This window comes from Bacteroides acidifaciens, from assembly GCF_903181435.1.
In the GTDB taxonomy this organism is placed as follows: Bacteria; Bacteroidota; Bacteroidia; order Bacteroidales; family Bacteroidaceae; genus Bacteroides.
The window spans coordinates 57,672-288,357 of sequence record NZ_CAEUHO010000005.1 but is presented as its reverse complement, the minus strand read 5'-3'; the positions used below and the strand labels follow the sequence as shown (position 1 = coordinate 288,357).

Annotated in this window: 155 protein-coding genes, 9 tRNA genes and 3 pseudogenes (2 of these 167 only partly in view); 57 read left to right on the top strand and 110 right to left on the bottom strand. The window is 42.9% G+C overall.

The genetic code is table 11. From position 1 onward, the window contains the following. From rplA to rpsU, 13 genes are all read right to left on the bottom strand, one after another. Positions 1-120 carry the beginning of a 50S ribosomal protein L1 gene (gene rplA / locus CLIN57ABFB40_RS18270; protein ID WP_175631403.1) on the bottom strand. Its footprint begins 579 nt before the window's first position, so 120 of the gene's 699 nt are visible here — the first part of the coding sequence; the start codon lies at positions 118-120; its stop codon lies off the left edge, out of view. Between the two features lie 15 nt (positions 121-135). Then, positions 136-579 carry a 50S ribosomal protein L11 gene (rplK, locus tag CLIN57ABFB40_RS18265; protein WP_175631402.1) on the bottom strand — a complete coding sequence of 148 codons (444 nt, stop codon included), beginning with the start codon at positions 577-579 and terminating at the stop codon, positions 136-138. A gap of 62 nt (positions 580-641) precedes the next feature. Continuing rightward, the gene (nusG, locus tag CLIN57ABFB40_RS18260; RefSeq protein WP_007755661.1) at positions 642-1,184 is read right to left on the bottom strand and encodes a transcription termination/antitermination protein NusG; all 543 of its coding nucleotides are present in this window, start codon (positions 1,182-1,184) and stop codon (positions 642-644) included. A gap of 16 nt (positions 1,185-1,200) precedes the next feature. After that, a complete protein-coding gene (gene secE / locus CLIN57ABFB40_RS18255) occupies positions 1,201-1,392 on the bottom strand; it encodes a preprotein translocase subunit SecE (RefSeq protein ID WP_175631401.1) in 192 nt (63 codons plus the stop codon). 14 nt (positions 1,393-1,406) lie between these two features. Beyond that, positions 1,407-1,479: transfer RNA gene (locus tag CLIN57ABFB40_RS18250), tRNA-Trp, on the bottom strand. 53 nt (positions 1,480-1,532) lie between these two features. After that, complete coding sequence (tuf, locus tag CLIN57ABFB40_RS18245) at positions 1,533-2,717, bottom strand: elongation factor Tu (RefSeq protein WP_175631400.1); 1,185 nt, start codon at positions 2,715-2,717, stop codon at positions 1,533-1,535. 49 nt (positions 2,718-2,766) lie between these two features. Then, a tRNA-Thr gene (locus tag CLIN57ABFB40_RS18240) sits at positions 2,767-2,838 on the bottom strand. Positions 2,839-2,849: 11 nt separating this feature from the next. Beyond that, positions 2,850-2,922, bottom strand: a tRNA-Gly gene (locus tag CLIN57ABFB40_RS18235). Positions 2,923-2,952: 30 nt separating this feature from the next. Continuing rightward, positions 2,953-3,035 (bottom strand) — tRNA-Tyr (locus CLIN57ABFB40_RS18230). An 80-nt stretch (positions 3,036-3,115) separates the two neighbouring features. Further along, a tRNA-Thr gene (locus CLIN57ABFB40_RS18225) sits at positions 3,116-3,189 on the bottom strand. Between the two features lie 97 nt (positions 3,190-3,286). Continuing rightward, entirely contained in the window at positions 3,287-3,586 is a 300-nt protein-coding gene (hpf, locus tag CLIN57ABFB40_RS18220; RefSeq protein ID WP_175631399.1) for a ribosome hibernation-promoting factor, HPF/YfiA family, read from the bottom strand. A gap of 17 nt (positions 3,587-3,603) precedes the next feature. Continuing rightward, entirely contained in the window at positions 3,604-4,485 is an 882-nt protein-coding gene (locus tag CLIN57ABFB40_RS18215; RefSeq protein WP_175631398.1) for a tyrosine recombinase XerC, read from the bottom strand. 73 nt (positions 4,486-4,558) lie between these two features. Continuing rightward, positions 4,559-4,750, bottom strand: a complete 192-nt coding sequence (gene rpsU / locus CLIN57ABFB40_RS18210; RefSeq protein ID WP_175631397.1) for a 30S ribosomal protein S21 — start codon at positions 4,748-4,750, stop codon at positions 4,559-4,561. Positions 4,751-4,937: 187 nt separating this feature from the next. On the opposite strand from rpsU, the gene CLIN57ABFB40_RS18205 reads away from it, so the two are divergent. Further along, positions 4,938-6,719, top strand: a complete 1,782-nt coding sequence (locus tag CLIN57ABFB40_RS18205) for an aminopeptidase P family protein (RefSeq protein WP_175631396.1) — start codon at positions 4,938-4,940, stop codon at positions 6,717-6,719. Positions 6,720-6,843: 124 nt separating this feature from the next. Further along, positions 6,844-7,356 (top strand): gamma carbonic anhydrase family protein, encoded by a 513-nt coding sequence (locus tag CLIN57ABFB40_RS18200; protein ID WP_167959847.1) that lies wholly within the window; start codon positions 6,844-6,846, stop codon positions 7,354-7,356. Positions 7,357-7,674: 318 nt separating this feature from the next. On the opposite strand, the gene CLIN57ABFB40_RS18195 is transcribed toward CLIN57ABFB40_RS18200, so the two are convergent. Together CLIN57ABFB40_RS18195 and gltX are read right to left on the bottom strand one after the other, a co-directional pair. Further along, positions 7,675-8,898, bottom strand: coding sequence for a 3-deoxy-D-manno-octulosonic acid transferase (locus tag CLIN57ABFB40_RS18195; RefSeq protein ID WP_175631395.1), 1,224 nt, complete (start codon positions 8,896-8,898; stop codon positions 7,675-7,677). A gap of 13 nt (positions 8,899-8,911) precedes the next feature. After that, positions 8,912-10,429, bottom strand: coding sequence for a glutamate--tRNA ligase (gene gltX / locus CLIN57ABFB40_RS18190; RefSeq protein ID WP_175631394.1), 1,518 nt, complete (start codon positions 10,427-10,429; stop codon positions 8,912-8,914). 94 nt (positions 10,430-10,523) lie between these two features. On the opposite strand from gltX, the gene CLIN57ABFB40_RS18185 reads away from it, so the two are divergent. Beyond that, the gene (locus tag CLIN57ABFB40_RS18185; protein WP_175631393.1) at positions 10,524-12,596 is read left to right on the top strand and encodes an HD family phosphohydrolase; all 2,073 of its coding nucleotides are present in this window, start codon (positions 10,524-10,526) and stop codon (positions 12,594-12,596) included. On the opposite strand, the gene CLIN57ABFB40_RS18180 is transcribed toward CLIN57ABFB40_RS18185, so the two are convergent. The 6 genes from CLIN57ABFB40_RS18180 to CLIN57ABFB40_RS18155 all read right to left on the bottom strand — a co-directional run bounded on the left by CLIN57ABFB40_RS18180 (position 12,571) and on the right by CLIN57ABFB40_RS18155 (position 21,190). Further along, positions 12,571-13,041 carry a low molecular weight protein-tyrosine-phosphatase gene (locus CLIN57ABFB40_RS18180; RefSeq protein ID WP_175631392.1) on the bottom strand — a complete coding sequence of 157 codons (471 nt, stop codon included), beginning with the start codon at positions 13,039-13,041 and terminating at the stop codon, positions 12,571-12,573. The two genes, CLIN57ABFB40_RS18185 and CLIN57ABFB40_RS18180, sit on opposite strands and share 26 nt — an antisense overlap. A 60-nt stretch (positions 13,042-13,101) precedes the next feature. Next, entirely contained in the window at positions 13,102-14,898 is a 1,797-nt protein-coding gene (locus CLIN57ABFB40_RS18175) for a DUF4091 domain-containing protein (protein WP_175631391.1), read from the bottom strand. Between the two features lie 57 nt (positions 14,899-14,955). Further along, positions 14,956-17,412: a primosomal protein N' gene (gene priA / locus CLIN57ABFB40_RS18170; RefSeq protein ID WP_175631390.1), complete on the bottom strand. Its 2,457-nt coding sequence runs from the start codon at positions 17,410-17,412 to the stop codon at positions 14,956-14,958. 79 nt (positions 17,413-17,491) lie between these two features. After that, positions 17,492-18,070, bottom strand: a complete 579-nt coding sequence (locus CLIN57ABFB40_RS18165) for a porin family protein (RefSeq protein WP_175631389.1) — start codon at positions 18,068-18,070, stop codon at positions 17,492-17,494. A gap of 488 nt (positions 18,071-18,558) precedes the next feature. Continuing rightward, positions 18,559-19,434: an NADAR family protein gene (locus tag CLIN57ABFB40_RS18160; RefSeq protein WP_175631388.1), complete on the bottom strand. Its 876-nt coding sequence runs from the start codon at positions 19,432-19,434 to the stop codon at positions 18,559-18,561. Between the two features lie 322 nt (positions 19,435-19,756). Continuing rightward, the gene (locus tag CLIN57ABFB40_RS18155; RefSeq protein ID WP_175631387.1) at positions 19,757-21,190 is read right to left on the bottom strand and encodes an aspartate ammonia-lyase; all 1,434 of its coding nucleotides are present in this window, start codon (positions 21,188-21,190) and stop codon (positions 19,757-19,759) included. A 181-nt stretch (positions 21,191-21,371) separates the two neighbouring features. Here CLIN57ABFB40_RS18155 and CLIN57ABFB40_RS18150 point away from each other — a divergent pair, with 181 nt between their 5' ends. From CLIN57ABFB40_RS18150 to CLIN57ABFB40_RS18140, 3 genes are read left to right on the top strand one after another with little or no spacing between them, the layout of a single operon-like run. Continuing rightward, positions 21,372-22,682 carry an anaerobic C4-dicarboxylate transporter family protein gene (locus tag CLIN57ABFB40_RS18150; protein WP_175631386.1) on the top strand — a complete coding sequence of 437 codons (1,311 nt, stop codon included), beginning with the start codon at positions 21,372-21,374 and terminating at the stop codon, positions 22,680-22,682. A gap of 32 nt (positions 22,683-22,714) precedes the next feature. After that, positions 22,715-23,773 (top strand): L-asparaginase 2, encoded by a 1,059-nt coding sequence (gene ansB / locus CLIN57ABFB40_RS18145; protein ID WP_175631385.1) that lies wholly within the window; start codon positions 22,715-22,717, stop codon positions 23,771-23,773. A 15-nt stretch (positions 23,774-23,788) separates the two neighbouring features. After that, positions 23,789-24,976 (top strand): porin, encoded by a 1,188-nt coding sequence (locus tag CLIN57ABFB40_RS18140; protein ID WP_175631384.1) that lies wholly within the window; start codon positions 23,789-23,791, stop codon positions 24,974-24,976. Between the two features lie 85 nt (positions 24,977-25,061). Here CLIN57ABFB40_RS18140 and CLIN57ABFB40_RS18135 read toward each other — a convergent pair whose 3' ends face one another. The 4 genes from CLIN57ABFB40_RS18135 to CLIN57ABFB40_RS18120 all read right to left on the bottom strand — a co-directional run bounded on the left by CLIN57ABFB40_RS18135 (position 25,062) and on the right by CLIN57ABFB40_RS18120 (position 27,445). Continuing rightward, entirely contained in the window at positions 25,062-25,283 is a 222-nt protein-coding gene (locus tag CLIN57ABFB40_RS18135) for a DUF2795 domain-containing protein (protein ID WP_002558131.1), read from the bottom strand. 73 nt (positions 25,284-25,356) lie between these two features. Next, complete coding sequence (locus CLIN57ABFB40_RS18130; RefSeq protein ID WP_175631383.1) at positions 25,357-25,920, bottom strand: cob(I)yrinic acid a,c-diamide adenosyltransferase; 564 nt, start codon at positions 25,918-25,920, stop codon at positions 25,357-25,359. A 47-nt stretch (positions 25,921-25,967) separates the two neighbouring features. After that, complete coding sequence (locus CLIN57ABFB40_RS18125) at positions 25,968-26,591, bottom strand: hypothetical protein (RefSeq protein ID WP_175631382.1); 624 nt, start codon at positions 26,589-26,591, stop codon at positions 25,968-25,970. A gap of 170 nt (positions 26,592-26,761) precedes the next feature. Next, entirely contained in the window at positions 26,762-27,445 is a 684-nt protein-coding gene (locus CLIN57ABFB40_RS18120) for an energy transducer TonB (RefSeq protein WP_175631381.1), read from the bottom strand. A gap of 866 nt (positions 27,446-28,311) precedes the next feature. Between CLIN57ABFB40_RS18120 and CLIN57ABFB40_RS18115 the strand changes: the two genes are divergently transcribed. Next, on the top strand, positions 28,312-29,421 hold the full coding sequence (locus CLIN57ABFB40_RS18115) for a BT4734/BF3469 family protein (protein WP_175631380.1): 1,110 nt from the start codon (positions 28,312-28,314) through the stop codon (positions 29,419-29,421). A 107-nt stretch (positions 29,422-29,528) separates the two neighbouring features. Here the strand turns inward: CLIN57ABFB40_RS18115 and istB are convergent, their stop codons facing one another. Together istB and istA are read right to left on the bottom strand one after the other, a co-directional pair. Continuing rightward, positions 29,529-30,302 carry an IS21-like element helper ATPase IstB gene (gene istB / locus CLIN57ABFB40_RS18110; protein ID WP_065539093.1) on the bottom strand — a complete coding sequence of 258 codons (774 nt, stop codon included), beginning with the start codon at positions 30,300-30,302 and terminating at the stop codon, positions 29,529-29,531. Continuing rightward, the gene (gene istA / locus CLIN57ABFB40_RS18105) at positions 30,292-31,857 is read right to left on the bottom strand and encodes an IS21 family transposase (protein WP_175628403.1); all 1,566 of its coding nucleotides are present in this window, start codon (positions 31,855-31,857) and stop codon (positions 30,292-30,294) included. Before istA ends, istB begins: the two co-directional genes overlap by 11 nt. Before the next feature lie 597 nt (positions 31,858-32,454). Between istA and CLIN57ABFB40_RS18100 the strand changes: the two genes are divergently transcribed. Further along, entirely contained in the window at positions 32,455-32,703 is a 249-nt protein-coding gene (locus CLIN57ABFB40_RS18100) for a hypothetical protein (RefSeq protein ID WP_175631379.1), read from the top strand. Positions 32,704-33,119: 416 nt separating this feature from the next. On the opposite strand, the gene CLIN57ABFB40_RS18095 is transcribed toward CLIN57ABFB40_RS18100, so the two are convergent. After that, positions 33,120-33,344, bottom strand: a complete 225-nt coding sequence (locus tag CLIN57ABFB40_RS18095) for a hypothetical protein (RefSeq protein ID WP_175631378.1) — start codon at positions 33,342-33,344, stop codon at positions 33,120-33,122. Positions 33,345-33,475: 131 nt separating this feature from the next. Between CLIN57ABFB40_RS18095 and CLIN57ABFB40_RS18090 the strand changes: the two genes are divergently transcribed. The 10 genes from CLIN57ABFB40_RS18090 to CLIN57ABFB40_RS18045 all read left to right on the top strand — a co-directional run bounded on the left by CLIN57ABFB40_RS18090 (position 33,476) and on the right by CLIN57ABFB40_RS18045 (position 44,577). Beyond that, positions 33,476-34,102, top strand: a complete 627-nt coding sequence (locus tag CLIN57ABFB40_RS18090) for a recombinase family protein (protein WP_175631377.1) — start codon at positions 33,476-33,478, stop codon at positions 34,100-34,102. A gap of 362 nt (positions 34,103-34,464) precedes the next feature. Then, positions 34,465-36,048, top strand: coding sequence for a recombinase family protein (locus CLIN57ABFB40_RS18085; RefSeq protein ID WP_175631376.1), 1,584 nt, complete (start codon positions 34,465-34,467; stop codon positions 36,046-36,048). 165 nt (positions 36,049-36,213) lie between these two features. Continuing rightward, complete coding sequence (locus CLIN57ABFB40_RS18080; protein WP_025017972.1) at positions 36,214-37,551, top strand: site-specific integrase; 1,338 nt, start codon at positions 36,214-36,216, stop codon at positions 37,549-37,551. Between the two features lie 14 nt (positions 37,552-37,565). Beyond that, a complete protein-coding gene (locus CLIN57ABFB40_RS18075; RefSeq protein WP_008772950.1) occupies positions 37,566-38,486 on the top strand; it encodes a DUF6043 family protein in 921 nt (306 codons plus the stop codon). A gap of 27 nt (positions 38,487-38,513) precedes the next feature. Beyond that, positions 38,514-39,539, top strand: coding sequence for an ORF6N domain-containing protein (locus CLIN57ABFB40_RS18070; protein ID WP_175631375.1), 1,026 nt, complete (start codon positions 38,514-38,516; stop codon positions 39,537-39,539). 207 nt (positions 39,540-39,746) lie between these two features. Continuing rightward, positions 39,747-40,076, top strand: coding sequence for a helix-turn-helix transcriptional regulator (locus tag CLIN57ABFB40_RS18065; RefSeq protein WP_025017970.1), 330 nt, complete (start codon positions 39,747-39,749; stop codon positions 40,074-40,076). Next, a complete protein-coding gene (locus CLIN57ABFB40_RS18060) occupies positions 40,063-41,310 on the top strand; it encodes a primase-helicase family protein (protein WP_175631374.1) in 1,248 nt (415 codons plus the stop codon). The genes CLIN57ABFB40_RS18065 and CLIN57ABFB40_RS18060 overlap by 14 nt, the downstream gene beginning before the upstream one ends. 227 nt (positions 41,311-41,537) lie before the next feature. After that, on the top strand, positions 41,538-41,885 hold the full coding sequence (locus CLIN57ABFB40_RS18055) for a hypothetical protein (RefSeq protein WP_175631373.1): 348 nt from the start codon (positions 41,538-41,540) through the stop codon (positions 41,883-41,885). Between the two features lie 32 nt (positions 41,886-41,917). Continuing rightward, positions 41,918-42,661, top strand: coding sequence for a hypothetical protein (locus CLIN57ABFB40_RS18050; protein ID WP_175631372.1), 744 nt, complete (start codon positions 41,918-41,920; stop codon positions 42,659-42,661). 365 nt (positions 42,662-43,026) lie between these two features. After that, positions 43,027-44,577, top strand: a complete 1,551-nt coding sequence (locus CLIN57ABFB40_RS18045; RefSeq protein ID WP_175631371.1) for a mobilization protein — start codon at positions 43,027-43,029, stop codon at positions 44,575-44,577. A gap of 102 nt (positions 44,578-44,679) precedes the next feature. On the opposite strand, the gene CLIN57ABFB40_RS18040 is transcribed toward CLIN57ABFB40_RS18045, so the two are convergent. After that, positions 44,680-45,243 (bottom strand): Crp/Fnr family transcriptional regulator, encoded by a 564-nt coding sequence (locus CLIN57ABFB40_RS18040; RefSeq protein ID WP_118295918.1) that lies wholly within the window; start codon positions 45,241-45,243, stop codon positions 44,680-44,682. 160 nt (positions 45,244-45,403) lie between these two features. Here CLIN57ABFB40_RS18040 and CLIN57ABFB40_RS18035 point away from each other — a divergent pair, with 160 nt between their 5' ends. The 3 genes from CLIN57ABFB40_RS18035 to CLIN57ABFB40_RS18025 are packed head-to-tail and all read left to right on the top strand — an operon-like array spanning position 45,404 to position 47,414. Next, positions 45,404-45,730 (top strand): DMT family transporter, encoded by a 327-nt coding sequence (locus tag CLIN57ABFB40_RS18035; RefSeq protein ID WP_118931237.1) that lies wholly within the window; start codon positions 45,404-45,406, stop codon positions 45,728-45,730. 13 nt (positions 45,731-45,743) lie between these two features. Then, on the top strand, positions 45,744-46,937 hold the full coding sequence (locus tag CLIN57ABFB40_RS18030) for an MFS transporter (RefSeq protein ID WP_175631370.1): 1,194 nt from the start codon (positions 45,744-45,746) through the stop codon (positions 46,935-46,937). Between the two features lie 30 nt (positions 46,938-46,967). Further along, positions 46,968-47,414 carry a hypothetical protein gene (locus CLIN57ABFB40_RS18025; protein WP_118931239.1) on the top strand — a complete coding sequence of 149 codons (447 nt, stop codon included), beginning with the start codon at positions 46,968-46,970 and terminating at the stop codon, positions 47,412-47,414. A 284-nt stretch (positions 47,415-47,698) separates the two neighbouring features. Here CLIN57ABFB40_RS18025 and CLIN57ABFB40_RS18020 read toward each other — a convergent pair. After that, positions 47,699-47,782: transfer RNA gene (locus tag CLIN57ABFB40_RS18020), tRNA-Leu, on the bottom strand. 163 nt (positions 47,783-47,945) lie between these two features. Between CLIN57ABFB40_RS18020 and CLIN57ABFB40_RS18015 the strand changes: the two genes are divergently transcribed. After that, complete coding sequence (locus CLIN57ABFB40_RS18015) at positions 47,946-49,028, top strand: mannose-1-phosphate guanylyltransferase (protein WP_175631369.1); 1,083 nt, start codon at positions 47,946-47,948, stop codon at positions 49,026-49,028. Positions 49,029-49,174: 146 nt separating this feature from the next. Here the strand turns inward: CLIN57ABFB40_RS18015 and CLIN57ABFB40_RS18010 are convergent, their stop codons facing one another. The 3 genes from CLIN57ABFB40_RS18010 to rpsO all read right to left on the bottom strand — a co-directional run bounded on the left by CLIN57ABFB40_RS18010 (position 49,175) and on the right by rpsO (position 51,891). Further along, the gene (locus CLIN57ABFB40_RS18010) at positions 49,175-50,824 is read right to left on the bottom strand and encodes an AMP-binding protein (RefSeq protein WP_175631368.1); all 1,650 of its coding nucleotides are present in this window, start codon (positions 50,822-50,824) and stop codon (positions 49,175-49,177) included. A gap of 36 nt (positions 50,825-50,860) precedes the next feature. After that, positions 50,861-51,436, bottom strand: coding sequence for a helix-turn-helix domain-containing protein (locus CLIN57ABFB40_RS18005; RefSeq protein WP_175631367.1), 576 nt, complete (start codon positions 51,434-51,436; stop codon positions 50,861-50,863). 185 nt (positions 51,437-51,621) lie between these two features. Continuing rightward, on the bottom strand, positions 51,622-51,891 hold the full coding sequence (gene rpsO / locus CLIN57ABFB40_RS18000) for a 30S ribosomal protein S15 (RefSeq protein ID WP_004296393.1): 270 nt from the start codon (positions 51,889-51,891) through the stop codon (positions 51,622-51,624). Positions 51,892-52,046: 155 nt separating this feature from the next. On the opposite strand from rpsO, the gene typA reads away from it, so the two are divergent. Beyond that, positions 52,047-53,846, top strand: coding sequence for a translational GTPase TypA (typA, locus tag CLIN57ABFB40_RS17995; RefSeq protein ID WP_175631366.1), 1,800 nt, complete (start codon positions 52,047-52,049; stop codon positions 53,844-53,846). Between the two features lie 90 nt (positions 53,847-53,936). Here the strand turns inward: typA and CLIN57ABFB40_RS17990 are convergent, their stop codons facing one another. The 4 genes from CLIN57ABFB40_RS17990 to pckA all read right to left on the bottom strand — a co-directional run bounded on the left by CLIN57ABFB40_RS17990 (position 53,937) and on the right by pckA (position 58,270). After that, a complete protein-coding gene (locus tag CLIN57ABFB40_RS17990; protein WP_175631365.1) occupies positions 53,937-54,461 on the bottom strand; it encodes a chromate transporter in 525 nt (174 codons plus the stop codon). Next, positions 54,458-55,015 carry a chromate transporter gene (locus CLIN57ABFB40_RS17985; protein ID WP_175631364.1) on the bottom strand — a complete coding sequence of 186 codons (558 nt, stop codon included), beginning with the start codon at positions 55,013-55,015 and terminating at the stop codon, positions 54,458-54,460. The genes CLIN57ABFB40_RS17990 and CLIN57ABFB40_RS17985 overlap by 4 nt, the downstream gene beginning before the upstream one ends. Before the next feature lie 191 nt (positions 55,016-55,206). Continuing rightward, positions 55,207-56,514, bottom strand: a complete 1,308-nt coding sequence (locus tag CLIN57ABFB40_RS17980) for a MutS-related protein (protein WP_175631363.1) — start codon at positions 56,512-56,514, stop codon at positions 55,207-55,209. 148 nt (positions 56,515-56,662) lie between these two features. Beyond that, positions 56,663-58,270, bottom strand: a complete 1,608-nt coding sequence (gene pckA / locus CLIN57ABFB40_RS17975) for a phosphoenolpyruvate carboxykinase (ATP) (protein ID WP_175631362.1) — start codon at positions 58,268-58,270, stop codon at positions 56,663-56,665. Between the two features lie 283 nt (positions 58,271-58,553). Between pckA and upp the strand changes: the two genes are divergently transcribed. Next, positions 58,554-59,207 (top strand): uracil phosphoribosyltransferase, encoded by a 654-nt coding sequence (gene upp / locus CLIN57ABFB40_RS17970; protein WP_175631361.1) that lies wholly within the window; start codon positions 58,554-58,556, stop codon positions 59,205-59,207. A gap of 4 nt (positions 59,208-59,211) precedes the next feature. Here upp and CLIN57ABFB40_RS17965 read toward each other — a convergent pair whose 3' ends face one another. The 8 genes from CLIN57ABFB40_RS17965 to CLIN57ABFB40_RS17930 all read right to left on the bottom strand — a co-directional run bounded on the left by CLIN57ABFB40_RS17965 (position 59,212) and on the right by CLIN57ABFB40_RS17930 (position 71,654). Beyond that, a complete protein-coding gene (locus CLIN57ABFB40_RS17965; RefSeq protein ID WP_175631566.1) occupies positions 59,212-60,087 on the bottom strand; it encodes a helix-turn-helix domain-containing protein in 876 nt (291 codons plus the stop codon). Positions 60,088-60,125: 38 nt separating this feature from the next. Then, a complete protein-coding gene (locus CLIN57ABFB40_RS17960) occupies positions 60,126-61,763 on the bottom strand; it encodes an MFS transporter (protein WP_175631360.1) in 1,638 nt (545 codons plus the stop codon). Positions 61,764-61,836: 73 nt separating this feature from the next. Continuing rightward, positions 61,837-62,928: an HlyD family secretion protein gene (locus CLIN57ABFB40_RS17955; RefSeq protein ID WP_175631359.1), complete on the bottom strand. Its 1,092-nt coding sequence runs from the start codon at positions 62,926-62,928 to the stop codon at positions 61,837-61,839. Between the two features lie 28 nt (positions 62,929-62,956). Then, positions 62,957-64,288: a TolC family protein gene (locus CLIN57ABFB40_RS17950; protein WP_175631358.1), complete on the bottom strand. Its 1,332-nt coding sequence runs from the start codon at positions 64,286-64,288 to the stop codon at positions 62,957-62,959. 207 nt (positions 64,289-64,495) lie between these two features. Beyond that, positions 64,496-67,018, bottom strand: a complete 2,523-nt coding sequence (locus CLIN57ABFB40_RS17945; protein WP_175631357.1) for a YfhO family protein — start codon at positions 67,016-67,018, stop codon at positions 64,496-64,498. Positions 67,019-67,124: 106 nt separating this feature from the next. Beyond that, the gene (gene ahcY / locus CLIN57ABFB40_RS17940; RefSeq protein WP_175631356.1) at positions 67,125-68,543 is read right to left on the bottom strand and encodes an adenosylhomocysteinase; all 1,419 of its coding nucleotides are present in this window, start codon (positions 68,541-68,543) and stop codon (positions 67,125-67,127) included. A 387-nt stretch (positions 68,544-68,930) separates the two neighbouring features. Beyond that, a complete protein-coding gene (locus tag CLIN57ABFB40_RS17935) occupies positions 68,931-70,619 on the bottom strand; it encodes a S41 family peptidase (protein ID WP_175631355.1) in 1,689 nt (562 codons plus the stop codon). A gap of 45 nt (positions 70,620-70,664) precedes the next feature. Further along, the gene (locus tag CLIN57ABFB40_RS17930; protein WP_175631354.1) at positions 70,665-71,654 is read right to left on the bottom strand and encodes an adenosine kinase; all 990 of its coding nucleotides are present in this window, start codon (positions 71,652-71,654) and stop codon (positions 70,665-70,667) included. Between the two features lie 77 nt (positions 71,655-71,731). Between CLIN57ABFB40_RS17930 and CLIN57ABFB40_RS17925 the strand changes: the two genes are divergently transcribed. From CLIN57ABFB40_RS17925 to CLIN57ABFB40_RS17915, 3 genes are all read left to right on the top strand, one after another. Further along, positions 71,732-71,805 (top strand) — tRNA-Asn (locus CLIN57ABFB40_RS17925). Between the two features lie 28 nt (positions 71,806-71,833). Continuing rightward, a tRNA-Asn gene (locus CLIN57ABFB40_RS17920) sits at positions 71,834-71,907 on the top strand. 142 nt (positions 71,908-72,049) lie between these two features. Then, positions 72,050-73,606: an ATP-binding protein gene (locus CLIN57ABFB40_RS17915; protein WP_175631353.1), complete on the top strand. Its 1,557-nt coding sequence runs from the start codon at positions 72,050-72,052 to the stop codon at positions 73,604-73,606. Positions 73,607-73,776: 170 nt separating this feature from the next. On the opposite strand, the gene CLIN57ABFB40_RS17910 is transcribed toward CLIN57ABFB40_RS17915, so the two are convergent. Genes CLIN57ABFB40_RS17910 through CLIN57ABFB40_RS17900 form a run of 3 tightly spaced genes read right to left on the bottom strand, consistent with a single transcriptional unit; the run spans position 73,777 to position 75,813 of the window. Next, positions 73,777-74,211: a DUF6078 family protein gene (locus CLIN57ABFB40_RS17910; protein ID WP_175631352.1), complete on the bottom strand. Its 435-nt coding sequence runs from the start codon at positions 74,209-74,211 to the stop codon at positions 73,777-73,779. Positions 74,212-74,266: 55 nt separating this feature from the next. Further along, complete coding sequence (locus CLIN57ABFB40_RS17905; protein WP_175631351.1) at positions 74,267-74,974, bottom strand: ComF family protein; 708 nt, start codon at positions 74,972-74,974, stop codon at positions 74,267-74,269. A gap of 35 nt (positions 74,975-75,009) precedes the next feature. After that, positions 75,010-75,813 (bottom strand): inositol monophosphatase family protein, encoded by an 804-nt coding sequence (locus CLIN57ABFB40_RS17900; RefSeq protein ID WP_167959996.1) that lies wholly within the window; start codon positions 75,811-75,813, stop codon positions 75,010-75,012. Positions 75,814-76,146: 333 nt separating this feature from the next. Here CLIN57ABFB40_RS17900 and CLIN57ABFB40_RS17895 point away from each other — a divergent pair, with 333 nt between their 5' ends. Together CLIN57ABFB40_RS17895 and CLIN57ABFB40_RS17890 are read left to right on the top strand one after the other, a co-directional pair. Continuing rightward, positions 76,147-77,706, top strand: coding sequence for an ATP-binding protein (locus CLIN57ABFB40_RS17895; protein ID WP_136013609.1), 1,560 nt, complete (start codon positions 76,147-76,149; stop codon positions 77,704-77,706). A gap of 214 nt (positions 77,707-77,920) precedes the next feature. After that, complete coding sequence (locus tag CLIN57ABFB40_RS17890) at positions 77,921-78,520, top strand: DNA-binding protein (protein ID WP_136013628.1); 600 nt, start codon at positions 77,921-77,923, stop codon at positions 78,518-78,520. 135 nt (positions 78,521-78,655) lie between these two features. Here the strand turns inward: CLIN57ABFB40_RS17890 and CLIN57ABFB40_RS17885 are convergent, their stop codons facing one another. The 13 genes and pseudogenes from CLIN57ABFB40_RS17885 to CLIN57ABFB40_RS17825 form a co-directional block, all read right to left on the bottom strand. Continuing rightward, entirely contained in the window at positions 78,656-80,728 is a 2,073-nt protein-coding gene (locus tag CLIN57ABFB40_RS17885; protein WP_175631350.1) for a MarR family transcriptional regulator, read from the bottom strand. A 13-nt stretch (positions 80,729-80,741) separates the two neighbouring features. Next, positions 80,742-80,960: a hypothetical protein gene (locus CLIN57ABFB40_RS17880; protein WP_175631349.1), complete on the bottom strand. Its 219-nt coding sequence runs from the start codon at positions 80,958-80,960 to the stop codon at positions 80,742-80,744. Positions 80,961-81,041: 81 nt separating this feature from the next. Then, complete coding sequence (locus tag CLIN57ABFB40_RS17875) at positions 81,042-83,654, bottom strand: glycoside hydrolase family 3 N-terminal domain-containing protein (protein WP_175631348.1); 2,613 nt, start codon at positions 83,652-83,654, stop codon at positions 81,042-81,044. Between the two features lie 2,401 nt (positions 83,655-86,055). Beyond that, positions 86,056-87,066, bottom strand: a pseudogene (locus CLIN57ABFB40_RS20405) (glycoside hydrolase family 43 protein); the annotation flags it as partial. A gap of 23 nt (positions 87,067-87,089) precedes the next feature. Next, entirely contained in the window at positions 87,090-88,103 is a 1,014-nt protein-coding gene (locus CLIN57ABFB40_RS17865) for a FecR family protein (protein ID WP_175631347.1), read from the bottom strand. Continuing rightward, on the bottom strand, positions 88,100-88,699 hold the full coding sequence (locus CLIN57ABFB40_RS17860) for a sigma-70 family RNA polymerase sigma factor (protein ID WP_175631346.1): 600 nt from the start codon (positions 88,697-88,699) through the stop codon (positions 88,100-88,102). The genes CLIN57ABFB40_RS17865 and CLIN57ABFB40_RS17860 overlap by 4 nt, the downstream gene beginning before the upstream one ends. Before the next feature lie 48 nt (positions 88,700-88,747). Continuing rightward, positions 88,748-89,434 carry an alpha/beta hydrolase gene (locus CLIN57ABFB40_RS17855; RefSeq protein WP_308282030.1) on the bottom strand — a complete coding sequence of 229 codons (687 nt, stop codon included), beginning with the start codon at positions 89,432-89,434 and terminating at the stop codon, positions 88,748-88,750. Positions 89,435-89,535: 101 nt separating this feature from the next. Next, positions 89,536-91,497, bottom strand: a complete 1,962-nt coding sequence (locus CLIN57ABFB40_RS17850; protein ID WP_136013602.1) for a glycoside hydrolase family 97 protein — start codon at positions 91,495-91,497, stop codon at positions 89,536-89,538. A gap of 35 nt (positions 91,498-91,532) precedes the next feature. After that, positions 91,533-93,287, bottom strand: a complete 1,755-nt coding sequence (locus CLIN57ABFB40_RS17845) for a DUF4091 domain-containing protein (RefSeq protein WP_175631345.1) — start codon at positions 93,285-93,287, stop codon at positions 91,533-91,535. 102 nt (positions 93,288-93,389) lie between these two features. Continuing rightward, positions 93,390-94,805, bottom strand: a complete 1,416-nt coding sequence (locus tag CLIN57ABFB40_RS17840) for an alpha-galactosidase (protein WP_136013600.1) — start codon at positions 94,803-94,805, stop codon at positions 93,390-93,392. A 90-nt stretch (positions 94,806-94,895) separates the two neighbouring features. Next, entirely contained in the window at positions 94,896-96,788 is a 1,893-nt protein-coding gene (locus tag CLIN57ABFB40_RS17835; RefSeq protein WP_175631344.1) for a SusF/SusE family outer membrane protein, read from the bottom strand. Positions 96,789-96,801: 13 nt separating this feature from the next. Beyond that, the gene (locus CLIN57ABFB40_RS17830; RefSeq protein ID WP_136013598.1) at positions 96,802-98,526 is read right to left on the bottom strand and encodes a RagB/SusD family nutrient uptake outer membrane protein; all 1,725 of its coding nucleotides are present in this window, start codon (positions 98,524-98,526) and stop codon (positions 96,802-96,804) included. Positions 98,527-98,560: 34 nt separating this feature from the next. Continuing rightward, on the bottom strand, positions 98,561-101,830 hold the full coding sequence (locus tag CLIN57ABFB40_RS17825) for a SusC/RagA family TonB-linked outer membrane protein (protein ID WP_175631343.1): 3,270 nt from the start codon (positions 101,828-101,830) through the stop codon (positions 98,561-98,563). A gap of 338 nt (positions 101,831-102,168) precedes the next feature. Between CLIN57ABFB40_RS17825 and CLIN57ABFB40_RS17820 the strand changes: the two genes are divergently transcribed. The 11 genes from CLIN57ABFB40_RS17820 to CLIN57ABFB40_RS17765 all read left to right on the top strand — a co-directional run bounded on the left by CLIN57ABFB40_RS17820 (position 102,169) and on the right by CLIN57ABFB40_RS17765 (position 119,211). Further along, on the top strand, positions 102,169-102,642 hold the full coding sequence (locus CLIN57ABFB40_RS17820) for an HU family DNA-binding protein (protein WP_136013596.1): 474 nt from the start codon (positions 102,169-102,171) through the stop codon (positions 102,640-102,642). 136 nt (positions 102,643-102,778) lie between these two features. Beyond that, a complete protein-coding gene (locus CLIN57ABFB40_RS17815; RefSeq protein WP_175631342.1) occupies positions 102,779-104,320 on the top strand; it encodes a hypothetical protein in 1,542 nt (513 codons plus the stop codon). A gap of 227 nt (positions 104,321-104,547) precedes the next feature. Then, complete coding sequence (rbsK, locus tag CLIN57ABFB40_RS17810; RefSeq protein ID WP_167960000.1) at positions 104,548-105,471, top strand: ribokinase; 924 nt, start codon at positions 104,548-104,550, stop codon at positions 105,469-105,471. A gap of 41 nt (positions 105,472-105,512) precedes the next feature. Continuing rightward, positions 105,513-106,448, top strand: coding sequence for a ribokinase (gene rbsK, locus CLIN57ABFB40_RS17805; RefSeq protein ID WP_175631341.1), 936 nt, complete (start codon positions 105,513-105,515; stop codon positions 106,446-106,448). 12 nt (positions 106,449-106,460) lie between these two features. Beyond that, positions 106,461-107,636 (top strand): DUF1566 domain-containing protein, encoded by a 1,176-nt coding sequence (locus CLIN57ABFB40_RS17800; protein ID WP_175631340.1) that lies wholly within the window; start codon positions 106,461-106,463, stop codon positions 107,634-107,636. 25 nt (positions 107,637-107,661) lie between these two features. Further along, positions 107,662-110,607 carry a SusC/RagA family TonB-linked outer membrane protein gene (locus CLIN57ABFB40_RS17795; protein ID WP_175631339.1) on the top strand — a complete coding sequence of 982 codons (2,946 nt, stop codon included), beginning with the start codon at positions 107,662-107,664 and terminating at the stop codon, positions 110,605-110,607. A gap of 13 nt (positions 110,608-110,620) precedes the next feature. After that, the gene (locus CLIN57ABFB40_RS17790) at positions 110,621-112,036 is read left to right on the top strand and encodes a RagB/SusD family nutrient uptake outer membrane protein (RefSeq protein WP_175631338.1); all 1,416 of its coding nucleotides are present in this window, start codon (positions 110,621-110,623) and stop codon (positions 112,034-112,036) included. Between the two features lie 17 nt (positions 112,037-112,053). Beyond that, complete coding sequence (locus CLIN57ABFB40_RS17785) at positions 112,054-113,676, top strand: DUF4832 domain-containing protein (RefSeq protein WP_175631337.1); 1,623 nt, start codon at positions 112,054-112,056, stop codon at positions 113,674-113,676. 12 nt (positions 113,677-113,688) lie between these two features. Next, complete coding sequence (locus CLIN57ABFB40_RS20400) at positions 113,689-116,244, top strand: nucleoside hydrolase (protein ID WP_254871813.1); 2,556 nt, start codon at positions 113,689-113,691, stop codon at positions 116,242-116,244. 10 nt (positions 116,245-116,254) lie between these two features. Further along, positions 116,255-117,259 (top strand): GRP family sugar transporter, encoded by a 1,005-nt coding sequence (locus CLIN57ABFB40_RS17770; RefSeq protein ID WP_175631336.1) that lies wholly within the window; start codon positions 116,255-116,257, stop codon positions 117,257-117,259. Between the two features lie 2 nt (positions 117,260-117,261). Further along, positions 117,262-119,211, top strand: coding sequence for a glycoside hydrolase family 97 protein (locus tag CLIN57ABFB40_RS17765; RefSeq protein ID WP_175631335.1), 1,950 nt, complete (start codon positions 117,262-117,264; stop codon positions 119,209-119,211). 268 nt (positions 119,212-119,479) lie between these two features. On the opposite strand, the pseudogene CLIN57ABFB40_RS17760 reads toward CLIN57ABFB40_RS17765, so the two are convergent. The 3 genes and pseudogenes from CLIN57ABFB40_RS17760 to ahpC form a co-directional block, all read right to left on the bottom strand. Then, positions 119,480-120,217, bottom strand: a pseudogene (locus CLIN57ABFB40_RS17760) (endonuclease/exonuclease/phosphatase family protein); the annotation flags it as partial. A gap of 132 nt (positions 120,218-120,349) precedes the next feature. Continuing rightward, entirely contained in the window at positions 120,350-121,900 is a 1,551-nt protein-coding gene (gene ahpF, locus CLIN57ABFB40_RS17755) for an alkyl hydroperoxide reductase subunit F (protein WP_175631333.1), read from the bottom strand. 90 nt (positions 121,901-121,990) lie between these two features. Next, positions 121,991-122,557: an alkyl hydroperoxide reductase subunit C gene (gene ahpC / locus CLIN57ABFB40_RS17750; RefSeq protein WP_005675267.1), complete on the bottom strand. Its 567-nt coding sequence runs from the start codon at positions 122,555-122,557 to the stop codon at positions 121,991-121,993. 271 nt (positions 122,558-122,828) lie between these two features. On the opposite strand from ahpC, the gene CLIN57ABFB40_RS17745 reads away from it, so the two are divergent. Together CLIN57ABFB40_RS17745 and CLIN57ABFB40_RS17740 are read left to right on the top strand one after the other, a co-directional pair. Then, positions 122,829-123,353 carry an NUDIX hydrolase gene (locus CLIN57ABFB40_RS17745; RefSeq protein WP_175631332.1) on the top strand — a complete coding sequence of 175 codons (525 nt, stop codon included), beginning with the start codon at positions 122,829-122,831 and terminating at the stop codon, positions 123,351-123,353. 94 nt (positions 123,354-123,447) lie between these two features. After that, positions 123,448-124,995, top strand: a complete 1,548-nt coding sequence (locus tag CLIN57ABFB40_RS17740) for an ATP-binding protein (RefSeq protein ID WP_175631331.1) — start codon at positions 123,448-123,450, stop codon at positions 124,993-124,995. A gap of 533 nt (positions 124,996-125,528) precedes the next feature. On the opposite strand, the gene CLIN57ABFB40_RS17735 is transcribed toward CLIN57ABFB40_RS17740, so the two are convergent. The 6 genes from CLIN57ABFB40_RS17735 to CLIN57ABFB40_RS17710 form a co-directional block, all read right to left on the bottom strand. Beyond that, a complete protein-coding gene (locus CLIN57ABFB40_RS17735) occupies positions 125,529-126,386 on the bottom strand; it encodes a helix-turn-helix transcriptional regulator (RefSeq protein ID WP_175631330.1) in 858 nt (285 codons plus the stop codon). A gap of 265 nt (positions 126,387-126,651) precedes the next feature. Then, the gene (locus CLIN57ABFB40_RS17730) at positions 126,652-127,794 is read right to left on the bottom strand and encodes an OmpA family protein (protein WP_175631564.1); all 1,143 of its coding nucleotides are present in this window, start codon (positions 127,792-127,794) and stop codon (positions 126,652-126,654) included. A 533-nt stretch (positions 127,795-128,327) separates the two neighbouring features. Continuing rightward, positions 128,328-129,170 (bottom strand): glycoside hydrolase family 16 protein, encoded by an 843-nt coding sequence (locus CLIN57ABFB40_RS17725; protein WP_175631329.1) that lies wholly within the window; start codon positions 129,168-129,170, stop codon positions 128,328-128,330. Between the two features lie 200 nt (positions 129,171-129,370). Continuing rightward, positions 129,371-130,195, bottom strand: coding sequence for a glycoside hydrolase family 16 protein (locus tag CLIN57ABFB40_RS17720; protein WP_175631328.1), 825 nt, complete (start codon positions 130,193-130,195; stop codon positions 129,371-129,373). Between the two features lie 120 nt (positions 130,196-130,315). Further along, on the bottom strand, positions 130,316-131,920 hold the full coding sequence (locus tag CLIN57ABFB40_RS17715) for a RagB/SusD family nutrient uptake outer membrane protein (RefSeq protein WP_175631327.1): 1,605 nt from the start codon (positions 131,918-131,920) through the stop codon (positions 130,316-130,318). Positions 131,921-131,934: 14 nt separating this feature from the next. After that, entirely contained in the window at positions 131,935-135,180 is a 3,246-nt protein-coding gene (locus CLIN57ABFB40_RS17710) for a SusC/RagA family TonB-linked outer membrane protein (protein ID WP_175631326.1), read from the bottom strand. Positions 135,181-135,498: 318 nt separating this feature from the next. Here CLIN57ABFB40_RS17710 and CLIN57ABFB40_RS17705 point away from each other — a divergent pair, with 318 nt between their 5' ends. The 4 genes from CLIN57ABFB40_RS17705 to CLIN57ABFB40_RS17690 all read left to right on the top strand — a co-directional run bounded on the left by CLIN57ABFB40_RS17705 (position 135,499) and on the right by CLIN57ABFB40_RS17690 (position 144,771). Then, positions 135,499-139,422, top strand: coding sequence for a response regulator (locus tag CLIN57ABFB40_RS17705; RefSeq protein WP_175631563.1), 3,924 nt, complete (start codon positions 135,499-135,501; stop codon positions 139,420-139,422). Between the two features lie 341 nt (positions 139,423-139,763). After that, on the top strand, positions 139,764-139,979 hold the full coding sequence (locus CLIN57ABFB40_RS17700; protein WP_254871812.1) for a hypothetical protein: 216 nt from the start codon (positions 139,764-139,766) through the stop codon (positions 139,977-139,979). Positions 139,980-140,002: 23 nt separating this feature from the next. Beyond that, on the top strand, positions 140,003-143,020 hold the full coding sequence (locus CLIN57ABFB40_RS17695; RefSeq protein WP_175631325.1) for a tetratricopeptide repeat protein: 3,018 nt from the start codon (positions 140,003-140,005) through the stop codon (positions 143,018-143,020). Positions 143,021-143,049: 29 nt separating this feature from the next. Beyond that, positions 143,050-144,771, top strand: a complete 1,722-nt coding sequence (locus CLIN57ABFB40_RS17690; protein WP_175631324.1) for a TonB-dependent receptor — start codon at positions 143,050-143,052, stop codon at positions 144,769-144,771. Between the two features lie 65 nt (positions 144,772-144,836). Here the strand turns inward: CLIN57ABFB40_RS17690 and CLIN57ABFB40_RS17685 are convergent, their stop codons facing one another. From CLIN57ABFB40_RS17685 to CLIN57ABFB40_RS17635, 11 genes are all read right to left on the bottom strand, one after another. Further along, positions 144,837-146,837: a glycoside hydrolase family 97 protein gene (locus CLIN57ABFB40_RS17685; RefSeq protein WP_175631323.1), complete on the bottom strand. Its 2,001-nt coding sequence runs from the start codon at positions 146,835-146,837 to the stop codon at positions 144,837-144,839. 156 nt (positions 146,838-146,993) lie between these two features. Next, positions 146,994-148,082: a hypothetical protein gene (locus CLIN57ABFB40_RS17680; RefSeq protein ID WP_175631322.1), complete on the bottom strand. Its 1,089-nt coding sequence runs from the start codon at positions 148,080-148,082 to the stop codon at positions 146,994-146,996. A gap of 9 nt (positions 148,083-148,091) precedes the next feature. Then, on the bottom strand, positions 148,092-150,290 hold the full coding sequence (locus tag CLIN57ABFB40_RS17675; protein WP_175631321.1) for a glycoside hydrolase family 3 N-terminal domain-containing protein: 2,199 nt from the start codon (positions 150,288-150,290) through the stop codon (positions 148,092-148,094). After that, positions 150,287-151,789 (bottom strand): MGH1-like glycoside hydrolase domain-containing protein, encoded by a 1,503-nt coding sequence (locus CLIN57ABFB40_RS17670; RefSeq protein ID WP_175631320.1) that lies wholly within the window; start codon positions 151,787-151,789, stop codon positions 150,287-150,289. The genes CLIN57ABFB40_RS17675 and CLIN57ABFB40_RS17670 overlap by 4 nt, the downstream gene beginning before the upstream one ends. Before the next feature lie 219 nt (positions 151,790-152,008). Continuing rightward, positions 152,009-154,855 carry a sugar-binding domain-containing protein gene (locus CLIN57ABFB40_RS17665; protein WP_175631319.1) on the bottom strand — a complete coding sequence of 949 codons (2,847 nt, stop codon included), beginning with the start codon at positions 154,853-154,855 and terminating at the stop codon, positions 152,009-152,011. A gap of 31 nt (positions 154,856-154,886) precedes the next feature. Next, positions 154,887-155,975, bottom strand: coding sequence for a hypothetical protein (locus CLIN57ABFB40_RS17660; protein WP_175631318.1), 1,089 nt, complete (start codon positions 155,973-155,975; stop codon positions 154,887-154,889). 10 nt (positions 155,976-155,985) lie between these two features. Next, positions 155,986-157,158 (bottom strand): DUF4198 domain-containing protein, encoded by a 1,173-nt coding sequence (locus CLIN57ABFB40_RS17655; protein ID WP_167960066.1) that lies wholly within the window; start codon positions 157,156-157,158, stop codon positions 155,986-155,988. A gap of 15 nt (positions 157,159-157,173) precedes the next feature. After that, on the bottom strand, positions 157,174-158,823 hold the full coding sequence (locus tag CLIN57ABFB40_RS17650) for a BACON domain-containing protein (protein ID WP_175631317.1): 1,650 nt from the start codon (positions 158,821-158,823) through the stop codon (positions 157,174-157,176). A 32-nt stretch (positions 158,824-158,855) separates the two neighbouring features. Further along, on the bottom strand, positions 158,856-160,592 hold the full coding sequence (locus CLIN57ABFB40_RS17645; protein ID WP_175631316.1) for a DUF1735 domain-containing protein: 1,737 nt from the start codon (positions 160,590-160,592) through the stop codon (positions 158,856-158,858). A 17-nt stretch (positions 160,593-160,609) separates the two neighbouring features. Further along, complete coding sequence (locus CLIN57ABFB40_RS17640) at positions 160,610-162,475, bottom strand: RagB/SusD family nutrient uptake outer membrane protein (protein WP_175631315.1); 1,866 nt, start codon at positions 162,473-162,475, stop codon at positions 160,610-160,612. A gap of 11 nt (positions 162,476-162,486) precedes the next feature. Further along, a complete protein-coding gene (locus CLIN57ABFB40_RS17635) occupies positions 162,487-165,627 on the bottom strand; it encodes a SusC/RagA family TonB-linked outer membrane protein (RefSeq protein ID WP_175631314.1) in 3,141 nt (1,046 codons plus the stop codon). Between the two features lie 331 nt (positions 165,628-165,958). Between CLIN57ABFB40_RS17635 and CLIN57ABFB40_RS17630 the strand changes: the two genes are divergently transcribed. Together CLIN57ABFB40_RS17630 and topA are read left to right on the top strand one after the other, a co-directional pair. After that, entirely contained in the window at positions 165,959-170,026 is a 4,068-nt protein-coding gene (locus CLIN57ABFB40_RS17630; RefSeq protein WP_175631313.1) for a hybrid sensor histidine kinase/response regulator transcription factor, read from the top strand. 185 nt (positions 170,027-170,211) lie between these two features. After that, positions 170,212-172,563, top strand: a complete 2,352-nt coding sequence (gene topA, locus CLIN57ABFB40_RS17625) for a type I DNA topoisomerase (protein ID WP_175631312.1) — start codon at positions 170,212-170,214, stop codon at positions 172,561-172,563. Between the two features lie 64 nt (positions 172,564-172,627). Here the strand turns inward: topA and argS are convergent, their stop codons facing one another. Together argS and CLIN57ABFB40_RS17615 are read right to left on the bottom strand one after the other, a co-directional pair. After that, positions 172,628-174,445 (bottom strand): arginine--tRNA ligase, encoded by a 1,818-nt coding sequence (gene argS, locus CLIN57ABFB40_RS17620; RefSeq protein WP_175631311.1) that lies wholly within the window; start codon positions 174,443-174,445, stop codon positions 172,628-172,630. Positions 174,446-174,528: 83 nt separating this feature from the next. Next, a complete protein-coding gene (locus CLIN57ABFB40_RS17615; RefSeq protein WP_022136564.1) occupies positions 174,529-174,801 on the bottom strand; it encodes an HU family DNA-binding protein in 273 nt (90 codons plus the stop codon). Between the two features lie 221 nt (positions 174,802-175,022). On the opposite strand from CLIN57ABFB40_RS17615, the gene CLIN57ABFB40_RS17610 reads away from it, so the two are divergent. The 5 genes from CLIN57ABFB40_RS17610 (at position 175,023) to secDF (ending at position 182,969) form a co-directional block, all read left to right on the top strand. Continuing rightward, positions 175,023-175,697 (top strand): rhomboid family intramembrane serine protease, encoded by a 675-nt coding sequence (locus CLIN57ABFB40_RS17610; RefSeq protein ID WP_175631562.1) that lies wholly within the window; start codon positions 175,023-175,025, stop codon positions 175,695-175,697. Continuing rightward, a complete protein-coding gene (locus CLIN57ABFB40_RS17605) occupies positions 175,678-176,583 on the top strand; it encodes a rhomboid family protein (RefSeq protein WP_175631310.1) in 906 nt (301 codons plus the stop codon). Before CLIN57ABFB40_RS17610 ends, CLIN57ABFB40_RS17605 begins: the two co-directional genes overlap by 20 nt. A 4-nt stretch (positions 176,584-176,587) precedes the next feature. After that, positions 176,588-177,673, top strand: a complete 1,086-nt coding sequence (locus tag CLIN57ABFB40_RS17600; RefSeq protein ID WP_175631309.1) for an endonuclease/exonuclease/phosphatase family protein — start codon at positions 176,588-176,590, stop codon at positions 177,671-177,673. A 31-nt stretch (positions 177,674-177,704) separates the two neighbouring features. After that, a complete protein-coding gene (locus CLIN57ABFB40_RS17595; RefSeq protein WP_175631561.1) occupies positions 177,705-179,789 on the top strand; it encodes a M3 family metallopeptidase in 2,085 nt (694 codons plus the stop codon). Between the two features lie 165 nt (positions 179,790-179,954). Continuing rightward, positions 179,955-182,969 carry a protein translocase subunit SecDF gene (gene secDF / locus CLIN57ABFB40_RS17590; protein WP_175631308.1) on the top strand — a complete coding sequence of 1,005 codons (3,015 nt, stop codon included), beginning with the start codon at positions 179,955-179,957 and terminating at the stop codon, positions 182,967-182,969. Between the two features lie 175 nt (positions 182,970-183,144). On the opposite strand, the gene CLIN57ABFB40_RS17585 is transcribed toward secDF, so the two are convergent. After that, positions 183,145-183,216, bottom strand: a tRNA-Arg gene (locus CLIN57ABFB40_RS17585). A 203-nt stretch (positions 183,217-183,419) separates the two neighbouring features. Here CLIN57ABFB40_RS17585 and CLIN57ABFB40_RS17580 point away from each other — a divergent pair. From CLIN57ABFB40_RS17580 to CLIN57ABFB40_RS17565, 4 genes are all read left to right on the top strand, one after another. Next, the gene (locus CLIN57ABFB40_RS17580) at positions 183,420-185,270 is read left to right on the top strand and encodes a 2-oxoacid:acceptor oxidoreductase subunit alpha (RefSeq protein WP_175631307.1); all 1,851 of its coding nucleotides are present in this window, start codon (positions 183,420-183,422) and stop codon (positions 185,268-185,270) included. Positions 185,271-185,273: 3 nt separating this feature from the next. After that, positions 185,274-186,284, top strand: a complete 1,011-nt coding sequence (locus CLIN57ABFB40_RS17575) for a 2-oxoacid:ferredoxin oxidoreductase subunit beta (protein WP_175631306.1) — start codon at positions 185,274-185,276, stop codon at positions 186,282-186,284. A 256-nt stretch (positions 186,285-186,540) separates the two neighbouring features. Next, positions 186,541-187,770 (top strand): AAA family ATPase, encoded by a 1,230-nt coding sequence (locus CLIN57ABFB40_RS17570; RefSeq protein ID WP_175631305.1) that lies wholly within the window; start codon positions 186,541-186,543, stop codon positions 187,768-187,770. Between the two features lie 11 nt (positions 187,771-187,781). After that, complete coding sequence (locus tag CLIN57ABFB40_RS17565) at positions 187,782-188,501, top strand: RloB family protein (RefSeq protein WP_175631304.1); 720 nt, start codon at positions 187,782-187,784, stop codon at positions 188,499-188,501. Between the two features lie 505 nt (positions 188,502-189,006). Here CLIN57ABFB40_RS17565 and CLIN57ABFB40_RS17560 read toward each other — a convergent pair. The 26 genes and pseudogenes from CLIN57ABFB40_RS17560 to pyk all read right to left on the bottom strand — a co-directional run. Next, the gene (locus tag CLIN57ABFB40_RS17560; RefSeq protein ID WP_175631303.1) at positions 189,007-191,460 is read right to left on the bottom strand and encodes a beta-glucosidase; all 2,454 of its coding nucleotides are present in this window, start codon (positions 191,458-191,460) and stop codon (positions 189,007-189,009) included. Positions 191,461-191,560: 100 nt separating this feature from the next. Continuing rightward, positions 191,561-193,768, bottom strand: coding sequence for a glycoside hydrolase family 3 N-terminal domain-containing protein (locus CLIN57ABFB40_RS17555; protein WP_175631302.1), 2,208 nt, complete (start codon positions 193,766-193,768; stop codon positions 191,561-191,563). A gap of 15 nt (positions 193,769-193,783) precedes the next feature. After that, positions 193,784-194,638, bottom strand: a complete 855-nt coding sequence (locus tag CLIN57ABFB40_RS17550) for a DUF4886 domain-containing protein (RefSeq protein ID WP_175631301.1) — start codon at positions 194,636-194,638, stop codon at positions 193,784-193,786. 27 nt (positions 194,639-194,665) lie between these two features. Continuing rightward, entirely contained in the window at positions 194,666-196,489 is a 1,824-nt protein-coding gene (locus tag CLIN57ABFB40_RS17545) for a DUF4886 domain-containing protein (RefSeq protein ID WP_175631300.1), read from the bottom strand. 6 nt (positions 196,490-196,495) lie between these two features. Continuing rightward, positions 196,496-198,292 carry a glycoside hydrolase family 2 protein gene (locus CLIN57ABFB40_RS17540; protein ID WP_175631299.1) on the bottom strand — a complete coding sequence of 599 codons (1,797 nt, stop codon included), beginning with the start codon at positions 198,290-198,292 and terminating at the stop codon, positions 196,496-196,498. 28 nt (positions 198,293-198,320) lie between these two features. Then, complete coding sequence (locus CLIN57ABFB40_RS17535; RefSeq protein ID WP_175631298.1) at positions 198,321-199,625, bottom strand: acetylxylan esterase; 1,305 nt, start codon at positions 199,623-199,625, stop codon at positions 198,321-198,323. A gap of 256 nt (positions 199,626-199,881) precedes the next feature. Beyond that, the gene (locus tag CLIN57ABFB40_RS17530) at positions 199,882-201,948 is read right to left on the bottom strand and encodes an alpha-galactosidase (RefSeq protein WP_175631297.1); all 2,067 of its coding nucleotides are present in this window, start codon (positions 201,946-201,948) and stop codon (positions 199,882-199,884) included. A 7-nt stretch (positions 201,949-201,955) separates the two neighbouring features. Then, the gene (locus CLIN57ABFB40_RS17525) at positions 201,956-203,824 is read right to left on the bottom strand and encodes an FAD-dependent oxidoreductase (RefSeq protein WP_175631296.1); all 1,869 of its coding nucleotides are present in this window, start codon (positions 203,822-203,824) and stop codon (positions 201,956-201,958) included. A 21-nt stretch (positions 203,825-203,845) separates the two neighbouring features. Beyond that, the gene (locus CLIN57ABFB40_RS17520; RefSeq protein WP_175631295.1) at positions 203,846-205,447 is read right to left on the bottom strand and encodes a DUF4832 domain-containing protein; all 1,602 of its coding nucleotides are present in this window, start codon (positions 205,445-205,447) and stop codon (positions 203,846-203,848) included. 91 nt (positions 205,448-205,538) lie between these two features. Further along, positions 205,539-207,182, bottom strand: a pseudogene (locus CLIN57ABFB40_RS17515) (SusE domain-containing protein). Positions 207,183-207,202: 20 nt separating this feature from the next. Next, positions 207,203-208,927, bottom strand: a complete 1,725-nt coding sequence (locus tag CLIN57ABFB40_RS17510; RefSeq protein WP_175631294.1) for a RagB/SusD family nutrient uptake outer membrane protein — start codon at positions 208,925-208,927, stop codon at positions 207,203-207,205. Between the two features lie 17 nt (positions 208,928-208,944). Further along, positions 208,945-212,334 (bottom strand): SusC/RagA family TonB-linked outer membrane protein, encoded by a 3,390-nt coding sequence (locus CLIN57ABFB40_RS17505; protein WP_175631293.1) that lies wholly within the window; start codon positions 212,332-212,334, stop codon positions 208,945-208,947. 56 nt (positions 212,335-212,390) lie between these two features. Then, on the bottom strand, positions 212,391-213,947 hold the full coding sequence (locus CLIN57ABFB40_RS17500) for a DUF4832 domain-containing protein (protein WP_175631292.1): 1,557 nt from the start codon (positions 213,945-213,947) through the stop codon (positions 212,391-212,393). 146 nt (positions 213,948-214,093) lie between these two features. Next, on the bottom strand, positions 214,094-215,020 hold the full coding sequence (locus CLIN57ABFB40_RS17495) for a FecR family protein (RefSeq protein ID WP_175631291.1): 927 nt from the start codon (positions 215,018-215,020) through the stop codon (positions 214,094-214,096). A gap of 146 nt (positions 215,021-215,166) precedes the next feature. Then, on the bottom strand, positions 215,167-215,709 hold the full coding sequence (locus CLIN57ABFB40_RS17490; protein WP_175631290.1) for an RNA polymerase sigma factor: 543 nt from the start codon (positions 215,707-215,709) through the stop codon (positions 215,167-215,169). 218 nt (positions 215,710-215,927) lie between these two features. Beyond that, positions 215,928-216,989 carry a glycoside hydrolase family 105 protein gene (locus CLIN57ABFB40_RS17485; protein WP_175631560.1) on the bottom strand — a complete coding sequence of 354 codons (1,062 nt, stop codon included), beginning with the start codon at positions 216,987-216,989 and terminating at the stop codon, positions 215,928-215,930. Between the two features lie 117 nt (positions 216,990-217,106). After that, positions 217,107-218,699 carry a DUF4832 domain-containing protein gene (locus tag CLIN57ABFB40_RS17480; protein ID WP_254871808.1) on the bottom strand — a complete coding sequence of 531 codons (1,593 nt, stop codon included), beginning with the start codon at positions 218,697-218,699 and terminating at the stop codon, positions 217,107-217,109. Between the two features lie 117 nt (positions 218,700-218,816). Continuing rightward, a complete protein-coding gene (locus CLIN57ABFB40_RS17475; protein WP_175631289.1) occupies positions 218,817-220,052 on the bottom strand; it encodes a SusE domain-containing protein in 1,236 nt (411 codons plus the stop codon). 24 nt (positions 220,053-220,076) lie between these two features. Continuing rightward, entirely contained in the window at positions 220,077-222,011 is a 1,935-nt protein-coding gene (locus CLIN57ABFB40_RS17470; RefSeq protein WP_175631288.1) for a RagB/SusD family nutrient uptake outer membrane protein, read from the bottom strand. 12 nt (positions 222,012-222,023) lie between these two features. Continuing rightward, entirely contained in the window at positions 222,024-225,410 is a 3,387-nt protein-coding gene (locus tag CLIN57ABFB40_RS17465; protein WP_175631287.1) for a TonB-dependent receptor, read from the bottom strand. A 157-nt stretch (positions 225,411-225,567) separates the two neighbouring features. After that, the gene (locus CLIN57ABFB40_RS17460) at positions 225,568-226,686 is read right to left on the bottom strand and encodes a FecR family protein (RefSeq protein WP_175631286.1); all 1,119 of its coding nucleotides are present in this window, start codon (positions 226,684-226,686) and stop codon (positions 225,568-225,570) included. Between the two features lie 159 nt (positions 226,687-226,845). After that, positions 226,846-227,364 carry an RNA polymerase sigma factor gene (locus tag CLIN57ABFB40_RS17455; protein WP_410489616.1) on the bottom strand — a complete coding sequence of 173 codons (519 nt, stop codon included), beginning with the start codon at positions 227,362-227,364 and terminating at the stop codon, positions 226,846-226,848. 170 nt (positions 227,365-227,534) lie between these two features. Next, entirely contained in the window at positions 227,535-228,761 is a 1,227-nt protein-coding gene (locus CLIN57ABFB40_RS17450; RefSeq protein ID WP_175631284.1) for an FtsX-like permease family protein, read from the bottom strand. Between the two features lie 17 nt (positions 228,762-228,778). Further along, the gene (gene rbfA, locus CLIN57ABFB40_RS17445) at positions 228,779-229,111 is read right to left on the bottom strand and encodes a 30S ribosome-binding factor RbfA (protein ID WP_024987975.1); all 333 of its coding nucleotides are present in this window, start codon (positions 229,109-229,111) and stop codon (positions 228,779-228,781) included. A 12-nt stretch (positions 229,112-229,123) separates the two neighbouring features. Further along, positions 229,124-229,762, bottom strand: coding sequence for an O-methyltransferase (locus CLIN57ABFB40_RS17440; RefSeq protein WP_175631283.1), 639 nt, complete (start codon positions 229,760-229,762; stop codon positions 229,124-229,126). A gap of 12 nt (positions 229,763-229,774) precedes the next feature. Beyond that, on the bottom strand, positions 229,775-230,686 hold the 3' portion of the coding sequence (pyk, locus tag CLIN57ABFB40_RS17435; protein WP_175631282.1) for a pyruvate kinase. Its footprint extends 546 nt past the window's final position; 912 of the gene's 1,458 nt are visible here — the last part of the coding sequence; its start codon lies beyond the right edge, outside the window; it ends in the stop codon at positions 229,775-229,777.

Here is a 230,686-nt window from a genome sequence, read left to right as displayed (position 1 = left end):
AGCATCGAACTTGGTGAAAGTGATTTCCTTTACCAAAGATGCAGCTTCTTTCAGTGAGTATGCTTTCCCTGCTTCAATTTTTTCTGCAGCTAACTTTTGATTTTTTGTCAGTTTACCCATTACAATTGAAGTTTATTAGTTATTAACCGGGAACTCCCCTTTTACAGCGATACCCATACTTCTAGCTGTACCTGCAACCATTCTCATGGCAGCTTCCACAGTAAAACAGTTCAAGTCCACCAATTTGTCCTGAGCAATCGTACGAACCTGTTCCCAAGTAATCTCGGCAACTTTCTTACGGTTAGGCTCAGCAGAACCACTCTTTACCTTAGTCAATTCAAGCAATTGAATAGCAACGGGAGGAGTCTTGATTACAAAATCGAAAGACTTATCTGCGTAGTAAGTAATGATAACAGGCAAAATCTTACCTGCCTTGTCTTGGGTTCTGGCATTGAATTGCTTGCAAAATTCCATGATATTGATACCTTTGGAACCTAAAGCAGGTCCAACTGGGGGTGATGGATTTGCAGCGCCTCCTTTAATCTGTAATTTGATTAGTCCAGCAACTTCTTTAGCCATTTTTTTTATTGATTTATATATAAACATTAAACGAAGAACAACAACAGCGTAACAATTCCGCGTTATTCTTTTTCCACTTGCATAAAGCCCAATTCAAGCGGTGTTTTGCGCCCGAATATCTTTACCATGACCTTTAGTTTCTTTTTTTCACTATTCACTTCTTCAATGATACCACTGAATCCGCTGAAAGGACCAAAAGTAACTTTAACAGTTTCACCGACCACATACGGAATATTGAGTTCTTCACCCGTTTCCTGCAGTTCGTCAACTGTACCAAGTATACGATTCACTTCTGATTGTCTGAGAGGCACCGGTTTTTCAGAGCCGCCAAGAAAGCCTATCACATTCGGAGTGTTGCGCAAGTGATGAGAAACCTCACCAACCAAAGCAGCCTCCACCAAAACGTAACCAGGAAGATAACTTCTTTCCTTCACAATTTTTTTGCCATTGCGAACCTGGTAAACCTTTTCAGTAGGAATCAATACCTGAGATACATATTCACCAAGGTCGCTGTTTTTAATGTCAGCTTCAAGATATTCCTTTACCTTAGCTTCTTTTCCGCTAATAGCACGCAGAACGTACCATTTCTTCTCAATCTCAGCCATTTTTAATTCCTAATTTTTAATGTGGATAAACGATTTTTTCCATGAAGTTTTGGAAACAGAGATCCATACCCCATACTACCAATGCAATAAGCAGGGAAGCATATAAAACAACTACTGCACTGTTAGCAAGTTCGGAATACGTAGGCCACGATACTTTATGAACAAGTTCGTCGTAAGATTCTTTAATATAAGCTATTACCTTTTTCATTTCAATAATATTAGCACGGGAGGAGAGGCTCGAACTCCCGACACCCGGTTTTGGAGACCGGTGCTCTACCAACTGAGCTACTCCCGTGTGTACATAATCAGTTCCCGATACAAAACCGAGAACTGATTAATTATTGTGTATTAGTCAAGAATTTCTGTAATCTGACCAGCACCTACTGTACGTCCACCTTCGCGGATAGCGAAACGAAGACCTGGGTTCAATGCTACTGGGTAAATCAACTCAACTGTAATAGTTACGTTATCACCCGGCATTACCATTTCAGTTCCTTCCGGCAAAGTGATTTCACCTGTACAGTCCATAGTACGCAGATAGAACTGAGGACGATATTTATTGTGGAACGGAGTGTGACGACCACCTTCTTCTTTCTTCAGGATATAAACCTCAGCTTTGAATTTAGAGTGCGGTTTAATCTGACCTGGTTTACAAAGAACCATACCACGTTTGATTTCGTTCTTATCGATACCACGAAGCAACAAACCTACATTGTCACCAGCTTCACCTTGATCCAACAATTTACGGAACATTTCAACACCAGTTACAACTGATTTCTTATCTTCACCCAAACCAAGGATTTCAACTTCGTCACCTACATGGATAACACCAGTTTCGATACGACCTGTTGCAACAGTACCACGACCTGTGATAGAGAATACATCTTCAACCGGCATCAAGAAAGGTTTATCAACATCACGCGGAGGCAGCGGAATCCAGTTATCAACAGCATCCATCAATTCCATAACTTTGTCTTCCCACTTTTCAACGCCGTTCAATGCGCCAAGAGCAGAACCCTGAACAATAGGAGTATTGTCACCATCGAAGTCATAGAACGAAAGAAGTTCTCTCATTTCCATTTCAACGAGTTCCAACATTTCAGCATCGTCTACCATATCGCACTTGTTCAAGAACACAACCAAACGAGGAACGTTTACCTGACGAGCCAACAAGATATGTTCGCGAGTCTGAGGCATCGGACCATCAGTTGCAGCACAAACAATGATAGCACCATCCATCTGAGCAGCACCAGTTACCATGTTCTTTACGTAGTCAGCGTGTCCCGGGCAGTCAACGTGTGCGTAGTGACGGTTAGCTGTTTCGTACTCAACGTGTGAAGTATTAATAGTAATACCTCTTTCTTTTTCCTCAGGAGCGTTGTCGATAGAATCGAAAGAACGCAACTCAGAAAGACCTTTTTTTGCCAACACAGTAGTGATAGCAGCAGTCAACGTTGTCTTACCGTGGTCTACGTGACCGATTGTACCAATGTTTACGTGCGGTTTGGTACGTTCAAATTTCTCTTTAGCCATAGCTTTACTTGTTATTTATTTGATTAATAATCAGCATTTACATCTTATGAGCTGTTACCGGGACTTGAACCCGGGACCTCTTCCTTACCAAGGAAGTGCTCTACCGCTGAGCTATAACAGCAAGAAAAAAAGAGCGGAAGACGGGGCTCAAACCCGCGACCCTCAGCTTGGAAGGCTAATGCTCTATCAACTGAGCTACTTCCGCATTCTCGCCAAAGTTGTCACTTTGATTTTGTGGGCAAAGATGGATTCGAACCACCGAAGTCGAAAGACAGCAGATTTACAGTCTGCCCCATTTGGCCACTCTGGTATTTGCCCTTGCAATTCATTAAATAAAAGAACCAAAATCAAACAAAAAGACAAGTTCCGATGTTTTATCCTTGTTCTTCATTTTTTTGAGCCTCTTGTCGGATTCGAACCAACGACCCCGAGATTACAAATCACGTGCTCTGGCCAACTGAGCTAAAGAGGCATTCTAGCTAAAATTTGCAACCGCCACGTTCTAACGCGAGCGAAACGGCTGCAAATTTAGTTATTTATTTCTTTTTCGCAAAATATTTGCGCTTTTTTTATTTGCTACGCTGTTTTTCCTTGTATTTAACCAGCTGTTTACTGAGTGCTTCCACATCCAAATCAATCGATTCTTCATATGTATCACATACTTTACTTGCATAAAACTCCCCATTTGGAATAAGAATTTTAATGCCTGCTTCTTTATTTTCAGCAACCTCCGGTTTAACCACCTTTAATGACACCTCTACTTTCTTTATATCTTCGTAATATTTTTCCAACTTAGACACCTTCTTTTGAATAAATGCCTGCAATTGCTCTGACGCATCAAAGTGAATTGATTGAATTCTAATATCCATACTTACCTCCTTGTTTTTTAAGCTCTTGGATGAGCTTGTTTATACACTTTTTTAAGTTCTTCAAATGTAGCGTGCATATAAACCTCGGTAGTTGCTATACTCTCGTGGCCTAAAATTTCTTTCACCGCACCCAACTCTGCCTCATTATTCAGCATCGTGGTAGCAAAAGTATGCCTCAACACGTGAGGACTCTTTTTTTTCAGCGTCGCTACCTTTGACAGGTTCCGTTTCACCAAATTATAGACTAGATTCTTATAAAGCCGCCCGCCATCTTCTTTTATAAAAAAAGCTCCCGACCTCACCAAAATCGTTTCGTTTCTTATGCCAATATACCCAAGCATCAAATCCCGTAGCTCATCACCAAACGGAATCAACCGTTGCTTATTTCTTTTCCCAGTCACTTTAAGAAGAGAAGCCGAAAAATCCACATCCTTATCATCCAAACCTATCAATTCCGAAAGTCTCATACCAGTAGCATAAAACATTTCAATAATCAACCGGTCCCGACATCCTTTAAACCCTTTACCAAAATCCGTTTCATCCAACAGCCGATTCATTTCGCTTTCTTTCAAAAACACGGGCAACGGCTTTTTGTTCTTAGGCCCCTTTATTCTACATAAAGGATCTACAACCGCCTCCCCCTGTTTTAAAAGATACTTATAAAACGTCCGGAGCGAACTTAGCTTACGATTTACAGAAGTTGAGGTATATCCTCTATCCATCAATGAAACAATCCATTCACGAATCAGTCCAGCCTCAACCTCCAGCGGATCGAATTTCCCATACTCTTCCTGAGCAAACTCCCGTAGCTGCTTTATATCTTCACCGTATGCAAGAACGGTTTTTTCCGAATAGTTCCGCTCATACTGGAGATAATCAAGAAAAGATTCTATCAACATAATATCGCTACATCTAAAATCGTGCAACGAATGTATGAAAAGAATTCAATAATTCAAAGGAAATTACGAATTATTAATCTTCTACTTGCTGAAGTTTTTGTACGTAAACTGCACGTTCTCTCTTAAGTCTGTTAATTACAGACGGTTTGTCAAACTGCTGTCTGCTTCTCAGTTCTTTCACAATGCCAGTTTTCTCAAATTTTCTTTTAAACTTCTTCAGCGCTTTTTCAATGTTTTCGCCTTCTTTTACAGGTACTACAATCATTTTGTTACTATTAATATGTTATGATTAAAAATTTCCGCAGTCAAATTGCGCCGCAAAATTACACATACTTTCTTTATTCACAAAACTTTCGGCAAATATTTCTCAAAAACTATTCATAAACAAGGCATTAAACACAGAAAGTTAGTACCTTTGAGTCACTTATATACCAATTATAATATTATAAAGTATGAAACAGAGTATAAAAGAGAGATTGCATGCACTGCGCATGACATTCCACCCCAACCACATCAAGGCGTTTATCATCCCCAGCACTGATCCTCATCTAAGCGAATACGTAGCTCCCCATTGGATGTCACGTGAATGGATCTCCGGTTTTACCGGTTCCGCGGGCACTGTTGTCGTCTTAATGGATAAAGCCGGATTATGGACAGACTCCCGCTACTTTCTGCAAGCCGGGGAAGAGTTAGAAGGCAGCGGCATTACCTTATATAAAGAGATGTTGCCGGAAACCCCAAGTATCACAGAGTTTCTTTGCCAGAACTTAAAACCGGGTGAGTCAGTAAGCATAGACGGGAAAATGTTCTCCGTGCAACAGGTGGAACAGATGAAAGAAGAACTTGCAGCACATCAGTTACAGGTCGACATATTTGGCGATCCATTGCAAAATATATGGAAAGACCGCCCTTCTATACCCGATTCTACCGCTTTCATCTACGATATCAGCTATGCAGGAAAAAGTTGTGAAGAAAAGATTGCCGCTATCCGCACAGAGTTGAAAAGAAAAGGAGTTTATGCTTTATTCTTATCGGCTTTGGACGAAATAGCCTGGACGCTCAATTTGAGGGGGAGTGACGTACATTGCAATCCTGTCGTAATCAGCTATTTACTAATTACACAAGATGAAGTAACTTATTTCATTTCACCGGAGAAAGTCACTCAAGAGGTGGAATCTTATTTAAAAGAACAACATGTAAACCTGTATAATTACAACAAAGTAGAAAACTTCCTAAGCAGTTTTAGCGGTGAAAATATCCTTATCGACCCGAGGAAAACAAATTTCGCAATTTATTCCGCCATCAATCCTAAGTGTTCGATTACTCGTGGAGAATCTCCTGTGGCATTATTGAAAGCGATTCGCAATGAACAGGAAATTGCCGGCATACATGCCGCTATGCAACGGGATGGTATAGCGCTCGTCAAGTTTCTCAGATGGCTGGAAGAGTCTGTTCCTTCCGGTAAAGAAACGGAGTTGAGCGTGGACAAAAAGCTACGTAAATTCAGAGCTACCCAACCTCTTTATATGGGTGAAAGTTTCGACACAATCGCGGGATACAAAGAACACGGAGCAATCGTACATTATTCAGCGACACCAGAAAGCAATGCAACGCTCCAGCCAAAAGGATTTCTACTTTTAGATTCAGGAGCGCAGTATCTGGATGGAACAACCGACATCACACGAACGATTGCATTAGGCGAACTTACCGAAGAAGAAAAAACAGACTATACCTTAATATTAAAGGGACATATTGCATTAGCGATGGCAAAGTTTCCCGCCGGAACCCGCGGCGCCCAGCTAGATGTATTAGCACGTATGCCAATTTGGAGCCACGGAATGAATTTCCTTCATGGCACAGGACATGGGGTCGGTCATTTCCTCAGCGTACACGAAGGACCGCAAAGCATCCGCATGAACGAAAACCCCGTTGTATTACAACCGAGCATGGTTACTTCTAATGAACCGGGAGTTTATAAAGCCGGTAGCCACGGAATACGCACAGAAAACTTGACGCTAGTTTGCAAAGATAAAGAAGGTATGTTTGGAGATTATCTCAAGTTTGAAACAATTACCCTATGCCCTATCTGCAAGAAAGGGATAATCAAGGAGATGCTGACAAATGAAGAAATCGAATGGCTAAACAGTTATCATCAGACTGTTTACGAGAAACTATCTCCAAATCTCAGTGAAGAAGAAAAAGCCTGGTTACAAGAGGCGACTGCTTCCATTTAAACAGCACTTGTCCGACACCCGGATGACAGGCTATCCAAGCCACGAATCTCAGATATCATGCCCCCGAGTGTCAGCCAACATTCAATTACATTAAATTAAAAACCTCATTAGAAACAAATAGTTTATGGCTTTAATCAAATCAGTACGGGGATTCACTCCCGAAATCGGAGAGAACTGCTTCCTCGCAGATAACGCAACTATCATAGGAGACGTAAAAATAGGAAATGATTGTAGCATCTGGTTTAGTACCGTATTACGCGGTGATGTCAATTCCATACGAATAGGAAACGGAGTAAACATACAGGACGGAAGCGTGCTACATACATTATACCAGAAATCAATCATTGAAATCGGTGACCATGTTTCTGTGGGACACAATGTTACCATTCACGGAGCAACTATCAAAGATTATGCTTTAGTCGGAATGGGATCGACCATACTAGACCATGCTGTAGTTGGCGAAGGGGCAATTGTTGCTGCCGGCTCCCTGGTCCTAAGCAATACAGTAATCGAACCCGGAAGTATTTGGGGTGGAGTACCTGCCAAATTTATAAAAAAGGTAGACCCTGAACAGGCTAAAGAACTGAATCAAAAGATTGCACACAATTATCTGATGTATTCGCAATGGTATAAATAAAGGAGCAATTTTCCTGCGAGCACTATTGGCTGAACGAAAAGCAATGGGGCTATCTCTGGAAGCATTTTCAGATGTCAGGACTACCGATGTATCTGGTGATAGACAAGCAGGGAAATATAGCAAAACGGTTCATCCACGTGACACGGAAAGAACTGGAAGAAATATTAAAGCACGAAATCAATAAATAGCAGGCTAATAGCAAGACATGATGAAAAAATAAAATCTCCATAAGGTTTGTGCTCAAATCACTACTGACTCTTGGCACAACCTCATGGAGATAAATCCGATTTCCAACGCCTCATGAAAGGCGGTCTATATTTAGAAATTAATCATATGCATAATCTTCTCCGTAGCTCCGGCGTTGCTTGTCACATAATAACCCGCATTGGTACCGGTTTCACGCAAGAAAGCTTCATCTGTACGGAAACGTTCCAATAGACCTTTCAGTTCGTCATAATCCTTAATAGAGTAAGCACCTTTCGCTTCAAGCAATTGCATAGCTTCCATAAATTTCTGATACTTCGGTCCAAAAATTACGGGGATTCCATACACGGCAGCTTCCAGTGTATTATGGATACCTACGCCGAAACCACCACCAATATACGCAATCTCCCCATAGCGATAAATGGAAGAAAGCAATCCGAAGCAGTCTATAATCAGGCAGTCGGCTTTCAACACATTCTTTGCGTCAGCACGAGTATAGCGTACATATGGTCGTTTCAGTTTGCTGATTATTTCTACCAGGTGATTCTCATCTATCACGTGCGGAGCGATAATCAACTTCATTTCCGGGTGGTTATTGAAGTATTCGAGGAACAGGTCTTCGTCCGGTCCCCAAGAGCTTCCGGCAACAAAAGTAAAGGCATTGTCGCCCTTGAATTTTTTTACCAACGGAAGGTCTTTGGCTTCTTCGCGGATCTGCAACACCCTGTCGAAACGAGTATCACCCACTACCGTCACACGATTGATGCCAATCTTCGATAAATAGCGCTTTGAAGCCTCGTTCTGCACAAACAAATGATCGAAATCCTTCAAGACACTGCGATAAGTTCCACCGTACCATTTAAAAAATATCTGTTCGCGACGGAAGATAGACGATACACTATATACCGGAATACGGCGTTTGTGAAGTGCATCCAAATAATTCTTCCAGAACTCATACTTGATAAAGAACGCCATACAAGGATTCGCAATATCAAGGAACTTTTTCACGTTCCTCGGTTTGTCAAACGGCAGATAGCAGACAACATCCGCTCCCCGGTAGTGCTTGCGCACCTCATAGCCGGAAGGAGAAAAGAATGTCAGCAATATCTTGTAGTCCGGATATTTTGCCCGAATCATTTCAATCAAGGGACGCCCCTGTTCAAACTCACCTAATGAAGCAGCATGGAACCAGATATACCGCTCCCCTTTCTCCACTTGTTGGCGCAGAAGTTCATATACCACCCAATGCCCCTTCATCATCTTCCGGGGCTTGCGGCTAAACGGAGCGGCTAAATGGACTATAAAGTCATAAATGACTATTGCCAGGTCGTAAAGCATAGTACTGTGTCGATTACTTCAAAACCTCTATCGCCCGCTTCATACGAGCTATCGTCTCCTCTTTACCCAATACCCATGAAATATCGAACATATGCGGTCCTTTTCCTTCACCCACCAAAGTCAGTCGGAAAGCATTCATGATATTGCCTGTATGATAGCCTTTTTCGGCAATCCAGTCCATTACGACCTTTTCCTGTCCTTCGATACTAAAATCCTCGATGCCGGCAATCACTTCCGCCAATTCAGTCATACACTTTGCGGAATCTTCTTTCCAACGTTTCTTCACAGTCTTTTCATCATATTCGGCAGGAGCCACAAAGAAGAAGCCACATACATCCCACAGTTCTTTAACGAAACTAACGCGGTCTTTCATCATGCCAACCACTGTCACTACCTTTTCGAAAGGAGCTTCCACTCCATGTTCCTTCAACACAGGCAGGAACAACTCAGCTATTTCCTCATTCGGCTTCTGCTGGATATACTGATGATTGAACCATATCCCTTTCTTGTAGTCGAATTTAGCCCCCGACTTACTACAACGGCGCAGGTCGAACAACTTTATCAGTTCGTCCATCGACATCACTTCTTGGTCGTTGCCCGGATTCCATCCCAGCAAAGCAAGGAAATTGATTACCGCTTCGGGCAGATAGCCGGATTCACGATAACCAGAAGACACTTCCCCAGATTTCGGGTCATGCCATTCCAGCGGAAATACAGGGAATCCCAGACGGTCACCGTCACGCTTGCTCAGTTTTCCATTACCTTCCGGTTTCAGCAGCAAGGGCAAGTGGGCAAATTCAGGCATCGTATCTTCCCAACCGAAAGCACGATACAACAGCACATGCAAGGGTGCGGAAGGCAACCACTCTTCACCGCGAATCACGTGAGACACTTCCATCAAATGGTCGTCTACGATATTTGCCAGATGGTAAGTAGGCAGTTCATCAGCCGATTTATAAAGCACCTTGTCATCAAGGATAGATGAATTGATAATCACTTCACCACGAATCAGGTCGTTCACATGCACATCCTCATTCGGTTCTATTTTGAAACGGACTACATATTGTTTGCCTTCAGCAATCAGTGCATCCACTTCTTCTTTCGACATAGTCAGCGAATTGCGCATCATTCCACGTGTAGATGCGTCATATTGGAAGTTAGCAATTTCCGCGCGTTTAGCATCCAGTTCCTCCGGAGTATCAAAAGCGATGTATGCCTTTCCATTTTCCAGCAAAACCTGCACGTATTTCTTGTAGATTTCGCGGCGTTCGGACTGACGGTACGGGCCATGTTCGCCACCGAAACTCACACCTTCATCAAAATGGATACCCAACCACTTGAAAGATTCGAGTATGTACTCTTCCGCTCCCGGAACAAACCGGTGAGAGTCAGTATCTTCAATACGAAATATCAGGTCTCCGTCGTGTTGACGCGCAAATAGATAATTATACAAAGCTGTACGCACACCACCGATGTGCAATGCTCCAGTAGGACTCGGAGCAAAACGAACTCTTACTTTTCTTTCTGCCATAATTTGGGTTAGTATAGGTAAATCATGGCAAAATTAAACCTTTTTTTCCACACTATTGTTTTTTTTTGTACTTTTCGCAAAAATTTCAGTGGATATGGAACATTTGAAGAATAAAAAGAGTTTTTCATGGAGAGATTTGCTATATAAATCACTGCTGTTTGTGAGCACTGTGGCACTGATAGTCTATTTTCTGCCGCGTGACGGCAAGTTCAACTATCAGTTTGACATAAACAAGCCCTGGAAATACGGACAACTGATAGCCACTTTCGACTTTCCTATTTATAAGGACGATGCAGTGGTGAAGAAAGAGCAGGACAGCCTGTTAGCTCTTTTCCAGCCTTATTACGAGCTTGACAAGAAAATCGAAAAGGATGCGATAGCCAAACTGAAAGAGAACTATCACACGAATCTGAAAGGAATACTTCCTTCCATAGATTACCTGCGCTACATTGAACGCACCCTAAAAGCCATCTACCAAGCCGGGATTGTGTCTACGGAAAACATCCAGCAACTACAAAAAGACAGCACCACGTCTATCATGGTCATTGATGACAAACTTGCCAATTCACATCCGACAGACGATATTTATACTGTAAAAAAAGCATATGAATACCTGCTTTCGGCAGATTCCGTCCACTTCAACCGGGAGATTCTCAGGCAATGTTCGTTGAACGAATACATCACTCCTAACCTCACATTTGACGAGCAGAGAACCCAGACAGCCAAGGAAGAGATGCTGAACAGCTATTCCTGGGCAAAAGGGCTTGTAGTCAGCGGACAAAAGATTATCGACCGGGGCGAAATCATCAGCACTGAAACTTACAACATACTGGAGTCGCTACGTAAAGAATCCATCAAGCGCAATGAATCCATGGGACAAAGCCGGCTGATTCTTGGCGGGCAAATCCTGTTTGTCGGCATGCTGATACTCTGCTTCATGCTCTATCTTGACTTGTTCAGGAAAGATTATTACCAGCGGAAAGGCAGTTTATCGTTACTCTTTACATTGATTGTATTTTATAGCATCGTCACGGCTTTTATGGTGGCACATAATGTATTTAATGTGTATATTATTCCTTATGCGATGCTACCTATTATTATACGCGTGTTCCTCGATTCGAGGACAGCGTTCCTTACCCATGTCATCACAATATTGATTTGTTCTATATCCCTGCGTTTCCCGCATGAGTTTATCCTCACCCAGCTAGCAGCAGGGATGGTGGCAATATTCAGTTTAAGGGAACTCTCGCAGAGGTCACAGCTTTTCCGCACAGCCTTGTTAGTCATACTGACTTATGCCGCTGTTTATTTTGCTTTTGAGCTAATGACGGAGAACGGGCTTTCAAATGACTTCTCAAAGTTGAATATACGGATGTACACCTATTTCTTTATTAATGGAATCTTACTGTTATTCGCTTATCCGTTGCTATTCTTACTCGAAAAAATGTTCGGATTTACCTCGAATGTGACGTTGGTGGAACTTTCGAACATCAATAATGACCTGTTGAGACAAATGTCCGAGACAGTCCCCGGAACGTTCCAACATTCCATGCAAGTAGCCAACCTAGCGGCAGAGGCGGCTATCCGCATCGGCGCCAAAAGCCAGTTGGTACGTACAGGAGCGTTGTATCACGATATAGGGAAGATGGAAAATCCGGCATTCTTTACAGAGAACCAGTCAGGCGGAGTCAATCCGCACAAGAACCTGGGTTACGAACAAAGTGCGCAGGTGGTTATCAACCATGTCACAGACGGATTAAAGTTGGCTGATAAGCATAACCTGCCTAAAGCCGTCAAAGACTTTATCAGCACCCATCACGGACAGGGAAAAACCAAATATTTCTACATTTCATGGAAGAACGAGCATCCGGATGAGGAGCCGAACGAAGAATTGTTCACTTATCCCGGACCGAATCCATTCACCAAAGAACAGGCTATCCTGATGATGGCAGATGCTGTGGAAGCCGCGTCACGCAGCCTGCCGGAGTATACAGAAGAAAGCATCAGTAACCTGGTCGACAAGATTATCGACTCCCAGGTTACTGAAGGTTATTTCAAAGAATGTCCCATCACTTTCAAGGACATCGCAACAGTGAAAGCTGTATTCAAGGAAAAATTAAAGATTGCTTATCATACCCGAATCAGCTATCCTGAGTTAAAGAAGTAAGCAGCCCTGCACAGGCATCTTCAAGCACATCGAGCACATATTCAAATCCCTCGGCTCCTCCATAGTAGGGGTCGGGGACGTGATCCGCAGGAATACGGGTACAATATTCTGTCATGCGATGAATTTTCTTCCACTCTTCGGGAGAAGGAGATTTATCCTTCAAGTCATCTATATTCCGGTCGTCCATACCGATGATTAAATCAAAATTATAAAAATCTTCCGTACGGACAGGACGCGAACGATGCACCAGTTCATAGCCACGTCGTGCCGCATGGGCACGCATTCGGCTATCCGGCAATTCGCCCTGATGATAAGACAGGATTCCGGCAGAGTCTATCACAAACTCTTTTTCCAGTCCTGCTTCTTTTACCAAGTGAAGCATTACGCCCTCTGCCGTAGAGCTACGGCAGATATTTCCCAGGCAAACGAATAATATTTTCTTCATAATTAACTTTTAATACTTGACAATACGCCGCAAGGAAACCTTGCTCCGGCGCTACGCCGGTTACAATGAATTCAATATCTGATTAGCGCGGTTCACGGTGACTGCTGCCGGAATCTCCGGCATATCCCCCAGATTGAACGGAGCCAACATCTTTTCTATTTTCTTTAATCCGGCTTTGTCTCCTTTCTTCTCAAATTCCTGGCGAAGAATATTTATTTTCTCATGCGCCTGTACTCCTTCTATCAAACGTTCGAAGCGGATACAGCTACGTGCTCCGGGGTATACCAAATACGTATCTCCGGCAGCCCACGTACGGAAACGTGAATCGAGCAACGGTTCCAACGGCCAACTATTATATGCCCAACGCAGATAACCATCCAAATGTTTCTTTGAAGAATAGAAACTCATCCAGGCAGCTTCTGCCGGGTCAGAGAAAGTAAACGTATTAGGATGCGCTTCCGTGCAACAGGTATAATAGGTGGTGCGCTTATTCTCAGCTTTACGGCGGATACGTACATCTTCGGGGTAGTTCTGACCGATTACAATGCAATAATCATACAAATCCGGTTCAATCTCCGCATGATAATTTCCCGCCAACGAAACTTTAAAATCCGGGTCAGCCTTGCGAATCACTTTCAATGTTTTCTGCATCACATCCATCGGACGTTCGTCCATTGCGATAGTGCAAATATCAAACCAGCCTTTTTCTTTCAGATGCTTGGAGAAAGAATCAAGCATTGCCACCCACATTTCTTCATAAGCCTGTTCTCCCGGAGCAGTCTTCACCGATTTCAGAGAGTTCGTTGCCTGGTCGTAGTATTGGAAAGACAGCTTCCAGGGCACCATCGAGTAACAGTTAATCTGCTTGTCAATGCCAACGCTCATCATAAACTCTACCCAACGGTCGAAGATAGTATAGTCAAAAGCCCATGTACCATCCGCACGCTTCATCCAGGTCACCATTGTATCGAAATAATCTTCCGTCTGCCCGTTCCAAGGCTTATGCATCAAAGTAGCTGTGATAATCTTCTGTCCGGCATTTGCCAACATTTTCATCAAAGGACGCATGGCGTCGAGATGCTCCTGGCTCCACAGAGGAACCTGATAATAACGGGCTACGGCATATGGACTTTGCCACAAATCCAGATGAAAAGCCCATTCCGATGGTTGGGGAAGCTCGCGGGAAGAAACATTTATTTCAAGATTCAGACGTTGCAACAGGCGTGAACCGTCGTTGACCAATAATTCACCTTTATAAGCTCCGGGAGCAGCAGATTGTGGAATCCAACATTGCACCCAGATAGGTTGGACGGTGCGGACAGGCAATGTCATTGACTTCAGGTTCGGGTCAATCGGGTCGGCTACCAGCAGCGAATCGAAGTCCGCCGATTTGCGGTAACCGCAAGCCCCTCTCCCATCCTTGTTCAGTTCATCTGTCATCACATAACGTACAAATCCGGCAGTCAATGCTTCTTTTGGAAGCATGTTCCCTTTCTTATCTTTAAAGTCGGAAAAGCTGAAGTTCAAGTCTTGCAATTCTGTTCCTGTCCATACAACAGCCTGGGCATTTACACGTTCACCGCGCCAGCCCTTCAGAGAAATAGTCTTTTGATTTTTCAATGAGGGAAGTTGATGTTTCGCATAGCGGGTGTCTGTTGTACCCCAAGAGACTTGCGTCGTTGTAACTGCCGCCCATTCCTTCTCGGAAGGTATCGCAGGGTCAGGCAATTCCTGATAAGTCCCCAGAGGGAATTTCGGTTGTCCTGTCGGGGTTCCACACTGAGTAACTCCTTGCTGGGCAAACAGAGCACTCATACTAAATAGACTGGCTAAAGAAATAATAGTAAGTCGTTTCATGGTTAGTTAGTTAATTAAATGAATAAAGGTTATTTATAAGGGGAATAATTTCTTTCATCACATAGGATCCACATCATAATAGATAATCAAAGATTTGTAATGTTCGTCTTCAATCATCTCACGCTGGATGCGCAGCAATAGTTCCCGTGCACGTCCCATCGGTGCATTCTGCTCAATCTTCACCACTATCTTTTTAATAAATAATGTTTGGATACGGGCAACCGGCGGTTTATCCGGCCCCAACACACGGTTACCGAATACAGCTCTCAGTTTGTTTGCCATCACTGCCGCCATTTGGTCGAGCAAAGCTTCATTATGATTTTTAAGATAGACATATACCAGGCGGTAATAAGGCGGATAATGGAACATCTGACGTTCCGCCAGTTGTCCGTTCACCATATCCTCATAATCATTGGCGATGACCTGGTGAATAATCGGATGCTCGATGCTTTTGGTTTGCAGCACCACTCGTCCGCGCTTGTTCTTACGTCCGGCACGTCCCGCTACTTGCGCCATCAGTTGGAAGGCGCGCTCGTAAGAACGGAAATCGGGATAGTTCAGCATGGTATCCGCGTTCAATATTCCAACAACACTTACATGGTCGAAGTCCAGTCCTTTGGATACCATTTGCGTCCCGATGAGTATGTCCGTCTTTCCCTGCTCAAAGTCCGCGATAATCTTCTCGTAGGCGGAACGGGTACGGGTAGTATCCAAGTCCATTCGTGCTACGGCAGCTTCCGGAAAAAGGACTTTAATGTCATCTTCAATCTTTTCCGTACCAAAACCGCGGTTTACCAATTCCGTCCCTTCACAAGCAGGACAAGCCTTCGGAAGTTGGTAGGTATAGCCACAATAGTGGCAGGTCAGTTGATTGATACCTTTATGATAGGTAAGGCTTACATCACAGTTCTTACACTTCGGCACCCAACCGCAGGTACGACATTCTATCATCGGAGCAAAACCACGACGGTTCTGAAAAAGAATCACCTGCTCCTTCTGCTCCAAAGCCTCTTTCATATATTGTATCAGAAGTGGTGAGAACTGCCCCACCATCCTCTTCTTGCGATGCAATTCCTTTATATCGACCGGAATAATCTCCGGCAACTGGATTTCTTTATACCGTTCTTTCAGTTGTACAAAGCCGTATTTTCCATCCATCGCATTCTGCCATGACTCGATGGATGGCGTAGCTGTTCCCAACAGAGTCTTGGCTCCATACATGGCTGCCAACACTATCGCCGCACTACGGGCATGGTAACGCGGAGCAGGGTCTTGCTGCTTATAAGTATTTTCATGCTCTTCGTCCACAATCACCAGTCCCAGATTCCGGAAAGGCAGAAATACGGATGAACGGACACCCAAAATTATATCATATCCATTCTCTCCGAGTTGCTTCCGCCATATCTCAACCCGCTCGGCATCGGGAAATTTGGAATGATAAATACCCAGGCGCGAACCGAAGACACGCTGCAAGCGTTCCGTTATCTGAGTAGTCAGCGCAATTTCCGGCAACAAGTATAATACTTGCCTGCCCTGACGGATGGCTTCTTCTATCAGATGAATATATATTTCCGTCTTGCCGCTGGACGTTACCCCATGAAGCAAACAGACATTTTTCTCTCGAAAGGATTCTACTATCTCGTCATGTGCCCGTTGCTGAAACTCATTCAGAGCATTCAGTTCGACAACCTCTTTCTCCTGTTTGTTCAGCCGACCGATTTCATGATAGTAAATCTCGAAAATCTTCTTATCCACCAAGCCGTTCAATACGGCAGGAGCAACATTAGCCCGTTGCAGCAGTTCTTTCTTGGAGATTTCTTTCGGAGCACCGTCTCCCAAAATGCCCGAACACTCTACATATTTCATGAGAAGTGCCAGTTGCTTCGGAGCACGGGAGAGTATATCAAACAAAATATGAAGCCTCTTCTCGTCGGCTGCTCCGGCAAGACGCACCCGTGCTTCCGTCTTAGGCTTATAAGTACGCCGCAATTCTTCCTTTACGAAAATCGCTTCTTTATCAAGCAAGGATTTAATGGCAGTAAGGATATTCTTGACACCGCTATCCTTTTCCAGTTTAGTGACGCATTGCTGCGAATCGACAGCCAGCAAATCCAGAATGCGCTGTTCACGTTCCGGCAATGGCGCGTCCGCTTCAAAGTCGGGATTATATTCTACAATCGTTTCACTTTCAAGTTTCAGCCCCGAAGGCAATGCCGCCTTATATACATCTCCCTGCGTACAGAGGTAGTAATCGGCTATCCATTCCCAGAATTTGAACTGATTCGGCAATAAAATAGGAGAAGCATCCAGTAATGTCGATATGTCTTTCACTTCATATTCTGTCGGAGCACAATAATGAACGTTACGGACAATAGCTGTATAGAACTTCTTTCGCCCGAAAGGAACCACCACGCGGCAGCCTATCTTCACTTCTTCCGCATACTCGTCCGGCAAAGAGTAAGTAAAGCTCTTCGGAAGCGGAAGTGGTAATATGACATCTACATATCTTTTCATTGCAGGCACAAAGATATAAAAAAAGAGGCTTCCGACAGTCGAAAGCCTCCAGTTCTACTATGTTAAAGTAAATGTTTCGTCAAAAGATATAGGCAACGGATACTTGCCAGGTCTTAGTTTTGTATGAACCGTCTGTTCCTTCAATCTTGGCAGTGTCACCCAATGGGATGTTATAATTGGCACCCACCTGCAAGTGATTGAGCAGTTTCACACCTGCACCAACGTTAATACCGACTTCGGCTTTCTTCTTGTCAATTCCTGACTTCTTCTCAAAATCGAAATAAAAATCAGGACCGGCAGCAATATAAAGTCCCAACAGACTTCCCAAACCGATGTTATACTTCAAGTTTACCGGAATATCAAGACCGTTTTGCTTAACAGTATATTCATCAGCTCCTTCCGGAGTTACTTTCACACCTCTTTGGGCAAAAAGCAGAGAAGCATCTACCCCCAATCCTACGATTGGAATATTAAACTCAGCCATCGGCCCGATAAAGAAACCGGTAAAGTTATCCTTCTTAAAGTTGCCGGGGATATCGGAAAGACTTGCTTTTGACAAGTTCAAACCTCCCTTTACACCAAAATGTATTTGAGCCTGAGCAGGCATTGCCATACCAATACATACAGCAATCATTAAAGCACCAAAAATCTTTTTCATAAATTTACGTGTTTATAATTCGGGACAAAGATATATAATTAGAATAAATAAACACAATTTATCGGTTTTTTGTTCGCTCAAAGTAGCTGTTGTTCATCCAATCCTGCCCCGTATCCTTATAATGAGCTGAAAGCATATGATTATGATAAAGAAGTTTTCTGACTACTCTCTCATATAAAAAAATGAAAATCCTCTTTCAACCTATCACCCTCCTCTCCAATTCTCTTATTCATAGCACTTTCAGAGCGGTGATAGGTTGTTTGCAACCTATCACCACATCTATCACCTATCACCGCCTTATTTAGAGTAAGTCTACGGTAAACGAAATCAGCAACTAAGGGCAATTTCTGTTTCATGTAGTGAAACCAAGTGTTTCATGCTTTGAAACTAAGTGTTTCAAGTGTTTGAAACTAAATGTTTCAAGCGTTAGAAACCAAAGTGTCTAGCCGTAGAAACGAACGAGCAAATAAAGTTGCAGATACTTTATTTTAATCAATTATGTCTTCCAATTGCTCCCAATCAATCAAGTGCCATGACTTTAATACCCGCCTCAACTCATTTCTCACTTCCATCAAAGCGAAACCTAACAGATTCTCTCCTTTCCATAATAATGGATTATGTACCTGAGGGTCAGTCTCCTGCATACCAATCCCCCATATAGTATCGTATGGACTGGCTTCTACCAGGACCTTATCGCCAGTACCCAGTAAAAAGTCAAGCTGGTCCTGGTTTTGGATAAACTTAGCATAATTTCCATTGAGAACGATTGAATATTTGTATTTATCCCATACACTCTGCTCGAATCCCTCTACTTTTCGACCCAATGCCTTTATCATTTGGGGGTCTATTTCATCTAATATCTGCTTTCTTGTATCCCCATCTTCAAAAAGACGTGCTTTTTCAGCCATCATATACTGCTCCATACAGCAATATTCATTAATATCTATCCGAAAAGACGTCTGCCACCATTGGCTCAAACACGATTTACTGATTTCCGCCTTCTTATGATATCCCCAAAAGAAGAGATAATCAAACTCTTTCCCATTCGTTACTTCCGCCCTGAGTTGCTCCAATGAAAACTCAGGAACTCCGTCCGGCTGCCAAAAGTCGATATCTCCCAAAGAATAAATATCTTTCTTATCAAACGCATATTCATAATATCCCTGCCATGAGTAAGGGGTGGGAAACATCTCCCTATATTTCGCCTGTTCTTCCTCGGACAAATCAGTAAACCAATCATTAAATAACCATCTGTAATCCTCGCCATATCCCATTCGCCACCCTATACTATACTGAGGTATTTCAGGATATGCCAGCCACAATGGCGGTAACGGATTGTCTATTGTAAAACGGTCTGTCTTCATATATTCATAGTTGTTGTATTAAACAGTTCTCCTATTTGCAGTTATTCAAATAGGACGATAATCTATATATCGGCATAAAAGTACTGCTTTTCTTCACAAAAAGTTACTATTATGAGAATAAATCTTCACGGACAATCAGTTCGAGTCAGTTCCATGAGATTCTTCCCGCCTTTGCCGAAACCAATGATTATAACATCAAATACATTCATATTCCTATCTTTTTATAAGAACAAAAGTAAGTATAATTAAAATCGCCGGAGCAGATATTTATCCACTCCAGCGATTTCCCTATTGATTCTATTTCCACTTACTATAACATCAATCAACTATTCGGATGAATGTCCAACTTCACGGGTTTTATCATATTCTCCGGTTTCAAGATAGTATCCAAATCTTCTTTGGAAAGGATATTATGTTCCAATACAAGTTCATAAACGCCCTTTCCTGTCTCTAACGCTTCTTTGGCAATCTTCGTAGAGTTCTTATATCCGATTACCGGATTCAAGGCTGTCACTACTCCGATGCTGTCGTGTACGTCCCGACGGCATTTTTCTTCATTTGCCGTGATGCCGTCCACACACAGGGTACGCAAGGTATCAAAACCATTCATGAACAAGTCGGCAGATTCGAAACAGCATTGCGCCATCACCGGTTCCATTGCATTCAGTTCCATTTGGGCGGCTTCGCCACTCATCGCTACACAGAGGTCATTTCCTATCACCTTATAGGCTATCTGGTTCATGACTTCGGGAATCACCGGATTTACTTTTCCCGGCATGATGGAAGACCCCGGCTGCATTGCCGGCAAGTTAATCTCTCCCAATCCGCAACGGGGACCGGATGCCAACAACCGTAAATCATTGCATATCTTATTCATCTTGACAGCCACACGTCTCATGGCTGCCGAATAGCCTACCATGCAGGAAGTATCCGAAGTGGCTCCCACCAGGTCATCCGCCAGTTTTATATCCAGTCCGGTGATTTTGCGCAAAGCGGCGATACACTTTTCGGCATATCCGGGCTCGGCGGTGATGCCGGTTCCGATGGCGGTCGCCCCCATATTGACTGTCAGAAAATCCTGTGCGGCAAAGTCGAGGTTCTTCACTTCGTGTTCCAGGATGCTTGCAAATCCGTTGAATGTCTGTCCAAGGGTCATCGGCACAGCGTCTTCCAACTGGGTACGTCCCATCTTAATCACATGCGCAAACTCTTTTCCTTTCCTGCGGAAAGATGCTATCAACTCGGTGAAATGTTTCACCAGTTTCAGGTGGGTATAATATAAGCCTATGTGAATAGCGGTAGGATAAGCATCATTGGTGGATTGCGAACGGTTTACGTGGTCGTTTGGAGAACAATACTGGTATTCGCCGCGCTGGTGTCCCAGCAGTTCCAACGCGCGGTTGGCAATCACTTCATTGGCGTTCATATTCGTCGTGGTTCCGGCTCCGCCCTGAATCATGTCGACAGGAAATTGTTCGTGATGTTTCCCTTCGAGAATTTCCTTACAAGCTTTCAAAATAGCGTCTGTCTGTTCTTCGGTCAGCAAATCCAGTTCACGGTTGGCGACGGCAGCCCCCATTTTCGTGATGGCCAACGCCTGAATAAATAAAGGATACTCATTCAAATGAAACTTGCTGATGCGAAAGTTGTCAATACCACGGAGTGTCTGTACTCCATACAATGCGCTTTCGGGCACGTCACGACTTCCTATCAGGTCGCTCTCTGTACGAGTCTTTTTCGATAAATTCTGTTCCATATCGGTTGTTTTATAACAATAACATTTTAGTCAGTACTTATATAACCAACCAGCGAGGTTATTGTTTCTATAAATATGCAAAAACCATTCAATAAGTTTTTTGTTGTTAATAGAAGAAAAAGAAAATACAAAGAACGAAAATTGTTATCTTTGTGTTTAAACTAAAAATAAGCAACAACCTATGATATTACAATTAGCATTTGTTCTGACTGCCATTATTATCGGCGCTCGCCTGGGCGGCATCGGTCTTGGTGTTATGGGAGGCATTGGATTGGCGATACTCACGTTCGTTTTTGGTTTACAACCCACCGCTCCGCCTATCGACGTCATGCTGATGATTGCCGCCGTCATCTCGGCAGCCGCTTGTATGCAGGCAGCCGGCGGACTCGACTACATGGTAAAGTTGGCAGAACATTTGCTACGAAAAAATCCGTCACACGTCACTCTGTTAAGCCCGCTGGTGACTTACCTGTTTACTTTCGTGGCAGGAACCGGACATGTGGCTTATTCCGTATTGCCCGTGATAGCGGAAGTTGCTACCGAAACAAAAATCCGCCCGGAGCGTCCGCTCGGCATTGCAGTCATCGCTTCTCAACAGGCCATTACGGCAAGTCCTATCTCTGCCGCCACCGTTGCTTTGCTCGGACTGCTGGCGGGATTTGATATTACCCTCTTTGATATTCTTAAAATTACAATTCCTGCTACGATTGTCGGTGTTTTGGTAGGCGCTTTATTCTCCATGAGAGTGGGAAAAGACCTCGTAAACGACCCCGAATATCAGAAACGGTTGAAAGAAGGTCTTTTCAACGACAAGAAAGTAGAGATTAAAGATGTCAAGAACAAACGTTCGGCAATGCTTTCTGTCATCATCTTCATATTGGCAACCGCTTTTATCGTACTCTTCGGCTCTTTCGAAGGCATGCGTCCGTCTTTCCTTATTGATGGCGAAATCGTTACATTGGGAATGTCGTCCATCATCGAAATTGTCATGTTATCGGCTGCGGCCATCATCTTATTAGTGACAAAGACAGACGGAATCAAGGCAACGCAGGGCTCCGTATTCCCTGCTGGGATGCAGGCGGTTATCGCTATCTTCGGTATTGCCTGGATGGGTGATACGTTCCTTCAAGGAAATATGGCACAACTTACCTTCTCTATCGAAGGCATTGTCCGCGAGATGCCGTGGCTTTTCGGGATTGCGCTGTTCGTGATGTCTATCCTGCTTTACAGCCAGGCAGCCACTGTGCGGGCACTCGTGCCACTGGGTATCGCGCTGGGTATCTCCCCGTATATGCTGATTGCCTTGTTCCCTGCCGTTAACGGATATTTCTTTATCCCGAACTACCCCACCGTGGTGGCCGCCATCAATTTCGACCGGACAGGGACAACAAAAATCGGCAAATATGTGTTGAATCATTCGTTCATGATGCCCGGACTGGTGTCCACAGCCGTCGCTATTGCGTTGGGACTGCTTTTCATACAAATATTCTAATAATATATTATTAACCTAAACTTCATCCAGTTATGAAACAATTCAAAAGATTTGGTCTGGTAGTAACCGCCCTGCTACTTACCGTCACAATGGCTTTTGCCGCAAAACCGAATATTCACATTCTTGCCACCGGTGGAACTATCGCCGGTACGGGAAGTTCTGCCACCGGAACCAGTTACACGGCAGGACAGGTTGCCATCGGCGCATTGCTCGATGCCGTTCCCGAGATTAAGGACATCGCCAACGTGACAGGCGAACAGATTGTAAGAATCGGCTCGCAGGACATGAACGATGAAGTCTGGCTGACACTTGCCAAAAAAATCAATGAGCTGTTGAAACGCCCGGATATTGACGGCATCGTCATCACTCACGGAACGGATACGATGGAAGAAACCGCTTATTTTCTGAACCTGACTGTCAAAAGCGACAAACCTGTAGTATTGGTAGGCGCCATGCGTCCTTCCACTGCGTTAAGCGCTGACGGACCGCTGAATCTTTACAATGCCGTCGTTACCGCCTCTGCCAAAGAGTCTAAAAACAAAGGCGTATTGGTAGCCATGAACGGACTTATCCTGGGAGCAGAAAGTACAGTAAAGATGAACACTGTCGACGTACAGACTTTCCAAGCTCCTAACTCCGGCGCACTGGGCTATGTGCTGAACGGAAAAGTATTCTACAATCAAGTGACGCTCAAAAAACATACAACTCAGTCTGTATTCGATGTAACGCATCTCACCTCACTGCCTAAAGTCGGTATCGTATATAGCTACTCCAACATCGAAGCGGATATGATGACTCCCCTGCTCAACAACGGATATAAAGGTATCATCCATGCAGGAGTCGGCAACGGAAATATCCACAAGAACATCTTCCCGTCATTGATAGACGCCCGTAGAAAAGGAATCCTCGTAGTCCGTTCTTCCCGCGTACCGACCGGTCCTACCACTCTCGATGCCGAAGTAGATGATGCCAAGTATCAATTCGTGGCTTCACTGGAACTGAATCCGCAAAAGTCCCGCGTATTGTTAATGCTCGCATTAACCAAAACGACAGACTGGAGACAAATTCAGCAATACTTTAACGAATACTAAAAACCGGACTGACTTATGAAAAAATTAATCCTTATGCTGCTCCTGACGGGCAGCATACAGGGAGTATATGCTCAAAAAACGGAAAAGAAAGACAAATTCTCGCCCAATACTCCCTTATTTGAAGAACTGACAGACGTAAAAAAGAAGACGGACAAATTCAATCTTTATCTGAATATGCAAGGCAGCTTCGACGCTCATTTCCGGGACGGATTTCAAGAGGACGACTTCAATATGCACCAACTCCGTATCGAAGCGAAAGGAAATATCAACAACTGGCTCTCTTACCGTTACCGCCAGCGCCTCAACCGTTCGAACGACGCAAACGGCATGATTGACAATCTCCCGACTTCCATCGACTACGCCGGTATCGGCATCAAGTTGAACGACCAGTTTAATCTTTTTGCCGGAAAACAATGTACGGCTTATGGTGGTTTCGAGTTCGACCTGAACCCGATTGATGTTTACCAATACTGTGACATGATTGATTATATGAGCAACTTTATGACCGGATTGAATGTCGGCTATAATGTCACTCCCGACCAGCAACTTAACCTGCAAGTACTGAACAGCCGCAACGGTTCTTTCGACAGCACTTACGGAATCATGGAAGATGCGGAAGGGAATGTTCCCGATTTGAAATCCGGCAAAATGCCACTGGTTTATACATTGAACTGGAACGGTAATTTCAACAATGTATTCAAGACCCGTTGGTCGGCTTCCGTCATGAACGAAGCCAAGAGCCATAATATGTATTATTATGCTCTGGGAAACGAATTGAACCTGGGGAAATGGAACGCTTTTGTGGATTTCATGTATTCGAAAGAGGATATCGACCGGAAAGGTATCATAACCAATATCGTCGGTCGTCCAGGCGGACATAATGCTTTTGATGCCGGTTATCTTTCCGTAGTGGCCAAATGCAATTATCGTTTTCTGCCGAAATGGAACGCCTTTGTGAAAGGTATGTATGAGACGGCTTCCGTCACCAAGGCTTCTGAAGGAGTCGAAAAAGGGAACTACCGCACTTCCTGGGGCTATCTGGCAGGTATCGAGTTCTATCCGATGGAAACTAACCTGCACTTCTTCGTCACCTACGTAGGACGTTCGTACGATTTCACTTCCCGCGCCAAGGTGTTGGGACAGGAGAATTACAGTACCAACCGTATTTCAGTAGGATTCATTTGGCAGATGCCCGTATTCTAAGATACAAACAATAAGACATATAAAAATACCCGGTAGCTTTTGTACAGCTACCGGGTATTTTCATATGTTCAGTTCTCAGTTAAAATTAATACTCTTCCTCGTTAAAGAAAAAATCTTCCTTACTAGGATAATCCGGCCAAATATCTTCTATACTCTCATAGATTTCGCCCTCATCTTCCATCTCTTGGAGATTCTCGATAACTTCAAGAGGAGCACCCGAACGCATGGCATAATCAATCAATTCGTCCTTGGTTGCCGGCCAGGGAGCATCTTCCAGTTTTGATGCTAGTTCCAATGTCCAATACATAATTTTGAGTATTTAAAGTGAATACTTAATTTGTCTTGCTTTCTAATTTTCGGCAAAAGTATAATAAAATCTATCATTTCCAACTATTATCCCAAAATATTTCGTTGTTTTGTTCATCAAAATTAATTTTTCGGGATAAAACAAACAAATAATCTGATAATCTGTTGACAAAAGCTAATACTTCAGGCGAAATTGTACAAGTTTCGGATAAAGCCAAAATACGTCTTTCCGCTCTCCGGCAAACAGTGCGGCAGATGTGGCAAACGGATGCCCCCCGACTTCCGCCCGGGATAATAAACGCGCAAAGTTCCGGTAGTTGCTCGTCCAGTTTATCTATCTCCTGTTCGATACTTTCCACATCTTCCGAGGAGATTATACTGGCAGGTTTCAGTTGCGTCTTCTCCTGGTCGGTGGCTAGATGCGAGCCGATAGCGAATAGCTTATGCTGAATACTCAGGATAAAATCACGGTCTGATTCATCCAGCAGATAAGTATACAACCATCCTAAATGGGAATTCAGTTCATCCACTGTTCCATAGGCTTCCAGACGGATATGCGTTTTCGGTACACGGCTACCGCCGACCAGGCTGGTAGTCCCTTTATCACCGGTTTTTGTATATACAAGGCTCTTTTTCATAATGTTCTTTTTTTAGTCATCTATATAAGATAAACGTACAAAGGTTCTCAGAAGTTGACGATATAATGCTGTTTTATTTTTGTTTTATCAAAAAAGAGCAGACCGAGATCATATAAGTCAAAGGTAATCCCTACCCGTTCGTCCTCTTGCAGCCGCTTCCAGAGTGCTTTCATTTCTTTCGAGTAACAGATTCCGTGTACGACAAATACACTTCGCAAGGTAGTCCGCCGCGCACAGATATCAAACACTTCTTCCAATAACTCAGGATTCCGGTAATCATTCAGATAGAGGAAATCGACCGGAACGTCCGTATCCAGAAACAATTCCGACAAGTCGGAAGCAAAAAGATATTCAGCAGAACGTTTAGCAGATTGAAGGTAAAGTGAAGCCACTGAAGGACGTCCTACTTCGACAATAGTGGCAGGTTGCACCTTATTCACCAGCCGGAACAAGAAACGATTTACCTTTTGTGAACCTCTACTATACCCACGTTCTCTTACCAACTTTTTCTGTTCCTTTTCCAAAGAATCATAAGCATAATAAGGCATCTTTTCATATATCACATCTGTTATCAGACTGAAAGCAAAAGGGGAATGTACACCATATCCGCAACGATAACGGAAACGGGAAAGCCAAATAAAAGGTCTTTTTATACAGAGCAGAAAATTCATAAAACCATCATTCGTTTTTTATTCGTAACGCAAAGATATGTTTTTTTATTTCACAGAAGCAAACCGGGAAAGAAATGTTATAAATACTCGGTAATTTATGAGAGAGGATTTCATTAGAAAAGGGTTGGTTCGCCAGGAACCAACCCTCATTACTCATCTATTTCAAGTTACTACTGTAGTCTGAATACCACAGGCACAGTATATTTCACTCGAACTTTCTTGCCATTCTGTACTCCGGGCTTCCATTTCGGCATAGAACTTATCACACGGATAGCTTCTTTGTCCAAATAGGCATCCACCCCTCGTACCACTGCCGGATTCGTAATCGTTCCGTCTTTGTCAACGACAAACTGAACAATCACTTTTCCTGCTGAACCCATTTCTTGAGAAATAGTCGGATACTTGATATTTGTACCCAAATACTTCATCAAAGCAGCCATGCCACCGGGGAAGTCCGGCATGATTTCTACATGTTCATGTATTACATCTTCTTCTACCTCTTCTGCTTCCACAACTGGTGGTATCCAAACAATGTTAGGAGTCGCGTCCATGTCCTCTCCTACCGTAGAAACATCATCCGCCACCTCTATATCGTTTTTTACTATTTCTAATATATCCACGACCTTAGTTTCGGGAGGTGGAGGCGGTTCCAGTTTCTCTTCCGGGAATGTGATTGGAACTAACTCTGTAACATAGATGGATTCATCATCTGGTGATAATGCCGCAATCCTGACATCATGTTGTGTCCATTCGAACGAAACGAACATGAAGGCAAGCGCAACAACCAAACCCATCAACAACCAAGAACCTCGTTGATTCTCAATTGCAGCCTTTTTTGATTTCTTGGCTTCCATAAAAAATGTGTTTAAGTAATTAATAATAGAAAATATATAGTATATATACTACTTTTCGTTTTTCTTCTTAAAGCATTACTTAAAGTGCTCTCTAGCTGCAATAAATATAGTATTTTTATGGATAGGCCGTTACATTCGCTCTTGTTTATTTCATTCTTTTTCCTTCTTTTCGATAAAATTTATGAAAAGATCATCACTCGCCTCATTATGGCAAATCATTTCATATTTTTCTTCCACTTGCCCCACATCACGAGCACAAAGCATCATCTTTGTAATAACCAATGAAAAACAGCCCAGACTACATACATGCAAGTTGGATACAATCTTTCATCTTTCACCGATTTGTATAAAACCGTCTGTTTATCGCACTTTCCAAACGTTAATAGTTCATTTCCAATCTTTCACCACATCATTCATCTATCACTACTTGCCACACTCAAAACTACCGCTACTTTCCGCCCAAAGTATTAATAGATAAGTTCCGTTCTATTAGATGTAAAGTTGCTTTCCATTAATTATAAACTTCCGTTCTATTAGAAGTAAACTTCCTTTCTATTAATTACAAACTTTAAATGCAAGTTCCGTTTTTATAAATGCAAGCTTTGATTATAAAAATAAAGCTTGCAATTTTATAATCAAAGCCTTCATTTATAGTTTTTAATTAGTCAAGAACAACTTTGCTATTAATCAAAAGCAACTTTACATTTAATAGAACGGAACTTATCTATTAATAGACTGCGGGGAAAGTAGTATGTTCCAGGACCCTAAGTCAAGAATACAGGACATTTATTTGCAGAGCCCGATAATAAAACATACCTTTACTCGCCTTTTTAAGCAAAAGGCATCAACAAAAAAACATATTTATTATGAAGCTTACCTTAACACGAGACAACGGGGATATCTCAACCATGCGAACGCTGGACATAAACTTGCAAATGGAAGCGATGAAACATGAGACAAAAGCCCAACCTGTCAGCAATCTACGAACAAGCATTCGTTACGCGTCACCATGCTACCGGCTGGAGGAAGCCAAGAAACTGACAAAAGTCATCCCCGCCGCAACCTTCCGCAAAACAGTCAACGGCATACAGATGACCGGATACAACGGAATCATACAAATAGAAGTGAATCACCTGGCAAACCATATGGAAGTGAACCGTGTAAAACAGGAAGCTACCGAACTTTCGCAAACATTCGCAGCCTTCATGGGTTCCGGAGGACATTCCGTAAAGATATGGATACGATTTACACGACCGGACGAGTCACTTCCCCAAAAACGGGAAGAAGCGGAAATCTTTCAGGCACATGCCTACAGGAAAGCAGTCAGCCTGTACCAACCCGTCCTTTCCTATCCCATCGAACTGAAAAATCCTACACTGGAACAGTTCTGCAGACAGACTTATGATCCGGAACTTTATTATAATCCTGAGTCTACCGTGTTTTATATGCGGCAGCCGTTGGAAATGCCTTCGGAAACAACCTACAAGGAAGTCGTACAGGCGGAATCATCTCCATTCAAACGGCTGATTCCGGGATACGACAGTTTCGACACATTGTCCACACTCTTCGAGGCAGCCTTGAACAATGCATACCAATCATTAAGCGAATTATCGCCGAGAATTCATGCACGTTCGGACGAAGACCTGAAACCTTTGTTGGTTCAGATGGCGAGAAATTGCTTTCAGGCGGGGATACCGGAAGAGGAAACCATCCGTTGGGCGACCGCTCATTTCTATACTAGAAAAAAAGAATTCCTTATCCGGCAAACAGTACAGAACGTATACACATGCGAAAAGGGCTTCGGAAAGAAATCTCCCTTGTCGGCAGAACAGGTACTGGAATTCCGAACGGAAGAGTTTATGCAACGAAGGTATGAATTCCGCTATAATACGATGACAACGGTCACGGAATTTCGCGAGCGAAATGCGTTTTGCTTTTATTTCCGCCCCTTAAGTGGAAAATTTAAAGTCGATTGACCCACTATTATACTCTAAATTGACCCATCAAAAAAATATTAGATTTAAATAAAGAAAAATGCATTTTAACCCGGGTCATTTTCAATTATAATAATCTACAATATATACTATTTCTTTTTAGCATTAATCTTTCTTACAGAATCCCCGGTAAGTTCAATCTTGTGTGCTGTATGTACAATTCTGTCCAGGATTGCGTCAGCTACTGTAGGATCACCAATTGCATCATACCAGCTTTCGACAGGAAGTTGTGATGTTATTATGATTGATTTTAATCCGTGTCTGTCTTCTATTATTTCCATAAGGATTGACCTTTCCCTGGCATCCAGTCCTATAAGAAACAGATCGTCAAGAATCAGCAGTTGACACTTTTCTATTTTTTTCATCTCAGATTCTATAGTGCCCTTGTTTTTGGCAATTTTAAGCTGTCCCATAAGCTTTGACGCATTTGAATACAAAGTCTTTATTCCATTCTTACATGCCTCATATCCTATGGCTGAAGCTATATAGCTTTTACCTGTACCGGAGCTTCCCGTGATGAAAACATTCTGTCCGTCTCTTATAAAATCAAGAGATGCAAGTCTCTCAAGCTGGTTACGGTCAAGGTTACGTTTTATGGTATAGTCTATTTTTTCCATATATGCCTTATATCTGAAGTTTGCAGACTTTATCAGTCTCTCAATGCTTACATTGCGTCTGTAATCATATTCGCTTTCAAGAAGCCATTTAAGAAACTCATCGTTTGTCATACCATCAGAGGATGTGGTCCTGCAGTCATTTCTATATGTTTCAAGCATGCCGTAAAAACGTAACTTGGAGAGTAGTTCCATTATTCTGTCCATATTTTTTCCGACAGTTCTGCTTGTTTTATTATTACTTGTCATTTTTATCCATGTTTTTAGAGTTAAAATAATCCTTGCCTCTGAGATTTCTGTGTTTGGGGGTAAGTTCGGGAGCCTGTCCCTCCATCTGTACATGATACTTCTCATCTTCCCTGTTTACCAGAATACTTTCAAGTTCGTTGTACCCGAACATACCGAATTCCATTGCCACCTGGCATGAAAGAACCACCCTGTCATGTCCGAAACGCTCCACAAGACTTAATATACCATCGGCTGAACGTACGGCCTGGACCGGATATTTCTTGGCAACGGCCACACGCTTTATGTACTCTTCCAATACCGGATCAATTTCACATGCCTTGCGGTATATATCATCCATTCTGATTCTGTATTCATGTAGCACTCCCGAAAGTTTGTGGGACGGTTTTTCTGAATAAGTGAAAGGTGTATCATCCCTGCGATGTGTCGTTATGTGTCTGAACTTATGATATATCTCCACTGTGTCCCCATCATACAGTAATTCTACAGTATCGCCGATATACTCTTTAGGAACACTGTAATAGTGATTGTTAAGCGATACATAACTGTTTCTCATGACAGTTGCCGTTTTCCGGCTTTTTGATATAAATTTTGTTGCCGGCAATGTATGCAGCCTGTCTTTCTCGACTTCGAGGAAACGTTCCCGACGGCTGTAGTTGCGATTGTACATCTTTCGGCTGTTCAACGCATCCGTATGCTTCATTATTTCTATGTTCAAGGCTTCAAGATCATTGAATTTCAATCCCGTCATCTTTGAATACACCTCCCTGTAGAGCAGTCTTACAGCATTCTCAACCAGAGCTTTGTCTTTAGGCTTTCGTACTCTTGCCGGGAAGACAACACATCCATAATGGTCTGCAAATGCAGCAAAGTCGTCATTGATTACAGGTTCAACACCTCCAGGCTTTGTTACGGCTGATTTCAGGTTGTCTGGAACTATGGCATTGGGGACACCTCCAAAATAATGGAAAGCATTTTCACATGCCTGGATAAGGTGTTCTTTCTTTTGTGATGGTACAGCCTCGTAATAAGTAATCTGGCTGCATGGAAGTATAGCGGCAAATACTTCTACGGGAACCTTATTGCCTGTTTTTTCGTATGAGAGATAAAGTTTGTCGCCGGCAAAATCCACATACATCTGATCACCGGCTATATGATCTATGCGTCCAACAGGAATCTTTACTTCCCTTTCTCGTCTGATATATAAACAAAAAGAACAGTAGCTGTAACCTTGTGGACGATTTTTAAGATATTCCTCATACAAAGACCTTCTTGTTGTCCCACGGACCTTAAGTCGTTTCATGTAATCAGGTATACGTTCTTGAAGATACTTATACTCTGCAGAGCCAGACGATTCTTTGTCAGTCTCCGTACCGAAAAGCTCATGCAGATGCTGCTCGTCCATTTTCAACAGACGCTCAAGTTCTATACCCATATCTTCGTATATACGGATATAACGTTTGACTGTATTACGTGAAACAAGGAGAGAAGAACTGATACCGCGGATACTCATTCCTGACTGATAACACCGCAGTATGTGCTTGATTCTTATTTTCATTCTTTAAAATTTTATTCAGTTAATAATACCGGGTTAAAATGCTTTGTAAAGTACGAAAACAAGACTGAAATATGGTAATTATACAGGGGCAATTTTTATTATAATCACAGCGGATCAGTTTCGGTTATAAAGGTGGGTCAGAAGACTTTTATAATAGTGGGTCAATCGACTTTAAATTTTCCATATTGCGCCACTTGTCTGAAATTTGCCGTTGCCGTCATATCTTCGCTGTTTTGATTTTTTTGTTTTTAATGCGGATTCAAGAGCTGAGGGAGTTGAGTTTCAAACTATCTTATCTGCCTCTCGTTTATCCGACATTTTTTTTAATGCGTCTTTCTGTCGCATCGGTCGTTTTCGTTTCGGGTGCTTGAAAAGGTAGGGATTAGGGAATGCAAGGTTTTTCGCGGAAATACTACCCGCAGGGCTGGAGATTTCCGCAGAAAACAGGAGGCTTGACCTTGCTTTCCCGTCCAATCCCGGAATTACCTTTGCGCCCAGAACGGAAATGACTGCCTGATGCGGCTCACTGAAAGGCGCGGAAATGGAGGTAAACGGAAGTGGAGGCAGATTAGACAGAAAATTTCAAAAGAGAAATCCGTGAAAAAAAGAAGTCCACAAAAGAAAAAGGGAAACAGCCGGAAGCGTGAAACCGGGCAAACCACCGTGTGGAAAGTATGGTTTTATATATCCGGCAGGACGTGTCCGGTCGGACATATAAAATCATTCTTTCAGGTTTGCCTGCCGTGCATGATGGCTTGTTCCATTTATGGATCGGGCGGTCAGACACGGCTTTCCGCTTCCGGCTCAAATGGACAGCGAAAAAGAAAAACCGTCAGAAATCCGTAAAAGCACCTCTCTGGCATAAGCGCAAAAGAAATGGGCCTTGCATCATCAGTCTAAACTTCTGTTTAGGCGTGAGGCAAAGCCCTTTTCTCCGCTTATGCGGTAGTCGGCATACGTTCGTCCAAAATTCTTTTGGGGGATGGTGTGCCGACGGACAAAACCGCTTTTACGGAAAAACTTATATGTGAGGATAAAAAATCAGGAGATTTATTTCTAAATCTCCCGTTTAATTTCTATTTTTGCATACGAAGAGTTCTTTGAAGGTTACGCAACGCGCAGAAGGATAATGCAGTAGATAACTAACTAATTCGTAACCTATTACTATCATGAGCAATTAACCTACGCTCATTTCCAATAAATTACACTCTTTTCGTAACTTCTGTGTGCAAAGATACTAAATTCCTATCAAACGATGATACTTAGCTAACAGATTTTTGTACTGTTACCAAAATCCCTTTTCGGATAATACATTTACTGTTTTGATACGGTTTATCACTTGTTACTCGGTAATTCCGTAATGTCCCTAATGCTACACCAAGTTGCTCTGAAGTGAATTTGGTATAAACGGCAGTTAAAGAGCCAAAGTAGAAATGAAGTCCAGATATTTCTACATGAATAACCGTCCTTTCTTGCTTATTTTTCATTTTATCTATTTTTTATCTGACAAAGAAATGATAAATATTTAATATTTACCATATTTCTAGCCTTATTTAACGCTATAAATGATTTATATTAAATATACATCACTATCTTTGCATCATAAACAAGTAACACCATGAAAAAAGTAGTAATCTTTGCACGAGTATCAAGTACCAACGGAACACAAGACTATGAACGTCAAATAAATGATTTGCAGACATTAGCCTCAGCAAACAATTGGACGGTTGAGGCTGTATTTGCGGAAAAAGTATCTGGAGCAAAAAAGAACACAGAACGCACAGAGTTAATGAATATGATAAACTATATCAACTCACATAATATAAATAAAGTATTAGTAACCGAACTATCCAGACTTGGACGTGATACCCTACAAGTACTACAAGCCATAGAAATATTAAATCAAAATAAAGTATCAGTATTCATCCAAAACTATAATATTGAAACGCTTACTCCAGAGGGAGAAATCAATCCTATGAGCCAGTTTCTTATCACTATACTTGCCGAAGTAGCACGTATGGAGCGCAAGACCATTCGAGAACGTGTAGCGAGCGGCTATCAGAATTTCCTCAATAATGGTGGTAAGGTAGGGCGAAAAATGGGATATACGAAAAGTGATGAGGCTATGAGGGAAGAGTATGGAGAAGAAATTAGACTCTTGAAAAGAGGGTATTCACTCCGAAATACCTCAAAACTGACGGGAACAAGTATCAACACCTTGCGAAAATTAACCAAATTAACATAATTTGCACATCAAAAGTGGTAATTGTATCTATAGGTCGTATATTTGCAATGTTGATACATCAATTCACTTTAAAAAATATCTTTTACTCCAAATAATGATACATGGGGCAAGAAGCACATTCATGCCTAGGCACTTCCTTGTCTTGTGAATTGATTGAATGTGTAAGAATAAGTTGCATCATACATTGCAACACAATAATACCAGTATCTAATGATACCATTGGAACAATGCGCAACGATACTCAATAAAGGTAAAGAGAAATACAATAATGAACAAGTAAAAATAGTGAGACAATATCTATACCTATTAGCAGAATTGCAGATAGAGAATGAAAAAATGGCATTAACTAAAAAACAAGAATTATGAATGCAAATGTGATAATATATTGTCGAGTAAGTTCGGATGAACAAACATTAGGAGCCAGCTTAGACGTACAAGAAGAACGCTTACGGAAGTTTTGTAACCAAATGGGATATAACATCATTGACAATATCCCATACAGAGAGGACGAGAGTGCTAAGACATTTGAGAAACGTCCTGTCATACAAGGAATAATGAATTATATACGTAAAAACAAAGGTAGAGTAAACAAGTTACTATTCTTACGCTGGGATAGATATTCACGAGACATTATCAGTGCCAGCGAGAACTTAAAAGAATTACTCAAATTGGGAGTTGAGCCAAATGCAATCGAAGCACCTTTAGACTTCAATTCTGACACCTGGCCCCTATTATTGGGAGTACACATAGGCTCGGCACAATGCGACAACATCAAGAGGTCAAAAGCCACAATGGACGGCATTCATGGAACATTGGCTAAAGGAAAATGTGCAAATAAAGCACCCAGAGGATATAAAAATGTACGCATTAGCAAACATGAAACCCATGTAGAAATAGATACCAATACAGCACCATCTATACAAGCCATGTTTAAAGAAGTGGCTAAAGGCATTGAAACACCTTGTTATATCCGTAGGAAATTTGCAAGAAAAGGATATAATGTACCTGAAAGTTCATTTCTTGAAATGTTGCGTAATAAATTCTACATTGGCAAAATACGTGTGCCAGCATACAAAGGAGAACCCGAATATTATGTAAACGGTGAACATGAAGCAATTATAGACGAAGAAACATTTTATAAAGTTCAAGAGATTTTGGACGGTAAAAGAAAGAAAACACCCAAACTATCCAAAGCCATAAATCCTGACTTATTTTTGCGGAAGTTTTTAATCTGCCCTGTATGTGGTTGTGCCTTAACTGGTGCTACAAGTTCGGGCAATGGCGGCAAATACACCTACTACTTTTGTTGTAACAATCAAAAACATATAAGAATGAGAGCAGAGAATGTAAACGAAGAGTTCGCTCGATACACAGCCCAATTGAAGCCCAACAAAACGGTATTGGACTTGTATAACGAAATTCTAAAGGATTTGCAAAACGAACGCAAAGGAGAAAGTAAAAAAGAAGTAACAGCACTGCAAAATGAACTTTCTATCGTCCAAAAACGCATCAACAGCATTGAAGATAAATATCTGGACGGAGATTTAACCAAAGAAGAATATAACAGAATGTTGGAAAGATACAACAAAGAAGCCTCAGCCATGCAACAACAGATTGAAATGCGTGAGAACCCTAACCGTAGTAATATCGAACCAAAACTAAACTACTCTATCAATCTGATAAACAATATAGATAGCTATATAAGAAATGCGTCTGTAGGGGTGAAAATTAAGCTGATAAGTTCGATGTTTCCCGAAAAAATCGAATTTGACGGAAAAACATATCGAACCAATTCTTATAACAAAGTGCTTGATTTAATATATCAGCAAACCAATGAGTTACGAGGGGTAGAAAAGAAAAGCGGAGAGAGTTTTTCAACTTTCTCCGCTTCAGTACCCGGACCCGCATTTGAAATATTAAATATCAACAAATGGGAACAACTCTAACTTAATAGCAATATAACCGCTATATCATTATATTTCAATGCTCTATAAATAGCAATAAACGAAATTAAATTTAATGAGATTGAAATTATTTCGGGATAAACGGGAACATTTTGGGAACAATTCGCTATCTTTGCAGTGTTCAATCCAGAAATAAAATCGAAGCCCATGAAAGTAACTGCATTCATACGGAAGACTGCCAAAAAGAACGACATAGATACGAAGGCTACCATCTATTTTCGTTTGCGTGATGGAAAGAAAGACATCAAGGCAGCAAGTGAACTTGTCATCAATCCCAATCATTGGAGTGTTGAACGACAAGGTTATAAAGACCGTGTAGCTTTGGTGTCGGAAAACGAAAAGATGGACTTGAACCATAAAGTGCAGGCATTAACCCGAATGATTGAGAAGGAATACAAGGAGGATGCCGGAAGTGAATGGCTCGGGGAAGTCATAGATAAATTTCATCATCCCGAAAAGTATAAAACAGAAGAAGAACTGGCAATAGAGAATCCGCCTACTTTTGCCGAACTTTTTGATGAGTTTTTGGAGAAGCATAGTCTTTCGGAAGTACGGAAGAAGAACTTTCGTGTAGTAAAAAGGGCACTCATGCGCTATGAATTATTTGTCAGAAAAACAAGACGTGGAATGAAGCACTTTTCCCTTGACATCCATACCATAACTAAAGAAACACTTGCCGATATGTGGGACTTTATGGAGAACGAATACGCTTATGCGGAAGAATACCCTGATATATACGAGACCATTCCCGAAAAGCGGACTCCTCAGCCGAGAGGCAAGAACACTCTTATAGATAGTTTCTCACGCATACGAACCTTTTTTATATGGTGCTATAATCAAGGAAAGACCACCAATCGTCCGTTTGACAAATTCCCCTTAGAAGAATGTCTTTATGGAACACCTATTTATATTACACTTCAAGAACGTGACAAATTGTTTGAGGCTGATTTGTCTGCTCGTCCACAACTTGCTATTCAACGAGACATCTTTGTGTTTCAGTCCGTTGTGGGTTGTCGTGTAGGCGACCTTTATAAGCTCACAAAGAAAAACATTGTGAATGGAGCATTAGAATACATACAAGAAAAGACGCGCAGTCATAATCCCAGGACAATAAGAGTGCCGCTGAATAGTGTTGCGAAAACCATACTTGAACGCTACAAAGATTATACAGGAACAACTCTCCTTCCCTTTATATCAGAGCAGAAATATAATCAAGCCATTAAAGAAGCGTTCCAGTTGGCAGGACTTGACAGGGTGGTCACAGTGCTTAACCCACTCACTCGCAATCCTGAGCAAAAGTACTTGTATGAAGTCGTAACCACGCATACTGCCCGAAAAACATTCATTGGCAATATGTATAAGAAAGTAAAAGACCCAGACCTCGTTTCTTCGGTATCGGGACACAAGGAAGGCAGCAAGGCATTCCGCCGATATAGGGAGATAGACGAGGAAATGAAACAAGAGCTTGTTCATCTGTTAGACTAATAAGGCGAAAGACTATGGCAAAGCAAGATTTCGAACAATTCAAACAGGATATTAAAGAATGGCTCAACAACCATCCGAAAGAATATGACAGATTCGTTGCCGAAGTGAACAACAAATCGGCAACAGGTTTACAAAAGATTTTCAAATTAGGATGGAAGCTCGCTCCTCAAATGATGCGTAAGTATCACGGTGAGTGTCATGGAGACCTTGCCAACGAATATCGTCTGCAAAGTTATTCGGCAGATGCCGATGCTGCAAGATTATTGGTTGAGGAGTTTCACAATCTGCAAAACGATTCAATAGTTCCTGCAATGTTGGCATGGCTTTATTACGGTAAGTGCTATGAAACTTTGGTCACCCAATTGGAAGCTGAAACACATAACCCTGCGAACAACTATTTTGAGAAGAGGATAGCCGCTTTAATGATTAAAGTAGTCATCAACAGTAGTATTCGTAATAAAATGCGGACAAGAGAAGATTGGCAGGATTTTCATCGGGAGAAACAGGCTATTGAGGATGATTGTGTGGTAGAAACAACTATTAAGGGGTTGTCCGTTAATGATAAACCAATAGAAGAAAAATCGCCAACAGGTGAGCAGGCATCACGCACATTGAAAGACTATCTTCATGGAAATCAAGAAATGATTTTGGAGAAGATAAAATTGAGAGTTTCAACGCAGCATACAGGCACTGATTTGGCACGATTATATTTTGCCCTCCAAGAGGAAGGCCTTCTGACAGGCTGTGATGTGACGACATTTCATAAACTGCTTGCCAATGAACTTCCTAATTGCGACTTGAAAACCGTGCGTAACCTTCAAATTTCTATCAAGAAGTTGAATGACAGTACGAGCAGAGGGAAAATAAAAGACAATGGTATTGAACGGTCGCTTATCAATGAGTGGAAGGCTTACCTCGCAGAAGTAAATAACTAAAAGTATGAACTCATTTAATTTAATGATATGGATAAAGATATCATCACCCAAGAAATCAATGCCGAATATCTGAAAGGCTATATATACAACATCAGAGGTGTCCGTGTAATGCTGGATATGGATTTAGCCAACATCTATGGCTATAGCACCAAAGATTTTAATCGCCAAGTGAAGAACAACATTGAAAAGTTTGAGCAAGACTTCATGTTTCAGTTGTCCGATGAAGAGTGTGAAATCTTGAGGTGCAAAAATTCCACCTCAAGTTGGGGCGGTCGTAGATACAACCCTTATGCTTTCACCGAACAAGGAATATATATGCTTATGACTGTGCTGAGAGGAGATTTAGCAACCAAACAAAGCAAAGCTTTGATTCGTATCTTCAAGCAGATGAAAGACTATATCGTAGATAATCAGCCATTATTAGGACAAAGGGAATATCTGCAACTGTCTTTGCAGACAACCCAAAACACACAAGACCTGCTTGACTTGCGTAAATCTCTATCTGCTGTTGATGACAAGGTTGCCAATATTATAGATACACTTGGTAATGTAGTGACAAAGTCGGAATTGGCAAATGTCATGCTTGATTTTGGCAATCCTTCAGTAAGGAGAGGTTGGATGATACTCAACGGTCAGCCAGTTGAATCGGATTTGGCTTACCAACATATTTATGCCACCGCCAAGAAAACGATTTTTGTGGTTGATAATTACATCGGATTGAAGACACTGGTACTTCTCAAAGATATTCCAGCTAATGTGAATGTTGTGGTATTCTCTGACAATATCGGTAATCGGTTGCACCAAACCGAGTTTAACGATTTCTGTCGGGAATATCCCAATGTCACCATTTCGTTGCAAACGTCTGGGGGTATATTCCACGACAGATATATAGTCATTGATTATCAAACTCCAGAAGAACAGATTTACCATTGCGGTGCTTCATCGAAGGATGGAGGTAATAAAGTCACGACAATCACAGCGGTTACAGATGGAGCTATTTACCATCCTGTTATAGACCAACTTATTCAAAATCCAGTGTTGACATTGAGATAAAACCATTTTCAGATGAACCCAATTAATTGCTTTACATTTCGTTTCTTTCGTTCTGTATTTCGGCGAAAATAGCGAAATGCAAATTACTAAATTATAGCGAATTACGTTTATACTTTTGTGCCATCGTTCCAATGTCGGAGCGGTGGCACAATCATTTATAATGCTGCCAAAGTGATTGTGTCGGACTATGGGCAGTACATATATGCTATGACAGATTTAATGCAAATCATCTCCAACAGCACGGCTAATATCAAATTGGAGATTACGAGTGAAGACTTACGTTACTTCTCTAATGAGCTTATTAACCGTGCGGTGAATGAGGTGGCAATTGCACTCAAAGCCACCAATGAAGATAAGCTACTGACACGTGAGGAAGTCAAGGAAATGTGTGGTGTATGCGACACCACCTTATGGCTTTGGAACAAGCGCAATTACCTTAAAGCAATCAAGGTAGGCAACAAAGTAAGATACCGCCTCTCAGACGTGAAGCGCATCTTGGGGGAAACTAATAGAATATCTGATTATGGAAAAGATTGACAATGTTCCTGTGGCTCCTACAAATGAAGAAGTTGAGAATATCGGAGAAGAGTATGTCCGTATAGGCACAACCTTGTTTCGTATTATCAATCAGCCAATGATGAATGGTTCTTTCCGCAAAATGCGGGTTGAATGGAAAATGAGCGTATTCCGATTAGACCACGGCAAGGATGAAGCGGCACTCATTCCGAAATATGACGGATTCTGCACGATACCCAGTCATACAGATTACCGTTTGAACGTGAATAACTTTTATAATCTCTATGAGCCAATAACCCATATTCCTAAAGAAGGTGAGTTTGGACATATACATTCATTGATTGAACACATCTTTAGTGAGCAATATGAATTGGGAATGGATTATCTTCAACTGTTGTACCTAAAACCAACACAGAAGTTACCAATACTTCTATTAGTGTCGGAAGAACGAAACACGGGTAAGAGTACATTCCTGAATTTTCTGAAAGCGTTATTTCAAGAGAATGTGACATTCAACACCAATGAGGACTTCCGTAGTCAGTTTAATGCTGACTGGGCAGGCAAACTGATGATTGTTGTGGATGAGGTGTTACTCAACCGCAGGGAAGATAGCGAGCGATTGAAGAACCTTAGTACGGCGCACTCGTACAAGATGGAGGCTAAGGGCAAAGATCGTTATGAAGTGCAGTTCTTCGCTAAATTCGTATTGTGTTCCAATAATGAAAATTTCCCTGTTTACATTGAGCCAGAAGAAACACGCTATTGGGTAAGAAAGATTAGTAGATTGGTAGCGGACGACACCTCCTTTCTTCAGAAATTGAAAGATGAGATACCCGCATTTCTGTACTATCTACAACATCGGAATCTGACTACCAAAGAAGAAAGCCGTATGTGGTTTGCTCCATCACTTATCCGCACGGAAGCATTGGAGAAAATCATCCGCTGTAACCGTAGCCGCATTGAGCTTGATATGGCAGAACTGTTACTTGACATCATGGACACAATGCAGGTGAATGTGGTGGATTTCTGTATCAACGACCTATTGGCATTGTTCAATTATTCCATGGTAAAGGTGGAACGCCATCAGGTGAGGAATGTTCTGCAGCAGTGCTGGAAATTGGGGCCTGCACCCAATGCACTGTCTTACTCCACCTATCAAATATCCGTGCTGCCAGGACAGAAGTATTCTGTATCGCACAAAAAGGTGGGACGCTTTTATACCGTTACCCGTGAAAAATTAAAAAACTACCGTTGAGATTGTTGAATATGATGAAATATAAGGGAAGGCATATAAATAAGGGGTTACCATTCAACAACACCATCAACAAAATTCAACAAAGAATTTTGCCTGCCAAAAAAGAAAAAGATTGTGTACAGCATCTCTATTTTTCTTTTTCCCTCTTTTTGAAATCATCTTCAACAAAGTCAACAAAATCAACTATGGAATGAATAATCGTAAAACCTGACTTAAATGATATTCGTATGAAAGAAATAGAGTTGATACAATCTATCACACAGCGAGACCCGATATTGGCTAATGCGGTCAGTCGGATGATTAACTACATCCAAGACAGATGGGCAGCACCTTATCCGTCCAAAGAACAGACGGAAGCGGTCAATGCCTACCTCCGTTCCGTTCATGCGGACGGTGACGGAGCAATGAACGAAACGAACATCGAACACCGCAGGATAGCCACACAGCGCATAACGATAAACGCCATCCGTGTGCTTGACAGTGAACAGCTCGACCGCCTGCAGGACGTGCTGAACCGCATAGCGGCAGACAGGGAGTATTATATGCCTGAGCGTGGATATGGCTTGGGAAGGTAGATGACCATAGTAACATCATAATATCATAGACCATGTGCAAAGAGAAACAGACCATACACTACTGCACCATTCTTTCGGCCGGGCAGTGGGATTTTCTTTTGGAAGGCAAATCTTCCGCTTTCAGGCAGAAGTGCCTGTATCGGCTGATGACCGGTGCGGTACGGGAAAGAACCGCTTATAAAATCAAAGGCGTTGAGATTGTTTTGGAGGTGGGACAGGTGGCAGCTTCCGATGTGGAGCTGGCAGAGTTTTTGGGCTGCAACCGCAAGACCATCGGCAAGCTAATCGACAGCCTTAACAGGCTCGGTATGCTGACCACCCGAACCAACAACCGTACTTCCGTCCATTCCCTGCATTTCCTCACAGGCTGGTATGCCGGAGGTGTCCTCATAACCAATCCCCATTATGTCAGACCTTCGGCAACCGCCAAAGGACAGACGGGCAATGTGCGGACACCTGTTTCCTATGGCTCACCGTCAGAAAACGGGCAGGATGCCGCACTGGATGAAAGTCAGTCCAGAGGGCAGGAAGCGGACAGCATGGCGGCAGGCGCAGCAGTCCTTTCTTCTTCCCTTTGTTCGTCTGAAATTTCCAACCCGTCAGCCGACAGACCGGATGATGACAGTCATTATCCACCGTCTGATATGTGGGAGGCTGACGAAGCCGGGAATCCCCCAATCATAGACAGTGGGGACGGAGCAACTGACGAAAACGGTACGGAAAGCCCCAAAGAGGCGCAGGACGGAACGATTGGCGGCGAGGATGCCCCGGAGTAAGATGCAGGGGACTGAAAGGCGCAGAACGCAGATTTGGACGTTGCTCCGCTTGCGGAGTGTGAGCTACCGGACTTGTCCCGGTATAGCCCACTATAACTACACGCTTCGCTTCCGTAGTTGTGGGCTCTCCCGAGGGGCTGGGCTTTGCCCCGTCCCACTTAGGACGCTGCCCTAAGAACCCGGTCGGAGACTGTCAGCCCCCAACACCCCTGACCAAAGAGTGACCCTCTCTTTGGAAACTCCGCTCAGAGGTCTCGACCCCTGAGAACCCCGAGCAGGAAGTGACCCTCTCCCTGCACCCTCCGATTAAGGCTCCGCCCTAATGACCCTTTTCCTATTGTAAATCTGTAAACATCATCATGCCTATGGCACAGAAGACATCAATCAACATCAAGCCCTGCAACATCGGAAGCAGCGAGGCGCACAACAGGCGGACAGCGGAATACCTCGCGCATATAGGCAAGGAAAAGTTCTATGTCCGCACCGACCTCATGGCGGCAAACGAGACATGGGTGGCACCTGATTTCGGCGGCACATCCCTGTCGGAACGCTACAATCAGATAGCCGCGATGGTAAAGGAAAAGACAGGTCGGGCGATGCAGACCAAAGACCGGGAGCGTGTGAACAAGAAGACCGGGAAGGTGACCGTCGTGCGCGGCAGTACTCCGCTCAAGGAGGGTGTCGTGGTAATCAAGGATGATACCACGCTGGAGCAGTTGCAGCATTTCTGCGAGGTGTGCAAGGGGCGGTGGGGAATCACAGCTTTGCAAATCTTCATCCACCGTGACGAGGGGCATTACGGCACTCCCGGAGATACCGCCACATGGAAGCCCAACCTTCACGCCCATATCGTATGGGACTGGATGAACCACGACACCGGGAAATCCTGCAAGCTGGACGAGAAAGCCATGAGCGACATGCAGACGCTCTTGGCTGAGTCTCTTGACATGGAAAGGGGCAGCTCAAAGGAGCAGACGGGAAAGGAGCATCTTGAACGCGCTGACTTCATTCTTGCCAAGCAGAAGCAGGAAGCCGAACAGGTAAAGGCGGAAAAGGAAGCAGCCGAAGCCGACAGGGATGCCGCGATCCGTGAAACGGACAATGCCAAATCCGAACATGAAAAACTCCAGATCGGGAACGAGGAGAAGCAGCGGCGCAGCGCGGAACTTGACAGCGAAATCGCCGAAAAGGAGGAACGCGCGAGAGAGGTTGACCGGGAGAACACGGACAGCATAAAGTCCGGCATCGCCAACCTTTTCGGCAAAGGCAAGTACGCAGCCATCGAGCAGGAGAACGAGAGACTGAAAGCCGAGAATGAGCATATCAAAGAATCTTTCCCCGATGCCGTCAGGAAAGAGGTGGCGAAACGGACGAAGGCACTGACCGAGGCGAAGCGTGCGGTCGAACTGGAGCGTGACAGTGCCATGGCAATCGCTGACACTTATGAATCCGAGAGGGACACGGCTCTGCGACAGCTTCAGGAGCAGAAGACCGGGGAGCAGCACCGCATCAGCATGGCGGTGAGCCGGGCAACGGCGGAGAAGGACAAGACCATAGAGCGGTTGCAGGGTGAACTGAAATCGAGCCGGGATATTCTGAATATCATCGCAGATATTCTCTACAAGGCAAGCGAGGTGTTCAGGCGAGCCGTTGAAGCGATTATCCATTTCGCCACGGAGCGGTACAAGTCTATCTTCTCTCCCTCTGAAGCCGCCGACATCAAGAGCGTGATGCAGAGCTACGGAGAGACCACGGAGCAGCAGAAAGCGGTCGGCGCATGGCTCTGTGACTATGCGGAACACCGACAGCCCTTTGATGAAATAAAACATCGCCATACACTCAACGAGGTTGGCGATGTCGCGGAAGGTCGGTATGATTGGAGGATTGATAGAGGACGAGGAGGAGTCAGCCTGTAATCCTTTTTTCACAATCCTCTTTTCAAAATAGTGCTTGAGAAGCATATATTTTGGCTTCTTTGTAGCACTTTTGATATTTATGCTTTGACTGTTTGCTCGAAGTTATCTTACTTTTGCCCTAATCCGGCTCAGACTTGCCTGCGTTACGCCTAAATAGGTGGCGATACTTCCCAACGGCAATCGCTGTAACAAATCTGGTTCTTTCTCCAATAGCTCCTTATACCGTTCCGAAGCGATAGCGGACAACATAGAAATCAGCCGTTCCTCAGTGGCAAGCAGCTCCATCTCCGCATAACGCCGTCCCCAATTGGCGATGTGCAAGTCTTCCGAAAACAACTCTTTCAGTTTTTTCCTTTTCAATACATATAAAACGGAATCTTCCATCAATTCCATTGTTTCATATCCCGGCTCGTCATTTACATAGCCTTTCATAGAAACAAGGGTCGCTCCCTCTTTGCCGACCCAAAAAGTAATTTCTTTTCCATCCACCGAAGTATAGGCACGGACAATGCCTTGTTTAATGAAAAAGATGTCTTTCTCTACCTTGCCGCATTCCAATACTCGGAATCCTTTGGGATATGAGACTTCCGTCAGGCATTGTCGCAACCTGTCCAAAGATGCGTCCGGCATGGCATATCTTTGGTTGATGATTTCCTTTATATCCATAGTTCATTGCTGTTGTTAGTGTGCAAAATTATAAAATAGCATACGGAAACGAGAATAAACAGATGTTTTTTGTCAAATGAAAAGTCTGTTTTTGCCAAATGCAAAAAGCTATTAGGGATTGCTTATTTATTTTTGCGCCCGAATTTAATAAATCATAGGTATGAATTGGATAATCTTATTATTGGCAGGATTGTTTGAGGTGAGCCTCACATTCTGTTTAGGGAAAACGAGAGCGGCATCAGGAGTTGAATTTTATTTGTGGGGAAGCGGTTTCCTTGCCTCTACCGTACTGAGCATGGCTTTGCTTGCCAAAGCAGTACAGACTTTGCCTTTGGGAACTGCGTACGCCATTTGGACGGGAATCGGAGCGGTTGGTACGGTTTTGATTGGGATATTCGTTTTCAAGGAACCTGCCACTCCCATACGGCTTTTCTTCCTCTTCACGCTCATTGCATCCTTGATAGGATTGAAAGTCGTGTCATACTGAAAGGAAGTGACAAATGAAGTATGAATTAAGGGAAAACCAAGGCATTCCGGTACCTCTGCTGGCTCTGATGGCAGTTGCTACCGGACTTTCCGTTGCCAACTGCTACTACAACCAACCTTTGTTGGGTAGCATGGCAAAAGATTTCACGGTAAACGACTTTTCTGCTAGCATGGTAGCGACACTGACACAGATAGGCTATGTGACCGGACTTGTGTTTGTCATCCCGCTTGGTGATTTGGTCTCACGAAAGAAGCTGATATTGACCAATTATATCATATCTTCGTGCGCCTTGCTTGCCATAGCCCTTGCCCCGAACATCTATTGGGTGTGGGGCGCATCATTGCTTGCCGGCGCATCTTCGGTTATGCCGCAATTTTTCATTCCGTTAGTATCTTACTATTCACCCCCTGCGCACAAGGTGCGTAACGTAGGGATTATACAATCTTGCCTGCTCATAGGCATTCTTGGTTCACGGGTATTCAGTGGCTTTCTGGCTGACGTATGTGGATGGCGTTCCGTCTATTTTGTGGCTTGCTTGTTTATGCTCGGATGCTTCCTGATGATTCACAGGATGCTACCCATGCTGTCTGCCAGTTCTCAAGAAAGTTATGCAAGGTTGATGAAATCTTTGTTGCGCCTGCTCTCCCAATACCCGTACTTGCGTATAGCATCGCTGAGGGCAGCATTGGCATATGGCTCGTTCTTCGCTTTGTGGAGTTGCCTTGCTTTTCGGATGAAACAGGAACCTTTTTTTGCTAGCGACGACATTATCGGAGCACTCGGTTTGTGTGGACTGGCAGGTGCATCCGCGGTGGTTTTCATCAGCGGCTACGTCCAAAAGTATGGTGCGAGGTTCTTCTCTATTGCCGGAGGATGTGTAGTGTTGGCTGCATGGATACTGGCATTTTGGGGGAATGACAGCTATTTGTGGATAATAATTGCTATCTTGCTGATTGATGCTGGTATGCAATGCATCCATTTGTCGAATCAAACCAGCGTAGTCGCCCTTGACGCATCTGCCATCAATCGTATCAATACCGTTTATATGACCATTTACTTTTTGGGTGGTTCTGCCGGTACATTCGTTTCCGGTCTGTCTTGGCAGCATTATGGGTGGACAGGTGTAGTATGCACGGGAATATTTTTCATAGTGGCTTCTCTCCTTGTCAATTGCTCAAAACAAAAAGTTGATCCGGCTGGAATGTAACATATTCATTTTATAAATAAATTCGCTCCAATGAAAATCGTATTTGTGTGTACCGGTAATGCAAGCCGCTCGGCAGTTGCCGAGGTCATTTTGAGAAAAATGATTCAAGAAAAGAATCTTGAGGACATTGAGGTGTCGTCATGTGGAACAGATGTTCCATACGGACAAGAACGTGAAGGAATCATGTGTCAAATAGCGGCGGAGCATGGATATTCGATGGGTGGTAAGGCTGTGATGATAACTGCGGAATTGGTTAATGCAGCAGACCGAATCATTGTTATGACAAGGCAACATAAGACCGAAGTGATACGGTTATTGGATCCATCACATTGGAATTGTATCGCATTATTTAACGACATCTGTTTCGGAGAATCTTCAGACCTCCCGGATCCTCACTATCAGTCAGCACAGGTATATTACACATGCTTCAATACCATCGAGAAAGGATGTAGGGAGATAGTCAGGAAATTGAAATAATCGAACCCTTGTCACCATCTTTAAGTTGTTTTCCGGGAGTTAATGTACCCGGCTTGTTTCTTGGACTGTATATAATATTGATTTTCAGTAGTAGTAAGAAATTCCTTGGCTAATACTTATCGCTTTCCATCTATTCAATATATTGCAAGGAGAATAATGTTTAAGCGTATTCAATTCCATTTAAAGAGTTGCCGAATAAGTCCGTGTGGGAACAAAACGGGAACAATAGACATAAAATAAAATCGACTAAGCATTGACTTTCAATTACTTAGTCGATTTGCTTGTACCCAGACCCGGGGTCGAACCGGGATGGAAGTGAATCCACTGGTGTTTGAGACCAGCGCGTCTACCGATTCCGCCATCTGGGCGCATACTTGATTTCTCAATTGCGGTGCAAAGATACAACATTATTTTGATTCCACAATAGTTTGACGAAAAAAAGGAGAAAAAAATAATAAAACATATCTTAAACACTTCTCTATTCAGAGAATAAACCGTACATTAGCAGAAACTTTAAATAGAGTCACTATCATGACAAATCAGGATAATTATTGCGTGATTATGGGTGGCGGCATTGGAAGCCGCTTCTGGCCGTTCAGCCGCAAAACATTGCCCAAACAATTTTTAGATTTCTTCGGAACGGGTCGTTCACTTTTGCAACAGACTTTTGATCGGTTCCAAAAGGTTATCCCATCAGAGAATATTTTCATCGTAACCAATGCAATGTATGCGGACTTAGTGAAGAAACAATTGCCCGAAGTCGACGAAAAACAAATTCTACTGGAACCCGCAAGACGAAATACCGCTCCGTGTATAGCATGGGCCGCTTACCACATCCGGGCACTGAACCCGAACGCCAATATCGTAGTCGCTCCTTCAGACCATTTAATTTTAAAAGAGGATGAGTTTCTTGCCGCTATCGAGAAAGGACTTGATTTTGTTTCACGCTCGGAAAAGCTACTGACATTAGGAATTAAACCCAATCGCCCGGAAACAGGGTACGGATATATACAAATAGACGAACCCGCTGGAGAAAACTTCTATAAAGTAAAAACATTCACAGAGAAACCGGAACTGGAATTAGCCAAAGTATTCGTAGAAAGCGGAGAATTTTACTGGAATTCCGGCCTGTTTATGTGGAATGTAAATACAATCATCAAAGCAAGTGAAGATTTACTGCCTGAATTAGCTTCCAAACTGGCACCGGGAAAAGATATTTATGCCACCGACAAGGAGAAAGCATTCATCGAAGAAAACTTCCCAGCATGTCCTAATGTATCCATCGACTTCGGCATTATGGAGAAAGCAGATAACGTGTATGTATCATTAGGAGATTTTGGCTGGTCCGATCTTGGAACTTGGGGATCACTTTATGATTTATCGGAAAGAGACCCGGAAGGCAATGTTACGCTGAAATGCCATTCTCTTATATATAATAGTAAAGATAATATGGTAGTACTCCCGAAAGGCAAACTGGCCGTTATCGATGGACTGGAAGGATTTCTGATAGCCGAATCGGACAATGTCCTTTTGATTTGCCGCAAAGATGAAGAACATGCCATCCGTAAATATGTAAACGATGCCCAAATGCAATTGGGAGATGATTTCATCTAATAACACGTTACTAACGCCGGAGCATAAATCGGACAAAAGCATACAAATAGCGAACGGTGAACAAACTGCAACCAATCATGCAGTTCGTTCACCGTTCACTGTTTATTATCGAAAAACCTTGTGTGTCTTTAAATAATCATAGGGCTCTAAATAATCTCTATTCCCTGCTCTTTGCAAAGTTGCAATCCCAAATCTTTCAGTCTGAACTTCTGAATCTTTCCACTGCCAGTCATCGGAAATTCATTCACAAAGAAGATATATTTCGGAATCTTATAACGAGATATCTTATTTCTACAGAAATCACGTACATCGGCTTCCTGCATTTTGACTCCTTCCTGCAAGATAATAAATGCTCCTACTGCCTCACCGTATTTTTTAGAAGGAATACCTGCTACCTGAACATCTTTCACTCCATCAAGTTTATAAAGAAACTCTTCTATTTCACGCGGATAAATATTCTCGCCACCCCGAATAATCATATCTTTGATACGCCCGGTAATCCGGTAATTTCCATCTTCATCCTTGATACCCAAGTCACCGGAATGCAAGAAGTTATTTTCATCAAGCACTTCTGCTGTTGCTTCCGGATTTTTATAATAGCCTTTCATGGTGTTATAACCACGGTTACACATTTCACCTTGCACACCTACCGGACATTCTTCACCTGTTTCCGGATCAATTACTTTTACCTCCGTAAATTCAAAATCACGTCCTACCGTATTACAACGTACATCAAACGGATCATCAATACGAGAAGCCGTCATACCTGGAGCAGCCTCTGTCAATCCATATACACTGGTCACCTTCATATACATCTTCTCTTCTACCTGCTTCATCAATTCGACAGGACAGAGAGAACCTGCCATAATACCCGTACGAAGACAAGACATATCAAAGAGGTCGAACATCGGATGATGCAACTCGGCAATAAACATAGTCGGTACACCATAAAGAGCTGTACAACGCTCTTTATGAATAGAAGCCAGCACAACCAACGGATCGAAACGCTCCACCATCACTTGCGTACAACCATGAGTCAGACAGTTCATGGTAGCCAACACTACTCCAAAACAATGAAATAATGGAACACAACAACAAAGCTTGTCATCTGCCGTAAACTTCATGTGTTCACCGGTCAGAAACCCATTATTGGTTATATTATAATGCGTCAGCATCACTCCCTTTGGAAAACCGGTAGTCCCCGATGTATATTGCATATTAACCACATCATGACAGTCAACCTTGTTTTTGAGCTCGCTCAAACGGTCATCTTCCACATTATTTCCCAACAAAAGAATCTCCGCCGTATTATACATACCACGATGCTTTTCCTGACCTACATATACTACATTGCGCATACATGGAAAACGCTCACTCTTCAAATGCCCGCGTTCACAGGTTTTCAACTCAGGAAGCATCGTATAAGTCATTTGTACAAAGTCGCTATCTTTTTCTCCATTCACTATACAAAGCGTATGCATATCCGAGTTTTGGCAAAGATACTCTAATTCCGATTGCTTGTAGTTCGTATTTACTGTAACATATACTGCACCAATTTTCGCGCAAGCATACAATAATGTCAGCCAATCAGGAACATTAGCAGCCCAAATACCCACATGGGTACCTCGTTCCACACCAATGGCGATCAGACCTTTCGCCATATCATCTACACGCTGGTTAAACTGGCTCCAGGTAAAACGGAGATTACGGTCGGAATATACAATATATTCCTTATCGGGAGTCTCTTCAGCCCAGTGTTCCAGCCACTGTCCCAAAGTACGATCAAATAATTGCATGTAATTATACTTAAATCTTGTTTCCTACTATTTCAATCAAATCGGTGTGTAAATTACTGCCAGAATTTTTGCAGCCTGTCCCTCATAAGCATGTACATGATGAGGTACAATGGAATCATAATAAATGCTATCACCTTCTTCCAACAGATAGGTATTTTTACCATAGCTGATTTCCATGATACCTTCCATAACCATGATAAACTCCTCTCCTTCATGAGAAGAAAGCACGAAGTCAGTATCTTCTGTCGGCATCACATCAATTATAAACGGTTCCATGTGACGGTCCGCCTTCGACTTGGACAGTGAATGATATTCCATGTGTTTGCGAGAATGAATCGCATTATTGGAAAAACTGATCGCATCCTTGGCTTCTTTCTTACGGCATACTACCGGTCCCACTTCATCCTGATCATCAAGGAAAGTACCCAAACGTACTCCCAACACACGCGCAATTTTAATCAGCGGTGCGAGAGAAGGAATATCAATGTTATTCTCAATACGCTCAATCTGTTCGATAGCCAATCCTGAACGTTGCGCCAACTCTTCTATGCTTATTGATTTATCTTCGCGGAGGGCTTTAATTTTTTCGCCAACAATCTTACTTGTATCCATTTTGAAAGCATTTTAGTTATCAAAGGTGATAAATTATAATAATTAAGCTGCAAAAATAGCAAAATCTTTAGATGAATACAATTATAACCGAAGAAAATACGATTGTCAGGAAGAAAAAGAAGAAACTAAAAAAAGCCGCTCCTCTATCATGAGGAACGGCTTTAAATCTTTTCGCGGCAAGTAGATTACTTACGCAAACCGAGCTCTTTAACAATAGCACGATATCTTTCGATATCTCTTGCTTTCAGGTAGTCGAGTAAGCGACGACGCTTACCTACCAACATTGTTAACGCTCTTTCAGTACTATAATCTTTTCTGTTGAGCTTCATGTGCTCAGTCAGGTGAGAAATACGGTAGGAAAACAATGCCACTTGGGCCTCAGCTGAGCCGGTGTCAGTGTTAGACTTTCCGTACTTTCCGAAGATTTCTTGCTTTTTAGCAGCGTCTAAATACATAATTCTTAGAATTTTAATTGATAAATTATTCTTTTGAGCGTGCAAAGATAGGCATTATCTTTATATCACACAACGATTTACAAGAAAAAATTGCTATCATTGCTTATATTTCTAATCCTATTTTCGTACCTTTGCAGCCAAATAATAGGTATTATATGCAAAATATTCGAAACATTGCAATCATTGCCCATGTTGACCATGGGAAAACAACGCTGGTTGACAAGATGCTATTGGCGGGAAATTTATTCCGCAGCAACCAAAATAGTGGTGAACTTATCCTGGATAACAACGATTTGGAACGCGAACGTGGTATAACGATTCTTTCCAAAAACGTATCCATCAATTACAACGGTACAAAAATTAATATTATTGATACTCCGGGACACAGCGACTTCGGTGGTGAAGTAGAACGTGTATTGAATATGGCCGATGGCTGTATTCTGTTGGTAGATGCCTTCGAAGGTCCGATGCCTCAAACTCGTTTCGTATTGCAAAAGGCACTCGAAATCGGTTTGAAGCCTATTGTGGTAGTTAATAAGGTAGATAAACCTAACTGCCGCCCGGAAGAAGTTTACGAAATGGTTTTCGACTTGATGTTCAGCTTGAACGCAACGGAAGATCAGCTGGACTTCCCCGTAATTTACGGTTCCGCCAAAAATAACTGGATGAGCACCGACTGGCAGCAACAAACTGACAACATCACTCCGTTACTGGATTGTATCGTTGAAAACATTCCAGCACCGCAACAGTTGGAAGGTACTCCCCAGATGTTGATTACTTCTTTGGATTATTCTTCTTATACCGGTCGTATCGCCGTAGGTCGCGTACATCGTGGTACCTTAAAAGAAGGTATGAATATAACGCTTGTGAAACGTAACGGCGATATGTTCAAGAGCAAAATTAAAGAACTCCATGTTTTCGAAGGTTTAGGCCGTGTGAAAACAAATGAGGTTTCTTCCGGTGACATCTGCGCGCTGGTAGGTATCGACGGATTCGAGATTGGAGATACAGTTTGTGATTTCGAAAGTCCGGAAGCACTGCCACCCATTGCAATTGACGAACCGACCATGAGTATGTTGTTTGCTATCAACGATTCTCCTTTCTTCGGTAAAGATGGTAAGTTTGTGACTTCACGCCACATCCACGACCGTTTGATGAAGGAACTCGACAAGAACCTGGCTCTCCGTGTAAGAAAGAGTGAAGAAGACGGTAAATGGATTGTTTCCGGCCGTGGTGTACTCCACCTTTCTGTATTGATTGAAACAATGCGCCGCGAGGGATATGAATTGCAGGTAGGTCAGCCACAGGTTATCTTCAGAGAAATCGACGGTGTGAAATGCGAACCGATTGAAGAGTTGACCATCAACGTACCGGAAGAATATTCCAGCAAGATTATTGATATGGTTACCCGCCGTAAAGGTGAAATGGTAAAGATGGAAAATACAGGCGAACGCATCAATCTTGAATTCAATATGCCTTCACGCGGTATCATCGGTCTGCGTACCAATGTACTGACGGCCTCTGCTGGTGAAGCCATTATGGCACACCGTTTCAAAGAATATCAGCCGCACAAAGGAGAAATTGAACGTCGTACCAATGGTTCTATGATTGCTATGGAAAGCGGAACAGCTTTTGCTTATGCCATCGACAAATTACAGGATCGCGGTAAGTTCTTTATTTTCCCGCAGGACGAAGTCTATGCAGGACAGGTAGTAGGCGAGCACTCTCACGACAATGACTTGGTAATCAACGTTACTAAGTCTAAGAAACTGACCAATATGCGTGCTTCCGGTTCGGACGACAAGGTTCGTCTGATTCCGCCCATCCAGTTCTCACTTGAAGAAGCATTGGAATATATTAAGGAAGATGAATACGTAGAAGTTACTCCAAAGGCAATGCGTATGCGTAAAGTGATTTTGGACGAAATCGAACGTAAACGTGCCAACAAGAACTAACCATTCTTTCATTACATTATAATAGAAATCCCGGTGAAACGCTGTGTTTTACCGGGATTTTATTTTTTTCTGCAAGTATTACAAGCATTACTAATACAACAACAATCCTACCACACCCGCTAGACAAATCAACAGGATAGGGTGAAGATTCCATTTCCATGTAACCAAAAAGGCTGCCGCAAAAATACCGATACTTTTATAGTCCATAAAATTTTCTCTATTCATCATAAGCAATGCAGCCGAAGCAATCAGAGCAACCGACATAGGTAGCAGTCCGGACATAGCCGCCTTAATATACTTGTTATCCTTGCACTTCGCAAAGAAATAAGAAATGAGCAACACCAGAATAAAAGAAGGTAAACAAACCGCTACCGTAGCCAGCGCCGCTCCCCACACACTTTGCGTTACCGCATACCCTACATAAGTAGCACTATTGATACCAATCGGCCCCGGAGTCATTTGCGAAATCGCCACCACATCCGTAAACTGCTGGGGAGTCAGCCAATGATGAATATCCACTATCTCATGTTGAATAAGGGAAAGCATCGCATATCCACCTCCAAAACCGAACATACCTATTTTAAGATACACCCAAAGTACTTGCAAATATATCATACCTGTTTATTCGTTATTTTTTCTTTCAACCACAACGTATATACCAATCCTCCCAGAATTCCTGCCAATACAATATAAATAGGAGACAGTCCAAACTGCCAAATCAAAAGAGTAGCTATGGCAGGAGCAACTAACTGAAGGTATTTCAGTTTCAGAGCTCTTACAGCAGAAATACAAGGAAACAAAATCAACGCTACCACGGCAGGACGTATTCCATTAAAGATGCGAATCATCACTTCATTATCTTGAAACCGTGCAAAAAACACGGCTATCAGCATCATGATAACAAAAGAGGGAAGAATCGTAGCCAATGCACATACCAGACTCCCACCCACTTTATACAACTTATATCCCACAAAAATAGAAATATTCACAGCAAACACACCCGGTAGTGATTGCGTCAAGGCAAACATCTCCATAAATTCCTCCTTACTCATCCACTGTTTGGCAACGATCTCCCGTTCAATTAACGGAATCATGGCATAGCCACCACCAATAGTAAACATTCCAATCTTCGCAAACGTCACAAACAATTTCAAATACTCTAATACCATATCCTACTTTCTAATTTTCCGATATTTTCTATTTACTGTCTAATAAATCCTTTAGTCACATCATATTCAATCCGGTAACTACGTCCCTTCACTGTTTTAAAAGAAGGAGTTTTATCTGCACATTTGACCCCACAGTTTCCTTCGGCATTGGAACAAAACTAGCGATTCCTCCAACTGGCTATCCTCTCAAACTATATCAAACCTGCCAGTAGTTTTTTCACGACCCAATATCCTACCCTAGCCTCCGAAATCCCCTGCAATAGCCGATGATGACAAACAAATGCATCGTCAATAATTTCCGCTTCCATATAATAAAAACAACAGGCAGGATCTTTTTCAAATGCTTTCGCATACTCCAGAATATGAGTTGATATAAGGAAATGGCAACAAGAGAATCTTTTCAATAATTCATTGACTGCAAGAGAAGCCTCAAAAGCATCCTTAGCATTAGTTCCGCGAAACATTTCATCCAAGACGACCAAACAACGTTTTCCTGTAAGCGCTTTTTGCATCACTTCTTTTATACGAAGCACCTCTGCCATGAAATGGCTTCGCCCGTCACGCAAAGAATCCGGCAAATTAATAGAAGTATAAATACCTTCGTAAAGAGGACAAACCATTGACTTCACCGGGACAGGCAGTCCGCAATGCGCCAGCCAGACAGCCAAAGTCAGTGCTTTCAAAGTGGTTGACTTTCCCGCCATGTTAGAACCCGTAAAAATACTGATATTTCCCCGGGACATCACCCAACTATTCTTCCGTACATTTTTCACAAAAGGATGAACTACATCCTCGACCGAAAAATCCATTGTTTCCACCACTTTCGGTGTACAACAGAAATTTTTCTCTTTCGCTACCCGATGAGCTGTCCGGCAAACATCCAATAAATACAAAACTGATAATAATTCTTTCAAAGACGACAAACGGGTACAGCGAAATAGATAATCGTATTTATCTATCGTATAATTAGATAGCCGCCTTTCTTCGCTAGAAGTCTGTTCCAAGACTTCACCTAATTCACTTCCGGACAAAATATCATTCACCATACGGGCTGACTCCTTCATCAATTGCGGGGCATCCTCATCCAATTCTTTCACCCACCTCTCCAAACAATGCAGCAAATGTATTACCAATTTCACTCCCCGACAAATAACATAACGGGTTGAATCATATCTCAACAGGCGATCTATGACAGTAGCACATGACAGTAAGACGTGCGCTTCCCTGATCTGGTCGCGATAAGCCAGATAATACTCAATAAAATCCAATTCTTCTTCATTCAAAAGAAGTTCAGGTAAAGCATCCCACGCAACAGCCTCCTGCCTTTTGCGGATCATTTCTAAATCACTTAACGGATACATAATCCAGTTCATCATCAGTGACTTTCCTTCTTTCGTCTCTGTTCTAGAAAACAAAGAGAAAAGAAACTGTTCATTATTTGCAGTCTCTGTTATGCTTAAATCCGCATAGGTCTGTTTGTCTGTATCCAAATACGTCATAGCTGTCATTAAAAGTAAATAGCCCCGTTTTGACAAATATACGAAAAAAATAAAAAGGTAGTATTCCTTTTCATAGAAAGACACAGTATAACAATAAAAAAGGCGGTTCGAAATCGAACCGCCTTCCAGATTATATCTGATTCTCCAATTAGAGTTTCGGACCAGCAGCAACCAAAGCCTTACCAGCTTCGTTACCAGTAAATTTAGCGAAGTTCTTGATGAAACGTCCAGCCAAATCTTTTGCTTTTTCTTCCCATTTGCAAGCACATTCGTAAGTGTCACGTGGGTCAAGGATCTTCGGATCAACACCTGGAAGTTCTGTCGGAACAACGAAGTCGAAGAAAGGAATAACCTTAGTAGGAGCTTTGTCGATAGAACCGTCAAGGATAGCGTCGATGATACCACGAGTATCTTTGATAGAGATACGTTTGCCTGTACCATTCCAACCTGTGTTCACCAAGTATGCTTTAGCACCAGTCATTTCCATCTTCTTAACCAGTTCTTCTGCATATTTAGTCGGGTGCAATGACAAGAAAGCAGCACCGAAGCAAGCAGAGAATGTCGGAGTCGGTTCAGTGATACCACGTTCTGTACCAGCCAATTTAGCTGTAAATCCAGACAAGAAGTAGTATTGAGCCTGTTCCGGGTTCAGGATAGATACTGGAGGCAATACACCGAATGCATCAGCAGACAAGAAGATAACTTGTTTTGCGTGAGGGCCTTTAGAAACCGGTTTAACGATGTTTTCGATGTGATAGATAGGATAAGAAACACGAGTGTTTTCAGTCACGCTCTTGTCAGTGAAATCAATCTTACCGTTAGCATCAACAGTTACGTTTTCAAGTAAAGCGTCACGTTTGATAGCATTGTAGATATCCGGTTCGCTATCTTTATCCAAGTTGATAACCTTAGCGTAGCAACCACCTTCGTAGTTGAATACACCTTCGTTATCCCATCCATGTTCGTCATCACCGATCAATTTACGTTTCGGGTCAGTAGACAAAGTAGTCTTACCTGTACCAGACAATCCGAAGAAGATAGCAGAGCTAGTTCCTTCCATATCCGTGTTAGCAGAGCAGTGCATAGAAGCGATACCACGAAGCGGGTTCATGTAGTTCATAATAGAGAACATACCTTTCTTCATTTCACCACCGTACCAAGTATTCAGGATTACTTGTTCTTTAGTCTTCAGGTTGAATACTGTAGCAGTTTCAGAGTTCAAGCCCAGTTCTTTGTAGTTGTCAACTTTTGCTTTAGAAGCGTTGAAACATACAAAATCAGGTTCTCCGTAGTTAGCAAGTTCTTCAGCAGTCGGGCGGATGAACATGTTAGTTACGAAGTGAGCCTGCCAAGCTACTTCCATGATGAAACGTACTTTCATACGAGTAGCTTCGTTAGCACCACAGAAAGTATCAACAACGAACAAACGTTTGCCAGAAAGTTGTTTTACAGCTTTAGATTTCAAATCAGCCCAAGCCTCTTCAGTACAAGGTTTGTTATCGTTTTTGTATTCGTCAGAAGTCCACCATACAGAATCAGCAGAAGCTTCATTTTTAACGAAGAATTTATCTTTAGGAGAACGACCGGTATAGATACCTGTCATTACATTAACAGCACCTAATTCAGTTACTTGACCTTTTTCAAAGCCTTCCAGACTCGGTTTTGTTTCTTCAGCGAACAAAACGTCATAAGACGGATTGTGCAAAATCTCGGTCACGCCTGTGATACCGTACTTGCTTAAATCTAAATTTGCCATTTTCTTTGAATTAATTAAATTGGTATTTTGTTTTATTATCTCTTTTCACCTTTGACTAAGAAGGGGATTGGAACACCCCTTGTAAATCCGGGTACAAAAGTAATACTTTCTTTGGAAAGGAAGAAGGTATTAGAGAAATTTTTCCCTAATTGAATCTCTTTTATAAATTCCTAACAATATCTGCTAACTGAACGTTGCAATTTGAAAGATTATCGCTTACTTTGCAAGTCAGTATGCTATTAGTAGTATGAAAATGAGATTAAAATCTAATTAAACAATAAATATGAAGGTAATTGATTTTAGCAAAACAAATTCGATTCTAAACCAGTACATATCCGAAATCAGAAATGTAGAAGTGCAAAATGACCGCCTGCGTTTCCGCCGTAATATCGAGCGTATCGGAGAAATCATGGCTTACGAAATGAGCAAGGAGTTTACATACTCAGTAAAGAACATCCGGACACCACTGGGCATCGCTCCGGTCAGCACGCCGGACAACCAATTAGTAATCAGCACTATTCTACGTGCCGGTCTTCCTTTCCACCAAGGTTTTCTGAGTTATTTCGACGGAGCGGAAAACGCATTCGTTTCCGCCTATCGCAAATACAAGGATACACTGAAATTTGATATACATATAGAATATATCGCTTCTCCTCGCATCGACGACAAAACGTTGATTATCACAGACCCTATGTTGGCAACGGGCAGCAGCATGGAATTGAGCTACCAGGCTATGCTGACCAAAGGTCATCCTGCCGAAATCCACGTAGCGTCCATCATTGCCAGCCAACAGGCCATCGACCATATTAAAAACATATTTCCTGAGGACAAAACTACTATTTGGTGCGCGGCCATCGACCCTGAAATCAATGAACATTCTTATATTGTTCCGGGGCTCGGCGATGCAGGCGACCTTGCTTATGGAGAAAAAGAATAAATCTTTAAAGACTCTTCCGATATTGCTGCGGCGACATCCCCACTTGCTTCTTAAAGAATGTACCGAAACAAGAAGCATTGGGGAAGCCGAAAGCGTTCGAAATCTCTTGGATATCCTGTTGGGTATTTTTCAGCAACGAGATACTCTTACGGATAATCGCTTTAAACACGAGCTCCTGTACCGTATATCCGCAAATGCTTTTGGAAACTGCAGAAAGGTATTTCGGAGACAAACAGAGTTTATCCGCGTAAAATTCCACTCCCCGTTCCTGCATATAATGTTTCTCAATCAACTGAATCAAACGGATAAAGACCTCATTCTTACGTCCCCCTATCTCCTCCCCGTCATTAACTAGTTTACGGTTATAAATAGAACAAACCCTGTAGGTCAATGCAAGCAGGAGCAATTTCTGCTCATAAAGTTTAAACGAATTGTCTTCTATCTGCAAAGCGCTGTCCAATAAGGACATATATTTTGTAATCTCCCCTTCCTCACCGGTGGTCCAAACGCAACAAGGTTCTTCGGGAGTAATCCGTGAATACATATACATGGTCACCACTGCATTGCCCATAATATCCCGTATAGGCTCTATTTGATAAATCAGGATCTGCACTTCCATATCTTCCGATTCCTGAAGCACCAGAAACTCGCCTTCCTCAGGAATAAACAGGCTCTCACCCGCTTTAGCGGAATGAATTTTCTGATTAAGAGAAAACTGAAAGTTACCCCGATGACATATTATCACACCCAGTCCTTTCATCTGGAAAAGACTTTTCAGAGAAGAGGGGAAAGTTATAAATATGCCTTGCGAACTACATATATTTTTTCCGCTCAACAAATCACGATCAAATTGTAATAAACGGTCTTGTTGGGTATCCATCATGCAAATATATTAACAAATCATTATCTAAAACGATGCTAAGTTACTAATTTTCGTTTAGGATAAGGAACAACAAGCACAAATATCATACAAATTAACCCGCCATACAATGTCCAGCCCGCCATTTCCTTGAGAGCCGAGAGTGTAGCTTGTACCTGAATCCGCCCTTTGGTAGATATAGCAGCCATATTGCGGGCTTCCGTTTCGCTTTTTCCCTGATATTTCATTCCTTGCACCGTACCGAGGAAGGAAGCGGAAGCATCAGGATTCAGTAAATCGACATTCTGCGCATAACGGGTGACATAATGTTGCTGCCGTTCCTGCAGCACATTCGAGTAAATTGCTCCCCCGATGCCGGGCCCTAGCACCATACGCACGGTAAGCATGATGCAAATCCAAGTGGAAAGGTATTTGAAAGGCATTCGCTGATTGGCATAAGCTGCTGTCAGAGCATACAAAATCATCATGCCGGTGGCACGAATAATCACTGCATACTTCAAACGTTCGTACATACCGGCTGTCTGTACTTCAAAATACATGAATACTGCCGACAAGGACAAAAAGAAAAATCCAAGGGCAAAAAGATACTTAAAGTGCAGTCCCTTACCGCCCAACACCATAGCCATCACAGCACCGATAGCATAACCTACCATACACCAGTTACCCAATGCAGCATTCTGCAAATTATCGAGACGCATCCCGACACCCGCAAATACATTGACAAACATGGCACTGGAATTAATAATCATCAACAACAGATAAAGCAAAGCGCCCATACGGATTGTACGCAGCTTGAACGCATCCAGCAAAACATAAGGCGACCGGCGAGTGACATCCATATAGAGAAAAATCCCCGCAAAAAGAATACAGGCAGCAGTTGCCCAACGTATAGATTCGTCATCGTACCAGTCGAGCACTTTGCCATAAACCAGCACATAAGTGAGGCACGTAAGTGAAATACAAAAAGCAGTGGTATTGCCGAACTTACGGAAGTTGATGGGAAAGCGCCCCGGGAATTTGTAATTGGGCATAGTGATAAATATGATTAAGATAGAAACCAGCAGAATCCCCATCATAAAATAATACACATATTTCCAATCATATTCAAAGGACAGCCAGGCGGTAAGTGCCGTGCCCGACTGTCCCAGAATCATAAAAAACAGATAAACCGCCGGCTGGCTCACACATCTCTCGATGTCTAGCTTATTCCAACCGGCAGCGTCCTTCGGTTCCAAACCGGGGGTTATGTTGCGGCTGGCTTCCATACCACCGGCATACCAAATTAGTGTAAACAAATTGACCATCATCAATACCATGCGCAAAAAGCCAGTCAACAGACTACAAAGCGCCAACAGAAAAACACTGTCGGTCTTGGCACAGATATAACTGAATACATACATCAACGCAAATCCGGCAATACACATCATCTTTTCCCGGCGCACACATACCAGTTCGTACAAGAACGGAGCAAATGCCGCCATACCGATAGAAGTCACGAAATTGGCAAACTGAATGTGTTCGGAAATAATGCCGAGCCCGCTCATCATTTCTGTACTATTCACCGAATATACCCCACCCACCGTAAGAATCGGCAGAAAGAAGAATAAGAGGATAATAATACCCAGCGGTTTGGGCATCCAGTTATAAAAAGGATAATTTTTAGGATATGAGGGCATTTGTTTAAATACAAGTTACTGTTTACAAATGGTTAATTACATATCACGGATAAGGCAGAAAAAGAAAGTTGCACTAAAGCCGGGCTTTAACCACCACCATCATGCCTGCCGCAAGCCGTTCGTTGTCTTCTTTGGATAAATCGGTAAAATCGATACGCACAGGAATCCGCTGTTGTATCTTCACAAAGTTTCCTGCCGAGTTATCCGTCGGAACCAATGAATATTTGGAGCCCGTTGCTCCCGAAATAGACGTCACCTTTCCCGTAAACTCTTTATCACTAATAGCGTCAACGGTAACAGATACTTCTTGTCCGATATGCAGATTCTCAATCTGTGTCTCCTTATAATTGGCAACAATCCATTTTTGAGTATTAGGAAGAATATACGTAATCGTCTGCCCTGCCGATATGAACTGCCCTTCTTCCAATGAACGACGACCGAGCTTACCGTCACAAGGAGCTATCACAACTGTATAAGAAAGGTTCAGGCGTGCCATCTCGAGTGCCGCCGTTGCCCGCTGAATGGCAGCTTCCGTACTCACACGCCGGTATGATACTTCATCCACGCCGGAGAGAGCGGCTTTTTTCTGTCTTTTCACTGCTTCCAACTTCTTGCGTGTAGCTTCATAATCCGTCACAATCTGTTCAAGCTGGATAGGAGTGGCAGCATTCCGCTTCACCAGATTTTCATACCGTTTCCGGTCTTTCTCCAGTTTAGCCAAACGTACTTCAATCTCGGCAATAGAGGCATCGTAAACAGATGCGGTCGTCTGCGTGGTGTTCAATGTAGCATTGATAACCGTAGCACCAGCTTGCGCATCTTTCAATGCAGCTTCGGCTTCCATTACCCTAATCTTATATTCACGGTCGTCAAGTACCATCAAGGTATCCCCCTTATGCACTTCCTGATGTTCGGTAAAATAAATCTTATCAATATATCCCGAGGCACGCAGGTTGATAGGTGATACATATTGCTCTATCTGCGCGTCGTTACTGGTTTCTGTCTGACTATAATTCAGAAAAAGACAGACCACCTCAACAACTCCCCACACAATAATAGCCACTCCTAAAAAGCTGACTGCAATCTGCCAACGGCGAAGTTTTTTCATCTTCTTCACTTTCTCCTGATGAGTAGCAGAAGGAATATTATTTTCCATTGTTTCCATATTATATGATTCGATTATTAATTGTGTATTATTTGACTAACGATTCTATCTGTCCGGTCAGTTTGAGCAACATCAAGTTAGTGACCCTATAATTATAATGCGCGCTGATATAGTTGTTCTGTGCTTCGCTCATCTGCATTTCATCCTGCAACACTTCGGTCATTGAAGCAATCCCCTCCCGATAGCGGTCGGACGTGACGGCATACACATCCTCGGCCAGCAAATAGTTGTCTTTCTGCTTTTTAAAATTGCGCTGGTTATTCATCAAGTCGTTTACCGCATTCAAATATTGGGTTTGTAGGTTCTTCCGGGCATCCTCCCATGCCAACCTGCGGTTCTCAATGTCAATTTTTGCTTTCCTTATTTTATAAGTCTTATCCAGTCCGTCGAAAATCGGGACACGCAAGGTCAGTCCCAGCCCGTAGGAGCGAAACCAGTGGTTGGACGGCCCGGAATGGAACCAATGGTAGCCTTTATCAGTGTAAGCGGCATACCTCCAACTGCCCGTCAGACTAAGAGAAGGGATATATCCGTTGCTGACCATCCGCTTTTGCCGCTCCGCCAATTCTACCTGCGACTGTGTAAGTTGCAGTTCGTAGAGATTTTCCGACAAGCCGGTCAGAGCCACCGTAGTAATACTGTCGGTATTCACCGGTGTCAATGCAAATTCCTTTTCGGCAGGATAATCCATTATATACTTCAGCATATTGAGTTGCTGCTTCATCATCGCCCGCGCATTGTCATATTGCACCTTCAGGTTTTCGAGATTGATATTTACCCTTTTCAAATCCACTTCCATAGACATTCCGTTATCAAAGAAAGCCCGGGTAATGTCCCGCAATTCTTCCAGACGGACAATATTCGCCTTTATCAATGCTATCTGCTCTGCTGTGACTTGCCCGAGATAATACATCTTGCTGATTTGAAGAATAATATCCTCCCTCGCTTTACCATAAGACAAACGACTGATTTCTTCCATGATTTTAGCAATAGACATGGAAGTATAAAGAGTCTGGTTGAAAAGCGGCATTTGCATTTCCAGTCCAGCATTGGCGGAATGTTGCAACGTCCGGGTTATATTATAGGGAACACCATAAGAGGAGCCGTCCGTTACAGATACCGGCGGATCAAAATTATTATTGTAGCCGGCGGCGGCATTAATCTGAGGTAACAATCTTGCCCGATTCTCAGACACGCCATATTTGCTTTTCTGTATTTCTTTGCGTTTGCTTTCCAACGACAGGTTGTTATCTATACCTATCCGAAGACAGTCTTCCAATGTCAGGGTTTCTACTTCTTGTGTTCTCCCATTTACGAAGAAGAAACCAAAAAAGGTAAAAATGAACAGTAGTCTTTTCATAATATGCGTTCTATAATTGGCTACAAATTTAGCGGGTTACGGCATATGAAGGCTACCCATAATCCGACTCTTTATATTCATATTTTCCTTTTTCAATAAAACAATTTTAGCTACAGGAGTAAGGAAACAACAAAACGGCCCTCTTCGTGAAGAAGAGAGCCGTCCTTATTTGAGAGAACCACCTATAATATTTAGGAGTAGTCCTACTTATTTCATTTCGGGTCTTTTAGCTATCTTGCGCCGTTCCATCCACACCAGAACCATGATTCCGATCAGCAATAGGGCCAATGCCGCGTAAGCAATGCTTTCGGTGACATGGATACTCCGCGGATCAAACCACATTTCAATGGTATGTTCACCGCCAGGCACATTCATCGCACGCAAGATATAGTCTGCACGGGCAATGTCTGCCGGCTGCCCGTCGATTGTCGCCTGCCATCCCGGATAGTATATTTCGGAAAACACCACTACTCCGTCCTTAGGTGAAGAGGTCTTATAAATCAAACGGTTCGGTTCATAGCTAACCAAACGGATAGTAGACAGAGAGTCTTTATAACCTTCCGTCACACCTTTCAGTTGTTCCTTGAATTTCGCATCCACTATGGCAGTTTCTGTCGGAAGGATATCATTCAAGGCATCAATTTCCTCATTCGCATTATTCACGTATTGCACCTTATCTACAAACCAGGCATTACCGTAAGCATACGGATTTTGAACAGGAACAGGTTGTCCTTGTTCTCCGGCAGGGAAGATAAAGTATTTCGTGTTCAGCATATTCAGTACACGGAATTTGGAAGCGTCCACGCTGTCCATCTCCCCCCCGGCAGTAGCCACAGCCTGATAAGTAGCTTGCATCTCAGGAGCGATATGATGGTCGATCATCTCCTGATAACGGCGCAGCTTGGCAGCATGATAGCCACCGACACTTTTATGCCAGTATGACGTATTGTTTTCATTAAATGTATTATTTGGGAAACCTACGAAGTTCAGCACACGGTAGTCCAACGTAGTATCCTGAAGGATTATTTCATCCGCCTGGGTTTTAACGAATGCCTCTGCCTTTTGAGACTTCGGAACAAACAGGTCGTCATGCAAATAACGCTTATTGACAGTCCACATATCTGCCAAACATAGAAGCGCAATACCTGCCAAAGCAAAAGTTGCTTTCAACTTCTTCTGTTGATACAGGAACAAAAGGAAACATCCTACAATGATAATGAAGAAACTGCGCCATGCGTCCGAAGCAATGATTGCTTCACGCATCTCCGTCAGGTTTGTTACAACTGGGGCAAGATGCTCTGCCGGAAGCCCTTGCTGCAAAGCAGCCATCTCTTGTGCCGTAACGAAACCGGAGAAGAAAGCACCCGGAGCAACAGCCAAAAGCAATGCAACACCGGCTGTAAGCACCAAAGTCACAATTACCCCCGTACGGTTCTCTTTCAATTTCAAGATTTCCGGTTTACAGAATATCTCCTTCAAAGCAAAAATAGCCAATAAAGGAATAGTAAATTCGGCAATCACCAGAATGGAAGATACGGCACGAAACTTATTATACATCGGAATATAATCTATGAAGAAATCCGTCAGCCCCATGAAGTTCTTTCCCCAAGAAAGCAGGATAGAGAAAATAGTGGCTCCCAACAACGCCCATTTGAGCGGTCCTTTTACCACAAAGCAGCCCAAAATAAACAGGAACATGACAAATGCCCCTACATATACGGGGCCGGCAGTCCACGGCTGGTCACCAAAATACTGCGGAAACTGCGAATAGATATTGCCATACATCGGGTTCGCCTTTGCCATAGCGGCTTCGCTCTGCGACAAAGTAGCCGATGATGCCCCGCCTTTTACATTCGGAACCAGTAAAGTCAATGTTTCGCCAATTCCGTAACTCCAGTTCGTAATATAATCACGGTCCAACCCGCCACTTGTCTGACTGGCAGCAGGCCCTTCCTGTTTTAACTCGCTTTTGCCGCGCATTGTCTCTTTGCTATACTCATACGTATGGTACAGGTTGGAAATATTGATGCACACTCCCACCACGGCAGCCAATGCCAAAACCGCGCTGGCTTTGAAGAAATGCGGCAATTCCTTCTTCTTATAAGCATCTTCAAAATAAGCCCCTACAATAAACAGGATAACAAACATGAAGTAATAGCTCATCTGTATGTGGTTGGACTGAATCTGAAGAGCGATGAACAAAGCTGTGACAATTCCACCCAACAGGTATTTCTTCCGATATGCCAGGACAACACCCGCAATCGTAGGCGGAATATAAGCCAATGTCACAAATTTCCAGATATGCCCCGCCGGTATAAGGATAAAGAAATAGGAAGAGAAAGCCCATATAATTCCGCCTAATCCGGCAAGCCATGCCGAAATGCCGAACGCCCGCAAGAGAATATAGAATCCGAACATCATGATAAAGGTCAGCACCACATAGTCAGGCAAGTAAAGCCGATACACTTTTTCGATCCAGCTCAGCGCTTTCGTCGAGTTGTAACTCGGAGCCATCTGATAGGTAGGCATACCGCCAAAGATAGCATTCGTCCAGCGTGTGCGCTCTCCGGTACGGTCTTGATACTCTTTCGATTCCTGTCCGGCACCTACTCCGGCTACAGAATCATGCTGGAACAAAATACGGCCCTCAATGTCAGCCGGAAAGAAATAAGCAAAAGAAAGAATTATAAAAGCCAGGATGGCGATTAAGTCGGGAAGGAGTTTCTTCATATAATTAAGAATTGAGAATTGAGAATTGATAACTGGAAATTGAGAACCATCACACTTCAAACCGCGCGGCTAATTCTCAACTCTCAATTTTCAATTCTCAATTTAATTAATATCTATAATGGTCGGCCTTATAAGGTCCGTCTACAGATACACCTATATAAGCAGCCTGTTCAGGAGTCAGTTTTGTCAGCTTTACACCTATCTTTTCAAGATGCAGGCGGGCCACTTCTTCGTCCAGGTGCTTCGGCAGACGATATACATCGACTTCATATTTCTTGTTGAACAACTCGATCTGAGCCAATGTCTGGTTCGTAAATGAGTTACTCATCACGAATGACGGGTGCCCCGTCGCACAGCCGAGGTTCACAAGACGACCGTCGGCAAGCAGAATGATACTATGCCCGTCAGGGAAATAATAGCGATCTACCTGCGGCTTGATGTTCACACATTTGATGCCCGGATAACGCTTCAAGGCATCCACCTGGATTTCATTATCGAAGTGACCGATATTGCAGACGATAACCTGGTCTTTCATTTTCTCCATATGGTCGATACGGATAATATCAATATTACCGGTAGTAGTCACGAAAATGTTGCCTTCAGTGCAAGCATCTTCCATCGTCACCACTTCAAAACCTTCCATAGCAGCCTGTAAAGCGCAAATCGGGTCAACCTCCGTCACCAGTACACGTGCTCCATAAGAACGCATGGAATGGGAACAACCTTTACCCACATCGCCATAGCCACATACCACAACGACTTTTCCGGCAATCATTACGTCTGTTGCGCGCTTAATGCCGTCAGCCAACGATTCACGGCAGCCATACAAGTTGTCGAACTTAGATTTTGTTACCGAGTCGTTCACATTAAATGCCGGGAACAGCAGTTTGCCTTCTTCCTGCATCTGATACAGACGGTGTACGCCTGTTGTCGTCTCTTCGGACACACCACGCATTTCTTCAGCTACACGATGCCAACGTGTTTTATCTTCCGCCAGCACCTTCTTCAGGATGGCATTCAATTCTATTTCGTCCTCGGCATGTACTTCTTTGTCCAATACTGCCGCATTATTCTCCGCATCATAACCTACGTGAATCATCATCGTAGCGTCACCACCGTCGTCCACAATCACATTCGGTCCTTTACCATCAGCAAAGCTCAATGCCTGCAAAGTGCACCACCAGTAATCGGCAAGTGTCTCACCCTTCCAGGCAAACACAGGCACGCCTGAAGCAGCAATAGCCGCAGCAGCATGGTCTTGCGTTGAATATATATTACAAGAGCACCAACGTACTTCAGCTCCCAGGGCTACCAGTGTTTCAATCAACACGGCTGTCTGAATAGTCATGTGCAACGAGCCCATGATACGGGCGCCTTTTAACGGTTTGGATTCTCCATACTTTTCGCGAAGAGCCATCAGGCCGGGCATTTCTTTTTCTGCCAAATCGATTTCCTTGCGTCCAAAATCAGCAAGCGTAATATCTGCCACTTTATAAGGCAGAGTAGAGAATAATTCTGTAGACATATTGTAAATCATTTAATATATAATTGGTACAAAGATAGAACATTCTGATTAGTAGGGCAAAAGCTATCCGTTTTTTTTATATTATAATAACTAGGAAGGTCATCCCGTTTGTCAAAATTATGTATTATATTTACAACAGATAAAACAGTTTATACAACATTTAGTAAATAGTAGTAAACCCTCTATGCGAAACTACGACAACAAAACAAGAGAAGAATTATTAAAAAAAATAGAACAATTAGAAAAGAAGATAGTCGGGCTCTCCAAATTACTCATTTATGCGGAATCAGCAGAGGATAAAAGCCAATACGCCGAGATTATAGAAAAGACAAACGGTGGATAGCTTTTACCATATAGCCATCCACCGTTAATTTTATCTATGCACTATCATTTCTTTGCAACCGGCGTACTCAGCATTTCTTTATATTTTGCCGGATCATTCAGAATCTTCACCGCTTCTTTCAGTCCATCGTCATCCTTCAACTGCTGTATGATATTGCCACGTTGATAGTAGTAACGTCTGATAATCTCAGAAGCAATCATTTTCTTTATATCCCCGGAGAAATAATCCAAGTCGCGATCCAAGTCATGATTCAGTTTCTTCTCGAGTGCCTTGAACTCTTCGGAAGCGTCTTTCATATAGCCTTCAAATTCAGCAGCTTCCTTCAAGGTTTTCAGAATCTTCTCGCTCTGCTGGTCGTATTTGAAGTCGGCTTTCTTCACCAATGCTTTAAAAGCATTATAATCTGCGTCCGTTACTTCAAACTTCTCAGGAGCCACGATGGTAGGATGATTCAGGCAATATTGAGTGGCATAATCGAAAATCAGGTTGTCACGTACCAAATAGAACAAAATGTTCGGCAACTTTTCCTGCTTGACAATAACATCCGGCATCACACCACCGCCATCGCGCACTTCACGCCCTGCCGCTGTATGGAACACCTTGGTCAAGCTGTCCGGAATAGCGCCTACACTTCCGTCTTCATTGCGATGCTTATAGTCGATAGCCTGCACGCAACGTCCGCTCGGAATGTAATATTTGGAAGTAGTCACCTTCATCATTCCGCCATAAGGCAAGGAACGGGGGACCTGTACCAATCCTTTTCCAAAAGTACGGTTGCCGACAATCACTGCACGGTCAAGATCCTGCAAAGAACCCGACAGAATTTCGGAAGCGGAAGCCGTACCGCTATTTACCAACACGGCAATCGGAATATCCAAATCCAACGGTTCACGTAAAGTCTTATAAGTATTACTAGCCTGTTTGATTTTACCTTTTGTCGTAACAATCACTTTTCCGCGTGGCAGGAAATAGTTGGCTATTTCCACAGCCTCATCCAGTAAACCACCACCATTATTCCGAAGGTCGATTACTAATGAAGTAGCTCCCTTTTTCTTCAAATCAAGAAATGCCTTCTTGAAATCTTTCGAGGGATTGCCGGAGAAAGTACTTAGATTAATATACCCTACATGATTATCCAATACATCAGCATAAGGAATCGCAGGCGTCTGGATAGATTCACGTACAATCGTGAATTCTATCGGCGTACGCTCGCCTTTAGCATTCGGACGTTCAACTTTCAGTTTAAAACTCGTACCTGCCTGTCCGCGCAACATTTGGCTGACTTCCCCATTATTCTTACCAGCAAGGTCCACACCGTCAATCTCCATCAAAACATCCCCGGCTTTCAATCCAGCCTTCGCTGCCGGCGTCCCTTCAAACGGTTCGGCAATCATGGAGCGTTTCAGCTTTGTATTATAAGTAATAAGGGAACCAATTCCGCCAAAGCTACCTTTCACCATCTGTTCCAACTCACTCTGGTCTTCTTCCGGATAATATTCAGTATAAGGGTCCAGCGAATAAAGCATATTGTCAATGCCTTCCCGGATTGTCTTGTTCGGGTCGATCGTGTCTACGTAGAACATATCCAGTTCCTTCACCATCGCATTGAATATATCCAGATTTTTGGCAATCTGGAAATTGCGGTCGTCGCCACTCTTGAAACTAAAGAAAGCTACGATAGCCGCAACAGCCACTACAACAAGAGCTACCCGCCCATTCAGCAATTTTTTCATACTTCTTTTCCTATAAATGAGTTGTAAAAGTAACTCAATCCCTGGTTATTCCGCCAGAATCCTGTTAATATTTAACTTAATTTCATCCCAACATTCCTCCGGCATTGTTGTTCCGATTACCTGGATAACATTTCCCGAGAGAATAGAACCTATTTTAGCACACTTCTCCAGCGAATATCCACACGTCAAACCATATAAAAAACCGGAAGCAAAATAGTCACCCGCACCGGTGGTATCCACCACTTTCCTAACCGGGATAGCGGAAACTTTAATTTCTTCCGTACCCTTGCGAATATAAGAGCCGCTTGCGCCCACCTTTACGATAGCAATGCTGCATTTCTTGGCAATGATTCCCAAAGCCTCTTCCGGTTCCTTGCCTGTAAACGCTTTCGCCTCTTCCTCATTCGCAAAAACAATATCTACATACTTATTTATTAATAAGGAGAAAAATTCCAGATCATTCGCCACAATATTATAGCTTGCCATGTCAAGGCAGATCTGCAAACCCGCTTCTTTCGCCAATTCAATGGCATGAAGAATCATTTCGTGGTCTTGAACCAAGTATCCTTCTATAAACAGGTATGCATACCCTTTAAACATCTCGAGAGTCAGGTCTTCCGCTTTCAAAGAAGCGGCCGCGCCCAGATAAGTTCCGAAAGTACGTTCCCCGTCCGGCGAAATAAAAGTGGACGCAACTCCGGAAGGCAACTGTTCCGAGAGTAATAATTTGTCTTCAATCTTATTTTTCTGCAGATTTTCACGAAAAAATTCTCCATAATTATCATTTCCCACTTTTCCGATAAATCCTGTTCCGGCACCCAAACAAGCCAGTCCGAGGATGGCATTTCCTGCCGATCCGCCTGTTGCCAAATGGGTTTTCATCTGTGAAAATTTTGCGTTAATCTGTTGTAGCTTAGCGTCATCGATGAGCTGCATGCTTCCTTTGGGTAAACCCATTTCATCCAAAAGAGTATCATCCTTCAGGGTTGCGAGTACGTCTACCAGGGCGTTGCCCAATCCTATTATTTTGTCCATTTCAAATATTTTTTTTGCAAAGATATTGCATATTTCAAAAAAACCTACTACTTTTGCATCGCAATTGAGAAAAACATTCTTCCTTAGCTCAGTCGGTTAGAGCATCTGACTGTTAATCAGAGGGTCCTTGGTTCAAGTCCAAGAGGAAGAGCAAAGTTCAAAATCTCAGTTGCAAACATTCTTCCTTAGCTCAGTCGGTTAGAGCATCTGACTGTTAATCAGAGGGTCCTTGGTTCAAGTCCAAGAGGAAGAGCAAAAAAAGAAGCCACCTAAGAGGGTGGCTTTTTTATTTGGTATCAATCGTATTCGTTGCAAGAAAATACAAGCTGATATATTCAGATTCTCATTTAATGCTTATCTTTGTCTATATTTCATTTACAAAACAGCCGTATATCATGGAAATGAATTTCAGAAGATACCCGATAGGAATACAGAATTTCGAACAGTTGCGCAATGGAAATTACGTATATGTGGATAAGACGTCCCTAGTTTATAAATTGGCGAACACCAATACAACTTATTTTCTGAGCCGTCCCCGACGTTTTGGGAAAAGTTTGCTGGTATCCACACTCGAAGCTTATTTCCAAGGAAAGAAAGAATTATTCAACGGACTGGCAATGGAAACTCTGGAGAAGGAATGGACAGTGTATCCGGTGCTGCATATAGATTTCAGTATAAGCAAATATACTACTTCCGATATGCTGACTGCTGTAATTAACCGCCAATTACTCCTTTGGGAGAAATTATACAGTCGGGAAGAAGGAGATACGACTTTCAGTTTACGCTTTGAAGGGATTATCCGCCGCGCTTATGAGCAGACGGGAAAGCAAGTAGTTATATTGATAGACGAATACGATTCGCCGATGCTGGACAGCAACAATAATGAAGAAGTTCAAGCGGAAATCCGCAATATAATGCGGGATTTTTTCAGTCCTCTCAAGGGAGCCGGGCAATATCTCCGTCTGTTGTTCCTGACAGGCATCAGCAAATTCAGCCAAATGAGTATTTTCAGCGAACTGAATAATCTGCAAAATATCAGTATGCGAGATGATTTCAGTGCGATTTGCGGCATCACAGAAGAAGAGTTGCGCTCCCAATTGCAATTTGATATCGAACAGATGGCTCAAGCCAACAACGAAACGTATGAAGAAGCTTGCGCACATTTAAAACTGCAATATGATGGTTATCATTTCAGTGAAAATAGTGAAGATATTTACAATCCCTTTAGTTTAATCAATGCATTTGCACAAAAGAAATATGCGAATTTCTGGTTTTCTACCGGCACTCCTACTTTCTTAATAGACCTTCTGCAAGAAAGCGACTTCGATATCCGGAATTTGGATGCCACTACTGCCACAGCGGAACAGTTCGACGCCCCCAGTAATAGAATTACCGACCCGCTTCCGGTACTCTATCAAAGCGGTTATCTTACTATAAAAGGCTACGATCCGGATTTTGAATCCTATACATTGGGGTATCCCAACAAAGAGGTGAGAAAAGGTTTTATAGAGTCTCTCATGCCTGCCTATGTACATTTGCCTGCACGCGAGAACACATTTTATGTAATATCGTTCATCAAAGACTTACGTGTCGGGAAATTGAATGAATGTCTGGAAAGAATGAAATCTTTCTTCGCTTCTATCCCCAATAAACTAAACAATAAAGAAGAAAAACATTATCAGACTATCTTCTATCTGTTTTTCCGTCTGATGGGGCAATATATAGATGTGGAAGTAGATACGGCCATCGGAAGAGCGGATGCAGTTGTGAAAATGCAAGATGCCGTTTACGTATTTGAATTCAAAGTGGATGGCACACCGGAAGAGGCATTAGCACAGATTAACAGTAAGGGTTATGCCATTCCTTATCAGGCAGGGAGTTTGAAAGTAATTAAAATCGGTGTCAACTTTGACAGTGCGACAAGAACCATAGGAGACTGGAAGATTGAATAACTAATACACTGATTACAAGACATTAGCCCTGCCCTTATTTTCTCAAACTTTTTTCAAAACTATGAGAAAAGTTTCTCACCACGATGAGAAAAAATACTCATCGCTATGAGAAAATATTCCCATGGTGATGAGAATTAATTCTCATCACCATGAGTATTTTCCGCACTTATCTACCAATCATATTTGTCTATATAATCATCAAATACAGGCTTGGACTTAATTCCGTGTTTGCAGAAAATAGCGGCTATTTGCTCCTGTTCAACCGGATGCAACAGCCGTTCTTTATTAAGGATACGATAATACATACTGCGTCCCATCAATGAATATATTTCTTTGTGTATAGCAATGGCCGTAGCGTGGGGAATGTCATCCAGCAAATGACTCATCCCGGCGGCAAAGTGTGTAGTCTCATTCAATTTAAAGAAGTCACAATTATTTTCATTCCCTGCTATATGTTGCGGATTGACTGTCGTATAGTAAGGAAGTTTTTGTGAAATATCGAGCGCAACCTGATACCGAAGACATTTGCCACGACGAGGACATTTATCGTGATTGCAATATAAGAAACTTTTAGGGACGTTACTGTAACCAATCTTGTTATTCATAAATACATTGTTTTTTAAACCTATTTAGATACTATCTTATCTATACTTGGCAAGATTATTCCGCCATCGCCAACGTCAGCACGCTAATCCGTATTCCTTCTATAGCAGTCAGACAAGACGCACATTCCACGGTAGTGGCCCCGGTAGTCAACACATCATCTACAATCAGAACATGCTTTCCGGTCAGAGATTCCGCATGATACAACTCAAAGATTCCTTCCACATTCTCCCAACGCTCCAGAGAGGACTTACGTGTCTGTGTCTCCGTATTCTTTCGGCGCACTACAGATTCCGTGTCTATAGAAATTCCTGTCACAGCGGAAATCCCCCGGGCTATCCATTCGCTTTGATTATAACCACGAATCTGCTGTTTCTTTTTGTGCAACGGCACGGGAAGTATTACATCCACCCCTTCAAAGAAACCGGACTCCAGCAATTCGGCTGCCATATAACGCCCCATGATTGCCCCGATGCCTTTTTGTCCGCCGTATTTGAGTTGGTGTAGAATTTGCCGGAAGTCACTTCCTTTCCGGTAAAAGAAGAAAGAAGTGGCTCGTTCCAAGGGAATTTTTCCCCAAAACTGTTTCTCTACGGGATTGTCTTTTCGAAGATGGTAATCTGTGCGTGGGAGATTGATATTGCACATTGTGCAAAGACATTCTTCACCTTTCGCCAACGGTCTGCCACAAACTATGCAGCAATGGGGAAAGAATAAGGATAAGAATGAACCAAGCCAGTCTTTTATAAGGAGTGTGTGTTTCATAATAACAGTAAGGAATTAATAAGGAGATATTTTTTCTACATATCTAATGGGGGAACTTCCGCCAAAAGTTTCTGAAATAAAGGATGCAGGTGTCCGTTCGTAGCTATGATATGGTGCCCTTCAATAAAATGCTCTTCACCATAGAAATTGGTTACGCGTCCGCCCGCTTCCTGCACAATCAAAGCTGCCGCGGAATAATCCCATTTACCTAGAAAGGCTTCCGCCCAGGCATCAAAACGTCCGATAGCTACATAGCAGATTGCGGCAGCGGCTGAACCATTCATACGGATACCGCCCACCACTCCATACAACTTATCTATCAGATGGAGAGCTGTCTGTTTATATTGCAGATGATTATAAGGCAATTCCGTGATAACGAACGCATCTTTTGCATCCTGAATAGCAGAGACATGAATTTGTTCACCATTCATAAAGGCTTTCCCACCTTTCCAGGCATAAAAACATTCATCCCGGCAAACTTCATAAACGACACCCAAAAGAAGTTCGGTGCGGTTACGCAAAGCAATACATACACAGTAGGGAGCCTCATCGTGGATATAGTTCGTGGTTCCATCCAACGGGTCAATCACCCAGCAATACGGTTCATCCCGATAGGTGGCAGAGCCTTCTTCAGTTATAAATCCCGCTTCGGGAAGCAAGGCAGAAAGAGCCTTCACCACTCGCACTTCGGATTCTTTGTCTACATAAGACACGTAATCATGCGCATGCTTCTCTTCAACACGTTCACGGCGGAAGTTCTTCCGTTCTTCTCTCAAAAAATGTCCGGCGTCAGTTGCAATGCGGCATACTTCGGCTGTAAGTTGTTTCAAATCTAACATTTCTATCTATTGTAATTTAGGCTACCCACAAATCCATGCCAAAATTATTACTTTTTTGATAGAAATAAGAGTTTTATCTGAAAAAGATAGGAATTTTCAACGGTTCATCCTTTTATTCACTTTTGCACTGCCGAGGTAATGATTCTTGGAGTTACTTTTCCAATCCTATGCCCGGCTATTTTTGAGGTATATTATAAAGCAAAGAACAAGGAATCGGGAAAGGAACTTCTGAATAAATCCATTCCATGTAAAAGAAAATACAGGCTGATATATTCATATTCTCATTTAATGCTTATCTTTGTCTATATTTCATTTACAAAACAGCCGTATATCATGGAAATGAATTTCAGAAGATACCCGATAGGAATACAAAATTTCGAACAATTGCGTACTGACAATTACGTATATGTAGATAAAACGCCCTTAGTTTATAAATTGGCGAATACCAATACAACTTATTTTCTGAGCCGCCCCCGACGTTTTGGAAAAAGTCTGTTGGTATCCACACTCGAGGCATATTTTCAGGGAAAGAAAGAATTGTTCACCGGGCTGGCAATGGAAACTCTGGAAAAGGAATGGACAGTGTATCCGGTGTTGCATATAGATTTCAGTATAAGCAAATATGTAGTTGCCAGCAGTTTATGTGCATATCTTCATTATCAATTGGCTCTTTGGGAAAAGGTATATGGAAAATCTGAAGATGAAGGAACATTCAGTCTTCGCTTCGGTGGCGTCATCCGCCGTGCTTATGAACAGACAGGAAAGCGGGTTGTGATATTGATTGACGAATACGATTCACCGATGCTGGACAGCAACAATAACGAAGAAGTTCAATCGGAAATCCGGAATATTATGCGGGACTTTTTCAGCCCTCTCAAAAGTCAAGGGCAATATTTACGCTTCCTATTCTTAACAGGTATCAGTAAATTCAGCCAGATGAGTATTTTCAGCGAACTGAATAATCTGCAAAATATCAGTATGTGGGATGAATATAGTGCGATTTGCGGCATCACAGAAGAAGAATTGCGTTCTCAAATGCAAATTGATATCGAACAGATAGCACAGGCTAACAGCGAAACATATGAAGAAGCCTGCGCGCATTTAAAACAACAATATGACGGTTATCATTTTAGTGAAAATAGTGAAGATATTTACAACCCCTTTAGTTTAATCAATGCATTTGCACAAAAGAAATATGCGAATTTCTGGTTCTCAACCGGAACCCCTACATTCCTGATAGACCTTCTGCAAGAAAGCGACTTTGATATACGCGATTTGGATGCCACTACTGCCACAGCGGAACAGTTTGACGCCCCCAGTAATAGAATTACCGACCCGCTTCCGGTGCTCTACCAGAGCGGTTATCTCACCATAAAAGGTTACGACCCGAATTTTCAAGCCTATACATTGGGATATCCCAACAAAGAGGTAAGGAAAGGGTTTATCGAATCTCTCATGCCTGCCTATGTACATTTGCCTGCACGCGAAAATACATTCTATGTCATATCGTTTATCAAAGACTTACGTGCCGGGAAATTGAACGAATGCCTGGAAAGGATGAAATCTTTCTTCGCTTCCATCCCTAACAAACTAAACAATAAAGAAGAGAAACATTATCAGACTATCTTCTATCTGTTTTTCCGCTTGATGGGGCAATATATAGATGTGGAAGTAGACACAGCTATCGGTAGAGCCGATGCAGTCGTCAAGATGCAAGATGCCATTTACGTCTTTGAATTCAAGGTGGACGGGACACCAGAAGAGGCGTTGGCACAGATTAACAGTAAGGGGTATGCCATTCCTTATCAGGCTGGGAGTTTGAAAGTAATTAAAATCGGTGTCAACTTTGACAGTGCTACAAGAACCATAGGCGACTGGAAGATTGAAGAATAATATTCTTGTTTGATGCACCAATCAGTTTCTTTCTCCGAAAAAAGTAATAACTTTGAGTGCATAAACTAATCCGTCCGGCTATAGGCGACCTTTCGTCCGCCTATAGGCAAACGCAAGATTACCTATAGGCGAATTTTCGTATGACTATAGGCGGACGAATTCGTCTATGAAGAAAGAAGAATTATTTATAGAACAAAAAAGAACAAATGTAGCTATGAGCGTCTATTACGATTTATACACAAGCGGAAATCCGCAAAAACACGATGAACAGCAACCACTTTACGCGCGGGTCATTCCCTCAGGAACCATCGACGCCAAGAAGTTTGTCGAAATGGTATCAAAAGCAAACGGGTTCAGCGAGGCAACCATAGAAGGCTGTCTGCAAGCAGTCACGAATGAACTGCAACATTGGCTCTCCCAAGGTTGGACAGTAGAAGTTGGTGAACTAGGACATTTCTCCTTATCACTGAAATGTGAACGTCCGGTAATGGAGAAAAAGGAAATCCGTTCTCCTTCTATCCATTTAAATAAGGTAAACTTACGTATCAACAAAAAGTTCCGCGAAAGTCTGGAGCCTTTACAACTGGAACGTATGGAATCACCTTATCGGTCTAATAATAATCTTACCGAAAATGAATGCCGTACACGATTGATACAACATATAAACGAACAAGGTTGCATCACCCGCTCCGATTTCATGAGATTAACAGGAATCAGCCGGAACAAGGCTATCGAATTACTCAAAGAGTATCAGGAAGAGGGAATTATCCGGAAATATGGCGGTGGCAAGACAGTGGTATATTTGAAAATATGAGAAAAAGGGATATTTATAAAATGCCATATTCATATGCTACAAGATATTAGACACCATGGTTTCCCCTCTTTTCAAAAAAGAGGGGAATTGAGCAACTCAAACTTCTATCGAACTGACGTTATATTGTTATCTGTATTACTCAAAATTCGGTCCATACTTTAACCAATGCACCATTGCCCAATCTTGGTCATTGGCAAACGGATCATAAAAGTGGGCTTTTTGCCCGTTTACTTTATTCGGATAAATAAAAGCACAACTTCCTCTTCCATCTTCGGAAAACAGGCAGAAATTATTTCGGAAAATATTTAAAGCCCGCTCTGCATATTCCTGTTTTCCTGTGGCTTTTGCATAAAGACGAAAAGCAATGCCTGACAAGGTACTCCAATAATGAGGGAAAGTATCTCCCCAAATCTGATCTTTCCCAAACCAATAACCATCCCAATGACGGATAGCGATATCATTAAGGTGGAAACTAGGCTGTTTTCCTCCAAATGATTCTAATAAAGGAAGTTGACTTTCGGCTCCTTTCAGATATCTTTTATTCCCAGTGAGCATATATACATTCAGCAAATGTATAATGGATGGTCCTACAATACTCTGCTCATAATTTACTTCGAAAGTCGGATAATTGGGACCATTCTCATAGAATACATCCGCCATCAATTTAAAATCATTCAGTAAGGTGTCTGCTTCGGCTGTAAAATTATTATCTTTCAGAAGAGTATATCCGTAAGTGGGGACACCAATACAATAAAAATCATGATTAAAATAACGGACTAATGCGCGCAATGTACCATATCCATCTTTCAGATACTGTCTGTCACCCGTCGCACGAAACATGGTAAACCAAAAATCGGCAACCCACGGATAGTTGTATCCACGATTATAGCTTTGGAAGTCCACGGTAGAATTAGTGGTATAATCCGCTCTTTGAATACGGCGAACAAATGATACATAGCTATTCAAAGCATCCTTCACTTTTTTGTCGGAAGTGTATTGATACTGCAAAGCTAGAAGAATCCCCATAGCCACTCTTTCTCTCGCCTCATCACAATCAGCTCGCTCCTGACCACTCTCTCCATTGATATAAAGAGACTCGGTATCATTATCATAAACAATGAAAGCACCGTTTCTAGGATCACCCGACTTAATGAATTGCTGATGTTCAGCAATAAAGCGACAACGACGGTTTATTAAACTATCAAAATTGCTAACAGTAAGACATTCTACCGAAGTCTTTTTCCCATCATCATACGACAATGTAAAAATCTGCTCTCCGGGGGCATTTAACGTGGTAGTGTAATTTATATTGTCACCATTCACTTCTGCCACTTCTTTGTTATTAAGCAACAGTTTACCTTTCAATGAAGGGAAATTACTTTTAAATGAAACAGTCACTTCTTCACCTTCTTCGACTACATAGCGATTTGCTGTAGCTATAATCAGACCATTTCCAATAGCTTTTGTCTGAAAATCATTCCAATTATCAGCAGACAGAAGCAGCCATTGTATAGTATAGCATTCTCCTGGTTTCAGAATCTTGTTTTCCGGATTAAGCTGAAAAACACCGCGAAAGTTGGAACCGCCGGTTTTCTCTGACCGTTCGCTTATTTCATAGCCTTCAACAGCTCCTTTCTGCAAAATCAGGCCTAGTCCACCCGGTGCTCCACTCATCCGTGTGCAATAGACATATGCATCATTTCCACCTGTCCATATATGAGCATTGCAACGAGCGTTATAACAAGTTCTGGCATCCGGATAATTATCATTAAAAGGTGTATTGATAGCTATCTCCTGCAAGCTTGCATTTTCCTTTCCTGTATTGGCAAATTCATAAGATTCGACTAAATTCCCGTCTTCGTTCCATGTTCGGACTACGGTTATTTCAATGTTCTCTACTTGATATTTCACAGTCATCCGATTAGCCGTACTATCTTTTTCCTTCGGAGTACTCCAAAAATATTTGGTACCATTTATCCAGAAATGCCCCAATCCCCATCCGCATCGAGAGTCCACCCATTCATATTGAGTCCCATCAGCACAAAGGATCCAGTTTATTGAGGTATCATTTGCCATATAAAGTCCGTTCAACGCCCCTGTTTGAGTATCGGCTCTGAAAATTATGTTTTTAGAATGACTGCAACTACCTAATGCAATTAATATCAAAGATGATGCAGTGTACAAAAGATGTTTCATGATATTTCTCATATTTAGTTCCTGTTTAAAAATGATTGAAATAAAAGATTAAGAAGGTTTCTGTGCAATAAATCCAGTTGTTTTGTGGAACGGCACACCATAGGCCCATTCCGTGTTTTATCTTGTCCGAAGCAAATACCAGCTTTCTATAATCGGCAAATTCTTTCAACCGGACGGCATCCGCTTCACTGATAAGCCCCCGTTTATCCGACAGGATAGCATGAAAGCTGTCAGATCTATTCATTGCGGACACTTCTAATGACAACACGCAAAGTACCGCCACTAAGCAGCTATTTAATAAAAGTTTTCTCATCTTTATTCGATATTACATATTATTCTCACCATAAGTCATTTTCACGTTCAGGGAAGTATGGTTATTCACGGGTACTTCCAGTTTCAGGTATCCTTTCTTTTCAAAGACCAGAATGTCGCTTGCGGATACACGTACCTTGTATCTCCCTTTTGAATCGGTTCGTCCCAATTCACGTCCGGAAGTTTTTGAATGAATGGAAACACCGTCTATCAATGTAGCCTGCACATCTCTGACAGTGCCGCTTACGGTTATCTCTTTTCCGGCTGACGCGGATTTGGTTATGGAAGATGCCGGAAGATTGTCCGCGACGGAAACGGGTTGTCCGTCTACTCCAACAAGCTGTCCGTTCGCTCCGATATGAATAGTCTGCTTTAGCAAGATGCGGTCGGAAGCGGTTCCCAATTGCAGTTCAAACGCACCGGGTTCTATCAGTCTCCTACCGTCTTCCAAGGTAAGGGAAAGTTCGGCAACCGGGAAGCTGAGAACGACTTCCCTAGTCTCTCCCGGTTGCAATTCAACTTTCATAAATGCGCGCAGTTGTTTTATGGGGGTCACAACCGAACTTACTTGGTCGCGCACATAAAGTTGAATAACTTCTTTCCCTGTTCTTTTTCCTGTATTCCGGATTTGTGCCTTTACGCGGATGGAATCATGTTCCAAAGCGGCCGTCATCTTCTCCAAAGCAAAAGTGGTATAACTCAATCCATGTCCGAACGTCCACAAAGATGCGGGAGACGAAAAGACATAATCCCTGCCGGGGGCTTCATAACTGCCCGGCTTCTTATAAAAGCCTTTGTCGGAAGGCAAATGGTTGTAATAAGCCGGCAGATGCCCTACGCTCTGGGGAAAGGAGAAAACCAGTTTTCCCGACGGATTCACTTTCCCGAAAAGAATATCGGCTATGGAGTTGCCCGCCTGTTCTCCTGCATACCATTGTGCAAGAATGGCTGGAATATGTTCTTTTTCCCAGGGGATACAAAAGGGTTTGCCGGCTACAAGTACCAACACTACCGGTTTTCCTGTTTCGTAGACCGCACGGATAAGCTCGCTCTGCGCTCCCGTCAGTTGAAGGTCGTGCAGGTCAAAGCCTTCTCCACAGTTCACCTGGTTATAATCACGCGCCAACGATGCACTGGAACTGCCGCAGAAGAGCAGGGCTACATCACTTCGAGAAGCAATCTCCACCGCTTCGGAAATAGCCGAAGTATCTTTGGACATCATACTGCATCCACGGGCATAACGGACGGTAGCCTTGTCGCCCACCAGCCGCTTTATCCCTTCCAACGGGGTGACGCCATCCTTATTGTCCCGGCTCCATGTGTAATCACCGAACTGCACCTGTGCGGCATTCGGCCCGATGACTGCAATCGAACGAATCCGGTCGAGATTCAACGGCAATAATCCGTTTTCGTTTTTCAGCAATACGGTAGACTCATCCGCTATCTTACGGGACAAGGCGACGCTTTCCGCATCATGCATTTCCTGTTTGCCGAACTTCTCTCCATACGGGTCTTCAAACAAGCCTGCCGCAAACTTGGCAGTAAGCACCCGGCGTACTGCCTCATCAATCACCTTTATATCCATCTGCCCCTTTTCAACCAGTTCTTTCAGATAGGGATAACATTCGCTGGAAGCCTCTACGTCCAGTCCCGCACTGATGGACTGCACAGCGCACTCTGCCGGACTGTCGGCTGTATGATGAAAGTTCTGCAACATCTCAATCGCGCCCCAGTCGGAATAGACATATCCCTTAAAGCCCCATTGCTTCCGCAGAATATCGGTCAGCAGATAGCGAGAAGCGGAGTTGGGGACACGGTTCCAGGAGTTGTAAGTGGACATCACAGCCATGACAGGCAACCGGGTAACTACCATTTCAAACGGTTTCAGATATACATCGTGCAAGTCTCTCACCCCACATTCTACGGACGCGAGGTTCAGCCCGCCCAACGGATTGCCATGAGGGCCGAAATGCTTCAGCATCGGAGAAATGCCATTATCCAAATAACCGCTTGTCTCCGCACAAGCGAATACCCCGCAAAGGAAAGGGTCTTCCCCATAGGATTCTTCCACCCGTCCCCAACGCAAATCGCGGACTACATCAATGCAGGGAGCCAATACCTGACGCATCCCCTGCGCATGAAGGTCACGCGATGTAGAGGCTGCCTTCTGATAAGCCAGCGTCGGGTTGAAGGTACTTCCCAACGCTATATTCTGAGGATATATAGTGGAACCTTCGTGGGCGGAACCATGCAGGGACTCCGCTACGGTAAATACAGGAATTCCCAGCCGGGTGTGCTCTATCATATACTTCTGTATGAGCCGCATATTCTTGCTGCAATTCTCCCCTGTCAACGGGAAACCTTCTACAAATCCCCAGCCGATATTCCCAGCAAAGGCGGAGAGCTTCTTTTCGTCCAACGTCTGTCCGTCGAATATATTCCAAGAATGTATATGGCGGATTTGGGCTATTTTCTCTTCGAGCGTCATCCGGCGCAACAGGTCTTCCACTCTTTCGCCAGTGGGCAGAGAGGCATTCTTATAAGGATATGCCTGTCCCCTTGCAACCGAGAAAGGAAATAAGAACAATAATAATGCTAACAACGGGTATTTGATGTAGTGTTTCATCTGTTTTCTATTACAGGTTAATGTCAGTTTTTCAATGGTTTCAATGAGATAATATCAATGTATAAATTAACATAATTAAGACTTACGCAACAAAAATCAGATTAGGACCTGACGAGAGCTCTCTCATATGAGTATTGTTCAGAGAAGCTTTAAGAGGAATATTGGTTTGAATGTGTATCCTTTTAATGTGCCTGTCTGTTTCAATCTGTAATTTATTACTTTTAAGTTTAACCTTACAATTAACAGCCGTGATTTTATTATTGTCATCAATCCGAATATAAGCTGTGGATATTGCTGTTTCTTCGAGGGCTTTAAAAATTTCGTAAACAGTGTGATCACCGGCACCGCCCGTCTCACCGAAATCGTGCAACCGATACTCGTCGTCAGAACGCATCCATGGACTTATCATATCAAGGTATTGCTCGCCGATAATTGAGTCAGTATATTCAAAATTACCCTTAGCACCGGAAGCTGGCATACATACACGGCCATTGATATACGGGTCAGGAATGAATCCCCAACGAAGATGTCCGTCGGGAGACATCAGCTGCACACATGCCCCTAAAGTATCATTAAGTTCTCTCATGTATTTCATATTACCTGTAAGCAGATACATATAATAGACAGCATATATTTTCCAGGCAGTCCATCCATGAGGTGAATTCATTGCTTGATTGGGAGTAAAATAAATGTCGAGTGCCTCCCAATAACGCAATGTAGCACCTCGCATACGAGCATCGGGTATGAGGTTCTGCTCAAGACAGCAGTGTCGCTCAAGCATGTATTCTGCTGCGTTGAAATACTTCTCGCGAGTAGATTTATGATCTGAATAGAGTGCCCCCAAAGCCAACTGCAATGCCGAACAACTTATCATACCGTCTTCGAATGTCATATCGCCCTCGGTCTCTATGTTGTCTCGTCGTTCGGCCAAATCATCAATAGCTTTCATGGCAGAAGTACGATGTCGTATGGCCTTTGAAAGCCAAACCGAATCGGCTGTTACAACGAATCGGTTCTTTTCAGCATCGGCAAGTTCAAGCATTGATTTAGCAGGATAGATGACGGCCGTGTAATGAATTCCATGCGAACGATAAGAGCCATCGGCAGCTTGAACTTTATCACCAGCCAAATAGTCCCCCACACGTGATGCGATAGTAAGATAATGTTCACGCCCTGTAGCTTCATAAAGATCGACCAATATCCCCATAACCGATGAAAAATTCTGCACCCTGTCAGGATTGGCACATCTCGCCGGAAAACCGGTTACGGTATCCACAAGCAGGCTGACAGCTTTGGCAAAACGGTTTTCAAGGATGGAATCACTTAACATGGGGTAATGATGTGATGCCAAAAAAGCAGGATAGTATCCATAGAACATTTCACATGAGTTTCCCATCAGAGGCGGGTGTCGGGACACCATATCACGTGCTTGACAAAGATAACGCGACCAATCGTCACGAATATAAAAAATACCTTCAGATTGCTTACCCAAAGCATTGACCGCTTCTATTTTATACTGCCCTTGCTTACGGAAAACAGGAAGTGTTGTTTTGTAAACTCCCGATGTATCGTACTTGAATTTCAGTTTTCGCGACTGACCATCTCCATCTGTACAGACAATACTGACCAAAGGTTGGTCGGAATATACCCACATCCTATTAGGCTCAGTATTTGTAACTGTATATTTATCAAGTTCTATTAATGGCGATGACAACCAGCGTGCAAGAGCAGGTTTGACCTCATCAATCTTATCCACGCTCCCGATATGCATTGTCCATTTTTTATATTCGCCCGGAAGCAATCGATCCTCATCAACGGGATGTCTGGCCGGGAGCGGGCCGCAATGAAGCATGTCCCAACTTGCAGTGAAAATCTGATGTCCCCACACCCATTCTTTCACATCACGGTAAATATAATTCAAAGAGTATGATGCCACCGGTTCTTCGACACCTACCGCCACGATTCTTCCAAGGGGGGACATAAAATACCCCCAAGCGAAGTCTCGTTCGCACCGCAATAGCGTAGGAAAATATCGGTCGTTCCACTGGGGAAACGAATGCATCTCGGAATCAATGCCAATAACAAGACTTGCCCTCTCAGGAGCAAAAACCGTATCGGTTGCATTCACCATACCACACTCTATTGCCAAATGGTCGGTATACGGTATATATTTCATCGTATACATAATACCATCTTTCTGACCGTAAAAAGAAAGTGAATCCATATCCGACGGCATCATATCCACTCCTTCCCACGCAGGTCCTCTCAAAGAGTCGTTACGAAATGGCACAGTGTCACCCTGTGTATATGCTCTAAGAAAACCACCTCGTTTATCAATGACTGCCTGCCAACCGTCACCGGAAATATCTATAACGTCTTCGTACGGATACGAAACAATGTCTTCATACTCGTCAATATCCCATTTTTTACGCCAAGGTATAGTGACTTTACCGTTATCAAATGAAATCGGCAACCACACATAACGCGAATCACCCAAATCAGTTTTATTCCAACGATCGAACATGGCTATATAAAGGTCTTTTTTCCCATAGACTGGCTGTACATAAGTACTCTGTGCATAAAATGTCTTATCAGCCTCCGGACCTGTACATGGATTGCCTATGATTTTCCACGGTCCCATAATGGAATCAGCCATTGCAAGTTCCGCCTCATTAGGGTTCCAACCTGTACAACCCGACGTAAGCATATAATACTTTGAACCATGTCTGAAAACAGCCGGGGCCTCACGCAGTTTATCAATAAAGTTACGTGTATACCTCCCCGTAGGACGCAAGTAATCATCGGTAAGTTCATTGATATAAAGTGTACGGTTGTCTTCCGACGAAGCAAACTGATAAGCGCGTCCGTCTTCGTCAACAAACAGTGTTTGATCCCGGCTCATCGCATTGTTGGGTCTCAATGCCCCAAGATACTTAAAAGGCCCTGTAGGCGAATCACTCACAGCAATACCTGCCGCAGCCATACTGTAATCATCACTGTCGACATGAAACCACATCACGTATTTACCAGTTCGGGCGTTATGTACAACTTTCGGACGTTCCAGCACTTTGCTTGGGTGTAAATCGTGAGAAGAATCACAAGAAACGGCATTCAGAACTATCCCTTCAAATGTCCAATCGACCATATCGGGCGAAGAATAACATGACACCCCGATCACATCAGTACGATAACCGTCCCACGATCCTTTGGGTAAATAAGTAGGTCCATTCTTGTATTCTCCATACCAGTAATATCTGCCACCATGATACAGAATCCCCCCACCATGAGCATTGATCGGATTACCGGATGTGTCAAGCCACCGGGCATACTGCACAATCTCACGAGAAGCGACACTATTGGAAATAAACAATCCGACAAACAAAAAAAGTATCATTAATGTATTTTTCATCATTTAATTATTTAGTTAGTTCCCCATTATTTATGGGCAGAATATACGTCAATTACAGTGCGAGAACTCGAATCAATGCCTTGTCTACGGACACAACGCATCGGAATAGCGATTTCAAGTAAATGCAGTATATCATAAAGCCCTTCACTGGTAAAAGTAGCATGATAACGCGTATTGAAGAGTGTAGAATCTGCGATAACAAAGTCGACAGGATAAATCTGCGACAATCTTGCCAATACCGTAGACAGGTTGTCATTATCGAACAATATCCGACCGTCTTTCCAACCACAACATTTCTCAATATCGGCATGATGAGTGATACTGATTCCCGAACTATTAATACACAGATTATCATTAGGCAACAGCGTAACACGATCTTCCCCGCCTGTCATGACATCAACATGTCCCGAAATAAGCATCACATTCACCGAATCGTTCGTATATGCATTAATATTAAATGCTGTACCGGTAGCATGAACATCTGTTTCACCAACTGTGACTATAAAAGGATGCTCCTTATCGGCATGAACCTCAAAATATCCTTCACCAACAAGCGTCACATGCCGCTTATCATCATCAAACACTGCCGGATATTCCAACCTACTATTAGAATTAAGCCATACACGAGAGCCATCAGGCAGTTGCGACTCGATCTTAGCACCATAAGGTGTGGTCAGACATATCATATGCTCGGAAGCAGTATCCGTCCCGGCCACCACAGCCCAGACAGCCGCTACACATAGAGGAAGCACTAATACCGCAACTTTAGCCAATGACATGCGTCTGATATTGCGCAACTTCATCTTCCAGTGTACATGCCTAAGAGCTCTTTCCGTATCAACATCAACAGCATCGAACGGGGGATCAATCACTTCGTGTATGGCACGTTTTTGTTCAAAAAAACGGCGGTTAGCATCATCAGCCCCCATCCACTCTTCAACCAGTGAAACTTCGCAGATGTTGGCATCTCCACTAAGAACCTTCTCAATCAGACTATCCATTTGTGACGATAGTTCTGCATTTTTCCGGGTATTATTCATGTCTGTAAAAAAGTTAGAAATAATGTTGCAATAGCCCAATATTGGTCTAATATTTTAAGAAAATGCCGTTTGGCACGTTGCATGCGATCTTCTACAGCACGCACTGATATGCCTAAAATGGCGGCAATTTCAGAATATTTAAGTCCCTCATGCCGACTCAGACGCCAGACATCCCATTCTTTTTTGTTCAGACTTGCTTCGGCTGAAGCTATGAGTTTCTTCAGTTCACTGTAAAACAGCATCTTATTTATATCTTCGCCCAAGACATAAGGCTGTATCCTCACGAGCTGTTCCGAACTATATCGACGCTCTTTTTCACGACGATGCAACTCATTGATACACATATTCTGAGCACTCTTCAGCAAGTATGATTTGAAGTTAGTTATGACTGGCAATACCTCACGCATATCCCATATATGCAGAAATATAGACTGTGCGATATCCTCACTGTCCTCAATTCTATTCATAAACCGACCACAAAACATTACCACATCGACATAATATTTACGGAAAATACAGTCGAAAGCCTCACGATCACCTTTGCAAAGCGCCGACAATAAGTATTTATCATTATGTGCATACTTTTCGTCTCTCATTATTATGCCATCAAATTCGTTCTTACCGTAGAATAACAAGTCCTCTCATTAAAATGATTTAAGCCATGCAACTATCAAACCAAGAAGCTCATCATGATGAGGGAACCAACCTCTATATCCCCAACCATGGCGTCCGTCGGGAAACATTACCAACGTTGCAGGTACCCCATGGCGTTGCAGAGCCGAATAATAACGTATAGAATTCTGAGGATGTACAACATCGTCATCACCACAATGTACGATAAAAGCGCGGGGAGTGTCTGCCTTCACCTTATTCTCGGCCGAATATTCAGCTGCGAGTTCATCACTGTCACAAGAGCCTAAAAACTCATTACGAGTACCTGCATGAGTTATACATTTATCAAGTGACACTACGGGATAAAACAGCAGTTGGAATGACGGACGACACGCGGCAGTTGGATGTGTTGCCACAACCGAAGCCAAATGTCCTCCAGCTGATGAGCCCATCACGCCTATCTGTTCGGGATCAATGCCCCACACCGCTGCACTATCAGTAAGCACTTTAAAAGCTTTCTCTACATCACCGAGCGGTTTGGTGAGATCACCGGCAGGCAAATGATATTGTAGAACCACGAAAGTCAATCCAAGATTGTTAAAAAACGGAGCCCAGTCGTAGCCTTCGTGACCGATAGCCACATCGCTATAGCCACCGCCAGGACAACACACAATAGCTCTACCCGTAGACAAATCTCCAGGTGGTAAAAAGACTTTCATAAACGGACTGTCTATATCAATCACCCGAGGAACTGAACCCCACGCACTAAATGCGCTTGCAACTGTCACCAATAGTATAATAAAGATTCTCATATCACAGATTATTTTTTAGTGATTCTTACAGCAAAACCACCACCGGGAGCAAGATGTATGGTCTTTTTAGCCGTGATGTCTTCCTTCACGCGTTTATAATCGGTAGCATTACGATGAGCATTACATCCATCAATATACCAGTCGCCCACGTAATCTTCCACATGCAAGAACGACAAATCGATTGTAATGTCGCGCGGTGTCCAATTAGTAATTCCGCCTATAAACCAGTCATCACCCTTACGCCGTGCAGTGACAATATATTCGCCCAATTCACCATCAAGAACAACAGTTTCATCCCATACGGTGGGAATGGCAGCGATATAGTCCGTACATTCCTGTTCACGCTCATAATTTATCGGTGTGTCACATAACATATTGAGAGGAGAATCGAAAATAGCATAAAGCGCAAGCTGGTGGCAGCGAGTACCCTGACTACCGGCATGTCTTTCGACAGGTACAAAATCTTGATAGGTAGAATTACGCATGGCACCTTGAGTATAATCCATGGGACCACCTGCCTGACGGATAAAAGGAATAAGGACATCATACCGCATCTGATCGCGTTCACGCGTGACTGCCCGCATCACTTCCTGTCCCGACACGCCCTCTGTATTGAGAACGTTAGGCCACTTCCGGTTGATGCCTGCAGGCATGTAAGTACCGTGATAATCAAGTATAAGATGATAGCGTGCTGCTACCTCGGCGGCATGATCCAAAAATGCAGTCATTTTCTGATCATTGCGATCGAAAAAGTCAATTTTAAAGCCCTTGACTCCCATTCTTGAATAATGCCGGCACACCTTTTCAAGATCTTTTTCAAAGGGCAGATACATAGCCCAAAGAATAATGCCCACCCCTTTGCCTTCGGCATACCTGATAAGTTCGGGCAAGTCGAGTTCCGGAACGACGCTAAAAAGATCACCACAGTTGGGTACACTCCAACCATCGTCCAATATGACATATTCAATGCCATTTTTCGCAGCAAAATCAATGTAATATTTATATGTATTCTGATTTACACCAGCCTCGAAGTCAACACCGGTCAAATCCCATGAGTTCCACCAGTCCCAGGCAGCTTTACCCGGTTTAATCCACGAAATGTCAGCAATCCGGGAAGGTGATGCAAGAAGATAGGTCAGCTGACTTGCAGCCAGTCCTTTATCATCAGGACTGATAATAGCCATTCGCCAAGGTAATCCACGTGCACCTGTTATGGCAGCAATATAATCTTCACGCTCGCTCACAACAGATTGCATTCCAAGATAACCTCCAGCATGTTCGCTTTTTGGACAACGGGGATGTACACCTTTGATCGTTGTACCTTTATCATGGAGAAGATAAAGTCCGGGATAGCCGGCAATATCACTTTCGGTAATCAGCATTTTCACATCACGAGCATCAACAGCTACCGGCAGGAAGGCCAAATGAGTGTCTGACAAATGTGATATGGGTAATTCCTGATAGATACTCTCAAACGAATTGTGAAACTGCTTTTCGAAATCACCATCCCAATAATCGCGTACATAAGGTGTGAAAGTATCGAAATCTTCGGCAAAAGTATATCTGACTGTTTCATCGACGATATTGACGGACTTACGTCCACCATATACCCAGTGGTAGGCAATGCCGTCATCATAGGCTCTGAACTCTACAGTCCAGTCCTTATCGACATGTAGTGTCATGCCATTATATTTATCAGCAACCGATGTATTGCGATAAAACGGCGACGACACCAATGTATCAACACTCTTCAATTTGGGTGAACGTGCCTTGGCAAGAGTCTTACCATTGTCAAGAGTTAACGCGGTTACGCCCGTATATATTTTTTTCCCACCATAGCTGACCGTGTATTCCAGTTCATCACTTATGACCACTCGTAGTGCTCCGTCGGGTGATAACAGGACATATTCACGTGAGAAGCCCGACAGACAGACTGTCAATAAGGCTAATAGAAAACAAGCTTTTTTCATTGAATAAAGTTACAAATTTGTATGATAAAAATAGATTATTCACGAGAAAGAGCCGCAACCCTTTCTGTTAATTCGTTAACGACAGTCGAAGTGGGACACCAAGCCGAAAAAGCACCGCTACGCAAAGGTATAAGCGCCTCTTCAAGACGCAAAAGCCCGCGAATATCATCAGCAGCCGTCATTTCCTGACGGAGCAAACGTATTTTTTCACTAAGCTGAATTCCTTCGACCAAACGTTCATAGCGAACCGATGAACGTCCGTCAGGATAGATGAAGAACGTATCGCCAGAACCGAACTTGAAGAAACGCGTATCGACCATCGGATTATTGTTCCAATTCTGAAAAGACCAATGTAAATAACCGTCAAACCCCGTCGCCGTGCAATAAACAGGAATATATGCCCCATCTGCCGGCGAATTGCTTGTAAACTGACTTGGCTCGGGGGTTGTGCAGCAGGTGTACATAAGAGTAACCAGCCCTTTCTGACGACGACGTTCAAGCTCTGAAGCAGAAAAGAAACAACGGTTGCCAAGGGTATAATTATACAATTCGTCAACCAACTCCTCATGATACTCTCCCGCAAGCCCCATCTTGAAATCGGGCGTAACCTCACGAAGCACAGCCACCGCATCACGCATCTGGTCAGCTCCCCGCTCATCCATGAATATAATTGATTTCTCAAACCACCCTTTTGCCTTGAGATGTTTTTCCAACGACTTCAGTGTTGCCTTCCACAACTCCTTGTATTGGGAAGACGACGAGGGTGCATCAAGAAAACGATATTCACTGGAAGCCTTATCAAAATATCGAAATTTCATTTCCCACGGTATCATGGTGAAACATTCGATATGTCGGTCTATACCGTTATCGGCCATAAATTCGACATACTTGTCGAAGATGGTATAGTCAAAGCTCCATGAGCCGTCGGGATTGCGCAGTGTTTCTACCATCGGCTCGAATTTGTCATTGCTCTGCTCGCCCCACGGTTCATAGAACAGCACAGTAGTCACCGTTTTCTGACCGCCCCGTGCCATATACTCGGCATAAGGTTTGAGCAATTCGATATGCCGGTCACTCCATGGTTTAACACCATAATAGCGAGATATGGCATACGGCTGTTGCCACAAATCAAGATAAAACGCATAATCCTTTGGCTTGGGCAGCGTACGGTCGAGCACATCTATGTTAAGTTTGATTTTCTCAACAGGTCTGTCTCCTTTTTCCGACTCAAGCGAAAGCGTAGCAACATATCTGCCGGGAGTGAGACTGCGCGGAACCTCAACGGTACACCATATAGGACGCACACTTTTGGCAGGGATTGCAACGGATGTACCCGGCAAATCAATCATATCAGGCAAAGTGAAAACCGGTGTTTCTTTTGATTGATATGAGCAATCACGGACATCATCAGCCAGCACATAGCGCATAAACATGGCTGACGAACCCGGCATAGCTACCTTACGTCCACGGGCATCAATGAAATCCGACAGACTGACACGCATCGGACCGGTTTCTTCACGGCACACGATTAACGCCTCTACTCCTAAACGCTCGCCTCGCCATGCTGTGACGGTAGTATCTGCCGACATACAGGTAGGCGGTGTTGCAAATTGGCGGTAATGAAAATCTTTCGACACCCACGTCAGTGTGAGAGGCTTACCGCTCAGCTGCCAGCCCGAAACATCAACCTTGGCTGTGTCGACCGGCTCAGTATATGATGGCATAACAGTTGTTCCGTTGACATTCAATGTAACCGAAAACGCAGCTATTATAAACAGATATTTAATCATTACTATATTTTTTAGAGAAACTGTATTTATATATACCCTATCGAAAACTAAAGGAAGGCGGCATCAACATTTCGTAATCTCTTGATGCCACCTTCCGAATATTTATTTTGTAAGTTTCACAACTTTGCATCCATGAGCAGGCACAACAGGATGAAGTTCGGAAGCAATGCCTTCGTCAATGTGACGCCATAGATCCCGCACATGATATTCTCCTTCAAAACCAATTTGTGACAAAACAAGATTAAAACTTTGCGGCTCATCATCACGATTGAAAAAACCTACAATATGGTCACCATTGCTCATAGTACCATACCATATATTACTACCGACACTGTTGACTGTGCAATCCAAAGGTTGACCGCGAAAACGGTCCTTGTTAAGTGCCAACATCTCTTCATTAGTATAAAAATGCAGATTGTCACCGATAGTCGATGGTTGATCGCTCACAGCAATAGGTCCGCCGGCAAGCAACTGAATTGAGATGGTAGATTCCTTCTCGGCATCAGTAGCATAGGTGTTAAGGCGCGTAAAATCGCCATCAGGAATAAGTTTGCTGCGGCTCATGGCACGATGCCAGTATGTAAATCCGTCAAATTGATTTTTACAATGAGGCCAATTATCCCAAACACTACCTTGCCAACAAGACGATGTAAAATACCACCCACCAGTATAAGTGTCGTCGACCACTCGCGCCATGTGTCCATAACGACCTTCAAGCTCGGCATCATTATACATATTCGGCATTACCAATGATAGAAAGATATTGTATTTTTTTGCAGCCTCAGCACAATAAGCCAAAAACCAAGCATAATTGACACGTCCAAAACCTGGACCGTAGAATATACGGTCAGTACGTGACCATCCCTCTTCATACAGACTTAAAAAATCCATGCGAATCATGTCCACTCCCAAATCATGATAGTATTTGAAAAAGCCATCAATCCACTCTTTACCACCAGGATGAGTGATAACCGCCAAAGGTTCGTCCGACGGACCGGGCTTATCGGGTTTAGTAGTTTCCGCATAGTCAGTCTCCGGATTATATCGCAGTGTACCGACGGGAATATCAGTACCTGGAATCAATATGTTGTCATCACAATGTATCCACATGGGATTGTCGTATATTCCCACACGCAACCCTCTATCATGAGCCTCCTTTACCAAATCTTTAAAAGCGACCGAGGTCTGATGTGTCATATAAGGGGAACCGTCAAGCGCTCTGAAAGAGCCCGAACCATCGGTGCACACCATGTCGTAGCCATAAGGCAACAGCTCTTCTTTCACCCAATCAAGCACCTCAATCCATTGGTCGAGCGTGAAAACGCAATCATCATGCTCTTTGCCTGCCCATTCCGACATTTTCATAAACTCATAGGTAGACCAATACAACGGCGCCTTATGAGTATGGATATCTCCCACATCCGGCAACCCCGGTGGAAGCGGAGTATAGCGCGCACGCGTCGGTGGCTTCATGTCATAGTAGTTGTTATCACTGCAACCATATAATGTTGTCAACATGGATATTAGCGCTGAACATGCTATAATATATTTATTTATCTTTTTCATTATCTCGTCCGTATAAAATGTTTATTTCACTATAAATGAGAATCAGTTCCTGCTATCACTTTCCCACACTGCACTGAATGTGCGTTTGGCAAGGTCAACGGTAAGTGTATAGATTCCCTCGTCATTCACGCTCCAATTGTTGTAACTTCCATAAGGATAATTGAAATTTTGGTCAATTACCGGGTCTTTGCCGATAGGCGATGCATCAACAAGCGGATGGAGAAGATGATCCCAATCGTTTTCGGACAAGCTAAGCTGCATCCATCCCCAAGTTAACCATCCGCGCCAAGTGAAGACACTGCTATTTTCCGAGGAGCGACTCATTGCCGCTTTCGATCCTAACTCTTTTACCGGATCACCTAAAATATACACACCTTCCGTTTCAATCGGCGGTTCGGCACATTCCACCTCCAGCGCAGCGCTGAACGTACGTTTAGACAAATCGACAGTCAGCGTATAAACGCCTTGAGTCTCTACATTCCAATCATTATATTCTCCACTGGGGTAATTGAATTTTTGGTCAGCCACCGGTTCTTTGCCGATAGGCGATTTGTCGACAAGCGGGTGAAGAAGATGATCCCAGTCGTTTTCTGCCAAGCTGAGCTGCATCCATCCCCAATCTAACCATCCGCGCCAAGTGAAAATGTTTTTATTTTCCAGAGAGCGTATCATTGAAGTTTTACTTCCAAGATATTCCACCGGACTTCCGAAGATGTACATGCCTTCCGTTTCAATCTCTTCGGGACGTTCATCGCACTCCTCCTCCAGCACAGCGCTAAATGTGCGTTTAGACAAATCAATGGTTAATGTATAGATACCTTGAGTCTCTACGTTCCAATCATTATATTCTCCATAAGGATAATTGAAGTTCTGGTCAATTATGGGTTCTTTGCCGACAGGCGATTTGTCGACAAGCGGGTGAAGAAGATGATCCCAATCGTTTTCTGCCAAGCTGAGTTGCATCCATCCCCAACCTAACCATCCGCGCCAGGTAAATATGTTTTCATTTTCCTCTGAACGTATCATTGGGGCCTTATGGTCAAGATACTTCACCGGATCGCCAAAAATATACACGCCATCCGCCTGAATAGGTTTGTTCTCTATCTCATAATTGAATACGGTACTGATAGTCCAATCATGTAAATTGAGAGTAATGGTATAGTTTCCGTTATTAGTCACATTCCAGTTCGTATCGGGATTACCGTTGCGATATACAAACCTGCCGTTCTCAATCGGCTCCTTACCGATAGGTTCGTTGTCGGAGAAAGGACGTATCATAGGGGCTTCCCAATTGGTAGTCGAAATAGCAAACCGCAACGAACCGGTATAAAGATCGCCTGTCCAGCTGAAAACGTAAGAATCGTTGTCCGAACGTTCCATAGGTTCAGCACCCGACAAATTCCATTCGGTCGGACTTGCCGTTCCCAACAGGTACACATTAGAAGTCTCGATAGGCGTCACCTCCGAGCCTATCTCACCCTCATATACACTGCTATAAGTGCGTGCTCGCAGATTGAAACGGAGCGTATAAATGCCAGGTTTGACCACCAGCCATTTTTCATCATCACCACCCTGACGAGCCGGCTGGAAGGGTTTGTCGACAATCGGTGTTTCACCAATCTCTTCTAAAAATGTCATGGAGTGAAACATGGGCTGTTCCCAAGTTCCGGTTTTCACACAAAGTTTAAATTCTCCTTCAATAAGAGGACCAGCATATATCCAGATATAGGGATCGTCGTCTGACTTTGTCAGCGGTGTAGGGTGATCAATATCCCAGTTGTCGGGACTGGCAGATCCTACCATATACAGTTTTTGAAGTTTTGTAGGAATGTCATTACCCAAATTGACAAGTTCTTTTTCATCGTGGCAACCGACGGTGCAGCACAGACACACCAGTAAGAATGCCGTAAGTATGTTATTGAGTTTTATTTTCATATTCTGAACGATTTTAATAACCGGGATTCTGAACCAGTTTAGAATTAGTATCAAGTGTCTGCCGTATCAGCGGAAAAATTTGGCAATGATTGTCCGCATCGGGTATTTTGTCCCACCAGCGACCAGTTGAGAACTTGCCGAAACGTATCAGGTCAATGCGACGACGACCTTCGGCAAAAAACTCACGTCCCCATTCATCAAGCATCTCGTTCATGTTAAGCTGCACTTTACCCTCGGGAGCATAAAGTACCTCTTTGAGCTGTTCACTTGGATAGTTGCGGCGACGTACGCTATTGAGCAGTTCGGCTGCATCATCAACGGCACCGCGACGCAGTTTGCACTCGGCCAAGGAGTAGATCACTTCGGGCAAACGTATTTCGGCATAGTCACTCTCAAGCTGATGCGGATCATCATCGGCATAGAAAGGATATTTCACAAAATGATATCCTGAGTTGTGGTCACCGCTTGAAAGCGTACTTTCCTTATTTCTTGGCCAACTGTCAGGTGCAAGGTCGTGGAAAACACCCACGGCATCGCGTATATACAATTTGTATGGCTTTTCAGGAGCAATCATCTGATGCATTTTGCCATCATCCCCTTTGTACTCGATGTAGCCATATAAGAACATACCTTCACGACGTCCGTTTCCTAAGTTACGATACATTTTCATGCGTTCGTCGCCCGGATACTTACGGAATTTCTCTACAGGCATACCCAATTCATAATCATAGAGCTTGCCGTTCAGGTCATAGCTCGGCGAAGCTGCAAAGTGGCAGTTGTGGGCACCTTTCTTACATTTACGGTCGCCAAAATAGACCTCCGAATTCGCAGGCACGGTATTCCAAAAAGTATTATTTTCATAATGCCATGAGGTATAGCCTGCCGCTGCGGGGAAACCGAAAATCATTTCATCACATTGATCGTTGTCCCAATCGAAAGCTGCATCCCAACGGTCGGCTATTTCATAAGCGCCATATTTTCCGTCAACTAAATCCTGGGCATATCGCTCGCAGTCGCTATAACGGTCTTCGCCAATATATACTTTGGCATTAAGATACAGACGCACCAGTAAGGAGACAACAGCACCACGCGTCCACTGACCGGCACTGACTGACGGTCCCTTCTCATATACCAAGTCAATACACTCCTTCAGTTCATCTTCAATCAGTTTAAAAATCTTCGAAGGCTCCACCTGGGTCTCAGTATTTTTCGACTGGTCGTTAAAACTTACAACGTAGGGCACATTGCGAAAAGCATCGAGCAGGCGTATATAGAACCATGCACGCAATACACGACACTGGGCTGTAAGATTATCAAAGTCCGCTTGTGTGAAACCAAATTTTGCCGGATTGAGTTGTGCGAGTTCTTCAATCACAAAGTTACATTGACCGATACCTTGAAAACATCCCGACCATTCATATATGATTGAATCATCGGCACCGCGAGCATCGGTCCACTGATGGTAATGATACAAACGCCACACACCTCCATCGTCCCACCATCCGTCACGCACGGGTGTAATAATCTGATCGGCACTAAGTTCGTTAAGCACATGACGGCTGCTGATACTCCAGAAAGCATGCTCAAAAGGACGATAGGCAGCACGCAACACATCGTCTCGGGTATTGTAATAATTATTAGAACCGATGGAACTGTAAAGTGTCTCATCCAGATTATTGCATCCGGCGAGAACGCTTCCAATAAACACAACTGCTAATATATAGTTTATTAATTTCATATTTTCTCGGGTACTTATTTATTAAGATAGAGAGTTAAAAATCAACTTGCATTCCCAGAATGAATTGTCTGGAAGATGGATAATATCCCCGGCTGCCGATAGCCCCTGGTGTAAGGCCATTTACATTGTAGGTCGACGGATCGACACCGGAAAACCCAGTGAGTGTGAACACATTGTTCATCGAACCGTAGATGCGCAGGCCATCCATGAAGCGCCAATGAGGTGTTTTAAGCGTATAGCCCAAAGTGAGCTGTTCGAGCTTGAAGTAGTCGCCACGCTCCAAAAAATAATCGGTAGCGGCATGAGGTGACGTGGGATTGATGTCAAAATTCTTTCCATACGCCTTTTTAAGTAGATTGCCATTGAATTTACGAGTTCCATAATAGAAATCATGGATATTGAACAAGTCAAATCCGAATGCTCCCCGGAAGAAAAGCGACAAGTCAAAGTTGCGATAGCGAAAAGTGTGAGTAGTAGACAAATTGAACTTCGGCAGACCGTTACCTACAATAGCCCGGTCGTTTTCATCGGCAAGACCGAGTTCAATGATGTCGCCTTCCTTATCATAAACCATCCATTCACCTTTTTCGTTGATACCGGCATAACGCAACATATAAAAGTTGCCAACCGGCTGTCCCACCTCTATGCGTTGAAGCGTATAGCCGGCATAAGGAGCTTCCGTCCAACATTCATAGTAATAGTCCTGCCCCACATACTGTGAATTGGAAAAGTTGATGAACTTATTTTTTATAGTCGAGCCTACGACATTAAAATTATACGTAAAATTACGTGTCTGCACAGGAATGAAACTAAGTTCGAACTCGAATCCTTGATTCGACATACTCCCCACATTGACCACAGTTGTCTCGTGAAGATAAGGTGGGATAGACACGGTATATGTACCTAAAAGGTCGTTGGAACGGCGATTGAAATAGTTGAAAGAACCGGCAATGCGTCCCTTAAACATTGAGAAGTCAACGCCGATGTTCCAGTTTTTAGCTTTTTCCCAATGTAAATCAGGGTTGACATTACTCTCCGAACCCCACACCTGCATAAACTTACCGTTAATGAAATAATCGCCCCAGCCCTTCATTGCAGGTATCGACTGGTAGCTGTCAAAATCCTGATTACCGGTCTCACCATAATCACCACGTATCTTCAAATCGTCGAGCCATCCTTGGGTAGATTCCATAAACTTCTCCTGACTTACACGCCAGCCTGCCGACACAGCCGGGAAGTTACCCCATTTATGATTGGAACCAAACTTAGACGAACCCTCATGACGTATGGATGCCGTGACGAGATAGCGACCGTCCCAATCGTAGCTTACCCGACCGAAATATGCTATAAGTTTGCTATCTTTGCGATAACTGTCCATACCCAGCACACCTTCGTCTTTGGCATAATCGCCCGACCCGAGATTGTCCGATCCGAGACCATCATTAGGAAAGTTGCGGTTCTCGGCCGAATGCCCGGACTGGTGAGAATAGGTATAACTGTAACCGCCCATCAGTTTTACATTGTGTTGTCCGAATTTTGCAGAAAGATTAGTGATCCATTCTGTCATATACTGCCTATCTGTATCGGACACACGCTTGGCGCTTCCATCAAATCCGCTATTGATAGCCGTAGTACTTGTTGAGGGAATGAACTCGGAATTATCATACACATACTGCCGGTCGGCAAATGTAATCTGCGTGTTGAGCATCACAGGACACTCTTTCGACTTGGCCAAAAGCGGTAACAAGTTGAGGCGTGCTGTTGCATCCCAATCGAGCAACTTAGTGTCACAATGCTTTTTCTCAAGTTCCTGACGTTCTACAGGGTTGTATGTAGCCGTCTGTCCTATAAAGTTATAATATCTCGTAGGATTACGCAGATCCATCAGTGGTGTGGTAGGATTCACTTCAATAGCATTGGAGAAAACACCCCAATCGGCAAGATCGGAATAGATGATGCGCGGGGCCAAATTGGCTGTGAAATTGAACAGCCCACCTTTGGTGGTATGATTGATAGAAGCACGTCCACCATATTCCTCGCGCATAGAACGTCTGTCGATGCCGGAAGCATCGCGATAATCAACGCTTACCCGATAATTGGTACGTTCATTGCCTCCCGAAAGGCTAAGCGTATGCTTATGGGCGAAGCCCGTTTGGCTCACCCCATCAAGCCAATCGTAATTTCCGCCCAAATCATTTCCGAGGTCTCCCCAAGCAAGACGTATCCTGCGGTAATCATCGGCATCCATCATGTCGAGTTCGTTCTTCATCTTATCCCACGACAATGTAGTGGTATATGTGGTATGCACAGCACCGTCCTTGCTCCCCTTCTTCGTTGTAATCAGGATAACACCATTGGCTCCGCGTGTACCGTAGATGGCTGAAGCTGCACCGTCTTTAAGCACATCAAACGACGCAATATCATTAGGGTTCACATTGTTCATGCTACCTCCCGGCACACCGTCGATAACGATTAGTGGTCCCAGACCCGCTTGACGCGACGCCACACCACGAACCTGAATGTTAGAACTTGCGTTGGGGTCGGCAGCACTGACATTGACAATGGAGACACCCGACACCTTGCCTTGAATAAGGCGTGCCGGATCTGATGAACTAATATTAAGAAAGTCTTTTTCGCTGACATGGCTGATAGCCGAAGTCAGTTCTTTCTTGTCCATAGTGCCATAACCGATTACCACCACTTCATTAAGGAGCTTGACATCTTCAGTCATGATGATATCCAAATTCTTACTCTCAACAGCCTTTTGAGTCACAGTAGCATATCCTATATAAGAAAATGACAACTGCGCACCCTGTGTGACATTCATAGAATAGCCACCATCAATATCGGTGATGACTCCTGTAGCTCCGGATTTGACAGACACCCCAATAAGAGGCTCTCCAGCACTGTCAGTGACCCTGCCTCTTATAGTAATTGTTTGCGCACTTGGTTCCTTCTTGTTTTCATCAGTCACTTTCGAGACAGTACCTGACAAAATGATGTGACGTCCCTCAATTTTGTACGTTAAGTTTCGTTCAGGCAAGATACGCTGAAGCACGGATGACAATGGCTTATTGGCTACCTTAATAGTAACCAAGGCTACCCCGGCAACCAATTCATTGCTATAGAAAAATTTATAATTCGTCTGACGCTCAAGTTCTGACAAGACCTGAGCCAAGGGCTGTTTGTTGACGTTGATGCTTATTTTAGCATCTTGTGCTGACACCGCAAATACCCATACCATTCCAAACAACAAGAATAACCAACGGGGAAGCACTACATTTAAATGACTTCGTCTTTTCATGTATTAAAAGGTTCTTAGTAAATTGAATTAATAAAAAATTAAATAGTTGATTTCGCGAATTCATATAAAAGACAAAATTAAAGCGACAACCCACAGTTCAAACACATTTTTTCTTTAAAATAAAATTTTTAAGAGCCTGTAATGCTTTTCAAGAATAGAGCAATGTAAATATTGAGAAACGCATATCAATCTAACATTCAGTCTATTATCGAAAAATTAATTATTTTATTCACGCACACTTTCAAAATCACTTGGTCAATAAACTCAATTGCCATATCTTTGCGTCGTGATCACAAAATAAGAACTAGAATTACTAACGATTAAAACTATTAAAGATTATGGCACTGAAATATGTAGTCAAGAAAACAACCTTTGGCTTTGACGAGAATAAAGCCGAAAAATATGTAGCACGTCCATTTAATGTGGTTACTGTGGATTTTAAAATGTTATGCGACCAGGTAACCAAAGTCGGGTTCGTTCCCCGCGGTACAGTAAAGTCTGTACTCGACGGATTGATTGATTCATTGAAAACATACATGGAAATCGGAGCATCCGTCAGTCTTGGAGATTTCGGGACTTTCCGTCCTTCCTTTGGATGTAAAAGCCAAAATGATGCAAAAGGGGTAACTACGGAAACATTGAAAAACCGTAAAATCATTTTCACTCCGGGCAGTCTATTGAAAGGGATGATAAAAACTGTCAGTATTCAAAAACTGGAGTTGCCGGATACTGAGACTTCTACCCCGCCTAGTGGCGGCGGAAATGAAGGTGAGGGTGAGAATGGCGGTGAAACGCCAGACCCGGCAGCATAAACATTCTCTTGTTTATTAATATTTAAAAGAATCCGGTTTGGGAGTACTCAAGCCGGATTTTTTAATATACCTAATATTTGCTTATTTCACAGAAATTCCCGAATATTGCAGCATAAATACTAATCGAAAGGGCTTCATGAAAAGAGTCGACTCCGTTATTTCCCTGGTATACTCACTATCGAAATCAGAAAAGAAGCACTTCTCCTTACAGATCGTCAAAGACAAGGAAGAGAAGGACTATCTTGTGATTTACGACATTATCACGAAGAGCAAACAGCCTGACGGAAATGCGGTGAAAGAAGAGTTTTATAAGCGCAGGCCGAAAGGTTCTTTTGAAGTGTCCATCCAATACTTATATGAGAAACTGGTAGATACATTACTCACATTAAGAAAGAAGAAAGACATCTACTATGACTTGCTGAACGATTTATGCAAAGCCCGTATGCTATACGAGCGTTCCCTGTTCGAAGAATGTTTCGAGATACTGTCCAACACGATAGAACAGGCACAGTTCTATGAAAACAACGAGATTCTGATGATTGCACAGAAACAGGAATTGGAATATTTGCTACGGCTGAACTTCCCCAACATGACAGAGCAGGAACTTTTTCACAAACATTTTATCCAAAATGAATCGTTAAAGAAAATTCGAAAAATAACGGAGCAATCTTCTCTGCATAATTTATTAAAATACCGTCTCTCTCATATCGGAGCCATACGGACTGCAAAGCAAAAACAGGATATGAACGACCTTATGGTCAACGAGCTTTATATAGCCGCTTCTTCAGACGCGGAAGGGAATTTTGAATTGACACGAAATCATAAACTTTTTCAGGCAAACTATCTAATGGGAGCAGGAGATTACAGAGCTGCCCTCAACTCATACAAAGAACTGAATTCTCTATTTGAGCAGAACCAACAATTCTGGTCGAATCCACCTATTTATTATTTGTCAGTGCTCGAAGGGGTACTCGGCAGTTTACGTTCAGTGGGCAACTACAACGAAATGCCGTATTTCCTGGAGAAATTAAAGAAACTAATCGCAGAGGACTCTTCACTGGAGTTTAAAGTGAACGCCACCTGCCTGCTTTTCCAATACGAGCTGTTCCCGTATTTGGACAAAGGTGATTTTTCCAGTTGCACGGAGCTCATGAATCATTATCAGGAGTTACTATACGACAAAGAAGCATGGTTAAGTCCTATACGCAAAAGCGAGCTATTACTCTACACGACTCTTATACACATCGGCAATCAGAACTACAAGGCAGCGAAGAAATATATAAGCAATGCCATTATAGACCATAATATCAAATACTTGCCGCTAATGAGAACGATTCGTCTGGTTCGTCTCATTGCTTACTATGAAACACAAGAATTTGAACTGATAAAGCACGAATCACGCTCCATTACCCGCAGTTTGTCTTCTCCCAAAGAGCAGACGTTCAAGACAGAGCACACGGTTTTATGGTTCTTAAACAAAAGCAATCTGCCTATTCTACGAAAAGACCGGGAAGCTTTCTGGGAAAAGCTATATCCGGAAATTCATGAATTGTACAATGACAAATACGAAAACCAGTTATTACGCATTTTTGATTTTACTGCATGGATAGAATCAAAAATACGGAAAGAAAAGCTGTCTGAAGTTCTCAGACAACACACAAATGCTAAAGAAATCTAAAAAGGCAAAGCTGATAATCTAAATTCACAGCGCAAAAACACTTCTCTAATTTCCCATTTATCCATTTGTAATTATACAAATCCACACGACATCACAATCCCAAAAGCACCTTTAAAACATAATATTCTATATTAAATATATAATTTGAAATTATATAAATGAATTATTAATGTAAAAAACGATGCGTTATTATTCTTTTTATTTGCATCATCTTAATTATTAATATTATGGAAACTATATCTAGCAATCGACCCAAAATCGTAGTTATCGGAAGCTGTAATACCGATATGGTTGTGAAAGCCAACAGGCTACCTGTCCCCGGAGAAACCATTCTAGGTGGAACTTTCTATATGAACCCTGGGGGCAAAGGAGCCAATCAGGCTATCGCAGCAGCACGATTAGGAGCGGAAGTAACTTTTATCTCCAAAATTGGTTATGATCTATTTGGACTGCAAGCTTTAGAAATATACAAATCTGAGAAAATCAATACTGAATTTATATTCACCGATCAGAAAAGTCCGTCAGGAGTAGCTCTTATTTCTGTCGATTCTTTCGGAGAAAACAGCATCATCGTAGCACCGGGGGCCAGCCGTTCGCTTTCGATAGAAGATATCAATAAAGCTGAAGAAAAAATCAAGGAAGCTGATATTATACTCATGCAACTTGAAGTTCCGATAGAAACAGTGGAGTATGCAGCTACTATTGCCAACCAATATGGCAAGAAAGTAATACTCAACCCTGCGCCTGCCTCTACCTTGAGCAACTCCTTTTTAAATAATGTACATACTATATTGCCTAATCGTATAGAAGCAGAAATGCTATCAGGAATAAAGGTAATGGATGTTGAAAGTGCGCACCGGGCAGCTAAAGCCATCGGAGAAAAAGGTATAGAAAATGTCGTCATTACTTTGGGAAAAGATGGAGCCTACGTGAAAGAAAAGGACGAATATACCATGGTTCCTGCCAAAGAAGTAGAGACTATCGACACAACCGGAGCAGGAGATGTATTCTGTGGAGCATTCAGTGTTTATTTATCCAAAGGACATTCGTTGGCCGAATCCGTGAAGTTTGCAAATGCAGCGGCAGCTATTGCCGTCACACGCATCGGTGCCCAGAGCGCCATCCCATACAAAAGAGAAGTCAACTTATAAAATAGAGAAAAGCCTAGGTTAATCACATAAATCTGATTCAAATGAAAGTAGTAGTTATTGGAAGTTCAAACATCGACATGGTTGCACAAGTCAGCCATCTCCCGGCACCCGGCGAAACAGTCGGAGATGCAAATTTCATGCAGTCCCTCGGAGGCAAAGGAGCGAACCAGGCTGTGGCAGCAGCCAGGCTTGGCGGCTCTGTGACATTTGTCACCTCTTTGGGGAATGACATGTACGCGGATATTTTAAAAAAACACTTTAAGAAAGAAGGTATCACCACCGATTACATTATTGATGATGTCAATCATCCCACAGGAACCGCACTTATTTTTGTGGCTGACAGTGGTGAAAACTGCATTGCAGTAGCTCCCGGAGCTAACTATTCTTTATTACCCGGTTCAATCACCCATTTCTCAGAAGTAATCGACGAAGCCGATATCATCGTTATGCAAGCTGAGATTCCTTACGAAACAATAAAAAAAATAGCTCTATCGGCAAAACAAAAAGGTAAAAAGATATTGTTCAATCCCGCACCCGCCTGCCTGATCGACGAGGAACTGATGAAAGCCATTGATATACTAGTCGTCAATGAGCTGGAAGCTTCATTCATCTCAGGAATTGAGTATAGAGATAATAATCTCGAGGAAATTGCTGAAACATTGCTGAAAGCGGGTACAAGCAATGTCGTAATCACACTGGGAAGCCAAGGCGTGTATATGAAAAATGCAAAAGCAACCATGCAACTTCCCGGTTGTAAAGTAAATGCGATCGACACGATCGCCGCAGGTGACACTTTTTGCGGTGCATTGGCGGTCGTTTGTGCAAAGAAAGAAATAGATCAGGAAGCACTCAACTTTGCCAACACTGCGGCAGCCATCGCAGTCACACGTTCGGGTGCACAGCCGTCTATTCCCACTCTCGATGAAGTGAAACACTTCATGCTTGAAAAAGAATTAGCCTTATCATTCAACTTTTAAATTTAATGAACCATGAAAACCTATTTGAAACAACTACTCATCCCTATCTTATCGGGCCTGATAGTATGCAACTTTTATAGCTGCGATAGCGACGACGAACACACCGCTACCCCTATAGCTCCCATTCTAAAGGAAATAAAATTTCCTTCGGAAAATGACATCATCCCCGGTCAGGTGGCGCAAATCAACGGACTCGGTTTTGCAAAAGAAGATATAGTCTATTTAAGCAACGCTACCAACCAGAAAGAAAAGGTAGAAGTCACAGAAATCACAGATAGCTACTTAAAATTTATTGTTCCGGTGGAAGCAGGTGGCGACTATAGCATAACAATTGAAAGAGCCGGTAAACAAACCGTTTTAAACGGAACTTTGAAAGTACCGTTCATTGTTCCAATTACTGATGTTATTCTTCCTTCCGGCAATGTACAACCCAAGAGCAAAGTTGAAATTCAAGGAAAAGGATTTGAAGCAGGAGACGTTGCCGTATTATATGCTTCCTTCTACCCGACAGGCGTCGAATATAATTTACCATTAACTCTTAATGAAGAAGGAGTAGAATTTACACTTCCTGAAGGGTTATACGGAGTAAACTCTATCATGATTGTCAGAGGAGAACGGAAAAGTAATCTTGGAACTATCACTATCGAGACGAATGTTGGCGATAAGCTCGGAGGAGGTGTTGTATTCTGGGTGAATACTGCAAAGGCACACGGATATATCGTAAACATGAGTAACATCGGTACGGGAACAGAGCAATTCGGTCCGGAAGTAAATCCGTCGGATGCGGCCGGAACGAGTCAAAGTATGGGAAGCGGCTATACAAACACTCAAAATATAGTCAAGAAGTTTAATGCATTGCAGAGTGCGAACAACTGGCCCGAGTGGCAAGGAGTCAAAATTGCCGCCCAACTTTGTCTGGACAATAGTGTCACTGAAGGAAATGCCGTATATGCCGACTGGTTCCTCCCTTCCAGAGAAGAACTGATTGAAGTATTCAAGGTTAAAAGTTTATTAGCTGAGAAAGGAGTCAATATTCCGGCAAACAATTACTGGACTTCAAGCGAAGGCGACGGGGAAACCGGCTGGTCTGCCTATTATGTGAATTTCTACGAAGAGACTAACATCGTTTCTGAAATCTGCTCAAAAAGCGGTTGGAAAATTGGTGTTCTTCCTATCCGGGCCTATTAACTAACAATCCTATAAAATAAGCGTCATGAAAAAACACATTATACTATTTATAGCCATCTTTTTTGTCAGTGTATTACATGCACAGACAATCAACATTAGAGGAACCGTTACCGACACGAGTAATGAAACATTGCCAGGTGTATCTATAACCATAAAAGGGACTCAAACAGGAACAGTAAGTGATGCAAACGGAAACTACAACATCAAAGCCAAAAGAGGAAATGTCCTGGAGTTTACTTTCGTGGGCATGGTAAAACAGTCTGTTACCATAGGAAAACAAAATATCATTAATATACAAATGGCAGCAGACGCCATTAACTTGGATGAAGTAGTGGCAATCGGTTATGGTATTGCTAAAAAGAGTGATTTGACGGGTGCTGTTGCCTCTATCAAATCTGAAAATCTTACGAACTCCAAAGTAGGAACAGTGACAACTGCCCTGCAAGGACTTGCCGCCGGTGTGCAAGTAACTACCGGCTCCGTAAAACCCGGTGGAGATGCTTCTGTCGTTATTCGTGGAGTAGGATCGCTCCGGGCCGGCAGCGAGCCGCTATATATCGTCGACGGTATTCCCGTACAAGGAGGTTTGCAGGATTTATCTTCCGGTGATATTGAATCCATCGAAATTCTAAAAGATGCTTCGTCTGCATCCATCTATGGTTCAAGGGGTTCTAATGGCGTAGTACTCGTAACTACCAAAAAGGGTACAAGCGGAAAAGCCAAAATCTCCCTGAATGCCTCTTTCGGTACGCAACGAATGTTGAACAAACAAGATTTGATGAACGCACAGCAATATTATGAATTAGTATCCATTGCCCAACCTAATTATAAATGGACATCAGAGGAACTACGTTTACTCAGCCGTGGCGAGTCGACCGACTGGCAGGACGCAGTTACCCAGAACGGCCAATATCAAAATTATAACTTCTCGATTTCCGGTGGAAAGAATGATATGCAACATTTCCTGGGAGTAGATTGGTATGACCAAAAAGGTACGGTCAAGAACTCGTCTTTTAATAAGCTGACTGTTCGATATAATATGGATGCCAAACTAAACAAGTGGTTAAGATATGGTGTACGTTTCAACGTCATCGAATCTAAACTCATGAATATCAATGAAGAAGCAGATTCGGGATACGGAACCATGTTCAGTGCTATTAGTTCACAACCAACAGCTCCTATTTATACCGAAGACGGAGAATATTTCGACGGTTTCCTCAACACGAAAGCAAATCCGGTAGCCATTGTCGACTTGCTTGACAAAGCCACACTCAAATCCAGATTCGTAGGTTCCGCCTACATTGAGATAGAACCGATAAAGAACTTGAAATTACGTTCCGACAACGGTGGAGAACTTGTCTTTTACAAAGTAAATACTTACGAGGACGGACGTATGGGACAGCATTATACGGCTGGCGGCCATGCCAATGTAATGTCGAATAAAAAAAGATACTGGCAAACAGAGAACACTGCCACTTATTCATTTGATATCAACAAAGAACATCAATTTTCTGCAATGGCTGGTTTCTCAGCTTCCAGAACAGATTATGAAGAAGTTACCGCCGACTCTAAAAAGTTGTCATCCATTCTCAAGTATTACAATTTGCAAGGAGCGGAAGAACATGGACCAAACTCTTCGTATGCAGTCCCCTCTTCCCTAGTGTCATTCTACGGGCGATTCAATTATAATTTCAGCAACCGCTATCTGGCAACATTGACCATGCGCGGCGACGGTTCTTCTCGTTTTGCCCCGGGACACAGGTGGGGATTCTTCCCCTCACTGGCGCTTGCATGGCGTGTCTCTGAAGAAAGTTTCATCAAAGAAAACGCTCCGGTCATCAGCAACCTGAAGTTAAGAATCAGCGCCGGCAAACTGGGTAACCAGAATATCGGAGATTTCGCCTATGCTCCGACAATCGCCCTCGGAAGCGCTTCAGCCAATTACGTTTTAGGCAATAATCTGGTAACCGGCTCTGTACAAACTTCCATCTCGAACCCGGAACTAACTTGGGAAAAAGCCAACCAATTAGACTTAGGGATTGACTTCGGATTATTCAACAACCGGATAGCCGGTACGATTGAAGCTTATTATAAACGTACGACCGACCTACTATGGGAAGTCCCCCTTCCACTGGAATCCGGTTTCGGCACTTCACTCACCAATATCGGCAAAATTGACAACAAAGGTATTGAATTTACACTAAACACAGTCAACATCAGCACCAAAGACTTCTTATGGACAACAGCCTTCATGATTTCTTATAATAACAATAAGATCAAAGAACTTTATGACGGCAAACAAGACGTCAATAAAACATTGTTTGTGGGACGTCCTATCGGACAATTCTACTTATTAAAATCCGAAGGTATCTGGCAAACGAACGAAGCTGTCGAAGCTGCCAAATACAATGCCCAACCCGGTGACCGCAAGATTCTGGATTCTAAGAAAGACTATGTAATCAACGGAGAAGACCGTGATTTCTGCGGTGTTTCCACTCCCAAATATTACGGTAGCTTTACCAATACATTCTCATATAAAGGTATTGATCTTACCGCATTCTTTACTTTTGCAGGAGGACATAAAATCAATAATTCACTGAACCGTTACCTCAACTCTTTCAATGTATGGGGAAACATGAGCGAAAACTATTACAAATATTATTGGAGACAGGACCGACCGAACAACAAATATCCTGCCCCACGAGTTGGCAGCGCTTATGCTAACGGAGACGGTACTGACGCCAATCTCCAAAAAGGTGATTACCTGCGCCTCCGTAACCTGGAAATTGGTTATAGCTTGCCGAAAAGTGTCATCAGAAATATCAAAGCCTCAAATATCAGGGTTTATTTCTCTGTACAGAACCTATTCACAGCTACGGAATTTACAGGATTTGACGTAGAGTCCAGCGACAATACCAATCCTTATCCGAACGCCCGTAGCTTTATCGGTGGTATTTCTCTTAACTTCTAAAAACAGAAACATTATGAAAAAATATTTATCAATATTAGCTCTCAGTTGCCTGACATTATGCAGTTGCGACAACTTTCTTGACTTGACACCCCAAAGTGTACTAACCCCGGAAAATGCTTATGAAAAACCGGAAGATTGGCAGCAAACTCTTTATGCCGCTTATGGCACGCTCCAAGAAGTCTTTGTCGGAAAATACACCATTACCCTTACTGAATTCGGAACAGATGAAGTAATTCCGTTTGATATGGGTTGGGCGGCTTACTCCCAATTGCATTACTATACTTTTTCCGCTTCACACGAATTCCTGGATAATCACTACCGGCTCTGCTACGAAGGCATCAAACGTTGCAATGCAGTTATTGATATGCCTTCGGATGCAGTCAGTGCGGATCTCCATAGTTCCATGATTATGCAAGCCCGTTTTTTAAGAGCGATCTACTATTTCGACCTTGTGAGAATGTATGGCGGAGTTCCTTTATGGACAAAATCATCCATTGATAGAAGTGAAATCATGAAACCGCGCGCCACGGCTGACGAAGTATATACACTGATTACCCAGGACATGGAAGCTGCTCTCGGGCTCCCTACCTCTTGGCCGAATGCCCAAGATAAAGGAAGAGCTACGTCCTATGCTGCCCAAGCTCTGCTGGCACGCATTTATCTTCAGTGGGGAAAACCGGACGAAGCATTAAAATACTGCAGGATGCTCGAAGGCAAATTCAAGCTGTATGATAATCTAAAGGATATATTTGATCCCAAAAACAAGAATCAAGAATATGAAAACATATTTGAAATCCAGTTCAAGCATTCCGGTTCGTGGGGACTGGAAGGAAGTATCCAGCATTCTTATTGGGGACCCCGTAATGTAGGCGGCCCGACCAACTTTGGCGGCTGGGGTGGATTTGGTCCGACACAATATCTATATGATTCTTATGATAACGCCGATAAACGTAAAAAGGCATTCTTCATCACAGAATATGCAGGAGTTACCCAGACACCGCCCTCTTCCGGTAAATTTTGGGATGCGGAAACTGGCAATGTGATTGAAGATGATAATTTGAATTTTACTATGATTCGCTATGCAGACGTACTCTTGATGAAAGCCGAAGCACTGAACAGTATAGACGACACAAGTAATGAAAAATATAATGCTCTGAATGAAGTACGAAATAGGGCAGGCCTAACTTCCATAACGGCAGCCGATAACCTGAATAAAGAACAGTTTGCTGAAGTCGTACTGGAAGAAAGATTGCATGAATTATGTTGTGAACACCTGCGCCGCTGGGATTTAATTCGCTTCGGCAAACTAAGTGAATACATGAAAGACCACGCTGGGGTCACTATTCAGCCCTATCATGTTTTATACCCAATTCCGCAAGCCGCCATCGATGCCAATGACGCTATCACAGAAAACAACGAAGGATATTAACATAAATCATTTAACACATGAAAAAAATTATTTTTATCACAGGACTACTGATGAGTATCTTCTTTTATTCATGCAAAGAAGAAGACCATGGCATACTTCCTCCTATCGAAGGAGGAGGAACTGTAGAAGTAAAAGACGGAAGAGTTACAATCAATCCGGCGGAATATCTTCACGCAATCCGGAATCCGATGAAAGGATTACGCGAATTCTTCGGTCCGGGATATGATAAAGTAAGAGATGAATATCCATATCCTTACGGTTCTATTATAAAAGAATATATGCAATGGAATATGCTGGAAGACAATGAGAGTGACGGTGTCGACAAGATTATTGCTTATAGTAACCACAGGTGGAAAGGAGTGGAAGATATAAATGTCAAGGTTATCCCACGTATTTACATCGTATGGATGGAGCCCTGGCATGGCGGATATGCCAAGAATACTTATACCAACAATCCCGACGATTTGAACGGTTGGCATTGGCCCAGCGACATTCCGGGAGAGATATATGATAAAGACGATCTTAACGCCCCTATTATTGGGGGCTATTGTCACCCTACCTTTCAGGAAAGAGTGAAGAAATTGGTAGAGAAAGCCGGACAAGCATGGGATAATGACCCTAGAGTAGCCTATGTAGAAATGGGAATTATCGGCGAGTTCGGGGAACATCACGACCCGGATATCACCACAGTATGGGCACCTCATGACCAACCGAATCATGTAGAGAACCGTACCTGGCTGCCAGGCATTGAAAAAGTATTGGGAGATGCCTTTACCGCTGCCTTCAAAAACAAGAAAGTAATGGTTCGCTATGCTTATGAATTCAAAGATTATGAATTCGGGATTTATTGGGACTCATGGGCTATTGATGAAGAAATAAAGCGCGGCTACGAAGAAATGAAGAAGTTAGGCGATCGCTGGAAAACCCAGCCCATAGGCGGAGAAATTACCTGGAACTGGGGAAGCCTCTACAAATTCAAATCTTTTGAAGAAGTAGTAGCAGATGCCCAAACGCAAGACCTCGTCATTCAGCAAATACGCGATCTGCATTGTAACCACTTGGGAGGTATCACTTGGGCTAATTTCAATGACCCGACTTTCGAACCCAATGCAGAATTACTACAAAAGACAATGGGTTACCGCTTTCTTTTGTCCAATTTCAACTATCCGACAAATATCAAACCGGATGAATCATTTAAAATATCATTTGATGTGATTAACACAGGTTCGTCTCCTTTTTATTATGACTGGCCGGTAGAAATTGCCTTACTAAACTCCCAGACTCAAGAAGTTGTATGGAGCAAAACATTGAAAACTCCTAAAATATCACAATGGATGCCGGGAGACAACTGGAATAATTCAGCAAAAGTCTATACTCAACCGGCTGCTACGAATCATATTGAGGAAGAACTGACTTTAGACAAGAAACTAGATACAGGAGATTATATCATCTCAATTTCCATATTAGACCCGTCCGGCATGCTTCCTTCATTAAGATTTGCCATTCAAAATTACTTTGAAGGAGGACGCCACCCTATGGGACATATCGGTGTCAATACGGAGCCCGTATATTTTGAAATCCCAACCGAAGATTTCGATGACATGAGGCAGGATAAGACTCTGAAATATAAAATCCAATAATAAGCAAACTTAATGAAATCAATCATCAGAAACATATTACTCCTAATGCTATTCGGAACGATATCTGCTTGCAGTGAGAAAACTGTGACGGTTTCTTACCAGGAGTATCCGAATGCATTCAGGAATCCAATGAAAGGATTCAGGGAATTCTTCGCTCCCGGCATCGACCGGATTAGGGAAGAATATCCCTACCCTTACGGTTCACTGACAAAAGAATATATGCAGTGGAATATGATCGAAGACGACGCCAATGACGGAGTAGACAAGATTATCGCTTACAGCAATCATCGCTGGAAAGGAGTAGAAGATATAAACGTCAAAGTTATTCCCCGGGTTTTTCTTGTATGGCTGGAACCCTGGCATGGCGGAAAACCTAAAGACCCCACTAATCCGGATGACTTAACCGGTTGGCACTGGCCCAAAGGAATAACTCCGGAAAAAGGTCCTTATAAACAAAGACCGAACTCCGTGGCCGCCTATGTAGAAGAAAAAGACAAAAATACCCCCATTACCGGGGGATACTTTGACCCTTCTTTTCCTAAACGCGTAAAAAAACTTGTAGAGAAACTCGGACAGGCGTGGGATAACGACCCACGAGTAGCGTATGTAGAAATGGGAATTATCGGTGAATGGGGAGAACACCATGACCCGGATCTCTCAACTTACTGGGCTCCGCACGACGAACCGGAACACGTAGCTAACCGGACATGGATTCCAGGCATGGAAAAGATACTGGGAGATGCCTTTGCCAAAGCATTCAAAAACAAGAAAGTAATGGTCCGTTATGCTTATGAATTTAAAGATTACGAATTCGGGATTTATTGGGATTCATGGTCTCAACCCCAAGAGATTGTAAGAGGTTATGAGGAAATGAAGAAACTGGGTGATCGTTGGAAAACCCAGCCCATAGGTGGAGAAATTACTTGGAACTGGGGAGATTTGGCCCGGTTCAAATCTTTTGAAGAAGTGGTGGCGGATAAGGATACCCGGGAATATGTCATGGAACAGATCCGGAACTTGCACTGCAATCATTTAGGCGGAATCACTTGGGCAGACTTCAACGAACCGGAGTTCCGGAAAAATGCAGAGATACTGCAAAAAGCTATGGGGTATCGGTTCATTATCAATGAATTCTCTTACCCGAATGAAATTAAAGCGGGAGCACAATTCCCTATTTCTTTCAAAGTTGTCAACACCGGATCGTCTCCATTCTATTATAACTGGCCGGTAGAAGTAGCTTTGCTAGACCCTGAAAGTCATCAAAAAGTATGGGGGAAAATATTAGAAGGGGTAAACATCTCCGAATGGATGCCGGGAGATAATTGGTCGGTAGATGAGCATAAATACCAGACGGCTCCGGAGACTTACCACATCCGGAAGAATATTTCTATTGACGCCCCCATTGCCAAGGGAAAATATATCTTGGCTTTAACGGTGCTCGATCCGGCCGGTATGCAACCTTCGCTCCGATTTGCCAATGAGAATTATTTCGAAGGTGGTTATCACCCAATGGGCTATATCGGTATTGGTGAATCAGTTGCCGATACCCGTCTGAACCCAGATTTATTCTTCGACATTCGAAGTGACAAGTCTTTAAAATATCAACTCGAACAACCCGTTCCTGTGATATTCGACACGGATGTCGGCAATGACATTGACGACGTGCTGGCTATGCAAATGCTATTCAACTACGAGAAAGCCGGAAAAATAGATCTGCTAGGTATCACAATCAGCAAGTCCAATCCTTATTCAATCGAATATATTGACGGATATTGCCGCCTCAATGAGAGGGGAGACATTCCATTGGGATATGCATACAACGGAGCTACTCCCGAAGACGGAGGTTATCTCCGCCAAACTTTGGATACCATTATTGAAGGCAATAAGATACTGCATCCTCAAAGAAGCATAAAAGACAATCTGCCGGAAGGATATAAGTTGTTACGGAAATTACTGGCTTCACAACCAGATAATTCCGTCGTATTTATTGCCGTAGGACCGGAAACGAACCTTTCACGCCTGCTACGCTCGGAAGCCGATGAATACAGTCCTTTGGACGGCAAATCACTCGTTGCCCAAAAAGTGAAGCTGTTGTCCGTAATGGGAGGACTCTATGGGAACGAGTTCGATTTCCCCGAATGGAATCTAGTGCAGGATATAAGTGCAGCCCAAACCGTATTCAGCGAATGGCCCACTCCGGTCATTGCAAGCGGCTGGGAACTAGGCAACAAATTGTTGTATCCGCATCAGAGTATCTTGAATGATTTCCCGAACGCTTACAAACATCCTCTTTGTGTATCTTACCAGATATATGACAAAATGCCTTATGACAGGCAAACTTGGGATTTGACCTCTGTCATACAGGCCATAGAACCGGAGAAGGATTATTTTGAACTGTCAACAAAAGGAACGATTACAATAGACAGTGCAGGACACAGTCTTTTTAATGCGTCAGACAAAGGACAACATCAATATCTTATGATTCAAGGAAATGAGAATATTCAGAGAACATTAGATGCCATTGTCCGCCAGGTGACAGGGAAAGAAGAAAAGAATATAAACCAATAAAGAAAGAATCATGTTTATAGTCAATAGTTATACACTAGCCATTATCTTTTGCTTCATAACCATGATATGTTGGGGTTCTTGGGGTAACACCCAGAAACTGGCCAGCAAGAACTGGCGTTATGAGCTTTATTACTGGGATTATACGATCGGTATCTTATTATTTGCCTTACTTCTCGTTTTCACACTCGGAAGTTTCGGAGATTCGGGGAGAGGTTTTCTGGAAGATATCCGGCAAGTAGATGCCAGATACATAGTCAGTGCTTTGATCGGAGGAGTTATCTTCAATGCTTCCAACATCTTACTTTCAGCTTCAGTCTCCATCGCCGGAATGTCGGTTGCTTTTCCGTTGGGTGTAGGACTTGCCTTGGTCCTAGGTGTGTTTATCAATTATTTCAGCACCCCTAAAGGAGATCCGTTCTGGTTGTTTACAGGAGTAATCTTGATTGTTATCGCTATCATCTGCAATGGGATAGCGGCAGGCAGGCAACAGAAAGAGGGAAATAATAATAGTAAGAAAGGGATTATTCTTGCGGCTATTGCCGGCATACTTATGTCTTTCTTCTACCGCTTTGTAGCTGCCGCTATGGATCTTAATAATTTCGACTCTCCGACTCCGGGCATGGCTACTCCATATACTGCTTTCTTTATATTCTCAATCGGTATCTTCCTGAGCAACTTCCTATTCAATACAGTTATTATGAAACGCCCGTTTGTAGGAACTCCGGTAAGCTATAAAGAATATTTTGCGGGAAAAGCAGGCACACATCTGGTAGGTATCCTCGGAGGATGTATATGGGGATTGGGAACTGCTTTGAGCTATATAGCCGCAGGAAAAGCAGGAGCTGCCATCTCCTACGCGCTCGGTCAGGGAGCACCTATGATTGCCGCCTTATGGGGCGTATTTATCTGGAAAGAGTTCACCGGTAGTTCCAAATCAACCGACAGGCTTTTAGGAATCATGTTTATTCTGTTCATCACAGGATTATCATTCATCGTTTTATCCGGAGGAAACTAATTATGAAAATAAACCATATTCTTTTTCTACTGACGGCAGCCTTCTGTTTTCCTTCGATAACAGTTGCCAAAATAATTGAGGCCAGTTCGCCGGACAAGAAAAATGTGATAACCATCGAGACTAACAATCAGGTCAGTTACAGCTTATCCCGGAATGGAACAAAGATTCTTGATACTTGCCCGCTCTCACTTACAGTCGGAAACGACACTTGGGGAACAGACAAATGTAGAAAGATAGCTCGTAAAAGCGTTTCGGAGAAAGTGGAATTTATTGTACCACGTAAATATAAAGAGACAGTGGATAATTATAATCAGGTTGAGCTTATTTACAAAGACTATAAAATCGAATTCAGAATCTATAATGACGGAGTGGCCTATCGTTTCGTAAGTACTGCAAACAATAAACAGCCTGTAAAGAAAGAGTCGGTATCTTTCCGCTTCGGACAGGATCACACCTCGTACACTCTTTTAACCGACCAGCTACAAAACTGGTTTGAGCAGGATTATACAGTAAAGCCGATCAATGCATTACCCAAAGACAGTTTCTCCGTAGCTCCTGTAATGGTTGAAGTAGACAAATACAAAGTATTATTAGCAGAAGCCAATCTCTATAATTATCCGGGAATGTACTTACAACCCGCCCAAGAATCCTTCCATGGCATTTTTGCCAATTATCCGGATAAGGAAGTGCCATACGAAGGGTATAATAAAATTTATGCCTCCACACGCAAAAATTATCTTATTCCCACCTGCGGAAAACGGGTCTTTCCATGGCGGGTAATCGGTACTTTCGACAATGCCTCTTCCATATTACAAAGCGAGCTTATATATTTACTCTCCGAAGAGAAAGAACAAGCCGCCGACTATACATGGGTTAAACCCGGTAAAGTATTATGGGACTGGTGGAATGACCGTAATATCTATCATATAAATTTCAAAAGCGGCATTAACACCGATACATATCTATATCTGGTAGACTATGCAGCCAAACATCACATCGAATATGTCCTGATTGACGAAGGCTGGTCGGCACGTAACGATCTGTTAACCCTCAATCCCGATGTTGACATTCCGCGTATCTGTGAATATGCAACAGAAAAAGGAGTAGGTATCCAGTTATGGTCGAAATGGGTAAACATCATGCGACAAATGGATGAGGCTTTTGCACAATTCAGCAAATGGGGAGTGAAGGGAGTCAAAATAGATTTTATGGACCGTAATGATGCCAAAATGGTTAACTTCTACGAACAAGTAGCTATTAAAGCCACTCAATACAAATTATTAGTAGACTTTCATGGTTCTTACCCCAACGAAGGCATGAGACGCAAATATCCGAATCTGATGACACGCGAAGGAGTAATAGGACTGGAGTATAACAAATGGAGCAAAAGAGCCACAGTTACACATGATGTAATCATCCCTTATCTCCGTATGTGGGTAGGCCCAATGGACTATACTCCCGGAGCTATGCTTAACGCACATCCGGAAACATTCTATGAAAATCAACATGAACCGATGAGTCAGGGCACACGTAGCCACCAATTAGCAATGTATGTAGTCTACGAAAGCCCGTTGCAAATGATTTCGGACAGTCCGACTAAATATGACGAGAATCTCCAGAGCTTTGAATTTATCAAAAGTATTCCTACAACCTGGGATGAAACAGTTCCTTTAGAAGGAGAAGTGGGCGAATATATCGCTCTTGCACGCCGGCATGGCAATACATGGTACATCGGAGTAATAAACGGAAGTACTCCACGGCATATTGAAATTGATTTATCATTCATAGGAAATGGCCCGAAGAAGATAAAAGCGCATATAGACGGAGTAAATGCCAGTCAACAAGCAAAAGACTCACAAATAATAGAACAAATTATCAAGGATAATGAGAAACTACTCATAAATATGAGTAGAGGAGGAGGATATACAGGTATTATTCATATAGAGAAGTAACATTTTACAGTTACTCAACAAGGCAGGCTGTCTCTTTTTCTTGAGACAGCCTGCCTTTATCTTACTCCCAATCGTTTCAGACTGTAATATCCAGCAAAATCTCCCCTTTTACGTTCAGAACTTTCACTTTTAATTCATCTTTCTTCTTCTCCAGAATCATCACCGTAGCACTATCCATCTTATATCCTCCACCGATAACGACCGGATAATTATTGCCTAACTCGCCCTTCGGATGAAAAGCATATTTATGGGTATATGCATTCTAGGTAGTTCGGAGTTCTACTAATATAGGACGATGGTCGGAAGCCATAGACTCGTTCAATACTTGTGCGGATATAAGAGCAAAACCGTTTGCATTGGATTTTAATGTCGCAATATAGTCTATCGTTTCCTTAGGCTCTGGAGCCGGATAAGTATGCTGTTTGGGATTGGAAAGTAGCTGAAAATCCTTTTGCAGTTCTTTAATAAAGTCGGATTCCGGTTCTGCATTCATGTCTCCGGCTAAGAAAAGAGGCTTTTTATAAGGAGCAGTAAACGATTTCACAATCTTCAATGATTCCATTCGGTCTTCTTCTGTCAACGACATATGAGTGCAACAGTAAATGTAATCTTCAAACTCTGCGAGAATCAAGGCACGTGCTTCTTCCCTTCCCGGCAAAGGGATAGTTTGCAGGCGTACCGGAACTTGTCTGGTTAGTAATCCGATTCCGTATTTTCCACCATCAAAATCAATGGCAGGTGCAAAGTAGGCATGCATTTGTGTACGCTCGGCAATTTCTCCTAACACATACTTCTGCCCGCTCCGGTTCGTCATACTGTCCACTTCCTGTATAGCCACCACATCGGGAGAAGCGTTGTTTATCACATTCGCTATACGCTGGAAATTACAGACATCATCCATGCCGTTTGCATTCTTGATATTGTAGGTCATCAGCTTCAATGTGTTCTGAGCCTGTACCGAAAAGACAAATAGAGTAGCAATAACTAATAAAAGATTCTTTTTCATGTTTCTCATTTTGGGGGTTAATGTTAAGCGGCTCAAAGGTAGCGAAAAAACAAAAAGCCGCAAAGATATGTGTCCATACCTTTACAGCTTCTACCATGAATTGTTTGTGTGTGTCTATTATATCTGCATGTTTCAAATAACGCCCCGCACTCTGTCATCAAAAGCGGAAAGCGCGGCTTTCGCCCCTTCTCCCATAGAGATAATGATTTGCTTATATGGTACGGTCGAAACATCTCCGGCTGCGTAGATACCCGCCACTTTGGTTCGACAATGCGCATCAATCACAATCTCACCCGGACGGTTGGTTTCCACTACTTCTCGAAATACATTGCTATTTGCAGAAAGTCCGATTTGTACAAATACGCCATCCAGTTCAACGAGACGTTCTTCTTCTGTTTTACGGTCTTTAATACGCAGGGCAGTCAGTTTATCGCCGTTTCCTACCACCTCGGTAGTTTGTGAGCTGACAAATACCTCTACGTTCGGCAATGATTTAAGGCGTTCCTGAAGTACGTTATCTGCCTTCAGTTCATCCATAAATTCAAAGACAGTCACTTTAGAACAGATACCTGCCAAGTCGATAGCCGCTTCAATTCCGGAATTTCCACCGCCAACTACCGCTACGTGCTTTCCTTTATAGAACGGGCCGTCACAGTGAGGACAGAAAGCAACACCGCGACCGATATACTCCGCTTCTCCCGGAACATTCAGCCTACGCCAGCTTGCACCAGTCGCAATAATCAATGCAGGAGCCAGAAACTTCTCGCCGACAGAAGTAGTCACCTGTTTCTGCTTTCCCAGTATTTCCACTTTCTCTATCTTACGATGTTCCAACAAATCCACCGGATAACGCAGCAAGTGAGTTTTCAGGTTATCTGCCAGTTCGCTGCCTGTCGTTTCAGGAACAGAGATTAGGTTTTCGATGCCGACAGTCTCTTTCACTTGTCCGCCGACACGTTCGGCTACGATAGCTACACGCAATCCTTTACGGGCAGAATAGATAGCAGCCGACACTCCCGCAGGGCCTCCACCGGCAACAATCACATCATATTCTTTCACCTCAGCCACCGCTTTGGTTTCATCAATTCCATATTGCTCTTCCAATTTTGCAAGCAGTTCGCCGAATTCGCCACGGCCTACATGGAGCAATTTGCCGTCAGCAAACACGGAAGGCACTCCCTGTATCTTCAATGCATCTACTTCGTCCTGGTAGAGCGCACCGTCCACCATTTCATGCGTAATGGAAGAATTGAGTGTTGTCATCGCATTCAAAGCCTGTACAACATCGGGGCAGTTCGTACAAGTCAGCGCGACGTAGGTAACCAGATGTATCGGGCCTTTCAGTGCTTTCACCCGGTTACAGACAGCCTCATCGGGGAAATTCTTCCCTTTGCCGTCCAGATTCAAGATAGCCAACAATAGCGAAGTAAACTCGTGCCCGTTGGGGATTCCCCGGAAAGTGATTCCGGTACGGTCACCGTTCTTCAATAAAGTAAATTTCAGTCCGCTTCCTTCATTCACTACACAAGTGATATGGTCGGAGCAGTCCGCTACGTCTCCCAGCAGTTCAACCAGTTCAGTTCTGTTTTCGTGACTGGATGATACGGATATATCAAAAGTAAAATTCGCCTCCAGTCCGGCAAAGATACCCTTCAGTTGTTCTTTCAATGCAGATTCTAACATATACCTTTTTCTCCTTCTATTTCTTTGAAAAGAAAGACCGGCAGCGTCTCCCGTTACCGGCCCTTCATAATCATCATTATCAAAAAACTATCAAATCTTACCTACCAGGTCGATGCTCGGTTTCAGGGTAGATTCACCCTTCTTCCACTTGGCTGGACAAACCTCTCCGTCGTGAGTCGCTACAAACTGAGCAGCTTCCACCTTACGAAGCAATTCGCTCGCATCACGGCCTATGTTGTTATCATTCAGTTCCACCACTTTAATCTTTCCTTCCGGATTGACAACGAATGTACCGCGATATGCCATACCTTCTTCTTCGATATATACTCCGAGTGCACGGCACAGAGCACCTGTCGGGTCTGCCAACATCGGGTATTGAATCTTACGGATACTTTCAGAAGCATCATGCCAAGCTTTGTGTACGAAGTGCGAGTCAGTACTTACCGAGTAGATTTCAACGCCCATTGCTTTGAACTGGTCGTACTTTTCAGCCATATCCACCAATTCAGTAGGACATACGAAAGTAAAATCGGCAGGATAGAAGAACAGAATCGCCCATTTACCTTTCAGGTCATTGTTGGTTACAGTCTTGAAAGCTCCGTTTTGAAAAGCCTGAACACTGAATTCAGGAAGCTGAGAATTTAAAATTGGTTCCATAATCTTTATTGCTTTTATTGTTATTAATTGATTTGACTTATAACATCAGAAACTTCGTTTTGTTTCTTGTTTCTGATGCAAAGATAAAGGCGGAAGACCCGCCTTTGCAAAAAAAGTCCAATCGAATAATTCTATACGGCGATAGATGAAACTTATCAATCAACCTCCGGACAAATACAGAATGATTCGTAGATCGGGACAATGCCCCATCCGATATTTTTTATAATTTTGCGTGCGGAAACATACTAATTGAAACCATATATATACGATTATGAAGCATCCTCTCGACCAATTCCAATATTGCCCAAAATGTGGTTCCTCGCATTTCGAGGTCAACAATGAAAAATCCAAGAAATGTACCGATTGCGGCTTTGTCTATTATTTCAACCCGTCTGCCGCTACCGTGGCGCTGATTCTGAATGAGAAGAACGAGTTGCTAGTCTGCCGACGCGCCAAAGAGCCCGCCAAAGGTACGCTCGACCTTCCCGGCGGCTTTATTGATATGGACGAAACAGGGGAAGAAGGCGTAGCCCGTGAAGTATTGGAAGAAACCGGATTGAAAGTGAAGCAAGCCATTTACCAATTCTCACTTCCCAATATTTACATCTACTCCGGGTTTCCCGTGCACACGCTTGATATGTTCTTTCTTTGCACCGTAGAAGATATGAGCCATTTCTCGGCAATGGATGATGTAGCGGATTCCTTCTTCCTGCCTTTATCGGAGATACGTCCGGAAGATTTCGGGTTGGACTCTATACGGCGGGGACTTATACGGTTTCTGAGCCAACATAACTAACCGGAGGCTTCACTAAACTTTCGGTATGCAAATTGCGTTCTAAGCGAAAAAAAGTGTATCTTTGTACAATTAGAATTCTAAATCTATCCTAGTCATGAGCAAGATTTACCCCATCGGAATACAGAACTTTGAGAAGATTCGCAGAGACGGATATTTCTACATCGACAAAACTGCCTTAGTCTATCAAATGGTAAAGACAGGCAGCTACTTCTTCCTGAGCCGCCCGCGCCGTTTTGGGAAAAGTTTGTTAGTGTCTACGCTCGAAGCCTACTTTGAAGGTAAGCGCGAACTCTTTGAAGGACTTGCGATAGAGAAACTGGAAAAAGACTGGACAAAGCATCCTATATTGCACATAGACCTCAATACCGAAAAGTACGAGAACCTGGAAAGTCTGGAAAATATTCTGAACGATACTCTTTACAAATGGGAAAAGGTGTACGGCACTGAACCATCCGAAACCTCGTTGCCCCTCCGCTTCAAGGGCATCATCCGCCGTGCTTATGAACAGACCGGAAATCGTGTTGCCATTTTCGTAGATGAATATGACAAACCCATGCTGCAAGCTATCGGCAACGAAGAACTGCAAAAAGCTTTCCGCAACACTTTGCAAGCCTTTTACGGAGCTATAAAAACGATGGACGGCTACATAAAGTTCGCCTTTCTGACAGGCGTCACCAAGTTCGGCAAAGTAAGTGTATTCAGCGCATTGAACAATCTGATAGACTTATCTATGGACGAGCGTTATGCAGCAATATGTGGCATGACGGAAGAGGAAATCCATGATAATCTGGAAGAAGACCTGCTCGAACTCGCTGACAAACAGAAAATGAGTTATGAAGAAGTATGCCGTGAATTAAAGACGTGTTACGATGGGTATCATTTCGTAGAAAATTCTGTCGGCATATATAATCCGTTCAGCGTGCTTAATACATTCTTCAAAATGAAGTTCGGTAGTTACTGGTTTGAAACCGGAACACCTACTTATCTGGTGGAATTATTAAAAGCCCATCACTATGACCTGCACTGTATGGCGCATGTAGAAACCGATGCCGACATACTGAACAGTGTCGATTCGGCTTCGACCAATCCTATTCCCGTGATTTATCAAAGTGGATATCTCACTATAAAGAAATTTGATGAACGCTTTGGCATATACCGCCTAGGATTTCCCAATCGCGAAGTGGAGGAAGGTTTTATGAAGTTCCTGCTTCCATTCTATGCGAACACAAATAAGGTAGAATCACCTTTTCAAATTCTAAAGTTTGTCTGTGAGGTGGAGAGTGGCGATTATGAATCTTTCTTCCGCCGCTTGCAAAGTTTCTTTGCCGATACACCCTATGAGTTAATACGCGACCAGGAATTACATTATCAAAATGTACTGTTCATCGTTTTCAAGCTTATCGGTTTTTATGTAAAGGCAGAGTATCGTACATCACAAGGGCGTATTGACCTCGTGTTGCAAACCGATGAATTCATATATGTAATGGAATTTAAACTGGAAGGCAGTGCCGAAGAGGCCCTTAGACAAATAAACGAAAAGAATTATGCGCAGCCTTTTGCAGCCGACCCTCGTAAGTTATTCAAGATAGGGATTAACTTCAGTAGTCAGACAAGGAATATTGAGAGGTGGATTGTAGAATAATAGTACAAGAGTTGGGAAAATGAAGTACAAGAGCTGGTAAAGTAAAGTACAAGAACGAGACAGAAAAAGTACAAGACTTTAACAAATGAAGTAGACAACTCAGATAGAAGAAGTACTTAGATTGAAATCAGAGCAGGCTCTTTTGATACCTTTTATCCCACCCAACAAAAAGTAGGGAAAGTTGCTTTCAGCTTTCAGTTTCCTCTGCAACCCCCTATTCATCGGCATCCCGGCTGAAAGCGCTCATAAAAATAGCCTTTCAGCCTTCAGCTTCTCAAAAAACTGCAAAATCAATAAATAAATTACACACACATCTATCCTAATATATGTCTACATAACCAACATATTGGACATATAGATTCACCGTACTGTATATATATTGCCACCGTGGTGTACATATATAGCCACCACAATGGATATATATACCCACTAAACAGCTTGACGACTGCGCTGTGCATGTATATATTCTAGCCCCAGCCCATACCTCTTCTGAACACCGGGCATATCGACAAGAGCTATGAACACATTACAGTCTAAATTTCATTTCCCTTATTATAATTACTTCTCAGTTCAGTTGGAGTTATACCAAATAACTTTTTACAATAACAAGTCAGATGCGCAGGAGAGCTAAACCCAAAGTCCATAGCTATTTCCCGGAAAGCAATATCCGGATCACAAATTTTCTCACGAACCAATTCAGCCCTCCGCTCCTGCATCCATCGGTAAGGGCTCTGGCTAAAACTCTCTTGAAACTTACGATTAAAAGAGCGTTCCGAAACACAACACAAACTTGCAAATTCTTTCACCGTTTTCACATTCTTATAATTATCCAGTACAAAATCCTCGAACTTCCGTCTTACTCCAGTCGTTCTAGAAAAGAAGGCAGCAAGTTCTGATTTAGTATAAAATCCCCTCAATGCAAGAATGATTTCCTGCTGCTTAAGAATATGCATATGCCTACATAGCAATCCTGTATCCAGATAAAAAAGTAACTGCCTCAAAATATATAACAGAGGCTTTCGGATTGGTAAAATGCAATTATTACCGTTCTCCATTTTTACATGTGAAATTGATTCAAAATACATTTTGTCACAAGCCGTTATCTGCTTATTCCAAAACAACAACAAACATTCTGCCGACACAATACCTTCAACCCTATTTTCTTCATGCCGCGGTATAAGCAGCATGTTATGCTCTAAAAGGTGTATATTATGCTCCCTGCCTATATTAACAGATAATTCTCCTTTCAAAAGAAATAAAATACAAAAACAACAACTATTATCAATCTGTCCGGATTCTTGCGCAGACAATCTGTATTGGGTAAAACCACTGTCTATTTTAATTCCATAATTAAAACAGGAATGATGTTCCGACAAATAAAGCAATTTCATGTTATAATCTAAGTAGTTTAATTTCAATAAGTAGTTTAATTTTAAAATAACTCGCTTCGCTTACTATGTTTGTTTTTTAAAAACACATACTTTTAAACTACAAACAAAAACTGTAATTCTATAAACACTTACTTCATTTTACATATCTTCCTAAATACAAGAAACTCCCCCACCACATAAACTATTACGATAAATGGGGAAGTCTGATGATTATAAAGCAGAACTGCTTCTATTTAGGATACATCTTCTATTTTTCTATCACTTCTTATTTAGAATTAATAGTACAAATACTTACCCGGTTCCAATCCGGTTCCTCAAACATATAGCCAATTCCCTGTCCTTCAGCAACAATTCGATCCTTTGAAATCCCATACTTATTAACCAGCATCTTTTGAACTGCCTCGGCACGCTGTCGCGCAATACGCTCATTAAGTTCTTCACTACCCTCCGGAGAAGCGTAACCCTTGATTACAACTCCTGCCTCTTTATGATTTCTCAAGTAAACTGCAATCCGTTCAACATTAGGTAATTGAGAATTATCAATAGTTATTCTACCTTGACGAAAAGTAATCACAGACTCCAGTGTTTTTTTACTATTGTCAATCGTATCTTTCACAATTTTCGGTTCTCGATTCCTGTACTCTTCCAAAGCTGTTTCTAAATCTGTCACTTTTTGGTTAGCATCCTGCAATACATTATCATTGCGTTCAAGTTCTGAACGAAGTTGATTTATTTGAGCATTCAATGCATCAAATTCAGACTGGTCGTAAGGTCTTACTTTAGTAAAATGATGTTCACCATTGCTACATCTGAAATGATACACCAAACCAGCACTAATCTCCCACATGGCACGCCCCGAATGAAAATATACAGGTTTCGTACCCATAGAATTCATATCATATACAAGAGCCGGTTTGAGAGCTAGAGTCCACGCCTTACTTTCCCCTAAATTAAAATTAAAATTTAGTCCTAACTTAGTAGACATGCCATTTTGATCTTCCCCCATGTTTCTACCAACATAATAATGCATCCAGCCAATACCAGCCACAGCCTCAATCTCAAAACTTCTTGGAATACCGCTATAACCTCCAAAAAGATTATTTAAATTCACCAGTCCTAACAAACTTACATTTGATTCATCAAATGCTGTTTTACTTTTTGTTGTATTAAAATAACCCATTGCCTCAAAATCCAATCCAAAGGTAGGGGTTAAATGTTTGCTTACATGAACTCCAACTGTCGAACGCATGTTTTTAAAAAACGAGTGATGAGTCAATGGGGTCACGCCACCCACATTAATACCTATTGCCCAATTATCCGCAAATTTGTTTCCTTCCAAAGCAGTTTGTCCACTTACATGGCAAATGGCAATACCAGATAGCAATAAGCCTACAAAAATCTTTTTCATCATAATTCTTATTTAAATTTATTATTAGCAGAACTGGGGGCTGAAATATATATCATTCCCAACATTCTACCCTTAACTATATAGTTGACTAACTACTACTTTCATTTACAATACAAAATAAAATAACCCATTGTGAGTATCTATGTTTATGTACGTCTTTCTCAGCTGCAGTAATGGAACGTACCCACGACCACGATTCTACGGTCCTCTACGTAAAGTCATATTTTTCTGTTGTTTTCCAATATTCAACAAACACTAATCCGGCAAAGTGAACTAATTGTAATCAGCTATCTCACACCAGAATAAACGTTGTATAACATTTTACAAAAGAAGGCAATTCCTATCTCAATCCGTTATAAATAAACGACATTATATTTTATACATCAGACAACTATCATTTATATAGAGGCTTCATCATTTGGAGATTCATAGTTTTGGCTATAATTCAAGCGGGAAAAATAATTATATAACATAAAGAACCTATTTCAGCATATCCCCCTCCTTCTTAGAAACATGTTTTCCAGAAGTGATATTCATTCATTGATTTTATTATTATCCAACAACACAACACGCACCCAGTCAACCCACATTTCTCCCGGCAAATCTTCATCATGGATTTCTCCCGGCCATGTCATCATGCCATTCAATTCACCTCCCAATGAAAAATTTAGAATTATATTGAAGGGATATTCACAAAATGGATACTGTAGTTTCTCCTTATCCAAATGTTGGTTCTCATATTTCCAAGTCTCTTTGCCGTCGACATAAAATATTAATTCCTTTTCAGTCCGCTGCACTGCATATACATGATCTTTAGTTACATCAAAATTCTTATCAGGCTCCTTGTTCGTTACTCCTGCAGAACCATTTTCACCATTTATATAAAAAGTATGTACCGTTTGAAAGATCTGCTTAGGACTCCCTTGTACCCATTCCATAAGATCTATTTCTCCCCCTCTGGGCCATTTCGGCGCTCCTATAGGCATTTGCCAGATAGCAGGAAAACCTCCACGGACCAATTTCGTTAATCTGGCCTTAACTTCCAAACGTGTACCACAGGGAAAACCTATTTTGGAAAACACCCCGCCATTTTTATAAATCCCGTTGTCCTTCCAGGCCCGCAACTTCAAATAGCCATCCTCCACCTTTACATTTTCGTAGCCATCCACACCCCTGAAATACTGTGACCAGGCGTTGTTGCCATACGTACAAAGTTTCCAGATTGCTGTATCGGGCACAACACATTTCGCATCAAAATCATCAACAAACAAAATGTTTTCAAGTGTATCCACTCCGATTTGCTCCTTTTCTTCTGCGCATACATAAGTAACAGTCCCACCTATAGCAAATAATAAATAGCACAAAATTGATCTCATATGATTATAAATTAAAAAGATTAAAAACCCATTCTTTCTTCAAAAACAATATTACCTCATCGAAAGAAGAGTTGTCACCACAAGAGTGCTGACAACTCCCTTCGACAGGCACTATCACCTCAAAAACAAACTTTTACACCATAAATATTATTCTAAATCATAGAGTACATTCAGGACCCTATAAATCTATTTACAAAAAACTATTTCCACTGATATACCCGCACATAATCCACTTGCATGATAAAAGGCAAATGTTTCTCATTTATAGGACCAGCCATCCCCTTTCCACCTGCAACATTCAATATCAAGAAGAAAGGAATATCAAAGGGCCATTGTACTGCGCCCAAACCTTTGTTATAATAGGTTGCGCAAACTTCTCCATTTACCGTAAAATCAATTTTCTTATCGTTCCATTCTATTCCCCATATATTCCATTCACCCTGCTTGAATTTAGACCCTGAATGACCAAAAGGATATGTCTTTTGCTCCGTACCAGTAGTATGTACCGATTGTACAGCAACATCTAAATCTTTTATATGCTCCATTATATCTATTTCACCACTTGCAGGCCATCCTCCATGTTCCGAATTGGCAGGCATCATCCATATAGCCGGCCACGAACCATTCCCTGATGAAAACTTAGCTTTAATCTCTACTTTACCATAAGTAAAATCAAACTTTCCATTATCAGTGCGTATACTTCCAGATTTATATCCGCGGGGATCTGTTTCATCCTTCATAAACTTGAGATTCAACAAGCCATCTTCACACCAAGCAACGGATGTATCATTCGGCTTATAATAATAGGAATGAGCAACATTTCCCCTGGGAGTATAATTCCACTTCTTGGAATCAACGGCCCCATCAATATTAAATTCATCTGAAAAAATCAGAACCCACGATTTATCCACTCTTTCAACGGAATCTTCTTTCTCTGGTCGCAGCACATCAATGGAACTGTCAGAAAAGTCGTTTGAACATCCGAAAAATAAAACTGCTAATAAAGGTATTATACTTTTTTTCATAACTCAACTTCGTATTATTTTATATTATCTTTATATTACCATAAACAGATATAAAAGTATATCTAGCCGGAATACGAAACTCCTCCCTTCCAACCGGACATATTCTCGTCATATCTTCTTCTATTCATAACCAGGAGTCTGTTTCAATGCCGAATCATTATCAAGTATATTCTGATCCAACGGCCATAAAACTTTATATGCCTCAGTCTTCTGATCAAGAATAGCAACTTTATTATCAATATCACCTTCTATACAGAACACTAATGGAATACCGTCCTTTGCATTCTTCATACGGCACAAATCCCACCAACGTTGTCCTTCCTGTACAAACTCCTTATCCTTTTCATGTAAAATAGCTAATTCATTAGTTAGAAAATCAGATGCCTTATATATATGTGAACCTGCCTCAGACTTATACGCCCTATTTCTGACTAAATTTATATATTTCTCAACATTTGCATTATCACTCTCCATATTAGCGATCTCGGCTAATGCTAGATATACCCAGGATAAGCGGTAAAGAATAAGATCACCATCATAAACTCTATTTCCCTGAGCATTGAGAGAGCCCAAATTTTTACATACATGAGTGCCATATACATACAATTCTCCACTTTCCTTTTTCCGATATGAAGGCATAAATGTGGCGTCACAACGAGTATCACCTTTTTCAAAACTATTATAAAGCGAAAGTTTATACTCATATTTCTGTTGACCATTATTCTGTATATCAAGCGCATCATCCCATGGCGTTCCATCTTCTCTAAAACTATCTTTGTTAGTCGTTCCGGAAATAAGAGAATAGGTATATCCACGAGAAAGAGAGTTTTCTGCTTCACCCTCCATATAAGACACAGCCATTATCACCTCACTATTACCTTTGTTATCAGCACTGAATATACGTTTAAAATCTTGTTGCAATTGAAGTCCATAGTTACCCTCTACATCTTTCAAGAACTTCTTGGCCTTTGACAAATCCGATTCGGTGGCTTTATTATCACCGATAGTTACTTTGGAATTCCATAAATATACCTCTCCTGCCAAACATTCTGTGGCCGCCTTTGACCAATACACCTTGGCACCATGTCCATATGAATTAAAATCAGAATTCTCTCCAAAATATTGTAGGGAGGTTTCCAAATCCTTTTTAATCTGTGACATAACTTCACTTGGTTTAGCTCTCCCCAAAGTAAGTTTATTCGGATCAAGCACTCCATCAATAACTTCCACGCCAAGACGAATTGGTACCCCACCATAGACTCTATAAAGATCAAAATAGTAAAAGGCACGAAGACCATACGCCTGTCCAAGATAATAATTCTTTTTAGCTTCCGGAATGAAATTAGCATCAGTTACACGAGCTATAAAAAGATTGATATTGGTTATACAGCCATAAATATTTCCAAACTTGGTAACTCCGGGAGTCTCCTTAGACAGATTTTGTAAACGGATTTCCCCACTAGAGATAGACAGACCATCTGCACTTGCGCCATCCTTATAATGTCCGCCCCTTAATTCACCAAAAGTGATAATATGCTGTTCCGCCATATCTCGCAATTGTTTATGAAGACCGTCAATATATGCACTGACTTGGGATTCTGTTTTCCAATAGCTGGTGCTTCCATAATTATCTAACGGGGCGAGATCCAGCATATCCCCACATGATGTAGCCACTATAGCAGCTATGTTCAACATCATAATATGTATAAACTTTAAATTTCTCATCTCACTTCGAATTATTAAAATGTAACATTAACGCCAAATATAACGGTACGTGGCAAGGGATATCCTGACGAAATCTCCGGGCTTACCGTCCTGGCAGAAGTTAAATAGCCCAAATTCTGTCCCGTTATTGAAAATTGCAGTTTCTGCATATACAGTTTTTTAGACAATTCTTGAGGAAGAGTATATGACAAAGACAATTCTCTAATGCCTAAATAGTTACCCTTAGAAGCAAATAGAGTTGAGGTACGATAGTAATTGGCAGCTCCCACCTGATCAGCAAATACGTAACGGGGATATTTTGCGTTTGGATTGCTTTCACTCCATGTATTAAAAACATCCTTTGTCGTATTGTAAGTCCCCTGCATACATCCTAAAAACCAAGGAGTCTTATCATCATAAACCCAATAACCAAGCGCAAAGTCAAAACGGGCATACAAACTAAGTCCCTTCCAAGACATTGTGGTATTAAAACCACCATACCAACGAGGAGTAGTATTTCCTATTACAACCTGATCATACTGGTCAATCACCCCATCTCCATTTACATCCTTCCATTTCACATCTCCAGGTTTTAACGCTATGCCTTTTGCCCGCTCATTATCAGAAAGTTTATTCCAAGCTTCAGGGCCATATTGATATTTACCTTGAGCATTCCCCGAGGTCACAACCAAATTTCCCGGAATATCATCAACACTTCTGTAAATACCCTCGGCCTGGTAACCGACAAGTATCCCATACTCCATTCCCTCCTGAAAACCTCCGACATACACCTTCTCATCTTCCAACTTACCTGTACCCGGATTTACAACCTTCCGGCCGGTATACACTTGCTGTCCATTCTGTCTGTTTCGTATCTGCCCATTATCAGGAAGGGCTATAATCTTATTCTTATTATAAGTTATATTAAAAGATGCATCCCAAGTAAAATCACTGGCATCCAACACCTTACCTGAGAGTTGTAATTCGATTCCGCTATTACGCAATTTTCCATTATTGTTCTTAACAGAAGAGAATCCCGTGGTCGAAGGCAGGGTGAAGTCTGCATACTTGTCTGATGTCAGACGATTGTAGTAATCGATATCCAAATTCAAGCGTCCTCCCAAGAGTCCTACATTCAAGCCTATATCAAAACTAGCAGTTTTTTCCCAACGCAAAGAAGGATTAGGCAAAGTACCTATCAGAAAACCATTGTTGCCATGATATTTATTAGAATTATATGAACCTTGAAGAGTATATGGACCGATTCCGCTGGCATTACCGTTCAAACCGTAACTAGCCCTCAGCTTTCCATAATAGAGGAAAGGAAGTGATTCCTTGACAAAATCCTCTTTCGTAAAAACCCAGCCACCGGAAACTCCCGGAAAAAATCCCCACCGATTCTTACCCAGCAAAGAAGAATAACCGTCATAACGAAATACCCCGGAGAACAAATATTTACCCTCATAGTCGTAGTTCAAGCGTCCAAAATAAGAAAGAATACGGTAACGACTATGATTCGAATCTATCTGACGTTTACCCTCACCTGCATCGGTCAGACCTAAATCCTTAAAATCATCGGTAGCAGCACCAGAGCCGGATGCAGAGAAACCGTTATTATACTGATCATAAAATTCACTACCAAACATAATATTCAAATTATGAACAGCAGAAAATACAGTCGTATAATCTAGAACAGCATTATAGGTCTGAGAGAACTGACGAGAATAGCTTGCACTAGTTGAACGGGTTCGATTCCATTGCCCCGGAACCGTCTCATAGTCCTTGCGCATACTTTCTTCTACAGTATGAAAATAATACCAACTGGCAGAAGCCCTCAAGACTAATCCCTTGAATAAATTAGCTTCTAATGACTGTATAAGAGTAAACTTTGTCCGTTCATTATCCTGATCGTAACTCTTTGCAACATAATTCTGATTACCGTCTCCAGAACTAGGGCCCAATGTCGGATTACCGTCCTCGTCTTCAAAACGGACAGTAGGAGGAGTGCTCATCACCCGACCAAAATAATCACTTTCCTTCCCCCAGTCGTTGTTTAACCATACATAATTAGCCCGACTGAAAGTCGCATTGGAATTCGTTTTCAACCAATCTGCAATTTTGTACGAACCGTTGAATGTGAAATTATAACGTTTATATTCGGTAGTGATAGGAGCTCCGGGGGAGTCGTTATAACCCAAACTTGCATAATAAGTTCCTTTATCATTCCCCCCCGACATACTAACCGTATAATCCTGTGTCACTACCGGATTACGAAGATTATACTCCTCCGGTTTTGTCTCTTTATAAATGATTGTTTTAGAAGGGTCCAAAGGGTCCAGCATTTCTCGCCAGCCCATATTCAAAAGATAGGAATTTTCATCCGTTTTCCCCATAATATTCCACACCATATTCGCACCGAGCTTATTCCCCGTGCCAAAGGCGGTAGAACCTGTAAGATTTGCCGTAGCTGCCCACGGGGTATTTTTATAGGCTGTACGAAGGACTGTAATATAATCTTCCGCGCCCAAAAAGTCATAGGGATTATTAACATAACCGAGACCTATATTTGCTCTGAAATTAATTTCCCGATGTCCTGTCTGGCCAGATTTTGTTGTAATTAAAATTACACCATTACTTGCACGGGCACCGTATATGGCCGTAGCCCCGGCGTCCTTCAGAACATCCATAGATGCAATATCCTGAGGATTGATATCATCAAAATTATCACGAAGCTGTCCGTCCACTATCACCAGGGGACCTCCCGAACCATCAAATTCCGTTCCACCACGTAATATAACTTTAGGAGATGAAGTAGGATTTCCCGAAGTGAGAGAAACCTTTAAACCGGGAACAGAACCCGACAGTGCCTGAGAGGGATTTGTATATATACCCTTCTCTAATATCTGGGGACTGACAGTCGATATAGAATTCGTCAGTTTTGCCCGTGAAACTTTTCCGCCATAACCGGTTACAACAACTTCCTGCAAAAGCTCACTGTCTTCTTTTAAGATTATCTTAAAATTCATTTTTCCTTGCACACTCAAAGTCTGGGAGGAAAAACCTATGAATGAAACCTGTATACTGGCATTATCAGAAACCGAGAGTGTAAAATTACCATCAACGTCAGAAACAGTGCCATTTGTTGTTCCAACTTCCACAACACTGGCACCAATGACCGCCTCACCCGCAGTATCCGTTATTATGCCCGTAATACTTTTCTGCTGTGCCACAACTACAATCGAACACAGAAGACAAACAAATAAAATAAAACTCTTTTTCATACTCTTTTATGTTTTTCATGTTTAAAACGCCTATCAACAAGAGGCGTTCAACTACCATATATCCACTCCAAAAACATCACAAATTACGGAGGTATAAACAAAGGAATAAAGAAAATCATATTTAATAAATTAGGGGTTATTATTTACAAGCGCAAAGAAAGAGCTCATAAAACTAAACATAGTCAGAAAGCATTTAAAAAAAGTCATATATCATCCAATACTGCATTTTTTTATCAAAAACAGAATAATTAATAAACATTTTATGTATATACGTTGTTGAATAGAAAAATCTGTTTTAAACAACACGAAAATATAAAAATGTACAGGCTATTTGGTATATTCGCAATATTAACACTACTTTGCATATTATCTACATCAGGGCATGACATAAATTACCAGTTTACGTCTATTTCTGTAGCGGAGGGGTTGTCTCAATCTACCGTCCAATCCATACTTTTAGATAAGAAAGGGAAATTATGGATAGGAACAAAAAATGGTCTGAATTTTTATACGGGACAAAATCTGAAAATATTCAAAAGCTCCCCCAACGACAGATACTCATTACCAAGCAATCACATTATACATTTAACCCAAGATTCCCTTAATGACATATGGATATCTACCAGACAAGGTATGGTTAGATATGATGAGACACACGGGAATTTTATTCCCTTCAATCATGATATCATCTATTCTTCCTTATGCATAAATGGAGGAGTACTTTTCGGAAGTGAGAATCGAATATACAAATATGATTACCAAAAACGCTCTTTTAAAGCAATATGCATCAACCCCAAAGGTGCTACGGACAGTGACATTACCAAATATAGGGTACAAAGAATTATAGCAGTTTCTCCAAAGGAGGTGCTAATCGTCACTAGAAGGGATGGAATATATATATTGAATTACCCAAATATGCAATTAAAGCGTTTTTTCTCTTGTCCAAACAATATTTTGCAAGGAGCATGTCTGGCTTCAAACGGATACATATATTTATCTTTTTGGGGACAAGGCCTGTTTTGTTATGAGAAAACAGGAAAGCTTATAAAACAATATACGAGCAACAACTCCGGATTAACAAACAATTATGTATTGGATATAATAGAAAAGAAAGGATATCTATGGTTAGCAACTGATGGCGGAGGAATAAATCGTCTGGAACTACGCAATGAAAAATTCTCTAACCTCTATCATATTGCCGGAGATGAGAATTCACTTCCTGTCAATTCTATCACTGTATTATATAAGGATAGCAACGAATGTTTATGGGCGGGAAGTGTTAGAGGAGGAGTTTTCAATATCAAAGAAAGTTACATACATACTTATAAAGACTGTCCTTTAGGATATAATAATGGATTGAGCGAAAAATCTGTGACGAGTTTTTACGAGGAAGCTAATGGAAAGCTATGGATTGGTACAGACGGAGGCGGAATAAACTTGTATGATCCTCAAACGGGAAATTTCAAGCACTTCTCGTCTACCTATGGGGATAAAGTGATTTCCATAGCCCCGGTATCAGAAAAAGAACTAATGGTATCTGTTTATACAAAGGGACTTTTCCTGTTTGAAAAAAACACAGGCATTTATCGACCGTTTGTGATAATAAACGACAGTATTAACTTCAGACAGTGCTTTTACGGATATCTTCCACGCGCTCACCGAGTGACAGAAAACAAAATATATATATTTAGTAAGGACCTATGGGTATATAATATAAATAATAAAAAATTCTCTCCAATCAAAAACGATAACAATTATCAATTACAAGCCTCGGTCATAGCCTACTGCGACAAAAAGATATCCTTGGCAATGAATGGAAACAAAGTATTCCGAATCATTAATAAGAATGACAGCATTGATCTTCTTTTTCAATTGGACGAGAAAGAAGTTATCAGTGCGATTGATTACGACGGAATAAATAAGATATGGGTGGGAACAACAACAGGAATGGGATATTATGATATAAAAGAGAAAAGATATTTTAAAATCAGGTCACAGTTATTCAATGATATTACCGCCCTCCGTTATGAGCCTTCTTCAGAAAGGATATGGATCTGTGCACAAAACCAACTATTTTCTTACTGCATAAAAGAAAACAGATTTATTCAATGGAACAGAAGCGACGGATTTTATCCCAATGAAATAATATTTACTTATCAACAACGGGCTGAAAAAAACAGCCGATATCTTTACTTTGGTGGCATAGAAGGACTGGTCCGAATAAACACAGACATCCCAGAGCCTAATGAACCAGATCCGGAAATAGCACTTTACAGCATAGAACTCAACGGGCAACCGTATACATCCGGTATAGACACCCCCAATATAAAAGTTCCATGGGAACATAATGCACTCGCCCTACGGGTATATATTAAAAATAAAGATATTTTCCAGCGAGTTCCATTCCGATATATCATAAAAGGAAATGTTGATAAGATAATCGAATCATATAATCCGATATTGGATCTTTCCAACCTATCTACCGGTAAATACCGCATTGAAGTAGCATGTATGACAAAAGACGGAAATTATACCACTCCTATCTTTCTCACAAATGTCCATATTACCCCACCATGGTATAAAACAGACTGGTTTATAATATTATGTTGTATTAGCCTTATAGGAGGGGGTATTGCAGGAATATTCATTTTTAATATAAAAAAGGAAGCAAGAATACAAAAGAGACTAAAAGAATACAGACAATATCTGAACGAAAAGAGGATAGATTTCCTCATTCACATAAATCACGAATTACGTACTCCCTTAACATTGATTTATGCCCCACTAAAACGTCTCATGGACAAAAGTGAGATGCAAGGATTACCTCAGCATCTGATACCACAATTACAACTACTATTCAACCAAGCACAACACATGAGGGAAATAGTGGATATGGTGTTGGACTGGAGCAGTTTGGAGGCAGACTATAATAAATTGAAAATACAAAAAACTCAATTAAACGAATGGGTAACCGAGGTTATCAAAGACTATATGAATGAGGCAAAAGAAAAAGAGATATGCATACAATTACAAATAGATCCCAACATAGAGGAGGTATGGTTTGACAAACAAAAGTGTCAAACAGTAGTATCAAACTTACTGATGAATGCACTAAAATTCAGTAAGGCAAACAGCAATATAACAGTAAGCACGCAACGTCTTGAAAACACAGTCAGAATATCTGTTATAGACGAAGGAAGTGGTATAGAAGATTCGGATATGGCAAATCTCTTCACTAAATTTCACAAAGGTAATCACAAAGAGAGAGGAAGCGGATTCGGATTATATTATGCCAAAACAATAATGGAAATGCACGGGGGGCTTATAAGGGCCTATAATAATACAAACAAAGGAGCTACATTCTATTTGGAGCTGCCATTTCTCAATACAAATAAAAAAGAAGAGTCCACCCATTTACAGCAAAAAAGTTCTCCTCTCCCTTCCAGCATCCAAGATACACATTTCGATTGTACCGGAAAGACTGTGCTTATTGTAGAGGACGAAAAGGAGTTAAGGGAATATCTCATAAATTCTTTAACTGAGTTCTGTAAAAAAATTTATGCGGCAGACAATGCGGTCTCTGCCTTAGAAATCTGTCAGAAGAAACAGCCTTCTATTATTATTAGTGACGTAATGATGCCGCAAATGGATGGTTTTGAATTATGTCGTCAGATAAAAAACGACATCCAGACAAGCCATATCCCTATAATACTGTTAACAGCACGTTATGACCAGACAGCGATAACAACCGGATATAAATCCGGAGCTGATGCTTACATCCCCAAACCATTTGATCTAGACTCTCTAAAGATCGTCATCGGAAATATCTTAAAAAATAGAGAGAAAATACACAATCAATACATATCTATCAACCAGGCGACTTCTCTCCAGACTTTAACAAACAGTAAAGCTGACGAGGATTTCATGACAAAAATAAATACAATTATACATGAAAACCTATCTGACGAAGAATTTTCCGTCCAGCAATTGGCAGATGTCATGACAATTAGCCGTTCTTCCTTATACAACAAGATAAAAATTATAACAGGTTTGGGAGTCAATGACTATATAAACAGATTACGTATCGAAAAAGCGATCTCACTGCTTACCAATACAAATTTAAACATAAATGAAATAAGCAGTGAAGTGGGTTTTACTTATCCCCGATATTTTAGTTCAACATTCAAACAAATGAAAGGAATGACTCCCAAACAATTTAGAGAAGAGAATCGTATAAAATAAGTAGAAGTTCTTTGGAAACACAACTGGTATAAATTAGGTGGTCACAAAACTAGTTTTTTCAATTTCTATAATAGCCAGATAAACAGGCATTTTCAGTGCATCACCATTTGGATATATCGGGAAACTGAAAGCTGAAAGCGGAGAAGTTAATGAAAAGTTGGATTTAGCCCCAAACCTATAAAAAGACCATTTAAGACCAAGGCACACAATCAGCCCATAATCTTAAATAAGTATATTATACCACTCAAAATGAGAAGAATAGCATGACTTTCATTATCTTTGTAATCGTCATTAATTTAATGGTTATTCAATTAACCGCCATTAAGAATAAAGCCTGTAGTATGAAAATTTATGACCGAAAAAAAGAAATAGCGATAGCCCCGACAGCTCTCAACCGATTCAGCAAAACCGCCCTAATCAGAGAGGTAAAAAGAAACCCCAAAAAAATAAGCATCTCCGTGTTAGAAAACGTGTTGGAAAAGAAGAGCGAAACTTTACATAAAGAATTAAATGATTATAAAATAACTTTCAAAGGATTGTCTTTGAAAGATATGTAGTACTTTTGCATAAATACCCGATTATGAAAAAAGAAATTACTAGACTCATTTGTGCGGCTATCTGCTGCACACCCATTATAGGATTTGCCCAGACAGGTGACAAGTTCACTTCGACTGACAACCTTTATAAAGAAGGGAAAGAACTTTTCCAGGAAAAGAATTATGCCGCCGCCCTGCCGGCACTAAAGGCATTTGTAAAACAAAAGCCAACAGCCAGCCTGCTTCAGGATGCGGAATATATGCTGGCCAGTTCAGCATACGAATTGAACGACAAGAACCGTATCGAATTGCTCCGCAAATATCTCGACCGCTATCCCGATACGCCTTACGCCAATCGAATTTATTCACTGTTGGCTTCCTGTTATTTCTACGAAGGAAAGTACAATGAAGCGATGGCGCTCTTTAATTCTGCCGACCTCGACTTGCTCGGCAGCGAAGAACGTGACGACCGCACCTATCAATTGGCTACCTGCTATCTGAAAACGGATAACCTGAGAGAAGCAGTCATCTGGTTTGAGACTCTCCGCGCCAACAGTCCCAAATATGCAAAAGATTGCGATTATTACATTTCTTATATCCGATATACACAGAAACGCTATAACGAAGCATTGAAAGGTTTCCTTCCGCTGCAAGACAATCCGAAATACAAGGCGCTCGTTCCTTATTATATTGCCGAGATTTATGCACAGCTCAAAAACTACGACAAGGCACAGATTGTAGCACAGAATTATCTGTCGGCCTATCCGAACAATGAACATGCAGCGGAAATGTACCGTATCCTCGGAGATGCTTATTACCACTTCGGACAATATCACAAAGCGGTAGAATCATTCAGTGAATATTTGAATAAAGACCATTCGGCTCCCCGCCGGGATGCCCTTTATATGCTGGGACTTTCTTACTATCAGACGAAAGTCTATTCAAAAGCAGCCGAAACACTCGGTAAAGTGACAACTACCAATGACGCGCTCACACAGAATGCTTACCTGCACATGGGACTCTCCTATCTGCAACTAGCAGAAAAGAATAAAGCCCGCATGGCTTTCGAACAGGCGGCAGCGTCCAACGCCAATATGCAAATCAAAGAACAGGCGGCTTACAACTACGCTCTCTGCCTGCATGAGACTTCTTTCTCCGCTTTCGGTGAATCCGTTACTGCCTTCGAGAAGTTCCTGAACGAATTTCCGACTTCTCCTTATGCAGAGAAAGTCAGCAGTTATCTGGTGGAAGTTTACATGAATACCCGTAGTTACGATGCGGCTTTGAAATCAATAGACCGGATTGCCAAACCAAGCGCACAAATACTGGAAGCCAAGCAGAAGATACTGTTCCAATTAGGTACACAGTCCTTTGCGAACGCCGACTTCGAACAGGCTCTGAAATATCTGAACCAATCCATTGCCATCGGGCAATACAACCGTCAGACCAAAGCAGACGCTTACTACTGGTGTGGAGAATCTTATTATCGCCTCAACCGGATGATGGAAGCAGCGCGTGACTTCAACGCCTATCTGCAACTGACCACCCAGCCCAATAACGAAATGTATGCGCTTGCCAATTATAACCTGGGATATATCGCTTTCCACCGGAAAGACTATACGCAAGCAAGCAACTACTTCCAGAAATACGTCCAACTGGAGAAAGGTGAAAACGCAACGGCTTTAGCCGATGCATACAACCGTATCGGTGACTGCCACTTGCACGTGCGCAACTTCGAGGAAGCCAAACATTATTATTCGCAAGCCGAACAGATGAATACTCCTTCCGGCGATTATTCTTTCTATCAACTGGCTCTTGTATCCGGCCTGCAGAAAGACTATACTGGCAAGATAACTTTGCTGAATCGGCTGGTGGGAAAATATCCCACTTCTCCTTATGCCGTGAATGCTATTTACGAGAAAGGGCGGTCCTATGTATTGATGGACAATAACAATCAGGCAATCACTTCCTTCAAGGAACTGCTGAACAAATACCCCGAAAGCCCGGTCAGCCGGAAAGCTGCGGCAGAAATCGGACTGCTCTATTATCAGAAAGAGGATTACAATCAAGCTATCGAAGCCTACAAGCAGGTCATCAAGAAATATCCGGGTAGTGAAGAAGCCCGTCTGGCCATGCGTGATTTGAAGTCGATTTATGTAGATTTGAACCGTATAGACGAATTTGCGGCTTTGGCAAATGCCATGCCGGGACATATCCGCTTTGATGCCAACGAGCAGGATTCACTGACCTATGCCGCCGCAGAAAAGATTTATATGCGGGGACGGATGGAAGAAGCAAAGACGAGTCTCAACAAATACTTGCAGACTTTCCCGGAAGGGGCTTTCAGTCTGAATGCACATTATTATCTTTGCCTGATTGGGAACGAGCAGAAAAACTATGATATGATTCTTCTCCACTCCGGTAAATTACTGGAATATCCGAACAATCCGTTTGCGGAAGAAGCCCTTATCCTGCGTGCCGAAGTGCAGTTCAACCAACAACAGACAGCAGAAGCACTGGCTAGTTATAAGATACTGAAAGAGAAAGCAACCAACGTGGAACGCCGCCAGCTTGCTGAAACGGGAATACTCCGCTGCGCCTTCCTGTTGAGGGATGATATTGAAACCATCCATGCTGCTACCGACTTATTGGCTGAACCTAAACTCAGCCCTGAACTGAGAAATGAAGCTCTTTATTATCGCGCTAAGGCTTATGTTAAACAAAAGGCGGATAAAAAAGCGATGGACGACTTCCGCGAACTGGCAAAAGACACCCGTAATCCATACGGTGCCGAAGCTAAATATCTGGTTGCACAGTCGTTGTATGACGCGAAAGAATATGCTGCCGCGGAAAAGGAACTGCTCAACTACATAGAACAAAGCACACCGCACGCTTATTGGCTGGCACGTAGCTTCGTCCTTTTGTCCGATGTGTATGCCGCTATGGGCAAAGACCTTGACGCACGCCAGTATCTATTGAGCCTGCAACAGAATTACCAAGGCAACGATGATATAGCAAGTATGATTGAAAGCAGACTCGCTAAGTTGAAAGGTGAAAATTGAAAGTTGAAAATTAAAGAATAAAGAATAAGATGAAACAGTCTCTTTATATAATAGGCGGACTTGCATTGGCGATTTCCATGCCGTCCGGCCTTCAAGCCCAAACCACCCAGCCCAAAGATACGACCATGAATCGTACCGTTGTTGTGGAACAAGAATATAACCCGGATATTATGGACGCTTCGAAAGTAAACGTCCTGCCCAAAGTAGAAGAACCGACCGTGAGTAAGAAAGAGGTAGAGTATGCTACGACTTTCTTTCCGGCAACTTCTGTTCCTGCTGGTCTGATGAATCCTTATACCGGAAAAGAAGTCCAGCCGGGCAGCACTCCCGGATATGTACGTGCCAGATATGGTAATTTAGGCAATCTGGCTGTTCTTGCCAATTATTTATTCCGCCTCTCGGATAAAGACAAACTGAATGTACGTTTTCAGATGGATGGAATGGACGGAAAGTTGACAATCCCCTTTACCGACAACGAAAAATGGAATGCTTTCTATTACCGCACACGTACAAACGTGGATTACACACACCAATTCAACAAATTGGATTTGAATATTGCCGGAAACTTCGGCTTGAGCAACTTCAACCTCAAACCGGGAGGTGTAAACAGCAAGCAGAAATTCACTTCCGGTGACTTTCATGCCGGTATTCATTTTATCGACGAAACTGCACCGCTGCGTTTCAATGCCGAAACGAATCTGTTGATGTACGAACGTCAGCATAACATGCTCAATGAGAATGATGCCAATACAGCTCTTAAAGAAACAATCATACGTACCAAAGGAGATGTCACGGGAGCTATCGGTGACCAACAATCGGTGACTATCGCTTTGGAGATGAATAATCTTCTGTATAGCGGATATACAAAGAATACCGCTACCGGAGACGAGTTTTTCAAGAATTATACAACGCTTCTTCTGAATCCTTATTACGAACTGGATAACGATGACTGGAAATTACACATCGGAGCCAATGTAGACTTATCTTTCGGATTTGATAAATCTTTCCGCGTTTCACCGGATATCACTGCACAGTATATTTTCTCCGACAGCTATGTGCTTTACGCAAAAGCGACGGGCGGCAAGCTATTGAATGATTTCCGCAGATTGGAAAATGTCTGTCCTTACGGAGAACTGCCGGAAGCAAATACTTCTTCCGCATGGGGCTACGTGCAACGTCCTTACGACACTTACGAACAAATCAACGGTGCTGTCGGCTTTAAAGCCAGCCCTTATCCGGGAGTCTGGTTCAATGTATATGGCGGTTACCAAAACTTGAAGAATGATTTGTCTTATTTCAATTTCAACAGATTAAATGATGCCCACACTAAATACCTGAGCTTCGCTCAAGATAATACAAGCAACTTCTATCTCGGTGGTGAAGTCAGCTACGATTATAAAGATATTCTAGGAATATCAGCAAAATATACCTATCGTAATTGGGACAGCAAGAATGGAAAGGAATTATTGGCTGTAAAGCCTGTCAGTGAAATGTCTTTCAATGTACATGTTCATCCGATTTCCACCTTAAATATAAATCTCGGTTATGATTATGTGAACCGAAAAGAAGTGGAAGGATATTCAAAGATGACTGCCATCAACGATTTACATATCGGAGCCAGCTACAATGTGTTCAAAGGGGTATCTGTTTATGCACAGGTACACAATCTACTGAACAAAAAATATCAATATTATCTAGGCTATCCTGCCGAAGGATTCAATTTCTTGGGGGGATTGAGTTTCCGGTTCTAAAAAAATAAAGGGGCGTTTCCATTTTCGGATAACGCCCCTTTGTCAAACCAAAATTTAAACTTCAACTATTTTGTTATCTTCACCACAAAACCACCACCGGGCGCCATGTGTAGTTTCAGCTTCTTATCTGCCGATACACGAATCACTTCCCGCTTATAATCTTTTCCTACACGGTCGGCGTTGATGCCGTCTTTGAATATTTCAGCATTAAATTCACCTTTTCCCAAGAAAGACAAATCAACTTCAACATCACGTGCATTCCAGTCGGTCAGTCCACCTACATACCAGATGCCGTCTTTCTGGCGAGCCATGACAATATGCTCACCCACTTTGCCGCTTATAGGAAGCGTTTGATCCCATACGGTAGGAATAGAAGCGATAAATTTCGTACATTCTTCTTCTTTCATGTAGTTGGTAGGAGCATCACATAGCATATTAATAGGAGAATCGAAGATTGTGTAGAGTGCCAACTGACGGCAACGGGTTCCCTGGCTCATCGGTTCCGTATATACTGCATGGAAGTTTTTCATAATCACGTTGTTCATCGCTCCCTGTGTATAGTCCATCGGTCCGGCTACCATGCGGATGAAAGGTGCAGTTACATCATATACCACCTGATCCGTACCCGGTTCCGCCCATTTCAGTTCTTCCAGTCCATGAACCCCTTCAAAGTTGATAGTGTTGGGATAAGTACGTTGAAGACCGGTCGGTTTGAATGTACCGTGCAGGTCAATCAATAGTTTATATTTCGCTCCGGTTTCAGCCGCCTTACGATTGAACTCAACGACGTGCTGGTCGTCACGATCCATAAAGTCAATCTTAAAGCCCTTAATTCCCATAGCTGCATAATGTTTGCATACACGGTCCATATCCTTCTCAAAAGCGCGATAGCCCGCCCATAATATCAAATCCACATGCTTACTTTTCGCATAGCTGACTAATTCTTCCAAATCAATTTCCGGAATGATCTGAAACAAATCCGCTTTACCCGGAACTGCCCAACCTTCATCCAATATCACATATTCGATGCCGAACCTGGAAGCGAAATCAATGTAATATTTATAAGTCTCATTATTGATTCCTGCATGGAAGTCCACGTCATAGATATTCCAGTCGTTCCACCAATCCCAGGCAACCTTACCCGGTTTAATCCATGAAAAATCGGTGAATTGAGCCGGAGTAGCCAGTTTATAGACCATATCACTGCACAACAGTTCAGTGTCATCCTTTGATATGACCATTACACGCCAGGGAAAAGCGGTAGCTCCCTCTACCTTGGCAATATAAGGTTCACGGGATTTCACTACGCCTTTGAGCCCGCGTACTTCGTCCACCACTTTCTTAGGATAAGCGGCAAACGTGCCTTCCAAAGAGAAACCGGAATCCCCGTGCTTCACATACATACCCGGATAATCCAATAAATCGGCTTCGGTAATACAAACTTTCTTTTGATTCTTTCCCTCTACCAGAACCGGTAAGAAGGCAATCTGCTCCTTGTCCCACACAGACAAAGCTGTCTCTACATACGTATTTTGGAAAGAACTGTAAAAAGGATCTTTTTTACCCTCGTTCATTCTTCCTTTCGGAGAAGCCACGAATATTTTCGAGTCATTCGGGAAACAGAAAACTGCCTGTTCGCTTTCTACCATAAACGGCTTTTTCAAACTGGAAACAAAACGATAGGCGGCACCGTCTTCGTATGCTCTGAATACCAGACTATATCCACCTTTAAAATCAATCGTCAGTTCATTGAACCTGTCTTCGATTGATTTCTTTTTGTAGACAGGCGGGTAAATCGTTTCATTCACCGACCGCCTATTGACTTTCCTGACTTTCGGATTCACGCCGAAAGCTGTTCCGTCCGTCAGTTTCATGGAGACAGGAGAGTGGTCTATCATCACATCCCCTTCATGGAGAACAGAGTATTCAACATTCTTATCATTTACACTCACATTCACCTGCACCCTACCGGATGCATCCTTCAGTTCATACACTTTTTGCGCACAAACGGTCAAAGGCGCAACAGCCATTAGAACCGGCAAAAGTCTTCTCATCATACGTTTCATAAACTAATACTTTTTATATCTTACATTCTTTTTATTTACATCTTAATTGAGTTACGGCTTACGGATAAGGACAAAAGGCGAATATAACAGAAAGAAATTCCTGTTAAAAAAGTATTCAAAAAGCCTTCTTCTGTTTACCTCTGTTACACTGTCCGTTTAGAAATCAATTGTCACCTGATAGGTATCCTTATTCTCAAAGAAAGTTTGTTGCACTTCGTACTCGGGAAGCCAGACATATTTCTTCTCTCCTTTATATTCCGCCTCGAGCAGGAAGGTGAACCAGCGATTGTAAGGCAACTCGTCAGCGTGTAAAGGCGGAGCCGGTTTATCATATAAGCCAGGAACGCCGGTAATCAGATATTCTCCCTTTTTATCCATCTCATAAGTGCGATAGGGAGTTGCAATCAAGTCATTGAACTTTGCACGCGAACCGTACAAGTTCAATTTCACCCCCTTCTTCTTTTTGCCTTTCACGGTTACAGATACTTGGATATTTTCCGGAAACATCTGCTTGAAAAATCCGGGGAAGTCACGGCCCGGACGTTTGGACTTTGCCGTATAATTAATGATATTAACGGCATAGGGACTCCATTTATACGTCTTATAATGATTGTTCATAACGCAAGAGTCCGGTTCATACTGCAAATTATTCACCGGATTGTTTTTCGCCCGGATTCTGTCGGCATATAAATCCGTCACTCCACGATAGTGTCCGAACTCATGCGCCACTCCTCTATGGAAATAGTCGATTCCGAACAAATCCTCATGTTCCGTTTTACTACGGCCACGGCAAACGACCATACTCAGATTGTCCGCGCCACCGCTACAATACCACCCTTTCGCACTTTCTTCATCATCAAAATCGAGTATGGAATCAATAATCAACAGTACGTCATGGTCAGGAAAGCCTGCGCTCCTCTTATAGACATTCTCCAACTGCCGGGAAGAGCAATCATAGGTCACCTGCCAATCGGGAACATAACGGAAATAATACTTGAGACGTCCTTCTCCGGCCTTATTCCAGAAGTCATTCACTTGCCCGAAGAAAGCATCCAGTTTTTTCTGATAGGCCGCCTTTCCGCCCCAATGCTCTACTCCCGCTTTATCAACGGCAATAAATACCCGATATTCAATCGTATCCAACGGCTGTGGAGCTACCTCTCCCTGCATTGGTTTCGCATCCAGCCCCAAGAAAGAAGGCAGTAATGCAGTAATGAGCAACCATTTTCTCCAGTTGTTTTTCATATTTGTTATTTAGTTAAGTGTGTATTTTATTTCTTGCAGGTCACGGCTATTTCCACCGACCATAAAAGTAAAGTCCCCCTTCTCAACCACAAACTTCATCTGATTATTGTAGAAACCGAGCTGTTCGTCTTTCACATCAAACGTCACCGTCCTGCTTTCGCCCACTTTCAGCTTAATCTTATCAAATCCCTTCAACTCCTTGCTAGGACGGGTAATCGAAGCTACTTCATCACGGACATACAACTGGACAACTTCTTCACCTTCATACTTTCCCGTATTCTTCACAGTCACAGCTACACGAGCATAAGTATCTTTTCCATTACCCGGAAGCAGCTTCACATCCGAATAATCGAAAGTGGTATATGACAGACCATAGCCGAACGGATAAGCCGGTTCGGTCGGAATATCAATGTATTTCGCACACCATCCGCCCAATGCGGTAGGACGTCCGGTACTCTTATACTGATAGTACAGAGGAATCTGCCCGTTATGCTGCGGGAAAGTCATCGGGAGTTTCCCTGAAGGATTGTAATCCCCGAACAATACATTACAGATGGCATTACCGGCTTCGCTTCCCAACCACCAGGTACATAAGATAGCGGGAGCATCCCGGCGTACTTCATTGAAAATGACAGGACGGCCGCACATCATCAGTACAACCACAGGTTTGCCCGTCTTTACGAGTTCGGAAACCAGTTTCTGCTGTTCCGAAGAAATGGAGATATCCCCTTTTGAACGCATTTCTCCACTCTCCCATGCCTGTTCGCCCATCGCTATCACAACTACATCCGACTGGCGGGCAGCAGCCAATGTCTGTTCCAGATTCACGATCTGATTCTTTTTCAAGTCATATCCGTCATTATAATTGACAGTTACTCCCCGCTTTTCCATTGCTTCATACAAAGTGACTACCTTACTCACCTCAGCACAAGACCATGCGCCACACATATCTTTCTGTGATTTAGCCAATGCACCAACCAAAGCTACTTTCTTAACGGAAGGAGAAAGCGGAAGCACAGCGCCTTCATTCTTCAAAAGTACAACGGAACGTTCGGCCACATAACACGCTTCCTTGCGTGATTCTTCCGAACCGATCACCGTACGCTCTCTTTCCTCATCGCAATAGCGGAACGGATCATCAAATAATCCCAGCTTATATTTCTGTTCAAGAATACGTCTGACCGCATCATCCACCAGTTTCACTGATACTTTGCCTTCCTTTATCAGAGTAATCAGATTCTTGGAATAACATTCACTTACCATTTCCATATCCAGACCAGCTTTTATGCCTTTATAAGCAGCCTCTTTTTCGTCTTTCGCATAACGGTGGTTTATCATTTCGCCTACCGAACCCCAGTCGGAGACTACGAATCCTTTGAATCCCCATTGATTTTTCAGAAGTTCTCTCAACAAGAAGCTACTTCCGGTAGCCGGTTCATTATTAAAATCATTGAATGCACTCATAAATGTGGCGGCACCCGCCTCAGCCCCGGCCTTATAAGGCGGCATATAGAAATTGGCGAACTGTCCCATCGACATATCCACGCTATTGTAGTCTTTTCCCGCAGTAGAAGCTCCATATCCCGCAAAATGCTTGATACAAGAAAGAATCGTATTTTCTTTCGACAAATCATCTCCCTGCAAACCGCGTACACGTGCCTTAGCCACCAATGAGCCATAATAGGGGTCTTCTCCTGCCCCTTCCATAACACGTCCCCAACGGGCATCCCAACTGATATCCACCATCGGAGCAAACGTCCAGTGCAATCCGGCTGCCGACGCTTCCTTCGCCGCACACCTCGAACCTCTTTCTATGGCATCCAAGTCGAAACTTGCAGCCTCAGCCAAAGGCAACGGAAACCCTGTACGGAAACCGTGAATGACATCCAACCCGAAAATCAAAGGAATCCGCAGACGCGATTTCATCGCAGCCTCCTGATATTTGCGGGTATTGGCAGCACCGGATACGTTCAACAGGGAGCCTATCAAGCCTTTGCTTATGTCTTCCGTACGGCTGATGCGCGTATTATCGGGTCCTGTGGCAAAGCCGCCGGAACATTGGCTCAACTGTCCCACCTTCTCTTCCAGTGTCATCTTCTTCATCAGACCGGACACGAAACGGTTCATCTTACTCTCGTCTGTTTGACTTTGCGCCGCACTAGTCAGCACAAAAATCATCATACACAAATATGCTATCAGTTTCTTCATGGTTTTATAGTAATAATTTGTTCGCCTTCTTTTATCCTATATTTCTTGCCGTTAATCTTCAAGGTATAAGGTTTATTACTTTTCACCTGCACTTGCTGACCATTGGCTACAATATCAGTTATAGTACTTCCAAACCTAAGATTCCGCAATCCCTGCTCACCCTGACCTTTCTTATGCCATTCAATCAAATCCCGGGTAGCGTCAATATTATAAAAGCCCAATACATTTTCAATAAAAAGAGAAATCGGCCCCAATGCAGACCAGCCGCAAAAATCATGTCTCACCAACTCCCGTTTATCCTTATACTGCCGTTCGGACGGTCGGGGAGCCGAAGGAGAGTAACATTCCCAAACGGTTGCCGGCTTAAAAGTCCGATAAGTTTCGGACATCTGGGACAGCAGTTTATAAGAGTTCTCATAAGCAATATCATAATATCCGTAAGTCTCAAGCGCCTTGGTAGACATATAAGCAAGTGGAAGCCATACGGCGCCCCGCCAATAATCCCCAATCTCTTGATTATAGTCCTTGTCACTTCTGGCAACAGACGGCCAAGGATATTTTCCACCAAATTCGTCCGGAGCATCAGCATATTTCACCAGACGTTCCGCTTGTCCCTTATCAGGTATTTCGGCAAGCATCGACCAATACACCGCCGGAGTTCTGACTTTCACAAATGACGTATCTTTCTCTGAAAGGTCGTAATAAAATCCGTCCTTTTCATCCCAGTAGTATTTATTCAACAGGGTTTTATTTTCTTTATACAAGGCTGCAAACTCTTTAGCAATCCGCTTGTCTCCGAGTTCCTTTGCCAGGCGTTCGATATACAAAGCCGAAAGAGCCTGTTGTGATACCGCATCCATCCACAGCAATTCTCCTTTACGACCTCTGCCACGGGGAGTGTTGTCCATACCGCTCTGCACCCAGCCCCACCGATAACCGATGTCACTTTTCTCCAAAGCAATCCATGCGTGTCTGAAATGCAACTTAGTCCCGCGTTTCAAAGAGTCGAACCAATAATAGTGGCGTTGCAGGAACTGTTCATCTTGCAACACTTTCCTAATGCGTTCCTTATTCCCCGTCATCTTATAATATTCATATTCCACCCATGAATAGAAAGGCGGGTTATCCGGATGCTGTATTCTGAGTGAAGAAGATTTTTTATTCAAGATTGATTCATAAAAGTTATCCAAGCTCTCTATTCCGGGAAAAACAGCAGGAGCATACCGACAGAACAAAACCATAAATTCCGTATCCCAAATCCAAATCGTATCATCCCAAAGATTCTCGTCCATATAAGGAGACTGGAATACACCTTCCTGATATTTCACCCTTCCCCAAGCGAGTTCCCATGTTTTCCAATAAAGGTCGACAAAGTGAGGATTCTCCGGGAAAACAGGCTGAGGCAGCAATTCCCTCTTCAGTTCTCCTTTCATGAGTTCCTGCGCGTCCAGTTGAGTAGGAATGAATAATAATAAGATATATACTATTAGTTTGTTCATAACTGGTATTGATTTAAAAGTTGATGTTTACACAAAACCGAATCGTCTTTTCAGCTTTGCATCACAAAGATAGCCGCCCGGTAAATTCATCAAGGCGAATTGCGTACAAAAGGACAATAATATCGTAAACCACCCTCTTTTTTCGGTCTTCCAAACCTTGCAGAGAAGTATGCTTGTCTGTTTTTCGCCTGAACTTATACAATTTTAGCCTTCAAACATCTAGTCGTACGAGATATTATCCAGTACTTTAATTCCTTCCTTTTGTACACCTGCCACAAACAAATTCTTTAAAGACTCTGTTGAAACAGACATAGCCGGTTTAAATTCCGGAGAGTTCATATATTCCAGCAAACTGGCGTAGAATTGCAACCCTTCGGGAGTATTGCGTGCAGTCTCCAAATCAGCCATGCAGACTAACAGTTTACCGCCACCGACATTCAATTCGAATACCAAGCCCAGTTTATGATTACGCTCAACATTGTCAATCACTTGCACAATAGGACGGTATTCTTCTGGCATATTGTCCAAAATCAGCGGATAACTATTCTTGATTATCGGATACCACTGCCAGTTTGTATGGAAATCCGTTGGGAAGTCCTTGAACAAGGCATGTTCGGGATTAGTCAAGATTCCTAATGTACCCGGCGATGCAGGTTTCTTAATACGGTCACATATACTTTTGAACATACGATAATTCCAATAATCAGTTTGAAAGAGTCCGCCTACTGTTACTTCCTTACAATCCTCTTTGCCCAGCATCAGCAAAACTTTTCCACCTTGTTTCAGAGCACTCAACACCTCATCCGTTAATTGACGGGCAACGACTATACCCTCCGTATTCAACTGCTTCTTTGCCGGATATATCCATAAAGGATAAGTATTACGATACGAAGTTCCGGCAATCTTCAAGGATAATTCCGCTTTATATGCTTTTTCAAGATTGGGTAATGTGAGACGAATCGTACCGGCAGTTAGCAATCCCAAACCGGAAGGAACAGGCATTTTACCTTTATCGAGCAAACGTTTTCCTGTTTTCAACTCCCACGACACACATTTTCCTTTCAATGAATGTTCTCCATAATTAGCTATTTCAATATTAGCTTCAAAGATTTCCTGTCCGGTCCAGCAGAACTTAGCTGTTGTCAGTAAAGGAACAACCTCGCAACAAAACTCTCGCCATTTATTCGGGTCAATCAATCCTTTACTGTCCATGAACGCATCCAGGATTCCGACATAAGCCGAACCTTGCCCCGGATAATCCTGCAAATCGAGCAACTGGAAACCTGCCATTCGTTCAGAACGCAAGTTCATCTCAATATCTGCCCGATAAAGTTCCACAGACCATGCACCGGATGCTTTAAAGAAATCATCAGCCTGTTCCAGCATACCCGCTTTCTTCAATCGGTCACGAAAGACTTCAAAATTCCAAGGTGCCAATACGCCTGTATATTTTTTCATTTCTTCATAATCCGGATAAGTCTGAAACTGCCCCGTTTCATGTCCTATCACCGGAACGGGAGACTTCTCTAAAGCTGCGTCAAAATTCATCACCGAGTTAGGATAAGTATTATTCAGATAACCTCCCTCTGCCGCATCTGCAAAAGAAAAAGATGCACGGGCATGTGTTGAATATCCCTCACCGCTACCTACACGGCAGGTTACTAAGAAATCTTCTCCCGGGATATGTCCTTTCGACCCTAAAAAGATATTCGAGCCATAAGTATAAAGATGCCTCGGTTCTATCGAACGGAAGCGGTTCACGAAATCTTTCATCACATTAATATCTCCTCCCAACTCATTACCTAAAGCAAAAAGGACGAAGGAAGCATGATTGCTATATTCACGCATGATATTTTCACCGTCTTTCATCAGGAAGTCCATTAGTTCGTCTGATTCTTTCTTGAAACCGCCCCAAATAGGAAGTTCCGGTTGCAAATAAACTCCTTCCAAATCAGCAGCTTCAAAACAAGCGGCAGGCGGACACCATGAATGAAAACGACAGTGGTTCAAGCCATACTCTTTACAGATTCTGAAATAACGACGCCATTGTTCCAAGTCCATTGCCGTATATCCAGTCAATGGAAATACACAGGCGTCATGCTTTCCTCTAAGAAAAGTCTTTGCTCCATTGATGGTGAAATGAGTCTGCTCCGCCTTAAAATCACGCAATCCGAAACGGACAGTCCGTTCGTCAATGCCATTGATTTCTGCCTTTAGCTGATACAAAGCCGGTTGAAGATCGCTCCAAAGCAATGCTTTACTGCCCAGTTGATAAACAAACTCATATTCCTTACAGCCCTCTTTCAGAGCATATTCCGTAGCCTTTACTTTATGCTTTCTGGAAGAATTAAACGCAGCAGCCGACAGGCGGATTTGTTTTCCGTTGACACCATACTCTTTCGATAATGTGATTTTCACTTTTACAGAACGGTCTGCCACCGAAGGGAAAGTTTGAATGGATTCTATAAACAACGGATTCATTGCCTGCAACTCTATCCGTCCGACAATACCATTCCAATTGGTCTGTGTAGACTCCGTACAAGCATGTGAACTCGAACGAATCTGTTTAGGAATACTTTTTCCGTTATCAATGCGAATGGTCAGTTTATGTGAACCGGGAGTCAGGAAATGAGTCAAGTCATATTCCTGTGGGGTAGACAAATAATTATTCTTGCCCACTTCCTGACCGTCGATCCATACAGTTGACGGGCGGGTACGTTCCAAGAACAGCACGATATGCTTACCTTTCCAGTCGGCAGGAATCTCTATATTCCTGCTATACCATGCAGCACCCTCGTATTTATAATATCTGGATAAATAAGTTGTTTCCGATTTATTGGTATTGGCAATCCCTTTCTTATTAGAGTCAGTTGTGCCAGGCAAAATTACAGTTTCAGGCAATTGTTTTTTCCACCATTGTGCAAACTCTCCCTTTCCGTCCGGGTCAAGAGCAAATTCCCAGCTTCCACGCAAATCAACTACTTCGCGTAGTCTCTGAGAAGTATTCGCCCATAGTGTCAATCCCGACAACAATAAACAGTAACCAAGTAATGCCAATCTCTTCATAGTACAAGTGTTTTTTCTAGTTTATTTCCTGTTAAAAAGCTACATTCACCATATATGTATCGTTACCTGTTTCGAGATGTTCCCTTTGCAGTTCCACATCAGGAAGCCATACATATTTCTTTTGTCCCGCATCATCTATTATTTCCACCAAAAAGCTGAACCAGTAAGAATATGGAAATAAATCCTGCGGTTCTTTCGGGGGAATATTCGGGTCCGTCATATCCGGATGATATAACTTATACAAATCGGTTATTTCAACCATGCCACGTTTATTGGTAGTATAAGTTCTGTACACTTTCGGATATACATCCCGCTTGTTGTATTTGCCGCCGGCACGGGTTCCATAGAAATTCACCGTATAGCTGGATTTCGGTTTACCTTTCTTATCAACCTTAATCACCAGCTTGCGCGGGAAAACCTTGTCCGACAAATCCTTGTCCAATGGTTTCATTTTTGCCGTATAATTGAACAGAGCGGAACAATAATTACTCCAGACACGATATCCGGTTCCCATATTACACTTAGGCGGAGTCAATTTCTCATGGCTCACCGGATTGTTCTCTGCCGCAATCATATACTGATATAAGTCCGTCGCACCACGGACGTGCCCGTATTCATGTCCCAAATTGCTATATGTTCCCTGATTAGGATAAAGCGCATCCGTAAAAATATTGTGCGCTTCACGGACATAGCACATCACTACCGATTGTCCGCTGGCTCCACCACCTCCACAGGAAAGCCCTTCATTCTTCGCCCCTAATGCCAGAAACAACACAAAGTCGTATTTAGACAAATCAAGAGGCCCGAAAGCTTTTCTCTGAAACTCTTTGTATCTGTCCTTATCCCCTTGAATATCATATACACACAATTCATCGGCAGGAACAAAACGGAAATAATAATTAAATTTGTTGGGACTTTCATTCCAGAAACGGGTCGTATTATGAAACATCTTCTGCAAGTTCTTCTTAAAATCCGCTTCTCCGCCATAACGTTCCAGATCAGTTTTGTCCACCCATACTTGTGCACGATATTCAATCGTATCTTTCACATCCGCACTAAAAACATGAGCTGCCCAGACAAGGCAGCTACATGTTACTACTATATATCTTAAAATACCCATAGAAAACTCATTATATTTGTATTTCAAACACATAAGGCTCTTGTTGTCCTCCGTTCAAATATTCGGGAACGATGTCCAAGTCCGACAACCATACACACTTCGTCTGACCTCCGTCCAATTCCACTTCTACCACAAAACAATACCAACGGGAGAATGGAAACTCGTCAACAGGACTCTTGGGCGGCAGATTCGGAGTATTATTGTAATCGGGAATAAACATCCGGTATATGTCGTTAATCGTTAATTCACCGTTCGCATCAGTTTTTTTCTTCATGTAAGGCGAATTTCCAGGTGCTGCATATATATCCCTAAAAGACGCACGTGATCCCCAGAAATTTACCGTAGCGCGTTGTACCGGCTTACCATCTTTAGTCACCCGGACCAACATCTGCTTAGGATATGTACTTCTGGTCATATCAGAAGTAAGCTGCTTATATTGTGCATTGTGATTAAATACCGCCGAGCAGTAATCACTCCATTCCTGATAACCTGTCCCCATGTTACATTTAGGATAATCATATGCAACATGGCTGATCGGATTATTTTCAGCCGGGATCATGTACTGATATAAATCCTGTGCACCGCGAACATGACCATATTCATGCCCCAAATCGCTATATGTACCCTTTTCCGGCCATTTTTTGGCAAAAATATCATGGCTTCCTTCAAAATAAGACTGTACTACCGACTGTTTACTTGCTCCGCCACCGCCACAAGAAAGTCCGCCTTCACCCTTAGGACAATTCAAAGCCAAGAAAAGAACAAAGTCATACTTTTCGGTATTCAAAGTACCGTATGCTTTATTTTTATACACATTATATTGTTCCTTGGTTTTCACACCACTGCCTATTTCATAAATGACCAGATTATCGTCTCCTTCACCCACAACCCATTCAAAACGGTAATCAAACTTATTGGTACTTTCATTCCAGAAAGTAGTGGTATTACGGAATAGTGCCTCCAGATTCTGTCTGAACAGACGCTCACCACCATACAACTCTTCCATATCATTTTTCTCCACCCATACTTGCGCACGATAGGTAATCGTTTCTCCAACTTGAGGCTTATCCTGCGGTTTTTCAGTGATAAGTCCCGGATTGGTTATGTCGATTTCGAGATCACATGCAGCCAATGTAAACAGGCTGCACGCTATTAATGCATATTTCTTTAAATACTTTATCATAACTCAATAATTTTATTATTCTACATTTGACCGATCCGCAACAAAGACTTCATCCAGACAAAGAAAGCCACTCCAGAATGTTTCATACATTGATATACGGACATATCGCTTCTGAATTCTCTCATCAGCCAATTTAGACCAATGAACAATTCCCTCATAATGAGCATCATACCAATTACTATTATTGGATTGTTCAGGATTCAAATAATATATATCTTCTTTCTTGAAACCATTCCCTGTTACTTTTTCTATTACAGTCTCCCAACCACTTTCCAAATTATCACTAACCTCAATCATTATGGTTTGAGGAGCCGGAGCTGTCCATTGTAATCTCGGCATCAATCCAAAAGAGTCATATCCACGAGGATTCTCTCCCAGATCAAAAGTAAAGCTGACCGGATTACTATCCGTACCGGACTTCACCTCAATATGCGTATTCTTCGAACCTTGGTATGTAGCCCCTGCTTCAGCCTTATTCGCCGGCCAAAAATCATCAAACAGTTTAAAATAGCTGGCTACATTACTGGCACTACCTGTCCCCTCGCCACTATAGGCAGCCAAGCTCCACAAAGCCTTGCTTAATACAATACCATATCCCTGTATACACTGCTTAAAAGGAATTCTCACTTCCGCACCGGTTTTCTTGTTCTTTATAACCACATCAGAGCGACGCTCCTTGTTAGTACTCACATTTGCCAATACTTTCGCATATACTTTGCCTTCTTCCTGAGACAACTCCAACCACGTATTGCTGCCGTTTAACTCCAAATCCGCAGGATTAATATTTTCACAAGTGGCAACCCAAATTTTATCATTTGCATCTGCGGCTACAATGAATTCGCTCTCTTGTTGACAGAACTCCTCATTCCAAACAATTCTTTCTACTCCATACTGCACAATTTTAACACTCTTTCCGGATGTTATATCTCCGGCAGTAGCAGTAAAATTAACCAATGCTTCACGGTAGATATTCCCTGTATTTTCTTTGATTGTCAAAGCCAGAGTTTTAACTCCAGATTCCGACGACGGTGCTACCGAAGTCTCCGTAAATACAACCCAATCTACAACTTCTTCATCAGGATAAGTGATATCTATGCTTGGAGTAGCCGTTCCCTGATAAGTCAAGATATTGAGTTGTCGCTCGCCTTCTTCCGTAAAATCTTTAGGCAATGTCACATCAAAAGAGCCGTCGGACTTTTTTGTAACAAAGACATCATCCGGGAAACCTACCTCATCAATCGTACCGACAATCAAGAGTTCCTCCACATTTCCCTGAACCACCGTGATTGTTTTCTTCACCGGAATCTCTCCTTTGGTGGAAATCACTACAGAAGCCTTGCGGTCTTTAGCTGTCTTATTATCAGCAATAGCCAATGACAACGAAGCAGAGCCATTGCCCCCTTCTGCCGAAGGAGTTATCCATTCTTCGTCCTCAGTCGTCATATAAGAAACCTCCACTCCCCAAACCTTATCAGTCTGGATTTCCAACTTCACGGAACCTTTATATTCAGTAGGGAGAGTCACTTTCCAATGTCCGTCTCCTGCCTCTTCCAAAGTTTCGTTGCAAGATACAGTCAGCGCATCGGGTGTCCAGTCCACCTCTTTCTCATCATTACAAGCCTGCAAACAAAGCAGACACGATAGTAATAAAAATATGTTTCTCATAAATATTTTATTTTAATCGTTTTTATATTCCATTATTTCTCAGAGACAAAGATTTCATCGAAGCAATGTGTACTATACCATGAATCCCAGAAAGACAAACGTATATACCGATGATTCATATTCTCGCCAAGGTTATGCCATTTAATAAACTGTTTGATAGTGTACCAGTCATTCCAGTTACCGGCATCATGGGCATCCAGCTCACTTTTCGTAAATGCGTCTCTTTTCGCACTACCTACAAGAGTCCAGTCTGTAATATCCTCACTACGTGTCAGTACGGCATCACTGACCTCTATCTTCATATACTTGGGAGAATTGCCCACCCATTGCAGGCGTGGCACTAATCCGACCGAATTATACGCGTGAGGGTTCTCACCCAAATCAAATACAATCTGTACAGGATCATCTTCCGAGCCTTTACTGCCGATTTCTATGTATGACAACGTGCTTCCGGAACCTACCTCTGCCTTACTTGTCGGCCAGAAATTATCAAACAGCCTGCCCAAGACAGATTCTTTGCCTGAAACATGATCGCTGTAACCTACTACGCTCCACAGGGATTTATTCAAGATGATTCCACAACCTTCCATACCTTGTCTGACAACAATCTCTTTTTCAAGCCAAGTCTCCTCATCAACAAGCTTAATCGTAGCAACACGCTCTTGCCATGTGGAAGTGTTTTTGCCGGTTACAGTAATACAGATTTTACCGTTTGCACGGTTCACTTGCAGCCAGTCCGGATTATCACCATACTTGTCCTGAACAGAATATGATAAATCTCCAATCGCACTTACATCAGCAATCTCTTTATCAGACGGTATGTCGTCCGAAGCAAGGATAATATCGCCACCCTGCACATATTCTCCTTCCAAAATAACTTTACTGTCCAAAGAGCCTTTGATAACAGTCAGCTTCAGCCAGTTTTCGTTCCCATCAGAACCGACCTTGTCATTTGTCGTTCCCACACGTACCGGAAGTATCCATTTGCCGTCCCGCATTTCCGCAGGTTTCAGGGTCAGGTAATTTTCCGCATACTTCTCACCGACAGGAATCTTCACGCTTGGCGCATACGTAAATCCGGCAGTCAGCAAATGAGACTTCTCCTCTTCCGTAAGCAGGTTGTCTGCATCCTTATCATAACCATAAGTAACCACTAATTCCTCCATCGTGTTAATATCCAGTTTGGCTGTAATATCAATCTGACGTTCAGTAGTCGCCTTGGACAAGTCCAGGAATACATTTCCTCTTTGTTCCCCTTCCGTGCCGTCAATCACCAATACCGGCTTTCTTATATCCAGCACCAAAATAAAATGAGATTTATCCACATAGACATCTTCTTCCGGCGTCAGGCTGCTTACGGACAGGGGAACGTAATAAACCCCATATCCTTCATCCTGAAGAAGCTGCTCTATTTTCAAGCTCAACGGCACTGCCACTTCATCCGTCCCTGCCTCGATAACAAAGTTGCGGTCAAAGGAGTAATATTTCTGATCCAGCATTTCATAGTCCGTACCGTTTTCCGTGTTATATTGAACCAGATAATTATAGTCCAGTTCCACTTTTCCCGCAAACTTGTTCTGATAATAGCCTGCTTTATGAATCCATATATCATATACATGGTCATTGGCATTCATCACGTACAAGGTCTCTTTCTGCAAATCACTTTTCGGGAAATAAGCGGTATCCCCCATCATGTAGTCAGTTCTGGTATCGGTACAGGAAGTTCCCAATAAAAGAGCTGCAAACAAAAAGCTTATATATTTTTTCATCGTTATCATCTTCTTTCTTACCATTTATAGTTCTGTACTAAATCTTGGTTCTTGTTAATCGCACTCTGCGGAATCGGGAACAGATAGAAACTCGGTGTAAATACACGTTTCTCTATGACTGTACGCTGGAAGAAGGCATCCGGATACTCTTCCTTACCAGGAGTACCGGTAGCCTGGATATTCATGCCATGAATATTTCCCTTTTCTGTCGCTTCCGCTGTCAGCCAACGGCGGCAGTCATAGAAGTTGATACCCTCGAACGCAAATTCCACACGACGCTCACGATGAATCAGATCCCTTAATTTATCCTGGTCTTCCATAGCCTCAGGATAAGCTGCTTCTATATTCTTCAATCCTGCACGGTTGCGCACCGCATTCCAATATGTCAGCAGATTCGGGTCTTTCAAGTCACCTACCTCGATAGCAGCCTCCACATAGTTCAGCAGAATTTCAGCGTAACGGATATAAGGTAATTCCCGTTTCACATTCTTCGTAGGACTGGCTTCATATTCCGGCATAGCCAGTTTTGCCATATTATATCCCGTTGTAAAATGGTTGTGAGAAGCATCCGGCCCATTATTGCCGTTTTTATACATCTCCAGATAAATTCTTTCACCCGCTTTCTTTGGAATAAACCAAGACATACCGCCATACACTATCGACACATAAAAACGAGGTTCACGTCCCACAAACATATTATAAGTCTTCCTCTCCTTGTTCTCGCAGGGATTCGTAAACTGAGAATATCCGACTTCCTTATACCCCGCTTCCGGATCAATAATCGGTGTAGTACGGTCTTCGTCCGCATACCCTGTAATCGGGAAACGCCCGGTTTCCGACATTGCATACGCATCTACGATTTCCTGAGTCGGATTGTAGCCTCCCCCCCAGCCACCGTTGCTGTTAGGAGCAAGACGCTTGTCAATAGTACCGCCGTCTTCGAGGTAAGAGAAAATCATTTCCTTATTCTGTGAAGTGGTAAATACCGATTTATAAGAAGTATAAGGGTCAATCTCGCCCATATTGGCGCCACTTTCATACAGCACTTTGACAAGATCATAATTACCGTCCTTTATCAGGCTCAAAGCAGCCTGACGTGCCAGTTCCCATTTGTTTTTATCATACGTGGCAGAAAACAAAGGAGTGCCGTCCGCATTGCGGATATTGGCATACTTCGGGTTGCCATTGAATTGCGGGCTCGCCGACTGTAAGAGGATACGCGCCAGATAAGCCTTGGCAATTCCCCTGTTCATACGGGCGTAGGTTTCACCCTCCGATTTCAAAGGCAAGGCGGAATTTTCTATCAGGTCAGTAAATTCATCCGTAATCCATTCAACACATTCGTCCCATGTGTTACGTGCACGAAACATATCCGTACCGGTGAAATCCGGCTGCTCGTCTTTCAACAGGATTACCGGACCGTACATACGCATCAACTGCGCATAGTAATAAGCACGTACACAACGTACCTCCGCTTTCCATTGCTCACGAGTGTCATAAGTCAGACGCGGATCCGGGCATTTGTCTACATTCTGAAGAAAATACGTAGCTTCGCGGATCGCTTTATAAAAGGTGTACCATTTATCGTATTGCGCTGACGAAGCACTCCACACACCCATATCGAATGTATGCACATTCGTATAAGCCACATCGACGTCACTGGTACTGTATGTATCCGGCATGCCGAAAGGATATGTATCACGGATGTAGGAATAGACACCGAACATGGCATTCTGTGTAGACGAATAAGTCTCATAAATCTGGTCGGGCGAACGCAGGTCTTCGGGAGACGTATCCAGGAACGAATCACAAGACGACATTGTCAAGGCTGCAACAGCCGCAAACATAATACGTTTCATATAGTTGGATTTCATTATCAACATGTCTTTTAGTATTAGAAATTAATATTTAAACCTACATTAAACACACGTGTCGGGGGATACTTTCTTCCGTCGCCGGAACCCAAGTCCGGGTCGAACAGGTGCACATCCGGTGCCCAAGTCAGCAAGTTCACTCCCGATACATACAAGCGTAAATTCTGGATAGACATCTTTTCCAACCATCTTTTCGGGAAAGTATAGCCTATCTCAGCATTCTTCAAACGAAGGAAAGCAGCATTACGTACCCAGAAAGATGATTTCTTTGTGTTATTATTGTCCAAAGCATCACTCGAACGTATCGTACGAGGATAACGGGCATTCGGGTTCGGATTGTCCACAGTCCAACGGTCTTCCATTACTCCTTTCAAGAAACCGTCGTTGTTCTTATAACCGGAAGTGAACGGAACTATCGTAGAGCCTTCTTCAAACAATGATACGCGAGCCGTGCCCTGGAAGAAGATAGATACATCAAAACCTTTCCATTCTATCGCACCACCAAAGCCGTATGTAATTTCCGGAACATCGCAATAACCGATAGGCATCTTGTCATAATCATCAATCACACCGTCACCGTTCAAATCACGATATTTGATGTCGCCCGGACGCAGGCGGCTATGATTACCTTCACTAAACTGAACCGGGCTACGGTTGATTTCTTCCTGCGACTCGAACAGCCCCACAGCTTCCCAACCAAATTTCTGATATATTTTCTGACCGACAGAATTCATCCACGGATATTTATTCAAGGCATCACCGTTGCGCAGAATTTCATTATTGGCGTAGGTAAATGTTCCACGTCCGGTCACATTCACCAGACCTATCCTGTCATGGTATTCCAACGAACCGTCAAAACCCCAGCTTTTCATCTTACCCACGTTTACCATAGGTACGGTAGTCATACCCACATAAGCAGGGATATTGTTGTTGCGCACAAAAATATGGTCGCGCACATCGTGATACCAGTCACCTTGTATTTCCAGTTTGTTGAACAAGCCCAATTCAAAACCATAATTTTGTTTAGTTGAAACCTCCCAGCCGACATTCGGGTTGGCCACTTCATTTACACGCTCGCCGCCGGTCTTTGTATAATTACCATATACATAATTGCCTGTGGTAGCCACAGTGCCCAAATAGATAAAACGGACATCCCCGCCAATCTGGTCATTACCTACCTGACCGACAGATGCCTTCAATTTCAACTTGGAAACCACATCAGTCAGCGGGGCGAAGAACTTTTCATTGGATATATACCATCCCACAGCCACAGCCGGGAAGAAACCGACGCGATGACCGGCAGCGAAATTCTCGGAACCATTATATCCGAAGTTTCCCTCAATAAAGTAACGGCTATCGTAATCATAAGTCAGACGTCCCGCAATACCCTGATTCTTATACGGCAATGATTTGATAGAAGATATGTTGTCTTTATAACTCTTATTCCTGTATGTTTCATTTTTTACCCGTTGATTATACAGGAACAGGCCGCCTACGCGATGTTTCCCGAACAAACGGTTGTAAGTAATAGAGGCTTCCAGGTAAGTGGCATTATTACCACCGGACTTATTATCAAACCACGGTCCGCCCTTCGCAGTTTCCGGTTCGGAGTTGAATACCAAATCCCCATTTGCGTCACGCCGTATCGCGTGCCAGATTTCATCTTGCTGCGTGTACTTGTTGCCATGCCATGCTTGCGTATCAAAGGCAAACTTGACATTAGCCTTCAATCCTTCGGTAATAAAAGAGAAATCCTGGTCCAGACTGACCATTGAGTTCAATGTACTTTGCCAATCCTCCACATATCCGGCTCTGGTCACCTGCCAATAAGGATTCGTAACCCCTTTTTCTCCTCCCCAATATCCATTGGAATATTGAATAGGGAAAGCGTTAGGATTCAATATAAAAGCACTTTTCCAGACGCCTTCCGAGTCGGAGGCATCTCTCCTTTTCGTCAGGAATCCTCCCAAAGTCAGTGAAAGAACCGTAGTAGGATGCAGGTTAATATCCACATTCGAGCGGAAGTTATAACGTTGATAATCCGGGTTACCATTATAAGAATCTCCTTTTCCGGTCATGAACAGACCGTCTTCATGGTAGTAACCGGCAGAAATGAAGTAACGCGCAATCTCACCACCACCGCTCACGTTGGCAGTCACACGCTGATTGAAAGTATGTTTTTTGAATACGGATTTCAACCAGTTCACATTCGGATACAAATCCTGGTCAGTACCGTTTCTGTATTTTTCTATATCACTTGCACTATATGTTCCGGGAGCCGCTTCATTATACATCGTAGCAAAATCCACCGCATCCGCCATTTGCGGAATCTTGGTAGGCTGCACCATACCGGCTTCCATCTTAATAGATATTTTCGGCTTCCCTTCTGAACCGCGTTTTGTCTTCACCAACACAACACCATTCGCTCCACGTACACCATAAAGCGCCGTAGCCGTCGCATCCTTTAATAAGGAAAAGCTTTCAATTTCTTCCGGGTCGAGCAAATCGAGCGAGCGTTCCACACCGTCCACCAGAATCAACGGTGTCTTGTTTGCACCGAATGTAGAAATACCGCGAATCCAGAACTCAGCCGAACTGCCCGGAGAACCGTCACGCTGAATAGACACGACACCACCCAACTGACCTGCCAGATTAGTGGAAATAGAAGCACTGGGCACTTTCAGATTGCTGACACTCAACGTACTGATAGAACCGATAACGCTCTCCTTGCGTTGTGTACCGTAACCCACCACCTGCACTTCTTCGAGCACAGTATTGTCAGGAGCCATCTCAATAAGCAGATTATTGGCCGAAGGGGAGATTTCTTTTTCTATCGTAGCATAACCCAAATAGCTAATCACGAGCGTCACAGTTTTCCCTCCCGGAATATTTATATTAAAATTGCCATCCATATCGGTGGTACCTCCCACACTGGTATCCTTCAACCACACACTGGCACCGATAAGTGTCTCCTTTGTACCTTTATCTACAATCTTACCGGTAAGTTTTCGAGCAGCAGCTTTCTTACCTTCCTGATATATCTCAGTCACTGCGTCAGAAGCGCGTACCGACGCAAAAGGTGCTGCAAAAAGATAAATAATGATAAGAGCACTACCCAATCGTTGCAATGAAAAACTTAACTTTCGTGCAATTCCATTCATAATACATGATTTAATGTTATTAAAATAAGTTTGAGATGCTTTAGATTGTTGCAACTAATATCTAAATTCATGCTGACAAAGATAACCGAGAAAACAATTCTCCTTAGCGAATCCCGTACAAAAGAACAAGAAAATAGTAAAACTATACTTTTTTCTCATACATGCACAGGACCTTCACCAATTATTATCCAAGATTTGAACGATATTTTCGTTCACTCTCAAAAGTTCTTTTTCAGCGCCAAAAAGATTGTGTATCATTTGTTTTTGCTACTTATTCTTCCTAATATTGTCCTATACTAAATGAAAACAATACGGATTAAACGATTCTCCCATGAAAAAACTACTCCTTTTGATAGTCGTACAAATCCTGTGTATGCACACATTCGTTGTGAATGCACAGCGCATTTTCTCCACTTCATACACGATGGACGACGGGCTGGCAGCCAACAGAGTATATAGTATCCTTCAGGATTCATGCGGTTTCATGTGGTTCGGTACGGACGACGGGCTGAGCCGGTTCGACGGAATCAAATTCAAGAATTACTATTTATCAGAATATATCAACGCTACGACGAGCAACAGCGTCAAGAAGATATTTATTGACCGCAGGGGTAAAATGTGGATTGGGCTGGATAGCGGCATTGTCATTTATGATTCCCAGACGGATACGTTCAGGCCTTTCAACGCGAAAACAGAAACGGGGGAGACGATACAGACTTATGTTGTCGACATGATAGAAGACAATGACGGAGAAGTGTGGATTGCGACAAACGGCAAAGGGCTTTACCGGTTTTCTCCTAATGATGAAATCCGTCTCCGGGTCTATCGGAACATTCCCGGAGAATCGAATTGTATCTCACAGGATATTCTGATGACATTGCAACAAGACAGTAAACAGAATATATGGATAGGTACATATTCGGAAGGGTTATGCTGCTTCGACAAATACAGAAATACATTCGTCACTTACAAAAGAAGCAATCTGCCCGACAGCTTATCGGATAACTCTATCCAGAAAATCTTTGAGGACTCACACGGCAACCTGTGGATAGGAACTTTCCAGAACGGTCTCGACTTGTTTAATCCCGCAACACGGACATTTACCAATTATCAGGATAAAAGTCCGAACAACCTATTATATCATATTCACGACATTAAAGAATACCGACCGGGAGAGTTATTTATCTCGTCCGATAACGGCATAGGAATCTTCAAGGCAGACAAAGGAGAAATCATACAATCCGACAATCCGAATCTTAAGATAAGAACCGGAGCGAATAAGTTTATCTATTCTATTTATATAGATAAGGAAGAAAGCCTGTGGTTGGGGTCTTATTTCGACGGCATCAAGTTTTATTCGGCTTTTCAGAATAACTTCAAATATTATAGTTGCTCATTATCGGCTACCGCACAGGCAGGAAAGGTAGTGAATGTAATAAAAGAAGGCAAGGACGACCAATACTGGATAGGAACTGACGATAACGGAATTTTCCGGTTCAACGCCAAGACACAGGAAATCGCGCCCTTCCGGGATGCGGCAAGTATAGGTACTACTTACTATTGCATACATGACCTGCTGGTAGACGGCGACAAATTGTATGCCGCCACTTATGGACGGGGATTGGAAGTATTTGATTTAAAAACCGGAAAAGTGGAAAGCTACCTGTATAATCCGGAAGATTCAACATCCATATCCTCTTCCCGGGTTTTCATATTATATAAAGCCAGCAACGGATGCATCTACGTAGGTACTTCCAACGGTATCTGCTGCTATAATCCCGAACAAAAGAATTTTACCAGAATGGGGTCTTTTGCAGGCAGAATATCTGCTATCATAGAAGACTATCACGGAAAAATATGGATAGGAACAAGCATCAGCGGTCTTTACTCATACAACATCAAGACCGGGAAAACCACCGCCTATCAACGTTCGGACAACCCGAATTCAATCACTAAAAATGTGATTACCACATTAGCTATCGACAACAGAAAACGACTGTGGGTAGGGACTTACGGACAAGGATTATGCAGATATAATGAAGATTCGGACAACTTCACCCGATATGACCATTTGGAACTGCCCAACAAAATCATCACTTCTATCATCCCCAAAGGAGATTTATTATGGATTAGCACTAATAAAGGACTTGCCGTATATAATCCCGACACGGAATATCTGAAAACTTACTCCAAATCAAACGGGCTTTATAATGAGCAGTTTACGCCTCGTTCGGGAGTTGAATCTTCTGACGGGAAATTATTCCTGGGGTCAACGGGCGGCTTCTGCTATTTCTTTCCACAGGATTTGCGTGAAAACACATACAATCCGCCTGTTGTTCTCACCAACATGACCATTTTCGGAAAGGAAGTACAGGCTAATATACCCGACTCGCCTATCCAACGGTCTATCGGATATACGGATGAAATCATTCTGGAATACAACCAGTCCATGATAGGATTCGACTTTGCGGCTCTCAGCTATATCGCCCCTAAGGAAAATAACTATCAATATATGCTGGAAGGTCTGGACAGTGGTTGGCAATTCACTAAAGGAATCAACAATCATCTTTCTTATGCCAACCTTCCTGCCGGCGAATATGTGTTAAGAATCAAGGGAACCAACAGCGACAAAATATGGAGCAGCAACGAAATTCAACTAAAAATCAAAGTGCTGCCGCCATTTCTCCAGTCACAACTGGCTTACTTTATTTATGCAATTATGCTGCTGATTATACTCTTACTCACCGTATGGTATTACATCAAGCGCACGGAAAAACGACAGAAAGCACGCATGAAAAGGTTGAATGATGAAAAGGAGAAGGAACTATATAACGCGAAAATTGATTTCTTCACCAACATCGCCCACGAAATACGAACTCCGTTGAGCCTTATCATCGGTCCGTTGGAATATCTGATGAAGACCACGAGCATCAACAATGTCTACGGAGAATACCTGAGTATCATCGAACAGAACTATAAACGCCTGTACGCACTCGTCACCCAACTACTGGACTTCCGGAAAGTGGATTCGGGAGCTTACAAACTGTCTTATGACTCTTACCGGGTGAAAGACACAATAGCCAAAGTCACCTGCATCTTCGAATTGTCTACAAGACAAAAGAAAATAAGCATTGATATTTCATCAATCTCCGAAAAGATGACTATGGTCACAGATGAAGAGGCATTCACCAAGATTATCAGCAACCTGTTAAGCAATGCCCTGAAATACGCCAAAAGTAGGATTAGCGTCACTGCGGCGGAAAATGATTCGGAAATAATAATTACCGTCACAGACGACGGTATCGGTATCACCGACCAGGAGAAGACCAAAATATTCGATGCTTTTTACCAGGTCAAGAACAACAGCGAACTGAATAAACTGGGAATCGGTATCGGACTGCACATGACACGCTCTCTTATCCAACTGATGAATGGCAAGATTGAAGCTAAAGACAGGGAAGACGGCAAAAGCGGGGTTGCCATTTCCGTGCACTTCCCCAAACAAGCCGCCGTCAGTGTCGCCCCACCCATGAAACGGGTAGAAGACATGATTATCACAGAAAACAACGCGGAAGAAGGCGAGCCGGAAACCGTCTTGCCGGACGAACCGATAAAGAAGCAGTACGCCGTGATGGTAGTAGACGACAATCCGGAAATTCTTGATTTCCTCTCCAAGATATTGTCCGAGGAGTATTTTGTCATCTCCGCATCAAGCGGCGAAGAGGCTTTATTGATTCTTGAAAAGAATAACATAGACCTTATCATCAGCGATGTGATGATGGAAGAGATGGACGGATTCGAGTTGTGCGGCAAAATCAAAACGGACATCAACATCTCCCATGTCCCTGTCATTCTCCTTACCGCAAAGACGGACACGGAAAGCAAGATAAAAGGACTGGAATCCGGTGCCGACGCCTACATAGAGAAACCGTTTTCTCCTTTCCATCTGAAAGCGCAATTGCGCAATCTGCTAAAGAAGAGGGAAAAGCAACAGAAAGCGTATGCTTCCACTCCATTGTCCGACTTGCACTCGGCTGTCCATAATAAGTTGGATGAAGAATTTATGAAGAAATGTACGGATATTATATTGAATAATATTGAAGATCCGGAATTCTCCGTCAGCACACTGGCACAGGAGCTTGGCATGAGCCGCACCTCGGTATTCACTAAAATCAAAGGAATTATCGGGATGACTCCCAATGACTTTATCAAGATCACCCGGTTAAAGAAAGCCTGCCGGATGATGGTGGAAGGTGAATACAGGGTTACTGAAATAGGATTCCTCGTTGGGTTCAGTTCCTCTTCCTATTTTGCCAAATGTTTCCAGAAACAATTCGGTATGCTGCCTACCGAATTTCTCAAAAAAGCCAAGGAAGACCCTTCATCCATCATGGAGTAAGCAAACACGGACAATCTGTTTTTCCCAAAACCAAATCTTAAGATTTACCAATGTTAATCTTAGCTTTTACCTATGTAAATCTTAAGATTTTATTAAATTCTCCTTATATTATAAGGTAGGGAGAATCTTTTTTTCTACTTTTGTCTCCGAATATTGTGGTACAAGCCATTATAAAAGAAAGAATTATGCAGAAAAACCTTGTCATTGTCGAGTCTCCGGCAAAAGCAAAAACGATTGAAAAGTTTCTTGGGAAAGATTTTAAAGTCCTTTCAAGTTACGGACACATACGCGACCTGAAGAAGAAAGACTTCAGCATCGACGTAGAGAAGAATTTTAAGCCCAACTACGAAATCCCGGCAGACAAAAAGGCTTTGGTCAGCACACTGAAAGCAGAAGCGAAAGAGGCGGAAACCGTATGGCTCGCATCCGATGAGGACCGCGAGGGAGAGGCTATCGCCTGGCATCTGTATGAGGTCTTAAAACTAAAACCGGAAAACACAAAACGAATCGTATTCCATGAAATTACGAAAAGCGCTATCTTAAAAGCTATCGAACAACCACGCGATATCGACATCAACCTCGTGAATGCACAGCAGGCACGGCGTATCCTGGACCGCATCGTAGGTTTCGAACTGTCTCCCGTACTCTGGAGAAAAGTGAAACCGGCTCTTTCGGCAGGACGCGTACAGTCGGTTGCCGTCCGCCTGATAGTTGAACGCGAGCGTGAAATCCATGCTTTCAAATCGGAAGCAGCTTATCGTGTGACTGCTGTTTTCCTCGTGCCCGACACTGACGGAAAACTGGTGGAAATGAAAGCCGAACTGGCTCGCCGTATCAAAACTAAAAAAGAAGCAAAGGCTTTCCTCGAAGCTTGCCAAGGAGCTAATTTTGCTATCGAAGATATTACCACCCGTCCGGTAAAGAAAACACCTCCTGCACCGTTCACGACTTCTACGTTGCAACAGGAAGCCGCCCGTAAACTGGGATATACCGTAGCACAGACCATGATGCTTGCACAACGTCTGTACGAATCGGGATTCATCACTTATATGCGTACGGACTCTGTCAACCTGTCGGAATTTGCAACGATAGGTAGCAAGGACGCTATCATCAAGATGATGGGCGAACGTTATGTGCATCCCCGCCACTTTGAAACAAAGACTAAAGGCGCACAGGAAGCGCATGAGGCTATCCGTCCGACATATATGGAAAACCAATCCGTAGAAGGCTCGGCACAGGAAAAGAAACTGTATGAACTGATTTGGAAACGTACTATCGCCTCACAGATGGCAGACGCGGAACTGGAAAAGACAACCGCAACCATCACGATAAGCGGCAGCAGCGATGTATTCACCGCTATCGGTGAAGTGATTAAGTTCGATGGATTCCTGCATGTTTACCGCGAATCTTATGACGACGACAGTGAGCAGGAAGATGAAAGCCGCCTGTTGCCCCCTTTGAAAAAGGGACAGAAACTAGAACACGGTCCTATCATCGCCACCGAACGTTTCACTCAACGCCCGCCACGCTATACGGAAGCCAGCCTTGTACGCAAGTTGGAAGAACTGGGTATCGGACGTCCGTCTACCTATGCGCCTACTATTTCTACTATCCAGCAACGCGAATATGTAGAAAAGGGAAACAAGGACGGAGAAGAACGCAACTTTAATGTGCTGACACTGAAAGACAATCAGATTGAAGACGAAAACCGTTCCGAGATTACCGGTGCGGAAAAGTCCAAGTTATTCCCTACGGATACGGGTACGGTGGTGAACGACTTCCTGACCGAATACTTCCCGGATATTCTGGATTACAACTTTACTGCAAGTGTAGAAAAAGATTTCGACGAAATTGCAGAAGGCGGCGTGCAATGGACTTCCATCATGAAGACTTTCTATGATAAATTCCATCCGTCGGTAGAAAACACATTGGCTATCAAGACAGAGCATAAGGTAGGCGAACGCATCTTGGGAGAAGACCCGGAAAGCGGCAAGCCTGTTTCGGTAAAGATTGGACGCTTCGGTCCTATGGCACAAATCGGTACGGTAGAAGATGAAGAAAAGCCACGGTTTGCCCAATTGAAGAAAGGACAGTCCATAGAAACCATCACTTTGGAAGAAGTTCTCGAATTATTCAAGCTTCCCCGTACACTGGGTGAGTATGAAGGAAAGACGGTCAGTGTAGGTATCGGCCGTTTCGGTCCCTATGTTTTGCATAATAAGGTATATGTATCACTGCCGAAAACAATGGACCCGATGGTAATCACTTTGGAAGAGGCAGAACAACTGATTCTCGAAAAACGCCAGAAGGAAGCCGAACGCCACATCAAGAAGTTCGAAGAAGAACCGGAGCTGGAAATTCTGAATGGTCGTTACGGACCTTATATTACTTATAAAGGTAATAACTATAAGATTCCTAAAGATATCGTTCCACAGGATTTGAGCCTGCAAAGTTGCTTGGAGTTAATCAAAATACAAGACGAAAAAGGGGAAACGTCTTCCTTCAAACGAGGAAAACGAACCACCAAGAAAAAATAAAAACAGGGTGTTGGATATATATGTCCAACACCCTGTTTTTTTATTTAAAAAGTTCCAGAAGTTCTCACATTCTGGAAGGAACTTCAATACCCAGCAAGCCCATACCTAGGCGAACGACTTTAGCAACATTAGCCGACAGAGCGATACGGAACACTTTCACCGCTTCATTCTCTTCGCGCAAGATGCTGAAGTCATGGTAGAACTGGTTGTATTCCTTCACCAAGTCATAGGTATAATTTGCGATAATAGAGGGACTGTAATCCTCACCTGCCTGTTTGACAACAACGGCAAAGTCGGCAACCATTTGAATCAATCCTTCTTCTTTTTCACTCAATTCAATACCGCCAGGAATCTGCTCGGGTACCACGATTCCCGATTCGGCAGCCTTACGAAGTACGGACTGGATACGGGCATAGGTATATTGGATGAACGGTCCTGTGTTGCCGTTGAAGTCGATAGATTCTTTCGGGTTGAACGTCATGTTTTTACGGGCGTCCACTTTCAGAATGAAGTATTTCAAAGCACCCAAACCGACGATACGGGCAATATCATCCGCTTCTTCCTGTGTCAAGCCGTCCAGTTTGCCCAGTTCCTGCGAAGTTTCTTTGGCAGTGGAAATCATCTCTTCCATCAGGTCGTCAGCATCCACCACCGTACCTTCACGGGATTTCATCTTACCTTCCGGCAGTTCCACCATTCCGTAAGAGAAGTGAACCAGACTCTTGCCCCACTCGAAGCCGAGCTTGTCAAGCAGGATAGAAAGCACCTGGAAATGATAGTTCTGCTCATTACCTACTACATAAATCATCTTGTCAATGGGATAATCGGCAAAACGGAGTTTAGCTGTGCCGATGTCCTGCGTCATGTAAACAGATGTACCGTCACCACGGAGAAGCAACTTATGGTCCAGTCCTTCAGCAGTCAGGTCAGCCCACACAGAGCCGTCTTCCTTCTTGAAGAAGAAACCTTTCTCCAGTCCTTCCATCACTTTCTCTTTTCCTTCGAGATAGGTGTTGGATTCATAATATATCTTGTCGAAGCTGACGCCCATCTTCTTGTAGGTTTCATCGAAACCGGCATATACCCAGTTGTTCATCATCTCCCACAATCCTCGTACTTCCGGGTCACCTGCTTCCCACTTCACAAGCATTTCACGGGCTTCCTGCATCAACGGGGAAGCAGCTTCCGCTTTCGCCTTCGCTTCTTCGTCATTCATTCCCTGTGCTGTATATCCAGCCATCAGTTCCTTAACTTCCGCCTTATAATGCTTATCGAAAGATACATAATAATCACCTACCAGGTGGTCGCCTTTCTTGCCAGAAGTTTCGGGAGTTTCACCGTTGCCGTATTTCTTCCATGCCAGCATAGATTTACAGATATGGATACCACGGTCGTTAACGATATTGGTCTTTACCACCTTGTTGCCGTTTGCAGCCACAATGTTAGCCAATGCGTTACCCAAAAGGTTGTTACGCACGTGCCCCAAGTGAAGCGGCTTGTTCGTATTCGGAGAAGAATACTCAATCATTACCAACGGCGAAGTTTCGGTAGCTTTTACCAGACCATATTGTTCGTCAGCCTGAATCTCATTCAACAACTGAATCCACGTAGCCGATGCGATAGTCAGGTTCAGAAACCCTTTTATCACGTTAAAGGCAGCCACTGCCGGTTCGTTAGCCTTCAGATATTCGCCAATTTCCTGCGCTGTCTGTTCCGGGCCTTTTCTCGACATTTTCAGAAAAGGGAACACGACCAGCGTCAGATGTCCTTCAAATTCTTTTTTGGTCTTTTGGATTTGCACCATCTTTTCAGGGACTTCCTGACCGTAGAGTGCCTTCAGTCCGCTAATGACGGACGCTACAAGTTTATCTTCTATCTTCATAATCAAGTTGTTTCTTGCGCGCAAAGATACAAAAAAAGGAGACGCATCACGTCTCCTCTTCCAATTTCTTTCAACTATATATCTTATTCAACAGCTGCAGACAATTCAGCACCAGCTTTAAACTTAGCTACTTTCTTTGCTGGAATAGTAATAGTTGCCTTTGTAGAAGGATTAATACCAGTTCTTTCAGCTCTTTCGCTTACAGAGAAAGTACCAAAACCAACGAGGGATACTTTTTCGCCAGCTTTCATAGCATTAGTAACTGAAGTGATGAAAGCATCAAGTGCTTTTTTGGCATCGGCTTTGCTCATTTGAGATTCAGCAGCCATTGCGCTAATAAGTTCAGACTTATTCATAATACGTAAAATGATTAATTAATATATATGTTACACAAAAGATTATCCTTCAAGGAATTGATTTCACAAATATAGCCGAACAAAACAACATATCAAATAAAAACATAAAAAAAACACAGCAAATTATTGAAAAAGAGCTAATAGGAAGTCTTTTTCATGCTTTAAAACAGAATTTATTCGTACTTTTGCGACTATTATCTAAATATTCAGAATTTAAAATGATGCCAACTGTAACTAAAAACCTGATAATTATCAATGTACTGGTGTTTTTCGGTACACTCGTCGCCCAACGATACGGTATAGACTTAACGAATTATCTGGGATTGCATTTTTTCCTTGCAAGCGATTTCAATCCGGCACAACTTATCACTTATATGTTCATGCACGGCGGATTCAGCCACATTTTCTTCAATATGTTCGCCGTTTTCATGTTCGGTCCGATTCTCGAACAAACTTGGGGACCGAAACGTTTCCTATTTTACTATATCCTTTGCGGTATCGGTGCAGGACTTATTCAGGAAGGGGTGCAGTATATCCAGTATGTGACAGAACTGAGCCATTACGCACAAGTAAACATAGGTACGGAAATCATCCCCATGGAAGAATTTCTGAATATGGTGACTACCAGAGGTGCTTCGGGTTCTGTTTACGCAATATTGCTGGCATTCGGTATGTTGTTTCCCGACAACCGCTTGTTCATCTTCCCGTTGCCCTTCCCTATCAAAGCGAAATTCTTTGTTATCGGATATGCCGCAATCGAATTATGGGCGGGACTAGCCAATAGTGCCGGAGATAAGGTCGCTCACTTCGCCCATCTGGGGGGAATGTTGTTCGGACTGATTCTGATTTTATATTGGAGAAAAAAAAGCAATAACAATGGGACATATTATAGCTGATTTAAAAGAAACGTTCAGAAGAGGAAACATTTTTATCCAACTGATTTATATCAACGTCGGTATTTTTATTATCGGCACGCTGGTTAATGTTTTCCTGCAACTATTCAATTTCAATATCCCTGATATATTCGGTATTTTTGCCCTGCCGGCATCGTTTATCGGCTTTATCCATCAGCCGTGGTCACTGTTCACCTATATGTTCATGCATGCGGGCATCCTGCATATCCTGTTCAATATGCTATGGCTGTACTGGTTCGGAAGCCTGTTTCTCTACTTCTTCTCGGCAAAACATCTGAGAGGTTTGTATGTATTGGGCGGTATCTGCGGCGGTTTATTGTATATGGTCGCCTACAATGTATTTCCTTTATTCAGCTCACAGGTGGCAGGCTCCACATTAGTAGGTGCATCGGCATCTGTACTGGCTATCGTAGCTGCCACGGCATACCGTGAACCAAACTACCGAGTACAACTCTTCCTGTTCGGCGCTATCCGACTCAAATACTTGGCGTTAGTCGTTATCGGCATTGATGTGCTATCCATCACGTCAAGCAACGCAGGCGGACATATCGCCCATTTAGGCGGTGCGCTTGCCGGACTTTGGTTTGCCGCCAGCCTGAGCAAAGGCGCTGACTTAACTTCCTGGATTAACCGGATTCTGGATGGTTTCATTTCACTGTTCCAAAAGAAAACATGGAAACGTAAACCCAAAATGAAAGTGCACTACGGCAACAGTGCTACCGGTCGTGAGAAGGATTACGATTACAATGCCCGCAAGAAAGCACAGTCCGACGAAGTAGACCGCATTCTGGAAAAACTGAAAAAGTCCGGTTACGACAGTCTGACTACAGAAGAAAAGAAAAGCTTGTTCGACGCAAGCAAAAGATAAAAGAATGGAACATATTGGCAAAATTGTCGCATTTCTGATACTGGCTATCAACGCTTTCTTTGTGGGAACGTTGATATTAAGTGCGTATAGCCCTTATCTCAGTCCCAGAGCAAACCCGTTTGCTTCCAGTCTCGGACTTGCGTTCCCGATATTTCTGGCAGTCAACTTCCTGTTCCTTATTTTTTGGGCATTTATCAATTACCGCTACGCATTATTGCCAATCATCGGTTTTCTGATTTGTATTCCGCAAATTCGGACGTATATCCCTTTCAATTCCACCACGAAAACAATCCCTGAAGGAAGCATTAAACTTCTATCCTACAACGTAATGAGTTTTAATCATCTGGAAAAGAAAGACGGAAAAAACCCTATCCTGGCGTATCTGGCAAATAGCAAAGCCGACATTATCTGCCTGCAGGAATATAATACAGCCACCAACAAGAAATTTCTAACGGAGCAGGACGTGAAAAAAGCGCTGAAAGCCTATCCTTACCAGTCTATCCGCCAGCAAGGAAGAGGAGAGGTACAGCTAGCCTGTTTCTCCAAATTCCCCATACTATCCGCACGTCCCATCAGGTACGAAAGCAGTTATAACGGTTCCATGAGATACGTACTGAATGTAAACAACGATACGATTACATTGATAAACAACCACTTGGAATCCAACAAGCTCACCAAAGAAGACAGAGGAATCTACGAAGACATGATAAAAGACCCGAATGCGCGAAAGGTGAAAACCGGACTTCGGCAACTAGTCAGGAAGCTCGCGGAAGCATCGGCTATCCGTGCGTCACAAGCGGACTCCGTAGCCAAATATGTAGCGGAAAGCAAATATCCGACCATTATTGCGTGCGGTGACTTCAACGACGGTTCCATCTCGTACACACACCGTATCCTGACCCAAAAGCTGGACGACGCATTTACCCACTCCGGCAAGGGGCTGGGGATTTCCTATAATCAGAACAAGTTCTATTTCCGAATCGACAATATCCTGATAAGCCCCAACCTGAAAGCTTATAATTGCACCGTAGACCGGTCAATCAAAGCTTCCGACCACTATCCTATCTGGTGCTATATCAGCAAGCGATAAGAACTGTAAACTCTAATATAAAACACATATGATGATTAAAAAAACACTAACCATTTTAGCAGTAAGTTGTATGATGTACTCCTGTGCTACGAAAACAGAAAGCAATCCTTTCTTTACAGAGTTTCAAACCCAGTATGGTGTCCCGTCTTTCGACAAGATTAAGCTGGAACACTACGAACCTGCCTTCTTGAAAGGTATCGAAGAGCAGAACCAAAATATAGAAGCTATCATCGAAAGCCCGGAAGTCCCGACTTTCGAGAATACAATTGCAGCCCTGGATAACAGCGCGCCTATCCTCGACCGCGTAAGCGCTATCTTCTTCAATATGACAGATGCGGAGACCACCGACGCCCTCACCGAACTTTCCATGAAAATGGCTCCGGTTCTTTCGGAACATGAGGATAATATCTCCCTGAACGAGAAACTTTTCAAGCGTGTGAACGACGTGTACTTGCAGAAAGACTCATTGAACCTGACAACAGAACAGGCGCGTTTGTTGGATAAAACCTACAAGAGATTTGTCCGTTCGGGAGCCAACCTCAGCGCAGAGAAACAAGCACGCCTCCGTGAAATCAACAAGGAACTTTCCACACTCGGCATCACTTTCAGCAACAATATATTGAACGAGAATAACGCTTTCCAACTTTTCGTTGATAAAGAAGAAGATTTGACCGGACTGCCCGAATGGTTCCGCCAAAGCGCAGCCGAAGAAGCAAAAGCAGCCGGACAGCCGGGCAAATGGCTGTTTACCCTGCACAATGCCAGTCGTCTGCCTTTCCTGCAATATTCCGAAAACCGTCCGCTCCGCGAACAAATGTACAAAGCCTACATCAACCGGGGAAACAACAATAATGAAAACGACAATAAAGAGAATATCCGCAAAATCGTTTCTCTCCGTCTGGAAAAGGCGAATTTATTAGGTTTCGACTGCTACGCCAACTTCGTCCTGGACGAAACAATGGCGAAGAACGCCACCAACGTAATGGAACTACTGAACAACCTCTGGAGCTATGCACTGCCGAAAGCGAAAACGGAAGTTGCGGAACTTCAAACACTGATGGACAAAGAAGGCAAAGGCGAAAAGCTGGAAGCATGGGACTGGTGGTATTATACCGAGAAACTGCGGAAAGAGAAATACAACCTGTCTGAAGAAGATACAAAACCCTACTTCAAACTGGAGAACGTACGCGAAGGCGCATTTGCCGTAGCCAACAAACTATACGGCATCACCCTGAGCAAGCTCGAAAACATCCCGACCTATCATCCTGACGTAGAAGTCTTTGAAGTAAAAGACGCAGACGGTTCACAACTCGGAATCTTCTATGTAGACTACTTCCCACGTGCCGGCAAAAGCGGTGGCGCATGGATGAGCAACTACCGCGAACAACAAGGAACAACCCGTCCGCTAGTATGCAACGTCTGCAGCTTCACCAAGCCGGTAGGCGACACTCCTTCCCTGCTGACAATGGACGAAGTAGAGACATTGTTCCACGAATTCGGCCATGGTCTGCACGGACTGCTGACCAAATGCGAATATAAGGGAACGTCCGGCACAAACGTAGTGCGCGATTTTGTAGAGCTTCCTTCCCAAATCAACGAGCACTGGGCTACCGAACCGGAAGTGCTGAAAATGTATGCCAAACATTATCAGACAGGAGAAGTAATCCCCGATGAAATCATCAAAAAAATACTGGAACAAAAGACCTTCAACCAAGGTTTCATGACTACTGAACTACTGGCTGCCGCCATCCTCGACATGAACCTGCACACCGTGACAGATGTAAAGAATATGGACATTCTTTCTTTCGAAAAAGAAGCCATGGACAAGCTCGGTCTTATCCCCGAAATAGCCCCCCGCTACCGTGTCACTTACTTCAACCACATCATCGGCGGATACGCTGCCGGATACTATAGCTACCTGTGGGCGAATGTATTGGACAATGACGCTTTCGAAGCCTTTAAAGAACACGGAATCTTTGATAAGAACACTGCCGACCTATTCCGCTACAACGTATTGGAGAAAGGGGACAGCGAAGACCCGATGGTGCTTTACAAGAATTTCCGCGGAGCAGAGCCGAGCCTGGAACCGCTACTGAAAAACAGAGGAATGAAATAATTCTGCAAAAAAGCCCTTAAACATCAAATATTTGAGGGCTTCTTACATATAAATGTGAAAAAAAAACTATATTTGCAGCCTTGTATGCGGCAAAAAGCACTTGTGTACGACAGAATTTAACCGAAAATTAAATTAAAAAAGTAATCATCATAAATTAAAAGTAAAATGCAAAACAAAGGATTTGTAAAGGTTTTTGCGGTATTACTCACGCTGGTATGCGTGTTCTACCTCTCCTTCTCCTTCGTAACACGCCATTATACCAACAAGGCGAAAGAGATTGCGAACGGCGACCCGAAAGTGGAACAGGACTACCTCGACTCTCTCTCCAACGAGAAAGTATGGCTGGGTAACTGGACGCTGAAAGATTGTCGTGAAATGGAGATTAGTTTAGGTTTGGACCTGAAAGGTGGTATGAACGTTATCCTTGAAGTTTCCGTACCTGATGTTATCAAAGCATTGGCAGACAACAAGCCGGATGAAGCTTTCAACAAGGCACTGGCAGAAGCTGCAAAGCAAGCTGTCAACAGCCAGGATGACATCATCACCCTGTTTGTCAGAGAATACCACAAAATTGCTCCGGACGCAAAACTTTCCGAACTCTTCGCAACACAACAGTTGAAAGACAAAGTAAACCAGAAATCAACAGATGCTGAAGTTGAAAAAGTGCTGAGAGCAGAAGTAAAAGCCGCAGTTGAAAACTCATACAACGTACTGCGTACCCGTATCGACCGTTTCGGTGTTGTTCAGCCGAACATCCAGAGCCTGGAAGACAAAATGGGACGTATCATGGTGGAACTTCCGGGTATTAAAGAGCCGGAACGTGTGAGAAAACTTCTCCAAGGTTCTGCCAACCTCGAATTCTGGGAAACCTATACAGCTAAAGAAATTCTTCCTGCCATGCAATCTGCAGACGCAAAATTGCGTACGATATTGGCTGAAGAGACAACTGCTGACGGAGATACAATCGAAGCCGCAGTCCTCACCGAAGCTACTCCGGTTGAAGAAAAAGCTGTAAGCGCTGCCGACAGCCTTGCAGCCGCCTTGAAAGGTGAGGCAGCCGCTGAAGACAAAGCAGCCGTCAACATGGAAGAAATCAAAAAGCAATATCCTCTGTTGTCAATGCTTCAGTTGAATTCCAGCGGACAGGGTCCTGTTATCGGTTATGCCAACTACAAAGACACTGCCGACATCAACAAGTACCTGGCTATGCCGGAAATCAAAGCAGAACTTCCGAAAGACCTTCGCTTGAAGTGGGGTGTTTCTCCTTCTGAATTTGACAAGAAAGGACAGACTTTCGAATTGTACGCTATCAAATCTACCGAACGTAACGGCAAAGCTCCGTTGGAAGGTGACGTAGTGACAGATGCTAAAGACGAATTCGACCAATACAGCAAACCGGCTGTAAGCATGGCAATGAACTCTGACGGTGCACGCCGTTGGGCTCAGTTGACCAAACAGAACATCGGCCGTTCCATCGCTATCGTTCTTGACAACTATGTATATTCTGCACCGAACGTAAATTCTGAAATCACAGGCGGACGTTCACAGATTACAGGTCACTTCACACCTGAACAGGCAAAGGACTTGGCAAACGTATTGAAATCAGGTAAGATGCCGGCTCCGGCACACATCGTACAGGAAGATATCGTTGGTCCGTCACTGGGTCAGGAATCAATCAACGCAGGTGTCTTCTCATTCGTTGTGGCTCTGATACTGTTGATGGTTTACATGTGCTCCATGTACGGTTTCATCCCAGGTATGGTTGCCAACTGCGCATTAGTCCTCAACTTCTTCTTCACACTGGGTATCCTTTCATCCTTCCAAGCCGCACTGACAATGTCAGGTATTGCCGGTATGGTATTGTCACTGGGTATGGCAGTGGATGCGAACGTACTTATCTATGAACGTACAAAAGAAGAGCTTCGTGCAGGCAAGGGAGTGAAGAAAGCACTTGCTGACGGTTATTCCAACGCATTCTCGGCTATCTTCGACTCTAACTTGACATCTATCATCACAGGTATCATCCTGTTCAACTTCGGTACTGGTCCGATTCGTGGTTTTGCTACAACATTGATTATTGGTATCCTCGTATCCTTCTTTACTGCCGTATTCATGACTCGTCTGGTTTACGAACACTTCATGAACAAAGACAAGTGGTTGAACCTGACATTTACGACCAAGATTTCAAAGAACCTGATGGCCAATACGCATTTCGACTTCATGGGAACCAACAAGAAATCCATGATTATCGTCAGCGCAATTATCATCGTTTGCATCGGTTCGTTTGCTATCCGCGGCTTGAGCCAGAGCATCGACTTCACCGGTGGACGTAACTTCAAGGTACAGTTCGAAAACCCGGTTGAACCGGAACAAGTACGCGAACTGATTTCCAGCAAGTTCGGTGATGCTAACGTCAGTGTAATCGCTATCGGTACAGACAAGAAAACAGTACGTATCAGCACAAACTACCGCATCGAAGATGCAGGTAACAATGTGGACTCGGAAATCGAAGCATATCTGTACGAGACATTGAAACCGGTACTGACTCAGAACATTACATTAGAAACTTTCATTGACCGCGACAACCACACAGGTGGTAGTATCGTAAGTTCACAGAAAGTAGGTCCGAGTATCGCAGACGATATAAAGACAGGCGCTATCTACTCTGTAGTATTGGCATTGATTGCAATCGGCCTATACATCTTAATCCGCTTCCGCAACATTGCTTACAGTGTGGGTTCTATCGTAGCCTTGACAAGTGACACCATTATGATTATCGGTGCCTACTCACTGTTCTGGGGTATCCTGCCGTTCTCTCTGGAAATCGACCAGACATTCATCGGTGCTATCCTGACGGCTATCGGTTACTCTATTAATGACAAGGTGGTCATCTTCGACCGTGTGCGCGAGTTCTTCGGCTTGTACCCGAAACGTGACAAGCGCGTGTTGTTCAACGACTCTCTGAACACTACACTGGCCCGTACCATTAATACATCATTGAGTACATTAATCGTATTGCTGTGTATCTTCATCCTTGGTGGTGATTCAATCCGCAGCTTCGCATTCGCAATGATTCTCGGTGTGGTTATCGGTACATTGTCTTCACTGTTCATTGCATCTCCGATTGCATACAACATGATGAAGAACAAGAAAGTCGTAGTACCGGCTACGGAAGAATAACAAACTCCCCAAATAGAAAAGCCTCTTCCGGATATTCGGAAGAGGCTTTTTCTATTGATTATTAAAACAAATAGAAGCTATAAGACGTTAATCTTAAAAGAAGCCATTGTAAAACTTAAAACTTGATACAGTATGAAAGCCTACAACACAACTTCCCATAGATTCTTCTTTGTAGTAGCCCCGAGGGGAATCGAACCCCTATCTAAAGTTTAGGAAACTTCTATTCTATCCGTTGAACTACAAGGCCGTTTCAAATTTGTTTGCAAAGATAACGGTTTCTGTCGATTTAACAAGAATAAAAATGCAGGTTCCTTTCAGATATTTCAAATATTTAGCGTCAATAGGGCAATAAAGTACGTTTTATTTTGATAATTCGATTAACTTTCCGACCTTTGCGCTCACAAATTGAAAGTAAAAACAGTTTTTAAATTAAATATAGTAATTAAAGTTATGGCAGACGAAATGATGGTTAAAGAATTGGAGGAAGTCGTAGTACGTTTCTCCGGCGACTCCGGCGATGGCATGCAGCTGGCCGGCAACATCTTCTCGAACGTGTCGGCTACGGTAGGAAATGACATCTGTACATTCCCCGACTACCCGGCAGACATCCGCGCCCCGCAAGGTTCGCTGACCGGTGTTTCCGGTTTTCAGGTGCACATCGGCGCCGGACAGGTTTACACTCCCGGAGACCGTTGCCACGTATTGGTAGCAATGAACCCTTCCGCACTGAAAACACAAATCAAATTCTGTAAACCGCAAGGACTTATCATCACCGACTCCGACTCATTCGAAGCCAGAGATTTGGAAAAGGCACAATTTAAGACTGACAATCCTTTCGAAGAACTAGGCATCAAGCAGGAAGTACTCGAAGTGCCCATCTCTTCCATGTGCAAAGAAAGCCTGAAAGACTCGGGACTGGACAATAAATCGGTACTCCGCTGCAAGAATATGTTCGCGTTGGGACTGGTTTGCTGGTTGTTCAACCGTAACCTGGCAGCAGCAGAGAAAATGCTGCGCGAAAAATTCGCCAAGAAACCCGAAATAGCAGAAGCTAATATCAAGGTATTGAACGACGGTTTCAACTACGGAGCCAATACGCACGCTTCTGTCTCTACTTATAAGATTGAAAGCAAAGCTCCGAAATCAAAAGGACTTTATACAGATATTAATGGTAACAAGGCAACTGCCTACGGATTGATTGCCGCTGCCGAGAAAGCAGGACTGGAACTCTATCTGGGTTCCTACCCTATCACTCCAGCTACCGATATTCTGCACGAATTAGCCAAACATAAATCATTGGGAGTAAAAACCGTACAGTGCGAAGATGAAATCGCGGGTTGTGCATCCGCTGTCGGTGCCGCTTTTGCCGGTGCTTTGGCAGTGACTACAACTTCCGGTCCGGGTATTTGCCTGAAGAGTGAGGCAATGAACCTTGCTGTTATCGGCGAGCTTCCATTAGTGATTGTCAATGTACAGCGTGGCGGTCCGTCTACCGGTCTTCCCACTAAATCGGAACAGACCGACTTATTGCAAGCCCTTTACGGACGCAACGGCGAAAGCCCGATGCCTGTAATCGCCGCAACATCACCGACCAACTGTTTCGATGCCGCCTATATGGCATGTAAGATTGCCCTGGAACACATGACTCCGGTTGTATTGCTGACTGATGCTTTCGTAGCTAACGGTTCTGCCGCATGGAAACTTCCTAACTTGGACGAATATCCAGCCATCAATCCTCCGTATGTAACTCCGGACATGGCAGGCTACTGGACTCCTTACCAACGTAATGAAGAAACAGGCGTACGCTATTGGGCTACTCCGGGAACAGAAGGTTTCATGCATCGTATCGGTGGTCTTGAAAAGAGCAACGAAACAGGCGCTATCTCTACCGAACCCGAAAACCACAACAAGATGGTTCACCTTCGCCAAGCTAAAGTGGACAAGATTGCAGACTATATCCCCGAACTCGAAGTGTTGGGTGACGAGGACGCAGACTTGCTGATTGTTGGCTGGGGCGGTACTTACGGACATCTCCGTCTGGCTATGGACTATATGCGCGAACATGGAAAGAAAGTGGCTTTCGCTCACTTCCAATACATCAATCCGCTGCCGAAGAACACTGCCGATGTGTTGCGTAAATATAAGAAAATCGTGGTAGCTGAACAGAATTTGGGACAATTTGCAGGTTACTTGCGCATGAAAGTGCCCGGATTGAACATCAGCCAGTTCAACCAGGTGAAAGGACAGCCTTTCGTCACGAGAGAATTGATAGATGCATTCACTAAATTATTGGAGGAATAAAAGATGAGCGATAAAGTATATACCGTACAAGATTATAAATCAGGTCAGCCACGCTGGTGTCCGGGATGCGGTGACCACGCTTTCCTGAATTCACTGCACAAAGCCATGGCCGAACTGGGAACAGCTCCGCACGATATTGCCGTAATTTCGGGTATCGGTTGTTCTTCCCGTCTGCCTTATTATGTAAATACATACGGTTTCCACACCATCCACGGACGTGCAGCCGCTATTGCAACAGGAGCTAAAGTAGCCAATCCGAATTTGACTATCTGGCAGATTTCCGGTGATGGTGACGGCCTGGCAATCGGTGGTAACCACTTCATCCATGCATTACGCCGTAATGTCGACCTGAATATGATTCTGTTGAACAACCGTATCTACGGTCTGACAAAAGGACAATATTCACCGACTTCGGAACGCGGACTTGTAACCAAATCTTCTCCTTACGGAACTGTGGAAGACCCCTTCCGTCCCGCTGAACTGGCATTCGGTGCCCGCGGACGCTTCTTTGCACGCTGTATTGCAGTAGATGGTGCCGCTTCGGTAGAAGTATTGAAAGCAGCAGCCAACCATAAAGGTGCTTCTGTTGTAGAAGTTCTGCAAAACTGCGTTATCTTCAACGACGGAACTCACGCCAGCGTTGCCACCAAAGAAGGACGTGCCAAGAATGCTATCTATCTGGAACATGGCAAACCGATGTTGTTCGGCGAAAACAAGGAATTCGGATTGATGCAGGAAGGCTTCGGGCTGAAAGTAGTGAAACTGGGTGAGAACGGTATCACAGAAAAAGATATCCTTACCCACGACGCACACTGTCAGGACAATACGCTACAACTAAAACTGGCTTTGATGGAAGGTCCCGACTTCCCGATTGCACTCGGTGTAATCCGTGATGTAGACGCTCCGACCTACAACGATGCAGTCACAGAACAAATCGAAGAAATCAAAGGCAAGAAGAAATATCACAATTTCCAGGAACTGTTGATGACTAATGAGACTTGGGAAGTGAAGTAATTCACTACTTATCAAGAACACAAAAAGATGGAGAAAGAGACTCAGTTCCCTTTCTCCATCTTTTTTATACTTTGAAACTCATTACTATATCTTTGGATAAGTATTAGGATAGTGGAATCTGCTATCAATACATTTTTGTTTGAGGCTATCCCCTGTTTTCATCTTATGTTAAAAATGAGATTTTTTCTCGTTTTAATCATGGTATGACATGCTTATTTTGTACATTTGAGCGTTATAATAGAAGAAAGGTAGATTTATGGCGGCTTTATTACAATTTACGGTAGGCAATTATCGCTCTTTCCATCAGGCAAGAACCTTTTCTATGGTTCCTAATAGCATACAGGATAACCCTAAAGGCTGTGTGGTAGCGGAAGGACATTATAAATATCTCACAACGGCAGCGGTCTACGGAGCAAATTCCAGCGGAAAAAGTAACTTGATAGCAGCTTTGACAACTATGAAGGATATGGTACTAAGCTCTGTCAAGTTGAATGACCATGACCCGTTGCCTTATGACCCATTTCTTTTGTCAGAAGAGTCAAGTAGACAACCCACTCATTTGGAAGTAGTGTATTTGGATGCAGATGAAACTCGCATAAGATATGGTTTTGATTATACTATGCGTCGGATAGAACAAGAATGGTTGTTTGTTAGCAAAAAAAACAAACAAGAACAGCCTTATTTTGTCCGTGACGAGGAAGGCATTGGCGTGGATGAAAGCTTATTTCCGGAAGGTATAGGACTTGAAGAAAGGACTAATGACAATCGTTTATTCTTATCTTTAGTTGCTCAGCTGGGTGGTACAGTCAGTAAGAACGTGTTGGACTATTTCAAGTCGGGATACAATGTGATTTCAGGATTGAACAATCAAGGCTATGAAGGGCTGACAGAACGACAATTCCTAAATGAGGAGGAAGAATCTACTAACGCACTGCAATTTTTTAAAGACCTTCAGTTGGGCTTTGAAAATATTGAAACGGTGGAACGTGATACTGACAAAGGGAAGAAAGCGATAGACATTTTTACTATGCACAATGTATATAGTGAGCATGGAGAGATTGTTGGCAAACAGCGTTTTCGCTTTGACTATTGCGAATCGCAGGGTACCCAAAAACTATTTGAGTTAGCTGGTCCTCTGTTTGAAGCATTGCATCAGGGTAGGTTGCTGGTGATGGATGAACTGGACGCCAAGATACACCCGCTGATTTCCCAACACATCATTCGCTTATTCAGTAATGAGAAGACAAATCCGCATCATGCACAACTCTTGTTCACTACGCACGACACCAATCTGCTTTCTTCTCACCTACTTCGTCGAGACCAGATTTGGTTTACGGAGAAAGATAAGGCGGAATCGACAGATCTTTATAGCCTAATGAACATTGTTTTGCCTGATGGTACGAAACCGAGAGGAGACGGTAATCTTGAACGTAACTATATAAAAGGACGTTACGGAGCCATTCCTTATTTAAAAACGATTGAATAATTATTGCGGTTATGGGAAAAAAGAAGAAACTTTCGTCAATGAATCTTGAGCGATATAGTTATAAAGAAGCAGCTCATGAGGATGTGAAGGTTCGTTGCCGCATATTGATTGTGTGTGAGGGTGAAAAAACAGAGCCTAATTACTTCAAATCATTCGATCAGATGCAATATGGAAGTGTTGTCTATAATATTGAATGTGAGGGAGGAAAGATAAATACCGTACAAGTAGTAGATAAGGCGATAGAACTTCGCAATAAGGCCATTTCTTCTGGTTCCCCATACGATACCGTTTGGGCTGTTTTTGATAAGGATGATTTTCCTGTTTCAGCGTTTAATGCAGCGATAATTAAAGCTGAGCAACATGGCATTGGTTGTGCATGGAGTAATGAAGCGTTTGAATTATGGTATGTATTCCATTTTGTAAATCGTGTCACAGCAATGAGCCGTGAAGAGTATAAGAAAGCGATCAGTAAGCATGTAAATGAATCTTCGACTTATACACATAAAGCGAAATATACCTATAGAAAGAACGATTTAAAGTCACATATGATAATGACTGTATACGGTGACGAAACACGTGCAATCCGTTATGCGCAAAATCAGGATGATAGTTTTGATGATACTCGTTATGCAACCCATAATCCTTGTACTACAGTATATAAACTGGTACGTTTGCTGCGTGGAGAGGATAGGGATTTTAATAGGAAGATTATGGATGATTTAAATGAATAGTTTATTAAAATACTAAGACTTAGATTGGATTATTATACCAACTATGCATCTATGATGCATTATAGAATAGTAAAATATGAATAAACAACAATTAGCAAATAAGATATGGGCATCCATGGTAACCGCACCAAAAGTTTGTTTTATTTCGTACAGTAAGGAACAAAATTATATGTGTATGAATTTGTTCGACCTAGTACTGAAACAAGCCGAACCATGTGCTTGAGTTACTCAAGTCTCCTACATCATTTCACTGAGTGTAATACTTATCTTGGTCAATTCTACTACTAAATAGTAAGAGTAAGTTTGAAGTATAATTAAAACTTTCAGCCCCATGAACTTCCCTCGAATCCTCTCTTAATGGAGTAAACCATACGATTTATGAAAAATAAATGCAGCACACCAAAGGCTATTTGATTTCCGATGGAAGCCCGATGGTGTGCTGCATTTACATTTAAGTCAAGTTATCTATAACTCATTATTATGCCATTTATGCAGAAATTGCATACTACCATCCAACCGTAACTTTCAGAGGCAAACGATTGGAAGCCGGGCCGGCAAGAATCTCAAACTCGCCTTTTTCCACTACAAAGCGGTGCTGATTCATATCGTAATAAGCGAATGCATCCTCATTCAGCACTACAGAAACCCGTTTCTTCTCCCCTTTCTTCAAGAACACCTTTTCATAACCTTTCAGTTCTTTCTGAGGACGGGGGACAGAGGACTGTACATCATGTACATACACTTGTGCCACTTCCAAGGCATCCATCTTCCCTGTATTCTCGATATCAAAGCTAACGGTAACCTGATGTTCACCCGTTTTCTCCGCAGCCATATTGCTATAAGCGAAAGTTGTATAGGACAAACCGTAGCCAAACGGATAGAAAGGCTCTTTTCCCGAACGGTCGTATCCACGATAACCGACAAAGACACCTTCGGAATAGTCTACACGCTTAATCTCAGCTTTCAAATTCTCGTAATAACTGCCGTGCACCGGATTATCTTCCCATGTCTTTTCGATAGAAATCGGTAACTTGCCGCTTGGAGATATTTTTCCAGTCAGGATTTCAGCTATCGCCTGACCGCCTTCCTGTCCCGGATACCAGGCCATAAGAATAGCTTTTGCAGCATCATACCAATTGGTGAAATCCACACCGCCACCGGCATTCAGCACAACTACGACATTGGGATGCATAGCCGCAATCTTCTTGATAAACAATTCCTGATAGCGGAGCAAAGCAAACGGACGGTCAAAGCCTTCGCCTTCCGTATTACTGTTGAAGCCTGTGCAGAACACAACATTATCCACCTTTGCCAGCCCTTGACGAAGTTTAGCCTCATTAAGGCTATAAGCGTTGAAACGGATGATGGCCGAAGAAATATTATCAAAGAATTCAATCCGGAAACGGTATTCCTTACCGCCCTCAACAGGAAGTTCAACTTCACGGCTGGAATAAGAATGATTACCCCAGTCGCCTGTAATATGCTTGTCGTTCACAAACAGGCGGTAACCGTCATCACCACCGATGTGGAGTTTCAACTGACCGTCTGCCTGTGGGACATAACAGGCTGTCCAACGGACTGAAAAGGCATCTGTCGGAAAACCGTCCAACGGTGCGCCATAGCCCCAGTCATAATCAACAGAAGATTCCGTGCGTACAACTTCCGGCTGTCCCGAAAGCGTCTTGTTCTTGAAGTATTCAGCCTTGAAGCCTTTCACCTCACGATTGGCGTCAGTATAAAACTCATTAACAATATCTTCATAAATCACATCATCCGTCAATAACACCAGATTCTTTTTCTTCAGTTCCTTCAAGCCTTGAGCCACTGAGACGGTAGAAAAAGGAGTGACAAAACCACTGCCGCCACCGGTAGGTATCAAATCTGCATTAGGACCCATTACGGCTGTTTTTCCTTTCAGCGGGAGCAGGTTTGCTTCATTCTTCAACAATACTACCCCTTCGCGTGCCAGTTCTAAAGCTGTCTGGCGGGAGAATGGATTATCCAACGGAATATTACTGTCTTTCTGTTCCTTATCCAACATTCCATAAGCTATTAAAGTCTGCAGGATATGTTGTACTTTCAGGTTGATAGTTTCTTCGGTCACCGTGCCCGTTTTGATGGCGGGGATAAGGTTGTCGGCATTCATGAAACGCCCTTTCGGCATTTCGAGGTCAAGTCCGGCGTTAGCCGCTCCGATGGCGGAATATACCGAAGTCCAGTCCGACATCAGAATACCTTTGAAGCCCCAAAGATTGCGCAAGACATCAATATTCAGCCATTTATGTTCGGTCGCATGGACACCGTTCAAGAGATTGTAGCTGTTCATTACAGCACTCACGTTCGCTTCCTGTACAGCCTTGCGGAAAGCCGGAAAATAAATCTCGTGCAAAGTACGCTCGTCTATGTCCGAACTCGCATGATGGCGGCTCCATTCCTGATTGTTGCCAGCAAAGTGCTTGATGGTCGCAATGACTCCTTCCGATTGCACGCCAAGAATATATTGCTTGGCAGTCTCACCCGTCAAGTAAGGGTCTTCACCGAAGTATTCAAAGTTGCGTCCGCACAACGGAGCACGATAAATATTAACGCCCGGACCAAGCAAGATACTTACTCCACGAGCTTTGGCATCCTGTCCTAGGCCTTGACCTAATTTATAAAGCAAGTCACGATTCCAGGTAGAAGCGGAAAGGATGCCGGACGGATAAAGGGTGCTTTTAGGAGCATGGTTACGGATTCCCTGCGGGCCGTCAGCCAATTTGATTTCTGGTATTCCCAAACGCGGTATGGCACGCAGAGAAAAGCTGGTATATCCGGAGATATACTCTATTTTCTCTTGCAAAGTCATTTTGGATACAAGCTCTTTCGCACGTTGTTCCGCTTGGGGAGTAATCGTTTGTGCACAGGCCAGGATGCTGCATACAAGCATGCACAGGCTTATGATACCTATTTTCTTTTTCATGGTGATATGTGTTAATATAGGATGTGTCAAAAACCAATTTGGCTATCAGCTTTTGATACACTTCGTTCTTTATATTTTTAGTCTGTCAGTTCAACTTTCTTTAGTCTATCAATTCTATTTTAACGGTCTGTCCCTGTACGTGGATATTGTATTCTCCGGTTTCGAGGAATCGTTTACCGTCCTCATTGACAAATCCGAAATCACGTTCCAGGTCTATGTCGAAACGGAAAGTTTTCGTTTCTCCGGCTTTGATAAGTTGTTTCTCAAAGTGTTTCAGTTCTTTCACCGGACGGGTAATCGAACAATACGGGTCGGAGATAAACCAGTGGACTGTCTCTGCTCCGTCGCGGGCGCCGATGTTGGTGACAGTCACTTCAGCCGAAAGCTTCTCGCCACGCTTCACTTTAGTGGCAGAAGGGGTAACAGTGCCATACTTGAATTCTGTGTAGCTCAGTCCGTGACCGAAAGGATATAATGGGTCACTTGTTATATCTTTATAAAATCCCTGATGTCCGCGCCCGCTCTTACGACGGTTGTAATAGATAGGAATCTGTCCCGTCGAATAAGGGAAGGTCATGGCAAGTTTGCCGGAAGGATTAATACGTCCGGACAATATCCCCGCCATCGGAAGCGCGCCATTCACACCCGGTTGCCAGATTTCCAGTATGGCATCAGAGACCGGTTCCAGACGGTTCAGTTCCAATGGACGACCGTTTACCAATACCAGTACGACAGGCTTTCCGACTTTCTTCAGTTCTTTTGCCAGTTCTTCCTGCATCTGCGGTAGTGCGATGGAAGAGCGGGACGCATTTTCGCCGCTCCAGGTCATCATCTCGCCCAGGCAAAGAACAACAACGTCAGACCAGCGTGCAGCTTCCAATGCTTCTGCAAATCCTTTGCGGTTCTCCCCTTGTGTGTTGCAACCTAACGCATAACGCAGTTCGGCTTTTCCTGCAAATTCAGTAGCCAGGCCGTCATAGAGCATTGCCACATCGGTATCTTTTCCATGTCCACGCCAGGAGCCCAACAAGTCCCAGCCATTTTTTGCCATTGGGCCTATTACGGCAATCTTCTTTTTATCCGTCAGTGGTAAAACGTTGTTTTCGTTTTTCAGCAATACCATGGATTCTGCCGCAAGACGGGCGGCGATGTCCATGCTTTGCGGACGGAAGAAACGTTCTTTCTCAGTTGTAGCGGGAGTATAAGGACGCTCAAACAAACCGAGACGGAATTTCAGAAGCAAGACACGACGGACAGCTTCGTCCACTTGAGCCATTGACACCTTGCCTTCTTCTACCAACTCCTGCAAATGACGGTCATAAGCATGAGACATCATGTCCATTTCAAGACCGGCAGTAAATGCATACCGGGCAGCTTCCTTTTTAGTTGCCGCCAATCCCTGGTTTTTCAACTGTTCGATAGCTCCCCAGTCGGAAACGATAAAACCGTCATGTCTCCAACGGTTCTTTAATATCTCGGTCATAGTATAAGGGTTTGCCGAACCCGGTACACCGCTGATATCATTAAAAGAACTCATCAGAGTTGCCGCACCTGCCTTCACACCCATTTCATAAGGAAGCAGATAAGTGTCCCAAAGAGTTTGCTGGGAGATTTCGGTATATACATAGTCACGTCCGGCTTCGGATGCCCCGTAACCTACATAATGTTTCAGACAAGCTGCCACACGGTTTTCTGCCGACATATTATCACCTTGATACCCTCTGACGGAAGCTGCACCGAACACTCCATTTGCATAAGGGTCTTCGCCATAACCTTCCGCCACACGTCCCCAACGAGGGTCACGTGCCACGTCAATCATCGGTGAGAACGTCCAGTCCACTCCCGACATACGGGCTTCCTGTGCAGATACGGCACACGCCTGTTCCACCAAATCCGGGTTCCAGGAACAAGCCTGTGCCAACGAGATAGGATACACGGTACGGAATCCATGAATCGCATCATAACCGAAAATAATAGGAATACCCAGACGGGATTCTTCCATCGCTTTCTTCTGCATATTATTACGCAGTTCGGGATTTGCCTCGAAGTAAATCAGAGAACCGATTTCCGCGGGCACTTTCTTCACCTCTTCGCCTACATTATTCACGTTGTTGTTCCGTCCCAAGGTATATTGGTTCAACTGCATCACTTTCTCTTCCAAAGTCATGCGTGATAACAAGTCGTCTACGCGTTTCTCAATCGGAGCCTTTGCGTCTTTATATAATGCCCCCCCTTTTTTATCCTTTGCCGAAAGGGTACATACCGTACCCAGCAAACAGATTCCGTAAACTAATGCTTTTTTTCTCATTTGTATTTTCGTCGGTTAGTTAGTAATAAACAGGTCAGTCACTTTATACGGATGCTTTACTGCTGCATGGGCAGCTTTCTGGGCAACAGCTTTCCGCGCCTCATCCAGCCCTTCCGGTCCATAAGGATTCCCGACCACATTGCGCTTGAAGATACGTTCGAACCAGGTGCAGGCAGCGGTATAACGTCCCACCTTCACATCCAGATGATAGCCGTCCCTGTTCAGATGGTCGCCGATAAAAGAAGTACGGGCATTCTGTATGGCAGTGCCCGAAGGGATGACAATCTTTATCTTGTTCACCTTAGCCGCTTTCTTCACAGCATCGGCAATGGCCTGATACATGGTCAGTTGATTGCAGTTGTAGTTTTTAAATCCACTATGCTTGGAAGTAGACGCATATGCCCAGGTTTGGTGCAACATCAGCTTTGTTTTCTTTGGAAGACGTGCTTTTACATATTCTATAAGTTCCGGCAGAGAGGCTTCATACGTCTCATACATTCCCGAAAAAGGACTTGCCTGTTGCAGGCTGACGTAATCCCAGTCTTCATCTGCCAGCACCGTTTCCAAAGACATCTTGCCCTTTTCCCGTTTCTTTCCATCCGTACCGATTTTCCGGTAGGCATAGGCGGGAGCATTTTCACGGGCATTCTTCACATGACGTTCCAGAGAACAGCCGCCGATAAACATATTGCCGATGATGGTTGAAATACCTTCGGCTTCCGCCAGTTCATGCAGATATTGCTCCACGGCATCCTGCGAGAAGCTGTTGCCGATGGCAAGTATCCTGACCGTTTTTTGCTGCGCATACGCTCCTCCGGCAAGAAGGAGCAGTATGAACATACAAATCACTACATTTCTATATTGCTTCATTATAATCAATATGATAAAAACCAGACTTTATTTCACCGGACTAATGCATAGTGCATTGATGTGTCCTTCCGCGGCCAAACCGGTATCAATCCCTTTCACCTCGACAATGACCTTGCCTTCCGAATCCGGTTCTATATTCTCAAACTTAGCAATGTATTCCTCGAAATTTGCGGCATTAAACGAGGCAACATCCTTGAGACCTGTCTTCACTTCTTTAACCTCACTCTCCGTTTTACCTATCAATTTATAGGAAGATATACGGGTGTCTTTGCCTCCATTAAAACGGATGGCTAAAATAGTGAAATTATATTTCCGGGCTGCATCCAGTTGAGAGATTTCTATCCTTCCCGGGCCTACATCACCCTTATTCTTCTCTCCTCCCACTAACAAACCGTCTTTCCATGCAGTCAGCGGAAATGCCACGCCATCCACCGTCACCGGGCTGGCCGGTTCGCCACTGACCCCGGCATAATTCGCAGTAAATCCGCCAAGGACTCTGACGCCAATATTCGTATAATTGTTTTCCGCATCTTTTATCCAGCTTGTGGTTGAACTTTCCAAATACGAGGTTATATTATTCCACGGAGTGGCAGAGAGTGAAGTCGGGCCGAAATCAATATAGATGGGAGCTTTCAAGTCGGTGCCAGATATTTCCGGTTCCTTGAAGTTAACCATATCAGTCACTTCATCGGGTTTCTGCACAGCGTAATGAGCAGCATTTTGTGCAATCTTCACCACCTGCGGGTCAATCGTTTCGGGAGCATACGGGTTGCCGACAACGTTTTGTCCTGTAATCATCTCAAACCAAGTGCAGGCAGCAGTATATCGGCCGTAAGTAACCTCCAAATGATAGCCGTCGCGATTGAACGCGTCACCCAAGAAAGAGGTACGGGCATTCTGGATGGCAGTGCCCGAAGGAATCAGCAGGTTCAGTGCCGTATGATTCGTCACCGCCTGTCGGGCAGCAGACACAATGGCATTATACATAGTCATCTGATTGCTATCATAATCCGGGAAACTTTCATGAGTGGAACTGGAAGCGTATGCCCAAGTCTGATGCCACATCAATTTAGCCTGCGGACAACGTGCCTGTATACCGGCAATCAAATCAGCAAGCGCTGTATACGTACCGTACTTACCGGATTTTCCGCTCGCCTGTTGCAAGCTGATATAATCCCAGCTTTCATCGGCCAATGCCTGAGACAACTTATATTTGTTTTTCAGCACTTTCTCGCCATCTACCACTTTACGGTATTCATATGCCTCGGCATCCGACTGTAAATTAGCCAGATGCCTGTCTAAATCGCATCCGCCGATATACATATTGCCAATAATAAAATCATGTCCTACAGCTGCGCCCAATTCATACAGGTATTGCTCCACCGCGTCTTGGGAGAAACTGTTGCCGATGGCAAGAATCCGGATTGCCCCTTGCTCCACCGTAACGGGAATCGTGGCAACAAGCGGTTTGGTATCCGTAGGACATTCGATAGTGATGGACGTGTTTCCGGCAGATACACCTGTGATTGTGACAGCCTTATTGTCTGCGTCTACCGCTACGCTAGCTATATTGGGGTTTTCGGAAGTACAAGTATATTCAGGTTTCAGGTTCTCGTCACCGCCTACCGTCACATTCAATGTAACCGTTTCTCCCGTAGTAACGGTAACTTCATTGGAAGCTACCACCATCCATTTGCCGTCTACATAGACGATTTTCTCTTCAATCTGCGTCACTATCTTCTCCGATTCGGAGCAGGATACCAATACTCCTCCGACAGAGAATAGTGACACTAAAAATAATAATCCTGCCAACAGGAAGTTATTGTTCCATTTTACGGTTTTCATAGTCATCTACTATTAGTTATTGTTTCTCTTTTTAGCAAAATAATCTCTCATCAGATACCACGCTTTCTTACGCATACCCTGGTCGGATATGAGTCCTTTGCGGTTCCAGCCATCCTGATTGGTGGGGTGGAAACGGAACGGCGAACGGAAGTCGAACAGAATCCAAGGCGATACACCACGCAGGTTCGGAATATTGTCGAACATACGGATGTTGTCTCTATACAGACGGGCCTGGTATTCTTCACTCCAAGAGCTGACTACGTTCTCATCACCGGACTGACCATACAATGCTTCGCCGCCAAATTCCGAGATAATCAACGGTTTGTCCGTCACTACTTCCCATATGGCATCTTTCGGCTCGACAGGCCACGGATGATACCAGCCCATATATTTATTGATAGCTACAACGTCCAGTTGGGAAGTGAAGTCGTCTTCCATTACAAAACGCTGCTTCTCGCTATTGAAGCGCACAAGGTCGAAAGCGGCAACGTACAGGCGAGTAGTGTCCAGTTGTTTTCCCGTCTCAAGCAGGGAAGTAAGGAATTCGTTCCGTTCTTTGGAAGGCTGTGTTTCATTGGCAACGCCCCAATAACCTACCGCGCAGCGGTTCTGGTCGCGCTTAATCATTTCAGCAAGCATCCTTTGCGCTTTCTGACGGGTATCATTATCTGTAAAGTCAATGCCTTGCCAAATAGGAATCTCCTGCCAAAGAAGGAAACCCATCTTTTCCGCCAGGCGTACTGTGTATTCATTCTGCGGATAATGTGCCAGGCGAATCATGTTCACGCCAAGCGCTTTCGCTTCATTCAGCAACATGGCTGCATCGGCTTCCGAGAAGGCACGCCCCATACGTTGCGGGATTTCTTCGTGGAAAGAGATACAGCACATAAATGTCGGCTTCCCGTTCAGGTAGATATCTGTTCCTTTCACGGTGATATTGCGGAAGCCGATTTGTTCTTCCACGCGGTCGGTATTTGAAGATACAGTCACGCCATAGAGTTTCGGCTCTTCCGGCGACCAGCGTTGCAGCTTCTTCGCGTTCAATACAGTTTCCGCCTTTCCTTCTGCGTCGGTGGTAAGCTCCGCATTGATTTTGAGTTCAGGGATGGCAACTGTTACTTTCTCACCTGCTTTTTTATCAGAAAGACGCACACGGGCAATTATCCGGTCGGGAGCATTTTTATCCAATTGGACGAAATAATCTTCTATAAATGTCCGGGGAGTTTTCACCAACAGCACATCTCTTGTGATGCCGCCATAGTTCCACCAGTCGAATGCCAGAGCGGGAATGGCGTCTTTAGTGCGGCGGTTGTTTACTTCTACCGCCAGGAAGTTGTCGCCGTCTTTCAACAGGTCTGTCACTTCCACTTGGAAAGGGGTGAAACCGCCTTCGTGCTCTGCTATCTCTTTTCCGTTCAGGTAGACTTTGCTACGATAGCTGACAGCGCCGAAATAAAGGAACTGGCGTTTGTCTGCCAAGCGTTTGGCATCAAAGTGACGGGCATACCATACAGTGCCTTCGTAATATTTCAGTTCGGGCGACTGGGAGTTCCAATCTCCCGGAACGTTAAGACGCAACCCGCCTTCAAACGCGTATTCGTAGAAATCAATATTTCCTTCCGGTTGTCGGTTCTCATAGATTTTCATCCGTTGTCCCTGGTCGTACAGGTCGATGATGGCATTCCATTTACCATTCAGCGAATGGATGTCACGGCCATATACATTCGTTATCAGCTCTTGTGCCGCAACGCTTCCAGCAAAAGCAATCAGCAACAATAAACATAGGTTTAATTTCTTACCTGTTTTCATTTATCTATTAGTTTATGGTATTAGTATATTATTCGTTTTTCGATTCATTTTTCAGGAAATTCATTACCCAGTTCCAAGCTGCACTCCACTGTTCGGCATAGGCATAATGGGCGGTCGTCTCAGCTACAAACAGTTCTTTCGGAGCATTAATCACGTTGTAAGTGGAGTAAGTAGTAGTAGGCGGACAAACCATATCATTATAACCAAAAGTATAGAATCCCGGCACTTTAACCTGACGGGCAAAGTTGACTACATCAAAATACTGAATGGTTTTCATCTTTTCCGGTATCCGGTTCTTCTCATCCTTCAACATATGCGGCCAACCGCCTGCACGACCGTGGGCATAACCCGCCATATCACACAAGGCTGGATAGAAAGAAACCAATCCTTTGACACGAGTGTCCAGTCCGGCAATTACAATAGAAAGCGCACCGCCCTGGCTTCCTCCAAAGGTCGCCAGATTGCCATTGAACTCAGGAAGTGTGTAAATGAAATCAATGGCTCTCACGCAGCCTGTATAGACCCGCTTGTAATAGTACTTGTCCCGATTGTCCATATTGAACGAGTGGTAGTTCTTCAAAGCTCCGTTATAAAGGCGGTGATAGACATCCCCCACCAAATTGACCGGAATGCCGTGAATACCGATTTCCAATATGATGAAACCCTTTCCGGCACGTTCGGCTTCTCCGTTATAGGCACGGATGCCTGCGCCTGGCACTTTCAGAATCGCTGGATATTTCCCGGAAGCCTTCGGGACACAAAGGATGCCGTACATACGGGACGCATAGTCATTGTTCGCGAAAGAGACATGATATACGTTCACCTTATCCGTACACCTTTCCGGCAGTAAAGTCATTATCGGTTCAAGCGCCCACTTTTCTGCGGCTTCTTTGGTGCTTTTCCAAAACTCCAGAAAGTCGGCGGGCAACGGAGTGGTCGGTTGCAATTTCTCAGGAGAAAAGCCGACGGTAGCCACGCCTTCATACTCACGTCCTTGGCAAGTGACAAAAGCACGGCAACGCAGGAACCCTTCTTTTTTCATAGTCCCTGCGTTAATTTCAAGCTTTTCGTTCTTCAAAGGCTGTTTGCCTGTCTGATGAGGTTTCATCATGTCTTCCGAAATCTCATAGCGCACTTCCAGATTATCCTGCGGGATATTGCATTTCAATACCGCCACTTTGAATTTCACTTTTTCTCCCGGTTTATACAGCCAATTAGTGTGGTCGGGAGTGACCTGCACTTGAACCAGTCTTTCCTGTGGCTGTCCCCATGCAACTATCTGCATGGAGACAAATGCTATCAGGAGAAGAAGAAAACGTACACTTTTTATCATAGTTCCCTATTTTATTTCATTTGTCATTGCTATATTAATATTCCATTTATCAGCTATTAAGATTTCATTTATCAGCTATTAATACCCATTGTCTCAACTATTAATACCTGTCCGCTCAACTGTTAATACCTGACAACTCAACTATTAACACCCAACAGCAGAGGTATTAATGCTTCTCTCCACAAATCATAACACCCTGTAAATCAAAAGTTAACATTTTATTCATCATTAGCATAAAAAGCAGACAACCGCCTTTTTATGGTTTTACTTCGTATTGATAGAGTGCGAAAGAGTTCTTGTCATTCAGCTCGAAACTTACTCTACCCTGTGCGCCGACTTTTGCGGCAAACTTCTTACCACTTCCCATTACAGGGGTAAAAGTAACTTTCTTACCCTTTGGAAGCCAAGTGTCAATACTCCCCCTGGCTTGCTCATTATCTTCGCGATAAACCACAAGATAGCCTTGCGTGCCGGAGACGGTCGATTGGAATCCGGTCCACGAGCGTCCCGAAGGTTCTTCGCCAACGGGCAGTATGACGCCTTGATGAAACCGGAGTTGCAAGGGTTGGTACTTCTTGAGCAGAGATGCCGTAATATAAGCCTCTTCGGGCAGGTTCGAAGCTTCCATCCAAGCCAACGGCTGTGCCGCCAAGGTGATGGCAAAGAGGTAATCGAAACTGTAACGGGCGGGGGCAAAAGGGTCGGCAGCGTCATACTTATCGGCATTGCGCCATTTATTAAGGAACTCTATCTGCATCTTCTCTGCCGGTACATAGCGGGACAGCATCCAGAGGTTGCGCAAGGTGCGATAAGGGTAATAGTTGCCCCAATCGGTATAGCGGTTTTCCAGGAAGATGTTACCGTACTCGTTCATATAGTGATATCCTCCGCGACGACCGGCAGTGGCATCGAGGTTGAAAATCACTTCATAGTTGGTTTGCTCCAACACGGTATCAAACAGTTGGCGCAAGTTTTGTTCGGCTGTCTTGGTAGGTATCTGCAAGCCGTCTATCTTGAAACAGCAGATGCCGTACTTCTTATAAAGTCCGATAATGGCCTGCGCATCTTTTTGCCAATCGGCAAAATCATTCTGTATGCTGGGATTGAACCATAATCCGATGCGAATACCCAATTTCTTGCCTTTCTCTACAATAGGTTTCAGTCCATGAGGGAATTTCGTGGGGTTGGGTGTCCAATAATCGGCATTTTTCCAAATATCCTTAAAACTACCTCCGGCAGTCTTCGAGTTAGGGCTTTTTCCGCTCTGCCAGCCATCGTCCAGTTGAAAGAGGGTGATGCCCATGCGTGCGGCACGGTCCAGTTCTGCCAGGCAGAAAGCCTCATCTATTTTGGCATCCTGACTACGGTCGCCCCAGGTATTGAGCATAATCATCTCATCCTGTGCGGCGGTGTGGTGGCGCAGTTGTTTCTGATAGAGGCGCAGGGCAGTAAGCGCTTCTTGCTCACCGCCGGTATAGATGCCGGTAACACATCCATAAACGCGGGTCCAGCTATCTGGCTTTACATCATGAGACGCAATGCCCAGCCCCACTACCATAAAATCACTAAAGTCCGCCACGAAGTCAGAACCCGGATAATGTAATTGGGTACTGCTGCTGGGAGCCTCTTTTAAGAAAAAGAAGCCTTGACGCGTAGCTACGTCATGAGCAAAAAGCAAATTACCACGATACGTATTGCGACGGTAAGGAAGCCAGGTACGCCCGGTCACCAGATTGTCATTCCAATCGGTGTAATCGAAAAACTCTATTGTGCGGGCACTCCAATGATTGCCGGATAGTTGCAGCCTGTCGAGCGTGGGAGTTTTCACCCCCGTAGCCATATCGGCCGTGTGCTCTATATTTTTGCGGTCGGCGTTAGAGCGGTTGTCCTCCTTATTCTGATAAAGTTCCACTTGCCCTTTCAGATAGGTGTCGCAAGCAATGGCGGGACAGTCTGCATAAATGCGATAGCGACGCTCTATATTCAGCGAACCGATAGTGCAAGCCACGGTAGCCTGCAGATAACTGGCGTGGATGCCGTTCGTCGGTATCTCGTTCACGGTGAATGTGGCATCCGTAGGGATACCTTTCACAATCGAGAAATCGGGTTGTTTGCCCTGTGCCGAAATGGTTTTTCCGTGTTGCTTGTCAGTAAGGCTGATGGTAACAGGCGCACCGTTATTCCACAGCATGGCGCGTTCCATATAGTTATTGCCCATACGTAGCGTGTCACCTTTCAGAAAAGCGTAATACTGTTGTCCGCCCCAAAGTGGCAAGGTACATATTGCCGATAGAAATATCGTGATAATATTTTTTTTGCTCATAGTTTGTCTACGGTTTGATGTAAGCTCCCGGAACTTCCAACAATTCGTTGGGTTCGTTGAAGCGTTGGTTATCGGGCACATCGCGTTTGCCCAGCCCCGCTTGCATAAGTTGCTTCAGTTCGGGCAGGTGATGATGATAGATGTCGCGTGGCTCTACACGATGCTTGTGGCAGAGTCCGGCTGCCATACCTACTACTTCACCCATCATGCCGGTAGTACGCATCACACGTACTGTGCCTAAGGCTACGTGGGTACAGCTCATATTGCGGCCTGCCATAAAGAGGTTGTCCACATTGCGAGAATAGAGACAGCGATAGGGAACGGCATAAGGATGAATCCAACGATGCACCGTAGCCGACTTGAATTCATTGCCGGGAAAGCGGACACTATTCACGCTGTCGGGGAAATGAAGATCGATACTCCAGGTAGTGGTGAACGAAGCATCCTCGTGCGCCACATTCTTGTCTATATCGTCCTGTGACAGTACGTAGTCGCCCAAGAGACGGCGTGATTCGCGTTTGCCTGAGATATACGCCACCCAGTCGAGGGAACGGTTGGCATACTTCTTATGGTCTTTATAGTGATTCTTCAGATAACTCCAGTTGGAATATATCACCAAAAGTCCATAGTCGCGTACACGTTCAGCTTCGCTGACTTGATTGCGGTTCATGCCTGTTTCCCATTTCCACTCGCCCATGGTTACAGGCTCACAGTTTTCAGCGTCAAAGCGCACGCCATATTCAAAATGAGGGAAGGAAGTTTTCTTCTTCATGTCCTTGCTATACCATTGTATAGAGGCGCCCATCACCAATGAGTCGGGTTGCTCGGGAGCAAGGCTCTCGCCATATTCATTGCGGCCTTCACGTCCCATAGTCCAATCGGCACCGGCCAAATAGCCTATGGTAGCGTCGCCTGTGCAGTCGCTAAAGAGAGGAGCGGTAAGTTCGGTTTGTTCTCCCGTCTCGATGTGCTGGATAGTGACTGACGCAATGCGGTCTCCTTGCATCTTCACGGCTACCGCACGCTGAGAGGCATAAAGGGTAATGTTCTTTTCGGCATTTATGAAGTCTTCTTTCTTCTGGTCTTCGTAGTAGTCACCCGGTTGTGCATTGCCGGAGCGTTCATGACCGAACTCGCGTATCATACGCCCTAATCCCTGATTAGGACCCATTTCGATGATACCGCCGAGGTGTACACGAATTTCCGACGAGTTATTGCCACCCAATACAGGACGATCGTTCACCAGTGCCACCTTACAACCTAATCGGGCGGCCGATGCAGCAGCACACATTCCGGCTATCCCTCCTCCTACTACCACTAAGTCGTATTGATGAGCGGGCACCGTCTGTTGTTGTCGCAAGCGGTCACGAAGTGCGGCTGTCTCTGCCGTATCCCAGGTAGCGGGTTGCGTGTTCGCATCGGTAGTAAGGTAAATGGCATCGCAACGACCGTCGAAACCGGTGAGGTCTTTCAGCGCAAGAGTGGTAGTCCCTGCTTTCAATACTGCCTTTCCGGCAAATTGCCATTGCCAGGAATTACCAGTATGTCCTAATGTAGCCTTCAGCAATTTGCCGCCTAAAGCCAGGCGGAATTTTCCGGGACCTTCGGCATCGGTCCAAGGTGAAGTCCAGTTGTAAGTACGGGCATATACGTAGTAAGTGCCTGCTTGGGGAATATTGATTTCTGCCGTAGCATCCGCCACAGGGATGCCCATGCCATGTGCCATGAGATAGGGCGAACCCATCTGATCCATGAACTGCTGGTCGAGCACCCAGCCGCCTCGCTGGCTGAAGCTTTCTGCTTCGATGAGCAGTTCTCCGGCTACAGCCACAAGGCTACAGGCTACGGCTATGCATGTCAGTAAGATTTTTTTCATCACAGCACAGCGTTTTTATGATTATTGAATAGTTATATCTCCCACTTTCACCCAACCTTTGGCGGTTTGGTACTCATCGCGGGCTGAAAGTAAGATACCGATAGCGTTCTCTTTAGTAGTATCTACCAATCCCACCGCCCAAGTGTAAGTACCTGCGGCTACATCGGTGAGTTTGATGCTGCTAGTGTATGTCTTGGGTTTTCCGCTCATCCAGGTAGCAATGTCCGCTTTCTCTTCTATATAGATGCGGGCAGGCTCTTCGGTGCTCTTATCAAGCAAAGCGATAGCCAGTTTGTATTTGTCACCGTACTGCGGCAGATTGGTAGGGCAGTAACCCCAGCCCAAGTTCGACCAACGGTGAGTCAATGATACGTTGCTACCGCTACGGGCTGTAGTAGGAATAGACAGACGGTCGGGGTAGAGACGGTAACCGCCTTCGGATATAAATTCCTTTACCAGGTGGAAAGCGGTGTTAAACCAAGAGTGCGTTTCACCAGTGTTCACATTGGTATCAAAGCGAAGGTCCATCATATTGACATAACCACCCTTAGCTTCATCATATTCCCCCTGGCGCACTTCGGCAAAATTCTTATAACCGTCGCCGGCAATAGAACCACCGTGGGATGATTCCACCCAACCACCTTCCATAGTGATAGGTACAATGCCACGATAAGCGGCAGCGATGCCACGCTCCCAATCCTTATAATATTGCTTCATACCAAAAGCATCGTGACGCAGGCAGAAGCCTTTGGCTACGGCACGTTTCACCAAATCGGCGGATATACCGGTATCAACATCACCAGATTCTTTGGTAGAAAGCAGGCATCGGTGATAGTTTATCATGATAGGCACTTTGGTGAAAAGACGAGACATTACATCGGTAATCCATTCGAATACAGCTTGTCTGGGGCTCTCATCACCTGTAGAGTATTTCAGCGTGTGAGTTTCCCCCCATTTGCCCAAGCCAAAGCCGCTTACAAACTGAGTGACGTCGGGGTCATTGTATTTGGCAGCGAAAGCGGTGAGGAATGCTTCATACTCTTTCTGAAAGATGGGGTCGTCAGGATAAGGCGTCCATACGTTTACACTACCGGTTTTGGTGGTGAATCCTTCGGCACCGGCTTCTCTCACATACTCGGGACAGGCATTTTCATGCTTGTCGCGACTGTCGCACACAAAGGTGAAGGCGAGTTTCAAGTTGCGTTCTTTAGCTCCTTCCACCAACATGCGGAAGCGCTTCGCCGGTTCGGTCTGTAGAGTTTCATCCCATACATATTTACCTCTTTCAGGATTGAAATTGCTCCAAAGACCACGTACATAGAGAGTATTGCCATAGTCGGATACTTTCACGGTGCCTTCGGACGACTCGAAATTGTCGTAGAGATCCCAGAAATTCATCATCATACCACTTCCGATACCGGCGTAGATCACCCATCCGCTCATGGGATTACGCAACAGTTTGTAGCGTTCGGGCTTAATGCTGACGGTAGTGTTGCCTTCAATGTTCCAACTGTAGTCGGTTGTAAGGTCATCATCGTCTGAACAAGCAGTGCCTATAAAAGCCGTAGCAGCCAACAGGCACATCGACAAGGTCTTGATGCTGTTTTTTATTATTTTGTTCATAGAATATATGTCGTTAATTGTTATTGTTTAAAAGGTAGAATAAGAAGTGAAGTGATTGAAGCTTCACCCCTTATTCTGTTCAATTTTGGATTTATTTAATATCAAAGAGTACAGTGTTATTCTCTATATCCACTACTACATAGTTACAGCCTTCGGGGATGAGGAAGTAAGCGTAGCGGTTATGACTCTGCCCAACTACAGCACCCTCTATCTTACCGACCTCTACTTCTTTATAACCGTTACGTTTACCCCTTTCAGCATCAGCTGTAGAACCAACAAACCATCCGTTATTGGCATATCGCAGCGTACAGAAGTTTACCCAACCAGCATTCTTCTTTCCATAATCATCTGCTTTTTCAGTCCTAGGCAATACGTCACCTTTATAAACAAAGACTTTCGGATTGGCAAGGCTCTGAATAAGGTCATACTTCACTTGACAGTACTTAAGAGGCTTTCCGGTTTCTTCGTCAGTACCTGCATCGTAAGCAAAACCATTGAAGCCACCATACATGTGCAGTACATCCACCTCTTGACTCCATGGGTTTATCCCCAGTGTTGTATTATTAAACGATACGGTAAGCGGTTTCAAGTCAGTAGCCGCCGAATAGATAGCAATGGTCTTTTCCTCCTTATTCAACACAATACGTTAAGTCCCGTCAGCCGGAATAGTCCAATACTGCCTGTCTACTTTGCTGATAAGTGCTTGCCCGAACGTTGCCAACTGACCATCTTCGATGTCATGGTTATCTGCTACTTCCGGCACAATAGCCATCGCTTGTTCGCCCTCGAAAGTGAGCGGTATGTAAAGGCTACCGGCTTTCAATTCACCGCGCCAAGCATAAAGTTGATCATTTTCGAGAGTTTGAGCTATCTCAATTTGTTCTTCACCTACAGCAGTACCCGCCAAGAACATTTGCTCAGCCTCAACTACCGCACCGGCTTCTACTATCTTCACAGTCTGCTTGCTCATATTCACAGTGATACGATAAGTAGCTGCCGACGGAATCACCCACGAATTGGCTTCGGCACGGTCGGATATAACACCTGTCATTTCACCGGTGGTTATAGGAGCATCGGCAGTTTCCGGCCCAATGGCATTCAACTCATCGGCATAATCAACAGGAAAGTTAATCTTACCGGCAGCCAAAGCACCTTCGTAACTATAAATCTTGTTTATCTCGTCTTTCAACGTCAACTTGATATTGTCTTCGCCTACAGCGGAACCTCCCACATAGAGATTATCGGCTTTATACTGCTTAGGACCATACGTTTTTATCTTTAATGTAGCCGTAGCAATATCAGGCACCATCAGACGGGGACCTTCAAAATTGGCTGTTACAGTAAACAGTACTTCGCCAATGGTACTGGTGGTGAGTCCGAAATGGTCGACCAGTATCTTCTGCATCTCCTCGTTGGTGTACGAGCGAAAGAATTCTCCATCGTCGTCAAACTCCTTGATATTCGTAGCCTCACTACCGATAAGCTGCATCTCGTATTTATAAGTCGTGATATAATCCTCACCAAAATCGTGAGCGGTACTCCACTTCAGAGTGACAGCCGTTTCGTTGGGTTTGCTCTCATCGAGTTTGATATATTCACCCGAAGGAGCCAGTTCAATCTCCGACTGATTGCGTGAGGCTGTATTGTCTATATCCTCTTCGCACGAGGTGGCAAGCATGCTCATCATTCCCACAGCCACCACACCAAGGCTTCTATATAAATGCATTGTTTTCATGTTCGTAATAGTTTATAGGATTAATAACCCGGATTGTTGGGCAATAAGTTGGGACACAATTCCACATCATGTGTAGGCAGCGGCCACAAGTATTCGCGCTCGGGGAAGATGCGCTTGGCACCCTGCGAGCAATAGCCGGCATTGAAGAGAGCTGAAAAGTCAGCTAGACCATCTTCGTCGATTTGTGGGGTCATTCCCCAGAACCAGAGGTTCTTGTTCACTACATTGTTCAGTAGTTCCGTAGGATTGATTAGCATGATATAGTTGTAACCGTTCAATGCTTTTCCTGCCAATTTCCAACGCATCAAATCTTGCAAACGTTGGTTCTCCATGGCAAACTCCATACGGCGTTCTATACGCAAAGCACGACGCAACTCTGTCTGGTCGGTAGTGGTCACGGCAGGATAGCTGCCGGTTGCCGTTACATTTACGCCATAAGCGCGGGCACGTACCATATTGATAGCTTTCAATACACTGTCGTCAATCCGGTTCAGTTCTATCATGGCTTCGGCATAAATCAACAGTACATCTGCGTAACGTATGATGATGTAGTCCTGCTCTACCTTCTGGTCTACTGTCCAGGAAGCATCAATACCTTTCTTCCATAACAATCCCGTATATGAGCTATATTGATTCACAATACGGGTATCCTGGTTGCTTTGCATTTTACCTGTGGTGTAGTTCATCACAGTTTTAGCAGCGGGACTGGGATCGTACTCAAAGCCACAGTGCTCGGTGTTGAACTCAACAATAGTCATCGCACAGCGCGGGTCGCGGTTCTTAAACGGATTGCGGGGGTCGAACAACTGAGACTCGTCGATAGGTAGTCCGTCGGTACAGAGGTATGAAGCGAAGAGGTCCCATGAAGGATTATATGAACCATATCCTCCGGCATTACGGGGAAGACCGTTCTTCACAATCCAAGAGTCGAGTATCACACTGTTTTCAATAGAGCGAGGTATCACAAACACCTTCTCATCATTCAGTTTGGTGCTCTGCTTGAAAAGCTTGGCATAGTCGGGCTCCAAAGAATAAAGCTTGAGATCCATACAAGCCTTGGCAGCTTGAGCAGCTATTTCATAGTCACCCATATAGAGGGCAAAACGTGCCTTCATAGCCAGCGCCGCACCTTTGGTGGCATGTATATTCTCACCTTGTCCATAGCTTTCGGGCAAACCGGCTATCGCTTTATCAAAATCAGCATACACCAAAGGTATCACTTCTGCTTTAGGCTTGCGACCACGCTGCAAAGCTTCGGAAATGGTAATAGTCTCCTCTTGATAGGGTACATCACCATAAAAGAAAATCAATTCGGCATATTTGCAGGCACGGCAGAAGTAAGCCTCACCGGCATAGCGATCGTATACTTCCTGACTCACAGAGCCCTTTGCCTTGTGAATATTCTCAAGCATTGTGTTGGCGCGGGCAATGAGTTTGAATGATTGTTGCCACAAGGTATATACTTCGTACTGCTGACCGTTCATGGTTCCATCAAGTATGGTTCCGCCACTTCCCGGATTACGGTTCGTCTGACGATAGGTAGTGTTATCCGACCACTGTTCGGACGAACTAAGAGGTTCTTGCCAATAACCCAAAATGTAAAAGTCATTGGAAGCCAGGCGTAATTCTGTTTCGGTTGTGTACCATGATTCGGTATTACCTTGTGATCTTGGTACCAGGTCCATACTCTCACAAGCAGCAAGCCCCAGGCACATTCCGGCTAATAATAATATCTTTGTTTTCATATTCTACTCCTATTTATTTAAAAGTTAACTTGCAGACCCATTACTAAAGAAGTGGTAATCGGATAAGCTTTGTAGTTCATTTCAGGATCCCAACCATCAGGGAAATTACTCAAACAGAAAAGGTCACTACCGCTCACATAGAAACGGACACGATTTATGCCTGCCTTTTGCGTCCAAGTTTCAGGCAGGGTATAACCCAATGTGAGGTTTTTCAAACGGAAATATGAACCGTTGAACATCCAAAAGCTAGATGTGGCGTAGTTATTGCTCTTCGATACGTTCGAAAGGCGGGGATATTTGGCCGACAGATTCTCTTCAGCGGTATTGAAGGGACTCCAATATTTACCTTCGAGAATTGACGGCACGTTACCAAAGTTATCACGCAAAGGTTGTACCATGGCAGTAGAAAGGTACGAATTCTGTTTGCCGATACCTTGGAAAGCAATGCTGAAGTCAATCCCCTTGTAGGAAGCATTGAATGTACCGCCATACTGGAAACGAGGAAGTGAGTTACCCAAGGGGACACGGTCGTACTCGGGGCTGATTATTCCATCGGGTACACCATCAGGACCACTGATATCACGATATTTCAAGTCACCCACCGTTACGGTAGTACTTGTACGGGCCGAATTGTTCACTTCTTCCTGAGTCTGGTAGATACCGTCGCATACATAACCATAGTATTCATTGAAAAGCACACCGGCACGCTTAATCTTACCACCGCTGATTTGCTCGCCATCATTCATATAGTCAATTTTTGAGAGGAAGTCAGAGAAATTCACATTCACGCCATACTTGAAGTCTCCTATCCGGTCGTTCCATGCCAGTTCAATATCATAACCATGTGTAGACATCTTACCCGCATTGGTACTGGGATTGTTGTATCCCATGAAGTAAGGAATCTCGATATTCAGCAACATATCCTTAGTCTGCTTCCAATAATAGTCAAAGTGAAACTGTAGACGGTTATTGAAAAAGTTGGCATCCAAACCGATGTCGGTGCTGGTAGTGGTTTCCCAAGTAATATCTTCTACAGCCAACACAGCAGGGCGGGCTGTCTTATCAGAAACAACACTTCCATCGGCCATATAGAATAATGAATTACCAAAGCTCATCAAAGCAATGTAGGGGAAATAATTGTCACCGATACGTTCGTTACCCAACATACCCCATGAACCACGCAACTTCAGGAATGAAAGCCAGTCCCAATTGAGGTTTTTCATGAATTTTTCTTCGCTCATTACCCAACCTGCCGAGAATGAAGGGAAGGTACCCCAACGATACCCTTTGGCAAAACGTGAACTACCATCGTGACGTACATTGGCCTGAAACAGGTAACGATCGGCGTATGAATAGATAACACGGCCGAAAACTGAATTAGAAGTATATTCATTGCCTTTACCGCTATTGGTCTGGAAATCTTCCGAACCGATATTGAGGTAAGGATAACCGGTAAGTTCGTATTTATCACGAGCAGCAGTCAGTTCTTCGTCCTTCATGTAGTAGTTCTCAAAACCTGCCATCACTGTAAGATCATGCTTGCCAAAGGTTCCCATATAATTAGCAATAAGCTGGCTGGTTACGTGATAATTATCCTTACGGGTTTCCTCAAGCGAATTAGTAGTCCATGTGCTGCCGGAGTCGAAATAACCGCCAAAAGTTTCGGGGTCATCGGCGAGGGTATATCCGCATGAGTTTTTAAACGCTTTCTTCTTTTGATAATTGATAAAAGGAGATACGATACCTGAGATACTTAATCCCTTGATGGGCTTGAAAGTCAGCGAACCTTTACCTGCCACCTGGGTACTGTGAGCCACTGAGTTACCACCGGCTACAAGCAGTCCATAGGGATTTGCGCCACTCTTACCTGAAGCCAGACGACCATCGTCCCAAGTAGCGGGATAGATAGCAGGCATCTTACGCATGGTATCGAAAGGATCATAATTTTTAGTACTACTCTTGGCATGACGGATATTCACGTCTATTTGGGCACTGAGTTTGTCGTTGATATTAAAGTCGTTGTTCGAACGAAACATATAACGCTGGAATCCACGACCATCGTAAAGACCGTCCACCTCGTCATACGAAAGGGTAGCTACCGACTTTACCGCTTTGTTACCGCCCGATACGGAAAGAGTGTGAGTCATACGGGGAGCACTCGACTTCAAAATCAAGTCAGTCCAGTCAGTAATGGGGTAGTTGTTGGGATCGGTAGCATTATACTTTACCCAATTCTTTGTTTGGTCGGCGGTGTATTCCTGAAAAAAACCGCCGGTAGGATTATCGTTGTACTTCAACTCGTTACTCATCTCCAAGTAGCGGGTGACTCCTACCATGCTGGGTTGTTTGGTAGGGATTTCCCAACCAAATTCGGCATTGTACTTCAAGTTGATTTTACCGCTATCGTTACCGCGCTTGGTAGTAACCAAGATAACACCGGCAGCAGCTTTCGAACCGTAAATACTGGCAGCCGCAGCATCTTTCAGTACCGAGATACTCTCAACGTCATTAGAGTTCACATAATCGAGCGAGCTTTGTACACCATCTACAATTATCAACGGACTCGATTCACCCATAGTAGTAATACCACGCACGCGGATAGATGCGGCACCTGAACCGGGAGCCGAGTTTTCACGCGTCACCATCACTCCCGAAAGTGATCCTTGCAAAGCATTGGAAAGCATGGCTGTGCGTTTATTCACCAGTTCTTCTCCTTTCACGGCTGCCACCGCACCGGTAAGGTCTTTCTTCTTCACCGTACCGTAACCGATAACCACTACTTCATTAAGTGCTTTACTGGCTTCTTCCATAACAACAGCATACATGTTCTTGCTGTCTATCCGCACGGTTTTGTCATTATAACCAACATAACTGATGAGCAGTTCGCTACCCTCAGGAACATCTAACTGAAACTTACCGTCAAGGTCGGTAATGGTAGCTGCTTCACTACCCTTCACGCGAATTGTAGCACCAATCATCGGAAGCTCGGTAGCATCAACTACCTGTCCCGAGATACGCTTCGCTTTTTTCACCTGAGTGGTAACCTTTTTAGAAGGATTGACAGTGATAGTTACCTGGCGGTTCTGAATGTGATATTTCAAATCAGCAAGCCGGCATACTTCCGCCAAAATAGCATCAATCGACTTTCCTTGCAGTTCGATGTTTACTTTGTTGTTGAGACGATCTTTCACAGGTTGGTCATAAACAAAAACATATTGGCTATGTTTCTCAATGTAGTCGAACACTTGTTTCACTGTCGAATCTTCGGCTTTAAGGATATACATCCCATTTACCTTTTCGAACGAAACAGTCGACGCGCTGGAATAAGCGGGTACAGACAGTAGCCCAGCCAGGCAGAAAGCTTTTGCTAAGCTCACCACCGTAGTTGTGATTGTTTTCCGATTCATAATATAAGATTAATAATTAATATTTATTGCATAACGATTTATGAGTAATCTGCCAGTTACTTATTGATTTTAAGTTTGCCGACTTTGCACCATCCCTCAAATAGAAGATTCTTGTCGACCGCCATCTTCAAACCCGGCTGGCATGCTTTGGTTGTATCAACCAGACCGATAAGCCAAGTGTAACTTCCCTTTTGAAGTCCATCCAAATTGACTGTTGTGGTATAATGACCATCGTGACCTTGCACCCAAGTTGAGAGGTCGGCCTCATCTACAAGCTGTTTTTTTACAATGTTATGATGAGTATCCATCAAAGCGATACATACTTTATATTTTCCTTTCCACTGGGGAATGTTGGTAGGACAGTATCCCCAACCCAGATTGCGCCAATTGTGCTGCACGCTCACCTGCTCGTCTGAACGGGCTTTATTTACGAAACTGACCTTAGTAGGATAGAGCCGATATCCTCCCTCACGTTCGAAACGCTTCACCAAATCGAAAGAGGTATTAAACCATGAAGCTACTTCATCACCTATGCGAAGATCCATCATATTGACGTGGGCGTTGCGACTTTCCTCATACTCGCCCAAGCGTACATCTTCCGAATGCCCTTGACGATACTTGCCGCTGGGGTCAATCCAATAACGGTGATGTGCTCCGGTAATCCATCCTCCCTCCATAATGATGGGCAAGCGAAAGCGGTAAGCGCGGGCAAAATCTTTTTCCCACTGCTCGTAGTAACCGGTCATCCCAAAAGCGTCGTGACGGATGGTGTATCCTTTGGCAATGGCTCTTTCGAGCAGTCTCTTACTATCAGGGTGTGGTTCCGCCCAACTGATGGTATCTCCTACCAAACGATGGTAGTTTATCACTAATGGTACATGCTTGAAGGCTTTTGCATAAGCATCGGTGATCCATTCGAATACTTCTTCTTTTTTTGAGTAGTCATTATATTTCACACCGTGTGCTTCCCCCCACTTGCCAAGTCCATAGGCATCAATAAAATCCACTTTATCGGGGTCGTCAAAAGCAACGGCAAAGGCTTGAAGGAATTTTTCGTATTTCTGTTGGAATACGGCATCATCGGGATAAGGCGACCATATTTGGGAATTATTAGGATCTTGAAAACCTTTCGCACCGGCTTCCTTTACATAAAGAGGTGTGTTCTGTCCCTGGTCGCGGCTGTCTACATTGATACGGAAAGCCAAACGCATTCCACGTTCGCGCACCGAAGCAAGCAATTTATAGATACGTGAGTCCGGATCGTTCCATACATACTTTCCCTCTTTACTCTCAAGCATATTCCAATTGATGCGAATATAACATGTACCGGCGTAATCGCTCACACGAACAGTGGAATCCCCACCATTTACGGGCATAGCATCATAGCGTTGGGTCTGCCAAAAGTTTTCATCCCATGCACGTCCCAGGTACATTACCCAACCCGTAAGGGGATTTTTGAGTACAGAAGTAGTATCAGGCTCAAAACATACTGTTTGTTCAGGCGCTTTTAGTCCTTTAATTGTAGATACTTGTGTATGTGCCGAAGACCATCCACTGAGTATCAGAGCTGCTATAAAAAGCATAAATGTGCGTAACAAAGTGTATCTTTTCATATTTTCCAATGGTATTAAAAAGCATAGCTTCTCTTTACGAAAAGGCGTATAAGCCTCCTCTACCTTGCTATGAAGGCATTATAAATTGGTTGATAATAAGTTCTTATGTAATTATTTCATTCAGTAGCAACTGACTACAAAAGCTGTTACTTCTTCACTAAGTAGATTGTATCACCACGAATTTCCATACAAGTCCGCGTCATGGTTTCAATGGCTTGCAAGGCTTCACTGACATGATCACCCAGCATCAATTTGCCATAAATTCTATCTGCCGACATCCCATCGTCAAACAAAATAGTCACTCCATAATAATGACTGAGCCGTTGAGCTACAGACTCCACACTTTCACCATCAAGGTTAATCATACCCTGCATCCAACAAGTGTATTCATCCGTATTCACTGTCCGTTTCTCGGCAAAACTTCCCTCCTGCAAATTCACCAATTCATTCGGTTTCATACGAACCCGGTCATTGTTTGTCGTTTTCAGTTCTACCGCTCCTTGAACCAATACCACTTGCGAATCCGAAGTATCGTAATTGTTCACATTAAATCTTGTCCCAAGTACCTTCACTCTAAAATTATCGGAATGGACAAGAAACGGATGCTCTGTATCATGTGCCACATCGAAGTAAGCCTCACCTTTCACATATACTTCACGGCAATCGCCATCAAAACGTTTGGGGTAGCGGACAATTGTACGCGAGTTGGCTACGATCTTTGTGCCATCGGCTAACAGCAGCGTCATCTTCTCTCCAACAGGCACTTCCACCTCTTCATCATATGCGTCAGCCATCAATTCCGTAACTTCCATGTGGGACAAACCGTCCATCGCATCCTCTGTAATTATATATTTTATACCTATTAAAAAAAACAACGTAGCAGCTACTGAACCAATATACATTAAAACGCGTCGCTGCCTGGATTTACGTTCATGTTGATGCATTTTCAAAAAAGCTTTTTTCTTAATGCCGGAGATATCTATCTCGGCCGGGGTACCGTGTTCTATAAACGACTTCAACTTGATGTCGCCCTGTAAATCCCCATATGTATAATCATTAATATCTTTATCCATCTTCAATTCTTTTTATCCTTTCAATATCTTTTTCCTTTTTATAATCTTCTCATGAGAAGTTCCCTTCTATTTATAAAGACGCAAAGGTTAGATTTATCTATAGGTTGAAATTCTATTTTTTTCTTTTAATGCTTTCTTTTTCTAAATCACCCGTCCACAAGTCTCTTTCTCAAAGCATTCATTGCATATCCTATATGGTAATTCACCGTAGGAAGCGAGATTTGCAACATACGCGCAATTTCCGCATAAGGCATTTGTTCCAGTTTAGCCAAAAAGAATACATGCTTGCACTTGGGCGGCAAACTATTGATCGCTTCATTCAAACATTGGAGTTCTTCGCGCGAAAGCATATCATCCATTGGAGTTTGCATATCAGGAAAAGAGAAATCTTGAAGTTCTTCAAAAGATATCTCTTGATTACCCTTTGCCTCCTTGCGCAAATAAGAGATTGATTTACGATATACAATCGTATTCAACCAACTCAACATGCTGGCTATTTCCAAAAGCGTCTTACGTAGTTTCCACACTTCAAAGAAAACATCGCCTACCACTTCTTCAGCCATTTCCTTATTACTAAGGATACCAAAGGCGTGATAGTATAACCTCTTTGAATATCGGTTCATGAAACTATTAAAAGCTAGCTCATCCCCTTTGGAAATCAACAAAAGTTCTCTTTCCAAGTCTTCCATTTAATTAGATTACTATTTTATATATTTACAGGCGCAGAATTCTTATATGTTATATAGGTGGAGCTATATAATATTAACGTTCTTTATCAATAATAGAAGGAGCCATATCATTGCTTTGAAACGAAGTTTGATATAGCCCTTCTATACTTAACAGTTACAATCGGAACTGTATAAAGCAGGTATTCTATTTTTGACATCCCTCTCTATAAGGGAACAGATTATCTCGCCATTTTGTAGATTTCATTGCCCGCCATCAAGAAAGCACCGACTCCATAAACTTCCGTCATATCACGAGTCACTTTCTTCGGGTCGGCACCGATTTGCTGCACATAACCCAGTTTTCCATTCGGTTCTACAGCCGAGACTAATGCATTCCAACCTTTTACCATCACAGGAAGATAGGTTGCTTTATCCAATAAGCCTTCGTTTATTCCATAAGCAATAGAATAGACAATGAAAGTAGTGCAACTCGTTTCCGGTGACGGATAAGAGGCAGGGTCCAAGAGACTGGCATGCCAGAAACCGTCCGGATGCTGCAATCCGGCAACACGTGTAGCCAGTTTTACAAACAATTCTTCATAGAATTGACGGTTCTTGTCTTTCTTGGGCAGTTCCTTTAATATTTCAACCAGACCGCCAAGTACCCAACCGTTGCCACGTCCCCAGAAGACTTTCTTGCCATTGGCTTCGCGCTTATCGAAATAACGCCAGTCACGGTAGAACAGGTTTTCTTCTTTATCGAACAGGTAATCATAAGTCGCTCTATATTCACGATTCATAAATTTGATATACCTTTTCTCTCCGGTCAGCATATATAGTTTGGCATATACAGGGGGAGCCATAAAGAGAGCGTCACACCAAGTCCAACGTTCTAAAGTCTTTAAGTCTCCCTCCACCAGCTTGAAACTGCCTTCGGACGGATGATTGACAATCCATTCCACACGGGCGAGCGTAGGGATAATCATTGCTTCGTCTTTGTACTTGCGGTATAAATCCAGAAAGGACTGCGATACGGCAATATCATCGGCATGGTAAAACCGTTTGTCCGGCTGCCAGCAATTCCGCTGGCCTATACGGGTGAGCCACTTATAATATGTATCATCGCCGTCTTCTTTTTCGGCTAGTTCCGCCCAATCCACCATGCCGACATAAAGAGCGCCTTGCGGCCAATTCAAATCGTCATGTTCAGGGGCAGGATGGGGATGGGCAATCTGCCAATCCGCAACCTTTCGCATGATAGACTTGATTTCTGCTTTTTGAAAAGGAATCTCTGTCGCCATTACAACATTCTTATTGTCTTTTGCCGAAAGAGTATATACTATCCCAAACAGGCATAAACTGAAAATTAACGCTCTTTTTCTCATTACGTTTTCGTTGGTTAGTTATTACTTTATTAATCACTTTACAGTGACTTGCAGCAATTTCACCCAACCAGAATCTGTCAGATTCTTTGTTACAGCCATTTGCAAACCAATCTCATTATCCTTGGTTGTATCAACAAGTCCTACAGCCCAGTTGTAAACTCCAACAGAAACCCCTTTCATTGTTAAATCAAAGTTATATGTAGTCGGTTTTCCTTTTAGCCATGTAGACAAGTCTGTTTGCTCATCAACAAATACTTTTACCACTTTATCATTATTGTCCAACAATGCAAACGCAACTTTATATTTTTGATTCCACTGCGGTATATTCGTAGGGCAATATCCCCATCCCATATTATTCCAACGATGAACAATTGACACTTTCTGCCCACTTGTCGCATCTTTCGGCAAAGAAATCATATCGGGATATAAACGATATCCACCTTCGGTAACAAAACGCTGTACCAAAGAAAAGCATTTGGTAAACCATGAATTCGTTTCATCTCCCACACGAAAATCCATCATATTTACATGTGCTTCAGCAGAAGCGTCAAATTCCCCCTGACGAACATCTTCCGGATGACCTTCTCTATATTTTCCACTCGGGTCAATCCAATAACGGTGCGTTCCTCCAGTAATCCAACCACCTTCCATCATTATAGGACGTTTATAATTCCATCTTTCAGCATACTGCTTTTCCCAATCCTGATAATAACCCGTCATACCAAAAGCATCATGACGTAGACTATACCCCTTATTTATTGCACTACTTAAAAGCTTTTCTGTGTCCGAAGCTACCGCTCCCCAGCCTGAAGTATTATTGGCACCTACTAATCTATGATAATTGATGACCAAAGGAACTTTCTTAAAACAACGCGAATACAAGCTTGTAATCCATTCAAAAACTTTTTCCTTATTCGCATAATCTTTATAAACCATAGTATGCGCTTCCCCCCATTTACCTAATCCATAGGCATCAATAAAATCCACTTTATCCGGATCATCAAATTCTTTGGCAAATGCTTCAATAAAAGCAGCATATTTTTGCTGAAATATCTCGTCATCAGGATAAGGCGATTTACGACTTTCACCATTATTTCCATTAGGGTCCGGATAGGATGCAGCACCCGCATCAAATACATACTGTGGGGTATTCAAACCTTGATCACGCCCATCTACAACTATACGAAAAGATAATCTCATATTTCTATCCAGTGCACTTTTGAACAATCTCGTCAATCGGGCATTCGGATCATTCCAAACATACACACCTTCACTCGGATTTAAGGAACTCCAACTGGTACGAATATAACAAGTACTTGCATAATCAGAAACCTTAACTGAGGTAGCCAATTCCGGCACTTTCATGTTATCATATCCCACAGTGGTCCAAAAATTCTCATCCCAACCACGGCCCATATACATAACCCATCCATTTAACGGATTACGCAAAACTGTCTTTTTATCTCCAACGACCTTGACTGTTACATTCCCGGCAGGAAGTCCTTTATCTCCCTCATCAATTACTTCATCATCGCCACCTGAACATGCAAATAAAGTCCCCGAACAAAAAAGTAAACAAGCCAAGCTCCATAGTCTTACAACCGATAGCATCTTCTCTATTTTCATATATTCCAATCTTATTTAATTAAAAACTATTGCCGTATCTATCAAGAGATTCCTTTTGTATCTGAATCGCTATTCCGATACGGCAATAATCAATATGTCATCAATCACAAATACTTACTATTTTTTATCAAAACGCACTTCCATAGTTCGTAAATTAACGACTATAAAATTGATACCTGCAGTCGTTAAGTTATAATAAGCATTACGCTGAGCTCCATCACCTCCCATCAACTGCATATTAGAACCAATAGTTATTGGTAACGTTTGTGCAGTTCCGCTACTTGTCAACGGACAGCTATATGCATAAGCCTTAGTAGTATTAGCATCACCTGCCGCATATACCACAAACTTGATTGTACCGGACTTCAATGCTGCCCCTTTATACACGAATATCAACGGATCTGCCTGGCTAGGTGTAAGAATTGTAGTACAAGTATTGCTCCAACCATTCATACCTCCATAAGCATATAACTTCGTAACAGTAGTTTGAACAACCTGATCTTTATATTCTCCAGCATTACCAGTCCATTCTACAATTACAGGTTCTAACGGTTTATCAGGAGAATTAATCGTCACGGTCTTTTTCTCCATATTAACTACAATACGATATTCACCATCTTTCGGAATATTCCATGTAATAGGTTCTGCTCTCATCACAACATTTTCTAGTTCACCATCTTGCAAAGTACCTTCTCCATCTGCCGGACAGATATAATTAGTTTCCCCTTCAAATTCTACAGGAATCTCCAATTCTCCTTGCCTCAAATCACCCAAGAAAGCATATTGATATTCATTCTCTATAGTCTTACTCATCGTTATTCTTCCTCCGGTCATTGCTGTTCCATCAAGGTAAACTCTATCTGCATCGAAAACAATCGGTTTATATGGTCGAACATTTACTGATACCGTACGAACTTCCGGTTTTACCCAACGAGTTCCACCGTCCCATTTAGCTATGACACGAAATTGAATCGTTGCAGATTTATTACTAGACTGCCCCCATTTCTCTGTCAACAAATTCTGTAATTCTGCTGTTGTGTAGCTTTTACTAAACACACCTTCTTCTTCGTCATTACGCACACAAGAATTAAAATTACTTCCTTCAATATCTATTTTTGTCACATAAGAAATCATATATTCTTCTGGCATTTCTCGAGCTGGAGTCCAGTCAAAAGTCAATACTACATCATCCAACCTGTCTCCATCCAATTCTATATCCGTAGTCGAAGCGGTCAGTTCCAGACATTCTACAACATCCAATTGATTATTATTCTTGTCATCATCATTACATGCGCTCAGGCATATTACAGCTGCTATCGGCAACCACTTATATAATGCTCCTATTTTACTCATACTTATTGTTTTTAAGGTAAAACATTATTTCCACCATCCCGGCAATTGTCTCAAGTTTATATTCACATCCATCTCATCTTGAGGTATAGGCCACCAATAACTGATGAACTTTCTTGTTTGGTAAACAGTACGCTTATAATAAGAATCCCTATCCTCCTTCTTTGCCAGCATGTTCATTCCCCAGAATTTTCCGTTCAATGCAGTTTCAGCTTCCTTCCAACGGCGTAAATCATCAAAACGTAATCCTGCTTCACAATTCATTTCCACTCGTCTCTCTCTACGAATTAACTGACGCATCTCCTTCGGATCAGTCGGTGCTGTTATCTTTCCAGCTTCCGTACCTTCACTATACTGAGGAATACCTGCTCTCTCACGAATTTTATTGATATATTTCAATATTTCCTTCTTATTAGAATCATATGTCCCCATATCAATACTATATTCATTCAAAGACTCAGCATAACTCAGATAAGCTTCTGCCAAACGATACAAACATCCTTGACGATTCTTATAATTACCACTACTTTCGGTGGGAATTGCAGAAGGATCGACACGCTTACGAATTAAATAACCAGCACATGGTGAATCGTGAGATGGACCTCCATCCTCACCACCATTAAAGAAGTTTGTAGCTTTCTTTTTACCCCAATGATATTCTTCATTGTATAAGACAGATATATAGAAACGAGGTTCACGTCCACAATACATTTTATATGTATTAGCAGGTACAATCACATTCTGATCCTTTGCTGCATCTCCTTTCGCTGTCCCATACATCCATCTTGTATTAAAAGATTCATCTGTCGTTGAGTATCCATCTTCACTATAGCCTGAAGCTTCGTTTTTAATAGGGGTTCCACCATCATTCGTATATCCAGTGATAGGAATCAATCCATTCCTCATAAAGAAAGCATCAACCAATGACTGAGTAACCCCAATAGCACCAGCTCCACCCATACTACGCGGATTTGCCTGACGATCGAAATAACCTGCATCATCATAAGATCTAGGATATATTATCTCCAAATTACCTTGATTACGACGAAGCATCAATGCATTCTGATAAGAAAGGAACGGGTCGATATCTTCACCATTGCTCAAATATTCAATATGTAACTTATGACCCGATTTTTCGGCTTCATCAATCACCAACTTATTAGCTTCAACAGCTTGTCTCCAACGATTTGAATCATGTTCAGGATTAAAAATTGGCGTACCATCACAATTCTTCATATTTACCATGTCAGTATCCTGATTACCATTCACCAAATCACTGGCAGCAAAAGTAAGCAGGCGAGCACGTATGGCCAAGCAAGTAAGAGAAGTTATACGACCGTATTTATTGTCATCATCATAGAACGGAGGTAATTCTTTTGAAGCCTCAAGCATTTCATTTGCAGCCCAATCTACTACTGTATAGAAAGGCTCTTGTTTTAACAACAAACTTTCTCCTGTAGTTTCTTCAGCAGCTTCACGAATAATAGGAATAGCTCCATAAGTCATGACCATCATCGCATGAAATTGTGCAATAAGGAAACGACATTCGGCTTTCATATAATTAACCTCTTTTTCAGAAACATCCGCAATTGCATGGGCATATTTTATAAAAGTATATGCCGATCGAATAGCCCTTGGGAAAGTTGTCCAATAGCTAATCACTCCTCCGCTATTCGCTGTCCAGTTTCCATTTTGGTAGAAGATGGCTTTAAATCCCTGAGACTCCCATCCTACGGAAGGCGCTAATTCATCAGAAACAGCATCAGCACCATCATATGTATAAAATTTAGGAACTAAGCTATAAATATATGCCAACCAACGTTCCATATTGTTCTTATTCTCAAATACAGATTCCAATGTCAATTGATCATCCGGCTCTTTATCCAAATAGTCAGAACAAGAAGACATGGGAAACAAAGCTGTTATGCCTAATGCAATAAATATTATTATTTTATTTTTCATACTATTATATCTTTAGAATCTGATTTCAAAACCTGCGGATAATGATTTCATTACAGGATAAGCAGCACCCGTTTTATCTTTTACTTCAGGATCCCACAATTTAAAATTCGAGAAAGTTAACAAGTTAGTACCTCTGACAAAGACACGCGCACCAGAAATGAATATATTCTGCATCCATTTTTTAGGGAATGAATATCCTAATTCAATATTCTTCAGACGCATGAAACTCATATCTCGCAACCACCATGTAGAAGGCTGACTATTGTTAGAGTTGGTTCCATAATCCAAACGAGGATAAAAGACATCCTGACTAGGATTATCAACAGTCCAACGATCATTATAATTAGTGAATATATTATAAGTAGTACCTTTGTTGGAAGCTGGTATAATGTTTCCTGAAAGAATATTCCAACTTCTTCCAATTCCTTGGAATAATACACCAAAATCAAGATCTTTCCATTTCATATTCAGTCCAAAACCATATACAATCTCGGGATCAATAGTACCTCCTATCGGTGATTGGTCAAATGCATCAATCGCTCCATCCTTATTTACATCTACATATTTGATATCACCCGGTCGCACTTTAGCTGTAAAACTTTGTGTTGGAATACCTTCTTTTAATGTTCCTGTTGCCACATCTGCAAAATCATCTTCAGTAAAAAGCCTATCAGCGACATACCCAAACAATTGGTTGACCGGATGCCCTGTTTCAGCTCTATTTGTACCAATTACAGCTTGAGGTTCATCTTTTTCTATTATTTCATTATGAGCATAAGTAAAAGTACCCATTAAACTTATATACAAATTTTTATTAAACTGTTTGTTGACATTCAGTGACAATTCAACACCACGATTAGTTACTTTACCATAATTGCTCCATGGTTTTTTAATAAAGCCGGCTGTTGCCGGAACAGAAGCACGTTCCATAAAAATGTTATGACGTCGTTCTTCGAAAACATCAACCTGTAAGTCAACCAGACCTTTCAATAAACCTAATTCTAAACCTATATTGGCTTTATTTACAATTTCCCATGTTAAATCAGAAACTGCAAATTCTCCTTCTGCCATACCATTTTTTGAATATCCGGACTCTACTCCCCATTTATACAATTTCAAAGTTTCATAATCATCCAAAATAGTAGACAGATAAGCAAAACGACGCCCTGACAAGTTTGCATTACCTGTCTGTCCATAAGAAGCACGTAATTTTAACTTTGAAATAATATTTCTCATTGGCTGCATAAATGATTCTTCAGATACAATCCAACCAATTGCCCCCGATGGGAAAAAACCGTATCGTTTACCTTTAGCAAAATTTTCAGAACCATTATAACCAAAATTAAATTCAGCTATGTATTTTCCACCATAAGTGTAGGAAGCACGTCCTGCCAATCCTTGAGTACGATATGGCAATTTCTCACCTTTATCGTAATTACGGCGATTAAATAAAAGCAAACCGGAAACTGCATGTTTTTCTGCAAATGTATGATCATACATCAGGCTTGCCTCCATATACACACTCTTATTCCCATAATCAGCAGATTTATCATAACCCAAGAAATTACTACCGTTTTGTTTTTTTGTCAAAACAAGTTCTCCTTCTTCATTTCGAGATGTAGCAGCGTTATAATATTCCGGTGTTTTTGAACGTTTCACTGTACCACTTGAATAACGGTCAAAAGAAAACACACCTTTAACTTTTAAACCTGGTGTTATAAACTTCAAATCCTGTTCCAGTGAAAATAACGTTTCTATTTTACTCGCACTTGTACGTTGATAACCACTTTGAGTGGCCATTGCCCAAACATTACCTTCTTCTGTTCCAGCCATTTCTCCTGAAGAATACTGCGCAGGAAATGTAAAAGGAACAGCCCGGAATGCCCGACTAAAAATCAAGCTAACATCTTGAGTAGTAGAATTACGATCCTGTAAATAGCCACCAATATTAAAACGCAATTGAGTGGTTGGAGAAAGTTTTAAATCAACATTTGAACGAACATTATATCGCTGTAATTTGATAGAAGGATCCCATTCTTGCTTCTTGTCTCGTTGCAAGATGCCCTGCTCATTAAAAACTGCTGCAACAAACGAATAGCGCAGACGCTCCGTACCTCCTGAGATATCAACACTCACACGCTGATTAGATGCATTATCTTTAGAAATTGCATCAATCCAATCAACATCCGGATACAAATCAGGATCGTATCCCGAACGAGTCTTTGCGATTCTATCAGCATACATAGGAGACTGTCCGGTATCAATCAAGGCGTCATCCAATACTTGCATATAATCTGCTGCTCCAATATACTCAGGCAATTTAACCGGTTGAGTAAAAGAAAATTCACTCTTTACCACAACACGCGGCTTACCAACCTGCCCACGTTTCGTATTAATAAGCACTACACCATTAGCACCACGCACACCATAAACAGCACTTGCAGCAGCATCCTTCAACACAGAAAAAGATTCAATTTCCTCTGGATCAATATTATTCAAATCACGCTCAATTCCATCCACTAAGACCAAAGGGTCTCCACCTGCTTTCCCAAATGTACTGATACCACGAATCCAAAAGGTAGAGTTATCATAGCCCGGCTCACCGGAACGCTGCACAGCAAGCACACCCGAAACAACACCGGCTAAATTATTGCTCAATGAACGGCTTGTAGAAACTTTCAACTTTTCAGGCGCTAATGTAGTAATAGAACCGACCACAGATTCTTTCTTTTGTGCACCATAAGCAACGACTACAACTTCATCCAACTGACCTACATCCTCTACCATCTGTACGTTAACAACTTTCCGGTTGTCAACAATTTCTTCTTTAGGCACAAAGCCAATATAACGGAAAGAAAGTACTGACTTTCTCATAGGAACAATAATACTATAATTACCATTCATATCTGTTAATGCATGTACTGTAGAATCATTCTTCAAAATGATTGTTACACCAATTAACGGCTCGCCTTTTTCATCTGAAACGTTACCTGTTACCTTTATACCTTTTTGTTGTGTAGCTTGCTGTACTTTAGGAGCTTCTGGTACTGAAATTGTAATTTGTCTTCCCGACATTTTATAATTCAGCCCTGTTTCAGAGAATAATTCTTTCAATACAGCATCTATTTTCTTATTGGAAACTGAAATGGAGACTTTATTATTCAGATTTCTTTGAACATTTGCAGAATAAATAAAAATATACTTACTATGCTTTTCGATATAATCTAAAATATCTTTAACTGTAGCATTCTCATATTGTACAGAGAATAGATCTTCTTCAGAATTCCAACGAATGGAGTTAGCACCGAACGAAGAAAGTGGAATCATAAAAAAGACGTTTATAATGCAAAAAAGCTTAAGTCTTTTCTTTAAGTGTAAAAAAATACTTTTCTTTACCATAAAAATTTCTTTTTAGGTTAACAATTTTGGATTTATTGATTTAACTAAGGAATTAATATCGGGTAAATACGGCAATATTTATCCGATTTTTTTGTGTGTCATAACGGTTGTCTGTTCTTCATAGGCAAGCATATTTAAAAGATTAATTAAAAAGTTATTATTTATTCAAGTATATACTAGTATCACTTTTTTCTATCGTAAATGGCAGTGTCTGCTGAATACATTCAATCACTTCATCTATATCATCTTTCAAATCGAGTTTTCCATACACCTTTTCACTACCCACAACTGGGTCACATTGTATGGATATACCATAATAAATACTTAGTTTCTGGATAATTTGTGACAAATCATTACCATTCAATAGCATAATTCCATCTACCCAACTAATATACTCAGCCACATCCACTTTTTTCTGATAAGCAATCGCCCCGCCAGCTATATTCAACAAATCACATGGAGCTAATTGTGCTTTCTTCTCATTTTTATCTGTAACTTCTACCGCTCCTTCTACCAATACAATATTAGTTGCGTTCCCCTTATAATTGGAAATATTAAACTTCGTACCTAACACCCGCAAGTTAAAATCTTCAGACTCAACAATAAAAGGATGTTTCTTATCATGAGCAACCTCTAAAAAGACCTCTCCTTGAGCGTATATTTTACGAATATCACCCTTAAAACAACGAGGATAAACGACCTTAGACTGAGAGTTCACAATTAAACGAGTTCCATCTGACAACTCTATCCGTGCTCTCTTACCAGGTGGGACAAGTAACTGATTATATTCCTGTTTATCCTTAACTTTTTCCTCTTCCTCTTTAATAACCTGAGAATTCACTGCAACTTTTCCTTCTTTTGAATATTTGATAAAAGCATCTTCATCCAAGTTCAATTGTTTTTTAGCAGTTATGAGAGTCACTTCATCAACAATCTGACTATCCATTCCTTCTGCAATGGCTTGAAGATCAATATCATCATTTATAGTTTGATTCAAAAAATAAATAGTCGAAATACAAATTAAAATAGAAGCGGCAATAGAAGTAGAAGTTATCAGGAAATAGTTTCTTCTACGTCTCATTGCATCTTTTCGTATTTTCAAGCGTGTTTTCTCTATAATGGAAGAAGCATCAATTTTTTCTTGTTTGCAGCTTTCCCAAAAGAATCTTAGTTTCTCACCCTCAGGCATAGTAGTAAAATCATCATCCCCAAGTTTTTCTTGAGAATTCAGTTTACCAAATAATCCAGCAAGGCGAAAGTATTCTTTCAAGTTCATAATCTTTTTAATGTTGTTCTATTATTAAAGACGCAACATCAAAAAAAATCTCCTAGCCTAAAACAAACTTTTTTTTCAAATTCATCAAAAGAGTTACGACAAGCAGAGCAATTTTTCCATAAGGCATCTGATAATCAAATATATAACATAATAATAAATTTATAATTTTCGAGAACGGATATTGAGATTCTCAGCAATTTTTTCTAGAGCAAAAGCTATATGATTATTGATAGTCTTCACAGATATATCCAATAAATTAGCAATTTCTTTATAAGGCAATCCTTCAATTTTTGCTAAAAAAAAGACGTGTTTACATTTAGGCGGTAGTTTTTGGATAGCATCATTTATTTTTTCCATCTCCTCCTTACTTATCATTTCCTCGTCCGGTGATTGAATTGGAGCGAATATAAAGTCTCCTATATCATCAAGTAAGACTTCAGCTTTTCCCGTTTCTTTCCTCAGATAAGAAATAGCCTTCCGGTAAGTTATTGTTTGTATCCAGGCATTCATGTTTTCTATTTCAGTCAAACCACTTCTATTTTTCCAAACCTCATAGAAAACATCACTTACAACCTCCTCAGCCGGTTCCTTTTGACCAATCAGAGCATAAACATAATGATATAAACGTGAAGAATACCATTCCATAAAACGGCAAAAAGCCGTTTCATCACCGTTCATAATTCTGTCTATGTCATTACTTTTAGGTTTCACGGAAGTGTTTTACAGATTATTTCTAATTAACAAAATTGGGTCAAATATAGTAGTATATTAGGAAATATAAAAATAAACACCGAATAAAAAGTTACCAATTATAGAAAAGTTTCTACAATAAATACTATAATACCCGATTACAGGAGTCGCTTACTTAAATAGCGTACCGGATACCAGACGGAAAGGAAGCCAACAGCCAAAACTGTTACAAAGACAAGCACTACATCCCAAGCATGAACACTAACCGGATAGGCGTCCACTACAAAAGTCCCACCACCTCCACCAAGTGATATTATCCCAAACCTCTGCTGAATAAAGCAAAAAATCAGTCCTAAAACAATGCCGGTGACAGCACCAAAAAGAGAAATAAGCCGACCTTCAAATAGAAAGATACGGGAAATAAGTTTGTCGTCAGTTCCAAGGCTACGTAAAGTCTCAACATCATCTTTCTTATCCAAAATCAACATGGAAAGAGAACCGATTACATTGAAACAGGCAATCATTAAGATAAAGGTCAGAAATAAATAGGAAATCAGTTTCTCTATCTCCATAATACGAAAAACATCAGCTTGTTGCTGATAGCGGTTCTGAACTACAAAATCATTACCGAGCATTTTTTCTATTTTAGATTGTACAAATGAAGCATTCGCGTCAGGCTTTAGTTTCAGCTCTATAGCAGATACTTCCGTTGTATAGTCCAGTAATTGACGAAGGAAAGCAAGAGAGGTCAGAATATATTTCCCGTCGTACTCCTGCTGGTTTACTACAAATACGACACCAGGAGAATAAAGATAATCACGATTAAAAGAAGCGCCGGGGTTTGCCATGTTTACTTTGGCATTCCGTTTGGGAAGATAAACCTGGAGAGGATCGACAAATTGCAAGCCTGTACCTAAAGTCGAGACTAACTCTACTCCCATCACTCCATAGTTCACAATTGAGTCATGCAGAAGGAATTCACCGGCGCCATATAGAATACTATCAATGGCAGTCAATTCTTCAAAATTATCCTCTACCCCCTTCAATACAACCATAGCTTGGCGGTCTTTATACTGCACCATCGCATTCTCTTCAAGCGTTTCCGTAAAGACATCAATTTCGGGAAGCGCACAGACTGCACGAATCCGTTCGTCCTGCCCATCAAAGACTTTCCCTTCACGAACAGTGATTTTCAGTTGCGGATCGAATGCGGTAAAGAAACTAGCTACCATATCCTGAAACCCATTAAATACGGAAAGTGTACAAACCAGCGCAAGTGTAGCAAGAGCTACTCCGCACACAGAAATGCCGGATATGACATTAATAGCATTATGCTTCTTTTTTGAGAAAAGATAACGCCGGGCTATATAGAAGGGGAAATTCACCTCTGCTATGAGTTATTTTACTTCAGCAATGAATCAATCTTCTCGATATAATCCAATGAATCGTCTACGAAGAATTTCAGTTCGGGAATAATACGTAATTGATGACGTACACGAGTACCCAATTCATAACGAATGGACTTCATATTGTCATTGATATTCTTCACCATTTCTTCCGCTTTTTCTGACGGAAAAACGCTGAGATACACACGGGCAATACTCATATCAGGACTGATACGCACTGTGCTAACCGATACCAACATACCCGGCATCGCTTTTGTCTGAAGCAGGAATATCTCACTTAGCTCTTTTTGCAACAGACGAGAGATCTTATTCTGTCTTGTTGTTTCCATAAATCTACTCTTTTATTTTTTTCTTATAATTGTTAACCCATCACGCAAGGGTAATATCACTTTCTCCACTCGTTTATCTGCGGCAACAAGATCATTGAAAGCCTTTATTCCAATTGTCTGTGCATCGTTCTTACGAGGCTGTTCCAACACATGACCATCCCATAGTGTATTATCAGCAATAATATATCCACCCTCTGAAAGATGCGTCAACGTCATTTCGTAATATTCGATATACTTACGCTTATCACCATCGATAAAAGCCATATCAAAGATAACACCTAAGTTTGGAACAAGTTCTAAGGCATCACCAATATAAAAACGTATTTTACCTGCATACGGTGATTTCTCCAACCACGGGCGAGTAAAATCCTCTTGCTCATCATTTATCTCGAATGTATGCAATATTCCACCTTCCGGCAGTCCTTCCGCCAGGCAAAGAGCGGAATATCCGCTATACGTTCCGATTTCCAATATCTGACGAGGCCGAACCATCTCTACAAACATTTTCAACATCCGCCCCTGCAAATGCCCGGAAGCCATACGAGGACGGAGCAGCTTTACATGCGTATCCCGGTAAAGTGACTTTAAATAGTCACTTTCGGGATCAATATGTTGCAGAATATATTCGTCAATAGATTCAGTCTCTTGCATAAAATCCAGCTTTTACAGATAACGGTTATTATTAGGCAATACAGTTTCATCCGCATGTTTCAATGCGTCCTCTACTACATTGATTTCCAAGAATGAAGTCTTTGTACCCGCCTTACCACTACTCAAATATCCTACCATGTCAGTTGGCTGCAGGCGTCCTTCTTTCAACAATCGGCGCAATGCAGCGAAATAATATTCCTGTCCGTTTGCCAATTCCGGCATATAGATAGCTTCCACTCCATAAGAAAGAGCCAGATGACGCATCGTTTTTTCCTTATAACAGATAGCCAACACCGGATATTTACCACGGAAAGCAGCCAGATTACGGGCAGTACGCCCACTATAACTATCAGTTATGATAGCACGTATCTTCAATTTAGAAGTAGCTTTCACAGCCTGTTTGGCAAGGAACGCTGTTACATCATTGCTATTCTCATCCAATGGAATACGGATGTCATTATCAGCAAGTTTATCTTTCTCCGCTTGTGCCGCAATCTTGGTCATTGTTTTCACCGCATCCACCGGATACTTACCATAAGCAGTTTCCCCACTCAACATCAAAGCATCTGTACGATAGTAGATTGCATTGGCAATATCAGTCACTTCTGCACGAGTCGGACGAGGATTATTTATCATTGTATGAAGCATTTGAGTGGCAACAATTACCGGCTTCTTGGCAAGGATACATTTCCGAATCAGTACACGCTGGATTCCCGGGATACGTTCTTGTGGAACTTCGATACCCAAATCACCACGGGCAACCATAACGCCATCGGCCACTTCCAAAATTTCATCAATATTATCCACCCCTTCCTGATTCTCTATCTTAGCAATAATCTTGATATCACTATTGTGAGCATCCAGAATTTCACGGATATCGAGTACATCCTGGCGGTTACGCACAAAAGAATGAGCAATAAAATC

Bases quoted from the DNA above. Each gene is read 5' to 3' on its own strand.
- rplK (WP_175631402.1), bottom strand. From the start codon at position 579: ATGGCTAAAGAAGTTGCTGGACTAATCAAATTACAGATTAAAGGAGGC.
- nusG (WP_007755661.1), bottom strand. From the start codon at position 1,184: ATGGCTGAGATTGAGAAGAAATGGTACGTTCTGCGTGCTATTAGCGGA.
- secE (WP_175631401.1), bottom strand. From the start codon at position 1,392: ATGAAAAAGGTAATAGCTTATATTAAAGAATCTTACGACGAACTTGTT.
- tuf (WP_175631400.1), bottom strand. From the start codon at position 2,717: ATGGCTAAAGAGAAATTTGAACGTACCAAACCGCACGTAAACATTGGT.
- hpf (WP_175631399.1), bottom strand. From the start codon at position 3,586: ATGGATATTAGAATTCAATCAATTCACTTTGATGCGTCAGAGCAATTG.
- CLIN57ABFB40_RS18215 (WP_175631398.1), bottom strand. From the start codon at position 4,485: ATGTTGATAGAATCTTTTCTTGATTATCTCCAGTATGAGCGGAACTAT.
- rpsU (WP_175631397.1), bottom strand. From the start codon at position 4,750: ATGATTGTAGTACCTGTAAAAGAAGGCGAAAACATTGAAAAAGCGCTG.
- CLIN57ABFB40_RS18205 (WP_175631396.1), top strand. From the start codon at position 4,938: ATGAAACAGAGTATAAAAGAGAGATTGCATGCACTGCGCATGACATTC.
- CLIN57ABFB40_RS18200 (WP_167959847.1), top strand. From the start codon at position 6,844: ATGGCTTTAATCAAATCAGTACGGGGATTCACTCCCGAAATCGGAGAG.
- CLIN57ABFB40_RS18195 (WP_175631395.1), bottom strand. From the start codon at position 8,898: ATGCTTTACGACCTGGCAATAGTCATTTATGACTTTATAGTCCATTTA.
- gltX (WP_175631394.1), bottom strand. From the start codon at position 10,429: ATGGCAGAAAGAAAAGTAAGAGTTCGTTTTGCTCCGAGTCCTACTGGA.
- CLIN57ABFB40_RS18185 (WP_175631393.1), top strand. From the start codon at position 10,524: ATGGAACATTTGAAGAATAAAAAGAGTTTTTCATGGAGAGATTTGCTA.
- CLIN57ABFB40_RS18180 (WP_175631392.1), bottom strand. From the start codon at position 13,041: ATGAAGAAAATATTATTCGTTTGCCTGGGAAATATCTGCCGTAGCTCT.
- CLIN57ABFB40_RS18175 (WP_175631391.1), bottom strand. From the start codon at position 14,898: ATGAAACGACTTACTATTATTTCTTTAGCCAGTCTATTTAGTATGAGT.
- priA (WP_175631390.1), bottom strand. From the start codon at position 17,412: ATGAAAAGATATGTAGATGTCATATTACCACTTCCGCTTCCGAAGAGC.
- CLIN57ABFB40_RS18165 (WP_175631389.1), bottom strand. From the start codon at position 18,070: ATGAAAAAGATTTTTGGTGCTTTAATGATTGCTGTATGTATTGGTATG.
- CLIN57ABFB40_RS18160 (WP_175631388.1), bottom strand. From the start codon at position 19,434: ATGAAGACAGACCGTTTTACAATAGACAATCCGTTACCGCCATTGTGG.
- CLIN57ABFB40_RS18155 (WP_175631387.1), bottom strand. From the start codon at position 21,190: ATGGAACAGAATTTATCGAAAAAGACTCGTACAGAGAGCGACCTGATA.
- CLIN57ABFB40_RS18150 (WP_175631386.1), top strand. From the start codon at position 21,372: ATGATATTACAATTAGCATTTGTTCTGACTGCCATTATTATCGGCGCT.
- ansB (WP_175631385.1), top strand. From the start codon at position 22,715: ATGAAACAATTCAAAAGATTTGGTCTGGTAGTAACCGCCCTGCTACTT.
- CLIN57ABFB40_RS18140 (WP_175631384.1), top strand. From the start codon at position 23,789: ATGAAAAAATTAATCCTTATGCTGCTCCTGACGGGCAGCATACAGGGA.
- CLIN57ABFB40_RS18135 (WP_002558131.1), bottom strand. From the start codon at position 25,283: ATGTATTGGACATTGGAACTAGCATCAAAACTGGAAGATGCTCCCTGG.
- CLIN57ABFB40_RS18130 (WP_175631383.1), bottom strand. From the start codon at position 25,920: ATGAAAAAGAGCCTTGTATATACAAAAACCGGTGATAAAGGGACTACC.
- CLIN57ABFB40_RS18125 (WP_175631382.1), bottom strand. From the start codon at position 26,591: ATGAATTTTCTGCTCTGTATAAAAAGACCTTTTATTTGGCTTTCCCGT.
- CLIN57ABFB40_RS18120 (WP_175631381.1), bottom strand. From the start codon at position 27,445: ATGGAAGCCAAGAAATCAAAAAAGGCTGCAATTGAGAATCAACGAGGT.
- CLIN57ABFB40_RS18115 (WP_175631380.1), top strand. From the start codon at position 28,312: ATGAAGCTTACCTTAACACGAGACAACGGGGATATCTCAACCATGCGA.
- istB (WP_065539093.1), bottom strand. From the start codon at position 30,302: ATGACAAGTAATAATAAAACAAGCAGAACTGTCGGAAAAAATATGGAC.
- istA (WP_175628403.1), bottom strand. From the start codon at position 31,857: ATGAAAATAAGAATCAAGCACATACTGCGGTGTTATCAGTCAGGAATG.
- CLIN57ABFB40_RS18095 (WP_175631378.1), bottom strand. From the start codon at position 33,344: ATGAAAAATAAGCAAGAAAGGACGGTTATTCATGTAGAAATATCTGGA.
- CLIN57ABFB40_RS18090 (WP_175631377.1), top strand. From the start codon at position 33,476: ATGAAAAAAGTAGTAATCTTTGCACGAGTATCAAGTACCAACGGAACA.
- CLIN57ABFB40_RS18085 (WP_175631376.1), top strand. From the start codon at position 34,465: ATGAATGCAAATGTGATAATATATTGTCGAGTAAGTTCGGATGAACAA.
- CLIN57ABFB40_RS18080 (WP_025017972.1), top strand. From the start codon at position 36,214: ATGAAAGTAACTGCATTCATACGGAAGACTGCCAAAAAGAACGACATA.
- CLIN57ABFB40_RS18075 (WP_008772950.1), top strand. From the start codon at position 37,566: ATGGCAAAGCAAGATTTCGAACAATTCAAACAGGATATTAAAGAATGG.
- CLIN57ABFB40_RS18070 (WP_175631375.1), top strand. From the start codon at position 38,514: ATGGATAAAGATATCATCACCCAAGAAATCAATGCCGAATATCTGAAA.
- CLIN57ABFB40_RS18065 (WP_025017970.1), top strand. From the start codon at position 39,747: ATGACAGATTTAATGCAAATCATCTCCAACAGCACGGCTAATATCAAA.
- CLIN57ABFB40_RS18060 (WP_175631374.1), top strand. From the start codon at position 40,063: ATGGAAAAGATTGACAATGTTCCTGTGGCTCCTACAAATGAAGAAGTT.
- CLIN57ABFB40_RS18055 (WP_175631373.1), top strand. From the start codon at position 41,538: ATGAAAGAAATAGAGTTGATACAATCTATCACACAGCGAGACCCGATA.
- CLIN57ABFB40_RS18050 (WP_175631372.1), top strand. From the start codon at position 41,918: ATGTGCAAAGAGAAACAGACCATACACTACTGCACCATTCTTTCGGCC.
- CLIN57ABFB40_RS18045 (WP_175631371.1), top strand. From the start codon at position 43,027: ATGGCACAGAAGACATCAATCAACATCAAGCCCTGCAACATCGGAAGC.
- CLIN57ABFB40_RS18040 (WP_118295918.1), bottom strand. From the start codon at position 45,243: ATGGATATAAAGGAAATCATCAACCAAAGATATGCCATGCCGGACGCA.
- CLIN57ABFB40_RS18035 (WP_118931237.1), top strand. From the start codon at position 45,404: ATGAATTGGATAATCTTATTATTGGCAGGATTGTTTGAGGTGAGCCTC.
- CLIN57ABFB40_RS18030 (WP_175631370.1), top strand. From the start codon at position 45,744: ATGAAGTATGAATTAAGGGAAAACCAAGGCATTCCGGTACCTCTGCTG.
- CLIN57ABFB40_RS18025 (WP_118931239.1), top strand. From the start codon at position 46,968: ATGAAAATCGTATTTGTGTGTACCGGTAATGCAAGCCGCTCGGCAGTT.
- CLIN57ABFB40_RS18015 (WP_175631369.1), top strand. From the start codon at position 47,946: ATGACAAATCAGGATAATTATTGCGTGATTATGGGTGGCGGCATTGGA.
- CLIN57ABFB40_RS18010 (WP_175631368.1), bottom strand. From the start codon at position 50,824: ATGCAATTATTTGATCGTACTTTGGGACAGTGGCTGGAACACTGGGCT.
- CLIN57ABFB40_RS18005 (WP_175631367.1), bottom strand. From the start codon at position 51,436: ATGGATACAAGTAAGATTGTTGGCGAAAAAATTAAAGCCCTCCGCGAA.
- rpsO (WP_004296393.1), bottom strand. From the start codon at position 51,891: ATGTATTTAGACGCTGCTAAAAAGCAAGAAATCTTCGGAAAGTACGGA.
- typA (WP_175631366.1), top strand. From the start codon at position 52,047: ATGCAAAATATTCGAAACATTGCAATCATTGCCCATGTTGACCATGGG.
- CLIN57ABFB40_RS17990 (WP_175631365.1), bottom strand. From the start codon at position 54,461: ATGATATATTTGCAAGTACTTTGGGTGTATCTTAAAATAGGTATGTTC.
- CLIN57ABFB40_RS17985 (WP_175631364.1), bottom strand. From the start codon at position 55,015: ATGGTATTAGAGTATTTGAAATTGTTTGTGACGTTTGCGAAGATTGGA.
- CLIN57ABFB40_RS17980 (WP_175631363.1), bottom strand. From the start codon at position 56,514: ATGACGTATTTGGATACAGACAAACAGACCTATGCGGATTTAAGCATA.
- pckA (WP_175631362.1), bottom strand. From the start codon at position 58,270: ATGGCAAATTTAGATTTAAGCAAGTACGGTATCACAGGCGTGACCGAG.
- upp (WP_175631361.1), top strand. From the start codon at position 58,554: ATGAAGGTAATTGATTTTAGCAAAACAAATTCGATTCTAAACCAGTAC.
- CLIN57ABFB40_RS17965 (WP_175631566.1), bottom strand. From the start codon at position 60,087: ATGGATACCCAACAAGACCGTTTATTACAATTTGATCGTGATTTGTTG.
- CLIN57ABFB40_RS17960 (WP_175631360.1), bottom strand. From the start codon at position 61,763: ATGCCCTCATATCCTAAAAATTATCCTTTTTATAACTGGATGCCCAAA.
- CLIN57ABFB40_RS17955 (WP_175631359.1), bottom strand. From the start codon at position 62,928: ATGGAAACAATGGAAAATAATATTCCTTCTGCTACTCATCAGGAGAAA.
- CLIN57ABFB40_RS17950 (WP_175631358.1), bottom strand. From the start codon at position 64,288: ATGAAAAGACTACTGTTCATTTTTACCTTTTTTGGTTTCTTCTTCGTA.
- CLIN57ABFB40_RS17945 (WP_175631357.1), bottom strand. From the start codon at position 67,018: ATGAAGAAACTCCTTCCCGACTTAATCGCCATCCTGGCTTTTATAATT.
- ahcY (WP_175631356.1), bottom strand. From the start codon at position 68,543: ATGTCTACAGAATTATTCTCTACTCTGCCTTATAAAGTGGCAGATATT.
- CLIN57ABFB40_RS17935 (WP_175631355.1), bottom strand. From the start codon at position 70,619: ATGAAAAAATTGCTGAATGGGCGGGTAGCTCTTGTTGTAGTGGCTGTT.
- CLIN57ABFB40_RS17930 (WP_175631354.1), bottom strand. From the start codon at position 71,654: ATGGACAAAATAATAGGATTGGGCAACGCCCTGGTAGACGTACTCGCA.
- CLIN57ABFB40_RS17915 (WP_175631353.1), top strand. From the start codon at position 72,050: ATGGAAATGAATTTCAGAAGATACCCGATAGGAATACAGAATTTCGAA.
- CLIN57ABFB40_RS17910 (WP_175631352.1), bottom strand. From the start codon at position 74,211: ATGAATAACAAGATTGGTTACAGTAACGTCCCTAAAAGTTTCTTATAT.
- CLIN57ABFB40_RS17905 (WP_175631351.1), bottom strand. From the start codon at position 74,974: ATGAAACACACACTCCTTATAAAAGACTGGCTTGGTTCATTCTTATCC.
- CLIN57ABFB40_RS17900 (WP_167959996.1), bottom strand. From the start codon at position 75,813: ATGTTAGATTTGAAACAACTTACAGCCGAAGTATGCCGCATTGCAACT.
- CLIN57ABFB40_RS17895 (WP_136013609.1), top strand. From the start codon at position 76,147: ATGGAAATGAATTTCAGAAGATACCCGATAGGAATACAAAATTTCGAA.
- CLIN57ABFB40_RS17890 (WP_136013628.1), top strand. From the start codon at position 77,921: ATGAGCGTCTATTACGATTTATACACAAGCGGAAATCCGCAAAAACAC.
- CLIN57ABFB40_RS17885 (WP_175631350.1), bottom strand. From the start codon at position 80,728: ATGAGAAATATCATGAAACATCTTTTGTACACTGCATCATCTTTGATA.
- CLIN57ABFB40_RS17880 (WP_175631349.1), bottom strand. From the start codon at position 80,960: ATGAATAGATCTGACAGCTTTCATGCTATCCTGTCGGATAAACGGGGG.
- CLIN57ABFB40_RS17875 (WP_175631348.1), bottom strand. From the start codon at position 83,654: ATGAAACACTACATCAAATACCCGTTGTTAGCATTATTATTGTTCTTA.
- CLIN57ABFB40_RS17865 (WP_175631347.1), bottom strand. From the start codon at position 88,103: ATGAATAATACCCGGAAAAATGCAGAACTATCGTCACAAATGGATAGT.
- CLIN57ABFB40_RS17860 (WP_175631346.1), bottom strand. From the start codon at position 88,699: ATGAGAGACGAAAAGTATGCACATAATGATAAATACTTATTGTCGGCG.
- CLIN57ABFB40_RS17855 (WP_308282030.1), bottom strand. From the start codon at position 89,434: ATGAAAGTCTTTTTACCACCTGGAGATTTGTCTACGGGTAGAGCTATT.
- CLIN57ABFB40_RS17850 (WP_136013602.1), bottom strand. From the start codon at position 91,497: ATGAAAAAAGCTTGTTTTCTATTAGCCTTATTGACAGTCTGTCTGTCG.
- CLIN57ABFB40_RS17845 (WP_175631345.1), bottom strand. From the start codon at position 93,287: ATGATTAAATATCTGTTTATAATAGCTGCGTTTTCGGTTACATTGAAT.
- CLIN57ABFB40_RS17840 (WP_136013600.1), bottom strand. From the start codon at position 94,805: ATGTTGACAACATTATATGGTTGCAGTGATAACAACTACTATGACATG.
- CLIN57ABFB40_RS17835 (WP_175631344.1), bottom strand. From the start codon at position 96,788: ATGAAAATAAAACTCAATAACATACTTACGGCATTCTTACTGGTGTGT.
- CLIN57ABFB40_RS17830 (WP_136013598.1), bottom strand. From the start codon at position 98,526: ATGAAATTAATAAACTATATATTAGCAGTTGTGTTTATTGGAAGCGTT.
- CLIN57ABFB40_RS17825 (WP_175631343.1), bottom strand. From the start codon at position 101,830: ATGAAAAGACGAAGTCATTTAAATGTAGTGCTTCCCCGTTGGTTATTC.
- CLIN57ABFB40_RS17820 (WP_136013596.1), top strand. From the start codon at position 102,169: ATGGCACTGAAATATGTAGTCAAGAAAACAACCTTTGGCTTTGACGAG.
- CLIN57ABFB40_RS17815 (WP_175631342.1), top strand. From the start codon at position 102,779: ATGAAAAGAGTCGACTCCGTTATTTCCCTGGTATACTCACTATCGAAA.
- rbsK (WP_167960000.1), top strand. From the start codon at position 104,548: ATGGAAACTATATCTAGCAATCGACCCAAAATCGTAGTTATCGGAAGC.
- rbsK (WP_175631341.1), top strand. From the start codon at position 105,513: ATGAAAGTAGTAGTTATTGGAAGTTCAAACATCGACATGGTTGCACAA.
- CLIN57ABFB40_RS17800 (WP_175631340.1), top strand. From the start codon at position 106,461: ATGAAAACCTATTTGAAACAACTACTCATCCCTATCTTATCGGGCCTG.
- CLIN57ABFB40_RS17795 (WP_175631339.1), top strand. From the start codon at position 107,662: ATGAAAAAACACATTATACTATTTATAGCCATCTTTTTTGTCAGTGTA.
- CLIN57ABFB40_RS17790 (WP_175631338.1), top strand. From the start codon at position 110,621: ATGAAAAAATATTTATCAATATTAGCTCTCAGTTGCCTGACATTATGC.
- CLIN57ABFB40_RS17785 (WP_175631337.1), top strand. From the start codon at position 112,054: ATGAAAAAAATTATTTTTATCACAGGACTACTGATGAGTATCTTCTTT.
- CLIN57ABFB40_RS20400 (WP_254871813.1), top strand. From the start codon at position 113,689: ATGAAATCAATCATCAGAAACATATTACTCCTAATGCTATTCGGAACG.
- CLIN57ABFB40_RS17770 (WP_175631336.1), top strand. From the start codon at position 116,255: ATGTTTATAGTCAATAGTTATACACTAGCCATTATCTTTTGCTTCATA.
- CLIN57ABFB40_RS17765 (WP_175631335.1), top strand. From the start codon at position 117,262: ATGAAAATAAACCATATTCTTTTTCTACTGACGGCAGCCTTCTGTTTT.
- ahpF (WP_175631333.1), bottom strand. From the start codon at position 121,900: ATGTTAGAATCTGCATTGAAAGAACAACTGAAGGGTATCTTTGCCGGA.
- ahpC (WP_005675267.1), bottom strand. From the start codon at position 122,557: ATGGAACCAATTTTAAATTCTCAGCTTCCTGAATTCAGTGTTCAGGCT.
- CLIN57ABFB40_RS17745 (WP_175631332.1), top strand. From the start codon at position 122,829: ATGAAGCATCCTCTCGACCAATTCCAATATTGCCCAAAATGTGGTTCC.
- CLIN57ABFB40_RS17740 (WP_175631331.1), top strand. From the start codon at position 123,448: ATGAGCAAGATTTACCCCATCGGAATACAGAACTTTGAGAAGATTCGC.
- CLIN57ABFB40_RS17735 (WP_175631330.1), bottom strand. From the start codon at position 126,386: ATGAAATTGCTTTATTTGTCGGAACATCATTCCTGTTTTAATTATGGA.
- CLIN57ABFB40_RS17730 (WP_175631564.1), bottom strand. From the start codon at position 127,794: ATGAAAAAGATTTTTGTAGGCTTATTGCTATCTGGTATTGCCATTTGC.
- CLIN57ABFB40_RS17725 (WP_175631329.1), bottom strand. From the start codon at position 129,170: ATGAGATCAATTTTGTGCTATTTATTATTTGCTATAGGTGGGACTGTT.
- CLIN57ABFB40_RS17720 (WP_175631328.1), bottom strand. From the start codon at position 130,195: ATGAAAAAAAGTATAATACCTTTATTAGCAGTTTTATTTTTCGGATGT.
- CLIN57ABFB40_RS17715 (WP_175631327.1), bottom strand. From the start codon at position 131,920: ATGAGAAATTTAAAGTTTATACATATTATGATGTTGAACATAGCTGCT.
- CLIN57ABFB40_RS17710 (WP_175631326.1), bottom strand. From the start codon at position 135,180: ATGAAAAAGAGTTTTATTTTATTTGTTTGTCTTCTGTGTTCGATTGTA.
- CLIN57ABFB40_RS17705 (WP_175631563.1), top strand. From the start codon at position 135,499: ATGTACAGGCTATTTGGTATATTCGCAATATTAACACTACTTTGCATA.
- CLIN57ABFB40_RS17700 (WP_254871812.1), top strand. From the start codon at position 139,764: ATGAAAATTTATGACCGAAAAAAAGAAATAGCGATAGCCCCGACAGCT.
- CLIN57ABFB40_RS17695 (WP_175631325.1), top strand. From the start codon at position 140,003: ATGAAAAAAGAAATTACTAGACTCATTTGTGCGGCTATCTGCTGCACA.
- CLIN57ABFB40_RS17690 (WP_175631324.1), top strand. From the start codon at position 143,050: ATGAAACAGTCTCTTTATATAATAGGCGGACTTGCATTGGCGATTTCC.
- CLIN57ABFB40_RS17685 (WP_175631323.1), bottom strand. From the start codon at position 146,837: ATGAAACGTATGATGAGAAGACTTTTGCCGGTTCTAATGGCTGTTGCG.
- CLIN57ABFB40_RS17680 (WP_175631322.1), bottom strand. From the start codon at position 148,082: ATGAAAAACAACTGGAGAAAATGGTTGCTCATTACTGCATTACTGCCT.
- CLIN57ABFB40_RS17675 (WP_175631321.1), bottom strand. From the start codon at position 150,290: ATGAAGAAACTGATAGCATATTTGTGTATGATGATTTTTGTGCTGACT.
- CLIN57ABFB40_RS17670 (WP_175631320.1), bottom strand. From the start codon at position 151,789: ATGAACAAACTAATAGTATATATCTTATTATTATTCATTCCTACTCAA.
- CLIN57ABFB40_RS17665 (WP_175631319.1), bottom strand. From the start codon at position 154,855: ATGAAGAGATTGGCATTACTTGGTTACTGTTTATTGTTGTCGGGATTG.
- CLIN57ABFB40_RS17660 (WP_175631318.1), bottom strand. From the start codon at position 155,975: ATGGGTATTTTAAGATATATAGTAGTAACATGTAGCTGCCTTGTCTGG.
- CLIN57ABFB40_RS17655 (WP_167960066.1), bottom strand. From the start codon at position 157,158: ATGATAAAGTATTTAAAGAAATATGCATTAATAGCGTGCAGCCTGTTT.
- CLIN57ABFB40_RS17650 (WP_175631317.1), bottom strand. From the start codon at position 158,823: ATGAGAAACATATTTTTATTACTATCGTGTCTGCTTTGTTTGCAGGCT.
- CLIN57ABFB40_RS17645 (WP_175631316.1), bottom strand. From the start codon at position 160,592: ATGAAAAAATATATAAGCTTTTTGTTTGCAGCTCTTTTATTGGGAACT.
- CLIN57ABFB40_RS17640 (WP_175631315.1), bottom strand. From the start codon at position 162,475: ATGTTGATAATGAAATCCAACTATATGAAACGTATTATGTTTGCGGCT.
- CLIN57ABFB40_RS17635 (WP_175631314.1), bottom strand. From the start codon at position 165,627: ATGAATGGAATTGCACGAAAGTTAAGTTTTTCATTGCAACGATTGGGT.
- CLIN57ABFB40_RS17630 (WP_175631313.1), top strand. From the start codon at position 165,959: ATGAAAAAACTACTCCTTTTGATAGTCGTACAAATCCTGTGTATGCAC.
- topA (WP_175631312.1), top strand. From the start codon at position 170,212: ATGCAGAAAAACCTTGTCATTGTCGAGTCTCCGGCAAAAGCAAAAACG.
- argS (WP_175631311.1), bottom strand. From the start codon at position 174,445: ATGAAGATAGAAGATAAACTTGTAGCGTCCGTCATTAGCGGACTGAAG.
- CLIN57ABFB40_RS17615 (WP_022136564.1), bottom strand. From the start codon at position 174,801: ATGAATAAGTCTGAACTTATTAGCGCAATGGCTGCTGAATCTCAAATG.
- CLIN57ABFB40_RS17610 (WP_175631562.1), top strand. From the start codon at position 175,023: ATGCCAACTGTAACTAAAAACCTGATAATTATCAATGTACTGGTGTTT.
- CLIN57ABFB40_RS17605 (WP_175631310.1), top strand. From the start codon at position 175,678: ATGGGACATATTATAGCTGATTTAAAAGAAACGTTCAGAAGAGGAAAC.
- CLIN57ABFB40_RS17600 (WP_175631309.1), top strand. From the start codon at position 176,588: ATGGAACATATTGGCAAAATTGTCGCATTTCTGATACTGGCTATCAAC.
- CLIN57ABFB40_RS17595 (WP_175631561.1), top strand. From the start codon at position 177,705: ATGATTAAAAAAACACTAACCATTTTAGCAGTAAGTTGTATGATGTAC.
- secDF (WP_175631308.1), top strand. From the start codon at position 179,955: ATGCAAAACAAAGGATTTGTAAAGGTTTTTGCGGTATTACTCACGCTG.
- CLIN57ABFB40_RS17580 (WP_175631307.1), top strand. From the start codon at position 183,420: ATGGCAGACGAAATGATGGTTAAAGAATTGGAGGAAGTCGTAGTACGT.
- CLIN57ABFB40_RS17575 (WP_175631306.1), top strand. From the start codon at position 185,274: ATGAGCGATAAAGTATATACCGTACAAGATTATAAATCAGGTCAGCCA.
- CLIN57ABFB40_RS17570 (WP_175631305.1), top strand. From the start codon at position 186,541: ATGGCGGCTTTATTACAATTTACGGTAGGCAATTATCGCTCTTTCCAT.
- CLIN57ABFB40_RS17565 (WP_175631304.1), top strand. From the start codon at position 187,782: ATGGGAAAAAAGAAGAAACTTTCGTCAATGAATCTTGAGCGATATAGT.
- CLIN57ABFB40_RS17560 (WP_175631303.1), bottom strand. From the start codon at position 191,460: ATGAAAAAGAAAATAGGTATCATAAGCCTGTGCATGCTTGTATGCAGC.
- CLIN57ABFB40_RS17555 (WP_175631302.1), bottom strand. From the start codon at position 193,768: ATGAGAAAAAAAGCATTAGTTTACGGAATCTGTTTGCTGGGTACGGTA.
- CLIN57ABFB40_RS17550 (WP_175631301.1), bottom strand. From the start codon at position 194,638: ATGAAGCAATATAGAAATGTAGTGATTTGTATGTTCATACTGCTCCTT.
- CLIN57ABFB40_RS17545 (WP_175631300.1), bottom strand. From the start codon at position 196,489: ATGACTATGAAAACCGTAAAATGGAACAATAACTTCCTGTTGGCAGGA.
- CLIN57ABFB40_RS17540 (WP_175631299.1), bottom strand. From the start codon at position 198,292: ATGAAAACAGGTAAGAAATTAAACCTATGTTTATTGTTGCTGATTGCT.
- CLIN57ABFB40_RS17535 (WP_175631298.1), bottom strand. From the start codon at position 199,625: ATGATAAAAAGTGTACGTTTTCTTCTTCTCCTGATAGCATTTGTCTCC.
- CLIN57ABFB40_RS17530 (WP_175631297.1), bottom strand. From the start codon at position 201,948: ATGAGCAAAAAAAATATTATCACGATATTTCTATCGGCAATATGTACC.
- CLIN57ABFB40_RS17525 (WP_175631296.1), bottom strand. From the start codon at position 203,824: ATGAAAAAAATCTTACTGACATGCATAGCCGTAGCCTGTAGCCTTGTG.
- CLIN57ABFB40_RS17520 (WP_175631295.1), bottom strand. From the start codon at position 205,447: ATGAACAAAATAATAAAAAACAGCATCAAGACCTTGTCGATGTGCCTG.
- CLIN57ABFB40_RS17510 (WP_175631294.1), bottom strand. From the start codon at position 208,927: ATGAAAACAAAGATATTATTATTAGCCGGAATGTGCCTGGGGCTTGCT.
- CLIN57ABFB40_RS17505 (WP_175631293.1), bottom strand. From the start codon at position 212,334: ATGAATCGGAAAACAATCACAACTACGGTGGTGAGCTTAGCAAAAGCT.
- CLIN57ABFB40_RS17500 (WP_175631292.1), bottom strand. From the start codon at position 213,947: ATGAAAAGATACACTTTGTTACGCACATTTATGCTTTTTATAGCAGCT.
- CLIN57ABFB40_RS17495 (WP_175631291.1), bottom strand. From the start codon at position 215,020: ATGGATAAAGATATTAATGATTATACATATGGGGATTTACAGGGCGAC.
- CLIN57ABFB40_RS17490 (WP_175631290.1), bottom strand. From the start codon at position 215,709: ATGGAAGACTTGGAAAGAGAACTTTTGTTGATTTCCAAAGGGGATGAG.
- CLIN57ABFB40_RS17485 (WP_175631560.1), bottom strand. From the start codon at position 216,989: ATGGCGACAGAGATTCCTTTTCAAAAAGCAGAAATCAAGTCTATCATG.
- CLIN57ABFB40_RS17480 (WP_254871808.1), bottom strand. From the start codon at position 218,699: ATGAAAATAGAGAAGATGCTATCGGTTGTAAGACTATGGAGCTTGGCT.
- CLIN57ABFB40_RS17475 (WP_175631289.1), bottom strand. From the start codon at position 220,052: ATGAGTAAAATAGGAGCATTATATAAGTGGTTGCCGATAGCAGCTGTA.
- CLIN57ABFB40_RS17470 (WP_175631288.1), bottom strand. From the start codon at position 222,011: ATGAAAAATAAAATAATAATATTTATTGCATTAGGCATAACAGCTTTG.
- CLIN57ABFB40_RS17465 (WP_175631287.1), bottom strand. From the start codon at position 225,410: ATGGTAAAGAAAAGTATTTTTTTACACTTAAAGAAAAGACTTAAGCTT.
- CLIN57ABFB40_RS17460 (WP_175631286.1), bottom strand. From the start codon at position 226,686: ATGAACTTGAAAGAATACTTTCGCCTTGCTGGATTATTTGGTAAACTG.
- CLIN57ABFB40_RS17455 (WP_410489616.1), bottom strand. From the start codon at position 227,364: ATGAACGGTGATGAAACGGCTTTTTGCCGTTTTATGGAATGGTATTCT.
- rbfA (WP_024987975.1), bottom strand. From the start codon at position 229,111: ATGGAAACAACAAGACAGAATAAGATCTCTCGTCTGTTGCAAAAAGAG.
- CLIN57ABFB40_RS17440 (WP_175631283.1), bottom strand. From the start codon at position 229,762: ATGCAAGAGACTGAATCTATTGACGAATATATTCTGCAACATATTGAT.